Raw genomic sequence first — 230686 nt, forward strand, 5'->3', positions numbered from 1 at the left:
CAAAGGCCCTACATCCCGGCTTTTTGCTGCCCTAAACTACATCGTCTGTAGTAATGAGCCGGCCGATTAGCACATGATTAGTTTGCGTAATAGTCAAGTCAAAGTATCCTTCTTCCTTAGGCGAGCCTAAGTACGGCACCCCTTAGCGAAAGAAAAATCATGACCGCCAACTTCCTGATCGGCCTGCGTGAAGGCCTCGAGGCATCACTGATCGTGGTCCTCCTGATGGCCTATCTGGTCAAGACCGGACGGCGGCACCTCATCCCGAGGCTCTGGATGGGCGTGGGCCTCGCGATCGCCATCTCCCTCGGCTTCGGTGCCCTGTTGACCTTCGGCCCCCGAGGCCTCACGTTCGAGGCCCAGGAAGCGATTGGCGGTGGACTGTCGATTGTGGCCGTTGGACTGGTCACTTGGATGGTCTTCTGGATGGCGCGCACAGCACGCAGCCTCGGTGGCGAGCTCCGCTCGCAAGTGGACAAAGCGGCCGACGGCGCCGCATGGGGCCTTGTGGTGGTTGCGGCACTCGCCGTGGGCCGCGAAGGCCTCGAGACAGCGCTGTTCATCTGGGCTGCGGCCCAGGCCACCGGTGAAACCACCTTGCCCCTGCTCGGCGCACTTCTTGGCCTGCTGGCGGCCGCCGGCCTGGGGTACCTGCTGCACCGGGGTGTGCTGAAGGTAAACCTTGGCCGCTTCTTCACGTGGACGGGCGTGGGCCTGATCATCATTGCCGGCGGCGTCCTGGCTTACGGAATCCATGATCTCCAAGAGGCCGGCATTTTGCCTGGCCTGCACAACCTGGCCTTCGACGTCTCTGCCGCCATCCCGCCGTCGTCGTGGTACGGCACCCTGCTCAAGGGCACCTTGAACTTCTCCCCCGCCACCACCTGGCTGGAAGCGACAGCCTGGGTTCTCTATGTGGTCCCGGTCCTGTTCCTCTATATCCGGGCCAACCGTCCGTCGCAGCCCAAGGCTCCCCGCAGCGCATCAGTTCCTGCCGTCGCAACACAGCCCTAACGCCACCTCAGTTTTTCCGGGTAACTCCCGCCACGCGCTTCCCCTCAACACAAAGGACCCACCCATGCTCGGATCACCCACATTCCGCCGGACCCTTGCCGTGATTGGCGCAGCCGCGGCGGTGCCCCTGGTACTTGCCGGCTGCACAGACAATACGAAGACCGCAGCCGCCACGGACGGCCCGATCCAGGTCAGCAGCTCGGCCAACGAGTGCAAGGTCTCCACGAGCACGGCACCCAGCGGCAACCTCACCTTCGCCGTGAAGAATGAAGGCACGGAGGTGACCGAGTTCTACCTGCTGGCCGAAGATGGCCTCCGGATCCTGGGGGAAGTGGAGAACATCGGCCCCGGCATCACCCGCAACCTGGTGGTCACCGCTCCGGCCGGCAAGTACAACACGGCGTGCAAGCCCGGAATGCAGGGCGAAGGCATCCGTGCTTCCTTCGAGGTCACCGAGTCCGGCAACAAGCCGAGCGTCGACGCCGACTTCCAGAAGCTCCTGGATAACGGATCCCAGCAGTACGCGGCCTACGTCAAGGACCAGTCGGAGCAGCTTATCGTCGGAACCAAGGCGTTTGCCGAGGCCTTCGCAGCCGGTGACGCCGCCAAGGCCCGCGATCTGTATGCCTCCACCCGCATGCACTGGGAACGGATCGAACCCGTCGCCGAATCCTTCGGAGACCTGGATCCCAAGCTGGACGCCCGCGAGGCGGACCTTGAGCCCGGACAGGAATGGACCGGCTGGCACCGCGCCGAGAAGGACCTCTTCCCGCCGGCAGATTACACCGCCATGACCCCTGCAGAGCGAACCGCGATTTCCACGCAGCTGGTGACCGATACCGAGGACCTTGTCACCCGCACCCGCACGGTGGAACTGACCCCGGACAAGCTCGGCAACGGAGCCAAGGAGCTCCTGGACGAAGTCGCCACCGGCAAGGTCACCGGCGAAGAAGAGATCTGGTCCCACACCGACCTCTGGGACTTCCAGGCCAACGTTGATGGCGCCCGCATCGCCTTCGAGAACCTGAAGCCGGCGCTGGAGCAGAAGGATGCCGAGCTCGCCAAGTCCTTGGACGAGAAGTTCACGGCCCTGCAGGCCGAACTGAAGAAGCACGCCAAGGGCGACGGCTTCGTCTATTACAACGAGCTGAGCCAGGAGCAGGTCCAGCAGCTCGCCGCATTGGTTGATTCGCTGGGTGAGCCCCTGTCCAAGCTCACCGCAGCCGTGGTGCTGTGAGCGGCTGCCCCTTCGGGCACACCGACGGCACTGCCGACGCTCGACCTGATGCAGAACGCCCCGGTGAGTCGACCGGCGTCGGGCGTCCGGGCGGGCCTGCCGCCGTCGTGACTTCCCAGGAAGCGGCCGACGGCGGTGCGGCAGCTTCCGCTGCCAAGGGCGGCAGTTCCCGTATGTCCCGGCGTGGCCTGCTCTCGCTCGCGGGTGTAGGCGGCGCTGGCGCGGTTGCTGGTTTGGCTGCCGGGTTCCTGGGACATGACGCACTGTCCGCCGCTGCGGCATCCACCGCGGACACGAACGCCGGGGACGCCGTGGTGCCGTTCTTCGGCGACCACCAGGCGGGGATTACCACTCCGGCACAGGACCGCCTGCACATGGCCGCCTTCGATGTCACCACAGAAGACCGCAAGGAACTCATCAAGCTCCTGAAGGACTGGACGGCGGCGGCCGAGGCCATGACCACCGGCAGCCCCACCGGTAAGACGGGCGCCGTCGACGGTCCGTACGACGCCCCGCCTGAAGACACCGGCGAGGCCCTGGACCTGGCGGCCGCGAAGCTGACCCTGACGTTCGGCTTCGGCGCCGGCCTGTTTGAGAAGGACGGCAAGGCGCGCTTCGGTCTGGACGGCCGCCGTCCGGAAGCCTTGATCGATCTTCCGCATTTCCCCGGGGACGACCTCCAGCCGGGGCGGACCGGTGGTGACATTGTCATCCAGGCGTGCGCGGACGATCCCCAGGTCGCCGTCCATGCGATTCGCAACCTTGCCAGGATCGGTTTTGGCAAAGTCCGGGTTCGTTGGTCCCAGTTGGGCTTTGGACGGACGTCCTCCACGTCCCGTGCGCAGATGACTCCCCGGAACCTGTTCGGCTTTAAGGACGGCACCAACAACCTCAAGGTCGAAGACAACGCGCTGCTTGAAGAGCACGTGTGGGTTTCTTCACCGGCCCGCCCTGCCGAACAATGGATGGCCGGCGGCAGTTACCTGGTGGCCCGCAGGATCCAGATGCACATCGAAATCTGGGACCGGACCTCGCTGCGGGAACAGGAAGGGCTGATCGGCCGGACCAAGGGTGTGGGTGCTCCGCTGTCCGGCGGGGATGAATTCACGGCGCCCGACTTCTCGATTGCGGGCCGTGACGGCGACCCGTTGATTCCCATGGATTCGCACATGCGGCTGGCCCATCCCGACCAGAACGGCGGTGTGCGGATGCTTCGCCGTGGCTACAACTTCACCGACGGCTCGGACGGGCTTGGGCACCTTGATGCGGGCTTGTTCTTCATCGCGTTCGTCAAGGACCCGCGGACCCACTATGTCCCCATGCAGCTGGCCTTGGCCAAGGGCGACACACTGTCCGTGGAGTATTTGAAGCACACCGGTTCTGGCCTTTTTGCCGTGCCTCCGGGAGTCCGGCAGGGCGGCTTCATCGGGGAGGGACTGTTCGCCTAGGCCCGGTTCAACGGGAACCTAGGAAAGCGGGCGCCCGGCCATCAGTTCCAGCCGGCTGATCCGTTCCTTCATCGGCGGGTGGGTGGAGAACATGCGGCGCATGCCGCCTCCCCGGAACGGGTTGGCGATCATCAAGTGCGAAGCGTTGACGAGCTTCTGGTCCTGCGGGAGCGGCAGCTGGGTGACGCCGGACTCGATCTTGCGCAGGGCTGAGGCGAGTGCCAGCGGATCACCGGTGAGCTCGGCGCCGTCCTCATCGGCGTCGTACTCCCGCGTGCGGGAGATGGCCATCTGGATCAGCGACGCCGCAAAGGGCGCCAGCAGAGCCATGGCGATGGTGGCCAGCGGGTTGGCGTTGCGCCGGTCCCCGCTGCCGAAGATCAGCAGCATCTGCCCCACGGACGTAATGACTCCGGCGACAGCAGCAGCCACCGACGAGGTCAGGATGTCGCGGTTGTACACGTGCATCAGTTCATGCCCCAGCACTCCTCTAAGCTCGCGGGCGTCCAGGAGGTGCAGGATCCCTTCGGTGCAGCACACGGCGGCGTTCTTGGGGTTGCGGCCGGTGGCAAAGGCATTGGGAGTCATGGTGGGCGAAAGGTAGATCCGCGGCATCGGCTTGTTGGCCCTGACGGAGAGCTCCCGGACGATCTGGTAAAGCTGCGGAGCCTGGGCTTCGGTGACCGGGTAGGCAGCCATGGAGCGGATGGCGATCTTGTCGCTGTTCCAGTATCCGTAGGCAGTGGTGCCCACGCCGATCAGCGCCATGATCCAGATGGGCGTCGTGCTGCGCGTCCCCGCCGCGATGATGGCTCCCAAACCCAACAACACCGCCCACAGCACACCGAAAAGCGCCGCGGTCTTGAGTCCGTTGTTGTGTTTATGCACGGTGGTTCTTGCCTCTTCCGTTCGGCTCTTGCAGGGGTTCTGTACGGATTAACGCCGACGCCGGTCGTCGTGTTCCGATCCCAGCCTACGGCTGCGGCGTGGCCGGCAGTACTAGGGCACCGGATGCTTCGCGTCATAGGCAACGAACCCGGGCTGGAGGCGCGAGGCCAGCCACGCCAGGACGATGCAGAGGAGTCCACCCGTCAGCAATACTCCGCCTTCGCTGAGGAACTGTGTGACACCGCCGGCCAGCATGTCGCCCACGCGGGGGCCACCTGCCACCACCACAATGAACACGCCTTGCAGCCGTCCGCGCAGATGATCCGGGGTGGCCGATTGGAGGATGGTGGTGCGGAAGACGGCGCTGACGGAGTCTGAAATACCGGCAAGGGCACAGCACAGGGCTGCCGGAATCAACCACGGAGTGACTCCCTCGCGTCCAGAGTCCCCCGCCAGCAGTACCACCAGCCCGAAGCCCGCAATGGAGGCTCCCCAACCCACTACGGACCACACGACGGCGCTGCCCTGCCGCCGCACCCGGCCCAGCGGCCCGGAAAACAGGCCGGCGAGGAAAGCACCCACAGCCGTGGAAGCGAGCAGCACACCGACCGTGGTTTCGCCTCCGCCGATCATGACCGCACCGATGGCCGGCATGAGGGCACGGGGTTGGGCGCAGATCATGGCGATGAGGTCGATGATGAACGTCATACGGACGTTGGGGCGTGTGCCCAGGAAACGGAAGCCTTCCACCACGGATTTCAGCCCCGGCCGCACGGCATCCTTCGACGGCGGCAAGGGCGGCAGCTTGACGAGTCCCCAGAGCGCGAACGTGAAGCTGATGACATCGATGGTGTACGTCCAGCCGAACCCGATGGTGGCCACCAGGACACCTGCCAGGAGCGGTCCGGCAGTCATGGACAGGCCGAACGTCAGCATGCTCAGGGCATTGGCTGCAGGGAGCAGGTCTTTACGGACCAGCAACGGAATGATGGCGCTGCGGGCGGGACCGTTGATGCCCTGCGCTCCGCTTTGGATGGCCACCAGGGCATAGAGGATCCAGATGTTGCCGATCTCCAGCCATGCCTGCAGGGCCAGCCCGGCGGTGGTTGCCCACAGGACGAGGGAGGCGATGAGTGCAACTTTGCGGCGGTCGTAGGCATCGGAAATGGAGCCACCATACAGCCCTGCGATCACCAGTGGAATCAACGCGAAGATACCAAGGAGGCCCACATAGAAGCTCTCCTGTGTGAGTCGGTAAACCTCCAAACTGACCGCCACCAGGGTCAGTTGGGTACCGATGGCAGCCACCGATGCTCCCAGCCAGAGCCGCCGGAAAGCAGGGCTCTCCTTCAACGGGGTGATGTCTGCCAGTAGTTTCGCCACCGTCCTACCGTAACGACCGTTGCGGCAGCTTCCCCGCACCCTCCCGCCTGCGGGCACCGCTTGGTAGGCTCACCCGGGGGAAGGAGTTGACATGGTCACATCGCGACGATTGCTGTACCGTTCGGCCTTTTGGGAGATCGCCAGGCCACGTCACCCCCTCACTGCCGGGCATGTCGTCATCCGGTTGTCGGATCCCGCAACAGAATTTGCACACCCCTCGGCTACGGACTGGCTTTTCTGCCACGGCCTGGTCCGTGCCGCCCTGGCCGACGTCCTTGGCGCCACCCGATGCGCCATCATGTTTGCTTACCAATGGCACCCCCTGGGCTCAGCCATTGGAGAGCCTGTAGCGGAATCGTCAACGCCGACGTTCCACCTCTTCGGCCGGTGGGCGGGAGAAACCACGACGCCGGGACAGCAGCTTTCGCTTCCGGCGCACCGACGGGTTGGCGAGGCGGACCACGATCTGGAAGCCACCGATGCCGCCATGCGCGAGGCGCTCAGGCTGGCCAGGCCGGAGACCGTGGTGGGCTCCGACGCTATGGTGCGTGCCGGCGTCGAGCCTTTTTCCGGGCCGGAACCGCTGGTCCGGGCTGTGGACACGGGTCCCCGCCATACGATCCTCGAACCCGTCAGGAGCGTGGCGGCCATCAGCGAGGTCAGGCCGGTCGAGTTACTGGCGATGGGCGCAGCCCTGACCGCACTCCCCCGGAACGGCGGCTTCAGCGGTGTCAGTTGCGTGGCCTTGGAAGGGGCGGGCCCAGGTGCCCCTGTTCGGGTCCATGCGGTCCGCAGATCGGCAGCCGAAGACGACAATCCCCTGGAAGATCTGTTCAGTTCACCAGAAGTTAGCCTTGCCTTATTGTGAACTCCTCAAAATAAGTGTTTCAATGAATGCATGACAGATCACACCGCCGAGCAGGAAGCATGGGCTTCGGCCCTGCATGCCCACGGCCGGCGTGTGACCAAGCAGCGGCTGGCAGTGCTCGCCGCGGTCCAGCACCATCCGCACTCTCCGGCTGAAGGCATCCTTGCCGCTGCCCGCAAAGAGCTTCCTGAACTGACGGCGCAGTCCGTTTACGTGGTGCTCAGCGACCTGACGGACCTGCAGATGTTGCGACGCTTTGAGCCTCCGCACTCCCCGGCCCTTTACGAAACCCGGGTGGGCGACAACCACCACCACGCCGTCTGCATCAGCTGCGGCAAAGTGGAGGACGTCGATTGCGCCGTGGGACACGCCCCGTGCCTCACCCCGCACTGGGATGAGAACTCCAAGCCCATGACCATCCAGATCGCAGACGTCCTGTACCAGGGCATCTGCCAGGACTGCCAGTCCAAACAACAGCTTCCCGTAACTTCCGTAACTCAGAAATAAGAAAAAGGAGAACAATGACTGCCATTTCAACTACCCAGTCAGGTGCCCCCGTTACCTCCGACGCGCACTCGAAGTCCGTCGGCGCTGACGGTGCCATCATCCTCACCGACCACTACCTGGTGGAAAAGCTTGCACAGTTCAACCGCGAGCGGGTCCCGGAGCGTGTAGTGCACGCCAAGGGTGGCGGCGCATTCGGTACGTTCAAGACCACCTCGGACGTTTCGGCCTATACCAAGGCAGCCTTCCTTCAGCCGGGCGTCGAGACGGACATGCTGATCCGTTTCTCCTCCGTCGCCGGCGAGAACGGTTCTCCCGATACCTGGCGTGACCCCCGCGGTTTCGCCGTGAAGTTCTACACCTCCGAGGGCAACTACGACCTCGTTGGCAACAACACCCCCGTCTTCTTCATCCGCGACGGCATCAAGTTCCCCGACTTCATCCACTCCCAGAAGCGCCTCCCGGGCAGCCACCTGCGTGACGCTGACATGCAGTGGGACTTCTGGACCCTTTCCCCCGAGTCCGCCCACCAGGTCACCTGGCTCATGGGTGACCGCGGCCTCCCGGCGTCCTGGCGTGAAATGCAGGGCTACGGCTCGCACACCTACCAGTGGATCAACGCCGCCGGCGAGCGTTTCTGGGTCAAGTACCACTTCAAGTCCAACCAGGGCGTCAAGACCATCACCGGTGACCAGGCTGAGCAGCTTGCCGGCTCGGATGCGGACTTCTACATCCGCGATCTCCAGGAAAACATCGCCGACGGCAACTTCCCGTCCTGGGAACTGCACGTCCAGGTCATGCCTTACGAAGACGCCAAGACGTACCGCTTCAACCCGTTCGACCTCACCAAGGTGTGGCCGCACTCTGACTACCCGCTGATCCACGTGGGCACCATGGAGCTGAACAAGAACCCGGAGAACTACTTCGCGCAGATCGAGCAGGCCACCTTCGCGCCGTCGAACTTCGTACCGGGCATTGCCGCTTCCCCGGACAAGATGCTGCAGGCCCGCATCTTCTCCTACGCCGACGCACACCGTTACCGCGTGGGCACCAACCACGCACAGATCCCGGTGAACCAGCCCAAGAACCAGGTCAACAACTACAGCCAGGACGGCCAGGGTCGTTACCTGTTCAACTCCCCGTCCACCCCGGTGTACGCACCGAACTCCGTTGGTGGCCCGGCTGCTGTTGAGCCGACGTCGCCCGCCGGTGGCTGGGAGAACGACGGCGAGCTCACCCTCTCCGCCCACACCCTGCACGCTGAGGACGACGACTTCGGCCAGGCCGGTACTCTGTACCGCGAGGTCTACGACGACGCTGCCAAGGCCCGCCTCCTGGACACCATCACCGGTGCTGTTGGCGGCGTGAAGAACGCCGACATCAAGGAACGCGCCATCCAGTACTGGACCAACGTTGACTCCGATCTTGGCGCCAAGCTCCGCGCCAACCTCGGTGCAGGTCAGACCGAGTCCGACGCCGAAGCAGCCAACAAGCTCTAAGCGTCTTTGCTTTACAGCATTTCCAGGAACACCCCGCTGCGGATCTTCTCCGCGGCGGGGTGTTCTTTTTGTTTTTTCCACATAGCCTTTTTTGGCTATGGCTGGGCGGATCCTCAGGTCCCTAGGATCCTTTCATGAGCACATTCGAAGGTATCCCTCATGCCGCATTCCGCTTTTACGCCGAGCTTGAAGAGAACAACAACCGTGAGTGGTGGCTTGAACACAAAACCACGTACGACGCCGAGGTGAAGGAACCGCTGGTCGCCCTCCTTTCGGAGCTGGAGCCGCAGTTCGGGCCGGCAAAGATCTTCCGGCCCAACAGGGACATCCGGTTCTCCCAGGACAAGTCACCGTACAAGACAGCGCAGGGCGCCTTCGCTGCCGGCCAGGAGGGCGTTGGCTTCTACGTCCAGATCAGCGCCGACGGCCTGCTGATCGGCGGGGGCTACCACTCGCACACTCCGGCGCAGCTGGCACGTTTCCGGGCCGCAGTGGATGCTCCTGCCAGTGGAGAAGAGCTGCAGAGGATCGTTGATGCGGTGGCGGCGGCGGGCTTCGCCGTTGAGGGCGAGAAGCTCAAGACCGTTCCGCGGGGCTATGACAAGGACCATCCGCGCGGGGAACTGCTCAAGCACAAGTCCCTGTCAGCGGGCGTGGAGGTGGGTCAGCCGGAGTGGTTGTCCACTCCCGCAGCCAAGGATGAAATCGCTGCCCGTTGGGAGGTGCTGAGGCCGCTGGTGGAGTGGGTGAGTGAGCATGCGGCGCCGTAACGTGGAAGCGCCCGGAAACCAAGGGCTTCCGGGCGCTTCGTGGAGCTGGCGACTGCTGCTGTCAGACAAGCTGCCGCGATTGGTTTAGACCTTCGTGTAGCTGTCTTCGTCCTCATCGCCCTCGGCCCGGCGGCTTTCAGCTGCACCGCTGACAGAAGCCTTGGCCGCAGCGAACTTCTCATTGAGCCGTGAGTGACGCTGGCCGTAGGAGAAGTAGATGACCATGCCAATGACCAGCCAGATCGCGAAGAAGATCCAGGTTTCCACAGCTAGGTTGGTCATCAGGTAGAGGCAGAGGATTGCGGAGACCCACGGCAGGACCTTGCCGAACGGGACACGGAAGGCGGGCTTGAGGTCCGGGCGCTTTTTACGCAGCACCAGGATGCCCAGGCTCACCATCACGAACGCAGACAGCGTTCCGATGTTGATCATTTCCTCGAGCAGGTCCACCTTCGTTACGCCTGCCACCAGGGCTACGGCCGCACCGCAGATGATCTGCAAACGGGCCGGCGTGGAACGCTTTTCGCTGGTCTTGGACAGCGAACGTGGCAGGAGTCCGTCGCGACTCATGGCCAGGACCACACGGGACAGGCCCATCAGCAGCACCATGATCACGGTGGTCAAGCCAACCAGGGAACCGAAGGCGATGATCTTGGCGGCATCAGTGTTGCCCACGGCCTCAAAAGCTGTGGTCAAGGTGGGGTTCTTGACCTCGGCCAACTGCGTGTAGGAGACCATTCCGGTCAGCGCGAGGGAGACCAGGATGTAGAGCAGCGTCACCACTGCCAGTCCACCGAAGATACCGCGGGGAAGTGTCTTCTGCGGGTTCTTCACCTCTTCTGCGGAGGTCGCCACCACGTCAAAGCCGATGAAGGCGAAGAACACCAGGGCTGCACCTGCGAAAACACCCAGGGTTCCGTACTGGGCGGGAGCGGCGCCGGTGAGGAAGCCGAAGAAGGACTGCTTCATGACGTCGGCGGCACCGGAGTCGGTGGGCTCGGAGGCAGGAATGAAGGGGGTGTAGTTGGAGAACTTCACGTAGCTGAAACCAACCACGATCACGAACAGCACCACTGCAATCTTGATCAACGTAAAGACGTTGCCGACGCGGGCGGACAACTTTGTCCCCAGCACCAGCAGCACGGTGAAGATCGCAACAATGAGGAAAGCGCCCCAGTAGAGATCGACACCAGCCACCTGGATTGACGGCGGCATCTCCACGCCCATCAGGCCAAAGACCGTACTGAGGTAGATGCCCCAGTACTTGGCGATCACGGCTGCGGCGGTGAAAAGTTCAAGGATGAGGTTCCAGCCGATGATCCATGCAAGGACCTCGCCCATGGTGGCGTACGTAAAGACGTAGGCGGAGCCTGCCACGGGGATCGCCGTGGCGAACTCGGCGTAGCACATGATGGCCAAAGCACAGGTGACAGCTGCAATGGCAAAGCTGATGGTGACGGCGGGGCCGGCAAAGTTGGCAGCGGCCTTGGCACCGACGGAGAAGATACCGGCGCCGACAGCAACGGCGACGCCCATGATCATGAGGTCCCAGGTGCTCAGGCTGCGCTTGAGCTTGCGACCGGGTTCGTCGGCATCGGCGATCGACTGCTCGATTGACTTGGTCCTGAAAATGTTCATAAAAATGCCACATTCTGGATGGGAGTGGTATAGGACTCATCAAGAATAGTGTCCGGCCAATGGACGGCCATATTTATCCCAGATAGTGAGACGCCTACAGGATTCCCGTGACAGGTGTGGCTGGTGTGATGACGGCACGTAGCGTCGATCACACCAGCCAGCCGCCCTAAAGGCTGGGCACGTCCCAGTCCATCAGTGTTGAGCGGATCAGGAATCGCTTCCCTTCGGGAGACTCAACGGAGAACCCGCTGCCCCGGCCCGGAACCACATCCACGGTGAGGTGGGTGTGGGACCAGTAGTTGAACTGCTCCTTGGACATCCAAAACTCGAGAGGCTGTGGCTCGCCGCCGGTTCCAATATCGAACCTGCCCAGGAGGACGTCGGAGTCGCCGGTCAGGAACTCCCCCGCCGGATAGCACATGGGTGCCGAGCCGTCGCAACAGCCACCGGACTGATGGAACATGAGCGGTCCGTGCTGGTCCCAGAGTTTCCGCAGGAGTTCCACGGACACCGCGGTGAGCCCTACCCGGGAGAAATCCTCCCCGGGCAGGGTCACCGCGGCTTCCAAGCTGGTGTTGTTCATCAGAACTTCAGCACCACACGGCCGTCGATCTTGGCGTGCTTCATCTCGTCAAAGACCGCGTTGACCTCCGAAAGCTCCCGGGTGGAAACCGTTGGCTTGATCTTCCCCTGGGCGTAGAACTCCAGCGCCTCTTGAAGATCCTGCCTCGTGCCCACGATCGAGCCGCGGACGGTGAGGCCCTTAAGGACGATCTCAAAGATGGGTGCGGGGAAGTCTCCGGGCGGCAATCCGTTGAACACGATCGTTCCACCACGCCGGGCCATTCCAATGGCTTGCCCGAAAGCCGAAGGGTGCACAGCCGTGACCAGGACACCGTGGCAACCACCCGTTTCACGCTGGATGACCTCGGCCGGATCCTCGTGCAGGGCGTTGACTGTCAGCTCTGCCCCATGTTCGCGGGCCAGCGCCAACTTGTCGTCGGCAATGTCCACCGCAGCGACCCTCAGACCCATGGCCACTGCATACTGAACCGCAATATGGCCCAGTCCGCCGATCCCGGAAATAGTGACCCACTGGCCCGGCCTGGCCTCTGTCATCTTCAGGCCCTTGTACACAGTGACGCCGGCACACAGCACCGGTGCAACTTCCACCGGGTCCGCGCCTTCCGGGATCCGCGCCGCGAAACGGGTGTCCACCAGCATGTACTCACCGAACGAGCCATCCACGCTGTAGCCACCGTTCTGCTGGGACTCGCACAGGGTTTCCCACCCGGTCCGGCAGTACTGGCAGTCACCACAGGCAGACCAGAGCCAGGCATTGCCTACCAGGTCGCCTACAGCAACATCCGTGACGCCCTCACCGAGTTCCACTACTTCTCCCACACCTTCATGGCCTGGGATGAAAGGTGGCGTCGGCTTGACCGGCCAGTCGCCTTCGGCGGCGTGCAGGTCGGTGTGACATACCCCCGAGGTGATGAGGCGGACCAGCGCCTGGCCGGGTCCCGGCGTCGGCCTTTCCACTTCCTTGATCTCGAGGTCGGTACCGAACGTGGTGACGACTGCAGCTTGCATGGTGGTCATTGACGATCTCCTTTGATCGGTTGACAAGACGGTTTAGAAGAAGCCGAGCTTGTTCTCGTTGTAGCTGACCAGGAGGTTCTTGGTCTGCTGGTAGTGGTCCAGCATCATGGCGTGGTTCTCACGGCCAATACCTGAGGACTTGTAGCCGCCGAACGCAGCCCCTGCCGGGTAGGCATGGTAGTTGTTGACCCACACGCGGCCGGCCTGGATTTCCCGGCCTGCGCGGTAGGCGACATTTCCATTGCGCGACCAGACGCCGGCGCCCAAGCCATAGAGCGTGTCGTTGGCGATGCCGATCGCGTCGTTGTAGTCGCTGAACCTGGTCACTGACACCACTGGGCCGAAGATCTCCTCCTGGAAAATGCGCATCCGGTTGTGGCCTTCGAAAATGGTGGGCTGAACGTAGTAGCCCCCGGCCAGGTCGCCGGACAGCTCGGCACGGGCACCACCGGTGAGCACCTTGGCACCTTCCTGCTTTCCGATGTCAATGTAGGAGAGGATCTTCTCCAATTGGTCATTGGAGGCCTGGGCTCCAACCTGGGTGTCGGTGTCCAACGGGTTGCCCTGGATGATCTTGCTGGTCCTGGCCGTGACGTCGGCCATGAAGGAGTCGTAGATGCCTTCCTGGACCAAGGCGCGGGACGGGCAGGTGCAGACTTCGCCCTGGTTGAAAGCAAAGAGCGTGAACCCTTCCTGGGCCTTGTCGTAGAAGGCGTCATTCTGGTCGGCGACGTCATCGAAGAAGATGTTCGGGCTCTTGCCGCCCAGTTCCAGCGTGACGGGAATGAGGTTGTTCGACGCGTATTGGCTGATCAAACGGCCAGTCGTGGTTTCTCCCGTGAAGGCGATCTTGCGGATCCGGGAGCTGGAAGCCAGCGGCTTTCCGGCCTCAACACCGAAGCCGTTCACGACGTTCACCACGCCGGCCGGAAGGAGGTCTCCGATGAGTTCCATGAGGACCAGGATGGACGTCGGCGTCTGCTCAGCGGGCTTGAGCACCACGGCATTGCCGGCGGCGAGCGCGGGTGCCAGCTTCCAGACGGCCATGAGGATGGGGAAGTTCCACGGGATGATCTGGCCAACAACTCCCAGCGGCTCCTTGAAGTGGTAAGCCGTGGTGTCCTCGTCCAGCTGGGACAGGTGGCCTTCCTGCGCGCGGACGGCGGAGGCGAAGTAGCGGAAGTGGTCCGCTGCCAACGGGATGTCGGCGTTAAGTGTCTCGCGGACGGGCTTGCCGTTGTCCCAGGTTTCAGCGACTGCGAGGAGCTCCACGTTCTCGTCAATGCGGTCGGCGATCTTGTTCAGGATGGCTGCGCGCTCGGTGGCGGAGGTCTTGCCCCATGAGGGTGCAACCTTGTGGGCGGCGTCAAGCGCCAGCTCGATGTCCTCGGCTGTGCCGCGGGCAACTTCGCAGAAGGCCTTGCCCGTAACCGGTGTGATGTTCTCGAAGTAGGCGCCCTTGACCGGGGCAACCCATTCGCCGCCGATCCAATTCTCGTAGCGGTCCTTGAACGTGACCTTCGAACCCTCGGCACCCGGCTGTGCGTAAACGGTCATTGTTAGCTCCTTTGCTGCGAATCACGGTGGCTGTCGCCATTGATCCGAGCCTAGGAGCCGGGAGGTTGCAGCTACGTTGCAAGCATGTGAGTCAGCTCACGCCGTCATCTCCGTTTCGATCCGTTCCAGGTCAGCCACCATGGCGGCCCGCTTGGGTGAGCGGGGCGGCAGCAGCTTCAGGACGGCAAGGCGGAGGTCGACGTCGTACTTCGCTTCGGGTAGTTCCGCGTACTTGAGGAGCGAATCGACGCTGCCGTCGCTGAGCAGCGCCTCGCGCAGCAGGTGCGAAACCCGCTCACGCAACTGCACGACGCCGGGAGCCTCCGACCGCGGCAGGACCGCACCTTTGTAGATTTCCAAAGCAATGCGATGGGCGCCGCGTTGCAGGCAACTGAGGACCTGGCCGGAGTCGGGAAGCAATTCGACCGGCAAGCGGTAGGGCCTGGAGTGGGGAACCGCGTCCGGGCTGAGCTCCTGGATCACTTTGCGGAGCCGCACCATCTCGGCGCGCAGCGTCACGGACGATCCGTCCCCGGGGTAAAGCTGTGTGCAGAGGTCCTCAGCACTAAGCCCGTCGGGATGGTTACCCAGGATGGCCAGGATTTCACTGTGGCGTGCGGACAGGGCAACCGTCCGGCCGTCGATGCTGAGCAGGGCCTGGTCCCGGCCCAACAGTTGAAGGCTGTTGCGGTACAGCGCCTGCCCGGAGGTGGTGGCTGCGCTCCGGCGTCGTGGTTTCTCGCGAACGGCTGCCGCCAGCGTCAGGCGTTCGATACGCAATTGCGCCTGAGCAGCGGCGACTGTTGCCTCCACCAGGGAGAGTGTGTGCGCGGCCACGGCGGTTTCGGTGCCGGTGATATCCACGACGCCCAGCACGGCACCGGAATCGGGATCATGGAACGGAACGGCCGTGCAGCTCCACGGGTGGACAGAGCGCTTGAAGTGTTCGGCGCCGGAGATCTGGATGCTGCGGTCCAGGGCCAGTGCCGTGCCGGGTGCGCTGGTACCCACGGAAGCTTCGGACCAGTCGGCGCCGGCCACGAACATCATGCCTTCCGCGCGCCGCTGCATCACGGGATCGCCGTCCACCCACAGGAGCCGGCCGACGTCGTCGCCCACTGCCACCAGCAGGCCGCTGTCATGGCTGGGCTGGACCAGCAGCTTCTTGATCACGGGCATGATGGTTGCCAAGGGGTGCTGCCTGCGGTATTCCTCCAGCTCGTCCTGTTCCATGGCCAGTGGCGCCTCGGCGACGTCGGGGTTGGCCTGCAGGCTCGCAGAACGCTGCCAGGATTCACGCACCAAGCGGCGAAGGCCTGAGATGTCCTTCGCAGTATCGGCCCGCAGCAAGTCCAGATGCTCGTGGCCGGCCAGGGCACGCTTCTGCAGCAGTTTCGCGGCATCGCTGCCGGCAACTGGCGGATGGTTTGGATTCCTCATCGAACTCCCCTGGCATCCTGCGCGTCTGGTGGGCGGCGCAGTACCGAGAAGTCTAGTTCGGGAGCGGGGGATTTAGTACAGCTGATGCCCGTACGGCGGCCTCATCAGTGGATGGGGTGTACAAAACTCCAAGGTCAGCCGCGGGAGATCCGGATCATTTCCTCCCGCGGAACAACCTTGATGCGCTCGCGGACCACACCGTCACCTTCGCCGTCGGGCCCTTTTCCGGAAGTCCACGCGGCACCCAGTGCGGCTTCGTGGGCATCGAGCCTGTTCCAGCCCTCCCAGGTGGTGTATTCGACACCGCGCTCTTCGAGGAGGTCGATGATGGCCTGCGGATCCGGGTTCTGGGCAGGGGGCAAAGTGAGCCTGTCCTCCAGAAGGAAGCCAATGGTCTCCAGGGCATCACCCTTGGTGTGCCCGATCAGCCCGACCGGTCCGCGCTTGATCCAGCCCGTTGCGTAGATTCCCGGCACGGGCTCGCCCTCGGCGTCCAGGACGCGGCCGCCGTCGTTCGGTATGACGCCGCGGCGGGCATCGTACTCAAGCTCCTCCAGCGGGGACCCGTGGTAACCGATGGCGCGGTAGACGGACTGGACCGGGTACTCGATGAATTCGCCCGTGCCCTTGACGTTGCCTGTTCCATCCAGTTGCATGCGCTCGAACTTGATCCCCGAGACCTTTCCCGGAGTCTCCGGCGAATCCAGGATCTCCACCGGGCTGTGCAGGAAGTGAAGGTGCAGGCGCCGTGAGGAAGGCTGCTCGGATTCGGCGTGTTCTTCGACCAACCAGTTGGTCATGGTGTTGACCATGGTCTTGATCTGGTTGTTGCCCTTGATGGCTTCATCCGAGGCTTCGTCGAACTCGAAGTCTTCCGGGTACAGGACGATGTCTACGTCCTTGCAGTGGGACAGTTCACGCAATTCCAAGGGCGTGAACTTCACCTGGGCAGGGCCACGGCGGCCGAAGACGTGGACGTCGGTGACCGGGGATTTCTTGAGGCCGGCGTAGACGTTGTCGGGGATCTCGGTGACCAGCAGTTCCTCGGGGTGCTTGACCAGCATGCGGGCGACGTCCAAGGCAACGTTGCCATTGCCTATCACTGCGATCTCTTTGGCGTCAAGCGGCCAATCGCGGGGCACGTCCGGGTGGCCGTCGTACCAGGAAACGAAGTCCGCACCGCCGAAGGAACCCTCCAGCTCGACACCCGGGATGTTCAGGTCCGCGTCCTTGATGGCGCCGGTGGAGAAGATCACGGCGTCGTAGAAAGCACGGAAGTCGTGAAGGGTCAGGTCGCGTCCATACGTCACGTTGCCAAGGAACCGAATGTCGCCGCGGTCCAGCACCTTATGCAGCGCGTTCACGATGCCCTTGATGCGCGGGTGGTCGGGTGCCACGCCGTAGCGGATCAGTCCGTAGGGCGCCGGATATGCCTCGAAAAGATCGATGCTGACCTCAACCTCACCGTCCTTGACCTCGTTGGATTTGGTCAGGATGTCCGCGGCATACACGCCTGCGGGACCTGCGCCAACGATGGCAACGCGCAGCGGACGTTTGGTGTTGGTTGCGGCTGAGTTGGACACAGTTAGCCCTTCCGAAGCAGTGAGCCACGCCCGTTGGTGGGGCGCGCAGATTCCAATTCTAGATGTCGACCCCACACCCGGACGCTTATATGGCAGGAGTCACAGAAAATCACAAAGATTGCGGAATATTGCGGGTGCTCGGGGTGTTGCCGACAATGTGTCGACACCGGATCAGATAACAGCCAACTCCTCCTCTTCAACCCACCCCGCGACGACGGCAGCCGGGGGCGGTGGCACAGCCGGCAGCGGTTCCGCCAAGCCGGTGAGGAGCGAGTCGACGGCGGGCATCCTGTTCGGCATCGGCGCTTACGGCCTATGGGGGCTGCTTCCGCTGTACTTCTTCGTCCTGATGCCGGCCAGTGCGCTTGAGATCGTTGCCAACCGAATCGTCTGGTCCCTGATTTTCTGCGCGTTGCTCATCACCATCACGCGGGCATGGCGGGTTTTCGGTGCCGCGCTGAAGGATCGTTCCGTGTTCGGCCCCTTGGCCTTGGCAGCCGGCCTGATCGCCATTAACTGGCTCACTTACACGTTCGGGGTCACCACCGGTCACGCCGTCGAAACGTCACTTGGTTACTTCATCAACCCGCTGGTCTCGGTTTTGCTGGGAGTTTTCGTTCTCAAGGAGAAACTCCGCCCCCTGCAGTGGGCGGCAGTGGGCATCGGTTTTGTCGCCGTGGGCGTCCTGACCTTCTCCTACGGGCAGCTTCCCTGGATTGCCCTGATCCTGGCATTCAGCTTTGGCCTCTACGGATTCGTGAAAAAGCGTGTCGGTCCCAAAGTGGACGCCCTCACCAGCCTCAGTGTTGAGACGGTGGTTCTCGCGCCCCTGGCTGCGATCACCATGGTGGTCCTGGGCGTGACCGGCGTACAGACACTCACTACCTTGGGCGCGGGCCACTTCTGGTTGCTGGTGGCCTCCGGTGTCATCACAGCTGTTCCCCTGCTCTTCTTCGGCGCCTCCGCACGCCGCCTGCCCATGACCACCATTGGCCTGCTCCAGTACTTCGCCCCGGTCCTTCAGTTCATCGTGGCGCTGACGGTGTTCAACGAGACCATGACCACGGCCCGCTGGATCGGCTTCTGCGTCGTGTGGCTGGCCTTGGTCCTGCTCACCATCGACATGCTCCGCACCACCAGGAAGAACTCGGTGCTGAAGAAGAAGGCCCGCCTGGCTGCCGCGTAGGCGCGAGTAAACCCCGCCAAATCGCGGGAAGTCTGCCAACTCGCCGGAAGTTTCCCGGCGAGCTGGCACGGTTCCCGCGAACTCGTCGCGAAGCCCTAGCCCAGCACGTCCGGGTTGGGTTCCTTTTCGCCCGCGACCCCGTCGATTGCCGTGGTTTCCAACGCGAACACAGTCGGCCCCGCACCCGCGTCAGCCTCAAGGTCCACCTCGAACAACGAGTCCGCCAGCCGTTTGAACGGGTATCTCCCCGAGTCCACGAGGCCCTTGCCCAGCAATCGGACCCTGGCGAGCGCGAGCCCGGCCGGCAGCTGCAGCCTGATCCGACCGGACGCCGGCGAACTGGTCACCACGGCGAACACCTGCCCCGTGCCGACATCCCGTGTGAAGTACCCCCACCCCGGGTAGTCCCATCCCTCGGCGAAACCACATCCGTAAATCGCTTCCCCGTTGGCCGCCAACCACTCCCCCACGCTGCGGGCGATTCCAACCTCTGCCGGGGCCATGGAACCATCACCGCGGGGACCGAAATTCAACAGGAAGTTGCCGCCAAGGGACGTGCAGTGGGCGATCATGTCCACCAGATCCCAGGGGTGCTTGAGCGTCGACTGCGCCCACGGCCCCTGGTGGTAACCCCAGCTTGCCTGCGGGATGGTCATGCAGGCTTCCCAGTCCCGGGTGGCCACGGTGGCGTTCCATGGCTCGGGCAGCCTGCGCTCATAGCCGCTTTCGTAATCGCCCATGAGGACCCCGTTGCTGTCCACGTGCCTGGCGCCGAAGTCGTCCGCCCGCAAGCGACTGTTGACCACCACCCCGGGAATCCGTTCCTTCAGCATCCGCTCAACTTCCCAGGTCCACCACCCGTTGGCCTTGACGGATTCGTCCCAGGTGCCGTCGAACCAGAAGCCCTTGACGCTGGGATACCGTTCCGCCAGTTCCTCCAACTGCTTCCTTGCGAACTCCAGGTAGCGTGCGAAAGCGGCGTGGTCGCCGTCGTCCTCCAAGGTGAAGCGCCAGTCCGGGTGCCGCCAATCGAGCACTGAGTAGTAGAAGTTGACGTCAATGCCCCGCGCTTCGTAGGCCTCGATAAGCTCGGCCAGGACATCGCGACCCGACGGCGTGTTGCCCACATGGAAGTCCGTGTGGGCGCTTGGCCAGAGGCAGAAGCCATCGTGGTGCTTGGTGGTGATGGTCATGTAACGCGCGCCCAAAGCCACCGCCGTATCCGCCCATTGTCCGGCGTCGAAATCGGCCAGCGTGAAGTCGTTGGCCAGCGCTTCCCACCGCCGCTGCGGAATCCTGGCCACGCGCGGCAGGAACTCAGCAGCGAACTCCACGTCCTTGCCCTCCCAGCGGCCTGCGGGAAGGGCGTAAAGGCCCCAGTGGATGAACTGACCCACCCGGTGGCTGCGGAAACGCTGCATGGCCGCATCCTGACGAGGTTCCTCCCGGGAAGCCCCGTACTTGAGCCCGATCACTTTCCCACCTGCCCGTCCCACGGCACGAACGTCCGCAGATCAAAAGAGTGCGAAGCACCGCTTGCCCATGTGACGGCTACCTCCGTACCGGAAACCACGACGGCGGCGGCCGCCTTGAGCGTTTCGGGCACCGGAGCCGTGCCCCGGGTCAGTGTGTGGAGGGCTATATGGACAGTCTCCTCAGCCGGTCGCTGCGCGCTCAGGCTTGGGACGGCAGAGTGCCCGCCCATGGCGTTGGCACCGTCATACCGCGTGGTCTTTGGCTCCTCCCAGCCGTGCACGGCAGTCACTGCGGCGAAGACATCGCCGTTGCCGGCCCACGCTGCACTGTCGGTTTGTCCAACCTCCACCGGTGCAGCGCCGGCCACAGCATGGCCACCCTCACGCACCGAGTACCCCATCGGCCCCCGGACCAAGTGGCAGCGCAGCTCGTGGATCCCGTCGACAACGGAAACGGTAGTAACTGCCGTGCCAGGCAGGGCCTTCCCGTACAGCTGTGGAATGTGCACGGACCCGCTGACGAGTCCATCCGTGCGGGTGGCGCGGAGGGCACACCGCCGGCTCGCCGCGCCGTCGGACCCCAACAACGCAAGGTGGCCGTCAATATTGTCCTCCCACGCAGGCCCCGTACCCGGAGCCGTGTGCGTGGAGTAGGAGAACTTGGCGTAATGGGGGTCGTCCGGGTCCGAGCCGCCACCGACGGGCAAGCCGCAGTGATCGCTGCCATGGTTGGTGAGCCTGACCAAGCCGCCCTGTGTGTTCAACGTCCAACCGGCATCCGGCAAAACCCGCACCAGGGCCGGCCCATCCGTGGGCTGGGGCTCCTCCACGTCCTGCCAAACCCTGTGCTCCGCGGGCAAGGCCAAACCAAGGAATCCGATCCCCGCCAGATACGGGGAACCGAACCCGCTGTAGGCCTGGCAGGACCCCGGGTGTTCGTCATACCACCCCAGGTTCGGCGGACCATCGACACCAACACCCTTCGCGGTGAAATTCGCCAACACCCCGGAGGCGAGCCGGCGCGCAGCCCCCGGGGACAGCGGGTTCACTCCCGAGATCTCCGCACACCACAGGGCAGCCAGGACCGCAGTGCGGTACGCCAAGGATCGCCCGACGTGCAGCACTGCGCCATCGTTGGCGAACATCAAGCTCTGCGTGCCCACAAACTCGCGCAAACGTTCCAGGTGACGACGCCCCTCAGGGGTGTCCTCCTGGCCCGTCATCGTGTACCACGCCCACAAGTAGGGGTGGATGGCCCACGCGTTGTAGTAATCGATGGCATGCTCCGGCCCATCGGTGTACCAGCCGTCGCCCAGGTACCAGGACTCCACCCGCGCCACATTCCGGGCACCCGTGCAGCCCGACACGTCCTCGCCCACCGACCGCAGGAACCCCTCCGCCATGGCGGGGAAAAGCTGCCAGTTGTTACCCCATACCTCCAGCCGCGCATGGTGCCGCAACCAGTCGGCAACCTGCTTCTTCTCCCCGGCAGCCAACGGTTCCCACAGCCACTCCCGCGCAATGTGGAGCGAGAAAGCGACGTTCGCGGCCTCGACGATCGAGTTGGTCACGCCCAGCAACGGAGACTTGCAGGTGACTCCCAAAGGCCAGCGCTCCGCACCCTCAGGATCTGTCCCCGCGAGCAGCGACTGCCGATACCAAGCAGCCAAACCGAGCCGGTCCCCGCCCTGGGAGCCGGCGATACGCGGCGCAGCCATCAACAGGCTCCGGCAGACAGTCTCCATGCCCTCCCGGCGCTCGCCGTCGCGGGTGACCGGACCGGGAAGGCGTGGGCTGGCCTTGAGCGGACTGGAGTAATCACGGATATGTTCCAGCCAGTGGTCGGCCGTAGCCTCCCAATGGCTGCGGGTCCAGCCGGTAACGGGAGACTGGTCGGCATCGGGCTCCGGAAGCCAGGACAGCTTGGCCAGCTCGGACAACTTGGGCAGGGACTGTGTCACGGTGTTGATCCTTGGGTTGAGGCAGGCTGTGCGTGGTCGGGTTACTTGGCCAGCGCCGATTCGTATTCGCCGCGGATGGTGTCGCCGCCATTCTTCTTCCAGTCCGCCACGGCGCTCTTGAGTGCGTCCATGGTGCCACGGCCGGCGATAACTGCCGTGGCGGCGTCGGATACTGGCTGGCCCAACTTTGCACCCTTGCTGGCATTCGTGGGGCTGAACAGGGTGCCGCAAGGATCTTCAACTCCCAGCGGGATGAGCTTTGAGTAGGCGTTGTGCATGACGTCCACAATGTCCTTGTTGCTGGGGTCGTACACCACTTGCTGCGGTGCGGCGAGGTACTTCCAGGGCACCGCGTTGTCCAGCAGGGCACGCTCGGTGACCACCGGGTTGCCGTTGGAATCCAACGTATAGTCCGCGCCCTCGGCACCGTAGTTGAGCAGCAAGTACTCTTCGCTGCCGAACGGAGCCGCCAGGAAGTTGGCCACCGCCAGGACTTCCTTGAGCTTGGCCTCGTCCGCTTTCTTCAGCATGACGGTGGCGAAGGTGATGTTGTCCAGCCAGGTCTGTGCCTTACCTCCATCGTGACCCACGGGGATGAACGGGACTGCTTTGTTGTCCTTGTTCGCGGCGGGGATGCTGCGGCCGTAGCCGGTGGGACCTATGTAGGCAGGAAGTCCGTCATAGATCATGGCCACCTTGCCGGAAATGAAGGAGTTCACCATCTGCGACTTGGTCCACCCCTCGGAACCCGGCACGTACAGGCCGTCCTTGTAGAGCTTGGCTGCGAACTCGATAGCGGCCAGGTATTCGTCCGTCTCGAACGCCCTGGTGAGTTTGCCGCCGTCGTTCTTCCAGACGTTCGGCGTGCGGAACATGTGGTGCAGCATCGTGAGCCCAAACTTGGTGCTCCCAAGCGCCCACTGGTTCTTGGACGGGTTGGTCAGTTCCTTGGCCACCCGGTAGAAATCGTCCTTGTCCTTGATGTCCTCGGTGGATTTGATGCCCACGTTCTCCAACAGGGTCTGGTTCACAAATCCGGACCCACCGGTCAGGTTGCGCGGAATGGGCAGCGAATAGAGCTTGCCGGCCTGCACCGTCTGCTTCCAGAAGACTTCCGGGATGGCGGCCAGGTTGGGGTAGTCCTTGATCTTGTCCCCGCCCAGCAACGGCGTGAGGTCCGCGCACTTGGCCTGCAGGAACTCCACGATGTTGGGCACGGCGGCGCCGTCGTTGAGCATGAGGTCCGGCAGTCCGCCACCAGCGATGATGGTGTTGAACTTGGTGGCGTAGTCGTCAGAAGAGACCGAGGCGATGTCCACCTGCCCGCCCAAGCGGGCTTCGATGGCCTGCCACGCCGGGTTGTCTGCCCGGGCATTGGGCGCGGTGCCAAAGAGGTTGGTGATGGCGGTGACCTTGCCGCCCTTGAGCGGTGCGCTCTCCACACTTCGGAACGGCGCAGGGTACTTGTAGAAGGCTGAGGGCACGCCCTCCGCTGTGCCGGGGATGTCCGCTGCGGCCGCTTTGAGGGGCATGTGCGTGGGCAGCAACGCTTCGCTGGCGTTTGAGGCGACGCTGGTGGTGCGTTGGCCACAACCAACCAACGCTCCGCCGCTGAACAATGCCAGGGCGCCGATGCCCGTGACGGAAAGGAAGTTCCGGCGGCTGGGGCCGGAAGTCGGGACTGCGTTCATGGGATTCCCTTTCAACATGGTTTGACTAGCCTTTGATGGCGCCGGTGAGGACGCCCTTGGTGAAGTACCGCTGCAGGAACGGGAAGACGATCACGATGGGGATCAGTGAAATCACGACGACGGCCATCTGGATCGCTTGCGACGGCACCGCGATCTCGGCTACTGCGGAGTCACCCATGGGCTGGCCGAGCAGCACGTACTGGCGCAGGATCATGGACAGCGGCCACTTGTCGTCGTTCAGGTAGAGCATCGCGTTGAAGAACGCGTTCCAGTAGCCCACCGCGTAGAACAGACCGACGACAGCCAGCACGCCCCGTGACAACGGCAGCACCATCTGGACCAGGATGCGGAAGTCGCCGGCGCCGTCGATCTTTGCGGCCTCGAACAGTTCCTGCGGCAGGTTCATGAAGAACGACCGGACCACCACCAGGTTGAACGCGCTCATCAAGGTGGGCAGGACCAGGGCCGCGTAGTTGTCCAGCAGGCCGAGTTCCTTGACCATGAGGAAACTGGGGATGATGCCCGGGCTGAAGAGCATGGTGAACAGTGCGGTCATCAGGAAGAAGCGGCCACCCACGAGGTCCCGGCGGGTGAGACCGTAGGCCATCGCCACCGTGACCACCAGGGACAGGGCTGTGCCCACGGTGGTGATGACGAGGGAACGTATCAGCGCATCAGTGACTACTCCGCCGGCGAAGATGGTCTGGTACGCGGCGAACGTTGGTTCTTTGGGGAACAGCACCAGGCCGTTGTTGTTGGCGATCTCGCTCTGGCTCGAAAGGCTTGTCGCCAGGACGGCGAGCAAGGGGTAGAGCGCCAGGAAACAGATGACCACCAGGGCGATGGCCTTGGACACCTGCACGGCCGGCTTGGGTTTTTCCATCCAGATGGGGCGGGTGTCCCTGGTCTTCGGGCGGTTGCCGGGGCGGTTGCCGGGGCGGTTCTTCGGGCCGTGGCCAGGGACGGCCGCCAGCGTGCTACTTGGATTTGCCATTGGAATAGACACCTTCCTGTCCGAAGAAATGCGCGAGTTTGTTGGCGCCGAGCACCAGGAACAGCCCCACTATCCCCTTGACGAGCCCCACGGCCGCTGCTGGACCCCACCGGCCGTCCTGGATGCCATGGAAGTAGACGTACGTATCCAGCACTTCGCCGGCACCGGGTCCGACGTTGTCGCGCTGCAGGACGATTTGCTCGAAACCGACGGACAGGATGCTGCCCAGGTTGAGGATGAGCAACAGGACAATCACGGGCATGATCCCCGGGAGGGTGATGTGCCAGAGCCGGTGGCGGGCGTTTGCCCCATCCACCGCCGCGGCCTCGTACAGTTCCTGGTCCACGTTCATGAGGGCTGCCAGGAAGATGATGGTGCCCCAGCCGGCGTCCTTCCAGATGGATTGGATGGTGACCAGGAACGGGAAGAACTCCGGGGTGGTCATGGCATCAAACCGTGGCAGGCCGAGGTTTTCCAGCAGATGCGGAACGGCTCCTGTGGCGCCGAGGACCTCGGAAAAGACCGCCACGATGATGACCCATCCGATGAAGTGCGGGAGGTAAACCACGCTCTGCACGAATTTCCGGATCTTGTTGGACACGATGCTGTTGAGCAGGAGCGCCAGGCAGATGGGCACCGGGAAGAAGAGAGCCAGCTGAAGACCCGTGATCACCAGCGTGTTGCGGAGTGCCTCCCAGAAAGCGCCGTCCTGGAACATGGCGGCGAAGTTGTCCAACCCCACCCAGACGCTGTCCATGAAGCCGAGGTAGGGCTTGTAGTCGAGGAACGCGATGACATTTCCTGCGAGCGGTACGTAGTGGAACACCACAAAGTACAGGAAGCCCGGGGCGATCAGCAGCAACATCACTTTGTCGCGTCGGATCCGCGCCATCAGGCTCTTCCTGCGGTCCTGCCCTGCCGACGCCGCCGGCGGACGACCACGACGGCGACCTTCCGCCACCGTCGCCGGCCCGCCGACGTCGGGCGTCGCCTGGGGCGTGAGTGTTTGGCTGTTGCTGCTCATGTATTTCCTCTGTCTGCGCCGTAGGGCGGATGTGGAGTGGCCCGGCGCCTGGGTGCGCTCAGTGGCTTGAAATAGTAAGCGTTTACTATGAGGAAGAAGCTACCCAGCCGAAGGGTGTGATGTCAATAACATGCACAGAACCTTACATTCATTGATTCTTCTGGGATTGACACAGTTTCAAGCGCCAGCCTAGTCTGACTGCAAATAGCAAGCGCTTTCTATAATTTTCCTCAACGAACCGGACGGAACCGCAGTGACCACCAATCCCCACCAAGCCGGCACCATCAAGGCCGCGTTCGTGATGGGCCGCAACAATCTGCCCACACTGTTCAGCTCCGAGGACCTGGCCCGGCTCCGTGGAATGGTCACCCTTGTGGACTCCGAGCCGGTTTCCGACTTCACTGCCCCGGGCGCTTTGGAGCTGCTGGCTGACGCTGAGCTGCTGATCACGGGGTGGGGCGCACCCACCATCGATGCCTTCGTACTGGACCACCTGCCGGGACTGCGCTGCATCGTCCACGCCGCAGGCACGGTCAAGACGTTCCTGTCGCCCGAGGTCTATGCCCGCGGGATCGAGGTTTCATCCTCGGCTGCGGCCAACGCTGTGCCGGTAGCCGAGTTCACGTTCGCCGCGGTCGTCATGGGACTCAAGCGGGCGCGGCGGTTCAGTGAACAATTGCGCACCACGGGGGCCTCGCGTAACGCGTCCGGCTTCCCCACTATCGGAACCAACGGTGTGACCATCGGCCTGGTGGGCGCCTCGCGCGTCGGCCGCCTGGTGATCGGTCTGCTTAAGAACCTCGACGCGCGGGTGCTGGTCTACGATCCCTACCTCACCGCCGTCGAGGCCTCAACTTTGGGCGTGGAACCCGTGGGACTGGACCAGCTGTGTGCTTTGTCCGACGTCGTGAGCGTCCACGCCCCTGACATCGCAGAAACACGGGGCATCATCGGCGGGCGGCAACTTGGCCTCATGAAGGATGGAACCTTGGTCATCAATACGGCCCGCGGCGCGCTCATCGATGCTGCAGCGCTCACCGCCGAACTCGTTTCCGGACGGCTCGACGCGTATCTTGACGTCACAGATCCAGAGCCCCTCCCCGTCAGCTCCGTGCTGCACACCCTTCCCAATGTCGTGCTGACCCCACACATTGCGGGGGCATTGGGCAACGAAGTCCACCGCTTGGGCAGCCATGCTGTGATGGAAATCCGTCGATTGAGCGAGGGCTTGCCCTTGGCTTATCCGGTATTGGCCGCGGATCTTGCGAGAATCGCCTAGTGACTGAGAAAAGCTCCCCCACAGAACCGATCCACGCCCGCGGCGGCAGCGGCGCCACCATTGCCGACGTCGCGCAGGCGGCAGGTGTATCGGTAGCCACCGTTTCCAGGGCCTTGAGCGGCAACTATCCGGTGGCAAAAGCCACCCGTGAGCGTATCTTCCGGTCCGTGACAGACCTCGGGTACGTGGCCAATGCCCATGCCCGTGCCTTGGCCGGCGCCACCACCAGGACCGTGGGAATCATCATCAACGATGTCGCGGATCCCTTCTTCGCCTACATAGCCCGCGGCGTGGAAAGGCAGGCGAGCGCCGAGGGCCGCATGTGCCTCATCACTGCCACGCACGGCGACAAGGAACGCGAACTCGCCCTGGTGGATCTCATGCGCGAGCAGCGCACCGACGCCGTGATCCTGGTCGGCGGCGCTTCGGACGACCCCCGTTACAGGAAGCAGATGGCAGACCGTGCACGTGCTCTGGATGCGGCCGGCTCGTCACTGGTCCTCTGCGGCAGGCCCTCACTGGGGGCGGGAGTGCCCACCAAGATGGTCACCTATGACAACGAAGGAGGCGCCTTTGCGATCACGGACTACCTGATCTCCCAGGGGCACCGCAGGATCCTCTACGTCGGGGGTCCGCGCGATTTTTCGACGACGGCGTCCCGTCTGGCCGGCTTCTACCGCGCCTTGGACGCCCGTGGGATAGAGCGGGATCCTTCGCTGGTCCACGAAGGCGCTTTTGGCCGCGGCTTCGGATACAGCCGGATGCGGGAGCTCCTGGACCAGGACATGGACTTCACGGCAGTTTTCGGGGCCAACGACCTCGTGGCAGCCGGCATCCTCGAAGCGCTTGAGGAGCGCGGCATCCGTGTTCCGCAGGACCTCTCCGTGGTCGGTTACGACGACGTCCCGGTGGCCAGCGAGCTGCGCCCCCGCCTCACGACGGTCCGGGTTCCGCTCGAAGAACTGGGGCGCGAAGCGGTCCGTCTGGCACTGTCCCAATCACCGCACGACGCCGGTGCCTCCTCCGACAACACCCTCACCGTCGGTACACACATCGTCATCCGGGACTCGGTGTCACCTCCCAGGAAGCTCTGAGCAGTTCTGTTCATTTCTGTTGAGGAGCCCGGGAACCGGACATAAGGTTGCGGAAACTTTCGCCAGCCACATCCACCATCCAATCCCGCCCGCGACGCCCGCGACGCCCGCCGCCCAAGCAGCCCGCATTGGTTGTTGCTCCCAGCGCTGGGAACCACCACTACTGCCAGCCGGTTGGGGTGGCCGGGCGAGGCGGTCAACAGTTTTGAACGGAGTATTTGTGAACGTCAAGGGAACCACCGTGAGCCGCAGGACGCTCTTCCGTACCGTCGGTGCCGCCGCACTCACGGGCGCACTTCTTTCCCACACCGGCCCGTCTTTTGCGGCCTCCGATCCAGGGTTGCAGGAGCTCATCAATCGCAGGCGCCTGGTACTGACAGGTGGCCGAAACGCAGCGGACATCCCCGAACTCGCTGCCCAGCTTGAAGGTATGGGCCAGACTGCCGAGAAGTGGTGGTCCTCCCTGGACAAAGCACCGGCCCGGACATCGCTGTGGAGCGACATTCCGCTGACGGGCATCGGACAGTCCGCAGCAGCCACCGGCAACATGGGCCTGCACTTCAACCGGCTTTACGACATGGCCTTGGGGTACTCCGTGCCAGGCAATCCCCACGCCGGCAACCCTGGACTGGCCGCTGACATTGTGGCCGGTCTGCAACTCTTGAATGACACGGCTTACAAACCCTCCACCAAGGCAGCAGGCAACTGGTGGTTCTGGGAGATTGGTGTTCCCCGCAAGACCGTGGACATCCTCACGCTGCTTCATGCGGAAGTCCCGGAAGCCTTGCGGACATCCCTGCTGGCAGCCGTCCGTTGGTTCGCCCCCAACCCCAATTGGCGCGGCCGTGCTACATCCCTGGCAGAAACCGGCGCCAACCGGGTGGACAAGTCACTGGCCTGCTGCATGCGGGGCATCCTGGACAACAGGGCGGACGAGATCGCCCTGGGCCGTGACGCCCTGAGCGATACCGTGCGCGGCGGGACCAACAGCGTTTTCACCTACGTGACCAGTGGTGACGGCTTCTACGCTGATGGCTCCTACGTCCAGCATTCCTACCTCCCCTACGCAGGAACATACGGGGTGGTGGCCTTGGCAGGGATCGCCGAGATCATCGCAATGTTGGGAGACAGTACCTGGGCAATCAACGACCCCAAGCGTTCGGTACTCCTTGACGCCGTGGAGGAAACCTATGCACCGTTCGTCTGGGACGGCCGCATCATGGACACCGTACGCGGCCGCGCCGTGTCACGGCAGCGCGAACCCGATTATGTCAGTGGCTTCGGACTGATCTCCGCAGTCCTGCTGCTGGCACCGGGCTGCGAGGAACCATACCGTTCACGCTTCCTGGCGCTGGCCAAGGGCTGGCTGGAACGCTGCGCTGACCAGAAACTCGTGGGGCACCCGACGCAGAGCCTGGCAAAGTCCTTGTTGTCGCTAGGCGTCCTCTCGGATTCGGCGGTTGTTGCCGCACCGGCACCTGTCTACAGCCGCATGTTCGCTGACCAGGACCGCCTGGTCCACCACCGCCCCCAGTGGGGGTGCACAGTGAACCTGTCCTCCAAGAGGATCGGCCGTTACGAGTGGGGCAACAGCGAGAACAATCTCGGCTGGTACCAGGGCGACGGCATGACCTTCCTCTACACCCGCACGGATCCATCACAGTTCAGTGCAGACTTCTGGCCTACCGTGGACCCCTATGGTCTACCCGGGACCACCGTCAATGACCAGGTTCGGGCGAGCGGCGCGGGAGGCGCAGGGACCGGAATCCCGCGTGCCTTCCAGGCCTTCGCCGGCGGCCTCACAGTAGACGGGCGTTGGGGTGTGATCGGCATGGACCACCTCAACCACAACAAGACCCTTTCCGGTCGGAAGTCGTGGTTCTTCCTCGACGATGCCGTGATCTGCCTCGGCGCAGGCATTACCGGCACGGGTGGATCTGCTGTACAAACAACCATCGAAAACAGATCATTCGCCGTCGATTCCGTGCCTGCCCTTCGCACGGATTCCCGGAACCGTCATGTAGCCCCAGGCGATACGCCCGTGGTTCTGAAGCGATCTGTCCACATCGAAGGACACGGCGGCTACGTCTTCCTCGACGCCCCCGGCGTTTCGGGAACAGCCGAGGTTGCCGTCGTCCGTCGGACGGGCAGCTGGTTCGACGTCAACTCGGGCGCAGATACAGGCGGCACCACGGATCCTGTCACACGGGACTACGTGACCGTTACGCACCGGCACGGCACCGACCCCGTGGCGTCCGGATACGCCTGCATGGTCCTGCCTGCCGCTGCCCATTCCACCACGTTCGCCCAATCCGCCGACCCGGACGTGAAAGTCCTGGCCAACTCGGCGGACGTCCAAGCGGTGGTGGTGGCGAAGGACAAACTGGTCATGGCCAACTTCTTCGCCGCAGGTTCCGCAGCCGGATACACCGCGTCCGGACCATGCACCGTCGCCGCGCACCAAAACGGTGACAAGCTGACGCTGTCCGTGGCAGATCCCTCCCGCACGCAAGCATCCGTAAGGGTCACCCTTCCGGGCGCAACGTGGCACACACTGGTGCAGGCCGATCCTGGAGTGGCCTTGATCGGAGCGGATCCCCTGGTGGTCGAGGTCCAACTCGACGGACATGGCCACCAGAAGAACCTGACGCTGGGCACCTAGCGGAGTGCCGCAGTCGTCCGCTCTTCGCGTCACGCCAGCGGGATCGCTGGAAGCGTGCGGGTTCGCTGGATAGCTCCGGCAAACCCGCAGTGTTCCCGCGAACCCGGCGGGGAACCCGTTTGACACAGAAGGAGGGCCGGGAAAATTCCCGGCCCTCCTCCATGCAGCGTAAAGACTTACGCGTGGGCCTTGATGGCCGCAGCGAGGACCTCGAGGCCGTCGATGAGCAGCTCGTCGCTGATGACCAGAGGCGGGAGCAGGCGGATCACGTTGCCGTAGGTGCCACAGGTCAGGATGATGACGCCTTCCTTGAGGCAAGCGGCAGCTACAGCCTTGGTGAGCTCGGCGTTCGGTTCCTTGGAGCCGGACTGGACGAGTTCGATGGCCAGCATGGCGCCGCGGCCACGGATGTCGCCCACCACGGAAACTTCAGCAGCCAGTTCGCGGAGCTTGCCCAAGGCGAGCTCTTCGATGTGGCGTGCGCGGCCGTTGAGGTCGTGCTGCTCCATGGTGTCGATGGCTGCCAGTGCTGCTGCACAAGCGACCGGGTTGCCACCGTAGGTGCCTCCGAGGCCGCCCGGGTGGACGGCGTCGAGCAGGTCGGCGCGACCGGTAATGGCAGAAAGCGGCAGGCCGCCGGCGATGCCCTTGGCCATGGTAATGATGTCCGGGACAACACCTTCGTGGTCAACGGCGAACCATTCGCCCGTACGGCAGAAGCCGGACTGAACCTCATCGGCGATGAAGACGATGCCCTTTTCCTTGGCCCATGCGGACAGTGCCGGGAGGAAGCCTTCGGCCGGGACAATGAAGCCGCCCTCGCCCTGGATGGGCTCGATGATGATCGCGGCAACCTGGTCGCCACCGATCTGCTTCTCGATCATGGTGATGGCGCGCTTGGCGGCCTCGGCACCCGTGATGTCCGGGTTCTCTTCACGGAACGGGTAGCTCATGGGCATGCGGTAGACCTCGGGCGCGAACGGGCCGAAGTTGGTCTTGTACGGCATGGCCTTGGCGGTCAGTGCCATGGTCAGGTTGGTGCGGCCGTGGTAGGCGTGGTCGAAAGCAACCACGGCGTCGCGGCCGGTGGCAAGGCGGGCAACCTTGACGGCGTTCTCTACAGCTTCAGCGCCGGAGTTGAACAGCACGGTGCGCTTGGCGTGGTCGCCCGGGGTGAGGCGGTTGAGCTGCTCGGCAACTGCAACGTAGCCCTCGTACGGGGTCACCATGAAGCAGGTGTGCGTGAAGTGCGCGGCAGCTTCCTGGACAGCAGCGACGACGGCGGGGTCGGACGCGCCGACGCTGGTCACGGCGATGCCGGAGCCGAGGTCGATGAAGCTGTTGCCGTCAACATCGCGGATGATGCCGCCGTCGGCGTCTTCAACGTAGACAGGGACGCCCGAGGCGACGCCGGCAGCAACGACGGCGGAGCGGCGCTCGGCCAGTGCCTGCGACTTGGGGCCGGGGAAGGCGCCGTTGATGTTGCGCTTCTGCTCGATGCGGTACGAGAGTTCGTTCGCGGTTGTGGTCATGGGGTTAGCCTTTCTGGGAAGCTCTGGTGAAGGTACGGGTTACGCGATTGCGTTATGCATCGAGTGCGCTCATCACGTGCTTGATGCGCGTGTAGTCCTCAACGCCGTACATGGAGAGGTCCTTGCCGTAGCCGGACTGCTTGAAGCCACCGTGCGGCATCTCTGCCGTCAGGAGGATGTGGGTGTTGATCCAGACCGCGCCGAAGTCCAGGTCGCGGCTCATGCGCATGGCCGTGCCGTGATCGGTGGTCCAGACGCTGGAGGCCAGGGCGTATTCGACGTCGTTGGCCAGCTCGAGCGCTTCGGCTTCCGTGCTGAACTTCTGGACGGTGATGACCGGACCGAAAGTTTCCTTCTGCACGATGTCGTCGGTCTGCTTGGCGCCGGAGATGATGGTGGGCTCGAAGAAGAAGCCCTTCTCGCCCGCGCGGTGGCCGCCGGTTTCGATCTTGCAGTTGGCCGGGAGGTGTTCCACTACCGAGGTGACGGCGTTGAAGTGGTTCACGTTGTTCAGCGGGCCGAAGTAGTTGTCTTCGTCGTTCTGCGAACCGGTGTGCAGGGTCTTGGTGTGCTCAACCATTGCTGCGACGACATCATCGTGCACGGAGTCCTCGACCAGCACGCGGGTGATGGCCGTGCAGTCCTGGCCGGCGTTGAAGAAGGCGAATTCGGCGATGGCCGCGGCGCTCTTCTTGATGTCGGCGTCCTTGAAGACGATGGCCGGAGCCTTGCCGCCAAGTTCCAGGTGCGCACGCTTGAGACCCTTGGCTGCTCCGCTGGCGACCGCGATGCCGGCGCGAACGGAACCGGTGATGGAGACCAGGCCCGGGACCTTGTGGTCCACCATCATGGCGCCGGTTTCTCCGGTACCGAGGACAACGTTCAGGACGCCTGCCGGGAAGATCTCCCCTGCGAGGCGGGCCAACACCAGGGTGGACTCCGGAGTGGTGTCGGAAGGCTTGAGGACTACGGTGTTTCCGGCAGCCAGGGCGGGGCCGATCTTCCAGATGGCCATGAGGAACGGGTAGTTCCACGGCGCAACCTGGGCCACGACGCCGATCGGTTCGCGGCGTACGTAGGAGGTGTGGCCCTCGAAGTACTCGCCGGCGGACTTGCCTTCCATGATGCGTGCGGCACCGGCGAAGAAGCGGAGCTGGTCAGCACCTGCGGCGACCTCTTCGGAGGCGATCAGGGAGCGCACCTGGCCGGTGTTCCGGTGCTGGGCGTCAACGAGTTCGTCGCTGTTGGCTTCCACGGCGTCGGCGAGCTTGAGCAGCATGAGCTGGCGCTGGCCAGGGGTGACGTGCTTCCACGTCTTGAAGGCGTCGGCCGCCGCGGTCATGGCAGCGTCGACATCGGCCTGCACCGAAATCGGCGACTTGGCAACGATCTCCCCGTTGGTGGGGTTCACGATGTCCAGAAGACCCGTACCTGCCGGCGTAACGAATTCGCCGTTGATGAAGTTCTGCAAGGTTTGAACCACGGTGTGCAACCTCTTTCGGTGTCTGGGCATGGGTTTTAGCTGATCAGAGCCTATGCCAGGGAGGGGGTGCAAGGAATAGTCAGCTGCACACACAGGAACCCTTCGCTTAGTGCGCTTGACCAGCGTCGGGTTACGCTTTAAGTATGGCAATGTCCCTCGCTTCGCTCCTCGCTGTCCCCTCCCTGAAACTCCGCCAAGCCGGCCTCGCCGAAACCACGTGGAACCAGGACATCAGCTGGGTTGCCGTGACGGAACTGGAAGACCCGCAACGGTTCCTCAGTGGCGGAGAACTGGTCCTCACCACAGGGTTGCGGCTCAAGAGTGCTGCCGACCAGCGGCGCTTTGTCCGCCAGGTCCAGCGTGCCGGCGCCGTGGGCATCGGATTCGGCATCGGCCTGACGCATGAGACCGTCCCGGAGGCCCTCATCGCAGAGGCGAACCGTTGGGGCCTGCCCCTGGTGCAAGTCCCCTACGAAATTCCCTTCATTGCCATCGGAAAGCTCGTGGCCGAGTCGCACTCGGCAGACCACTACTCCAACCTGGAACGGCTCCTCGCCGGGCACCAGATCCTGGCCCGCTCACTCCTGACCGGTGGCGGCCTCAACGAACTCCTCAAGCAGCTGGGCAGCATGCTCCGCACCGACGTTGTCCTGACCCAGTTCAGCGCCCAGCTCTATAACAGCGTGGCCGGGAAACCGGCGCCGACGGCGGATGGCTGGGCTTCGTATCCGATTCCCACCGGCCGCAGGGATGCCTGCACGCTGTGGCTGAGGCAGCCGTTCGTGGACTCCGGAATTGTCAGCTACGCGCAGAACCTGATCAGCGTGGAACTCAACAACATGGTCAAGCAGCGGCAATCCCAACGGGCCATGGCAGGCCAGGTGCTGGACGACGTCATCCACGGAACCCTGGAGACCATCGAAGCCGCCCGACGCTTGGCAGGTGTCGGCATCAACAGCACCAGGAAGAACGTCGTGCTGGTTGCCGAGTCCACGGCCCACCATAAGCAACTGGTCAGCATTTCGCTGCCCCAGGCCTTGGAGGCGGGCGTCAGCGCCGTCGTCGGGAAGGACCTGGTCACGGTCATCAGCGATGACGGCAGTTCCGCCACAGCACTGGCCAAAAGCCTGAGCGATCACCTTCAGGAAGCCGGAATCCATGCCGTGATCGGCATCGGCGGCGCCTACACAAAACCGAACGGTTTGCGCTGGAGCTACTTCGAAGCCCGCGACGCCGTCGCACACGGCTTGCCGGTCAACGAACCGGAACGCCTCAGCCTGACATCGCTGTTGCTGGCCAGCGAGGACGTTCCTCTCGCGGACATGGCCAGCGAGTCCCTCACGCCGCTGCGGAAGTTCGACGCTGCCCACGGAGCCGAGTTGGTGGCCACGTTGGAGAGCTACCTGAACCACAATGGCTCAGTAGCTGCGGTTGCCGAGGCTTTGACCTTGCACCGCAACACCGTGCGGTACCGTCTGGCGCAGATCACCGAACTAACTGGGTACGACCCCTCCCAGACGCCGGACCGGGTGCAGCTGTGGCTGGCGTTGGCGGTGCAGCGATTGGGCTCCCGCAACCCGCGCTAAATGCCGCCCGCGACCACATGCGGAGAGCTTCGCCACAAAACTCTAGACATTAGACGTCAAACGTCTAACCTTTAGATATGGCCGCGACGACTCCTCTTACCCCCAGCACTGGAAACATCCCTACTGTTAGCCCTGCCCAGGTGGCGCCCGCGCTTTCGGCAAGCTCGGCGGTCCCCAAGACGCGCGTCGTCGCCGTCGTCGGCATTATTGCCGTCATCCTCATCGGGCTGAACCTGCGCGCGGGCATCACCAGTGCCGCAGCACTGTTCCACGAGTTGCAGCAAGTGCTGGGCTACGGCGCGCTGGTGGCGTCCATCCTGCCTTCCATCCCGCTGCTGTGCTTCGCCGTAGCGGGGATGGGAACATCCTGGTTGACCCGTCGGGTTGGCGTCGAGAAAGCCATTGCCATCGCTTTGGCACTGCTCGCCGGCGGCTTGCTGGTGCGTGGCATTCCGGTGACGGGCGCGCTGTTGGGCGGCACTGTCCTGGCGATGTCCGGCCTGGCCGTCTGCAACGTCGCCATGCCGTCGTTCATCCGCGAGCACTACGCCGAACGCACCTCAATGATGACCGGTCTCTACACTTTCACCATGTCCGGCGGCGCCACCTTCGCCGCAGTCGTCAGCGTTCCCTTGGCGCAGGAACTCGGTTCGCCCTCCATGGGTCTGGCTGCCTGGGGCCTGCTGGGTGTCGCAGCCCTCCTCGGCTTCCTGCCGATAGTCCTGCACACCCACCGGAACACCACCAAGACGGATCGGCCGAGGGTGTCCATGTGGCCACTGTTGCGCACGCGCTTGGGCATTCTGATCACCGCCATCTTTACGTTCCAAGCCTTCCTCGCCTACGCCGTGATGAGCTGGTTCGCCTACATCCTCACCTCCCAAGGACTCAGCGCCTCCGAAAGCGGCCTGCAGTTCGGCGTGATGCAGTTGGTCTCGGTTGCTGCCGGCATGATCCTTCTCGCCTTCGGCTCCCGTCCCGGCATGCTCCGTCCTGCCCTCTACCTCGCCAGCAGCTCCACCTTGGTGGCCATTGCCGCCATGATCTGGCTGCCGACGTCGTTGGCGGTGGTTCCTGCCGTGCTGTTCGGGTTCGGCTTGGGCATCTTCCCGCTGGTTCTGGTCATCATCAGCCGCAGCGGACGGTCGACTGCGGAAACCACCGCGCTCTCCACCATCGCCCAATCGCTGGGATACTTGATTGCGGCAGTTGGACCGTTCGGCATGGGACTCCTCCACAGCGCCACCGGCGGCTGGGTGCTGCCCCTGGGCCTGCTGTCCATCGTGGCGGTTGCGCTCATGGTTACCTGCCACCTGCTGACCAGCAAGCGCACTGCCACCAAGACCGGACCGAGGACTGCATGACCCTGACCCCTTCGCATCGCCCGGCCCTTGCCGAGGAGATCACCGCCAAGCTGCGGGACATGATCAAGTCCGGCGAATGGCCGCTCCAGGAGCGCATCCCCGCTGAGCCCGAGCTCATGTCTTCTTTAGGCGTGTCGCGGGGAACCCTCCGTGAAGCCATCAAAGCGCTGGCGCACTCAGGCATGCTTGAGGTCCGCCGGGGTGACGGCACGTATGTCCGGGCCAACAGCGAGATGTCCGGCGCAGCCCAACGCATGTACTTGGAGCACACGCAGGAACACATCGTGGAAGTCCGGCTCGGCCTCGATACGCAGGCTGCCCGGCTCGCCACCAAACATGCCACCGCCGAGGACCTGGCCGAGATGCGTCGCCTGCTGGCCCTCCGGCACGACGCGTGGCAAGCCGAGGACTATCCGACGTGGGCCAGCGCCGACTGGGAGTTCCACGAGCGCGTGGCCCTGGCATCCGGCAATCCGCTGTTGCACCAGCTCTACGTGTCGTTCGGCGGCGTCTTCCATAACGACCTCCTGCGTCAGCAGCGGAAGGGCGGCTTCAACGGCATTCCCCGTGAAGGCCATGACGAACTGGTGGACGCGCTCGAAGCCCACGACCCCGATGCCGCCATCCGCAGCGTGTACCGGAACCTGGACTACTGCTCGGACCAGGCGCCCCGGTAGCTTCTCCTGTTCATGGCGCCGTTTCGACTCCTGCCCCCGCGGCGTCCTTGAACCTGGCGTTGATCAGCACCACTTTCCGCCCGGCCCGGTCCAGCAGGCTGGCGGCAACACCCGCCCGGTAGCCCGTGGCGCAGTGAACCCAGATCTTCGCGTCGGGGATCCCTGTCATCTTTCCAAGGAGAGCGTAGACGGGAATGTTGAGGGCTCCCTTGACGTGTGAGGCCTCGAATTCTTCGGGCCGCCGAACGTCCAGCACCACGTCCTCCTTCGCCCTCTCTTGGAGCAGCAAGGTCCAGTCGCCGTGCGGATAGGACGCCCGCGGATGCCTTGGCGCCACAGTCCGCAGCAGTTCAATGCCAGGCCCGACGGCGGCATCCGGACTTTCGATGCCGATTCTCGCCAGATCACGGATCGCCTTCTCAACCTCGTCCAGTGGGCCCAACAGCGTTAGCGGCTGGTTCCACGGGATCACCCAACCGAGGTACCTGGTGAAGTTGTCCCCGCGGCCGTATTCGAAGCTCACGCTGCCGTCCAGGTGGCTGTCCGCGAATGCCACCCGGTGCCGGAGGTCGACAACCCACTCCCCTGACTTCAAACGCCGGCCCAGCTCCTCGGCATCCACGGAGTCCGGCACATCCAACGCCGCCGGCCCAACCCCGGCCGCGTTGAGTGGGCTCATGTGGGCGTAGTACGCGGGATAGGCCGTGATGTTTGCCAGCAACTCTGAGACGAAGTGGTCCTCGCTGGGGTCCGTCAGGGCGTGGTTGGACTCGGATTGCTCACGCAGGGTGGACGAATCCTGGTGGCTGGCGGGGCCGATGGAACAAAACGAGCCAAAGCCGTGTGTCGGGTACAACGCCGCGTCAGGGCTGGCTTGGGAGGCTAAGCGCCGGACCGATGCGTACTGCTCATGCGCCAGCGCAGCTGTGTCATGTGGCGAGACCAGGTCCGTCCGTCCGACTGAACCGTAGAGCAGGCTGCCGCCGGAAAACACAGCCTCAGGGCCGCCGTCGTGCGCGTCATCGGTGACCACGTACGAGAGGTGCGTGTGGGTGTGCCCCGGGGTCGCCACCGCCCTGACGGACAGCCGACCAATGCGCAGGACCTGTCCGTCGGTGACAGGGACGCGGGTGAAAGAGACGTCGTCCTCGGCGTTCACCAGGTAGTCGGCGCCGTGCTTCTCCGCCAGGACCAGCCCGCCTGTGACGTAGTCGTTGTGGAGGTGGGTTTCGGCCACATGGGTGATCCGGACGCCGGCTTCCAAGGCTGCTGCTTCAACCCGGTCAATGTCCCGTTGAGGATCGATCACCAACGCCACGGAGCCGTCGTGCACCAAGTAGCTGCGGTCCCCCAGCTGGGGAGTTTCAATGACAACGACGTCCATGACTCAGGGTACCGCTGGCGGTGAGCCCATAAGCAGCAGCGGGGCCACTCGAAAGAGTGACCCCGCTGCCTTGAGAAATAAGAACTAGACCTGCGCGGCTACACCGTCGCGGGAGATGTTGACCATGTCTTCGCGGGGAACAACCTTGATGCGCTCACGCTTGACCTCAACACCGTGCGAACCGCCGGCTTCGGTGGCCGCGGCGCCGAGGGCGAGCTCGTGCGCATCGAGGGCCAGCCAGCCTTCCCAGCTGGTGAACTTCACACCGCGGGCGTCGAGCAGATCCACGACGGCGTCTGCCGCAGGAACTTCGGCGACCGGCAGGTTTTCGCGGTCCTCCAAGAGGTACGTGACCGTTTCCAGGGCATCGCCCTTGGTGTGGCCAATGAGGCCGACAGGACCACGCTTAATCCAACCCGTTGCGTAGAGGCCCGGCACGTGCTGCCCGTCGGCGTCAAGGACGCGGCCGCCGTCGTTCGTGACGACGCCCTTCTTGTGGTCGAATTCGACGTCAGGCAGGGCCGAGCCGAAGTAGCCGATGGCGCGGTATACGGCCTGGACCGGGTAGTCGATGAACTCTCCGGTACCGCGGGCGTTGCCAGTGCCGTCCAGTTCGGTGCGCTCGAACTTGATTCCGGCAACCTTGCCCGGGGTTTCGGTGGAGTCGACGATCTCAACCGGGCTGTGCAGGAAGTGCAGGTGCAGGCGGCGGGACGCCGTGAGCTCGGAGAGGTCCTCGGGCTGTTCGGCGATCCAGTTGGTGAGTGTGCCAACCATGGTCTTGATCTGGTTGTTGCTCTGGATCTGGCGGTCGGATTCTTCGTCGAATTCGAAGTCCTCGGCGTAGAGGATGATGTCCACGTCCTTGGAGTGCGAGAGTTCGCGCAGTTCCAGCGGGGTGAACTTCACCTGGGCCGGACCACGGCGACCGAAGACGTGGACGTCGGTGACCGGCGAGCTCTTGAGCCCAGCGTAAACGTTGTCCGGGATTTCGGTGACCAGGAGGTCATCGGCGTGCTTGGACAGGACGCGGGCGACGTCAAGGGCCACGTTGCCGTTGCCGAGGACGGCGATTTCCTTGGCTTCCAGCGGCCATTCGCGGGGAACGTCCGGGTGTCCGTCGAACCATGACACGAAGTCGGCACCGCCGAAGGAGCCCTCGAGTTCGATGCCCGGGATGTTCAGGTCTGCGTCCTTGATGGCGCCCGTGGCGAAGATGATGGCGTCGTAGTGCTTGCGGAGGTCCTCGACGGAGATGTCCGTGCCGTAGTCAACGTTGCCGAAGAAGCGGATGTCGCCGCGGTCCAGGACCTTGTGCAGGGCGTTGACGATGCCCTTGATGCGGGGGTGGTCCGGGGCAACGCCGTAACGGATCAGGCCGTAGGGTGCGGGGTAACGGTCAAAGAGGTCGATGCTGACGGTGAGTTCGCCGCTCTTGACGGCTTCGCTCTTGGTCAGGATGTCCGCTGCGTACACGCCGGCCGGACCGGAGCCGATCACGGCGACGCGGAGCGGACGGTCCGCAGAACCTACGGGGGTGCTAATTGACACGGCTGTGTTCCTTCTTCTTCTCAGTTACTGCGAACGCGCGGGCGGTTGGGGGTGATGGTGCTGTAGTCAGCGGTCTTGAAATGCTGCGGCGCGAAGGGGCTCACACGGACCACATCGCCGATCACGATGACGGCTGGATTGGCCACCCCGACGGCTTTCGCCTGGTCCGCGATGCTCCCCAAAGTGCCGATGGTGACGCGCTGTTCCGGCAAATACCCGTTCTCTACGATACCTACTGGTGTGTCCAAAGGCAGACCTGAGCCCGCCAGCGCAGCCACGGAATCGCGCAATTGTGCCACTCCCATGAGCAACACCACAGTGTGATCGGGCCGGGCGGGGACTTCGGACAGCTCTTCATGGCCGGTCACCACGCTGAAGCCTTTGGCCAAGCCGCGGTGCGTTACGGGAATACCCGCGGCAGCCGGAACGGAAATTGCCGACGTCACGCCGGACACCACTTCAACCTCGACGCCGTTCTGCCGGCAGAATTCTGCTTCCTCGCCACCGCGACCCAGGACATAGGGGTCGCCGCCTTTGAGGCGGACCACGCGGTTGCCCTTGAGGGCTTCGTCCACGAGGATGCGGTTGATCTCGAGCTGCGGGACGGGATGGTGGCCAGGCGTCTTGCCGACTTCGATCACGCGGACATCCGGCGCAAGCTCCTTGAGCAGCTCGCGCGGGCCAAGACGGTCAGCAACCACGACGTCGGCCTGGCCCAGTAGGCGTCGGCCGCGGACTGTGATGAGTCCCGAGTCGCCGGGACCGCCGCCAACCAGGGCGACCGAACCAGCGGGAGTCTTGCCCGAGGCATCCGGCTTGCGGTGACGGCGGAGCGGCAGGTCACCTGTTTCCAGGGCGGTTGCCACTGCGTTGCGAAGGGCCATTGCACGGCGCGGGTCTCCCCCGGCGTTGATGGCGATCTTGACGTCGTCCACCACGGCAACGGCGGGTGTCCAGGCGGCTGATGCTTCGTGATCGGAGGCGTTGACGCACCAGATGCGCTGCGCTTCGGCGTCGGCCGCTACCTGGGTGTCCACAGCGGAAGTGCCCGTGGCGGTCTGAGCGAACCAGACGCCGTCGAGGTCTGCCGTGCGGTACTCGCGCTGCTCCAAGGTGAGCAGCCCGGAAGCGGCGAGTCCGTGGAGGTTTTCAGTGGCAACGGGCGCGACGACGGTAACTTTCGCACCGGCGTCGAGCAGTCCCTTGGCGCGACGCTCCGCGACGGGGCCGCCGCCCACCACCAGCACCGGGCGGCCAAGCAGCCGCAGTGCGGTGGGGTAAATGTCCTGTATTGCCATGAAAAAACTGTAGGGCGGCCCCGTAACATGCTTCAAAGGCTTGGAAACACCCGGTAACGCTGGGTAATCCAACGTCACATACTGCCCCGCTAGTTCGGGGAAACCCTGTCTTTAAGCGTCAGGTAGTAGGCCCGCTGCTCCTTGCCCAGATGCTCGATCGCGTAACGTAGCGCTGTCCTCGGCATGGTGGCTGCGTGTTCGTCGAGGAAAGCCAGCAGGCGTTCGCGGCTGCTGCGCCCGGCGTCACGGACCCACCCACCCACGGCTTTTTGGATGAGGTCCTCCTTGTCGTGGAGCAGGATCTCTGCGATGGCGAAGGTGTCGTCCAGTTGGCCTTCACGGATGAACGCCGAGGTGGCGACGATGGCGGTCCGGCGTTCCCACATGTTCTCCGAGCGGGCGAGTTCGTAGAGCGGGTCCCGCGGTTTGTCCATGAGCCAGCCACCCACCACCCGTCCCGCGCCCAGGTCCACGAGATCCCAGTTGTTGATCCGGTCGTGCCTTCGCAGGTAGAGCTCGTAAAGTTCGCGACGCCGCTCTTCGGTGGTCTTCTTTTTCTGGGATTGGAGCGACATGATCTTTACAGCGCCCGCACGGGCCTCATGGATGTGCTGCTCCAGAAGCTTTTCGATGTCCTCCATTGACATGGCCGCGAACTCTTTGCTGAGCGTGAAAACTTCACCCATGCGCACGCCCATGAAGAAGTCGCCTTCGGCATAGTCACCTTTGCCGGTCTTGAAATAGCGCTGGTATTTGGCTTGCTCGATGTCTGACTGACGGATCTTCAGACGCTCCAAAAAGGCGACGGCGGTGGGCTGGGTTCCCGGTGCCGGCGCAGCAGGCTTGCGGGCCTTGACTGTTTTCGTGGCCTTTCCGTCCTTGGGGGTCATGACACCATCATGCGCCTAAAAGACCGACCAGCCAGTACGGGTGGTGAATTCGTCCAGTGCCGCTACTCCCGCAACCGAATTCCCGGACCTTCCCAGGCCGGGACTCCACACGCTGATGGAGCACTTGTTGGGAACCACGGCAACGATTCCCCCACCGACCCCGCTCTTGCCTGGCAGCCCGACCCGGTAGGCGAACTCGCCCGCGGCGTCGTACGTTCCGCAGGTCAGCATGACGGCGTTGATGCGCTTGGTCTGGGCTGGAGACAGCACCAGAGTGCCCTCAGATCCCAATCCGTTGGATGCAAGGAACCGGGTTGCGATCGCCAGGTCTTCACAGGTCATGGCCAGGGCGCACTGCTTCGCGTATGACTCCAGAACCTCATCCACGGGGTTTTCAAGGTTTCCGCAACTTGCCAGGAAGTGGGCCAGGGAGGCATTGCGGTGGCTGTTGGCGAGTTCGGAATCAGCCACGTGGTGATCTGTATCGATGCTTTCCTTGGTGGTCTCCTGGCGCATCAGATCCCTGACGGCATGTGCCGCGTTGCCTGTGATGCTGAGGAGCCGGTCCGTCACCACTATTGCGCCCGCGTTGATGAACGGGTTCCGGGGAATGCCTTCCTCGCTCTCTAGCTGAACCAAGGAGTTGAACGGATTGCCCGACGGTTCGCGAAAAACCCTTTTCCAGATGTGGTCGCCGTCGGAAGCCAGCACCAGGGCGAGGGCGAACACCTTGGAGATGCTTTGAATGGAGAACTCCACGTGCGCATCGCCCGCCGAGAAGACTTCACCGTCGCGGGTAACTACCGAGATTCCGAATTGATGCGGGTCTACAGCACCGAGCTGCGGGATGTAGTCAGCCACATCTCCTTGGCCGATATGCGGTTGAACTGCTCCGACAATGTCGTCGAGGAGGTTCTGAATGTCCACTGTCCTAGCCCTTTGTCCCTGCGTAGGTCCAAAGCCTGATGTGAAGGTGGGCCAGGAGCCGTTCATCCGCGGATTGCAGGTCCACGCCAGCCACTTCGCATGCGCGGCGGAGCCTGTAATGAACAGTGTTGCGGTGGACGGCCAATTCCTCGGCGCACCGGTTCACGTCGCCAAAGAACTCCAGGTAAGTCAGGAGGGTCAATGCGAATTCCGGGTAGCGGCCGCACAGCCGGGTGATTCCTGCATGACGCAGGGTAGTCCGCGATTCCAGCAACTCCAGCAATTCCCTGGTCAGGACCGTCGTTTCCACGTCGCTGTACGAGGCCACGCGCACGTCCGGTGTTGCTTCCATGACTTTGAGGACGCTGCGCACGTGATCAAGGGTGGCGTGCAGGGCGTCCAGGCGCGGAACGATGGGACCAACTGCTGCCTGCACCTGGAAATGAAGGTGGGTGGTGGCATCACGAACGATGGTGTTGACCAGCCGGTTGATGGCGGGGAGGGACTTCAGCGGGTCCACGTCGGGGAGGATGATGGCCGTTTCCATCCCCAACGCCCCCACTACGGCGCCTGGCCGGTAGGCTGCGGCGTGGATTGATGCCACTTTGGAGAGCTCTCCCCTGCGGAGCTGAAGCCCCGCCGCGCTCTGGCTGAGCCCGCCCGCCGAGATCAGGACCAAAGCCGCTGGCTTCGACGGATCGATGCCTGCCGATTGGGCCTGCGAATGGACTTGGGCGGTGCCACTGAGCAGGCTGGAAACCCGGTCCTCGCGCATCGACTGGGACTGCTCATTGCGGTGGCGCACCAACTCGATGGCCGCGTGCCGGGCCGCACCCACCATGATGCGGTCCGTGTTGACCGCCAAAGGTTCGGCACCTTCCTGCAACCAGATGTAACCCATGACCCGGCTGCCCGCGTGAATGCCGATCGCCACACGTTCACGAAGACCCGCATCAAGGTTGGCTTCCACATGGACAGGCGCTTCAGTGGCCTGCAGGTGCTTGTAGACCCCTGATTCCTTCAGGAGTTTTTGGTACTTTTCAGGGCCACGCCTCGCCAGGATGGACAGCCGGCGGAGCTCGTCAACGTCATTGGATGCCGGGGAGTAGGCAAGGACCCTGTTGCCCGGATCTTCGATCACCACGTGGCCGTTGGTCAGTGTGGCCGTAGTTTGGGCGATCGCGAACAAGTCGCGGTGAACTGACGTGGGGGTCTCCCCTGGCACATCGTTCTCCCGGACCCGGTCCAGCGCGATGCTCTCGAACTTATCCCAGCGGAGCCCCGGGGCAACAGCCACCAGTCCAATGCCGGTCGGTTGGAGCAACTCTGCTGCGGCTTCCAACTCGCGTTCACTGCCCTTGACAGCAACTGCTGTGGGACGGCCCGCCATGATGCGGCGGAGCGCAGGGAGCGCCGCACGCCCGCGAACGCCGATCAACATGACCAGGGACCCTGGGCGGATCTCGTCGTCGTCTTCAGCATCAACAATGACAGTTTCGCGAACGGTTCTGTTGTCCTCTGCCGGGGCCAGCAGCAACCGGGCGTTGCCGACACCCAGGTCTTCCAGGACGTCGCTCAATAAGGTGACGACTCCGTCGTCGTCAATTTCCAGGGCTTTCAACGAAGCTATCGCTTCCTCTCCACATCAGTTTCTTCAGCAGTACGCTTCCTCGCCATTGAGGGCGCCGCCGGTACATGTGCGCAGGCACGCACAGCGAGAAACATTACCGGCCCTCCAGAACACCAGTGTTGTCCCGCCGGCACAAGAGTCGGGCCCCGAATTTGGTTCGCCAGCCAATTTGTTGTCGACGGCAGCGACCTAGAGTTGGTGACTGTCCCACACACCACAAAGACTGACTGCAGCGCGGCCATTTTCAGGCGCAACTGCGAGGCAGCCAGCCCCACGTTGTGGAGTATTGAGCCACCTGTGGTGGCAACGGAGTCAAAGGAGACCCCCGAAGTGATACCCACCCCTGCGTCCACACAAACCCTTCCTTCCCCAACAGACCTGGCTGCCAGTCCGCCGTCGAACGCTTTCGCCCAAGAGGAAACCGGCTACCGCAAGACCCTCAAGCCCCGGCAGATCCAGATGATCGCCATCGGAGGCGCAATTGGTACCGGGCTCTTCATGGGCGCCGGAGGCCGCCTGAACGGGTCCGGACCTGCGCTGGTGCTGGTCTATGCCGTCTGCGGCTTCTTCGCGTTCCTGATCCTGCGGGCACTGGGCGAGTTGGTGCTGTACCGCCCCACGTCGGGCTCGTTCGTTTCCTACGCCCGGGAGTTCTACGGCGAGAAAATGGCCTACACCGCGGGCTGGCTCTACTTCCTGAACTGGGCCATGACCTCCATTGTGGACGTCACCGCCGTAGCCCTGTATGTGAAGTTCTGGGGCCAATATTGGGCACCCATCAACGACATCCCGCAGTGGTTGATCGCATTGATCGCTTTGGTAGTGGTGCTCTCCCTGAACCTGGTGTCCGTGAAGATCTTTGGCGAGATGGAGTTCTGGTTCGCCATGATCAAGGTGGGTGCTCTTGTGACGTTCCTCGTGGTGGGAATCTGCTTCATTGTTTTCGGCGGCCGGACGGACGTTGGCGTTCCGGGCTTCAACGTCATCGCTGAGAACGGTGGCATGTTCCCCATGGGCTCCGTGGCGCCGCTTTTGGCCATCAGCGGCGTGGTGTTCGCCTACGCTGCTGTGGAACTGGTGGGCACCGCGGCCGGCGAAACCGCCAACCCCCACAAGGTGATGCCCAAGGCCGTGAACACCGTGGTGATCCGCATCGGGGTCTTCTACGTGGGCTCAGTCCTGCTGCTCTCGCTCCTGCTTCCCTTCACGTCCTACAAAGCCGGCGAATCCCCGTTTGTCACCTTCTTCTCGCATCTCGGTGATCCGCAGGCCGGAGCCATCTCGGCGTCCGTGATGAACTTCGTGGTCCTCACCGCCGCGCTCTCCAGCCTCAACGCCGGTCTCTATTCCACTGGCCGCATCCTCCGGTCCATGGCTGTGAACGGCTCGGCTCCGCAATTCACCGGACGGATCAGCGCGTCCGGAGTGCCCTACGGTGGCATCCTCCTGACAGCGGCCATCACCCTGGTGGGCGTTGGATTGAACGCCGTTGTCCCCTCGCAGGTCTTTGAGATCGTGCTGGAAATCTCTGCCGTGGGAATCATCGGCGGCTGGGCCACCATCATGCTCTGTCACATCAAACTCCAGCACTGGGTTCGCAGCGGCAAGGTGGTACGCCCGGCCTTCCGGCTGTTCGGAGCGCCTTTTACCTCCTACCTCACGCTCGGTTTCCTGGCCTTTGTCCTGGTCACCATGGGGTTCTCGGAAACAGGTCGCTGGGTGCTGGCCTCGATGCTGGTGTTGGCGCCGCTGCTGATAGCCGGCTGGTATGCGTATCGCGGCCGCATCCGTACAGCCCTGACGTCCTAGACCCCTTTTCAGTTTGAAAGTGAAACACATGAGCACCTCTTCGCCGTCCCCCAGAATCGGCACCCCCAGCAGGGCCTGGCGGTCCCGAGCCGATGCGTGGGAGTTCCTGGGGTACGCCCTCAGGCAGCTCGCCTCGGCCAGATACCAGGAGTCCGGTTTGCTGTCCCAGATCGACCGGACTTTTGCCCTCCTGGCGGCGGTGGAACCCTATTGGGCCGAGCCTGGAGTCAACGCCGTGGCCCAGTTGCGCCAATTAATCGACGACGGCGAACCCCAGGCCGCGCTCCAGCTTCTGGGCGGTTTGTCCCACCTCCCGCTCGCCTCTGCCGGGGAAACAGCTGCAGTGCCGCGCGCTGAGCTCCCGGACGAGGAAGTTGTTGACCAGTCCGAGCCGGCGGAGCGGCCACGCTTTGAGGTCCTGGTGGTGGATACCATTGAGCCCGAAGAAGCCGAGGCGCTCAAGAACACCATGGCTGCGCAGCGCCGCCCTTCGGATGCGTTCACGTACACGGTCAACGTGGTTCCCAGCTATGAGGATGCCTTGGTGGCCATCATGCTGAACCCCGATATCCAGTCCGTAGTTCTTCGCCCGGGCTTCTCCCTCCGCAGCTCCCACCTGTTGGGCAGCGACCTCCGGACGTTCCTGGCCCGGCATACCTCCGCAGACTTGCAGGACTCGCGACCCATCAGACGGATCCTTGCGCTGGCCGATGCAATTTCCGGGCTGCGGCCGGAACTGGACGTCTACTTGGTGGCAGGGGTTTCCATCGAGTCCCTGGCGGGATCCCTCACCAGGAAGTTCCGGCGGATTTTCCGGCGACAGGATCATCTGGACCTGCATCTGTCACTGCTATCCGGGGTGGCCGAACGCTACGAAACACCGTTCTTCACGGCGTTGCAGGACTACAGCCGCCGCCCGGCCAGCGTCTTCCACGCCCTGCCGATTTCCCGGGGTGCGTCTGTAGGGACTTCACCGTGGATCCGGGACATGGCCGATTTTTACGGGACAAACCTGCTGTTGGCCGAAACGTCTGCCACCTCGGGCGGTCTCGACTCTTTGCTGGATCCGCATGGGTCCATCAAACGCGCACAGGAACTCGCGGCCCGGGCCTTCGGGGCGCAGCGAACCTACTTCGTCACCAACGGCACGTCCACGGCCAACAAGATCGTTCATCAATCGCTGCTTGCTCCGGGCGATGTTGTGCTGGTGGACCGCAACTGCCACAAATCGCACCACTACGCCTTTGTGCTTGCCGGTGCCCGAGTCTCCTACCTGGATGCCTATCCCCTGGACAAGTACGCGTTTTATGGTGCTGTCCCTTTGACCAGCCTGAAGCGGAGGCTCCTGGAATACCGGCGGGCAGGCCGGCTTCATGAAGTGAAGATGGTCACCCTCACCAACTGCACGTTTGACGGCGTTGTCTACGACGTCGAAAGGGTCATGGAGGAATGCCTGGCCATCAAACCGGATCTGGTTTTCCTGTGGGACGAGGCGTGGTTTGCCTTCGCCCGCTCCCATCCGGTGTACCGGCGTCGAACCGGCATGGCGGCTGCAGCCGCCCTGGAAGCTTCCTTCACGGATCCCGCCTACGCCACCCGGTACGCGGAACAGGCCGCCGCCCTTCATGACCCTGTCACCGGCGAACCCGTTGATGACGAAGCCTGGCTCACCACCAGGCTGATTCCGGATCCTGCCAAGGCACGCCTGCGGGTCTACGCAACGCAGTCAACCCACAAAACGTTGACCTCGCTGCGGCAGGGTTCCATGATCCACGTGTATGACCAGGACTTCGCCGGCTCCAACCGGGAGTCCTTCCGCGAGGCATACATGACCCACACGTCCACCTCGCCCAACTACCAAATTCTGGCTTCCCTGGACATTGGCAGACGACAGGTGGAACTGGAAGGTTTCGGCCTGGTGCAACGGCAATCCGACCTTGCCGTGTCCGTGGCCCAAGCCGTGGCCCGGCATCCCCTGCTGAAGAAGTACTTCCGGGTGCTCTCCTCGCGGGACCTCATCGGTCCGCGCTACAGGGAAACCGGCTCCAGCATGCCGCTGCGGGATGGGCTGTCGGAGCTGGAGGACGCCTGGCAGCGGGACGAATTCGTCATCGATCCCAGCCGCCTGACGCTGGACATCAGCAAGACAGGGATCGACGGCGACACTTTCCGCCACAGCTACCTCATGGACGATCACGGCATACAGGTGAACAAGACCTCACGGAACACTGTGCTGTTCATGACCAACATCGGCACGTCCCGAAGCTCCGTGGCGTACCTGATCGAGGTCCTGGTGAAACTCGCTGAAGGTTTTGAGAACCCGCATCCTTCGGCGCGGCAGCGGTCACTTCCCGCCTCGTCCGACGCTCCCCGCCCGACTCCCCCGCTCCCCGACTTCAGCACCTTCGCCGCGCGCTTCCGTACGGATGATTCCTGCGAGGACGGGGACATCCGGTCCGCCTACTTTGAGAGTTACAAGCCCGATTCCACGGTTTACTTGTCCGCGGCTCAGGTGGCGTCTGCCGTGGCCGAAGGACAGGAAGTAATCTCCGCAGGGTTCGTGACGCCGTATCCGCCCGGGTTTCCCATCCTGGTCCCGGGGCAGGTGATTACCCGGCAAACCCTCGAATTCATGGCTGCTTTGGATACGCGTGAAATACACGGGTTCGATCACGAACGGGGGTACCGGGTGTTCGCGGAGCCTGCTTCGTCTTCTGTTCTCGAGCTGGTGGCGGTGGCGTCCTAGGCTTTGGCGCTCCAACCGAAAGCAGGAGCGACGTGCTTGGCGACGTTGCCCAGCAGCTTGGCGTTGTAGTCGACGCCAAGCTGGTTGGGCACTGTGAGCAGGACCGTGTCGGCTGCTTGCACTGCTGCGTCCTTCGCCAGTTCGTCCGCCAGTCGATCCGGCTCACCGATGTAGCTTTTCCCGAAACGGGACAACGCGCCGTCGAGAATTCCTACCTGGTCCTGGCTGTCCGCTTGGGCACGCAGACCGAAGTAGTGGTTGTCGACGTCGTCCACGATGGGGATCACGCTTCGGCTGACGGAGATTCGTGGCTCAAAGTCGTGTCCGGCGGCGGCCCAGGCTTCGCGGAACATTCGGATCTGCTCGGCTTGCAGTTCATCGAAAGGCACTCCCGTGTCCTCAGTGAGGAGGGTTGAGCTCATGAGGTTCATGCCTTGCTCTGCTGCCCAGACTGCAGTCTTCCGGGTTCCGGCGCCCCACCAGATTCTCTGCGGGAGGCCGGGTGACTGGGGTTGGATGGGCAGCAGACCTGTGGCCCCGCCGGAGTAATGTGGGTCCGCTTCGGCCACCCCGTGCCCGGCGATGGCTTTGCGGAACAATGCAGTGTGGCGGCGGGCCATGTCGCCACCGTCCTCACCGTCCTCGGGGGCGTAGCCGAAGTTGGCTGCTCCGTTCCGTGCGGGTTCGGGTGAACCACGGCTCACTCCGAGCTGCAGCCGCCCATCACTGATGAGGTCCGTGGCTGCTGCTTCCTCGGCCATGTATAGGCTGTTTTCGTACCTCATGTCGATCACGCCGGTGCCCATTTCGATCCGGCTGCTCCGTGCCGCAATAGCGCTCAGCAGTGGAAAGGGCGATGCTTGCTGCCGGGCGAAGTGGTGCACCCGGAAGAAGGCTCCGTCGATGCCCAGTTCCTCAGCAGCCACAGCGAGTTCGATCCCCTGTTTCAGGGCCTCCCCAGCCGTTGTCACGAGGGAACCGGGGACGCGGGCCCAGTGACCGAAGGAGAGGAAACCGATCCGTTTGTTGTGCATGTTCGGGACAACTCCGCGGGGGCCCGGAGAATTCCACGGAGCCGCTCGTCCAGCGCTCAGCGCTTTCCGAAAGTGATTCAGAATCCGTCGAGCGCATTAGGTATAGTGGAGCCGTCGGCAGTTTATCTATTTGATGGAGTAAAATGAATTTCGACACGGGGGTTGCCGATCGTTTGATCGGTGCATGTCGAGACGCAGCGCGTACGTTGCAGGATCAACGCGGCGGGCGGGAATCGATCTCGACTGCTGCTCTTACGGAATTCCGGGGCGTGTTCGCTGACTGTTCCGGGAGAACGTTGCCGCTGAACGGGCGGCCCGTTCGGAGCTGGTCCATATGTTGGAAGACGTTGCCCGTCGGGTACAGGAAGCGAAGAGCGCCGCGGAGGTTGAGCAGCGTCGCTTGGATCAGGTGACGGAGTGGGCGCTTGCCTCCGGTTGGGCGCGTGCTGGCGGCGGTTTTGCAGTGGATGTGGGGCCGCGCCCGTCGATGGAGGCGACTGACCGTCCGGTGGCGAGCGTGGAGACTGCGCGGCAGGGGTTTCGTGTCTGGGCGAGTGGAAGCACTGGTGGGGCGAGTTCCGCTGATCCGGACACCTTGGACTCCGCAGTGTCAACCTTCAGGATCCAGGACGACTCAGACCGAGGCGCGGCCAACAGAGTCAGTGCAGCTGTGTCCGAGTTCGAGGACAAGTGCTCCTGGGTGCACTCTGATCTCGACGCTGTCCGTGGCGGGCTGCGACGGTTCCTGGAAGACAACCATCAGGACGCGACCCGGCTTTCCGACATCGCGTCGACGTTCCGCGTTGCCGGTGGCAGCGGTGACCTCGGGCAGATAACGGTATCGAACGGCGTTCTTGTGCTTGCAACGGCGCCGATGACCTTATCGGGCTCGGCGCTGCTGGGCTACTTGTCCACTGCCTCCGAGGCTGACGTGAAGGCATTGGCCACAATACCCGGATGGCAGCAGACCCTGCGAGGCATGGACCCATCGAAAATCGGGGCTTGGTGGGCGGGCATGAAAACGGGCGCCCAAACTGCAGTGAACGAGTCCGGGTTCACGCAGGTACAGGAGCTGCTGCTGGCTGCGGCTCCGGCCATGTTCGGCGCTTTGGACGGGATACCCGCACTGGCCCGGGTCCGGGCTAACCAGTTGAACGCGCCAAGCCTGCTCCGTGCGGCGGAGAAAGACCTGGAAACAGCCCGGAAATTGTCGGGGATCTGGCAAGCCCACCACGACCCGAACCGGACAAAAATGCTGGAAAATGAGGTCGCCTATCTGAAGCAGGTGGAAGCTGGGCAAGTTCAGCTTTACCTCTATGACCGGGACCAGTCCCGGATTGTGCAAATGATCGGCACCCCGGGCCCCGACACACGGCACGTGATCACCTACGTTCCAGGAACCTTCACCGGAATGAACATTTTCTACACAGGCGGCGTACAGCAGGTCTCGACATACCTCACTAGCAGGGTGCCGGGGACGGTGGCGTTCGTGTACAAGGATGGGCGGTTCCCCGGGGAGGAGGACACCGCCGGCGGTCCCAACCTGGCGAGAATCGGGGAGGCGAACGATGAGAAACTTGCACGCACGTCAGGGCAGCAACTGGCAGGTTTCGAGACCGGAATGCGCACTGACCCCTACCTGAACGGTGCCGAGCAAACCGGCATCGGGCACAGCTGGGGCCTGGCGAACGTCACCAGCTCCGAAGTCGCCGGAGCGCGATACGACAAGGTGGTCTCCCTCGCCGGGGCCGGCATGCTCCCGGACTGGAAACCACAGGCAACCACGGAATACTCGAACCCGTACTACTATGATCTGCTCGTCCATGGTCAGGGAGTTCCCAACCCCATCACCAATACAGGGGTGGTTTGGAATGGAAATAACCCCATTCATCGGGATGAGTTCGAACAGCACTACTACCGCGGCCCCCACGACGACCAACTTAGGGCGATCAACACCGTCGAAGAAGGGAACATCCTCATGGAAAACCACAACCTCATCGCCTCAAACAGTGAGGACAACGAGCAAGTGCTCAAGGACATACGCGGAATTGTGGCTCGATGAGGGCGCGTCGCGGTGCCATGGCGTTGTTGCTGGTGGCAGGTTCGATCGGGCTCGCCGCTTGTGCTGGAAACCCCAACACGGGTTCAATCCAGTCGACTGTGCCAACGCCTACTAAAACACAAGAGGAACCGATGAAAGCTGAACTGACCTGGCAGGAGGCGAAAGTCCAGGCCCAAGCAATGGAACTGGAGATCGCCGCCCTGATCCCAAAAGACGCTGTTATCTCGATCGATCAGAAGAAGAAGGGCATGCCTCTGTCTTGCAACAAAGCCCAACACAAATGGAAGGGTTCAACCACCATCACGGTTGCCGAAGGAACGAACATTGAGCCGATGGTGAAGGACATCGAAGCCCACTATCAGGGCGGCCTCTTTGGAGTCAGGAACAGGCTTGACATCAGGGGTTCCTATGAAGTTCAAATGATCGCTCGCAGCGGAAGCGGGGAGAACTACATTGTCGCCGAAGGCCTAGCCCCAAACCAGATTGACATCGATTCGGGCTCGCCGTGCTTCACCTTACCCGAGGGCATCTATCCGGGTGGGGATTTCTAATCCTTATGGAAAACCACAACCTCATCGCCTCCACCAATAATGACAACGAAAAAGCACTAGAAGACATGCTAGAAATTGTGACTCGATGAGGGCTCGGAACGGTGCCACGGTGGTGGTGCTGCTGGCATTGCTGATGGGGCTCGCCGGCTGCGCCGGAAACCCAAGCGTGAGTTCGACCGAGTCAACCGTGCCAACTGCCACTGATACACAGGAGGAACCGTTGATAACTGAACTGACCTGGCAGGAAGCCAAAGCCCACACTCAAGCTATGGAACTGGAGATCGCCGCCCTGATCCCAAACAACCCCACTGTCTCGATCGATCAGAAGGAGACGGGCATGCTTCTGTCCTGCAACAGCACACACCACAAATGGAAAGGTTCCACGACCATCACGGTCGTTGAAGGAACCAACATCGAGCCGATCGTGAAGGACATCGAAGCCCACTACCGGGCGAAAGGAACGAAAGTATCCGCCGACAGGAATGTCGACGAAGACTATCGAATCCAAATCGATCTGGGAGCCGGGGAGAACTACATCGTCGCAGAAGGCTTGGCCCCAAATGAAATCCGTATCGCCTCAGGATCTGCGTGCTTCACTTTGCCCGAGGGCATCTACCCGGGTGGGGATTTTTAGGTCCTCATGAACAACCACAACCTCATCGACTCAAACAACGAAAATAACATGAAAGCGCTTGAAAACAAGCTTGGAATCGTGACTCGATGAGGGCGCGTCGCGGTGCCATGGCGTTGTTGCTGGTGGCAGGTTCGATCGGGCTCGCCGCTTGCGCCGAGCCACCCAACGGGGGTTCGACAGAGTCAACTGTGCCAACTGCGACTCAAACACAGGAGGAGCCGATGAAAGCTGAACTGACCTGGCAGGAAGCGAAAGCGCACACCCAGGCAATGGAACTGGAGATCACCGCCCTCATTCCAAAAGATGCTGCTGTCTCGATCGATCAAAAGATGAAGGGCGTGCTGCTGTCCTGCAACAAGACACAGCACAATTGGAATGGCTCGACGACGGTCATGGTTGCTGACGGGACCAAAATCGAACCCATTGTGAAAGCCATCAAAGCCCACTACCGTGCGAATGGCTTAAATGTGTCCGTAGATAGAAATGTAAACGAAAACTATCGAATCCAAATCGACCCGCCTGCTCCAGGGGAGAGCTACATCGTCTCCGAAGGATTGTCTCCAAACGAAATCCGTATTGCATCAGGATCTGAGTGCTTCACCTTGCCCGAGGGCATCTACCCGGGTGGGGATTTCTGATCCTCATGAACGACCACGGGCTCATCGCCTCCGACCGCGAGAACTACAAGCAGGCACTTCGGTTCATGAAGAAGTTGATGACGCAATGAGAGGGCCGCACCATGCTGCGTTGTTGATTTTGGTCGGTTCGACGATGCTGGCCGGTTGCGCCGGAAGCCCCGGAGGGACTCCAATCGAACCAACGGGGCCCACCGTAACAAAGACACAGGAGGCAACGATGAATGCTGAGCTGACATGGCAGCAAGCGAAAGCAAACACGGAAAAGGAGGCGCTGGAGATCGCGGCCTTGATCCCGAAGGACAAAGTTACTTCCATAGTCCAGAAAGAGACAGGCGTACTCTTATCCTGCAGCAAAACCGAACACAACTGGAACGGCTCGACTTCGATCACGCTGACTGAGGGAAGCGAAGCTGAATCTGTCGTGAAGGAACTTGAGACGGCTGCTCGGGCACACTACACGGATCATCGTTTTGAGGTCTCAAGCGATCGGACCATACAAGGCACTTTTCGTGTTGAGATAAGCGATCCGGCCACCTCGGAAATGTATCTCATCAGGGAGGACGATCCCGGTCTCATTCGCATTGCGTCAGGTTCGCCTTGCTTCACGTTGCCCGAGGGAACCTACCCCGGCGGGGATTTCTAGCTCCTCATGGAAAACCACAATCTCATCGCCTCCAACAGCAACGACAATAGGGAGGCGCTTCGGGACATACAAGGTTTGATTAACCGATGAAAATCTCACGCTACACCGCTATCGCCGTATTATTGGTAGCCATCATGGGTGTTTCCGGTTGTACAGATACAGATATTCCGAGGGAGGAAAATGACTTGGAAACAAGCCTGCCATGGCAAAGTGCGAAAGCAGATACGCAGAAGACCGCACTCGAGATCGCCGGCTTAATCCCGAAAGACAAAGTTACTTCCGTCCTTCAGAAGGAGACCGGCGTACTCCTGTCGTGCAACAGGACCGATCACAACTGGAACGGTTGGACAGATATTACGCTGACGTCCGGCGCGAACGTGGAAGAAGTTATAAAAGGCCTTGAGCTGCACTACAGAGAGAGCCGCTTCGAGGTCACAACCCGGACGGGAATTGATGGCGACTATCAAGTGCATTTGCTTGGGCCCGCTCCCAGTGAAGGATATCTCATCGGTAGAGGCCTAACCCCAAATGTGATTCGCATTGATTCCGGTTCGCCGTGCTTCACATTGCCCGAGGGCACCTACCCCGGTGGAGATTTCTAAAACCGCAGTTCATGGGGATGGCTAGGCGTTGTCATGTTGCCTGCACATTAGTCAAACAGCCCGGCGATAATGCATCGCCACCGCCCCGTTACTGAGCGGCTCGGCCGAGATCAGTTCAAGGCGCCGGGTGCTGGGCAGTCCGCCTTGGTAAAGGGTGGGGCCGTGGCCTGTGATCATGGGGTGGATGAGGAATTTGTACTCGTCGATCAGGCCCAATCGGTCCAGCTCTGTTGCTAGTTTCCCGCTGCCGAGAAGCACCCCCTTGGGAGTCCTGTCCTTGAGTTCCTGAACGGCCGTACCCAGTTCGCCGACCAGCCGGTGGCTGTTCGTCCAGGGGAAGTCGCTCCGCGTTGTGGAAACGACGTACTTGGGTTTTCCCTCCAAGGTGATCGCCCACTCGCGTAGGGCTGGCGGCGCTTCTACTTCGCCGCGGGCAACCAAGGGCCAGTAGACCTCCATCATTTCGTAGGTAGTCCGGCCCCAGAGCATTGCGCCGCTCTGATCCAGGAGACGCGTGAAGTGGGCGTGCGTCTCGTCGTCGGCGATGCCCTCCTGATGGTCCACGCAACCATCGAGCGTGACGTTGATGCTGAACGTTAGAAGGCCCATTCGACGATTCTAGGCCGCGAATCGCAATGGCGCAGCGGACAACGGAGGAATGCCAAGGGCAGGCAGCGCCAGCAGAAAATGAATCGCTCATTTATACCCTACCGGGGTATGCTGACAGCATCGGAAGTAGACGAAGGTGGTGAAGCATCGTGAGCAAACTGCTGTCCCCTCGCGCTCTTGCCGCCTCCCTCGTGCGGGCGTTGCTTCTACTTCTGGTGACGGCCGTCATTGCAGGCATATTCGGAATGCACATCATCAGCGGTCCGCATGGGGCAGGGGGAACGCATGCGTCTCATGCGGCATCACCTGTAGTGAGCACCTCCTCATCCCACCACGCGCACGGCCCTTCTCATGAGGTGAGCGGTGCCTCGGCTGGCGACGATCACGGCACGGAATTTGGAAGCTGCTCCTGCACTCAGGCCGCCGGTTGCATCCCATCCCTCACAACAGCTTCTCTGAGCGCTCCCCCACCCGGCACGACAGGCGAAGTCACCCCTGCATCGTGGGAACTGCCCACCATCTTTCCGTCCTGGTCCTACCAACCCCACGGTCCTACACCCGGGCAACTCTGCATCAGCCGTACGTGAGCACTGGATGGTCCGGTAACAACCGGGACCACACATCCATTCACCATCTGTTGACTACGGTGCGGCTGACTATCAACGCCGCCCGAAATGCAAAGGACTTTTACTCATGAACAGAACTCACTTCACTGTGACCGGAGCGGCTCTCGCAGCTCTGCTTGCCCTGGCTGGTTGCGCTTCCAACCCCGGCTCCGGTTCCATGCCGGGCATGGACCATGGAAGTGCCGGCACCTCCATCAGCCCCTCTGCGAACAGCAGCGACGCCGGGCACAACGCCGCAGACACCATGTTCGCCCAGATGATGATCCCCCATCACTCCCAAGCGGTGGAGATGTCCGACGTCATGCTGGCAAAGGCTGACATCCCGGCCTCGATTACCAACTTGGCCGTGAAGATCAAAGACGCGCAGGCACCCGAAATAGAGAAGATGACGGGCTGGCTGAACAGCTGGAACGTGCCTGTCATGGGATCCTCGGGGCATGGCGGCCACGGCATGGACGGCATGCTGAGCGAAGCGGACCTTCAGAAACTCAGAGAAGCCCAAGGCGTGGAAGCCGCCAGGCTCTTCCTGACGCAGATGATCGCGCATCACGAAGGTGCCGTGACCATGGCCAAAACCGAAATAGCCCAGGGAAAGGACCTTGAGGCTGTCCAGCTCGGCAAGGACATCGTCACGGCGCAGGAAGCAGAGATTCGGGAAATGCGGGATCTGCTGACCGGACTCTAGCCTCACCGTCTGGTGACGCAAGGGCTCGACGGCGGGAGGTCGCCGTCGAGCCTTTGCGCGCCGTCCGGAAGTCGACTGTTATGCAGCGGCCGACGCGAAGTGCCGAGCGCCTAAAGCGTGTCTGGATCAACAATTGTCGTCGGGTAAGGCTTGCCCGGATTTTCAGGGGCGATACTGCTGATCTTCCACGCGTCGCCGGTTCTCTCAAGCTCAACGGTTTGGTCGTAGACGTACCCCTCGCCGGGGCCTTGCACGCCGTTCACCGGACCGTGTTCCAGCTGTGTCTGCTCCGAGATCTCAACCTTGGCGCCGGTTTTGGTGATGGTGAATTTCTTGATGGTGATCTCCGAGCCGGTGTCCGTCAAAAGGCGCCATAGGGAGCAAACGCGTCCCTGCGTTGGTGGAGTTTTCGGTACTCAAGCTCGACACGCTCAACTGCCGCCGGGACGAAATCCATACTGATCTCCTCCTTGGTGGAGGAGAACCCTGTGACAACTTGATGATTCCTACGGTCGATGGCCCGCTCGATAAGAGACTGAACAGTGGCCTTCGCTTCCGCGTCGGGCTGTGGGGCCGGCGCTGCACACGACGTCACGGAAAGCAGTGCAGCTACAGCAACCGACACCAGTGTTCTTTGCTGCATGATCATGAGCTGTCACCGTCCACACGATTCCCGGAATCGCCTCCCCCATATGCAAAGGCTCGTGGCAACGTAGCATTTCGTCCGGGTCGAAACCAGATCCGGCCGGGAAGGGCGAGTTTTTGTACACGTAATGCCCCTAAGAAGCACTCTTAAGGGCATTACGTGTACAAAAACTCCAATGGTTAGCGGCTGCTGCCCGCCAGCAAACCCCGGCGCTGCAGCAAGCGCTTCTCGATCGGCCCGAACACCAGGAGCTCAATCAGGATGCCCACAAACAGGATGAGCAGGATCGCGGACATCACAATCGCCATGTCGGACAACGCGCGGCCCTGGTCAAGGAGCGAGCCCAACCCGAAACCGATGGTGCCGCCCACTGCGATGATTTCAGCAGCCATGAGTGAGCGCCACGAGAAAGCCCAGCCCTGCTTCAAACCACCGATGTACCCGGGCAGGGCAGCCGGCAGGATGATCTGCAGCGCCATCTGAAGCCGGTTCGCGCCCAGGACGGTCCCAACGCTCCGGTATTGCGGTGGGATCTGGTCGACGCCGGAGATAAGCCCGTTGATGATGGACGGGATGGCACCCATGAGCACCACAAAGTACACCGTTGCGTCCGTCAGGCCGAACCAAATGATGGCTGCGGGAACCCAGGCCACGGACGGCAGCACCTGAAGCCCGGAAATCAGCGGACCAAAGGCGCGGCGCAAGGGAGCAACCTGTGCCAGCAGCAAGCCCACCGGTGTTGCGACCACTACGGAAATCAGGAACCCAATCAATCCTCGCTGCAGCGAAGTCCACACTGATTCCTGGACCTTGCCTTCACTCCAGAGCAGAACCAGCTGGTTCAGCACATCCAGCGGCCCCGGTACTTGGTCGCGACGCTTGAGGCCCAGCGAAACGTAGAACTGCCACGCGAGGATGAGTACCACCAGCGCCAGGACGGGAAGCAGGACGCGCTTCCATTCGATGCCGCGCTTGCGGCCAAGGTCTGACTGAAGATTGTCCAGGCCCGCTTCAAGGTCGCGAAGTTCCGAGGCGTTGCCCTTCAGCGACGGCGAGGTGATGTGTTCTTTGGATTCAGTCACGGGAAGGGTCCGCTCTTCGGTGGTGATGGGGTTACTTGGCATGGCGGCGGATCTCCTCGCGAAGGCGGCGGGTGATGACACTGGTCAGCTCCCCAGCACTGCCGGCGTCGGTCCGGTGTTCTTCGGTGACGTCCCATTCGGCCACCACACGGCCGGGGCGGGAGGACAAAAGCAGCACGCGCTGGCCCAGACGGACGGCCTCGCGCACATTGTGGGTCACGAACACGATGGTCCGGCCGGTTTCCTTCCAGATGCGCTCAAGCTCGTCATGCAGAAGGTCCCGGGTAATGGCGTCCAGGGCGGCAAACGGCTCGTCCATCAGCAGCAGTTGCCGGTCCTGGGCCAACGAGCGGGCCAAGGCAACGCGCTGCCGCATGCCACCGGAGAGTTCGTGAGGACGCTTGTCTCCCGCGCCACCCAAGTGGACGAGCTCCAGCAGTTCGTTGGCGCGGTCCCTGCGGCTGGCTTTCGTGCTGGACTTGTCCGCTAGTTGCAATGCCAACTCGATGTTCCCCCGGGCGGTCAGCCAAGGGAACAAGGACGCGTCCTGGAACATGAAGGCGGCACCGTCGCTGGGTACTTCAAGGGCGCCCGACGTCGGCTTTTCCAGTCCCGCCATGATGTTCAGCAGGGTGGACTTACCGCAGCCGGACGCACCGAGGAGGGCAACGAACTCGCCCTGGGCGATGGTGGCGTTGACGTCGTCCAGCACCGGGGCGCCGTCGCCGAAGCGCTTCCCCAGGTTCTCGAGTACGACTGGCATGGTCCCGTCCTTCATGTTGATTGGTAGAGCTGATATGGCCAAAGGCCGGTCCGTTCCCCGGCAGTTTCCAGGGGAACGGACCAGCCTGTCAGTGCTTAGTCCTGGCCAAGACCTGCGGCTGAGGTCTTCTTGCCCTCCACCTCATTCAAGGCGCGGAGATCGAAGATCCCGTTGATGTCGGCCTGCTTGGTGGTGCCCGCGTCAACACCGTCCTGCAGGAGCTTCTTGTACGTTCCTGCGAGAGGATCGGTGGTGAACTTGATGTTCTGCAGAGCGCGTTCGATCACGTTCGCCGGGAGCGGCTTGCCTGCGGTGTCCTTGAGGACTGCGTTGATGGTGGTGGCTTTCTCGTCCGCGGATGCGGAGTTCAACCAGTTCACGGACTCAACGTGGCCCTTCAACAGAGCCTTCACCGTTTCCGGATGTTCAGCGGCGAACTTCTTGTTCACGATCAGGATGGTGGTGGTGAAGTCACCCTTGTCCCACAGGTCCTTCTCGTCCACCAGGACCTTCGCACCGGCTTCGAGCACCAGGCGGGAGGCCCACGGCTCAGGCAACCACGCACCGTCGAGCTTTCCGTCCTGGAAGAGCTTCAGCGACTGGGCGTTTTCGGTCGGGTTGATGTTCACATCACCGCTGCCGTCCGGGTTGGTCTTGTAACCCTGGTGGCCCAACCAGGCGCGGAGGGCGACGTCCTGCGTGCCGCCGAGCTGCGGCGAGGCGAGTACCTTGCCCTTGAGGTCGGCTGCGGAGTTGATCTCCGGCTTGACGACAAGCTGGGCACCGCCGGAAGCTGCGCCGGCGATGATGCTGATGGATTCGCCGTTGCTCTTGACGAAGGAGTTGATGGCCGGGTTCGGGCCAATGTAGGTAGCGTCGATGGCCCCGGCGTTCAGGGCTTCGATCGCGGCAGGGCCGGCGTTGAAGATCTGGGTGCTGAGCTTGGTCTCGCCAAGCTCCTTCTGGATCAAGCCTTTGCTCGTTCCGACCAGCGCCGGGCCGTGGGTGACGTTGCTGAAGTAGCCCAGCTTGAGCTCCGCGGCGGGAGTCGTTGCGGGAGCCGGTGCGGCCTGATTGTTGTTGGAGACGGCCGAAGCTACGGCAGCGCCAGCACCAATGAGGACGACCAGGCCAACGGCCAGGCCGATCTCCAGGGTGCGGCGACGTTTGGGCTTGGAAGCGGTCTCACCGGCGACAATGCGGGTGGTACCGGATTCGGGTTGTGACTCGGGTTTGTTAGCCATGAGGTTGGGTCCTAAGAAGATGTGGGATGCGAGAGGGGCGAAGATCAGGCCCCGTGACATCGCCCGTCGAGGGCAAGCAAGGACCAGTCCGGAGAGGTCATGCCTTCACAGTAAGGACTGTCATATTTCGGCTTCAATCCCGTAGAAATCAAGGTTCACGCAGGTTCACGTGGCGTCATATTCGCCGCGAGGGCTTCAATGTCGCGGGGAGTTGTGCGGCAGCAGCCACCTATGAGATGGGCGCCCCGTCCCTGCCATTCAGCTGCGTTTTCAGCCAAGGTTCCGGTGCCCTGAACGCCGGCAGCCGGACCCCACGTTTTGGTCACCGCATCATAGGTTTCGCCCGAATTCGGGTAGGCCACCAGGGGCTTGTCGGAGGACTGTTGCAGAGTTCCCAACGCGTCCGTCACCAGTTCCAGCGGCACACAATTAACCCCGACGGCGGCCACGCGCGGTTCCGCGCGGAGCATCTCAGCCACGTCCGCAAGCGGCGTTCCGTCACTGATGTGGCCGCTGTCCCGCAGCGTGAACGTAAACCAGGATTCGACGTCGAACTCTGCCACGAGCGCCAACAGCGCCTCCGCTTCGGTGAACGACGGCAGCGTCTCGCACGCCAGGAAATCCGCGCCGGCTTCCACCAGCGCCGCAATACGCGGGCGGTGGAAGTCCCGGAATTCCGCGGCAGTAAGCGTGTAATCCCCGCGGTACTCGGAGCCGTCGGCAAGGTAGGCGCCGTAGGGCCCCACCGATCCGGCCACCAGCAAAGGGCCGCTCGCGGAGCCCTCCGCCAAGGCTTCCTGGCGGGCTTCGTCGGCCAGCCGGACGCTCAACGCCACCAACTCCAATGACTCCTCCACGGACAACCCGCGCCGCGCAAAACCCTGCGGAGTGGCCTGGTAGCTGGCCGTGATGGCCACGGAGGCGCCGGCGTCGAAGTAGTCGCGGTGGACGTGCTTGATCAAGTGCGGCTGCTCCAGCAGGACCTTGGCGGACCACAACGAATCCTCCAGGTCGCAGCCATGCGCCTCGAGTTCAGTGGCCAAGGCACCGTCCAGGACCAAGTCCTTGCCGGAGGTCAAGTACGTGCTGAGCGTGGTGTTCTGTGGCATGGGTCCTTCCCCAAAAAGAAAACCGCAGCTTGTCCGAAATTCCCGCCGTACAACGTGAGGAGTCGCGAACAAGCTGCGGTTTTGTGACTACGTGTGACCCTAGATGACGTAACGTTCGTCTTCGTGGTCGCCCGGGTGGTCCTTGACCAAGCCGGCGGCAAGGGTGTTGCCGTCGATGGGGTCGATCACCAGGAAAGCGCCGGTGCGGCGGTGGTGCAGGTAGTTCTCCAACGGCAACGGAGCAGAGAGCCGGAGCTGTGCGTGTCCAATGTCGTTAAGCTCCAGGTTGGTCGCCGGCTCCACGTTGAACGTGGCCAGGTCCAGCTTGCCGGTGACGTTCCGGACCAGTGCCTGGACCGTGCGCGTACCGTGCTTCACTAGGACCTTCTGGCCCTCACGGAGCGGCTTCGGCGAGAGCCAAGCCAACGACGCATACAGGTCTGCAGTGCTTTCGCGGACCGTACCTGCAGCTGCGATGGTGTCGCCACGGGCGATGTCGATCTCGTCAGCGAGGCGAACAGCCACCGACTGCGGTGCTGCGGCCTCGTCCAACGACTGGCCGGCAAAGTCGATGCCGATCACCGTGGTGGTGCGCGGCTCGTGGCCCGGGCTGATAACGGAAACTTCGTCCCCGAGCTTCACGGAGCCCTCAGTGATCTGGCCCGCGTACGCACGGTAGTCGCGGTACGCCTCCACATCGAGCCCGGCAGCAACAGCATCCGGAGCCAAGGCACCCTGCGGACGGATCACCAGCTGGACCGGGAAGCGGAAGCTCTCCAGTTCGGCCTCGAGCTCGTCAGCAGCCGGGAGGGTTTCCAGGACCTCCAGCAGCGCCGGACCGGTGTACCAGGGAGTGCGATCGGAGCGGTCCACCACGTTGTCGCCGTCGAGCGCCGAAACCGGAACCACGAGCAGGTCCGCGACCCCATCGGAACCAAGTCCAAGCTCGCGGGCAACCTTCTGCACGTCGGCTTCGATGTCCCGGAACACTTGCTCGCTGAAATCCACCAGGTCGATCTTGTTGACGGCCACGATCACGTGGGCAACGCGCAGCAGCTGCAGCACGGAAAGGTGGCGCCGTGTCTGCTCCAAGACACCCTTGCGGGCGTCAATAAGTACGACGACGGCATCCGCAGTGGACGCGCCGGTTACCGTGTTCTTGGTGTACTGAACGTGGCCGGGGCAGTCCGCCAGGATGAAGCTGCGGCGGTCGGTAGCGAAGTAGCGGTAGGCCACATCGATGGTGATGCCCTGCTCGCGCTCGGCACGCAGGCCGTCAGTCAGGAGGGCGAGGTCGATCCCGCCCTTCTCGCCGCCGAAGCCGCGGTCCGCAGAGGTGCGGGCAACGGCGTCGAGCGTGTCAGCGAGGATCGCCTTGGAATCGTGGAGGAGGCGGCCCACCAACGTGGACTTGCCGTCGTCGACCGATCCGGCAGTAGCGAAACGGAACAGTGTTGTGGGCAGGGCTGTTTCCAGCCCCGCAGCCAGTGTTTCGGTGCTCATTTAGAAGTAGCCGTCCTTCTTGCGGTCTTCCATGGCTGCCTCGGAGATGCGGTCATCTGCTCGGGTGGCGCCACGTTCGGTCAGGGTGGAGGCAGCGACTTCAACAACGACGTCGGCCACGGTGCGTGCGTCGGACTCAACAGCACCTGTGCAGGACATATCGCCCACCGTGCGGTAGCGGACCAGCTTGGTGATGACGTCCTCGTGCGGCAACGGCTGCGAAACCTCGCCCACGGCACGCCACATGCCGTCACGGGCGAAGACTTCGCGCTCGTGGGCGTAGTAGAGGCTGGGGAGCTCGATGTTTTCGCGCTCGATGTAGCGCCAGATGTCCAGCTCGGTCCAGTTGCTGATGGGGAACGCACGGACGTGCTGGCCCACAGTGTGGCGGCCGTTGTACAGGTTCCACAGTTCGGGACGCTGGTTGCGCGGATCCCACTGGCCGAACTCGTCGCGGAGGCTCAGGATGCGCTCTTTGGCACGGGCCTTGTCCTCGTCACGGCGGCCACCGCCGAACACGGCGTCGAACTTGTTGCGCTGGATCGCGTCCAGCAGCGGAACGGTCTGCAGCGGGTTGCGGGTGCCGTCGGCACGCTCAGCCAGTTCGCCGCGATCGATGAACTCCTGCACCGAGCCGACAACCAGCTTCAGGCCAAGGCGCTCAACAGTGCGGTCGCGGAAGTCGATGACCTCCGGGAAGTTGTGTCCCGTGTCCACGTGCAGGACGGGGAAAGGAACCTTGCCCGGCCAGAACGCCTTGGTAGCCAGATGCAACATGACCACGGAGTCCTTGCCGCCGGAGAACAACAGCGCAGGCTTCTCGAACTCGGCAACGACCTCGCGAATGATATGAATGGCCTCGGACTCGAGGGTGTCCAGCGACGAAAGGCGAGTCGATTCCAGAGCCGAAGCAGCAGATGCCGCCCCGGGAGTGGCATCGGGCCTGTCGTAGCTGGACGCAATGCTGCTTGCAGCATTGCCGTCCAGCGAAGGGGCGGGGGCGGCATCTGCTGCGTAGGCGTCCGTTGTTGTTTGGGTGCTCATGTGTGTAGTCCGCATTCTGTCTTGTCGGATCCTGCCCAGCGGCCAGCGCGGGGGTCTTCACCCGGGGCAACCTGGCGGGTGCAGGGCTGGCAGCCGATGGACGGGTAGCCCTGGCTCAGGAGGGGGTTGACGGGAAGGATGTTGTCTTCGGAGTACTCGATCAGCTGATCGAAGGTCCAGTCGACCATCGGGTTCACTTTGACCAGGCCGAATCCTTCGTCCCAGGTGACAACCGGAGTGTTGGTCCGGGTGGGTGCCTCGTCGCGACGGACTCCGGTGAACCACACCTCGTAGCCGGCAAGCGACCGACGCAGGGGCTGGACTTTCCTCAGCGCGCAGCACTGGGCGGGGTCGCGGGCGAACAGGTCCTTGCCGAGCAGGCGGTCCTGCTGTTCCACGGTGGTTTCCGGGAGGACGTCCACCACGTTGACGCGCAGGTTCGCGGCAACTTCGTTGCGGGTGTCGTACGTTTCCTGGAAGTGGTAGCCGGTCTCCAGGAACAAGACGTCGACGCCGGGAAGCTGGTCTGCGACCAAAGCCGGCAGGACGGCGTCGGCCATGGAGCAGGCCACCGTTACCGCAGGCAGTTCGAAGTTGCGGGCCACCCAGGCGATCGCTTCGGTGGCACTGGCGTTCCAGCCGAGCTCGGCGGCCCCGGCCTCAGCAAGTGCCTTGAGCTCCTCGTTGGACCGCTTGAGTGCTACAGCTACGGTCATTGCAAGTCTCCTTCATCTGCGGAGTGTGCCCACTCAGCGAAGGTCTGGCCTTCGGCGCCGACGGCGACGAACTTACGGACCACGCGCTCCACGTAATCGGGCAGGTTTTCCACGGTGACCTTGAGGCCGCGGACGGTGCGTCCCAAACCGGCTTCTTCGCGCTCGTTGTTGGCCAGCCCGCCACCGAGGTGGACCTGGAAACCTGGGGTGGGGTCGCCGTCGGGTGTCGGAAGCATCATGCCCTTCAGGCCGATGTCGGCCGTCTGGATGCGGGCGCAGGAGTTCGGGCAACCGTTGATGTGGAGGGACAGTGCTTGGGGCAGCTGCTTGGTTTCCACGAGGTCGGCCAGGCGGCGCTCCAGCTCAGCGATGGCCGTTGCTGCTGTGACCTTGGTTTCCACGATGGCCAGCTTGCAGAATTCGATGCCCGTGCAGGCGATGGTGCCGCGGCGGAATACGGACGGTCGGGCGGAGAGGCCCAAGGTGTCCAGTTCGGCGATCAGGGGTTCCACCTGCTCCTTGGCGACGTCCAGGATGACGAGCTTCTGGTGCGGCGTAGTGCGCAGGCGGTAGCTGCCGTGCTTCTCCAGGGTGTCCGCCAGCGTCACAAGTGCCTCGCCGGACGTGCGACCCACCGTCGGAGCAACGCCAATGAAGAACTTACCGTCCTTCTGCTCGTGGACGCCGATGTGGTCACCGGGAGCGGTGGGCTTGGGAGCGGCGGGGCCGTCCGGGAGCTTGAAGCCGAGGTATTCGTCTTCAAGGATCTGGCGGAACTTGGCCGGACCCCAGTCGTTCATGAGGAACTTCAGGCGGGCCTTGGTACGCATGCGGCGGTAACCGTAGTCGCGGAAAATGCTGGTGACGCCCAGCCACACTTCAGCGGCGACGTCAGCGGAGACGAACACACCGAGACGTTCGGCCAGGCGGGGGTTGGTGGACAAGCCGCCGCCAACCCAGAGGTCGTAGCCGGCACCGAGCTCGGGGTGGACAACTCCCACCAGGGCGAAGTCGTTGATCTCGTGCACCACGTCCTGGGAGGGGTGGCCGGTGATGGCGGTCTTGTACTTGCGCGGCAGGTTGGCCAGCTCGGGGTCGCCGATGAATCGCTCGGCGAGCTCGTGGATGAGCGGCGTGGGATCGATGATCTCGTCCTTGGCGATGCCCGCAACCGGGGAGCCGAGGATGACGCGGGGAACGTCGCCGCAAGCTTCCGTGGTGGAGAGCCCGATGCCCTCGAGGCGACGCCAGATCTCCGGCACGTCCTCCACACGGATCCAGTGCAGCTGGATGTTCTGGCGGTCCGTCAGGTCGGCCGAGCCGCGGGCAAAGTCTACGGAAATCTGGCCGATCACACGGAGCTGCTCTGTGGTCAGGGCCCCACCGTCGATGCGCACGCGCAGCATGAAGTACTTGTCTTCGAGCTCGTGCGGCTCAAGCGTTGCCGTCTTGCCGCCGTCGATCCCGGGCTTGCGCTGGGTGTACAGACCCCACCAACGGAAGCGGCCGTGGAGGTCCGTTCCGTCGATCGAGTCGAAGCCTTCTTTGGAATAGACAGACTCAATGCGCTCACGGACATTCAGTCCGTTGTCTTCCTGCTTCCAGGTTTCGTTGGCATTGAGGGGCGCGGTGCCGTCAACCTTCCACTGGCCGTGGGGCTTGGCGGCAGGGCGGGTGCGTGCCGGACGCTTGGCGGTGTCAGCCGACGCACCGGCTACAGCTGTATCTGTCATACATCGACTGTAGGTCTGGCCAGATTTCGCCAGCAAAGGTCCGGAAATGCTAAGTCACCTAGGGAAACATTTCGTCACGAACACGCCAGCGGCCTTGTCCCGGAGGCCTGTTTTGTGCAGGTCTTTTCGGGCCAAGTTCCGCGTAAATAAAGGTTAGGAGAGCCTTCCCAACACTGCGTCGTAGCGTTCCAGTGCGATCTCTGCGAGCACCTTCGACGGCAGCAAGGGAGCCGCAACAACGTCCGCGCCGGCCTTCGCCAGCTGATCGTGGAAGTAGCCGGTGGCCAGCAGGTACGACGCAATGAAGACCCTGCCTGCTCCCCCATCCGCGGCGAGTTCCGCACGCAGGGAGGCGACGCCGTCGGGCACTGTTGGTTGCGCGCTGGCACCATAGGCGACCCGCACCTTGTTCGGCAGCAAATCCGCGAGCAACCGCGCCTGCTCCTCCGAATCAACCGAGCCGTCCGGAAGGGAGGATCCAGCGGCGGCCAGCAGCACGCCGTCGTTCTCTTGCAGACCAGCCGCATGCAAGTGAGCGGCCAGCAACTCAGCCAGGCGCGGATCCGGGCCCAGCGGCCTGGCGGCCACTACCTCCGGCCTCGGCTTGATGGCCTTGGGGACGTCCACCTTGATGTGGAAGCCAGTGGACAGCAAAAGCGGTACGACGACGGCGGCGGTCCCCTCGGGCAGGCCCTCCACCACGCCGCCCAGCTCGGGTTCCTGCACGTCCACGTAGGCCTCAAGCACCCGCAGCACGGGACGGAGTTCCCCGATCTCGGCCATGACCTGGCGGATGGCTGCCTGGCCCTCAGCGTTGCGGGTTCCGTGGGCACAGGCGATCAAAACGGGGCTGTTCATGGGAGCTAGCGTAACGTTGAGCCAGCACCTGTTGTGAAGCACATTAAGAAAGAACCAGTCCACTTGATTTCCATTGACGTTGTTCTTCTCTGGCTTGACCTCATAGGCGTGTTCTTTTTTGCCGTGTCCGGCTCCTTGTTGGCCGCCCGGAAGCAGTTCGACTTTGTTGGTTCGATACTCCTCGCCTCCATTGCGGCCCTGGGCGGCGGGGTGATCCGCGACATCGTCATCAACGCCGGTCCCCCGATCGCCTTCACGAATCCCGCTTATTTGGCGCCGCCGCTGCTCGCAGCGATGCTGGTCTACTATCTGTTCTCGTCCGTCCAGCGCTTCACCTCGCTTTTGACGCTGTTCGACGCCGGCGGGCTCGCCTTGTTCTGCATCACCGGCACCCTGAAGGCGATCAGCGCCGGCATGAACCCGGTAGCCGCCATCCTGTTGGGTGTCACCACGGGTGTGGGCGGCGGCTTGCTCCGGGACATCACGGCCAACGAGATCCCTACGCTGTTCAACAACCGCGACATCTATGCGCTGCCTGCCTTCGTAGGCGCCGGCCTGACCACGCTGATGTGGCACCTTGGCGTGTTCAGTGGGCTGACAGCTTGTGTCATTGCCGCTGTTGTTTTCGCTTTCCGGGTGACGGCCTGGCGACGCAGCTGGTATGTGCCGTTGGCCGTCCGTGGTTGGCACCGTGCCGGGACCGGTGGAGGCGCAATTTCAGGCCTCCGGGATTAGCTAGGATAAGAGCATGACTGACATGTTCCTCGAGAAGTTCCGCGCGCTGGTCCCAAAGTATCTCGAGGATGAATGGCAGGAAGAAGACGGCCTCACGCCCGACGAACTGGACGACGCCCTCGCCGACCACTCCTTCACCATCCCGCTGGTTCTCCGCGAGTTCTACCTGGCCATCGGCGGTTGCGAGGACCTCATGGAGGCGTACCACTACTTCTGGGACCCCGAGGAACTCGAAGTCGATGACGAAGGTTTCCTCATGTTCCTTGAGGATGAAGACGAGCAGTTCACCTGGGGCTTCCGTACCGCAGACCTCAGCATCCCTGACCCCATCGTCTGGCGTCGAAACAACGCCCGCGGTCAGTGGAAGAGCGAGGAAGGCACGTTCTCCGAGTTCGTCTTCGACATGTTCGAGTGGGCGTTCAACGACGAAGACTAAGCCCGTGGCTTCCTGACCCCGTTTGAGCTGAGCCCAGCCCCTGTGCACCCTTTAGTGGTTGCATGGGGGCTGTTCTGCTTTCCAAGAGGGTCAGGACGCCACCGTCTTGCAACGTCAGCGGGGCTGGTCCTGCTAAAAAACGGAATGGCCCCGGTTCGTTGCAACGTTACGAGTCATACGCTGCACCGAACCGGGACCACAATCTCCGTTCGCATCAGACCCACCGGAGGCATTTAGTGGATCCGTGAATAGCTTATGACAAGCCTGTCATATATGCAACTTTCAGGGTCAATGAATTTCCAAGGCGCGCAAGCATATTTACTTGAACATTCGAGTTATCCACATAGTCGCGATTTTTGGGGCGGTGTCCCCTTCGTCACCGTGATCATGGCGGATGGACCTTGCCGAATTCCTTCGTTTCCGACACGGTGCTGCACGAACGGCGAATCCGCGTCGGGCTAAATTTTCCGAACGGACATTAGCCTCAGCCGTTGATACCGGTTTGGGCACCAGGCTGAAGCGCGGCGTCTACGTCACCAAAGGAGCAGACCCCGACGTCGTAGCAGCCTTTCGCGCGAATGGTCTGCTGACCTGCGTCTCGGCTGCGAAATTCCATAGCCTATGGACGCTCCGAGAACCGGCGGTCTTGCACCTAAGTCGAGGCAATGGAATCGCTCATCCCGACATCGTCGATCATGCAGCCGCTACCCACCCACCACACCCCTACCTACCTGTTGCCGCAGCGGCTGACGTCCTGATTCATGCGCTTCGTTGCCGCCCGGACCTGGAGTCGCTGGTCATGGTTCAGAGCGCGGTGAGCCAGGCTCTGCTGAGCCCCGACTACCTGAGATCCAAGCTGCCCGGAAACCGGAATGGTCGGGCGCGGGAAATCCTCGGTCTGGTCCTACCGCGGGCAGACTCCTTGCTGGAGGTCTTGGCACACACTTTTTTCGTGAGGCCCGGGCTCAACGTACGGATGCACGTTCAGCTGCGAGGCGTCGGCGAGGTGGACTGCCTTATCAACGAGTGCCTGGTCGTCGAACTGGACGGCGGCACTCATTTGGAAGGCAAACAAGTGAAGAAGGACCAGTACCGAAACAATGCCCGCATGCGGGGAGGCTTCCTGGTCCTTCGCTATTACTACGCTGACGTAGTGCACCACCCCGAGAAGATGGTGGCGGAGGTGCTCGCGGTACTGAGCAACAGGGAAGCCGGCCAGTTCGGGCCGTCGCGCTGGTCGCCTAAGGAGGTGCCGGCGTCGTGATGTGAGCGGATGCCGTGGCGTCCTGACCTTCTTTGAAACCAAAACGGCCGCTATGCAACCCAAATGGGATGCATAGCGGCCGTCAGAAGCTCAAACAAGGTCAGGAAGCCACAGCCAAAAAAGGCACTTAGCTGCTGCGGTCCACCACAGCATGCGCAAAGTTGGTGAGGGAATCCTTTACCACACCCTCGGGCAGCGGGGCCAGGGCGGCAACGGCTTCGGCGGACCACTGGCGCGCGATTTTCCACGACTCGTTGGTGACGGGGTGTTCACGCAGACCGGCAACGGCCTCAGCGAGTGCTGCGTCCGAGGACAGGTCGCCGTCGATCAGTGTGAGGAGTTCGGCGGCAGAGGAGTCCCCCGCTGCGGCATCGCGGCGCAACAAAAGTACAGGCAGCGTGGGAACGCCTTCGCGGAGGTCCGTGCCCGGGGACTTGCCGGACTTGACCTTCACGCCGGTGACATCGATGACGTCGTCCGCGAGCTGGAAAGCCACGCCAACCTTCTCGCCGTATTCCACCAGCAGGTCCTCGTAGGCTTCATCGGCGCCGGCAAAGATCGCACCGAGCTGACCCGATGCTGCAACCAGGGAACCGGTCTTGTCCGCGATGACGGAAAGGTAGTGATCTACGGGATCTTCGTCCTCGCGCGGCCCCACGGTTTCGTGGAGCTGGCCGAGGCACAGCCGCTCGAAGGTACGGGCCTGGATCCCCAGGGCGCGGGAGCCGAGCTCGGACACCAGGATGGAAGCGCGGGCAAAGATGAGGTCACCAGTCAGGATGGCTACCGAGTTGCCCCACACTTCGTGGGCTGTGGGGGCACCGCGGCGGAAGGGAGCTGAGTCCATCACGTCATCGTGGTAGAGCGTTGCCAGGTGCGTAAGCTCAACGACTACGGCAGCCTGGACAACCTCGGGACGCGAGGCATCACCAAGGTGCGCGCACAGCAACGTGAGCAGCGGACGGATTCGCTTGCCGCCGGCTTCCACCAGGTGGCGTGACGTGGCATCGGCCAGGGGGTCCGAGTTGGAGATGGCTTCGCGGAGCTTCTTCTCCACCCGGGCCAGGTTGGTGGTGATGGCAGGACCGAGTTCGGCGTCGCCGGCAATAGCGGCAAAACCGGCGGGCAGCTGGAGTCCCGTTGCGATCGCTGTGGTGTTGGGAGCAGGCTCAACAGTCTGCGGCAAGCCGTGCCCGGCATGCGTCCAGCTGTGTTCGGCAGAGTTCGTCACGGGTTAACCCTAACTAGTTGGTGCGGAAACCGCGGTGTCGGAGCCTGCCGGTGTCAGGGCACGGGCAGGGGAAGTGTTGGACGTGGCCGGAACCAGCATCTCGAGGACCCGGATTACGCGGTCTTCGAAGCCTTTCGCGGCGGGATCCGTGAGGTTGGCGAGCATGCGGACCACGAAGCGCATCAACGCAGGAAGGGGCATACCCGTGCGCAGTGCCAGCTTCATCACGGCAGGCTTGCCAATGAGGAACGCGAAGGCACGACCCAGCGTGAAGTGCGATCCCCACTGGTCCCGGACATAGTCCGCGTACCGCGAGAGGTGCGCGTCGGCGTCGTGCGTTGACCAACCGGCGGAAGCCGAGCGTGAGGACGCATCAATCAGGAACTCGGCCGCGAAACGGGCCGACTCCATGGCGTAGGAAATGCCTTCGCCGTTGAACGGGGAGACCATCCCGCCGGCGTCGCCCAGCAGGAGCAGGCCGGGCGAGTAATGCGGGGTGCGGTTGAAGCCCATGGGCAGCGCGGCGCCGCGGATCTCCCCCACCTGGTTCTCCGGCGTGAAGCCCCAGTGGGCGGGCATGGTGGAGGTCCACTCGCGCAGGACCTGCTTGTAGTCCAGCTTGCCGAATTCCTTGGAGGAGTTCAGGATGCCAAGGCCCACGTTGGAGGTGCCGTCGCCGACACCAAACACCCAGCCGTAACCGGGCAGCGGCTTGCCTGACTTGCCGGGAAGTTCCAGCCAGCCTTCCATCCAGTCGTCGTTGTGCCGGGGCGACGTGAAGTAGGTACGCACGGCAACACCCAGAGGACGGTCGTCGCGCTTGTGCATACCCAGCGACACGGCGGTTCGGGTCGAGTTTCCGTCCGCGGCGAGGACGACGTCGGCATGGAAGTCGCGCGTTTCGCCCGTCTTGCGTCCGGACTCGTCGAGGATTGATGCCCGTGCGCCGATGACGCGTCCGTCGTCAGCGGTCACAGCGGAGGTAACACTGTGGCCTTCAAGCACGACGGCTCCCGCGGCCTCTGCATGCCGGGCCAGCGATTCGTCGAAGCCCAGACGTGTGCGGATCAGGCCGTACGTGGGAAAGTCTGCGACCTCGGGCCAGGGCAGCTCGATGGTACGTCCGCCGGCAATGAGGCGGAGACCCTTGTTCCGGCGCCATCCGTCCTCGACAGAGTGGGGCAGTCCAAGTTTCTGGATCTCACGGACCGCACGCGGAGTGAGTCCATCGCCACACACCTTTTCACGCGGAAAGGAGGTCTTCTCCAGCACCGTGACATCGATGCCCGCCTGGGCGAGGTAATACGCGGCGGTGGACCCGGCCGGCCCCGCGCCAACAATTAGTACTTTCACGTCGTCCTAAAATCAGCAGGCAGTACGAGGTCAGCCGGCCTGTTGGCGCGGCTTGATCTGGCGGCGAAGCTTGGCCACCGGAACGCTTTCGCGGTGCTCGGCGGGCTTCTGCGCACGGTGCACGGCGACGATGCCGCCGCTGAGGTTGCGATAGGTGATGTCCGTCCAGCCGGCGTCGCTGAGCCACTGGGCCAGGTGGTCCTGGTCCGGCCAGGCGCGGATGGACTCGGCGAGGTACACGTACGCATCCGGGTTGGAGGACACCTTGGTGGCAATGGCCGGGAGCGCACGCATGAGGTATTCGGTGTAGAGGTTGCGCCACAGCGGAACTACAGGGTGCGAGAACTCGGCGATGACCAGGCGGCCGCCCGGCTTGGTGACGCGCAGCATTTCCTCGAGGGCCTTGCGCGGTTCAACGACATTCCGCAGGCCGAAGGAGATGGTGGAAGCGTCGAAGCTGTTGTCAGCGAACGGCAGGTTGGTGGCGTCACCGGCAATGAAGTCGATGTCCGGGCGGCGGCGCTTGCCAACCTTGAGCATGCCCAGGGAGAAGTCGCAGGCTACAACGTCCACGCCTGCGTCGGCATAGGGTTCGCTGGAGGTTCCGGTTCCGGCGGCGAGGTCCAGGACCTTCTGGCCCACCTTCACGTCCATGGCATCAACCACGATGCGGCGCCAACGCCGGGTCTGCCCCATGGACAGGACGTCGTTCACGACATCGTATTTGGGGGCGACATCATCAAACATCGTCGCAACTTCGTCCGGACGCTTTTCCAAGGATGCTCGGTTCACCCTGTAATTGTCTCAGACATTCCACCGACTTTGCTGCGCTGTAGAAGTCGGCTCAGATTCTGGTTGTCCGCGGGAGTACTGTTGTTCCATCATGACGAGCACGCTCCGCACCTTGACAGTCCCCCTCGATGTTGATTCATCCTCCGGGGGGCTGCCGTCGTTTCTGGTCCGGGACGACGTTCTTTGCTGGTCCCGGCGAGAGGCCGGCCTGGTGGGATACGGGGAGCTGACCCGCTTCAACGCCACCGGGCCTGAGCGTTTCCTTGAGGCCGATATCTGGTGGCGGCACCTCATTCTTGAGGCCGACATCACGGATCAGGTGGAGCTTCCGGGCACCGGTCCGGTCGCTTTCGGCTCGTTTGCTTTCTCCAAGACATCCCCGCACGTGTCCCGCCTGATCCTCCCCGAGCTGGTGGTTGGCATGCGCGATGGCCGTGCCTGGGCCACCCAGTTAACGTTCGACGACGGCCCCCTCACCGAAGCGGGCGTCCTCGCCTCCGTGAACCGCTGGCTCACTGAACCGGATCCGAACGGCGACGATCCAGCGGCAGGAGGGTCCGACGTCGGGCCCTCACCTGCGGCTGTTGCCGCGGACGGTTCCGCCGGTTACCTCAGCCATGGTTCCCTGAGCGAGGCCGCGTGGATGCAGGCCGTTTCCAATGGGGTCGAGGAGATCCGCGCCGGAAAACTGGAGAAGCTCGTGTTGGCGCGGGACGTCGTCGCGACCCTTCCTGAGGGCGTCAACGCCGCAGAGGTACTCCGCCAGCTGGCCGCAAGGTACCGCGAATGCTGGACGTACGGCGTGGACGGTTTGGTGGGCGCGACGCCCGAGATGCTGATCCAGGTGGAGGGCCGAACGGCACAGGCCCGGGTGCTGGCAGGGACCTTGGATCGCCGCGATGCCGATGGCATGGACGGCTCCCCCATGGAATACGCCGAGCGCGTCCTGGCTGGGTCCGAGAAGCAACGCCATGAGCACGAGATCGCCATTGATTCCCTGACGCGGCAGCTTGCGCCCTTTTCTGAAGCGATGAACTCCCACAGCGAACCCTTCATTCTTGAGCTGCCCAATGTGTGGCATCTGGCTTCGGACGTGAAGGCGGAGCTGGCCGACATTGAGGGTCACGTCCCTACGTGCTTGGCCTTGATCAATGCGCTGCATCCCACGGCTGCTGTGTGCGGAACCCCGACCCTGGTTGCCGGAGCGTTGATTCGCAAGCTCGAACACCTGGACCGCGGTCCCTATGCAGGACCGGTCGGCTGGCTCGATGCCGCCGGGAACGGCGAATGGGGCATCGCACTACGCGGTGCGGTCATCGAGGACGCCACTACGGTGCGCCTGTACGCGGGCTGCGGCATTGTGGAGGGCTCGCAGCCGGAGGCAGAACTGGCCGAAACGTGGGCGAAGTTCCGGCCGATGCTCGAAGCACTGGGGATCCGTCGCTGAATCTGGGATTCCAGACAGCACCTCCCTTTTTGCAGTTGATAAGTGGGTAAACTTGTTATCCAATAGTGAAACTTCGTTTCCTGTGATGCACATCTCACGTTCGGCGCTACACTAAAACCGACTCAGTTCAGCATCCACCGCAACAAAAGGTAAACAACATGCAGATCTCCCGTTCGGTTCTGTCCGGCACCAAGATTGCCGCCGTGCTCGCAGCCGGCGCACTGGCCCTCACCGCATGCGGTGGCTCATCCACCCCTGCTGCCTCGGATGCCTCGGGCCTCAAGCTCATCAATGCCGGCAAGCTCACGGTGTGCTCGGACGTCCCCTACGAGCCGTTCGAATTCCAGAAGGACGGCAAGATCGTCGGCTTCGACATGGACATCGCCGCCGAGGTCGCCAAGGACGTCAAGGCCGAACTCAACGTGGTGGACAGCTCCTTCGAAGCCATCGAGACCGGCACCGCACTGACCGGTTGCGACGTCTCCATCTCCTCGATTTCCATCACGGACGTCCGCAAGAGCGTCATGGACTTCTCCACTCCCTACCTGGACGACGACCTGACCCTCGTGGCCACGTCATCCTCGGGCATCAGCAACATCGATGGCGCCAAGGGCAAGAAGGTGGGCGTCCAGCAGGCCACCACCGGCGCCCAGTACGCCAAGGACAAGGGAATCGACGCCCAGCAGTTCGAGGATTCCGGCCTTTTGGTCCAGGCCCTCAAGGCCGGCACCATCGATGCAGCCATCGGCAACCAGTCCGTCCTGGGCTACGCCATCAAGGACGACTCCAACCTCAAGCGCGTTGAAGACTACGCAACGGGCGAGAAGCTGGGCATCTCCATCAAGAAGGGCAACACCGCCATGACGGACGCCGTGAACGCCACGCTGAAGCGCATCACCGACGACGGCTCCCTGAAGAAGTTCGAGACCACCTGGTTCGGCGAAGCCACCAAGTAGTCCGAGCCCCGGCTCCCGAGATCCACGCAGGCGGGCCCCGAAACGACACGTTGTTTCGGGGCCCACCTGCGCAACATGAATGTGAGAACCCCATGGCAATGACTGCACGTCAACGAGCCAAAGTCAGTTTGTACGTCCAGGCCGGAATCTTCGTCGTGGCCGTGGCCGCAGTGATCCTTGCTGTGGACTGGAAGACGATTGGCACCAGCGTCTTCAACTTCGCCAAGATCGGGCCGATGTTTCCGGACATCTTCCTGGTGGGCCTCAAGAACACCCTCATCTACACGGCACTGGCATTCGTGGTGGGCTTGTCAGGCGGTCTTCTGCTTGCCCTGATGAAGCTTTCCTCGTTCCCGCTGTACCGCTGGCTCGCAACGGGGTACATCGAGTTCTTCCGCGGCGTTCCCGCGCTGTTGGTCTTCATCGCCTTCGGCTACGGTGTTCCGCTGGCTTTCGGCGTCCAGTGGGACGTCAACATCGTGGTGATGGTGTCCCTGGGCATGGTGGCTTCGGCGTACATCGCTGAAACCCTCCGCGCAGGCCTCCAGGCGGTCCCCAAGGGCCAGATGGAAGCAGCCCGTTCACTGGGTATGCCGCACTGGCGCGCCATGGTTTCCATCGTCATTCCCCAGGCGTTCAAGATCGTCCTGCCGCCACTGACCAACGAGATCATCCTGCTCACCAAGGATTCCTCCCTGATCTACGTCCTGGGCCTCACAGCCTCCCAGTACGAGCTCACCAAGTTCGGGCGCGACGGTATCTCCAGCCTCGGAGCCGGCCTGACGCCGCTGCTCGTAGCCGGTGCCTTCTACCTGGTCATCACCATCCCCTTGAGCCTCCTGGCACGGAAGTTCGAAAGCCGCTCCGCGCGGACGAAGCGATAGGCAGGACAGTCATGAACGACGTCGTAAACAGCACCGTTCGCGCCGCGGGCGTGGACATCAAGGACCTTCGCAAGTCCTACGGCAGCAACGAGGTCCTCAAGGGCATCTCGCTGACTGTCGAACCGGGACAAGTGGTCTGCCTGATCGGGCCTTCGGGTTCAGGCAAGTCCACCCTCCTGCGCTGCGTCAACCTGCTGGAGCAGCCCAACGCGGGCACCATCAACGTGGGCAAGTTCGAGGCCACCGACCCCGATGTCGATCTCAACAAGATGCGCCAGAGCGTCGGCATGGTGTTCCAGCACTTCAACCTGTTCCCGCACCTCAGTGTCCTGGACAACTGCACCATCTCGCAGATGAAGGTCCTGAAGCGCTCCAAATCCGAGGCCTCGGACGTGGCGCGCCACAACCTTGAACGCGTTGGCTTGGGTCACCTCGCCGACCGTTTCCCGGACCAGCTCTCCGGTGGCCAGCAGCAGCGCGTAGCCATCGCGCGCGCTCTGTCCATGGACCCCCAGCTCATGCTTTTCGATGAGCCGACCTCCGCGTTGGACCCTGAGACCGTGGGCGACGTCCTGGCCGTCATGCGCAAGCTGGCCCAGGAAGGCATGACCATGCTGGTGGTCACGCACGAGATGGGTTTCGCCCGCGAAGTGGCAGACCGCGTGGTCTTCATGGACGCCGGTGTCGTGGTGGAAGAAGGACCGGCTGAGCACGTCATCAGCGCCCCCACCCAGCCCCGCACCAAGGAATTCCTGCGCCGCGTCCTGGATCCGACGCACATTGGAGTCGAAGAAGCCTAGCTCCTTCGCTTGCCACGCCAAAGGGAGGGCGGCACCCGGATATCCGGGTGCCGCCCTCCCTTTCGCGTTACTGCTACGTAGTTGGGTGGCGGCGGCGGGCGGGTTTGGGTTGCGCGGCGGGCGGGTGGCAGTTCTGCGAGGGGTTCAGCCCGCGGTGAGAACCTGGCCCACTGCAGCGCTGATGGCTTCCTTGATCCGCGCATGAAGCCCCCGCAAGCCCGCCCGGTCCACGCGCACCTCCACGATGGTGCGCCCCTTGAGGGGCGACGTGAGTGCATTGGCGAGGTCCGCCGTCGTACTTACCGTTTGGTGCCCGACGCCGTATGCCGCCGCGAGTGCCGCGATGTCCACTGAGTGCGGGGTGCCGAAGAGGCGTTCGACGGCGGTGCCGTAGGCGCCTGAGTCTTCCACGGCACCGTGCTCCAGGAGCGCGAAGATGGCGCCACCGGAGTCGTTGAGGACCACAATGCGGAGATCGGGCACCGGTTCGCCTTGGCCCAGGAGCAGCCCGCCGGCGTCGTGGAGGAATGTGACGTCACCCAGAAGGACCGTGGTTTCCCGTCCGCTGCCCAATGCGATGCCCGTTGCCGTGGCGATCGTGCCGTCGATTCCGGCGAGGCCGCGGTTGGCGTACACCGTGGCAAGAGGGGCGGTGTGGGGTTGGCCGGCGAGGTCGACGTCGCGGATGCCGTTCGAAGAACCAAGGACCAATTGTCCCCGGGCGTGCTCCCAGACTGTGGCGCCCACGGATGGGCCGTTCGCAAGAGCCTCCCCTGCCAGCACTCCGTCCAGGCCATGTTGGGCTGCGGCTCCGGCGAGGAGCCAGGAGTCGAGCCACTCCGCGGAGCCGCGGCCGGCGAATTCTGCGAGCTCGGGAAGCGTTTCGAGTGCGGTTTCGCGGCGGCGGCCGGCTTCGTACCACGCCACAGGGACTGGTTGGTAGATGGCTGACTCAACGGATTCGCGTGCCAACAACGACGCCACGGGGCGGGACAGGGTTGCCCGGCCGAACAGGACCACCCTCTCGATCGGGGCACGCGATCCGGGCCCGAAATGTTCCAGCAGCACCCGGTACGGTCCTACGGCGTTGGGGCCGAATCGTGCGTTCGACGACGGTTCCGCGAGCAACGGCAGGCCATGGGCGCGGGCAAAGGCTTCGGCCACGGGACCTGCGTCGTGTCCCGCCAGGACCACGGTGCGCCGCTCCGGCAAGTCGCTCGAGGCCGCCGGGAGGTCCAGCGCCTGGGGTCCGGCGTCGTAATGGAACACGCCGTGTCCGGTTGCCTCCGGAAGCGCATCGCCGTCAGCAGGAACCAACGGATCACGGAAGGCGATGTTCACCTGGACCGGACCGGGCGGGGTGTCCTCGAGGGCGCCGGTGGCTGCGTACAGTGCGGTGGCAACAGCCTTCTGGGGGTGATCACCCGCAGCAACGTCGACGGCGAACCGCACGTGGTCGCCGAAAAGGTCCAATTGGATGGTGGTTTGGTTGGCCCCGGTCCCGTGGAGTTCTTCGGGCCTGTCCGCGGAAACCACGACCACCGGGACTGCGGAGTGGTTGGCTTCCATGACGGCTGGCAGGAGATTGCCAACAGCCGTACCGGATGTGGTCACCACCGCGACGGGCGCTTCGGTGGACAGGGCCAGCCCCAGTGCCGTGAACCCGGCGTCGCGTTCATCAATCCGGACGTGGAGGCGGATACGCCCCGCGGCTTCAGCTTCCGCGAGGGCATATGCCATCGGCGCCGACCGGGAACCCGGCGCCACCACCGCGTGCCGCACACCGCCGTCGAGCAGTGCCGTAACGGCGATCCGGGCGGCAGCGATGGATGTCAGAGAGTCCTGGGAAGTCACCGTTCCAGTCTATTGGCGCGGGCGCTCCCCCAACGCTCTCTCACCTTCCACCCCCAAACAGCCAACCCCCTCTCACCTTCCACCCCCACGCGGGACGTGACAGAGCATGTGGGAAACGAAATGCTCCCCGCCCCGGGGACCCCGGGAGGGAGAGCATTCACCGTCGTAAAGATCGGAAAGGGCAGGCGCTACTTACGGAAGACCTGCACGATCGCGGGGCGCGGGGCCCGGACAGCACCGGCGGGGACGGGGGCGCCTGCAGCAACATAGTCCGGGAAGTACGAGTGCGGCGCGTCGAACGTGCCTTCCTCACCCGGGTGCTGGACAGCGACGAATACGGTGCGCTCTTCGTCGTGGACGATCGGGCCGCAGGTCTCGGCGTCGCGGGGTACTGCGAGGAACTGCTCAACCTTGCCGCGCTCGGGGCCTTCGAGGGTCACCTTGAAGAGGCCGTCGTTGTAGCCGATGGTGGACGGGGCGCCGTCGGTGGAGATCCAGAGGTTGCCAACGGAGTCGAACGCCACGTTGTCCGGGCAGGAAATCGGCGAGACCTTGTCTCCCGGGAAACCGGAGAAGTAAGTGGAGGTGTTCTTGGCGGGGTCGCCGGCAACCAGCAGCAGGGTCCAGTTGAACTTGGTGCCAACCTGGTCCTTGCCTTCGGTGATCTCGACAATGTGGCCGTCACGGTTCAGCGTGCGCGGGTTGACCTCCGTGGCGCCTTCCTTGCCTGCCTTGCCGCGGTCCGAGTTGTTGGTGCAGGCCACGTAGACCTTGCCGGTGGCCAGGTTCGGCTGGACGTCTTCGCAGCGGTCCATCTTGGTGGGGCCAACCTTGTCAGCTGCCAGGCGGGTGTAGACCAGCACTTCAGCAACGGACATGCCGGGAACTGCCGAAACGCCACCCACCACCAGGGGCAGCCACTCGCCGGAACCATCGAAGGCGCCATCTGAGGGAACCTTGCCCGTGCCGTCGATCTCCGCTGCCGGTGAATCACCGGTAAAGCGGGCAACGTAAAGATCGCCTTCGGACAGCAGACCCATGTTGTTCTTTCGGGCAGCCTTGGAGTCGCCTGCCTGGTATTTGCCTTTGGAGACGAACTTGTAGAGGTAGTCGAAACGCTCGTCGTCGCCCATGTATGCCACCACGTGGCCGTTCGGGGCAACGATCACGTTGGCGCCTTCGTGCTTGAAACGACCCATTGCTGAGTGCTTTCGCGGGGTGGAGGTGGGGTCGTACGGGTCGACTTCCACGATCCAGCCGAAGCGGTTGCTTTCGTTGGCGTAGCCGGAATTGCGGGTGTCGAACCGCTGTTCGTCCAGTTCCCACTGACGGGCGGTTGCCTTCGAGGACAGTCCATAGCGCTTGTCTGCATCACTGGTTCCGGGCGTCACGAAGTAGCCGTTGAAGTTCTCTTCACCGGAGAGGATGGTGCCCCACGGGGTGGTGCCGCCGGAGCAGTTGCCCAAAGTGCCCTTGATCCACTTGCCGGCGGGGTCGTCGATGGTCTTCACCAGGTTTGTACCGGCGGCGGGGCCAGTCAGTTCGTAAACGGTGTCCGTGAGGAAACGGCGGTTGAGGGCAGCGCCCTGGACGTAGCTCCAGGGCTTGTTCTTGTTCTTGCGCTCCAGTTCCACCACTGCGAGACCGTGGGCGGCCCGGCCGATGGCACGGGCTTCGGCTGCATCGAAGCCCACCGGAAGCATGATGTTCTCGTTGGTGTACTCGTGGTTGGTGAAGAGGACTGCGCGGCGATCCTTGGAATCGGGGATCGGGAGGATGTCCGTGTAGTCATTGTTGTATCCAAACTGACGGGCCTGGGCCGCTGCAGTCTGCTTGGTGATGTCGAAGGCCGGGGAGTCTGCGAAGAGAGGATCGCCCCAGCGGATGATCGGGTTCCAGCCAAAGCCCTCAGGAACGGTGAAAGCATCGACGGCGGCGTCCACCGGCTTGATTGCCGTGAACTTGAGCTTGGACTTGTCGAAGCCCTTCTTCGCGGCATCGGAGAGACCGTTCCCAGAGTCGGCAACAGCTGAATCAGCACCAGTGACTGCACCACCAAAAACGACGGCGAGCGCACCGGCGGCCCCCAGCCCCAGGGCGGCGCGGCGGGACATGGCGGTTGAGGCGATGTCGCGGAAGTAGCCGTTGGCGCTGGTGTTGCAGACATCGCCGGCGCAGGCGTTGTCACACTTGAGCGCACAGGTCACGGCACTGCGCTTGCCTTTGGTGTGGCCGAGCATCGGGAGCAGCGGGAACGAGCGTCCGGTGGTTTCAGACATGGGGGACCTTCCAGAGTGTGTACGAGGTTCCCGCTGAGCCTTTCAGCGGAATCCGAATCTGAGAGGTCCCTCTGGTTAAGAACCGGTGAACAAACCGTGCCGGTTCTCCGCCAGGACGGTGTGCACCCTGCGGAGGCGGTCCAACCACCAGTCCCGTCGTTCCCCGGGTGCCGCGTACTGCTCAAGCAGCCCTGGATCGGCGACGGTGTCACGCAACCGGATGGCGCCGTCGTCGGCCACCAGTGGATCCAGCGTGATGTCCGAGGCAAACAGCGAAACGGTGCCCAGCCCGCAGGCGTAGGGAAGAGCAGGCAGCGCTGCCGCGAGCGCGAGCCCGGCGCGGATGCCTACCGAGGTGTCCAGCGCAGAACTGACGACGGCGGGGAGTCCTGCCCTCTCCACGATGTCCAAAGCTCTCCGCACTCCCCCAAGCGGCGCAACTTTGACCACAATGAGGTCCGCGGCACCGGCTCTGGCCACGCGAAGGGGGTCGTCTTCTTTTCGTACGCTCTCATCGGCGGCAATGAGGACTGGCATTCCCGCGGCAGCCAGTCGGCGCCGCACTTCAGCCAGTCCCTCGATGCTGGGTACGGGTTGTTCGGCGTACTCAAGGCCAACGGCGGAGAGCTTGCCCAGGGCCTCCACTGCCTGCTGGACGTCCCATCCCCCATTGGCGTCCACGCGGATGGCAGCGTCGGGGAGTGCTTCACGTACTGCTTGTACCCGCGCGACGTCGTCCATCAGCTCCTGACCGCGTTCGGCAACCTTGATTTTGACTGCATCCACCCGACCGAACCGCGCAAGGACCTCCGGAACCCGCTCGGCGGCCACTGCGGGCACCGTGGCGTTGACGGGAATGCGCTGGCGCAAGGGCTCGGGGAATCCAAGCCAGCCGGCTTCAACGGCGGCGGCCAACCAGCGGGAGGACTCGTCGTCGTCGTACTCCGGGAAGGGGCAGAATTCACCCCAGCCGAGCGGTCCGCGAACCAGGAGCGTCTCGCGCTCCATGATTCCGCGGAACTTGACGCGCATGGGAAGCGTGACCACGTGGGCGGAGTCGAGGAGTTCTTCGAGTGAGGGAAGTGCAGGCATGTTGCCACTGTACCGGCGGCCCGGTGCGGCAATGACAGGCGAATCAGGCTATGTGGAAAACCTATTCGGACCAGTAGTTCCGGACCCTGCCCAGCGCTTCAGCCAATTGCTCACCGTAGAGGACGAGCGAACTCTCGGGGATTCCCAAGGCATCCCAGCGGACTACAAGTTGGGTGTCCCCTTCAACGGGCAAAGGCCACAACCAGTAGCGGCCTGTGAACTGCGTATGTTCGTCGTTGTTGCTTCCTCCGCCGCCGCCCAGGGTGGTGAGCACAGGTCCTGTGACGTCGTTGGAATTTTCGAATGAGGACGGTCCGTGAATGGCAGCCGCTGCCTTTGTTCCATCGGAAAGGGCCACACCCAGCTGCAGGCCGGTCCTGGTATCCAGGCTGGAGCGTGGATGGTTGAAGCTCACCTCCAGAATTTCCCGCCATTCCTGGCCCGATTCATTGCCCCGGCGAATCGACCACACCAGGTCCAGCAGGCACCCGGTGGTGTAGACCTCCACCAGTTTCAGCGCCACCACCATCCTGGGGCTGCTGTAGAGGAACGCGCCCAGTGGAACCACCCCCGGTAGTTCGTCGGTCGGCGGCCCGGACCAGCCAGGTCTGAGCTGCTGCGGCTGACGTGGCCGCTCAGCGGGACCGGGGAGGTCATCGAAGAAGCTCATGTTCCACTCTTACACCACCACACAGTGACTGGGGAGGGGCACATGGCAACCGAGAGACGGCAATCGCGATATTCTCGGAAGACGACTCAATGTGGGGGAGAAATGACTCAATCAATGCCCGGTTCCACGACGCCTCCCGGCTGGTACCCGGACCCTTCAGACCCGCGCTTCGTCCGCTGGTGGGACGGGCACGCCTGGACTGCCAACCAGGCTCCGCAGCAGGTGCAATATCGGCCTGTGTTCAGGGCTCCGCGTTCCCGGATCAGCGATCAAACACCGGTGTACAACCCCTTCATTTGGGCCACCACGTTGATGCCGCTGGTCTCGGTGTTGTTCATGCTCACCTGGCAGCCGGAGTTCCGTGTCATCACCACCCGGCAGGGCGTCACCACCGTGGACCCCTTCTCGATCTATACGCCGGGGTACTTCCTGCTCATGGCCTCGAGCCTCGTGATCTATGGACTCTCGGTGTTCTTCGCGTACCTGGACTATCAGCGATTGGCGCGTTCCGGCGTCGTGCGTCCTTTCCACTGGGCGTGGACGTTCCTGAGTGCGCCGGTCTACGTGATTGGCCGCTCTGTAATCGTCAACAAGGTGGCGCCCAAGCGCGGACTGTTGCCTGTCTGGATCACCATCGGCGTCTTTGTGGTCAGCATGGTGGTCGCTGGGATCTGGACGTCCAACATGATGCAAAGCATGATGTCGTCCTTTGGATCGTCCATCTCCACCTAGCGCCCCAGGGAAACCTCACACGCGTTAGGTAGACTGCTGACAAAGGACGGAAGGACGCTCTCCATGAACCGCAAGGCCACTGCACTGGATGTCGCCAAAAGGGCGGGTGTGTCCAGGAGCGCGGTCTCGTTGGTACTGAACGGCCGCGGCGATGGAAATGTGGCGAAGGAGAGCCAGGACCGGATCCGCGCCGCAGCGCTGGAGCTGAACTACTCCCCCAACGCGATTGCCCTCAGCCTGCGAAACCAACGTTCGCGGGTCATCGGCATTGTCTCTGACGAAGTGGTGGTCAGCCCGTTCGACGGCAACATTATCGGCGGCGCGGATGACATTGCCCGCAGCCGCGGGTTCGTCACGGTCGTCATGGACACCGAGCGCGACACTGCCAGGGATGCGAGCGCCATCGAGACCCTCCTTGACCGGCAGGTGGACGGGCTCATGTATGTGACTGTGGGATTGAAGCCGATCGAGGTTCCGCAGGGCATGCTCCGCGTTCCGTCCGTGCTGGCCAACTGCTACGACGCCCACCCCCAACCGCAGCTGCACCATGTCATTCCTGACGAGGTCACCGGCGGTCGGGAGGCTACGGAGCACCTGTTGAAACTCGGTCACACCGACATCGCGCTCCTGGCGGGATCCGAGGACTCCCCCGCGGCGCCGCTGCGCGTTCAGGGTTACCGGGATGCGCACGCAGCAGCCAATGCCCCAGTCAGGAACGACAGGATTTTCATGGCCGGCTGGGACATCGACGCCGGCTTCCGCGGCGCCATGAAACTGCTCGACGGCGTGTCCCCGGCTGATCGGCCCACGGCCATCATGTGTGCCAACGACCGCCTGGCCGTCGGGGTAGCCCTCGCTGCCGCACGGCTGGGGCTCAGCGTTCCCGAGGATTTGTCCATCATGGGCTACGACGACGAAACCCGGATCGCCGACACCATGGTCCCCGCGCTCACCACCATGGCCTTGCCGCTGCGTGAGATCGGCCGGGCCGCCATGACCTCGCTGCTCGACGCCATCGAGGGCACCAACACCACGGGAAAGGGAACCGCCGTCGAAACGATGGTCCCCTGCCGCCTCGTGACCCGGGAATCGACCGGCCCCGCCCCCACCCGCTAGACCGTTGCGAGGCCCGCACAACACCCCAAAACACACCCAAACCCTGCACAACGGGCCCCACAACACAAACCCCCCACGTTGCGAGGCCCGCACAACACCCCAAAACACACCCAAACCCTGCAGAGTGGGCCTCGCAACGAATGGGCGACGCCGGCCTGCCGCCTATGCGGGAAGGCTCAACTTCCACACATCGGCAGTTGCACCGTCGGGCAAAGTGAGCTGCCATTCCTCGCCCGGAGCCGGGTAGGCGCGGAGCGTGGTGGCCACGGAACCGGCACGGTAGACCTCCACGAGGGATGCGTCGATGAAGATCCGAAGCTCCTCCCCCGCGGCTAAGGAGCCGGAGTAGACCACCTGCGCTTTGGCACCCGAGCCCAGGAGCAGCTCCACGGAACCGGAACCGACACCGGCACCGGAACCGACACCGACACCCACCGCAGACGACGAGGAACCCTTCACCAACACCTCGGCATAAGCGGGAACACTCACCGAGCCCACAGCCCCCACGGTCACGGTCTCACCCCGGTACGCGAGAACTTCCGCCGCAGGAGCAACTGCCAACGCCCCGTCAACCACGGACAGAACGCGGGGGTGCGTCAACACACCCGCCCACCCGGCGTCGTCAATTTCGTCTTGGGTGCGGCCTCGCCGTCCGTCACGGCCGGGCCCTTCATTGGCCCATCCCCACAACAACGCGGCTGGCTCGGAATCAGCCGAACCATAAGCCAGCTGCACAACCTGCGGCGCATAGAAGTCGCGGCCGAAGTCGGACTTCCCACCGGAGGAAGCCACAAAAACAGGCAACCCCGACACAGGATCCGCGGAAAGAGAGCCGATCAAGTGCCCCACACCATTGGCGTGCTCGTGGTCGTCGCCGGAGAGCCACAGCGAGAACATCATCACCCACGCGGAGCCACCCGAAACGACAGGCACCTCCACCAGCTGGGGGCACTCCCAGATCTCAGCAGGAGTATGCTCAGCGGCCACCGGATCAGCGGAAGTCAGCCAAATCCCCTGGTACTTCCAGTCATTCATGTCCTCCACGGTGTACAGCAACAAGGCCGCCCGGCCATCGGAGAGGCCGGCCCCCTGCATGGCGTAGCGGGCACCGTTGAAGTGGAAGAGGAAGGGGTCGCGCACAGCAGTCACCAGCGGATCCGCCGGCATGGACGCAGCGACATGGCCGTCTTGTTCCCACGTCACCAAGTCCGAGGAACCCCGGGCAATGACCACCTGCGAGTGGCCGCCGTGGTCCTGAACACCCGAATAGCAAGCGGTGGGCACGCCATCGTCCAAGGTCACCACACCCGTCCAGCAGCCTGCGGAATCCGGTCCACCGGACTGCGGCACAAGTGCCACAGGGTGCTCCTCCCAGCGCACCAAATCCGGGGAACTGACGTGGCCCCACTGGATCTGCGAGTGCCGTGCGGACAAGGGGTTGAACTGGAAGAACACGTGGTACCGGCCATTGATGTAGCTGATGCCGTTGGGATCGTTGATCCACCCCTGGGCCGGACGCGGGTGGAAGCGTGGAAAGGCCGGATCCGGATGCGTCGCCGCCAGAGACAGAGAGGAAAAGAGTGCAAGGTCCGTCAACGGAACCCCTTTCAAAACGATGAAGAAGAAATTACTTGCCCGTGCCTGCGGTGAGTCCGTCCTGCAGCGCGCGCTGGCCGAACATGAACACCACCAACGCGGGAATCATGGAGAGGACAACACCGGCCAGGACCACGGAGATGCTTCCCGTGCCGAGGTTGCCTTGAAGTGAGACGAGGCCCAGCGGCAGGGTGAAGTTCTGCTCGGAGATGGTCATGATGAGTGGCCTGAAGAACTCGTTCCAGTGGAAGTTGAACGCCAGGATGCCCACGATCGCCAGGCCGGGCATCGCCAGCGGCGCATACACGGAACGGAAGGTCCGCCACGGCGAGGCGCCGTCGATCGCTGCCGCTTCAGCGAGCTCACCCGGCAACCCCATGAAGTACTGGCGCATCAGGAAGGTGCCGAACGCCGTCGGGATGGCCGGAATGATCAGTGCCAGCAGCGTGTCCGAGAGTCCGACGCCACGGATGAGCATGAACACGGGCACGATCGTGACCTGCGCAGGCACCATCATGGTGGCGAGCACTATGGAGAACAGCGCCCCGCGTCCGCGAAACTTCAGATGGGCGAAGGCGTAGCCGGCCAAGGCTGCCGTGATCATCTGGCCCACCGCGATCAGGCCGGTCACCAACGCGCTGTTCACCACCAGCGCCACGATGTTGAGCTGCTTGAACACTTGCTCGTAGGAGGTCAGGTCCGGGTTGAGCGGCAGGAACGCCGGCGGCAGTTTGAAGGATTCCGACGGCGGCCGCAGCGAGGTGGACAGGGTCCACAAAACCGGACCCAGGACAAAGACGGACGCGATCAGCAAGACGATGACGCGGACAGCCACTGACCAGTCGCGCTTCTTCCGCGTGACTACGGGCGCCGTGGTGGTGACACGTTCTTGGATGGTGGTCATGGCGGGCCTTACTGGTAGAAGACGAATCGTTTGCTGAGCCGGAATTGCGCGGCGGTGATGGCCATAATGATCAGCGTCAGGATCACGCCGATCGCCGAGGCCTGGCCGAACTCGAGGCGCTGGAAGGCGGACTCGAAGATCACCATCACGGCAGTGCGCGTTGAGTCGCCGGGCCCGCCACGGGTGAGGACATACGGCTGGTCGAACACTTGCAGCGCGTTGATGATCGCCATGACCGAGGCCACCAGGGTGGTGGGGCTGAGCAGCGGCAGGGTGACGAACCAGTGCTTGCGCCAACCCGTGGCACCGTCGATCGACGCGGCCTCGTACGTCTCCACTGGGATTGAGGCCAGGCCACCGATGAACAGCAGGAACGAGAACCCGAAGTTCTGCCAGACATAGACAAGAATCACGACGGCGGCAGACCCACCTGGCGTCGTCAGCCACGGGACCGCCGGGATGCCGACGATGGACAGCAACCAGTTCACGACGCCGAATTGTTCGTTGAAGAGGTACCGCATGAAGATCGATACCGACGCCGCGGAGAGGATCAGCGGGAAGAAGAATGCTGAGCGGAAGAACACCCTGAGCCAGGCGGGGAGCTTCTCCTGCACCATGATCGCCAGGCCCAATGCCAGTCCGAGCTGGAGGGCCACTGCCACCACGACGAAGACGATGGTGTTCAGGAACGAGACCCTGACTGTTGGGTCCTGGACTACTTCGGCGAAGTTGTCGAAGCCCACGAATGTCGGTGCGGAGATGATGTCCCAGCGGAAAAAGGCGAGCGCAATCGAGGCGACAATCGGCAGCAGCGTGAAGATACCCATGCCCACGATGGTCGGAGCCAGGAAGGCCCATGGCAGCCAGCGTTGTTGCACTCGTCCGCGTTTGGGTCCTTGACCGTGCTTATGGGCGGCCAGGCGACGACCGGGTTCGCTCCCCGTGCCCGTAGGCGTACTGGTTGCGGTGCTCATGGCTGCCTCCTCAGGGCAAGTTCAAGGTCGCGCTGCATCGAGGTGAGGGCATCCTTGAGTTGGCGCTCATCTCCGCTGACGGCCAGGCTGACGTTTTTCATGAGGGCGGTTTCGACGGCGGCCTGCTGGGGTGGCGCTGGGATGGGCCCCGTGGTGGGGAACCTGTCCAGGGTGTCGTAGAAGACTTTCCAGTTCTGCGGACCAGTTCCTGCGTAGAGCTGCTCGTTGACCATGGAACGCCGCGCCGGCGTGGTGTTCGGGGTGGGGAACACGATCCGCATGGCTTCGAGGCTGGAGCTGAACTTCACCCATTCCCAGGCAGCGTCCTTGTCCTTGGCGGTCTTCATGATCGCGTACCCGGCCGTGCCGAACTGGTGCCGCTGGGTCCGCCATTTGGGGAAGAACTGAACGTCGAAGTCGTTTTCAGTCATCCCGGCCTCGTGGAGGCCTTGGACCCAATAGCCGCCTGCCGGCGTCGTGCCTATCCTGTTGGACGCGAACAGGCCGATCAGCGCGCTGCCGCCGCCCTCCTCGGGCCGCACGCCGAGCCCGTCCTTGACGAGGCCGCGGAGGTAGTCGAAGGATTCGAAGACCCTGGGATCATCGGCGTTGGGTTCGAGCCATTGGTAGCCGCCGGAGCGGAGGCTCCGCGAGGGATCATTGGCGTAGAAGCCGTCCCACAGCCACTCGCCGCCCGGGGACTTGGTCTCCTTGAGGAAGCTGGTGTCGTTGGCGTACAGCCACGGCACCACACCGCCGAAGAGGCGGTTGGTCCAGTAGTACGGCGTGAAGTCCTTGGGATTTGCCTTCTTCATTGCAGCGAGGGTGCTGCGGAAGTCGGTGTGCGTCCAGTTGTCGGAGGGGCGTTCCAGTCCCGCTTGCCTGAGGGCAGTGGTGTTGTAGTACATATTGGCGGCGTTCCAGTCGATGGGGAGCTGGAACAGGCTGCCTTTGTACATGAACGCTTCCACCAGGCTGGGGTGGACGTCCTCGAAGTACTCCTTCATGTCCGCTGCATCGCGCCGCAGGTACTCATCCAGTGGATGGGCGAGCTTTTCGGCGAACAGTTGGGCGCCTTCGGTGGCGACGTAGACCACGTCCGGCGGAGTCCCTGCGGCCACCATCGTGAGGATCTTGGTGAAGAAGTCCTTCCAATCCACGGCCTGGATCGCCTGGACCTTGACCTTGATTTCGGGGTGGACCTTGGCGAAAGCGTCGATGACTTTCTGGCGGGCTGCGGCGTCTGCGGCGGTGCCCATGATGGCGATGCTGAGGCTGTTGTCACCGCGGCCCGGAATGTCCGTCCCGGTCAAGCGCGGCCACGACGCCGCGGTTACTCCAACAATTCCGGCGCCGAGGGCTGTGAGGGCACTTCTGCGTGTGAATTGACGCAAAGCCCCATTGGTTCCCGACATGTAGATTTCCTTCCCTAACACGTGTTAGGAAGCGTAAACCCGTCACCTAACACGTGTCAAGCGTCACAGGAATGTTGCACGCACCTCACTTTGCCCCGCCACGCGCAGGGCGAACTCACACGGGCTGTCCAGAGAACTGTGGCACCCTAGACAGAATGAGTTCCCAGCAATTCCGCACCAGCGGGAGGTCGAGCAAACGGCCGCTTCAGCAACGCAACGCAGGCATCGGAACCGGGTTCCTATTTATCCTGGCCACGATCGCCAGCGTGGTGGGCCTGGCCGCGACGTACTACTTCTTTGTTCGCACCACCATGGGCCAGTTCATCGACGAGTCAGCGCTGGTGGAAGCCACCGTCCTGGGTGGAACAGCCGGCAGGGCCTCAACTGAATTCCTGGACATGCTGCCCATGATGTCCCTCGCGATCGCCGCCATCATGGTGCTGTTCGTGACCATCGCACGCCGCCGCTGGAAAGCCGCAGGCATCGCCGTGGCAGCCTGCATCGCCGCCAACGTTGCCACCCAGATCCTCAAGTTCCTCATTCCGGACCGCCCCGACCGCGGCGTGCAGACCCTGGAACTGAACTCACTCCCCTCAGGGCACACCACACTCGCCGCCTCTGCTGCAGCCGCGGTATTCCTCATGGTTTCGCCCCGGTGGAGGCCCCTTGCCGGGTTCCTGGGCAGCTCCTTCGCCGTGGCCACCGGCGTTTCCACGCTCATCAACCAGTGGCATCGTCCAGCCGACGTCGTGGCAGCCTTCCTGGTAGTTGGCGCCGTCATGCTCCCCGCCGGTTGGCTCATCCTCCGCACAGGCAGCAGCTGGAACGTTTGGAAGGGCTACGGCGAACACTGGGCCGCCTCCAGGCTATGGGTCTGGCTCACTGTTGTCGCCCTTGCTCTGGCGATGATTGTGGCCGCCTACTCACTGATGCAGGTAATGCCCGGCTTGAGCACTGACAGCACCATCGACTACTTCTGGGCCGGCACGGCCTTCATTGTGATCGCCGGCTACCTGTCCGCCCTGGGCGGCACCTGGCTCTTCGGGCTGGCGGCGCGGAAGAGCTAGGCTCTTCAACGCACGACGGCGGCGCACCACTTCGCGCCGACCGCACCAGAGGCCGTGGGGCCGGCGCCTCGACGACCCGCGACGGCCCGCGAAGGAGCTAGAGCCTAGTCCTCCGGGCCCACTGAGTCGAAGAATTTGGGTTCTTCCATCGACACGGGCCCGCGCGCCCTGGCCTGCTCGTGAATGAACTGCCGATCCTCGTCAGTGAGCTGCGTGCCACCATGGGCGTCCACGGAGTCACTCTCCCCCGTCTCGCCATTGATGATCGCCGTGACCGTCCTCGGCACAATCATGGTTCCCGGATTATCGATGAGCCATTGCTGGGTGTCCGGTGAGAGCTGGTTCCAGAATTCTTTAATGTGCACAACTATCAGCACTGCCCTTCATTGGTGGGGTGGATTCATGGAATGCGCCATGTGCGCCGATGCAACACTCGGTGATCGGGGGCGAGGTCCTCTTTAAGGCTACGCCCGGCCCTGCCATTCTTGACCCGAAAGAATCCAGGTTTCTGGGGAATGACGTCGACTCGAAGCCATCCATGGGTTACAGTTAATCCACTCGATGGATAAACAATGATTTCCCAGGAGCATCTATGTCTTCCACCCTCAGGCCTGGCCCAAGCCGCAAAGCCCCAACGGCACCCGTTCCCGCATCCCGCGATCTCGTCGTCGATTTCATACGCGTCGCGTGCATGTTTGCCGTTGTCGCGGTCCATCTGCTCATGATGGGCATCAGCGTGGACGAGTCCGGCATCGGGGTGGGCAATCCCCTGACGTCGTTGAGCTGGTTCGCGCAGGGTACGTGGTTCGGTCAGGTCATGCCGCTCTTCTTTGTCGTGGGCGGTTTCGCTTCGCTCACCTCGTGGCGAAGCCTGCAACGTAAGGGCGGAGATGCCGGCGATTACCTCCGGAACAGGGTGCTCCGACTGGTGCGTCCCACTGTCGCCTTGTACGCCTTCCTCACCATTGCTTTGTGGAGCGCGACGGCGGCGGGCGTCCCGGCCGACCTTCTCACGGTGATCGCTGCAGGCGCCGGAGTCCAGCTGTGGTTCCTGGCTGCCTACCTGATCTGCCAGGCCATGGTGCCCACGATGGCCAAACTCCATGGGTTGGCACCGTACCGGACCATCGCAGCGCTGGCCGCGGGCGCCGTCGTCGTCGATGTTCTTCGCCTGGGCTTGGAACAGAATCCTTGGGGCTTCGACTCAAATCCCATCGGCTTGATGAATATGGTGTTCGTGTGGGGTTTGCTGCAACAGCTGGGCTTCTTCTACGCCGACGGCTTCTTTGACCGGTTTGCCCGGTGGAAGCTGGTTCTGGCCGCCGTTGCTTGCTATCTCGCCATGGTGCCCCTCACGCACGCCGGCCCCTACCCAGTGGACATGCTGACCAGCCAGAATCCGCCGATGTTTCCGCTCGTTCTTGTAGGCCTGGCGCATGTGCTTCTGGTGAAGGCTTTGTACCCGGTCCTGCAGCGCTGCGTGCACGTTGGCTGGGTGCAGAAGGTGATGTTCGTGGTGGGCAGCCGGGCGATGACCATCTATCTGTGGCATCTGCCCTTGATCATCGCCATGTTCGGGATTGCTTTGGTCCTGGGACTGCCCTTCCCCGAGCCCGCCAGCACGGAATGGTGGCTGAGCCGTCCCCTCTTCTATGTTGCAGCGTGGGGGCTGGTGTTGCTGGTCTCGACTCCGTTGGTCCGGTTGGAGTTGGCCAGCACAGCCCTCGCGCCCGGTGCTGCACGCCCGTCCATGTGGCGTATTGCCGCCGGGACCGTGCTGGCCATCATTCCGCCGTTCGTGGTGATGCGGCAGTCCTTGGACGTTGCCAATGCGACGTGGGGCTTGGTCCTGCTGGTCATCGCCGTTGCCCTGGTCACGGGCAGGGTTCCAGACCGTGCGTGGAAGACGCCGCGGGTTGTTTCCGCGGGCTCGGCTTCCTGACTTCTTGGGACGCCGTTCGGCCGTAGAGCAACCCTGTGGTGTTGTTCTACGGTTGCTCACGATTCAAAGAGGGTCACCGAACAACGCGGGGTCAGTAGTTGCGCCGGTGCTTCAACCTCGGAATCGCGACGGCGAACACCACTGCCGCTGCGAAGCCCAGTACGCCTGTAGCCCAGATCCCTGCGGACAGCGACATGGCGGCCGTCAGCCCCGAGAGGAGCACCGGTCCGCCGGTCGCGCCCGAGTCGGCGATGAAGCGCCAGATGCCCAGGAAGTGGCTCCGGCCGTTGTCCGGTGAAAAGTCAGCACCGAGCGTCATAATGAGCCCCGAGCTGATGCCGTTCCCGAATCCGATCAGCAGCGCAACCAACAGCAGCGGCACGAACCCGGCAGTGAACGGGATGAGGATCAGGGCCGACCCCATGATCACGGTAGACGGGATGGCCACCCACTGCCGCCCCTTCCTGTCCATGAGCTTCCCGGCAGGGTAGAACACCAGCATGTCGATCGCCCCGGACAGGCCGAAGAGCAGGGAAGCATGCGTGGCATCAAGGCCCAGGTGATCCGCCCACAACGGGATAACCACCTGACGGGAGGCCCGTAATGCGCTAAGCAGCAGGATCCCGAAACCAACGGACAGGAAGACCCCCGCATGGGACACCGCTACGCTTCGCAACGTGGACGCCGGGGGACGAGGGCCGCCGTCAGACGCGTCGGGTGCCACCAGATCCGGGATGGTGAGCGATAAGGCCGCAGCCGCCATCATGCCCGCAAAGCCCACCCAGTACGCTCCGCTGATGCCCGCAAATTGCATGACGCCAGCGCCAACAAACGGACCAATGAAGATGCCGATCCTGGTCACGCCGCCCAGCGTGGATAGTGCCCGCGCGCGGTAAAGGACCGGGACCGCTTCTGTCAGGAATTTCTGCCGTGCAAGGTTGAAGACGCTGGCCGACATACCCACCAGAGTCATGGATGCGGCAAGCAACCAGAGCCCGTGCTCCATTTGCGGTGCGAACGCCGCCGCACCCAGCGCCATGGCACCCAGGACTCCGGCACCAACGATCGACCATCGTTCGCCGAACTTCTCCGTGATGATCGATGCCGGAATGTTGAAGATCCAGGAGCCCAGTCCGATCAGCGTCACGATGAGGGCCGAAACAGCCACAGACGCCCCGAGGTCCCGCGCCGAGAGTGCGATGACCGGAAGGACGGCCCCTTCACCGATACAGAACAGCAGTGCGGGTCCGAAGGCCGGCAAGGCAACGCTGCGAAGGCTGAACGCTTGATTCGTCTGAGTCCTGGTCATCCCTTTCATCCTAGGACCGCGGTAGCTGCGATAGGGGTCAGCATTACGTTGTGCAATGCGGATCAGCGCAGCAGTGTGTCCCGCAGTTGTTGCGGCTCCGGGAGCCGAAGCCGCAACAACTGGATACGAAGCGGGATTGCTTTCCGCGGACTACCTTCGGTTGGCTGCCACGTTCCGGCGGCCACCTGCGGCCAGGATGAGGCCCAGGAGGAGCATCGCTCCTGCCCAGAGGACGAAGGTGCCGTTCAGGCCCGTAGAGGCCAGTGCGCTGGAGCTCCCGACGGGGGTAGAGGCCGTCGGCGTCATCGCGCCGTGAGTGGAACCAAGGGTTACAACGGTGCCGGCCTGGGTGCCTGCTCCTGCAGTGATGCCGGAAGCCGAGGTGTTGCTACCAGCGGGTGGGTTGACGGTCGGCGTGTTCACTACCGGCGGGTTAACTACCGGAGGCGTGACAACCGGCGGGTTAACTACCGGAGGGTTAACTACCGGAGGCGTAACGACCGGCGGGTTCACAACCGGAGGCGTAACGACCGGCGGGTTCACAACCGGAGGCGTAACGACCGGCGGGTTCACAGTGCCCACCGAGCCGCCACCGACTCCCACTGACGTGGAACCAACGGTCACAGGAGCCGAAATCGGAATAATCAACTGAGTGCCCGAAAGCAGTCCGTCGTTGCCGGAAGTGGTGCTCCCACCGGTCGTACCAGCCGGAGCACCCCCACCGCTGGTTCCATTGTTCGTTGCTGACGAGTCACCCAACACGCCAGCGGACGTGGAGCCCACAGTCACCGGCGCGGTAATCGGCGCCACCACCTGCGTGCCCGAACCAACACCATCAGAACCACTGGTGGAAGCACCGGAAGACGTACCAGCCGGAGCACCCCCACCAGCAGTGCCGGCAGAACCGGAGGACGCCGAGGAATCACCCAACACACCAGCCGACGTGGACCCCACGTTGACCGGCGCAGTAATTGGCGCGACCACCTGCGTGCCCGAACCAACACCATCAGAACCACTGGTGGAAGCACCAGAAGACGTCCCAGCAGGAGCAGTCCCACCACCAGTGCCGGCAGAACCGGACGTCGCCGAGGAATCTCCAGCCAAACCCACGGCAGTGGCTCCGACGTTAACAGGGACCGATATCGGAGCCACCACCTGAGCGCCGGATGCGATTGACTCTCCCCCCGACGTTGTTGCCTGCGCCGGCGATTGTGCCGGTGCAGGGGCTGATGCTGCTGGTGTGGATGCTGCCGGCGTTGAGGTGGCTGCAGAGTCCCCCAAAACGCCCGCCGACGTCGACCCCACCGTGATGGGCGCCGTCACCGGCGCTACCACTTGGGTTCCCGAGGCGATACCGCCGGAACCGCTGGTCCCGGCGGCCGGCGTCGAACTTGTTGCCGCTGCTGGTGCGGCAGGTGTGGCTGGGCTCGCCACAGTGGAGCCCCCCAGCAGACCCACTGACGACGAGCCCAGGTTTATGGGCACCGTGACCGGGGCGACTACCTGCGTCCCGGAACCGATGCTGTTGGAGCCGTTGGTGGTGGCAGCAGGCACAGCGCTCGAACCTCCAGCAGTTGCCGGCGCGGACGTCGTAGCTGCTGAATCCCCCAACAGTCCCAGAGAGGTTGCGCCAGTGGTGACCGGCGCTTTTACTGGCGCTACCACCTGTGTTCCGGAAAGGATCCCATCCTTACCGCTGGTGGTGTCTGCGGCGTTGGCCGCTGTAGCGCTGAGGACAATCATGCCCCCGGCAAAGCATGTGCCGAGGAGGCACTTGCGTAGAGTCGTGTTCATTGTGATCTTCTCCTGAAGGTTTTGTTCCCAGAGGCGCCCGTTGACGGATCGCCCGAAGTACCGTCTGCCGCGCGCTGAAGCGCAGCTGGGTTGGGGAACTAGTCAGGAGAGGAGCCGGGATCAAAACAAACCGGCTTGGGATGTTGTTCATCGCTGACCACGACGAGGTCAGTAAGGAAATCTGCAGGAATGATCAGGGCGCCATGCAGGAAGGCTGCCGCGGGGCTCGGCGGTCCGTTTTGGGAGTTGCCGGAGCCGACACCCGCGAGGCCTGCAGGCACTGATTCGAGGCCAGCTGGCAAATCTGTGGGGTCTTTGACCGGCTTTGCTCCGGCTGCCGATGCCGTGTTTGGAGAGCCGAGCACACGGGATATGGACAGCGTCTGGAAAGGCTGGTTAGCGGTGCTCGGAGTAGCTGCGAGGGCAGATGGTCCGGTTCCTGCCGCAGCAGGTGCCTGGGCTGTGGCGCCGATCGGGGCCGCCGCTTTCGGTGAGCTCACGACGCCGAGATCCGGAATGGTGCCGACGCCCGGCGCGGCGTCTCCCGACGGCTCGGGCAGCAACGTGCCGACGCCTCCAGGCAGTGGCGGAAGGACCGGTGTCGCGGGTGGAAGAACGGGGGCAACAGGCGGCAGAACCTTGTCCACCACGTCCACGATCGGTTGAACAATCGGGGTGGTCACCTTGATGACTGGTTCCAGGGCAACGGGTTTCAGGGCTTCGTTGACGGGAGGGACCACTGCCGAGACTGTTTGGTCGACGGTTCCGGTTACGGGTGGAACCACCGCGTCTACAACAGTGTCGGCTGGGCCAGTCGGAATCACGTGGTTGACGACTGGAACGGTCTCCACAATGGTGTCGACCGATCCCCCAACCTGCTGCACGATGGGTGTCACCGCGGGAATCGGAACAGATATCGGTTTCGAGGGCACTATTGCTTTGACCGGCGCGGGAAGCGGCACGTTGGGGATCGGCACGCTGACGGTGGGCGCCGTCGCCTGCGGGACAGCCTCTTTTGACGCGGACCCGACGGCACCTGTTGCCGACGACACAGCAGCGGAGACATTGGACGTCACTCCGCCAAGAATTGATTGGTTATCCGCAGCGCCATTGTCCGCATTCGCGGCTGTTGCGGAGAGTGCCATCCAGATTGCCATACCGGCTCCTGCGATCACGACAGAGCGGAGAATGCTGGCAGCACGCGGAAATACGCGTGAACCCTTCATCTCGACACCCCCAGGTAGTCGCGAACCGTACGGTCGCCTTCATCCTAGGACTGGACTTACCCAATAGTCCATGGTTGGGAGTAAACAAGATCTGAACAAGGTGACTCTCTTCCCGCCGACCAGGACGTGCCGCTGCCACCCAAGAGCGTCGACGCGAAGACCGAGAATGGTGAAATTCTGATTCTAACCACGCATTCTTGTCACAGAATCCTGGCAGCTTTGTTCGGTACGAATAATTATTGGCTTGGACCCGCCCATGGCGTCGTCCGCCGAAACAAAAAGGAACTCTTAGCCGAAATCTGCGGATCTCTTGTTTTAGCCTATTTCCGGACTGTAGCGTGAGCACCATCGTAAGCACTCTTACGAGATCGTGTACTTTATCTGGGGAGTAATACATGAAACGTTCGCATGTTGCGTTAGTGGGGGCACTAACGCTTGCGCTTGCAGGGTCCGCTACACCGGCCTTTGCAGCAACAACACCAGCGCAGGTGACTACCGGATTTTCCGGCACTGCCTATGGTTCCTACATTTTCAATACGGATAAGACACTTACGTCTGGTCCTACGGCGAGTTCAAGCATCAGTTGCACCGGTGTCACTGGAAAGACATCCTCCAACACCGCGGCGGCACTGACCGTTCCCGCAGTCGGCAATGTCGGCGCGGCAACGACCAGCGTTAAAACTCTGCTGACCACTACGGGCAAGCGGATCGAAAGCAAATCCACGATCAACGGAACCAACCTCTTGGGTGGGCTGATCACTGCCGGGGCCATCACCTCGGAAAGTTCTGCGGACAAAAACACTGCAGGCGCCTTTTCTGGCACAAACAAGACGACCATAGCTGATTTGAAGGTTCTAGGTGTCGCCGTCGGGGCCAACCCCGGAGCTAACACGGTGCTCGATCTCGCCGTACCGTTGGTGGGTTCGGTTGGCAAGATCACCTTGAATGGCCAGGAGAAGCGCCTTGTTAATGGGGCATATCAGGTATCGACCACGGCGCTTCGTGTCGAGGTTCTGAAGGCTGGGCTGCCTGGGCTTAAGATCGGGACCGATATCCGTCTGGGTGTCAGCACCGCCAACCTTCCGGCCCCACAGTCGGGCTACCTTTTGGGTACGGGCTTCAGCACCCGGGCTCTACTGGCTTCGGGGCTGCTTAATTCCGGCCCCTCAGCTGTCGCCTACCTCTGGTGCGGGGGCGGGACCACGTCCGCAAACGTGGCCGGTACCACCATCCCGGGTCTCGCAACCGTCGGGGCATCCACCACGAAGGCCAGCGGCGTCCTGACACCACAACCGAAGAGCGTCGTCACCAACACCCTGGCAGGACTAAATGTGCTCAACGGACTGATCCAGGCGGATGCCATCAAGGCTGAGACGAGTGCAACTTTAGCTGCGGGAGCAAGCACGGCTACGCTGACGGATACATCCACCTTCACCAATCTAAGGATTGCGGGGCTGCCGGCCATCAACGCTTCAGTAGCCCCGAACACCGTGGTTCAGGTGGCGGGTCTCGGCCAAGTAACCCTGCATAAGGTCAGCAAGTCATCTACAGCGATCATCGTTACCATGATCGATATTGTGCTAAACCAGCCACTCGGCGCGCTGCCCACGGGATCAAGAATCCAGATCGGGTACTCCAGCACAGGAGTGACACTCTAACTGGCAGCCTGTGGGCCAGGAGTTCTCATCCCTAGCCAAAACTGAACGGTCCGTCACCACATATGGGTGACGGACCGTTCGCTTGCTTCGTTGATTGGATTCAGCAGCTTTGAATTAGGAGGGGTAGAAACCTGTCTTGTCAGGCCCGAAGTCAGGCGTAGCCAGCGAAGCACGCCCGTGGGCATTGGTCTCCTGGAGCCTCTTGATAAACCAACGTGATTGCTCCGGTCCGTAAGGCAGCACCGGAATGGCCTTCGTGGCGTCAGACGGCATGTCCCGAATCGACTGCGTGGCTTGGCGGACGGCAGTGCTCATGGTGTCGGCCATGGTCTTCACGAACTCGTCGCTTGCGGGTTTGCCGTGCCCGGGTACCAGGAACTCGTAGCGGTGGCGGAGAGCCGAGATGTGCCGCAGCGCATCGGCCCACTCCTCCGGGTAGGAATCCTCGAACGATGGATGTGCGCCCTGCTCCACCAGGTCACCCACATATAACGTGGTGCTGGTCCCTACCAGGAGGTCGCCGTCAGTATGCGCACGGCCCAAGTAGAAGAGGGTGGCGGTGATCCCACCGAGGTCCACCAGGACGGGCTGATCGTGAACCAGGGCGTTGGGAACAACGATGTCGACGGCGTCCCCCTCCCCCGCCGCCATCTCCGGCTCGTTGGTGGCAACGAAACGGCGCTGGTTGTCGGCGTCCTTTTCGATGGCTGCCGCACAGTTCGCGTGCGCCCAGAACTCCGTGACGCCGTCATCCGCGAAAACGGCGTTGCCGAAGAAATGATCGTAATGCGCATGGGTGTTCACCACCACCAGCGGAAGCTGGGTCTTTTCACGGACTGCTGTAAGGATCTCCCGGCCTTGGCGGGGGCCACAGCCGGTGTCGATGACCATGGCAAGTTCAGACCCCACCACGAGCCCTGTGTTCAGTAAGGACCCCTCGGTTTCCAGGACGAAGTTGTTCGGACCGAGTTCTAGCCAAGCTGACAATTGATTCTCCGTATACAGTGCAATCCGGCGATGTTCAGGCCTCTACTCTACCCACGGAAAGCTGGGAAACAGCGGAACGAATGCACCAAACGCGGCGCACTGATTGACGCGGAGTGTTTCAGAGGATGGCGGTCATGATGTTCCAGCCGGACCCTACCTGAGTGGCATAAATCCAGCCGCCCGAACCGTTGCCGCCGTAGAGCACAAGGTCACCATTGCTGGCCCGACCCAAAAGGTCCACGGTGCCGTCCCCGTTGAAGTCGCCTGGAGATTCGATGGCGGTCATGATGTTCCACCCTTGGCCGATCTGGCCTGCTGCCAGCCAACCACCGGATCCATTGCCCGGGTAGAGCAGAAGCGCTCCGGAGCCATTGCGCGCCACGACATCGGCTTTGCCGTCGCCGTTGAAGTCACCCACGCCCTCAATGGCTGTCATGACGTTCCATCCCTGACCGATCTGGCGGGCAGGAAGCCAACCACCGGAACCATTGCCCGGGTACAGCCACAGGACACCGGCGGAGTCGCGGGCAATAACGTCGGCCTTGTAGTCCCCGTTGAAATCCCCGGGGGCTTCAATAGCAGTCATGACGTTCCAGCCCGAGCCGATCTGGCGGGCAGCAAGCCAACCACCGGAACCATTGCCCGGGTACAGCCACAACCGGCCGCTGGAGTCACGGGCCAGGACATCTGCATTGCCGTCGCCGTCGAAATCACCCGGAGCCTCGATAGCGGTCATGCCGTTCCAGCCCGAGCCGATCTGGCGGGCAGCAAGCCAACCGCGGTAGCCGTTGCCTGCGTAGAGCCACAACCGTCCGCTGGAGTCACGGGCCAGGACGTCGCTGCGGGAGTCGCCGTCGAAGTCGGTGATCTTCCTCCTGTGGACTGGAGCCGTGCCACCGTACGTGCTGAGTGCTTTGTTGGCATCTACAAGGCCGGCCCCGCAACCAGCCGGGCACCCCCCGGGAAGAGGCCGCGAGGTGGCCTTCAACTGTTGTTCCAGCTGGTCCGGCGTGAGGCTGCTGCCCTCGGCCGAGATCAACAACGCTGCCAACCCGGCCACCTGGGGGGCCGCCATGGAAGTGCCCTGCATCCAGGCGTAGGCCGACCCGGTGCTGGTGGTTTTGCCGAAGTTGAAGGTGGAAAGGATCCCGTTGTTGGCGGCCTGGCTCATGTCGCCGCCAGGTGCCGTCACGTCCACTGCGCTGCCATAGTTTGAGTACTGCGCACGGGCGCCGGAGGCGTTGCTGGCGGCGACGGTGATGACGTTCTCGCAGTTGGCCGGGCTCGCATCGGCAGCAGGACGGTTGGAGTTTCCTGCTGAAACAACAACAACAGCACCTGCGTTGTGGGCGAAATTAATGGCGTTTTGGTAAGTAGCTGAGCAGGGCTTGATGCCGCCGAGGCTGAGGTTGATCACGCGGGCCGGCTTGGGGTTGACCGGAGCACCGGCAACAACTCCGCCGGCTGCCCAGATGATGGAATCAGCGATGTCGGATGTGTACCCGCCGCAGTAGCTCATGGCACGTACGGGCAGGATCTGTGCATAAGGCGCAACGCCCGTGATGCCCTGTCCGTTGTTGGTAACCGCAGCGATAATCCCGGCGACGTGGGTGCCGTGCCACGACGAATTTTGGGCTGGGCTTCCCACCTCGCATACACCGGCCGGTTCCCAGTCACCTTGGTCAGTGGGGTCCGGATCGCGGCCGTCGCCGTCCCGGGCGTCCTCGGCGGTGGCAATCATGTCATAGCCGGGCAGGACGTTCCCGTCCAAATCCTCGTGTCGGGTGATTCCGCTGTCCACCACCGCAACAACAACGTTCTCGCCCTGGACGTAGTCCCAGGCACCGGCAGCATTGATGCTGGCAGGACCCTTCAGGTTCCACTGATCCGGGAAGCCTGGGTCAGTGGCATCCGCGGTGGTTTGCATGATGTCATCCGGCTCCGCATAGGCAATCGCGGGATCGGTGCGCAGCGTTTTGACGAAGAGTGCAGACTGGGCGGCGGACAGCGGCTTATCCAATTTGATGACATGCCCGCCCGTGGCGTTCTGTCGGGAGATCTCTGCCACGGCACCAAGTGCGCTGGCCGCTTTGCCGGCAACATCGCGTGCTGCTTTGTCGGCGGACTGGGCAGTGGCGTCCTTTATCCCCACAATGAACTGATCTGTGGGAGATCCGGGGGCGGGCTTCAACACCTGAGGCCCTGCCGGAACAATATCCACGGTGTCTGCTGTGGCTGGCTGGACCGCCAGTCCACCGCTGATCAGAAGAGTAGTGAGCGCTAGACCTGCAGCTCTCAGAGACCGGATTCGGGAGTCTTTTACCATCGGGGCATCCTCGGGACGTCGCAACCAACCCTGAGCGGCTGATTGCGGGCAACTGGAGACCACCAGTTGACCCCCAAGGAATTGTAAGCTGACTCCCGGCTTTAACGTGTACGACCCGCGGTTTGTGACTACTTCTGCGAAAGCGCCCTGGGAAAGAAAGACCTAGCCGACGCGCTCAAACACCATCGTCGCCTGGATTCGGTCACCCCCGCCGATCACTCCCTTGCTCCCGCTGCTGGCGGTGGTGATCGTGTGGAGCCGGTATCCCTTGGCGGCTTGATCGTTGATGGCCTTTTCCAGCGAAGGAAGGTTGCCCGACCCGGCGCCCCACATTTTCTCTTTCAAGATCACCTGGAGGACTACGTATTGCTGCATTGCGCCACTTCCTTCTATAGCTGGACGGTTGCGTGCAAGGGTACTCGACGCCGATGGCCGGCCGTCGTCTTTCGAAGAGCAGTGCACTGACTTCGTTTTCAGCCATGGGGCAATGCTCGGTTCCTTTGGGGATCACAAAAACGTCTTTGACGGGGCCAACACTTTCATGCGTGCATTCGTGCACCCTTGACCATCCGGTCCACCACGTTCCGGGGCCCGCGGAGCGCAATCCCCACCAGGTCGAGCTCCTGCGCAGCGACATCGCCGAAGCGGCCCAATTACTGGGTGCGCACCCGAGCCATTTGGTGCGAGCATTTCCAAGGCCTACGGCATCGCCCCCTACCGCTACGCCACGGGGCGCCGAGTGGACCGTGCCCGACGACTGCTGCTTGATGGCCGGCCGGCTGCTGAGGCGGCAGTTGAGGCGGGTTTCCACGATCAGTCGCACCTCACCAGGCATTTCCGGCGGGTCCTCGGAACAACACCAGGAGCGTTCGCCGCCTGACGCACCCACACAGGAAGAGCGGCTACGACCGACCGTGAAGCGTCACGTGGTAGCCATCAGAATCCGCGAAAGTGAAGGTGCGGCGGGGTGCAGCCTGCCATTCATGGCGCCGAGTGCCTTTCTGCCAGATCCCTGGCGAGCTGACCGACACGTTTGCGGGCTGCCTCGGGGGTGAGTATCTCGATGTGATCACCGAATTGGAGAAGTTGACGCACCGACTCGATGTCGGGATAGCGGACTACAACTTCGCACCAGCCGTTTTCTGAGCCCGTGACCTCGTGAATGCGGGTGCCGAGGATACGCCGCGCCAGGTCGAGACGGCTCTCCCGGAGACGGACGGTTACGTTTACCCGTCCCGGCGTCTCGACGCGTTCCTTTAACGCAGCCCACTTGGAACGGAGGGTCTGGTGTGAGCGGAGGGCCGCTGGCGCGTCGAGTTCTTCGAAGGCTGAGAGACGTTCCACAGAGAACAGCCGCCCGGTCCCCTCGTCGTCGGCGATGAGGTACCAGCGGCCTGATTTCGCCACGATTCCGTAGGGGTCGACGACCAGCGTCGAGGGCTCATCCTCGGCGCTGCGCCGATATTGGATGCGCATCCGCCGTCGGTGTCGCAGCGCTGAGGCTAGATCCGCAATGTCCGTATTCGCCTTCGAGTCGGCAAGCCACGCGTTGCTCTCCACCAGCACCAGGTCGGCCAGTCGCGGCACATTCGGAGAGCCGTGCTCTGCGGTCAGGCGGGCGGCGATTTTGCGCTCGGCCGACTCACGGACCGCAGTCAGTCCTAGGCGCTCAAGTTGGACGCTATCCAAACCAGCAACCGAGAGGGCCTCCAGCTCTCGCGGTTCCAAGTGGGATGCGTTCAGCCGCGCTCCTGGGAGCAGGACGATCCCACCGTTCCTGCCCCGTTCGGCATAAACGGGAACACCTGCCGCTGCGAGCGCGTCGACATCACGCAGCACGGTTCGCCGAGACACCTCCAGACGTTCGGCGAGCTCTGTGGTGGTAATGCGCTGACGTGTCTGCAGGAGCAACAAGAGGTGCAGCAACCTCGAAGCCTTCATACTGACAAATTTTCGCAGAAAAGGTGACAGGTCTTGTCGTGATTAGGCGATCAACTGGTGCGGTACTGAGAGGCCAACGACCTATGGAGCGTCTATGCCTGCACCCAATCTGTTCTTAATCTATGTCCGCGACGCGGAAGCCGCCACAGCTTTTTACAGCGATCTGTTCGAGATCGAGCCGACCTTCACGAGTCCCCGCTACGTAGCCTTCGAGATTGCCCCCGGTGTTCTGTTCGCGCTATGGACAGGCCGCAGCGAGCACGCGGTCCCGAGCACTCCGCGCACGTGCGAGGTCGGGTTGATGGTATCGGGCTCAGCAGCCGGAGTGGACGAGACTTTCACGAGTTGGGCCGCGAAGGGAGTCCATGTAGTGGAGGAACCCTACGACGATGTCTTCGGCCGTACGTTTGTGGCCGCCGACCCCGACGGCAATCTCATCCGGGTCTCCCCGGTGGACTGACCGGAGGACAAGGGGCTATGTACCCACGCGTTCCTGGGTGGAATGCTGTGTTGATGGATATCCGAGAGTGGTGGCCTCTGCTCAATGCAGAAACCCGCGACTGGCTCATTGACCACAACGGCGAGCCACTGCCGCCGAATGTAGTCGCCCGCATCATGACCGCTACAGGGGGCACCACCGATTCCAGGTGGTGGGCCAGCGAATCAACAGACGGCCCCCATCTCTCGGACGAAGCTGTGGACTGGATCGAGGGTGTGGCGAACGACGAGGATCCAACCGTCAGCTGAAGTAGTTTCGAAGCGGCCCGCAGAAGGATCGTCTACCACACCCGACCGGCGGGCCACCCGCAATGGGAGGCCCGCCTGTGGGCAGATACCGAGGAACTACTCGGGTGGTGAGAGAGCGACCCGTCCAAACCCGTCGGAGGTGGGAGAGCGTGCGGGGGTTACATATCCGCGAGCGCTCCACCAGGGTTCTCGATTGCGTCAGCCACGTACCGCAGGAAGCCCGCAGCCGTTTCGCCGTCACACACGCGGTGGTCAAAGGCGAGGGTCAGTTCGGTAACCTTGCGGACGGCCAGCTCACCGTTGACCACCCAGGGCTTGTCGATGATACGACCCACGCCGAGCATCGCAACCTCGGGGTAGTTGATGATCGCGGCCGAGCCGTCCACTCCGAATACACCGTAGTTGTTCAGCGTGAAGGTGCCCGACCCCAGCTCGGTTGGAGTCGCTTTACCCTCACGGGCGACGGCCGTCAGTCGCCGGATCTCTGCGTCCAGTTCGCGGGCACTCAACTCATGGGCGTTGCGCACAGACGGGACAACGAGTCCGCGGTCGGTCTGGGCAGCGAAGCCGAGGTTGATTCCGTCGAAGCCGACGATCTCCTGCGAGCCGTCCGAAGCAGTTTCAAAGCGCGTGTTCAGGGCCGGGTACTTTTTTAACCCAGCCGTGACAAAACGGGCGATGAAGGCAAGCAGCCCGGGGGTATCGTGCGGTGCGTGCTTCTTGAGTTCGGCCCGCATCTCCAGCAACGCGGTAGCGTCCACGTCGACCCAAACGGTAGCTTCGGGGATCTCAGAGCGGCTGCGGGTCATGTTCGCGGCCACTGCCTTGCGGACCCCACGGACAGGTGTCCGAGCAAAAACAGGCAAGCCAGTCCGGCCATCCACGGCGCCCGCCTCAGCAGAAGCGGTGACCGGACCAGGAGCAGCAACACCGGAAGCAACAGGAGCAGCCGCCGGAGCCTCTGGCGCAGTGATGGCAGCCTCCACATCCCTGCGCATGATCAGTCCGCTGGCACCTGAGCCCTCAATCGCGTCGAGGGAAACACCGTGGTCGCGTGCCATCTTTCGAACCAGAGGCGAGATCACGGCGCTGAGCTTGCCGGGGATTCGGGTCCCGGCAACCGCCGGCTCCATCACCGGCTCAGCAACAGAAATAGGAGAATTGACGACGCCGACACTCGCCTTCCGCGGGCGGGTCCGGCCACCGGTGACTCCCCCGGGCGTACCGTACCCAATGAGCACATTGCCTGAGCCGGCTTTCTCCTCGGTCCGGTACGTCTCGGCAGCAGCTTCCACGGCGGGCGAAACGTCAAGGCCCGAGGAAACGGGAGAAGGATCAAGAGAACCAGCCGGAGCGGGAGTGGCGGCAGCGGGCAAACCCACCGAAGACCCTGCGCGAGCGATCGAGATCAGCGGCTTGCCGACGTCGAGCGTTTGACCGGCATCACCGTGCAGCTCGGCAACGGTGCCGGCGTAAGGCGAGGGCACCTCGACCATGGACTTGGCGGTCTCGACCTCGGCGATGGGCTGGTCAACCACAATCTCGTCACCCACGGCGACGAGCCAGTTCACCAGTTCGGCCTCGGTGAGGCCTTCCCCCAGGTCGGGCAGTTTGAAGACCTGCATATCTGAGCTCATGGTCAGTCCTCCCATTGAAGATCGTCGACGGCGTCGAGGATGCGGTCGACGCTTGGCAGGTAGTAGTGCTCCAGCTTGGGAGACGGGAACGGGACGTCGAAGCCGGTCACGCGGAGGATCGGTGCGGCGAGGTAGTGGAACGCACGTTCCTGGACGCGGGCCACGATCTCGGAGGAAACGGACGCGAATCCATGGGCTTCAGCGATCACGACGGCGCGTCCCGTCTTGCGTACAGACGCGCAGACGGTCTCGTCGTCGAAAGGGACGAGGGTACGGACGTCGATGACCTCAAGTGAGCGGCCTTCCTCTGCAGCGGCAGCAGCGGCGGCGAGCGCGGTGGGGACGGACGGGCCGTACGCGATGAGCGTTGCATCTGTACCGGGACGGGCGACAGCTGCGCGGCCCTCGGTGGAGGTACCGGCGTCGTGCTCTGCGCGCAGTGCACCCAAGTCCACCTGGTCCTTGGACCAGTAGAGCTTCTTGGGCTCCATGAACATCACGGGATCATCGGAGTCGATGGCTTCGCGGAGCATCCGGTAGCCGTCGGCCACGGTCGCGGGGGTGTAGACCTTCAGGCCGGCCGTGTGGGCGTAGTAGGACTCGGAGGAATCACAGTGGTGCTCCACTCCCCCGATGCCGCCGGCGTAGGGCACACGGATGACCATGGGCATCTTGAGCTTGCCCTTGGTGCGGTTGTGCATCTTGGCAACGTGGCTGACGATCTGTTCAAAGGCCGGGTACGCGAAGGCGTCGAACTGCATCTCGATAACCGGACGCATGCCGTTGATCGCCATGCCCACTGCCATGCCGACGATGCCCGATTCTGCCAGCGGGGTGTCGAAGCAGCGCTGTTCGCCGAACTCGGCCATGAGCCCGTCGGTGATGCGGAAGACGCCGCCCAGCATGCCGACGTCCTCGCCGAAGACCAGAACGGAGGAGTCGGCGCGCATGGCGTCGGCCATGGCGGTGTTCAGGGCCTTGGCCATCGTGAGGCTCTGCGGGCCGGCGGCATCGGCGGTAGCCGCAGCGGAAGCGGCGGCGCTGGCGGTGGCTGCGCTGACGTTTCCGTTCATGGTGGTGGTGACGGTCATTTTGCGCTCTCCTCTCGTGCGAGTTCACTGGCGAGCATCTCGGACTGTTCTTTCAGCTGCGGGGTGGGCTTGGCGAAGACGTACTTGAAGAGGTCCAGCGGCTGGACGGGGACGTCCTCGCCCAAGCCCTCGCGGAGCTGCGTGGCGACGGCCTCGGCGTGCTCGGCGATCCTGTTGCTGGCCTCGTCGTCGAGGAGGCCCTTGTCAGTGAGGTAGGACTTCATGCGTGCAAGCGGATCCTTGGCCTGCCATTCGGCAACCTCGCTGTCGGGGCGATAACGCGTGGCGTCGTCGGCGTTGGTGTGGGCCTGCATGCGGTAGGTGTGGGCTTCGATCAGCAGCGGGCCGGATCCTTCGCGCGCCAGCTTCACGGCACGGTCCATCACGGCGAGCAGCGCGACCAGATCGTTGCCGTCAACGCGCTCACCGGCCATGCCGTAACCAACAGCCTTGTGAGCCAGGGACGGTGCCACCGACTGGTGGCTTAGCGGCACGGAAATGGCGTACTTGTTGTTCTGCACGAAGAAAATAACGGGCAGGTGGAAGACGGCGGCGAAGTTCAGGGCTTCATGGAAGTCGCCTTCGCTGGTGGCGCCGTCGCCGCACATGGCCATCACTACGGTGTCCTCGCCGCGCAGCTTGGCGGCATGGGCAACGCCCACAGCGTGCAGCAGCTGGGTGGTCAACGGAGTGCATTGGATGCCCACGTTGTGCTCTTTGGGGTCGTACCCGCCGTGCCAGTCGCCGCGGAAGATGGTCATCACCTCAACGGGGTCCACCCCGCGGGTCATAACAGCGACGGCGTCACGGTAAGTGGGGAACAGCCAGTCACCATCGCTCAGGCACATGGCAGCTGCCACCTGGCAGGCTTCCTGGCCATGGCTTGAGGGGTAGACGGCCATACGGCCCTGGCGGACCAGCGCCGAGTTCTGGTCGTTTACCCGACGGCCCACAACCAGTTGCTCGTAGGCAGCCATCAGATGGTCATCGCTGGGCGTGGGGTACTCGTGGCCGGGCTCGGTGCCTTGCTCGTCATGGGAGCGGAGGGTGCCATCCGGGTTCACCATTTGGATCTGGTGCCGGGCAGGGAGCATGTAGTCCTCAACGCTGATGCCGAATTTTGTCCGAACGTCAGCAGCTTGGTCCTCTACAGCCGTTTCCGGCGCAGAGTGGTCTGCGTGGATCGTCATTGGTCCGTCCTTCTTTAGCCACTATGTGTTTCCAGTATGTTCCCGAGCGATGTTTCGTATCCAGCTTTCGGCTAAATCATGGAAGAGCTTGCAACAAGTGGCTATTCTGAGAGACAGATTGCAATTGTGAGCTGGGTAACGCGCCAGTGCTGTAGACGATTTGGAGTGCCATGAGTGAGACCGAGGCGGAGCAGACCGCAGTTCCGCTGGATGGCGTGGACCGGGACATCATCCGTGAGCTAACCACAGACGGGCGCATGTCCATCACTCAAGTGGCTGAAAACGTGCACATCAGCCGCGCTCACGCCTACTCGCGGATTGCCCGGCTTACTGGCGAGGGAGTGCTGACGAAGTTCACTGCCTTGGTAGACCCCATCAAGGCAGGCCTACGGTCATCCGCGTATGTGACTCTGAAGGTCCAGCAACACTCCTGGCGTGAATTGAAGGAACAGTTGCGGGCGATCCCCGAAGTTCACCACATTGCTTTGGTGGGCGGAGACTTCGACGTGATTCTTCTGGTCCGGGCCACCGACAACATCCACCTCCGCCGTGTGATCTTCGACCAGTTGCAGTCCATGGATGGAGTGCAGGATACGCAGACTTTCCTTGTTTTCGAGGATGTTGATACGCGGTAGCCGGCTTGGGTGGCCTTTTCTTGGGAAACCACACATTTCCAAACCTTAGACTGTCCACGTGCCCCTCAAAATTGCCCCCGCCACGCGCGCCCTTGGCGTCTTCGTGGGAGCATGTCTGCTGGCAGCGGTTCTGTGGTTGATCGCCGCGTTTCAGTTCTTCTACGACCCTCCCCGGGCAACGCCTCACCGTACTGATGCGATCGTTGTTCTGGGCGGCATGAGCAAAGAACGGTTGCCTGTCGCTCAGAAATTGCAGAGGAAACTGGATATACCTGTCCTCGTTGTCTCTACGACTGGCTTGGCGGGCAACGTGGAGGGTGATGCCCTGTGCGACGAGGATCAGGACGACCCTGACCTGGTATGTTTCCGCCCCTCACCGCTGAATACGAGGGGCGAGGCCGAAGCTCTTCGCGACTTGATCGCGGACCATGGCTGGAAGTCTGTGACGGTGGTGACGTCGGAGTATCACGTGATGCGTGCCGGCACCCTGATTGAGCAATGCACATCCGCAGAGGTGCAGCTGGTTGGTTCCCAGCCGGACCTTTCCGCGGGTGCCTGGCTGGACCGGTTCGTGGTGGAAACCGGCGGGATGATCGACACGTGGGTTAGGCCGGAGTGTTCGTCCCGATAGGTCGGGGCACGCTGTCCAGCGCTTGCGGGATATGACAAGCCTGGTAACCCCATGCCGCTCGATGACGACGATGTTGTCAAAGTTCTCCAGGACATTTGCAAACTTTTTGGCCACTTGAAGATTCCCGTCAAGCTATTGAGTTTTGGAGATGAAGCGCGCCATCCTTTTGCCATAGGTCCAAGGTCTCACCCTACGAGCCCAAGGATCCATCGTGGAAAAATTCAGGTCTGAGTCCTCCACCCATAACGCCACCCCTGCGAGACATTTCGCAGCCAGCCTACTCGCCGCCTTCGTTCTTGCAATCGGTTTCCTTCATGGACCAATTGCCCAAGCGGCACCAGCCCCCGTATATCCCATAAGCGGATACTTCATATTTGGCAGCACAAATGACGCAGCAAATCTTCAAAAACTAACGGATATGAAGTCTGTCGGAGCCGATACCGTCATTACCTTTGGCTCCACCCTGAAACCTGCAACGGCGGCGGCGGTTCCCGCAGACTGCGTCGTATCAGGCGTCAACTGTGTAACAGCAGCAACGTCTGGCGTAAAGGTAAACCGATACTTCACCTATTCGGACGGCAACGCGTGGGGAGCAGCATCCCTTGCCTGCCCGCGAGACAAGACTGCTACAAGCGGCAGCACCGTTTATACCGTAATGGTGATACCCACCCAAGGTACTGGTTGCAGTTCGTCCACGAACTCCTACGACGTAATAGTCATAAGCAGCAGCCCTGCTTCAATTTCCGTTTCCGTCGCAAAAGCTGCGACATCTCTGGGCATGAAGTTCTATGCAGGGATGCCAGCACCCTCCAAAGATACGACCATAACGTACGTTCCCGACCTGACCTATACATCAACCTTCACCGCCTTTACGGCGAGGTTTCTCCAGTTTCAGGCCAAAGTGAACAACGTTCCTGGTCTGGCGGGGTTCTACCATCACACGGAGATGCCGGTGGGAGGTGGGACCGTTTGGGAAGCAACACGTAAGGTCTATTCAATTCAGAACCAGGCAATTAAGACGTATATGCCTACACGGTCCGCAATCGTTAGTCCATATATGGACACCCGCACCGCCTATTCTGCACATATTACGGTCGACATGGCGCGGGACGGTATACGAAAGATTGCCGAAACGGCCAACGGAGTCAGATTGGCCATCGCAGTCCAGGACGGCATGGGAACCGGAAAGGCAGGATCATTCTTCAGCAGTGACAGCGGGACCATGGTCGACCCGTACGCCGCCTCAATAGTAGGCAGCGGAACCTGGGGTAACAGTTACGTCGCTCCAAATCGGGACTACTTCTGGGCCATGGCAGAAGGGGTTGAAGGAACCGGCGCTGAACTCTGGGGCAATATGGAAGGCATGGCTCCTGCGACAAGTCAGAACCAATGCGACGGCAACTATCGCGGACAGAGCACGAAGGCGCGGCACGACAAGCAGCTCCAGCAGATGGGGAACTCCCCCGTGAAAATCATCTCGTACATGTGGGATCCGTTCTTCACATGCCGTGGCACTTGGGCCCCGATGCTGGACCAGATGAGGGCGGGCAACATGACGCCCGTCATTACCGACTCCATTTTCTATTCAAGTGGAGATGTGTTGGTCACCGGCCAGAATCTCAGTGGAGGCACCATACAGGTGAAGTGGACCGACACGTCGGGTCGCACTTTCGATAAGACGGTCACCGCCACAAACTTCAACGCGAGCTACGGCAAGCAGCTCGGTATAAATCCTCGGCTGGAATCAGTGACAGCCAAGCTAGGAAGCACCTCGCTAGGCTCGGGAAAATACGTCTACATTAACGTCATAAATGGCTCGGGAGTGCGAAACGACGCGACCTACTCCGACCGCGGTTAGTCCATAAACGCAGGGCGGCTTGCACCTGGAGGTGCGGGCCGCCCTCCCTCATGCCCGCGCGCGATACCCAAAACTTGGGGGCGGTCCGGACCTTGGACCAAGCAGGCGGCCGCCCGAAATGTTGCCTGGAAGCCTTCAGATGCAAGAATTGGGCGTGGCCATGTTCCATCTGGACGCACCTAAGGAGTGAAAAGTGACAGATGCTGTCGGACAACCGGTGGTCCTTTCGCCCTCCCCACGGCACATGCGGAAACGGCGATTCTTCGGTGATGTGCAGCCGTCTCAACTGCCGGAACATCGCCCCTTGCCGAAGCCTGCGCCGATGACAAGACCCGTTGCGCAATCGCCGGACGCCCCGCGAAAATCTGCCGCAGATTCAGATGCACCTACGCTGAAGCCGGCAAATAAATCAGGGAAAAAACTCAAAAGAGCATCGCTGGAACAGAAGCGGTTGATCGCTCTTACAGTTGTGATCCTCGTCTCCATCAGTATCCCGCTGCTGGTGCTGACCTTGGTCTTTGCTGGCTGATCCGCTTAGTGCGTCATACACAATTGATCACCTCGATTGACTGTGCGATAGCATCGGCTGGTCAGCCACTGCCTTTCCCGGGGGAATCCATGCCCAGCGTCATGCCAATTTTCGGTACTCGTCCGGAAGCCATCAAAATGGCTCCGATTGTGACCGCCCTTCAGCAGTCAGCCGACTTCGACTGCATCGTGACCGTCACAGGTCAACACCGAGAGATGCTTGACCAAGTCAACGACCTCTTCGGCATCGTGCCGGACCACGATCTGAACATCCTGCAGCAGCGGCAGTCTCTCTCCGCGATCATGACGAGGACCATTGATGGTCTGGACAAACTCTTCACGGAGAACAAACCTGATGCAGTGGTTGTTCAGGGGGACACTACTACCTCCACCGCTGGCGCTATCGCTGCCTTTTATCACGGCATCCCCGTGGTTCATGTGGAGGCTGGTCTTCGGAGTGGAAATCTTCTCTCCCCCTTCCCAGAAGAAGCAAATCGCAAGATCACCAGTCAAATCGCCAGCCTGCATCTCGCCCCGACGAGCACCAGCAAGGCCAACCTATTGGCCGAGGGCATCGCGGAGAGTGACATCGTTATCACAGGCAACACAGTGATCGATGCTTTGCTTACGACGGTGGACAAGAATGTCCCGTTCTCCGATCCCCAGCTTGAAGAATTGGCCGTCAGTGGTCGCAGAATCCTCTTGGTAACGACGCACCGCCGTGAGAACCAAGGCGACGCGATGCGAGGTGTTGGACGGGCCTTGGCCCGGATTGCCGACGCGGAGCCCAATCTCGTCATTGTGCTCCCGGCCCACAAGAACCCGGTTGTACGCGAAGCAGTGTTGCCTGCGATCGACGGAAAGCCAAACGTCATCGTTACTGAGCCGTTGGCATATGGAGAATTCACGCGAATGCTCTCCATGGCACACATTGTACTGACCGACTCCGGAGGAGTTCAGGAAGAGGCGCCCAGCTTGGGTAAGCCCGTTCTCGTCATGCGAGAAAATACGGAACGACCCGAGGCTGTACACGCCGGTACTGTGACGCTCATCGGCACCGATGAGGAGAAGATTGTTAAAGAGGTCGACCGCCTCCTGAACCAGCAGGACGCCTTCGACGCCATGGCCAACGCTGTAAATCCTTACGGCGATGGTAAAGCGGCAGAACGCACGGTAGCCGCAGTGGCCGAACTTCTGGGCATTGGACTCAGGATCCCCGAATTCATGAGCGATATCCAACCAGCACGCTAAGAGCCCAGGTACCAAGCCCCGTAACCTGCGCCACCAGTACGGCCACTCCCCCTAACTCAGAAAATGGAGTCCAGCGTTGCTACGCAAACTCTTTGATCGCCCGGAACAAGTGCACAGTATTTGGAACGGCGAGGAGACAGCACAACCGCGCACCGAGATCCTTCTCGACCCGGCCAGCCCATCTTCAGCACATGTGATGCTCCGCAAGAAGCCTCACGAAGTCCGTTTGCAGGTCGTCCCTGGCTCTGAGGTATCTGTCGGTCTGCAAACGATAAGTAATCCTGATCAGCACGGCACGAAAGCTGGCATAGTTTGGGTCAAATTCCTCGACAAAAACGGGCTGGAAGTTGCAAGCAGGGGTCGAATAAGCAAGGGGCGCCAGGGTCACTACGTGTACATCACACCAGATGCCCTGGGTTCGACGGACCTTACACTGTACGTGCCGTATGAATGTACCGATGTGGTCTTGGGATTCGCACTCTGGAAGGCTTATGCCGGAAGTTTGTCGCTAGGAAATGCAGCAACAATAAAACATGGGATCCTGCCGCCATTTGCTGCACCTCAAAAACAAGGCGACCAGGAGCCGCGGCATCAGCGTGTGTCGATATCACCTAACCACGCTCCCGACTCGGAGATCGAGCTCCTCAAAGAGCCACTTTGGCTCAATCTCTCGACACTCGACGCCAAGCACCTCATCTTCCAAGGTCAATTCCGCGGTTCAGAAACGTCCGGGCTCCGGGATGCGGTCGTAATGTTCAGGTTCTTAGACAAGAACGGGGCGGAAGTGGGGAGTCTGACGGACATCCCGCGGGGGCCGGTGGGCGAATACATCTACTTAGCACCCGACTCTTCCGGCGCCTTCTCCTTTGAGGTACATGCTCCTGCGGACTGTGCCAGTGTAAGCGTCGGTATCGCAGCATGGCACGCGGTTCCAGGCAGGCTGAAGCTGATCAATGGTCTCAACATAGACGAATTGACCTCTGACTCGGCCAACGAGCTGCGTCCGGGCTACGGGCCGCCCCAACCCGCGTCCAAGGCATTTCGATTCGATCGCCTACACGATGTGGGTAGCAACATCGCTGTAAGTCCAAGGCCCCGTTGGGCACGTATCCCTATTGCTCATATAAAGACTTCCAAGCTGCAAGTCCGTTTCACGGTGACGCCACGAATTGAGGGGATGTCGAAGAAGAGTGCTCTGGCCCTTATAGACTTCGCTGATAGTGACGGTGGAAGCATCGCGCCTTCAGAGCTTTCCACGTCTGAGCAACACGGAGCGTACAAATATATAGACGGCCGTAGCCCGAACGAGGTGTCCCTCTCTCTTTCTATCCCTCGAAACGCCACCGAGATCCGCGTAGGCACAATGCTCTGGGCCGCCGCCGCAGACCAACTGCTGGTCAGCAACCAGGTCTGGGTGGAATCAACCGAGCAGTCAACGCCAACGTCGACGAAGAAGCAGGCTGCTTCTTCGTCTGATGCGCCGCAACGGATGAACGGCACGGTAGGAACTGACGACGGAGTCAGGCGAGCTAGGGACCTGAAGGTAGCTCTCATAGCGGACGAGTTCACCTACAACTGCTTCAAGTACGAGTTCATCCCAATCATCATTGAGCCTCAGAACTGGCGCGAACGTTTCGAGGAAGATCGTCCCGATCTGTTCATCTGCGAATCCGCGTGGTCGGGCGTCGACAGTGAACGTCGGCCTTGGAAAGGTCGCGTCTACACCAGCTCGAACTTTGCCCGAGAAAACCGCACAGAGCTACTGGAAATTCTTGACTGGTGCAACCGCGAAAATATTCCAACGGTGTTCTGGAACAAAGAGGATCCAACTCACTTTGATGACAAGGTCCACAACTTCATCGACACTGCAGTTCGATTTGACCACGTCTTCACAACTGATCTAACTTGCGTTGCCGGATACAAGGAAGAGTACGGGCACACTAGTGTTCACTGCCTTCCGTTTGCGACCCAGCCTAAACTTTTCAATCCCATCGAGACATCCCCGAGGGCGGATGGCGTATCCTTCGCTGGAAGCTGGTACGCGAATCACCTTGCACGGTCACGAGAGATGGGAATCATCTTCGATCAAATACTGGACGCTGGTATGAAACTCCGAATCTTTGACCGATTCTGGGGTTCTGATGATGAATTGCACCACTTCCCTGCGCCATACCAGCACCTGACCGAGCCTGCCATACCTCACGCTAAGATTGCCGATGCCTACAAGTCGACGTCTCTCGGACTCAACATCAATACCGTGACGTCATCGCCAACGATGTTTGCGCGCCGCATCTTCGAACTTATGTCGTGTAATACGCTCGTAGTCTCCAACTATTCCCAAGGAGTTGCGGAGTTTTTTGACGGGCGGATCCTCTTTGCCGGGGAAGGCTACTCTGACCTCGAAGACTTGAACCCGGACACTACTGAGGAGATACGTCGCGCCGCTCTCCATGACGTACTCGCCAATCACACGTATCAGCGGAGATTTGAACAAATCCTGGATGGGATCGGCTTCTCATACCTCAAGACAGACCGCTTGGTGACACTGGTGTGCCCTGTCGAGAGTGAGTTTGAGCTAAAACAAGCGATTGCGCGTCAGGCTGAGTTCGTTGACATAGCTGACCGCCTGATCATTGTGCTCGGCCGGACGTTCCGAAAGAGCGACATTCCCCATCTTCAGGCAAAATACGGTCGATTTGGCGTTGTCATCGTCTCTTGGGCCTGGGCAAATCATGAGGAGTTGAATCCGGCGACTTACATGAAGGGCGATGTATTCGCCCTCATTGCGCCTGATTCCAGAATTACTGCCAAGCAGATTTATGAGGCCAGCTTGCACCGTTCATATGTTGATGGTCCGATTGCAATGGGTTCTGACCAGATCTATAAGTTCACAACCGATCATATGGTTCTGGACATCATTGCAGGCCGTGAATTCTTCCAAAAAGCTATCAAGAGCTACGGCGAGAATGTGTCAGACAACTTCTTTCTCGTTTAGTCGATGAACCAACCGTTGCAAGCACTAGAGGACCCTCTACTTATGAAACTCAGCATTGTCGTCCCTTGTTATAACGCTGAAACCAAAATCGGCCCGTGCTTGGAGTCCCTAGAAAAAATTGATCTGCCGCAGGAGTCCTTCGAAATACTCTTCGTCGACGACTCGTCAACAGACGGCACACTATCCCTTCTCGAGCAACGAGCCGCACATCGAGGCAACTGGCGTGTGGTGCCGCTAACGGCTAACAGCGGGTCTCCTTCCCGCCCCCGCAACGTCGGAACGTCGAAGGCTGTCGGAGAATACGTCTTCTTCTTGGACTGCGACGACGAGATACTCCCGGACGCTTTACGCCAACAGCTTGATCTTGCCGAAATCGAGAATGCTGACATCGTCCGAGCTTCGCTTTACACAGTGGAGCGTGGCAGGAAGCCTCAGTTACTCAACCGTGTCGTGGATTTTCGGTTCTCAGATTCACGAACGGATAAGATCGCGAAAATTATTCGCGATCAGAGCACTACAAACTCCTCACTCATCCGCCGAAGCCTGCTCATAGACAACGGCATTATCTGGCCTGAACACCTACATATGGGTGAAGACACCGTCTTCCTCAACAATGTGCTGTCTGCCGCCATGAATATCTCCTATCTCGATGAGCCGGCCATCATCTATCACAAGTCAATTGGCTTCATCAGGTCCACGACGCAGCAGTACGGTGCCCGTGAGCTGGCCTCCCATCTGGAGGTTTGGGAGAGCGCTGAACACACACTTTCACAAGTGGGCCTCAGCTACATGGCTATTCGAGGTCATGTAGCACTTCGGATGGCACTCGAATCCATCTATCGGTTTAACCGAGGCGACATCGACGCAGGGCTTTTCTCGAAGCTCTCGCGGCTCGTCCACAATAACTGGGATTCCATAAGCCAGAGAGTATTCCGCCCTCGAATTCGAGAGACGCTGGAGATCGTCAACTCTGGTAACTACGAGCAGTTCCAACAAAACATAAAACAGCGCCTCCTCATTGCTGGTATGGACCTCAAGTTCATTTCTCCTGCGATCCCATCACTTCGAGAACATTACGATGTGAAACTTGACGAGTGGACTGGTCATGATTCTCATGACGAAAAACAGAGCCAAGAACTACTGGAGTGGGCCGACGTAGTCTTCTGTGAGTGGTTGCTTGGGAATGCTGTGTGGTACGCGAGGCACAAGCGAGCCCACCAACGGTTGATCGTGCGGATGCACCGTTTTGAGCTGAACGCCCGGTTTGGACACGAGGTGGACCAAACCAGGGTCGATTGCTTTATTTCAGTTTCGCTGCACACAAGCGAAGACATGATCCGAACCTTCGGCTTGGATCGCACCAAAGTCCGAATTATCCCCAATTATCTTGATGTAAAGAATTACAAAACCAGCAACGATCCCGCCAAGACCCGAAAACTGGCAATGGTAGGTATGCTGCCCAAATTGAAGGGCTACCATCGGGCACTCGAACTACTTCATTACCTGAATACCCACGGTGACTATTCACTGACCGTCTTCGGTAAAGGACCCCTTGACCTTCCATGGGTGTATAAGAATCCGGTGGAACGTACCTACTACGAGTCGTGTGAACGATATATTCTCGACCATAACCTGACTGACAAGGTGACCTTCTCGGGTTGGGTGGACACTAAGGAAGCCCTGTCCGATTTTGGTTTTGTCCTTTCGCTTTCTGATCTGGAAAGTTTCCACGTCGCGCCGGCCGAAGGCTTTGCTTCAGGTAACCAAGGAGTTTTCTTACCGTGGCACGGGGTAGATTACGTTTACCCAGAGGACTACATTTTTGAGGATGTCTTCGGTATTCGTGACTACATCTTAGAAAATCAGGATTTGGACGTCTTCAACGAGAACGCAAAACCTGGCCAGGACTTTGTTCGGGAGAGGTACTCGCTTGAAACTTTCATAACCTTGGTTCAAGAGGCACTAGAAGAAGTCTAGGGTGTTGCCTGGGGACCCGAGCCCTCCCCAGGCATACCGCTCTTGGCTTTTTTACGATGGGCCTCATGAGCTCAGTCCCGGTCCTGACCTAGCGCGGGGGCTGGCTGTTGTACCGGAACAGCGGTGAGGTGCTTACTTCTCGGTCGGGGCCGTCCTGCATTCGCGCTCAAACCACCTGTGACCCCGGGCTTATCGTGGCATTGATGCCCACTTGGGCCAACCGCGTCGTTGATCTTCGGGCACGACCAGGCACTGGATGTCTTCCGCACCGACGCGCGCGACGACTCAACAACAGTCGGTCCCGCGTATTCCCGCATTGCAAGCCAAGGAGTGGCGTTTTGAAGAGTTTCCCTCCAAAGACCGCTGGATACGCTTGGGCATTTTGTTCCCGACCGCGATCCTGGTAACGGATTGTGAAACCGAGCTAATGGGCCAGTTGAACCCGCAACTGGTCTGCAAGCCAGGCAGCGAAGAGATCATGGCCTTCATCATTCAGGTGAAGTTCGTCGTAGAAGGTCGACGGCTTGTCGAGGAACTCGGTGTCAGCATCAATGAACTTGACACCACTGGTGGCAACAAATTGACGAACAGCACCGCGGATGTCCTGACGCCGTTGCAGCAGCGAATCATGCTGATCCTGCGATATCCGACGCTCCAGGTAGGCATCGTCTTCCCGGGTAGCGTGGCGGTGAGGTGACGTCACGAGGATGAGATCAATCTCGAACTCTTGGGCGGCCCAAACTGCCAGCCCAAGAATTGCCGTCAGCGCACCGGATCCCTTTGGAAGGTCTTTCGCTGTTGGCTCAACCGGGGGCAGAAGGGGCGCGTACCGATCAGTCGGATACCAGTAACTGTGGGGCCGGAAGTAGATCGGCAAGTCTGATTGTGGCAGAAAGAAAACGACACGGCCCCCACGACCAACGAGTGGGACCACTTTGTTGAGGAATACATTGAACAGCTGCAGTGTCGTCGCCCCGGAATAGCCGCCGTTGAGGCAGCGGAAGTAGAGACCATCGCTCGTGAGGTGGCGCTCAACCTGGGATACGAAGCGGACGGGCTCCGGGGTGAAAGTGGCCTCAACAAATGAGTCTCCCAGAAATACCAAGGGCTGGGCGTCAACGGGCACGTCATTGCCGGTCATAATGAAGCCATGCTCGTCGGTTCGGACACGCCAAGGTCCCTCACCGACTGTCCCGTCGGTTGCTTCGAAGTAGCCCTCGGGACGGGTCCGCATGCCGTCTAGATTGGGCGTAGATTCCTTCAGCCGAATGTAACGGCGATCTGACACTGTGGACTCCCCAACGAAACGACGAATGGCAACCTGTTGATCTTATCCTCTGCCCCCCGCAGCTTTATAATCAGGGCCATATGTCAATCGACCGACGACGAGTCGCGATCCATACGGGCGGTAAGCTCGCTAACGAGCGACTCCAACTCTTCAACCCGTTTCGATAGATCAGCTATGACACTGTCGACGCGATGGCCCGAGGAAGTGGGCGTGGTGAGGGACTCCTGCACGGCTCTGACGGATTTCAGCTCGCTGGCAACCAAGCCTACGCGGTAATACAAGTCTCTGGTGGCCCAATGAGTGCTAGTGATAACACCGGCAGCGCGTCGCTCGATTTTGGCCCGCTCAAGGGCAGTCCGGGCTGGGGCCAGGACATAGGTCGCTGTCGCATTGAACCTGAAAATGAACGAGTATCCCAGTTCCGAGGCGAAGTGCTCCAGGTCGGCTTGTTGAGCTGCGGTGGCAGCCTCACAAGCAATCATTGGCCTGTCCCGCTCTATAAGCCCCACGGCCCCCTTCAAAACAGCGATGTCCATACCTTCAGCGTCGACCTTGATCAACGAAACTCGCTTCTGGATGTCCTCGAGGTCCAAGGTGCTGACCACGAAGTCACCGTCCGGAGACACGGCGAAGGCTGTTGCGCCAACATTTGTGAGGTCCAGCTTCTCAAGTCTTGCCTTTGTGGCGTGTTCGCCCAACGCCTTGCGGCGTACTTCGACCTGCTCTTGGAGGGAATTGACCGCGATGTTGCGTTGGAGAATCTCGGCGGCAAGCGGGAGAGGCTCAAAGGAAATCACATTGGTCCCGCACACAGCGGCGAAGTAAAGGCTGTGGTTGCCTATATTGGCCCCAACGTCCACGACCAAATCTCCGGGTGCAAGATACTCCGCCAAGGTCCCAAGGAACTGCCATTCGTAGAACTTTTTCGTTGCCGCAATCGTGGCAGCGATGTGGTCGCCCGCAACGGCTTCTATCAGAATGTGCTTGTCACCGTGCACAATGTCTACCGACGTTGTTGCGATCTCTTCAGTCGAACTATCCATGGCTTCTCTCGTCCAAAAAACGTGTCTCTCGTTGTTGCTGGATTCTCTCACAACTGCACTGCTCTTCCAGACTCGGTACTGGACGGGACCGCCCAAAAGGCAGCCTGGAGGACTCGGAGGACGTTAGAGAACTGCCCGGGACTGACGTCCCCGGTTCAACAAGAACTGTGGGCCCCGGGCTTCCCCACTGCTCGATTCTGGCAACCGAGAACTAGCTGGCTATAGCGTTTGCAGCGGGGAGATCTTCGGAATCACGCGCTCGCCAGATACCCCGCGTATCGATGACGGTCTTCCCGACGAGGGACTCGCTGTCTACTACTTTGAACTCGTCATGGTCTACGAGGACCAGCACTATATCCGCCTCGGCGATTGCCTCCGCCGTGACTGTGAGCCGAACATTACTGTGCCCTTTGAGGGCGCTTGGCAGAGCGTCAACGTGGGGCTCAGCAACCAGAATCTTGGCGGAAGGCAGCCTGTCGGCCAGCGATGCCGCAATGCCAATGGCCGGAGACTCGCGAAGGTCATCAATATTGGCCTTGAAGGCTAGTCCGAGTGCCGCGATGGTGGGTTCGCTTCCGACCGACTCCGCCGCTTCGCGAACCTTGTCTACAACCCATTCTGGCTTGGAGTCGTTGACTTCACGTGCTGTCCTGATCAACTTCGATTCATCGGGCGAGGCTGCAACGATAAACCAAGGGTCAACAGCAATGCAGTGGCCGCCAACACCCGGACCGGGCTGAAGAATGTTTACGCGCGGGTGGTGATTGGCCAAGCGAATAAGTTCCCAGACATCAATGCCGAGCTTATCGCTGATGACCGAGAGCTCATTTGCGAAGGCAATATTCACATCGCGATAAGAGTTCTCCACAAGTTTCGCCATCTCAGCTGTAACGTCATCCGTCACCAAAATTTCGCCCTGGCAGAATACCGCATAGAGGCTCTTCGCCAGCTCAGCCGCCTCCGCGGTTATACCGCCAACAATGCGGTCATTGGTCACCAATTCGATCATGACACGCCCTGGCAGCACCCGCTCCGGGCAGTGAGCGAAATGGACAACCGGTGCTCCGTTGGCGCCGTCAAGGGACAAGTCGGGCCGCAGTGCCAGAATGAATTCAGCCAAGTGGCGCGTCGCACGCGGAGGCGACGTGGACTCAAGAATGACGAGTTCGTTGCCGGTCAACTTAGGAGCGATTCCACGCGCAGCTGCCTCGATGTAGCTGAGGTCCGCGGAACGGTCCGCCAGGAAAGGAGTGGGGACGGCCACGATGTATGCCTCAGCCGTAGGAGTCTCCGTAGTGGCGCGTAGGTTACCCTGGCTAACCGCACCTGCGACGTGAACGCCAAGATCCGGTTCAACGAACGGGACTTCACCGCGATTGACAGCGTCCACGGTCTTCTGATTTACATCTACACCTGTGACCTTGATGCCATTGGTGGCCAGAATCGCCGCAGTCGGCAGTCCGATGTAGCCTAATCCGATGACAGCTACAGTTTCTATAGTCTTCAATTTCTTTCCCCTTTTTAAACGGTGATGTGTTCTTTGGGATCTCCAAAGAACAAAATTTCGCCTGACGCCGCAAGTTCCTCGTCGGAGGCATTCCACGTATGTCCGTCAGCTTGGCGCATCTGACAAAAGTTGAATCGATCCGCCGCGTAGATAGAGCCACCAGCAAAGGAAACTGCCTTCAAGAAAGCCGTATCCTCTCCCCGGTTGAGTTCTTCAAATGGATGTGCCTCAAAGACTTCCCTCCGAGCTGTAATAGTCGGGCCCATCACGAAGCGGCTGAATTGGTGTTCCTTGTGCGGCATCCGCAACACTGTCATCCGGCTCGATCTGAAATGCATGTGATGAGCGTGCTTCCCGACAACGTCTGCTTTGGAATAGTCCAAGGCATACAGCAGGTCCGCAAGGTAGTTTGGGCCGTAGTAGTCGTCATCATCCATCTTGGTCAGCACAGCGCCCGAAGCAGCCTCGACGCACAGGTTCAGGCACTTCCCGAGAGTTACTTCTCTAGGCTGCGATAAGAGTTTGAATCGCCGTATGCCGTACTCGTCGGCCCATTCTTGCGCCTGTGATTGGGTGATTTCAAATCCATGCGTCAGCAGCACTAGTTCGAGATCCACATCTACCTGGCTCCCAGCGGTCGCAAATACATGCTCCAGCTGAGACGGTCTCATCGATGGCACAAGTGCGGATACCAGTGGCAAATCGACGGCGCGACTTCGATCTGGCAGGACGGAAGCAACTATTGTTTCGGCTCGATGAGCATAAGTGTTCTCAGCCCAGATCCGACGTTGGCCCCGGTGAACCACTCGATCATTGAGCTCGGGGCTGCGCGCCAACATGCGGATTTGATGTGCCCCTTGGTCCCGTGACTCCGCGACGAAGACCTCGTCGGACGCGAAAAACTGATTAATGGCGGCGCTAGGTGTGGACACCACCGGGGTGCCACAGGCTGTGATTTCGAAGATCCTTCGGGCGCACATACTGGGAGAATCAACTACGGAATTTACATTCAGAAATACCTTGTAATCCCGATAGGCCGTGAGCATCCGAGAGTAATCCAGGCTTCCCACGACGTTTTCGTTGAAGGGCACAGGGAACTGATAGTTGGAATCTCCGCCGAGCTGCCGGGAGAAGATTTCAAGTTGGGGACCTGACTGACCGGCAGCATCTCTCGCCGCATTCAAGAGCAGGTCCATCTGTTGCCGGCGCTCAGGATACTTGTGAGCAAAATACATCCCGGCGAAAGCCACACCACGGGAATGCCTGGAACGTCCTATTCGGATGGGATTATGGATGGCCGGTTGAGCTGCGAACGGCAGCACTGCAATACGCTCGTGCCCCAAGTCCTGGCGGTAGTGAGGGATTCGGTCTGAGTCGCTCGTGAAGACCATGTCAAACAGGCCCGCTGTCGGAAGAAAATCCATATAGTGAGGTGGATCTTCTTTATTCCAGAAAACGGTGGGAATGGAATGCTCACGGCACCACGCCATGAGCTTCAGAAATTCTGGCTTGGGACCGGAAGCACCCATGAGTTGGTACTGCCATGAGCCACCGTTGCCGTTCCACGCGGACTCCACGAAAAGAAAATCGATGGGGCGTTCTGCCAGTTGGGTGGACCACTGATCTTTGAGGAGATGAACCAGATTCCACTCAAAGGAGAACGCAGCACTTGAGAAATCATCCAAAATGACTCCTACAGTAACGTCAGAGCGCCGCGGGTCCCGGTCAGGAATGCGATAGGGCCCAAAAGTAGCCGGGCCTCGTCCGTCCACGGCTGTTGGCATTGACAGCGCGTTCCAGCTGCCGTTTCGCGATTCGATGCGCCTGCGTCGCAGCCACTCTCCGAGCTGCCTGAATCCGCCACGGCGCAGATGCCAAGCTGCCGTGCGCGCGTCCCCGATGAACGCCATGTCAGCGTCCCTCAATTCGGCGGCCACTGGCACGCTCAAGAACTTGGGTCGCAACTAGGTTCGCTCTGGCTTGGTCTTTTATCTTGGCAGCGCTGATGTTATTTCCCTTCGACAGGTGCGACGAAAATTCGTGGTAGAGCTGAGTCGTTTCCTGGGTATCCCCGTCCATGATCAGTTCGCCCTTGTCGAGCCAAATTACGCGGCTGCACATGCTGCGGATTGTGTCCAGGCTGTGGCTTACGATGAAGACGCAACCGGCCTGCGCTCTCAGTTCATCCATCCGTGCCTTGCTGCGGTTGTTGAACTGTGCATCGCCAGTGTTGAGGGCCTCATCAACCAAGAGGATTTCTGGATTAACCGAAGCCGCTATTGCGAAGCGAAGGCGTGAGGCCATACCCGATGAGTATGACTTCATCGGCAGATAGATCGCGGAATCCAAGCCAGACACCTCGACAATACTGTCAAATCGCTCGTCGATTTGCTCCATGTCCATCCCCATGGCGAGGCAACCAAGAACAACGTTTTGATCCCCGGACAAATCAGGCACAAGAGCCGCATGGACCCCGAGAAGGACTGGCATGCTGGAAGCGAAGACTGCGCCATGAGTCGGAGCGACTTGGCCACTTATTAGCTTCATCATGGTGCTCTTGCCGGATCCGTTCCGACCGATGATACCCACCGACTCGCCCCGTTCAACGACGAGGGATATCTCCTTCAGGGCGCTCACAGTGACAAGGTTCGTCTGACGAAAAACTTTTCGTAGCGTCCCCCTGACTCCCCGCCGGCTAGCTGTAGTGCGTCCGTCTGATGAAGGGACCTTGTAGCTCATCCGGACTTTGTCGACCACTACGCATGGTGGCCCATCCACAAATACGGTTTGATCAATCGCGACCATAAGTTTCTTCACCCCTCCAGAAGAAGATGAACCCGATCAACAGCGCTGCAAATGCAACGACCGCCAGACTCGCCCATGACTCCCACGCTGGAACTGTGTCGTAAAGGACGCAGTTACGGACTATATCGATCACATTGAACAGAGGATTGTACTTCATGACGGCCAGCAGCGCGGGCTCGTGGATGAATCTCTCGTACGAATAGAAGACGGCGGAGGCGTACATCCAGGCACGGATTGCGAACGGAAGCAGGTGTGTCGCGTCGTGGACTATGGAAATGATGCGCGCGAGAATCATGCCCACGCCCAAGTTGAAGACACCTTGAAGGACGACGGCTGGAACGATCAACAACCACAACCAGCTGATCTTTTCTGCGGGCGGTATCAAAACGATCAAAAGCAGCATCCCTAGAATCAGGGGCACAGAGGAGAGAAGTTCTCTGATGTTGGCGCCGATAGGCAATGCTGCCCTAGGGAAGTTGAAAGCCTGCACGACAGACTTGCCGTTACGAATCGATCGAGCGCCCTCAGTAATTGCGCCAGCGCTGAATTGGAACATGAAGATGCCGACGATCAGGTACCCAATGAAGTTCTCAATTCCGCCGCTGGTGTTAAGGAGCAGCCCGAAAATGAAGTAGTACGTCAGTCCGTTGAAAACCGGGTTGAGGAGCAACCATGCGCTGCCCAGCCGATCCTTTCGCGTACCTGTCTGCACCCGGGCGCGTGCATCATAGAAGATGAACTGACGGTAGTCCCACAGTCGAACCAAATAGTCCAGGAACCCAGGCCGAGAACCGACTCGAGACAGCTTGCGCATATCCACCGACATCGGTTGGACGGCCGCGGGCGGCGGAAGCTTTGCCTTTTTCGCCGACATCAACTGACCCTCCTCGTATAGTTAGATGCCAAAGTTTCATAAGCTTGGCCATACGCGCGAGCGTTGGCCTGCCACGTCCTCGTGGCTAATACATACTGCCTGCCTGCGGCTCCCAGCCGCTGGCGCAATCCTTCATCCTCCAGCAACTCCAGCAATACTTCCGCCAGCCGCTCTGGGTTCTCGGCCGCGGTCACCCTGCCGTTAACGCCGTCATGCACTATTTCCCGGAGGGCATCCAGGTCACTGGCCACAACCGGTCGGGCTGAGGCGAGCGCCTCCACAGGCTTCAGCGGTGTTACCGCCCGAGTTACTGCCGAATCCTTCCGAGGGACCACGAAAACGTCCAACGCCAAGTGAAAGAGGCGTGCCTGTTCAGGACGGACCCGCCCGGTAAAGATGGTCCGATCCGAAAGTCCAAGACGTTGTACTTGGTCCCGAAGCGCAGGGGCGGCCGCGCCGTCCCCTACCAACACCAGCTTCAACTTTGGCAGCCTTGGCGCAAGCAGCGCAAATGATGTGACGAGGTCGTCCAGGCCCTCATAGCTAACAAGGCTACTGACAGTCCCTATATAGAGGTCGGTTGGATCAAGCCCCAGGGCCTCGCGCGCTACTTGGTGATTTAGTGGAGTTTCCAAGTAGGCACCGCCTACGGCATTGGGACTGATCAGGATCCTGTGCTCGGGAACACCGCTGGCAGTGATGTTCCGCTTCATGGATTCGCCAAGGGTGACAACTAAATCCGCAGAGCGCATGACTTCGGCTTCCCGTGCACTAAAAAGCCCGTACCGTTCGCTGGTGCGGGCCGCCTCATCGCGGCTGGATGCCCAAGTGTCGGCCAACTGTCCACGAACTTCGTAGACCCATGGGATATCCAGGGCCTGGGCCACTTCCCGGGCCACCAGCCCGTTCACGAAGTGTGTGGTGGTGTGAATAATAGAGGGCCTGAATTCAAGAGCCTTCCGCAGAAGCTCGGATGTCTGCTGCTGTAGCCTGCCGTCCATGGTGTTGGCCATGTGGCTCGGAAGGATTCGCTCGTAACGGACATCGTCCACGAAGTCCCGGCTTCTGGCCCTCAACGCTCCGATCTGAACGGGGTATCCCAGTCGGGTGACAGCGAGAGCCTCCCACCCAGCTTCCTGCTGCGCAGTAAGGATGGAGTGCGAGCGCCGCGCGTACCCACTGCCCGTGTGGGGTACAGAGTTTGTGAGCAGGTGAAGCACACGGCGAGGTTCAGCCGCGATAGGCGCTGACTGAACCGTCGGACTCCAACCCCTGAATACCTTTAGTTCCGATTCGAGCCGCAGCCGCTGGTTCACCATACTGCCTGTGCGCCCCTGAAGCACAGAAATTGCTCCAGTCATGTCACCGTCGTACCACTTGCGCCTGGCGATCGTTGCGGGAGTCTGCGACGAGGTGCCAGCATGCTTCAGGAGTGTGTCCGCCCATTGAGGGTGCCCTGCGGCAAGTGCGACTTCAGCGGCTCTCCTTGCTGGCTCTCCCCCGACACCAGAGGCCTGCACGCTCGCAAAACGTGCGGTTAACCCGTCCCGCTGCCCAGCAGCAAGACTGGCCACTAGAAAGAGTGTTTGTCCTGAGGAAGGGGACATACCGGCGAGAAGACGGGCCACCGGCCTGACCCAATGAGGTGGCAGTTTTCTCAGAATTTGCAGGATCAAGACGAATGGAGCCTCGGTCGCGTGCTCAGAGACGGTCCTAGCCATGATCCTGATATTGCGAAGGAATTGGATCACGTGGCATGCTCCCCGTTTATGGCATGTTTCGGATGCACGAGCACGGAAATTGTCTCCATATACTTGATGGCCAACTGGGCATAGTCAGCGTTGTCGCGAACCCATTCCCGTCCGCTGGCGCCGGAAGCCAATCGACCGCGGTCAGCTGCGAGATCGCGCCAAAGTTGTGCCACAGCCTCCGGGTTGGCGGGCACGACGTCGCCCCCTCCCGCCTCGAGAATTATCCGCTCCGCTTCCCCACGCACGATGGCCGTGACATGCCGGCCGATAGCAAGAACCTCATATGTCTTGGATGGCACCGTGGTCTCAAACGACTTCCAGTCGTCACGGAGCGAGACAATACACGTGTCAGCTTCGCGGTATTTATCTACGACTTCCGGCCCCTGAAGTGAGGGAAAGAAAGTAACGGGCGCATTTAACTCACGGGCAAGTTTCACCAACTGTGGTCGAGTGGTGCCGTGTCCTACGAGTGTCAGGTGGAACCCATCGCCAAGTAGTGCGCTCGCGCGGATAAGTATGTCTAGACGTTGACTCTTGCCGTGGTTGCCCAAGTAGAGTGCTCGGAAGTCTTCCCGGTTCAGTTCCGGTGGTTCGAGGAAGGGTATTGAGTTCAGATCTAGCCCGTTGCTGACTGTCACAACATTCTTCAGGCCACGTTCCCGCAACGTTTCGGCAAAACCCTCGGTGACCGTTACCACCAGATCGGCACGCTGCTGAACGAATTCGACAACTCGCTCCACTATGCTCTTCACGCTTCCTTGGACAATTCGAGCATCCCTCGCCAAGTCTGGCCAAGCATCGCGCATCTCGACGATAAACGGCACCCTGCGAAGTTTTGAAAGAACGTACCCGGTTGCCAGGGTGGGGAGACTCGGCGCTGTCGCAAGAACTGCATCCGGTTTCTTGCCACTCAGACCGATAGGAACTGACATGACAGCGGAAAAGAGCTGATCCACAAATCGCGCCAGCGACGAAGTACCCAGGTGACGCAAATAGGGCACTCTGCGGACAGTCTCCCCGTGCGGTCCCACTTGGTGCGAGAAGGCAAAACCAGCCTCACGGCGAGGCAGGTTCCGTCGCCCGTTTGGATAGTGCGCCACCGGAGAAACAACGTCGACATCCCAACCTGCCCGTCGGAACTCCCGAGTCAAGGACTGCCACCTGCGCTGCGGAGGGCTGTGTTCAGGCCAGTAAGAGTGAGTGAGGAGCATGAGACGCATCGGTAATGCAGGATTTTCCGCAGCCGTGTCCCCAAGGAGGGTGTTACCCATGGGCCTACTTGCCGTTGAGGCGGGGTCCAGGGACTCCCTTGGAACGCAGAGCCCGGAAGTACGCGACGCCCAACAGGATAAGTACGAGAACAGTAATTCCTTGAAGAACGGGATTGTTATCAGCAACTGGGGCTAATGCGACCTTGAGTGGTCCTGCGATGTCCGCGCTGGCAACTGCCGGAGTAGCGGTTTTAGTGGCCGTCGGTGTAGGCGTCGGCGATGATGACGGCATAGCGGGGGCCGTGGTCGCGCTTTCCGTCGGAACTTCAGGGTCTACGACATATCCTTGGAGGCCTTCTTCTGCAGGCACCTCGGGTGCCGGCAGCTGCGGAGCAGGAATCACCGGGGCGACTGGTTCAACGGCCGGCGGAGCTACAGGTTCCGTGATAGGCGGAACCACTGGCGAAGGCTCCGCAGGTGGCACAACGGGTGCGGGGGAAGGCTCAGGGTCCAATGGCGTTAGGGGCGGACCCGGCTCAAGGATTGGGGGGACAACCACCGGGGGAACCACGGGTTGTTCCGTGGGTGTTCCAGGTTCTCCGGTTTCCGACCCTGGCCCCGGCACTGGCCCAGTATCGGTGGCGAGTGCAGGCTGAGTTCCGAGGAACCCGAGGATGGCCAGCATCAAAACCACAAGTGCGGCTTGAACACGTTTGATTCCGGTGCCCAACTTTCCCCCCGTTGCATATATTTCAGAACGCTGTCAGTGTCCTGTCGAACGCGACCGCCTGAGACTTGGCGGCGCACGGACGTCCACCATCGGAGGGCGACCCGCATTAGTTTATCGTATGGATTAGCGGTGCCCCGTCAGCTGACTTCCCACACGCTCCACTAAGGTTGGAATCCACAGTCTTGATGCCTGTGGGTCTCCACTCCCTTGCTAGAGTCAAAGCTGCCCACGCCTAGCCCAAGGAAGTCATGCCGCTCTGGAAGTTGCCGCAGCGCGAAGCGAGCCCAAAAAAGTCCCGTATGAAGCGTGTTCCCCGGAGATCGAAGCGAGCAATAGCGTGCGTCTTGGCACTGTCCGTTGCCGCCTCGGTAACCGCCGGGTTGGGTTCCGTGCAGAGCAATGGAGCGGAAGGCAAGACCGCTGAGATCGCCGCTCCTGGTACAGCAAAGGAGCCCAACCCGAAATTGGCCGCAGAGGCTTACCCCATAAGTGGGTACTTTATCTCCGCCAGCTCCCGCGACTCTGCAAACTACAAGAAGTTGGCGGATATCAAGGCATTCGGAGGCGACACCGTCATCACCTTCGGAACTTCGCTCCAACCTGCCACGCTCGAGTCGCTACCCAGTGGTTGCACAATCAACGGGAAGTCTTGCGCCCGTGTGGCAGCTGGCCCTCTTAGCGTTGACCGCTTCTTCACTCTTTTGGACGGAAGCAACTGGGGCGACACTGCGCTCAAGTGCCCCAACGACCGAAAGGTCACCAACAACGGGCAGTCTTACGTCGTGTTGGTTCTGCCCCAAAGGGGTCAAGAATGCACGTCCTCAGACGGAAAATACGACGTAGTGGTCGTTGGGGGCGGTAGTTCGTCCGCCGTAGATCCATCCCGGTCCCTTGCCGACGCCGCTACCAAGCTCGGCATGAAGTTCTATGCAGGCATGCCCGCCCCCGCGAAAAGAGCCGACCTTCCGTATCTCCCCGATGTTTCATATCTGGGGACACTGACGCTCCTGACTGAACGCTTTCTTGCCTACCAACGCTCAGCCAACGATGTACGTGGGTTGGCCGGGTTCTACCACCACACTGAGATGCCTCTTACAGATAGCAGTACGTTCGACTCGGTGCTCGATCTGTACTCCAGCCAAAACCGTGCCATTCATCGCATCTTACCTACCCGCCAAGCGATCGTCAGTCCCTATATCGATGCTCGCCTAACCAAAACAGGAATCAGTCTGCAGAAGGCACAAAACGGAATCCGCAGAATCGCGCAGACCTCGGAAGGCGTGGTCTTGAACATCGCTATCCAGGACGGCATGGGAACGGGCAAAGGTGCGGCTTTCACCGGAAGTGAAGCAAACTCCACGGTTGATCCTTTTGCGGCGTCTATCGTGGGAAACGGAACATGGGGCAACAAGTATCTGGCTCCCAACAAGGAGTACTTTTCTGCCGCAGCCGCTGGGATCGCGGGCACCGGAGCCGTGCTGTGGGCCAATCTAGAGGGCATGGCACCGGCTACAGCGTCCAACTACTGCGCGGACAGCCTTCGCGGGCAGACAACAAAAGCGCGGCTGGACCGTCAACTTCAACAGATGGCCAATGCAAGGAAAGTCATCTCCTTCATGTGGGACTCTTACTTCACCTGCAAGGGAAACGGCACCCCGTTGAAGAACCAGATACTGAAGGGGCTGTCGACACCCATCATCACTGACACAACCTTCCGCCCAGCATCCGGTCAAGTTCAGGTTGCTGGATTCAACCTGAAGGGAAGTACAGCCACGCTGGAGTGGACAGACCAAAAGGGAAAGCAACTAACGAAATCCGTGAAGGCGAGCAGCATCAATTCCGACTACGGAGAGCAGTATGGCTTGAACCCCCAGCTCGAAATGATCACTGTCGACGTAGGTTCGACAACCGTGAAGAGCCCAGGAAACTACTACGTAAAAGTGACCAATGTCTGGGGCAATACATCCCCAAAATTTCATTCCGAGCTCGGCTAGGGCGCACTCGCTCAGATGAAACTGGCCGCTCTCTGCGCCCCCGACTTTTGCGCCTTGGTAGAATCATCACTGCTGACGCCGACACCAAGGAACACATGACGCTCCCGACAGATACTGAGACTCCTACTGCAGACTCGCGTCCTCGACGTCAAAAAAAGGGCAGCAAAACCGCCCGAAACGTGCTCCTTGGCTTCGCCGCCGCCGTGCTCGTTGTTGGCCTCATTGGAGGCGCCTACGTCTTCAACTTGGCACAGACCTTCAACTCAGGCACAACCAAAATCGAGACGGCCTTCCCGGAAGAGTCAACCCGACCACAGAAGACAGAACCCGTCAACGGTCCCGCGCCGATGAACATCCTGGTGATGGGCAGCGATACCCGCGGATCTGCTGAGCTCGATGTCGATACCCAGGTGTCCACGGATCAGCGAGCCGACACATTGATGCTTGTTCATATTCCCGCAGACCGTAAGAACGTGTACGCAGTGTCTCTCATGCGTGACCTGTGGGTGGATATCCCCGGGAAGGGCCAGTCGAAGATCAACTCTGCTTTGGCACTTGGAGGCGTCCCTCTGATGGTCCAGACCGTTGAGTCCCTCTTCCAGCAACGCATCGATCATGTCGCCATGGTCGACTTTGAAGGATTCAAAGGCCTCACCGATGCTTTGGGGGGCGTGGAAGTCGACGTGAAAATTCCATTCGCGCCAGCCAAAGGCCCCATGAAGGGCCACTACTACGAAGCTGGTAAGCAGACGTTGAACGGCGACGAGGCTCTGGCGTTCGTCCGCGAACGCATGTCCTTCAGTGACGGCGACTACCAACGCGTCCGCAACCAGCAGGCTTATATGAAAGCGATTATCAGCAAGACCATCGCACGGGAGACGCTGACAAACCCAGTGACTGTCAACAGCATGGTTGGCGCAGTCTCACCTTTCATCAGCGTCGACAAGAATTTCGACGCCGGGGCTATCGGTAACCTCGCGCTGGGGATGAAGGACCTTCGAGCGAGCGATACCGTCATGTTTACATTGCCGACTCTCGGCACGGGTACTTCGACTGACGGTCAGTCGATCGTCGTCGCAGACACGACAGCCATCTCCGAGATTGCTGCTGCACTGTCAAAGGACCAACTGGGCGCATACATCACTGCGCATGCTCTCGAAAAGGGCAACTGACCGCTTGCTTGCGTGACTTGGCAGGGGTCAGGGAGCCGCAGGACAATCCTTGCTGTACGCTGAATCGGTGCCATCTGTCTTCATTTACGGGAGCTGCGTATCCCGAGATCCCTTTGAGAATCCCAGCGACTTCGAACTCGAAGGATACTTTGCTAGGTCGTCCGTGGGTAGTGCCTTCCGCCAACCGCCCGAATCTGGCACAGAATTACCTGATGTTGATGTCCTTAAGAGCCGCTTCCAGAAAAGAATGGTCCAGGCCGACATCAACAAGTCGCTTCCTGGAGCCCTAGCTAACAGCTCCTTCGATGTGCTCGTTGTCGATTTTATCGATGAGCGCATGAACACGATAGAAATTGGTGGAACCACCATCACCGAATCGGAGGAGCTTAAGGCGACCGGTTATTCATATGACCTGTCCCTTAGCCAAGAACCATGGAGTGATTCTGGCTTGGCACGCCGTGTTGAAGGAATCAAGGTGCTCACGAACTTGGTTGATCCCCTCAAAATCATTGTGAATCGTGTCTTCTGGGCGACGGTTGATACCGACGGAGTGCCTTTTCCACGCTCGAGGTGGTTCGACCGCAATAATAGGCTGCTCTACGACCTTTACAAAGAGATTGAGAAGACGCCCGGCATAAGATTCATCGACTACCCGGGCGGCGCGCCCCTGGCCGCAGTAGGACACAAGTGGGGACGGCAGCCTTTCCACTACAGCGAAGGGGCTAACGCTCACTTCCTCAGTGAACTGACGCGCCTTACCAATGGATAGCTGAGACGAAAAGCCTCCAATAGCTGGGCTGCCCCTTACTCACAGCTATCCCTTCTGTAGAATCCTCACATCGAAGTGTTTCCGCGTGGCGAATTTTGGGGGATTCAATGGGTGCTCGTTTGTATGGATCGCGTGTGGGCGGGAGGTTGAAAGTTCGACGCCGTCGCCGATCTATTGTCCTTTCAGTCATCTTTGGGGTAACGCTAGCGGCGCTGATGGCTAGCCCCGTTTCACCATCAGATGCCGATACGGTAACGGACGATTTTCGTGTGGGTTATTTTCCAAACAGCATTGCGGTGAATCCAGTAACCAATACGGTGTACGTCACTACTGAATTTGGCGTGTATGTGCACGGTGGTCCTGCTGGAGGCCGCCATCTTCCAGTTTGGGGTTACTCTAATGTCGCCGTTAACACCGCGACGAACAAGATCTACGTCAGCACCCACGACCGTTACGTTGCTGTGGTGGACGGGGCCACTTACGGCGAGCCCGATCGGATTCCTGTGGACGGGAGCATTCTGGCCGTCAACGAGAAGAACAACAAGATATACCTCGGCAGTACCAACGCCCTCACGATCATCGACGGCGCCACCCATGCCACCACTAGTTTGCCGATTGCTGGCCGCGTGGAGGACATCGTGGTGAATCCAACCACAAACAAGGTCTACGTCTTGAGTGGCGGCACGATCAGTGTCATCGACACCGACACCGTCAGCTCATCGATCAACATCGGGGCCGGTGGCATTTTAGCCGTCGCGATCAACCCGGTGACCAATAAGATCTACTTCACTACGTCCAGCATGTACGGTGCCGGCATTCAGGTCATTGACGGCAGAACGGACACAATTACCAGCTCCATTCCGTCGGGCTATCCTGTAGGGAAGTTGGCTATAAACGCGACTGCCAACATGATCTATGTAGAACTGGAACGCAGCTCCACAGATAGATACATCCAAGCCATTGACCCGGGAAATCAGATGGTGGTGGCTGAATTTAGAACCCCCGGGAAAATCACCGACTTGGTTATCAATGAAGGCAACAACAAGGTCTATGCCCCGACACCACGCTCAGGGACCACCATCATCAACGGTTCAAATAACAGTACATCAGTCGTCAAAACTGGTGGCGATTCTGGCGACGCGGCTGTCAACCCAGTTACGAACCGGGTCTACGTGGTCGACGCTACGGGATGGAACATGTCAATCATCGATGGTTCGGTTTCTTCTCCAGTAAAAAATGACTTTAACGGCGACGGTAAGTCCGATGTCTTGGCCAGGGACATCGCCGGGGCGCTCTGGCTCTACCCAGGGAACGGCACCGGAGGATGGTTGCCCCGCAGACAGGTGGGGCAGGGCTGGAACGTCATGACGACGATGGTCTCCACCGGCGACTTCAATGGTGACGGTAAATCCGACATCCTGGCTCGTGACGGCGGCGGAGCGCTTTGGCTTTACCCTGGCAACGGCGCCGGTGGGTGGCTGGCCCGCAGCCAAGTGGGGCAGGGCTGGAATGTCATAACCGCGATGGTGGGAGTGGGAGATCTCAACAGAGACGGCCCCCCGGATATAGCAGCTCGCGACAGTAGCGGCACTCTATGGTTGTACAGGGCTGATGGACGGGGTGGATGGCTGCCGCGTCACTGGTACACCGCTGGCTGGAACGGCCTTTCTGAAATGATCGGCGTCGGTGATTACAACGGAGACGGGGCGCCCGATATGGCCGCCCGGGACGGCTCCGGGGCGCTGTGGTGGCTCTTCCCGCAAGCGAGCGCCCCAATCCTTCCCAAGCAAATAATCGGCCAGGGGTGGAATGTCATGAACTCCCTGACTTGGCCGGGCGACTTCAACAGCGATGGATGGCCCGACATCCTCGCCCGAAACTCAGCAGGCGAGCTTTGGATGTATTCGGGGCACGGCGGATTCTCCTGGCCAACGGCCACAAAAGTGGGCACCGGTTGGAACGGCATGACGGCAATTCTCTAGATCCTCGGGCCTAGTATGCAATGCGGCTAGCCCTGAAACCATCAAGGCCTAGAAGCCCGCACATTAGCCAAAAATCCCGTCACATCCCCCGCCACCCGGTCCGGACATTCCCACAGCACCAGGTGACCGGTCTCCTCATAGATCTTGAGGCGCGATCCCGAAATGCGGCTGGCAAGGGTCTCCTGATGATGCCGCGGAACCAGATGGTCGTGGGCACCCCAGAGAATCAAAGAGGGTGCTGAAATGGCACCGGTTTTCGTCGGCGGTACCGCCTCGTAGAAGCCACGCAGCGACTCCTTCCAAACGGAGGCCGGCATGGCCAAACCGTCCCGCACCCGATCTTCAATGTAGGAAGCAGGAACCGTGTGCAGGAGCCGGTACCAAGACAAGGACGCCCGGACCCACTCCTCTGAAATCGGATCGGTCAGCGAATCCATTTCGGCGGCGAACGGCGGTTTTCCCTGCAGGCTCAGCGGCGTACCCACCAAAACCAGCGAGGCCACCAGGTCCGGGCGCACCACGGCTAGTTGCTGCGCAACATATCCCCCGCTGGACGAACCCAACACGTCGCCACGAACTAGACCCAGGGCTTCAAACAGCGCCACGACGTCTTCGGCTACCTCCAGCAGCGAATAGCCGCCGGAAGGCTTCTCAGCAAGACCGTGCCCACGCATATCGGGTGCCACCAGAACCTCGTCAGAGAGTCCGGCAATCAGCCGCTCAAAACTCCGCCAAGACTCACCCCAGGCGTGCAACAGGACCAACGGCGTGCCGCCGTCGTTGACCGTTTGCTCAAGGTGACCCTGCACAAAACAGGGAACGCTGACACCGGTTCGCAGAGCGACAGTCCGGACCTCGGATTTCATGAACTCAGAGTACGCACAGCACCACGTCGAGACGAGGGCAGGGGCACCCGGCGAATTACCAGCTAGCGAGGCTATGGTCGATGGGTCCCGCCTGATCCCCCATCAGGCGGGACACTTTTGTTTCAGCCCGCCCGCCTACTTTGCGCGGGTGGCGGCCCACTGCCGAAACCCATCGGCGATCTCCGTAGCGTGAGTGTGATGGAGGTAGTGCTCTCCCGGGAGCGGCACCACGGTGCCATCAGTAACGCTCAGGGCCTGCCTCTCATGCAGTCCCAGCCACTCCGGACTCTTCTCGTTCTCCGACACCACAAAGAGAAGCACAGGCAGATCCTCAGCGAAGCCGGTCCCGAGCGCTCGCTCGAAGTTTGTACGGATATGGGTCATCTCGTTGAGATAGGTGGACGAGATGGAGTTCCGCTGGGTCAGCATCTGCATCTGTTCACGCGCATGATCGGAGTACGCGTCGCCGTAACCGTCTCCGGCAGCGGCCACCAGACGGAGCAGGCCGAGGTGCTTCGCAGCGGCCAAGAGCCCCGTGGGGAATTGGGTGTCCATGCCGGGTTGACCCGGAACGCTCGAATCAATGCCGATAAATGCCGTTACTTCTTCCGGGTAACGCGCCGCGTACTCAATGCCGTAGATTCCTGCGATGGAGTGCCCCATCAGGATGTATGGGTCAACCTCCAACGCCTCCAGCGCTGCGTGGACCTCTGAGACGATATTCTCTGTGGTCCGCTCTCGCTGGGTGCCGTCACTTAAGCCGTATCCGAATGGCTCCGCCACGATGACGCGGTGATCCTTGGCGAGGTCTGTAGCCAACGGTGCGAAGTCCAGGACAGGAGAAGAGGTACCAAATCCCGGAAGCAGAACAACGTCTCCGGCACCACTTAGGAAGACGTTCATCATGCCACCATCCACAGGCACCCTGTCTCCGTAGGATTCAATCCGGTGGCCCTCCGCCTCGGTCGCCACGACATTCACCACTGTTGTGGTAGCCAAACCCACCGCCAGCAAGCCACCAACCGCGGTGACGCTCACCAGCATTTTCCTAACAGACCTCTTCAACCGTGCCTCTCCAAGGGCACGCGATGCACCCGATGCCTCCAGCCTTTGTGGATAGCAGCGCCGCGCACATCACCCCTGAGTGGGCACTTGTGTACCGCTTTGGTGGTACTCGCAAGTAGTCCTCACGATGAGGCGGCCCGAATTTCCACAGTTTGCTGCGGTCCACATCGTCTTTCAGGAGTCACGCTCTGCAGGGGTAGCACCCGCTATGAATCGCCGCGACGAGGGACCGGTTGGGGCGGAACCGCCGGGTCCGACGCCGGTAGGCAAAATCTCAGCGCGTCTCCCCCGAAGCCGTTGTTGATGCAGTACAGCGGCACCTCCTCATCACCTAGGTGAAGCGTCGGCTTCCGCATGCCGTATTTGGATTGATTGAAGGTCAGCTCAACTGTGCCATCGGGTGAGGTGCAACTGTAGGAGACGTTCCACGCGCTCAAGTCTTCGCAGCGGTTAAGCTCCTTCGTTGCGCCAGCGGCGTCCACGTACTCCCAAGTCCTGTCCGCGTAATCGCCCACCTGAATGGCAGAGTTCGGAGTGGACCGGGCATAGTCGCGGGTGAACGGCCTCTCGTCGCAGCTCGCGGCCGTAAGCGAAAGCAATGCAAGGCTGGCTGCTCCAAGTATCATTCGACGATCCATTTCCCTTCGTCCCCCAATTCAAAGCCCAAACAGCAATCGACTCTGCAACCTTAGCCACGCGCGGGGCCAACGACGCGCCTCAAGGGCAATTGGTCTTGTGCCCTGGTCGCGTAGCCGGGACCTGGCACCTGCCTCATGTAACCTAGTAAGCAAGCTGACTATTTTGGAAAAGCCCGGGGGTCTGAATGCCTGACATGGACCGATGGCCAACCAGCCGTCTGCTGTCCACGGCGGCACGGCTCGTGGAACTGGCATGGAACGAGAAACTGCGTCCCTTGGGGCTCACGTATCCGGCCGTGCTCACCCTTGAAACCGTGGCGACAGCTGGCCCCATGACGCCCGGGAGGCTCGCCCAGAGCGTCCATCTGCAAGCCCAAACCATGAGCCGGCTTCTTGCCAGGCTTGAGTCCCGAGGCTACGTCCGCCGCCAACCGAATCGGTTCATGCGACGCAGCCAAGTGGTTTCCATTACCGATTTGGGGCTGACGCTGCTGGAGCAATCCCAGTGCGAGGAGAACATCGTGCTCTCGACAGTTGCCTTGGATTGCGGGAATCTGCGTGAAGAACTCCTCACCATCCTGAATCACTCAAACTTCAGCTAGCTGTCACACCTTCCGCGTAGACGGAAGTCAGTGCAGCAAGGCAAGATGGATGTATCCGCTGATGAAGTCCGGCGACCCAGGGAGAAGGCATTTCTCCAACACCTACACCGGGCGGAGTCAACGATTGCTGCCCGGCGATCCAAAAGGACATCATGAGTGAACTTCGAATCGGCGACAGCCTCCCGGTAGAACTTCTAAGCTTCAAGGCAGCAGAATGCCTTGTCTCAACAGGCGCTCCCGAATCTGAGGACGTGTGCGTGCTGGATGCAGGTCACACCGGCCAGCATTTGGCTGCCGGTGCAGACATGGTGGTTCGGGCCGTCTGGGCCTAGGGCCCTTACGTGCCACAGAACGTCCGGTAGGGGCCGAAGCTCTCAGGCGCGGGATCAGCATATGATTCCAGGCCCGGACGTTCTTTGAAGGGGTCACCTACAGCTGCCAGCAACCGCACTGCCGGGTCCATGTCACCCTCAGTTGCGGCGGCAAGAGCCTCCTCCACCAAGTGGTTGCGTGGGATATAGATGGGGTTGACCCTGTCCATGGCATTGGCATCCGGTGTGAGAGCACGCCAACGCTCCAACCAGGCATCGAACGCTGCCAGGTCAAGAACGGTACCGCGGGCGGGTTCAGCCTGCCCGCGGGCCGCCTTACCGAGGCTTCGGAAGAACGAGGTGTAGTCCGCACGCGCCTCCTGGACCAGCTCCAGCAGTTCATCCACCAAAGGTGAGGCGACGCCGTCGTCGATTGACTCAGGCAGCCCAAGTTTGGCTTTCATACCACTGAACCAGGCAGCGCTGTACTGCTGGCGGAACCCGTTAAGTGCTTCAACGGCAAGGGCTACGGCCTGTTCCTCATCGTCGTGAATGAGGGGCGCGATGGACTCCGCGAAACGTGCAAGGTTCCACTCCGCAATCAGGGGCTGGTTCCGGTAGGCGTACCGCCCGGACTCATCGATGGAGCTGTAAACTGCGCCAGGATCAAAGCCCTCCATGAAGGCGCACGGACCATAATCGATGGTTTCCCCGGACACCGTCATGTTGTCAGTGTTCATGACACCGTGGACGAACCCGACCAGCATCCACTGGGCCACAAGAGTCGCCTGAACAGTGATGACTGCCTCAAGAAGGCCAAGGTAACGGTTGGCTTCCCCCACGGCTGACGGGTGGTGGCGTTCGATGGCGTGATCAGCAAGGCGCCGCAGCAGCTCTAAATCATTGGTGGCCCTGGCATATTGGAAACTGCCGACGCGCAGGTGGCTGCTGGCCACCCGGGTCAGGACGGCCCCCGGGAGGAGGGTCTCACGCTGAACGGCACGCCCCGTTGCGACCACAGCAAGGCTACGCGTGGTGGGAATGTTCAGAGCATGCATGGCCTCACTCACGATGTACTCTCGCAGCATGGGCCCCACCACCGCTTGGCCATCCCCGTTCCTCGCGAAGGGTGTACGTCCCGACCCCTTGAGGTGCAGGTCCCGCAGCTTCCCGTCAGGGCCGGCAATCTCGCCAAGCAAAAGGGCTCGCCCATCCCCCAGACGGGGTGAGTACCAGCCGAACTGGTGACCTGAGTAAGCCTGCGCTACCGGGGTTGCCTCTTCGGGCAGGGCATTGCCGATCAGCAGCCGGACGCCCTCCGGGCTCCGGAGGAAGTCAGGTTCAAAACCGAGTTCGACGGCGAGTGGCTCGTTGAGTGCCAGAAGCTGCGGTTCGGGAGCCTCCTCCGCCCGCCACGGAACAGCCATCTCGGGTAGGTCCCGGGCGAAGTGCCCTTCAAAGGCAATGGTGGAGTGCGCAATGTCGCTCATCAATCAAGGATATAGATGCCGTTGCCGGCGCGAAATGACAGTCCAGTCCGGCTAGCACGTGAACCACTGCCTGTGGCAGGAGATCCATTGGGGACTTGGGCTTTGCCTCACATCTGGTTTTGCCACGCGCGTCACGTTTTGCATTTGGATGTCACTCTCTAGGAGTGACGGGTACACCCCGCTTGGCTGTATTTGCCCCCTAACCGAAGGATCAAGCATGCGAGTTCGCGACAACCTGAAAACTGTACGACGCGGCCGACGCCGACTTAGTACCTTACTGGCGGTGCTGACATTGAGCGTTGGTTCAGTGATGGGTTCTGCGCCGGCATCGGTGGCCTACGACTCGGGCGATTTTCATGTCTATACTCACGTGCAGAACGTCGGGTGGACGAGTAACAGCGGAACGGTCGGGCAAGGGCTACGGCTTGAAGCGATCCGTGTGTATCAGGTGAACACGCGTCAGTTTTGCGGTCGAGCGCACGTTGCCACACTGGGGTGGCAGGCCGTCCAGTGCACTTCAACCAGTAACAGACAGATCATACTCGGGACCCAGGGGCGGGGCCTCGCGATTGAAGCGGTGGAGCTCTGGACCCCGGGCTACAACCTCGGGGCAACGGCACACGTCCAGAACATCGGCTGGATCCAGAAGGCAACCTCATACGCTGGACAGCACGTCACAATCGGCACAACCGGCCAGGGTCTCCGGATGGAAGCTTTCGTGTTTGCTATAAAGTGAGCCTCCCTCCGCCACGCGGCAACCGGGTGTCGGCGAAGTCAGTGCATGAAACCGGTGCCGTCCCAGTCGCGATCATATTTACCGCACCTGGTGCAGCGCCTGTAACGCCCGCTGCCATCCTCTGCTGACTCCACATGCCAGTGGTGGTGGAGGTTCAGTTTGCACATCATCTTCTGGAGTATGGCCATCTCCGTTCGAAGCACGCTCGGACTGCACTGCGCGTTCAATGCATGTCCTCAAAGTTTAAGCCGCTGATGCCTGCGGCGGCAGTACTCGTTGTGGGTCAGCCCCGCATCGGTCCATCGAACGAAGCGCTGTTGCTGCCCTGCGGCCCCATGACATGCACGGCGTTCCTCTGAACACTGAATTCGGTGGGAGTTACCGCAGCGATTTCGCCGTCGAGGTTCACGGACCCGCCATCGGAGCAACCATGTTCCCGTCACCGTAGTGCTTGCCGTTGCCCGCTGCCACCTGAAGCACGTGGTCGAGGTCCATCGTCCCGGCAAGGAGTCCGGCGGCAGAAGTCACCGTGCCGTCACCACCACCCACAACCACCAGGTCATGTCGTTCTGAAATCACTTGGCGCAGTGCATCGAACAAACCCGCGCCCGATGTCACCGGATGCACGGAACAGACCGGCACGCCTGATTGCTTCATTGCGTCCACGGCCAGTTGGCTCGCTGCAGCCCCTCGACGTGATGCCGCATTAATCACCACGGCCGCCGAGCGCACTCGTGGAGGAGCCATCATGTGACCAATGCTTGGCCCAACTACCTTGAAGGAACCTGCGTCTACCCCTTGAAAACAGGCGCCCGCTTCTCCTGGAACGCCCGGAAGCCCTCCGCGTAGTCGTCGGTCTTGCACAGCCGTGCCTGCTCGGCGTTTTCCTCCGTCATGGACGCCCAAAGGCCCAGGCGCTGGTCACGGATGTGGGCCACGAGTTCCTTCGATGCGTTGAATGCCTCGGTTGCACCCACGGCCACCCGCGACACGATTTCCCGGGTTACCGGCAGAAGGGACTCAGCAGGCATCGCCCGGCTGAACATCCCTTGCGCAACAGCCTCGGCCCCGGAAATAAGGTCGGCCGTGTAGATCAGGTCCAGCGTGCGGTGCATACCGAGCCGCTCTGTGAAGTACCAGTGCCCGCCCGAGTCCAGCGTGGCCCCCAGCTTGGCAAAGGGCGAGCCGAACTTGGCGTTATCCGCCACATAGACAACGTCGGTGGCCAGCAGCAGCCCCAGCCCAACGCCCAGGCAAGCACCGTGGGCGGCGGCGAACGTCGGCGTCGGGAAGGCGGCCATCTTCTTCAAGAGCGGCTCAACCAAGCCGCCGAGGTACGCCTGGGCGTCATCGGTTTCCGGGGTCACAGCGGCAATGTCGCGCCCCGCGCAGAAGGCGCGTCCCTCTCCGCGAAGCAGCAGCGCCCGCACCTCACCACGCGAGGCGGCGGCAGCAGCGTCGTCGTACGCTTTATCCAGTTCGGCCAGCGCGTCCTCGTTGAGTGAGTTCAGCTTTTCGGGGGCATTGAGGACAATTTCGGCAATGCCGTTGGCAATGGAGAGCTCGATCATGGGGACTCCTTAGACGTCGAAGTCGACGGTAACTTCTTCGCTGGTGGGGTGGGACTGGCAGGTGAGGACGTAGCCCTTGTCCAGCTCGTCCTGCTCAAGGGCGTAGTTCTCGTCCATGGAAACCGTACCGGTGATCAACTTGGCGCGGCAGGTGCCGCAAACACCGCCGGCACAGGCGAAGGGAACGTCCGGGCGGACGCGGAGGGCCGCGTTGAGGATGGACTCGCGGGCATGGGTCGGGCTGGCAACATCACCGGTGAGGCCATCCAGCGTGAAGGTGATCTTGTACGTGTCCTGTGACTCGTCCTGCACCACGGGACGGCCCGCATTGCCCTCGGGACGATCGGGACGACCAGTGGTGAAGAGTTCAAAGCGAACGTGCTCGGGCGCGACGCCGCGGGCAGCAAGGGTGTCCCGGCACAGCTGGACCAGCTCGAACGGCCCGCACAGGAACCATTCATCCACATCCTCGGCACGGATCGCCGACGACAGCAGCGCCTGCAGCTTCTCGGAATCAATGCGTCCGGTCATCAGCGGCGCAATGCGTTGCTCGCGGGACAGCACGTGGTGCAGCGCAAGGCGCGATGGGTACTTGTCCTTCAGGTCCGCCAGCTCCTCCAGGAACATGACGTCCATGGCGGCTTTGTTGGCGTACACCAGGTCAAACGTGGTTTCCGGGTTGGCCGCCAACAGCGTGCGCGCAATCGCGATCACCGGTGTGATACCCGAGCCTGCGGCGATGGCCACGAAGCTGCCGGGCTCCCCCGCCAGCTCCTCCGGGTGGTTCATGGAGTTCATGACGTTGTGCTGGACAGCCGAACCATCCTTGCCATGCCGCGAAATGAACGCACCTTGCGGGCTCATGACATCCAGGACGTCACCGGCCTTGAGCTCGGCATTCGCCCACGTGGAGAAAACGCCGCCCAGGTCCTTCTTGATGGCCACCCGGATCTCGCTGCTGCCGTCCTCGAAGCTGCGCGGCTCTGCGCAAATCGAGTAACTGCGGCGGACCTCGTGCGGCTCACCGTTCTCGTCCGGCAGCGAGGTGCGCAAGGCCACGTACTGACCGGGAAGGTAGTCGTACTGGCCGGCCAGCTCGGCAGGAACACCGAACGTGACCTCGATGGCATCGTCCGTGAGGCGCCGGACTTCCGAGACGGTCAGGTTGTGGAAAGACGCACGACGGCGGCTGGCCGTCTGGGTTTCGGTGGTCATGGAATTCCTTAGAGGACTTTGAAGTAGTCGAACGGTTCCTTGCAGTCCTGGCAGACGAACAACGCCTTGCAGGATGTGGAACCAAAGCGGGTGAGTTCCTTGGTGTTCAACGACGAACACTGCGGGCATTTCACGGCCAGGCTCAGGCGGACGGGACCGGAGTGGCCGCCGGCGGCAGCCATGCCGCTGGGCGGGGCAATCCCGTACTCCTCCAGCTTGGCCTTGCCGGAGTCCGTCATCCAGTCAGTGGTCCACGCGGGCGACAACACCAGGTTGATGTGCACGCTCGCGTAGCCTTCCTTCTCGAAGGCCTTCCGCAGGTCGTCACCAATGGCGTCCATCGCCGGGCAGCCCGAGTAGGTGGGCGTGATGGTGACCTCGACGGCGGTCCGTGAGGCGCCGCCGTCGTGGTTGCCTGTTGCTTCGGTCGAGGTGACCTGCACGCCGCGCAGGATCCCCAGGTCCTCGATGGTGAGGACCGGGATCTCGGGATCGCAGACCGTGGACGCGATGTCCCACGCCCGCTGCTCGTCAGTCCGTGACTGCGCTGGTGGCTGGATTGGTGACTGCGTCATCATGCTGGTCACCAGCTCGCGCCCGGGTGTTCGCGGGCAAGGACCTGCATTTCAGCGAGAATGTAGCCCATGAACTCGGAGTGCTTGTCTCGGCGGCCACCGCCCAGTGCCTGCGGGACGCCGGGGATGTCCAGCTCGGCCTCGGCCATGATTTCGCCGGTGAGGCGATCGAATGCCGCGCGGAGGCTCGAAGGCTGGACCGTGACACCAGCCTCAGTCAGGCGGGTGGTGAGCTCGTCGTCTTCGAAGAGTTCGTCAACATACGGCCACACAAGCTTGAAGCCCTGAATGATGCGCGCGCGGGACTCGTCCGTGCCCCCGGCCAGGCGCAGGACCCACTGGGCACTGTGGTCGCGGTGGTAGTCCACTTCCTTGACGGCCTTCGCAGAGATGGCCGCGAGGGTGGGATCGCTGGAGGCGGCAAGCGCCGTGTAGAGCTCGTACTGGTAGAAACTCACGATGAACTGCCGGGCGATGGTGACCGCGAAGTCGCCGTTGGGCTGCTCAAAAAGGTGCGCGGAGCGGAACTCGTGCTCGCGGCGGAAGTAGGCGAGCTCGTCCTCGGACTTGTCCCACGCTGCGCCGGCGTAGGTGAGGAACGAGCGGGCGTGGCCCAACTGGTCCAATGCGATGTTGCCCAGGGCGATGTCTTCCTCAAGCTCAGGGGCACGGGAGATCCAATGGCCCAGGCGCTGGGCGAGGATCAGGCCGTCGTCGCCGATGCGCAGGGCGAACTCCGCGACATCCTCGCTGGGCTTGACCTTCCCGCGGCTGATGTCCAGGGCGATGTCTTCGGGACGCAGCGCATTGCCGGGCGTGATGCGGGTGGCGCTGGCTGAACCGTCGCCGGAAGCTCCGGCTCCGTGGACGCCAACGGAAATGTCGCCGTGGCCTTCGATGGCGAAGTCAGTATCTTTTGCTGCTTCGTGGGAGGTCGCGTCTTGGGTGGTCACAGGTGCTTCACGCCTTCGCTCTTGGTGTAATACGTCGCGTGGCGGTAATCCTTGCCCTGCGGGGACTCGAAGAAGGAACCCTTGGAGTCCGGATCGCTGGAGGAGATCGCCTCGGCAGGGACAACCCAGATGGAGACGCCCTCATTGCGGCGGGTGTAGAGATCGCGGGCGTTCCGGAGGGCCATGGCGGCATCCGGTGCGTGCAAGGAACCGGCGTGAACGTGGGACAGGCCGCGGCTGGAGCGCACGAAGACCTCCCACAGGGACCACGGGGATTCCTGGTGCTCTTCCGTGGTGGCCGCAACCTTGGGGGCTTCGCGGTTGATCTCGCTGGCGGCGCTTGCCGGTGCTTCCGGGTTACCGTGGGGGCTCATGCTGCGTGTTCCTTCTGTGCTTGCTTGCGGGCGTACGCCACAGCGGCCTCGCGAACCCAGGCACCGTTTTCGTGTGCCTCACGGCGGCGCTCGACGCGCTGCGAGTTGCAAGGACCGCGGCCGGCCAGGACTTCCTTGAACTCGTTCCAGTCCAGGGGTCCGTGCTCCCACTTCTTGGTTTCTTCGTTGAAACGGATGTCCTTGTCGGGCAAGGTCAGGCCGAGGACCCGGACCTGCTCCACCATCATGCCGACGAAACGGCTGCGCAGTTCGTCATTGCTGAAGCGTTTGATGTTCCAGGCCATGGACTGCTTGGAGTTGGGTGAGTCATCATCCGGCGGGCCGAACATCATCAGCGACGGCGCATACCAGCGGTTCACTGCGTCCTGGGCCATCTGCTTCTGCGCAGGCGTGCCGTTGGCCAGTTCCAGCAGGATCTCGAAACCCTGGCGCTGGTGGAATGATTCTTCCTTGCAGATGCGCACCATTGCGCGACCATAAGGACCGTACGAGGCGCGGCACAGGGGCACCTGGTTGCAGATGGCAGCACCATCAACAAGCCAGCCGATGGCTCCCATGTCCGCCCAGGAAATCGTGGGGTAGTTGAAGATGGATGAGTACCGGGCCTTGCCGGCAATCAGGTCTTCCATCATCTGGTCCCGGGACTGGCCCAGGGTTTCTGCGGCCGAATACAGGTAGAGGCCGTGGCCGGCCTCGTCCTGGACTTTGGCCATGAGGATGGACTTGCGCTTCAGGCTCGGTGCCCTGGTGATCCAGTTGGCTTCCGGCTGCATGCCGATGATTTCCGAGTGTGCGTGCTGCGAGATCTGGCGCAGCAAAGTCTTGCGGTAAGCCGCCGGCATCCAGTCGCGCGGTTCGATGCGCGAGTCCTCCGAAATGATGCGATCAAAATACGCCTGACCGGCTGCCTCCCGCTCCTGCTCCTCCGGGGACAGCTCAGCGGGCACTGACTGCAGATTCTGCGATGCCATGGTTGCTCCTAATAAATTACCGACCGTTCGTTCAGAATATGCGGCGAGGACGTTTTCAGTCAAGGTCCGGGTTCCTTTACCTCCGCCTCACTTTCCGTTCATGGACACTCACAAGAGTGGACGGCATGACTGACCTCTCGCGCCGCACCCTCGTCAAGACATCCCTGGCCGGCTTGGCCCTGACCGGCCTCGTCGCCAGCGCGGCACCTGCGTCCGCCGCCCCCGGATCCCCGGCACCGTCCGCAATCCCCTTGGTCCGCAAACGCCTGACACTCCCCACCGGCATCGCAACAGGCGACGTCACCACCGATTCAGCCGTCCTATGGTCCCGCGCATCCGGGCCCGGCCGGCTCACCGCGCTGTTGCGGGCAGTGGACGACTCCGGCGAAATCCTGCGGGGCCGCAACGCTTTCAGCCGCACCCTCCGCGGCCCCCTGGCCACCGAAGCCAGCGACTTCACCGCCAAGATCCATGCCAAGGGCCTTCCTGCCGGCACGCGTTTCGCACTGGAGCTGAACTTCGAGGACGACAATGGTGCCGGCGAGGCCGTCCGCGGCACCTTCAGCACGGCGCCCGGGCTCTCCACCCCACAGCACGACGGCGGTACTGACGTCGCGCGCGGAGGCGGCAGGCCGTCGTCGTCGTCGCAGTCCTTCGTCTGGACAGGCGACACTGCCGGCCAAGGCTGGGGCATCAATGAGGACCTGGGCGGTATGCGCGGATACAAAGCCATGCACGCCACCAAGCCGGATTTCTTCATCCATTCCGGCGACACCATCTACGCCGATGGCCCCATCGCCGCCACCGTCACGGAAAAAGACGGCCAGGTGTGGCGGAACATCGTCACCGAAGAAGTCTCCAAAGTGGCCGAAACCCTCAAGGAGTACCGCGGCCGCCACCGCTACAACTCCCTGGACGCGAACATGCGGGCCATGTTCGCCGAAGTCCCCGTCATGGCACAGTGGGACGACCACGAGACCACCAACAACTGGTACCCCGGCGAGATCCTGGACGACCCCCGCTACACCGAACGGAACGTCAACGTCCTCGCAGCGCGCGGCCGCCAGGCCTGGCAGGAGAACATGCCGATCGCCGACGCCGCGGCACTCTGGCGCCCAGGAACGTTCGACGCCGGGCAGTACCAGCCCGCACGCATCTACCGGAAGATTTCCCGCGGCCCGCAACTGGACATCTTCTGCCTGGACATGAGGACCTTCAAGTCCCCCAACACCGACGGCAAGGAACCGTACACCACCAACATCCTCGGCCAGGAACAGGTTGACTGGCTGATCAAGGAAGTCCGCCAGTCCAAAGCTACGTGGAAGGTCATCGCGGCCGACCTGCCGCTCGGGATCATTGTGCCCGACGGCCCCGTCAACCAGGAAAGCCTGGCCAACCGCGACCACGGCGCTCCCCTGGGCCGTGAATTGGAGATCGCCGGAGTGCTGAGTGCGTTCAAGAAGCATAGGGTCAAGAACACGGTGTGGCTGACAGCCGATGTCCACTACTGCGCCGCGCACCACTATTCCCCCGAACGGGCCTCATTCACGGATTTCGACCCGTTCCATGAATTCGTGGCCGGCCCCATTAACGCGGGCTCATTCGGGCCCAGTGAAATGGACGGGACGTTCGGTCCGGAAGTCCTGTTCGCCAGGGCCGGGCGGTTTGCCGGTGAGTCCCCCCGCAACGGAGAGAACCAGTACTTCGGACATGTGGAACTCGCCGCCGACGGCCTGTTTACCGTGAGCCTCCGCAATGCCAACGGTGCGGTGCTGTACTCGAAGACGCTTGCGCCGGAGCGTTGAAAAGGGCTTTCATTGGCGAAGCCCCGGTCAAATAGCGGTTGACCGAAGCTTCAATGACATTATGCTCATCCAAAGCTTGTGTTTGGCTGAGAACCCGGCGGCGCTTGAATGCGTCGAAATTTCCCGGCTGAGGCGCTGGTTTTCGGTCTTGATAGAATCAATGCTGCTGATGCCGACTCCAAGGAACACATGACGCTCCCAACAGATACCCAAAATTCCTCTGCAGAGGACGGTTCCCACCGCGGGAAAAGTGGCAAAAAAACTGCACGCAACGTACTCCTCGGCTTCGCAGCAGCAGTACTCGTGATTGGCTTGGTCGCCGGCGCCTACATTTTCAATCTGGCACAGACCTATAACTCAGGGACCACCAAGATCGACGCGGCGTTCCCGGAGGAGTCCACCCGGCCGCAGAAGTCAGAGCCCGTCAACGGCTCTGCTGCAATGAACATCCTGGTGATGGGCAGCGACACCCGGGGATCCTCCGAGGTGGACGTCGAGACCGACGCTTCCACCGACCAACGTGCCGACACCTTGATGCTGGTTCACATTCCCGCCGATCGGAAGAACGTCTATGCAGTCTCCCTGATGCGTGACCTTTGGGTAGATATTCCAGGGAAGGGCGAGTCCAAGATCAACGCGGCCCTCGCCTACGGCGGCGTCCCGCTGATGGTGCAGACGGTGGAATCCCTCTTCCAGCAACGCATCGACCACGTGGCCATGGTGGACTTTGAAGGCTTCAAAGGCCTTACCGATGCCCTTGGCGGTGTGGAGATCGACGTCAAAATCCCCTTCACGCCAAACTCCGGGCCCATGAAGGGCCACCTCTACGCGGCCGGCAAGCAAACTTTCAACGGAGACGAAGCACTCGCCTTCGTCCGCGAACGCAAGTCCTTCAGCGACGGCGACTACCAGCGGGTGCGCAACCAGCAGGCCTACCTCAAATCCATCATCAGCAAGACGATCGCCAAGGAGACCCTGACCAACCCTGTCACGGTCAGCAACATGGTGTCTGCAGTCTCGCCATTCATCAGCGTGGACAAAGGCCTGGACGCAGCCGCCATCGGAAGCCTTGCCCTGGGAATGAAAGACCTCCGCGCCTCCGACACTGTGATGTTCACCCTCCCCACCCTTGGTACGGGCACCTCCGCCGACGGTCAGTCCATTGTGGTGGCGGATACCAACGCGATCTCCGAGATCGCGGCGGCGCTGACGAAGGACCAGTTGGGCCAGTATGTGACGGCGCATGGGCTTGAAAAGGGAAACTAAACAAAGAACCCCCTGAGGCTCCCTGGGCAACACCCCGGGGTCCAGCTCCACCATCAGAGGCTTAGTGGCGCCGTGCCCATCGTGCACGGTGCCGCTGGGCCTTTTCTGTTCCGCCCAGGAAGGCTTTCTGAGCCGCGCACTGAGGCGCGTGCCCTGGGACTCACGCTAAGGCTCGCGCTGGGTGGCGCCCTGAGGCGCGCCGCTGAGCCCGCCCGACGGCCGAGCGACGAGTGGGCCGTCGACATCCAGCGACCAGCGATTGCGCGGAATTTATCAAACTTTACGCAAAATAGACCATTCTGCAGCACAATGATTTGCGCGGATATTGCCATACTCTGCGCAATTTGAACTTTATCAGCAGCCTTTGATTGCGCAGATATTATTGTTTTCTGCGCAAAATAGATCTTGGTAGCAGCCTTCTCTTTTGCTCTTTGATGCGCATTTCCTGCACGAATTTGAGATGTATCTAAAGTGCATTTACGATTGCCTTGAAGCGTCAAGTCACGCCGTCTGGCGTGACTGGGGCTTCATATTTTCTTCGCCCCGTTGGGGCGTCGGGGGCATGGCTATGGGGGCTGATTCGTGACTAAATCCGTTGTGTTGTCGTATGAGGTATCACGGTCGTCCAGGAGGCAACTCCCCGCGGCATCTCCGCAGCTCCCGATCTAACGGCATGACTACCTTTACAACTGCCTCACGTGGAGTCGCTTTCGCTGAAGGCTCCACGTGGTTGCGCACCCAAAGCATCAAGATGAGGTTTCTTGACCTGGCGTGCATTGTCATAGCCGTGGGCGGCGCCCACCTTCTGAGGTTCGGCACGGAGGACGTCACCGTTGCCGGTGGAGACACGGAACTGTCCTACTCCACCCTCTCCGTTGTCCTGGTTCTCACCTGGACAGCGGCCTTGGAATTCGGCGGCACGAGGGACCACAAAGTTCTTGGCACGGGAACCGATGAATACAAACGGGTTGCTGTGTCGTCCCTGTGGCTTTTCGGATGCTTGGCCGTCGTCTCCTACGTCTTGCAACTTCAGACGGCCAGAGGATACGTCTCGGTTGCACTTCCCCTGGGCGTGGCACTGCTCCTTGCTGTCAGGGTCGCTCAACGCCGGACCCTGCACCGGAGCCGGCTCGAAGGACAGAACCTTCACCGCGTGCTGTTGATTGGAGCGCCGAACAACGTCAACCACTTGTCCGAAAAGCTCAATCAACACATAGTCTCCGGCTACCACCCGGTGGCTGCGCTGCTGACCGACACAGCCTTTGCGGACAGGACCACACTGCCCGTGCTCGGCTCATCCCCCAGCGTTGACATGGTCCTCGACTCCATTGGCGAGTCCGGAGCGGATACTGTAGCCGTGTGTGCCGGGGCGCACCTGGATCCGGCCTTCCTGCGCCAGCTGGGCTGGGCCCTCTCGGCGCGGGACATCGGCATGATCGTAGCGCCGGCGCTCACGGACATCTCCGGTCCCAGGATCCACATGCAGCCGGTTGCAGGCCTTCCCCTGATCCATGTCACGACCCCCAAGCTCAGTGGCATGAAGGCATTCGCCAAACGCGCCTTGGATGTCTGCCTCTCCTCGGTGCTGCTTCTCTTGCTCACCGTGCCGATGCTGGTCATCGCCATCCTGGTCAAGCTGGACAGCCCCGGATCCGCCTTCTTCTTCCAGGAACGAATCGGCAAGGGTGGCCAGTCATTCAAAATGATCAAGTTCCGCTCGATGCGTTCCGACGCCGAGACGCTGCTGGAGGCATTCCAAGCCCAGAGCCAGGACAGCGTGATCTTTTTCAAGATGAAGGACGACCCTCGGGTGACCCGCTTGGGAGCGTGGATCCGCCGTTACTCCATCGATGAGCTGCCTCAGCTCCTCAACGTGCTGAACGGGACCATGAGCCTTGTTGGTCCACGCCCGCAGGTTGCCCGCGAAGTGGAGATGTATGACTTCGCCTCCGTCAGGCGGCTCTTGGTCAAACCGGGCATGACCGGCCTATGGCAGGTCAGCGGTCGGAACGATCTTTCGCTGGAAGCATCGATCCGGCTGGATCTTTACTACGTCGAGAACTGGTCCCTGACCCAGGACATCATGATCCTCTTCCGGACTGCCCGGGCCGTTGTTGGCAAAGACGGAGCCTACTGACCCTGCGGATGGGGCAAAGACAGCGCGGGTGCTGTTGCGTTGCCGGGCTGACTGCCGACCCCGGTGTCGGACACTCCCGGCAAGGCCTTCTTCGAGTCGACGTCGTGCGCGGCCAACAGTGCGAAGAAGGTCCAAATGGGCAGGAACGTCCATGACGACTGGGTGGACACACCAAGAGCCACAAAGACAGCCAGCATCCCCAGCAGGGGTGCAGTCCTGAAGTTCCGCCACAGGAGGACGACGATCAGGAGCCCAAAGGCCGCGAGGGCGGGGTAGCCCAGCTCAGCCACTACATGGGCGTAGGCATTCTCCGCAATGGGCCGGGTCTGGTCTGTCGAATAAATCCATGGCAACTGACGGCCGCTGACATATTGATCAAAGTAGGCACCGTACCGTCCCGGCCCTACTCCAAAAATTGGATTGTCTGAACCCATGTCAAAGGAGATCTGGGATTTAACACCCCGCAGATTCAACGAGGTTGTGGCGTACTGGTAGTCCGGAGCAAATTCGGTGAATCCGATCTTTGCCAGCTGCCGGCCAAGAATGGTCCGAAGGCTGTCCGAAAACAGCAGGACCAAAACCCCCAGGAGTGCTGCTGCCACCAACGGCACAACCACCCGTGAAAATTTGAGGATCACGATCATCGCAATTCCCACAGCGAGGCCTGCATACGCCGTGGTCGATTGTGAGTAGAGAATCGAAAGAGCCGCCACTAACGCAGCTAGGTAACTCCGGTTGTATATGGCAACCAGGATCGCGGCACCAGCGTAGAAACCCAAATGCTGCCCTTCCAAAAAGGGTCCCGAGCGAAGTGTCTCCACGGTGTCGTCAACGCCAAGTGTCCGGAAACCCAGCATGCCGATCAGTTCGGTGCTTCCCGTCAATGCGGAGGCCCACTGCATCAGGACCGCCACACCGCAGAGCCATATCGAGGCAACGATGGCCTGCACCATCTTGCTTCGGTCAACACGCCGGAGAACCGACCAGTACGACAGTGCCAGGAGGGCATACCCGCTGTACAACAGAAGATCTGTTTCGTAGCCCCGTTCATAGCCCACCGACCGGAGGCCACCGCTGGCCGGGGTGACATTGACCAAAGCCGAGAAGACAGTTGCCATGGCCAGCAGAAACACAGCCATGCCCGCGAGGTCCCCTTTGCCTGCGTTGCGTCTGCGGCCCAGCAGGTAGGTGGCAATACCCAGGACACCGAGAATTTCACTGATCTTGAGGGGAAATCCCACCGAAAGGGTCAGCGCATACTGGAACGGCATGAAGACAACGCTGAGCAGCATCAAGCGCTGGAACCATGGTCCGGAGGTCAGCATCAGCCTCAACGAAGCCGACCGGTCCCGTAGACCCTCCTGGGACGGTTCCGCTGAAGCCCCCGAGGGCCCACCCAGGGTTTTCCCGCGTAAAGCACCCGAGCGCAGGCTGATCTGATTCCCCATACAAACACCCTCTTGTCTGTTCGGCCCCCATGGCCGTTCGTCCGCAACCGCTTCCCGCAACCTCAACCGTCAGATGCCGGACCTACCAGCGGAAGAGCTTCGCAATCCGTCGGAGCCTGGCGCCCACCAGATTTCGCGTTGAACGGCCCGCCCGGCCATCGGACGCGGCAAGGACTTCCACCTGTGGCCACACGGCCCTCCGTATGAAAAGCAGCCGTTCCCCGACTGGAAGCGAGGTGAAAATCATCCAGTAGGCCCGCCACCATCCTTTGCTTTGCCGCCACTTCCAATTGATGGGAACCGCATGGTCAACAGGGAGTCGGGCCGCCGGAAAGGCAAGCCGCAGCGCAGGCTCCAGGACGGCTGTAGCCCTGATACTGTGGGCAAAATCCAGCGTCTCTTGGCCCCCGAGCCGCAGCTTTTCAGCGAGTTCCTCAGCTCCAACAGCCGCTTTGTCATGCCTTGCCTCAGGCCGGAGATCGTGAAGTGCGAAGATGACCGAGTGCGCCGGGAGATCCGGTGTCAGCATCGGAACCCCCGCGAACGTCGTCGCGTGGGAGTTGTCCCTCACCTTCGAGAAAACGGAGGAGTCGGCGTCCGCGCATCCGGGAATGTGCCGATGCACGTCGAGCTCACAACCCCAAGAGCCAGGCTCAAGGGCCACGGAATGGTTGAATGAAAGGCCTGACCACTGGTCTGCCCGCCCGTTCCATCCCCAGGCTTCAAAAGCGGTACAGAGGATGTCCATGTGGCTGGGATCGGCCCACACATCCACGTCGCCGGAGTGTTCCCGTTCCCGCAGGCCCTGGCGGTGCAGTGCTGGACCCTTGATCGCAATGACGTCAACCCCATGGTCGCGGGCCACGCTGGCGACCAGCGCATAGACCATCTCATGGACCGGCGAGGACATCCACGGAACACCCAGTTCGCGTATTCGTGCTGGATGCGATGCATCACGTGCGGCAATGCCTGCCGAAGCGAACTCGTGCACCAATGCCCGTTCATCATCGTCGAAGTCGGACTCAGGCAACGGACCATGCATCAGCTTCCGCCACAGATTGGCCGGCATCCCTGCCAGGCCCATTGGCTCGGACGGCACAGTCGCCAAAAGCATGAGTTCAACGTCCGTCTGATTTTCGTGCCAGCCCCGGAGGTCCAGGGCGCCATATGCGATTGCTACCCAGCCCGTCATTCGCCGCCCTCCCCTGGGACCCGTGTAAACGGCGTGGAACAGTTCGACATTCCCGCACGCACCTGCAATTTTTCGTCTTGCTAAATCTACCGCAATTCGAAACGGCGGATTAATCAGGGGGCTTACGATAAACAATCCTCACAAAGCCGAAAAGATGCTGCTATCGGCTATCCTTGATTTTGGTCGAACACCAGATGGGCTCCGTTGTGACTTACCCTCTCTAAACCAATTGCGGTGAGCTACTGCCATGAGCCGGGAGCATGCATCTGATGCGCCAATGAATGGGGGAGCATGGCGGTAAGAAATATTTGGCGTGGGCTTTATTGCCCACCCGGTGGTGGAAAAATCGACTCGGCATTCACGCTGGCCGGTGTCAGTTGCTAGCCGCTGATGCGGGTCGGATTCTCCATGTGGTGGATCGTGTTGATGGAGGGGTACCGAAGGCCGTTCGAAGCTACATAGAAAACAGTCCCACTGAATTCACCCATGTAGTCTTGTCGCCCTTCCAGGAAGGACGCCCCGCTCCGGTCTGGCACGGCTTGGACGTTGAGCACCATGATTTGGGGACCGGGCTGTTCAATCGCATCGCCGCTGTGGGAACGACAGTCAGAGCACTGATGCCGCAGGTTGTGCATGCTCACTCGAGCTTCTCCGGGCTCTACACCCGTGCACGCACCATACCAGCACCGGTGGTCTACGAACCGCATTGCTTCAAGCATGACGACCCGCACACGTCCTCCGTGAAGCGGGCTGTTTATCGGGGCGTCGAGAAGGCCCTTGCACGCAGGACATGGAAATTCGGGACACTGACTTCCCATGAAGAGAAGCTCGTCCGTGCCCTGAGGCCGGCTGCAACATGCGTTGCGATCCCAAACCTTCCGACCGTCGCCACCCGTTCAACAACGCATGACGCGCTTGACCGCCAGGAAACGCCGGTCATCTCCATGGTTGGAAGAATCGCCCGGCAGAAGGACCCTGCGTTCTTCCTCGATGTGGCCGCTGCGCTTCGGGCCAGGGTTCCGTCAGTGGGCTTTCAGTGGATCGGGGACGGAGAGCCGGAACTACGAAGGCAACTGGAGCAGGCAGGGATTGTAGTCACGGGATGGCTCGACAACATGGAGGTGGCCGGGGCCCTCGCTGCCAGTACCGTCTACATGCATTCCGCGGCCTACGAAGGCTTTCCCCTCAGCATCCTCGACGCCGCTGCCCAGGGAGTTCCCATCGCAGCCCGCAGCATCAACGCCCTCGAAGACTCCGGTCTCCTGCAGGCGGCTGACGCCGAGGGGGTGGCCCGGCTTGTCGCCGCCATCCTGGACGACGCCGGAACAAGGGAGCTTGCACTCGAGGCAAACCGCACTCTTTTGGCCCGAATGAATCGTTCGACCCTGCACACTGCTCTCCGCGATCTTTATGACCTGAAAGGGCCCGAACGTTGAACCGACTCAGACAAGTGTCGTTCCCCTCACGGATTCTCTCCCGCCACGTCGGCGGAAACACCACCTACGCAAGGGAAATTGCCAAAGGACTTGAGCTTCGGGGCGTCCAGGTCAGCCAGCTGGGCTCATCAAAGAGGGCTGCGGTGACTGCCCTGATGGAGACGTGGCAAGGACTGACGGTGCCGGCCAAGCCTGGCTTTGTGCTGCACTACAGCGCTGACACCGGACCCCTGTTGCCTACCCGCGCCCCTTCCGTGGTAACCGTCCACGGCGTCGCAAGCCGCTGGATCACGACGGCGAGGACGGCGAAGCAGGAGAAAATCTGGCGGACCCGGGTACAGCGGGCCATCCACTCGACGGATGCGGTCATTACCGTTTCCAAGTCCAGTGCCGACGACGTATCCGAGGTCTTCGGCATAGACCCAGCCCTCATCACGACGATTCCCCACGGCATCGATACGCAGTATTTCGCCCAGCCACGGGCACTCAGTGACCGGCTGGCGCATCTCCGGTCCAGTCCCTATGTGCTGTACCTCGGTAACATCGAGCCCCGGAAAAACCTGATCGAACTCGTGCGGGCCTTCTCACTCCCTCGGCTCAAGGAGCTCGGCGTGAAATTGGTGATTGCGGGAAAACCCGCATGGAACGCGGCCGAGACCATGGCCGCGATTCAGGCTGCTGGGATCGAACACCTGGGGTTCGTTGACGACGACGAGAGGGTTGCCTTGATGCAGCACGCCTCCCTGTTCGCGTTCCCCAGCCTTTATGAGGGCTTCGGGTTTCCAGTGCTCGAAGCCCTGGCCTCCGGAACTCCCGTCATTTGTTCGGACCGCGGTTCACTCAAGGAAGTTGCAGGTCCGGCCTTCCTGTTCGAAGACACTGACGCCGCATCCATCGCCCGTGGCATCGCAGGTGCCCTTGGCGACTCCGCGGCACCGGGGCGTGTACGGGATGCCGGCCTCGCTTGGGCCAGGCGCTTCAGCTGGGATGCCAGCGTGGAGGCCCATACCTCTGTCTACGAACGGGTGCTGCAGCGATGAAAGTCCTCATCCTCCACGGGTACAGCGCCAACAACATCGGCGACGGCATGCTGGTTCACGAGGCCATCGAACTCATGTCCGCAACCTTCCCGGGCCAGGCGATTGATCTCACGCTCTGCGCCTCCGACCCTGATAGCTTCGACCTCCCCGGGGTCTCGCTGCGTCGAAGCAAGCCTTCCCTCCGCGGCTATGACCGTGAGTATCTGGCGACCTTGGGAAGCCTCCACAGCTTCGACCTGATTGTGGGCGTCGGGGGTGGATACCTGCGCGGGGGAAACTGCGTGGAGCTCGCCAAAGCGCTCCTGGTCCATGGTGTCCAGTTGCGGGCAGCCAGCCGCCATGGGGACAAAGTTGTGTATCTGCCCCAGAGCATCGGCCCTTTGCGGCTTGGGAGCGCCCCGTGGTTCAGGCGGCACTTGGGACGGCTCAGCCGGGTCTGGGCCCGCGATGACCGCACGGTCCTGGAGCTGGGGCTGCCCTCCGTGGTCCGGCGTGCACCCGATATGGCTGTCCTCCGGGTTCCGGCACGGACCACGCAGGCAGTGGAACGCACTCCTGTGTACTCTGTACGGAACCTCCGGGGCGGCCTTCCTGCCCCGATCGTCGAACTGGCCGGTCTGATGGGCTCATTCGACGGTTACGTGCAAAGCCAAACCGGTGGGAACCAGGACCTCTCCCCCATGCAGAGCCTCAACCCCAGGCGTATCCTGGCACGCGCGGATTTCCTGGATCAGACGTCGGCCAAGCGAGTGGTGGTTGCTGTGCGGCTGCATGCTGCCCTGATGGCCCTGCAATCGGGCCACTACGTCATCCACCTCTCCTACGAACGCAAAGGATTCGCGGCATTCGAGGACCTGGGGCTCAAGAAGTACGTCCATAACGCGTTCAGTTTTGATCCCGGGACTGTCCACGCCGACATTCAGCGCCTCCTGAACGATGAGACGGCCCGGGAAGAATACGATTCAGCGGTGAACCGTGCCGCCGCCGACACGGGAGAGGCGTACAAAGCACTGGGTGAGAGCCTGCAGAACGCAGTCGTGGGCGTCAAAGCATGACCACTGCCACGGCCACACGGAGCAACGTGGTCCAGTCGCTGGTCATGGTGGCCTCTGGAGCTGTTACCGCCATTGTCCCGGCGGCATTCCAGGCCGTCGCAGCTCGACTTTTCGCCCTTGACGGCCAGGCACATATCGCACTGATCCTGAGCATCGGTTCCTTTTGCGCCGGTGTGGTCGCTGCGGGTTTGCTCGAGCCACGGATGGCTGATTCCCGATTGGTCGACAAGACCTACATTCCGGCCTGGGCCACTGCACTGGGAGTTGTCGGAACACTTGGCATGGTGATCTTCCCAAGCTCCATTCCGGTTCTGGCGTTTGGCCTGCCATGCGCCATGGTTGCGCTGCAGATAGGGCGCATGCATGCTGCCTATACGTCTGGGTGGAAGATGGAGGCGCTCACTGCCGGTGCGCTGATTCTGGGTGCAGGTGCCGCTTATACCCTTTCCCAACACGAGTCACCGTGGGCGGTCTCCGTCCTGGGCCTTGCCATGGCGGCCGCCATCTTGATCCGCGCCCTGAAGACGCCGTTCAGGGCCTCTGGACGCCCACGCTTTGCCCCCACGGCCTGGATCACCCTCGAAACCGCCATGGTGGCGCTCGTCCCGTTGGGCATTGTCGCCACCGTGTACTTGCTCCAGCGCGACGAGGAAGCTGTTGCACTTAAGGCGACCATCACTGTCCTTGGTGCGCTTCAGCCCATCCTGGGGTACATGAGGACACGGCTGCTCGGAGCGGAATCGAGAAGCCTCACCCTCGGCATGTCTGCCCTCAGTGTCCTGGCGATTGCGCTGATTCTCGTTTTGGAAGTCCTTGGCGTGTTCCATGCCGTGTTCGGAGCTGCCTGGAACGTCGTGACGCTTGGTGCCCTGTCCCTGGCATGCCTGTGGAAACTGGTGAGCATCCCCGGCACACTGCCGTTCACCTACCTGCGACGTGCAGGGATGGTGGGACAGGTTTTCTGGATCCGGGTTGTCTCGTCCCTGTTGTATCTCGCAGTCAGCGTGATCCTGATTCTTTGGAGCGATTCACTGGCAGTGCTTTTCCTGGGCCTCACCATCGTGGAATCGGTGACCGGCCTCCTCCTGTATGCACGGTACCGTTCGGTCTCCAAGGAACTCCAGGAACTCTGACACCCCCCTGGCTTGCGAACCCACGGTCAGGAATCCAGTGCTCCCCATTTATCGAAGGGGAAGACGAACCAATCCACACGTCCCGTGATGTCATCCCGTTGAACGGTTCTGACACAACCGGCGGGAGCCGCTGGGATCCGGCAGGCGGAAACGGAATCTTCCGAAACGGACCGGTGATCCCCCAAGACCAGATACTCGTCCCGTCCCAGGCTGACCGGCCCAAAGCAGCGAGGTGACGTTGCCGCCGTCGAGCAGTCAAATGATCCTGCGTGGAACGGAAAGTCCTGGTAGATGTACGTACCGCTGATGGCAGTTCCGTTAACTTTGACCTCGCCGCCGGCGTCACAGCACTCAATCGTCTCTCCGGGCAACCCAATAATCCTTTTGACGAGGTACTCGGTGTTTCCCGGACCGATGCCGGTCACTTCACCGAACCAGCCGACGGCGGTCCGCAGGAGACTGCGGTCGGGCGCCGGCCCCCAGCCTGCCGGCTTGCGGAAGACGACGACGTCCCCGCGTTGAGGTGCCGAGGAAACATACGCTGTCCGGTTCACCAGCACCCTGTCACCTGCGGTGAGGGTCTGCTCCATCGAACCGGTGGGCACCTGGTGGATCTTCACCAGAAAGCCTTGGACCAGCGTCACCAGGACCAAGGCAAGTACCGCATGACCCCACGGTGAGCGGAGGAAACGTCGACGGCGGGTGGCAGCCTTCGCTGTCCCAGTCCTCATGGTTGCGGGGCCGGGATACGGGCCAGCAGACCTCCGTCGGCGAGGGCACGGAGAATCCCGACGACGGCGTCATGCAGACTCTGATCCGGAGGAGCACCAAACTCCAGTTCCACCTGCTGCGCCAGCGCATCGAAATCATGCCCTTCGCAGAGCGACCTCCATACGAGGGGCCCGACGCCGTCAAGGAGGTGGACCACGCGGTTGCCGTCCAAAACGGCGGTCCGCCCGCCGGCTTCCACCGCGTCCACCACCGGCGCCGGAACAAATGACTCCCCCGACAACGGGCTGCGCACGCCAGTCCCGGTTGCTGAGGGGAGAACGGCCTTCCATGCCTCAGCTTGCTCCCCCGCGAAAAGCTCAGGAATGAGTGGCAGGACCTCAGCCGCCTCACGGTAGGTGACCTGTCGAATCGCGCCACAACGGTCTACATGGGCAGCGATGGTCTGCAACGGCCTGTCCAGGTCGGCCAGGTAGCTGACCTCCGGAACAAGCGCGACAAGGGCCTCACATAATCCCAGCGTGGCGATTCGCGGTTTCCCCGAATGGCTGTCGACACGCGAAACCAGCACCAGTCCAGCAAGCTGAAGCGGTTCATCAGGCAGCTCGAGAAGACCCAGGACGGAAGGGGCCAGTTGCTCCTTGAACGGCTGCCCGGGACGTATCACGGACAAAGGCTTCCGGTACGGATGGACTGCTCCGCCAGCTTCAATGCCCACTGTCTCATCAGTGACGTATCCGTAGGAAGCACCCAAAGCGCGGGCCAGCGTGGTCTTCCCCCGGCCGGAAGGGCCGATGAACGCCAGCACGTGTCCGCCGGGATCCGCAATCCCGGCGGCGTGCAGCATCAGCAACCTGCCCCGTTGGGCTTCGATGGCTGCCAACGTTGTGTGGGTGGACAATTCCGCCCCGGAACCGGCCAGAGCCTCGTCATCCGGAAAAGCCCAAAGGAGTTCGGCGACAACCTTTTTCGAGGTCGGATTGGCCGCACTGATGGCGGGTACCGCATCAATCCACGGAACCTCGAGTTTATTGAATCGACGTTCTTCAAACAACTGATCGGTAAAGTCGAAGCGGATCCTGACCAGGCCACCCAAGGCATCGACCACAATATTGTTTTTCTGCACTTCCCCCACCTAAAGATACGGGCCCGAATGTCGAATCGTTATGCGGAGCCCGGTTCCCACACCATATGCCAGGGAGGACGACAGGAGAAAACGCGCCAGCCGGATTGACTGACGCGTTTTCGTAAAAGAAACCAGTGGAATAAGACCTACAGAAGGCCTGCACCCACAGGAACGGAGATATTGCTCGTAGCAGTAAGTGTGCGGCCACCAATAACCACGGTCACGGTGACGGGGAAAGTGGCCAGCAAGCTGACGGCCACACCCGTGCTGACACCGGCAAGGCCAAAGACGATCGGGACATTCAGCGTGCCGTTGCTTGCAACGGTGACAGGCACGCTGTTGGTCCAGGTGGTGGCCGGGAAACCGAATTGTCCGACGATCGGGGCGGACTGGTACACGGCAGTGCGCTGGCCCGCGGTGGTGAGGGCACCATCGAAGGAGTAGACGCCAAAACCGCGGGCCCGGCCCACGGGGATGTTGATGCCGGCCGGACGTGCCACCGAGACGGTAACCGTGGCGTTCTCCGATACCGCACCAGGACCGTTGGTGAAGGTCAGGGTGGTCGGAACGGTAACCAGGGCCTGCGCTGTGAGCGTGCCGCCGCCGTCCAGCAGGTTGAGGGAGAGAAGCGACGTGGAGGACGCCGTGAAGGCGAGGCCCAAGGTGTTCACGGAAGCAACCGCTGCGGGGGCTGCTACTGCGGCAGCAATGACAGGCACGGACCAGGCAGCGCCCTTGACGACTGCGCGGCGGGAGTGCGGCTTGGAAACGGTAACTTCGTCGCTCATTATTCTTCTTTCAACTCGGAATGAAAACCATCGGTTGGAATTCAGCGCATGCCGAGTTCCCCCATCAGGGATAGACATTACCCACGCATTGTTGCCCCAAAGCCCAGATCGGGCCCCCTCCGGAAGTTTGTCGCTGAACGGTCCAAGGTGTGCGCGAAACGTCCTCTGGCCCGGACTCACGGCGGATTTTTACGGTTGGGTGCTGTCGCTGACCCGTCGCTCCCTCAGATCCCGAGGCCCGCAACCGTACAGCTCGTCCAATGCCCGCCGGAGGGCGGCCGTTGTTCCAAACCCCGTTTGTTCGGCGATCTGCTGGACGCTGAGGACGTCGTAGCGGGCATCTGTGAGCAGTGATTTCGCCAGCCTTCCGCGCTGCCGCCGGATTTCCGCGGCAATGGAGTTGCCCACCTCCGCGAAGGCGGCCTGCACCCGGCGCAAGGAGGATTGGACGGCCTTGGCCACGGCTTCCGGGTTCAATTCGCGGTCAGCACTGCGTTGGGCGATCACCGCCATTGCCTGGTCCCGGAGCACCGACGTCACCGAGTTGGAAGCCCAGGAGACTCCGCAGTGATCGAGCAACAGGCTGCCCGTGAGCTCCAGCAGGATCTGCTCGGTGGCATAGAGCTCGATCGCAGACCCGTGCCGCGAAGGCTGATTCAGGATCGCGCCGATGAAGGCTTCAGCAGCATCATCAAGCCGTGAGCGGACGGGAGTAACAGTCACACTGTCCAGGGCGTGGGGGACAAAAGTTTCCGCTGCGCCCCTTTGAATCCGGATTCGCTGTGCGTCCCCGTGCCCAACGAAAGGCGACTGCAAACCCCTGCCTCCGGGGATGACAACAACAGATCCGTCACCTTGAAGAAGCGCCCCGGAGCGGGGGTCGCGGATTTGTCCTGATGACACGAAGTAAATGTCCACGATGTCGCCAAAACCTGTGGCATCAAGGGCAGTGAAATCCCCTGAAAATGCACTGATGGAGAGCTCGCCAAACACGCACTCGGCGCGTCTCTGCAGACCATGCTGCTCTTGTGCGAAGTAGACCGCTCCCATTTGAAGAAAGTCAGTATCCTGCATTTGTCATAAACCCCCCATCCCACCGTTCGGTGGGTATCCCCTTTAGGTCAGCACGTTACGATAATTAGGACACAGTGCAAGAACTGTGTTCTTTTTGTGTCGACGTGTCGACACCACACAGCAGCAGGGGGACAATTTCATGGAGCTCACGGACTATTGGAAGGTCCTTCGGGCCCACTGGATTTCAGTGATTGCCATAACCGTGTTGGGCGGAATAGTCGCCTTTGGTTGGACTTTGACGCAAACCAAGGTATACAGCGCCGATGCAAGCGGCATCATTTCTGTTGGTGTCAACAAGGATCTCGGAACCGCCATGGCCGGTGAGAGCTACTCCAAATCCCGTGCGAAGTCCTACCTGGATGTCGCGAAATCGCGCTCCGTGGCCGAAACCGTTATTCAGGACCTCAAGCTGCAGGGAACCACCCCGGAGCAACTGATCAGCCGTATCTCGGCCCAGAACCCCCAGGACACCGCCACGCTCAAATTCACGGCCCAGGCCAGCAGCCCGGAGGACGCCCGGGATCTGGCCGAGGCCTGGGTTCGTGCCGTCGGCAAGCAGGTTGCCGAGCTCGAAAAGGGCAGCAACAGCAGCGAGACGTCGATTGTGAGCTTCCGTTCTCTGGATGCCGCGCAACTCCCCACCACTCCGACGTCCCCCAACACCAAGGTTGCCCTGCTGATCGGCGTCGTTGCCGGCCTGCTGCTGGCAATCGGGTACGCGCTGCTCAGGAATATCTTCGATCGTCGCGTCCGTTCCGCAGTCCAACTGGAAGCCGAGACCGGCGTCGCCGTCATCGGTACCGTGCCATTCCACAATAATTTCGACGGCGTCAACCGTCTCGTGCTTTCCCGCGGCGGCAATGACCTCGAAAACAAGAACCATCAGGACTACGCCGTGGCCGAGGCCATCCGCGAACTGCGGACCAACCTGCAGTTCATGGATGTGGACACCCCTCCACGCATCATTGTTGTGACCTCCGCGCTCCCCGGAGAAGGAAAGACCACGGTGGTGGCAAACCTTGCCCAGACCATCGCCGCTTCCGGACAACGGGTTGTCGTGGTGGACGGCGACCTCCGCCGCCCCACCGTGGCCAAGACGTTCGGACTGCTGACCAACGTAGGCCTCACGGATGTCCTCATCGGCAGGGCCACCCTTAACGACGTTCTCCAGCCGTGGGGCGACAGCGGCGACCTCTTCGTGCTCGGCGCCGGATCCGTGCCCCCCAACCCCAGCGAGCTCCTGGGTTCCAATGTCATGCGCACCCTGCTGGAAGACATTGCCAAGCATGCGATCGTCCTGGTGGACGCTCCCCCGCTGTTGCCCGTGACGGACGCGGCGATTCTCACGGCCCGCACTGACGGTGCACTGGTGGTCAGCCGGGCAGGTAAGACCACCTATGACCAGCTGAAAAGGGCCCTGCAGAACCTCGAACGCGTCAAAGGACGCCCCCTGGGCCTCATCATCAACGGTGTCTCACGCAAGTCCTCCAAGGGCGAGGACTACGGCTACCAGTACTACACGTACTACAACCGCAAGGACACCGGCGAGGAATCGGCCAAGGCCAACCACGTTCCCGCAGCAGAGTCGACCCCCGTCGCCGCTTCGGAGCATGTCCAACTGACGGACCAGCGCCGTGGCCGCCGTCGCGAACGAACCAACGCCCTGTGAACCCGGCCACCCAAGGTTCCCAGCCGCCGTCGTCGATCCTCACCGTCTGCACCGGCAACATCTGCCGCTCACCGCTGGCCGAGCAACTGATCCGTCACGAGCTCGATGCCGTCGGCCTCAGCCGCTTTCAGGTGCTGAGCGCCGGCTTGCACGCCGCTGCCGGAGCCCCCATGGAGCCCCTGCCGGCGGCCCTGTCCAAGGAATACGGCGGAAACCCGGACGGCTCCTTTGGCAAACAGATCTCCGCTGAGGTGGTTGAGCAGGCCGGCCTGGTGCTGACGATGACCCGCAAGCAGCGCGACGAACTGGTCAAGAAGTATCCCGGTGCCGCTCAACGCGCCTTCACGATGGCCGAATTCGCCCGGGCAGCCGCAAATGTTCCCGCAGGCGAAGGCAAGGCGGCTCCGGCCGCCGCCAGTTGGGCGTCAGTCACGGGCGCAGTGGCCACCACTCCCTTGGCTGGACTGGTGAGCCGCACCGCAGCCATCCGGTCGACTGCCGTCCTCCGCGACGACGACGATATCCCCGATCCCATCAACGCCTCAGAGTCCGTGCACCGGGACGTTGCCCAACGCATTGCCGGGTACTGCAAAGACGTCGCCCACATCCTTGGGAAGCACCTCTAGGCGAACGCCGTCGCGAGCCTCTTCGCTGCGGCAAGGCCAACCAACGCCCCGACGGTGTTCGCCACGACATCCGACAGGGCGGTGACCCGCCCGGGCACCACCAGCTGAACCGTCTCGATCAACGCCGACGAACCGACGGCCAGCAACCCCACCGCCCACCACGACCAAAGGCCCGGTCGCAGGAGGCGGAGAAATGCCCCGAACGGGATAAACAGGACGATGTTGGCGGCGAACTCCACGCCAACCGCGGCAGCATCAAACGGCAGTCCCAACAGCGCAAGCCATCCGGCGATGATCCCCACAAAACCAGTCACAGTGCTGGCTTCGCGCGCTGGAAGGAAGACCACCAAGGCCAGCGCAACCAGATACACGCCGAACATCACCTGGATCCATCGCGTGGCGTTTCTCGGGAAAACCACCGCCAACCTCCTCCAGAGCATGGGCGACCACCGGACAGGGAGGCCGTCAGCGTGTTGTGTCTGCAGCCACCAACTATAGGTCTCCACTGCGTTCGACCCTGAAATCGTCCATATTAGGTGCGGCCTGCCCTGCTCTTGGCGAGCCATTTCGGCGTATGCTCTCATCAGCGCAGGCAAGACGCGTTGTTCGCTTTTGGTGGGGCCACTTTTGAAGGCAGGGGTTCAGTGGCAGGAGTGAAGCACGGGGTCCTTCCGGTGCGCTCGTCGGCACGGCATGGCTGGCGGCTGTTTTTGGTGCCCGTTGCGTTCTGTTTAGTGCTGCTGGCCGTTGGCCTGGCCAGCGGAACAGGAACGACGACGGCGCAACTCGCCGGTGACGTGGCGATCCTTCTCGCCGTACTCACCGCCTTGACCACGCACACGCTCGCGGCCCGGCGAGGACAAGACAACTCCGCGGGCCGCTGGTTCATCGTTGCAGGCCTGGCCATCTGGAGCGCGGGCCAAACCGTATGGACCATCAACGGCATCACGCTCAACCACCAATATCCCTTCCCGTCCTTCGCGGACATTGGATTCGTTTGGTACGCGCTGCCCACCTCCATCGGCCTGGTCCTGCTCTTGAGGGGCCAGGGGCTGCGCCTGTCCTTGCGACGCACCATCCTCGACGCAGGAGTGGTAGCGAGCTCAACCTTCTTCATTGCGTGGAGCTCACTTCTGGGTCCTTTGTCTGGAGCTACGAACCCCGACACCTTTGCCCAGGTAACCCAGATGGCCTATCCCATTGCGGACGTCTTCATGGTCTCTGTGGTCATCGTCCTCATGATGCGCGCGGCCCGTGGTCGGCGGCTGCCGTGGCTGAGCCTGGGCCTTGGCTTCTGGATCCTCGCCATTACCGACCTGCTGTACATGAGCTTCACGATTCAAGGCATCAGCGGAGTCACAGGTTCGCCCCTGGCGTTCGGCTGGGTGCTCGCTTTCCTGCTGGTGGGACTCAGCCCTTTGCTTCCGGAAGCGGACAGTGGGCGCAAAGACGGCCGGGCCTATGCCGCGGCCCTTGAGCTGCTCCCCTACCTGCCTGTCTTCAGCGCCGTATTCTTCTCACGGAGCCGTCCCATTGGCCAGGACCCCATCCTGCTGGTCACCGGCCTTGTGGTGGTGGCCTTCGTGATCGTGCGGCAGGTGCTGATCGTCGTCGAGAATGTGACGCTGACCCGCGACCTCGAATCGAAGGTGGCGGAACGCACTGCGCAGCTTCAGGGGCTCGGGGCCATCGTCAACTCTTCAGGCGACGCCATCATCGGCGAAACACCCGAGGGCGTCATCACCAGTTGGAACCCGGGCGCGGAGCGCATCTTCGGGTATCCGGCCTCTGAGGCCATCGGCAGGAAGGGCGACTTCTTCGTCCCGGCCCACCTGCTGGAGAAGGAACGCCAGGCATTGGAAACCACTGCGCAGAGCGGCGACGTTCAGAACTATGAGACCGAACGGAAGCGCGGCGACGGTGCCACCATCCCTGTCTCCGTGACCCTCTCCCCCGTCCGCGGCGATGGCGGCATCCGCGGGGTCGCCACCATCTCGCGTGACATCACCGAGCGCAGGGCCGCCGAAGCGGAGCTGCTCGCCGCCCGTGAAACAGCCCTGGAAGCGAGCAGGCTCAAATCCGAGTTCCTGGCCACCATGAGCCACGAGATCCGTACTCCCCTCAATGCCGTGATCGGGCTGACGTCGCTCATGATGGACACGACCCTCAGTGAGGGCCAGCGGCAATACGCCCAAGGCGTCAAGGGCGCCGGCGAGGTCCTGCTGACGTTGATCAACGACATCCTGGATTTCTCCAAACTGGAGGCCGGGAAAGTGGACCTGGACGTCAACGCCTTCGACCCCCGGGCCCTGGTGGACGAGGTGGCCGGACTGGTTGCCGAAGCCGCCCAAGGCAAGAACCTGGAACTCATTTCCTACTGCCACCCCGACGTTCCGGCACGCCTGATGGGCGACGCCGGGCGCATCCGGCAAATCCTGCTGAACCTCTCCTCCAACGCAGTCAAGTTCACGCCCGCCGGCGAGGTCGAAATCCAGATCTCCGTGGTCGGCCGGGACACGGACAACGCCTCATTGCGTTTTGAGGTCCGGGACACCGGCATTGGAATCAGCCCGGAGGACCATCACCGCTTGTTCGAATCCTTCGCCCAAGCCGATGCCTCCACCACCCGCAGGTACGGAGGAACCGGGCTCGGTTTGGCCATCTCCCGGCGTCTCACCGAGGTCATGGGCGGCAAGATCGGCGTGGAAAGCGAGCCGGGAACGGGAAGCAGGTTCTGGTTCGTCCTGGACCTTCCCATTGGCCCGGCCGCATCCGACACAGGGACGTTGCCTGCCACGCTCGCTGGCCGCCGGGTGCTGGTGGTGGATGACAATGCCACCAACCGCTTGGTACTGGAGAAGCAACTTGCCAGCTGGGGCATGCAGCCGGTGGCCGTCGCCGACGCCGTCGCCGCGATGGACGAGTACCGCACAGCCGTGCGGGCAAGCCGACCATACGACATCGCCGTGGTGGACATGTGCATGCCCCATACCGACGGACTGGAACTGGCACGCCAAATCAAAGGTGAGAGTGATGGATCCGGTTCGCCGGGTATCATCCTGCTGACCTCGACGATGCAGGTGGAAAGGGGCGATCTTGCCAGTGCAGGCATCCGGGAATACCTCACCAAGCCCGTGCGAAGCTCGGAGTTCTACAACCGCCTCCTGCGCCTGATGGCCACGAGGACTGTGGGTTCTGCTGCGGCGCCCGTGCTGTCGGACGCTGTGGCGTTTGCCGAACCCGTGCAACGGCTGGGGAAACTCCTGGTGGCCGAAGACAACGAGGTCAACCAGTTGGTGGCCCGCGGCATGGCCAACCGGCTCGGTTACGACGTAGACATTGTGGACGACGGCGCCAAAGCAGTGACCGCTGCACTCTCCGGGACCTACGCTGCAGTGCTCATGGATTGCCACATGCCGGTCATGGACGGCTTCGACGCAACCCGCGCCATCCGGGCCAGGAACGGTCACGCCGCCCGGATTCCCATCATCGCCATGACGGCAGGGGCACTGAACGAGGACCGCGAACGCTGCTTCGCCGCCGGCATGGACGACTACATCAGCAAGCCCGTGGACCTGGCCAAACTCGCCGAAGTCCTGACGCGCTGGGTCCCGGACCAAGAGCAAACCCCGACGGCGGTGGGCGGGTCCGCGTCCGAGGCTGCGGCGGGCGTCGCAGCGGCGCCGGCGGGCGTCGAACGCATGCCGGCGGCAGCGCCGTCGTCGAACGCTGTTGTCTTGGACAACGCCAGGCTTCAGATCCTCCGCGAGCTGGGACCCGCAGACGGCTTGGGCCTTTTGCCTGATGCCATCCGGGCATTCCGGCAGGACGCGCAGACGACCTTGGAAGCCCTGCATTCGGCGTTGGGTGCAGGTCAGGCAACCGCAGTGGAAGCGGCGGCGCATAAACTCGCCGGCGCGTCATCCAACATCGGGGCAGCAGGCGCCGCGGTTCTGTGCAAGAATCTGGAGCGGCTCGGCCGTGAGGCCGGGCCTGACCTGGCCGCCCACGGCACACCGGTGCTGATGCAATTGCAGGCCGAACTCGAGCAGGTGGACGTTGCCCTCGAACGCACTCTCCTGGGAGCTTCATGAAAGTCCTGATCGCCGACGACGACCAGATCTCCCGGATGATCACCAAAGCCGCCGTCGAACAGTCCGGGCACGAGTGCATCGTGGCGGAGGACGGCGACTCGGCCTGGCAGCTTTACCAGGAACACAGCCCCGAAGCCGTGGTAACGGACCTGATGATGCCCGGCCTCAACGGGCTGGACCTCTGCCGTGCCATCCGGGCTTCCGAGGAAGACAGTTACACCTACATCATTTTGGTGACCTCGCACGGATCCCGGAAGGACGTCCTGGCGGGGATGGAAGCAGGAGCTGACGATTACGTCACCAAACCCTTGGACCCTTTCAGCCTTCACATCAGGCTCCTTGCCGCCCAGCGGATCACATCCTTGCACGCAGATCTTGCCCGCTACCGATCGGCACTGACCGAGCAAGCGCGCACCGACCCCCTCACCAAGCTGCACAACCGCCTGAAACTCACGGAAGACCTGGCCCACCTGCTCGGCCGCAAAGACCACGACTACTGCCTGGCTATGGTGGACGTGGACAACTTCAAGAGCTACAACGACATCTACGGACATCAGGCCGGTGACGCCGCGTTGGTGGCTATCGCTACGACTCTGGCCCGAGAGGTCCGGAAGGGCGACGCTGTGTACAGGTTTGGTGGCGAGGAGTTCCTCCTGGTCCTGCAAGACCAGTCTCCCTCCACCGCCGCGGCCGTCATGGAACGTGTCCGGTCCGCGGTCCACGACCTACGCATTGAGCACTCCGGAGATCCGGACGGTGTCTTGACCATCAGCGCCGGCGTCTCGGCCTTTACGGACGGGCACCGGGCAGGCAGCGAGCAACTCCTGCGCGAAGCCGATCTTGCCCTCTACGCGGCGAAGGCCTCCGGCCGGAACCGGGTGTCCCTGGCCGATGCCTTCTACTCGGAATGATCGGACCGGGACGGTAGCTGGGTGACAAGGGCCTCGCGGGGTGGTCCTCGTCCATGGTCAGCATGTTCCCGTCTGTATGGTGTTGCTCTGGTTGATGGTGCCGGTGCCGGGTGCGACGCCCGGTACAGGGGCTGCTGCCCGGCGCTCTGAGCGAAATTGCTGGTTCCTTGTCCGCGCCCATCTATAGAGTGGCCACATGAGCCACATATCTTCCGCCCCTGCCTCTGCCCCGGAATCGACACTGGTGCCTCCTGTCGCCAAGCGGATACCCACCCGCCGCGAACACCACGGTGATGTCTTCGTGGACAACTACGAGTGGCTCAGGGACAAGGAATCTGCGGATGTTGTGGACCATCTGAAGGCAGAGAACGCCTATCAGGAAGCTGTGACGGCACACCAGGAACCGCTCCGCGAAGCGATGTTCCAGGAGATCAAGGGCCGGACCCAGGAAACGGATTTGTCCGTGCCCAGCCGCAAGGATGGCTGGTGGTATTACAGCCGATCCGTGGAAGGCAAGGAATACAGCATCCAGTGCCGCGTCCTGGCTCACAACACCGGGGATCCGGTGGCGGACTGGACTCCCCCTTCAGTGGAACCCGGCGTGGAAATCGACGGCGAGCAAGTGCTCCTGGACGGCAACGTCGAGGCCGAGGGCCAGCCGTTCTTCAGCGTGGGCGGTGCTGCTGTGACCGTCGACGGAAACCTTTACGCCTATGCGGTGGACAACTCCGGCGACGAACGCTTCACCCTTCGGATCAAGGACCTTCGCACCGGTGAGCTCCTCCCGGACGTCATCGAGGACATCTTCTACGGGGTGGCCTTCTCCCCCGATGGCACACGACTCTTCTACACCGTGGTGGATGATTCCTGGCGCCCCTACCAGGTGAAAGCCCACGTCCTTGGCACACCGGTGGCCGAAGATGAGGTTCTTTACCAAGAGGACGACGTCGCCATGTGGCTCGGTTTCGATCTCTCCTCCGACCGCCGCCACCTGGTGCTCAGCATCGGCTGCTCCGAGTTCAGTGAGACGCAGCTGCTCCGCTTCGACGACTACGATGCCGGGCTGGAAACCGTCATCTCCCGCGACCACCACATTCTCTACGAAGCCGAGCCCTTCCTCCTGGACGGCAAGGAAACCCTGCTCCTGACGCACAACAAGGACGCCATCAACTCGATGGTGAGCTTGGTTGATCCGGCCGAGCTCACCAAACCGCTGGCAGAGCAGGACTGGCGTACCGTCGTCGAGCATTCCGACGACGTGCGTGTCAACGGCGCCGGTGTGACGTCCACCCACCTGGTGCTTTCTATCCGCAAGGACACCATCGAACGGGTTCAAGTGCTGCCCTTGGCCGGTCTCGGCACCGCGTCCCAGGGCGCTCCTGTCGAGCCGGCCTTTGACGAAGAGCTCTACACTGCAGGGGTGTCCGGTTCGGACTATGAGGCTCCCGTCATCCGCATGGGCTACACCTCCTACTTCACGCCCTCACGCGTTTACGACTTTGTGCTTCCTACCGCCGAACTACCGGCCGGCCAGCTGCTGCTCCGCAAGGAAAGCCCCGTTCTGGGCGGCTACACGGCACACGATTACGTGGCCACCCGCGAATGGGCAACGGCCGACGACGGCACCCGGGTCCCGCTGTCAGTGCTGCGCCACGCGTCGGTACAGCAGGACGGCACGGGCGCGGGGCTGGTGTACGGCTACGGTTCGTACGAGATGAGCATGGATCCGGGCTTCGGTGTGGCCCGGCTGTCCCTCCTGGACCGCGGAATCGTCATGGTGATCGCCCACATCCGGGGTGGCGGAGAGCTGGGCCGCCAATGGTACGAGGATGGCAAGAAACTCACCAAGAAGAACACGTTCACGGACTTTATCGCAGCCACGGATTGGCTGGCAGGCTCGGGTTGGGTTGACCCTTCGCGCATCGCTGCGATGGGCGGATCTGCGGGCGGCTTGCTCATGGGTGCAATAGCCAACATGGCTCCAGAGAAATACGCTGCCGTAGTGGCCCAGGTGCCGTTCGTGGACGCCCTGACCACCATCCTGGACCCGGAACTCCCGCTGTCCGCCCTGGAATGGGAGGAATGGGGCAACCCGATTACGGACCCCGAGGCTTACGCCTATATGAAGTCCTACACGCCCTACGAGAACGTGCGGGCCGTGTCCTATCCCAGGATCGCCGCCGTGACGTCCTTCAACGACACCCGGGTTCTGTACGTTGAGCCTGCCAAGTGGGTTCAGGCGCTGCGCTCCGTGTCCACGGGCTCGGAACCAATTGTCATGAAGATCGAGATGGACGGCGGCCACGGCGGAGCCTCGGGCCGGTATGTCCAGTGGCGTGAACGTGCTTGGGACTACGCATTCGTGGCCGACTCCCTGGGCGCCACCGGGCTCCTGCCCGGAGCCGGCCTCAAGTAGGAGTTTTACCGGCCCGCAGCAGAGCGAAGTACCCCGGGATCACGTCGGGCGTGGACGGGTTGCTGAGCGGGCGCGTCTCGATGCTCGCTGAGCCTTCCTCCACAAGGTTCCAGTCCGCCGTCGGGAATGCCTTGGCTCGTTGGGCTGCCCCGAAACGGCCAGGCATCGGCAGCCCCCGGATGGCCCACTCCAGCGGGGCCGGGATGAAGTCACGGGTGGCGCCCAGATGGCTGACGTAGTCCACCGGGGTGCCGGGAAAGTTGGTTTCGGCCAGGAACACCCGTCCCCGGGTCCCGACGACGGGCAGCAGGTTCGCAGCCAAGGCTGCACGGCCGTTGCGGTCCAGTACGTGCAGGACGCCCCGGATGAACACGTTCGCCTCCCCGGTCCAGCCCGCAGCGTCAAGGGCCGACGCGACTGTCTGCGCAGCGTCAGGTGCCGTCATGTCGCAGACCGCATACGACGCCGTCGTAATTCCTGCTGATTCCTGCCGGGCGCGGTCAACGGCGTTGGCGGAGTAGTCAAGCCCCAGCGCGTGCGGGAAATGCCGCGCCAGCAAGCGGGTGAAACTGCCGTTGCCGCATCCAACGTCCACCACGGGCAAGGCCGGGTCCAGCTGCGCCATGTGGGGTAGGTAACCATTGAGTTCGTGGTCGCTGCCCGAGTCCCACAGGACGTCGCCCGTGGCACCCGTCGAGCGGATGTCGCCCCAGAACTGGTCCCAAGCCGTGCGGGGGTCCTTGGGGGCAGCGGAAGAAAGCCTGATGAGGCGTGGAATCAGCAGGTACTTCCTCAGGGTGGAGAACATTCTCCAAATATAAGTGGCCCTAAGCCTCCACCAGCCACTCCAGCGCTTCTGTTTCAGATGTGAAGAACTTGGTAGGGCACGGCGGTTTCATGATGCCCAGGAAAAAGTTCGCAATGACCCTGTCCACCGGAGAAGAGCCCCAGAGCGCGATGCGGTTGGCTTGGCACGGTTTGGCGAAGATGGAACGGGCACCCCGGGTGACGTCGTCCGTGGTGGCCATGTCCACGATCATCGGGTGCCGTTCCGCGCCGCAGAGCTCATTCACGCGGTCCATGGCACGTTGGGCGTCCGATTCCTTGATCCTTGCCCCTCGCGGCCAGGTAAGGCGAAGGATGCCCGGGGCTTCAAGCTCGAGGTCGAACGTCACGTGTTGATGGTCCTGCGGCGGTGTTGCTGGTTGGTCCACAGTGCTCCTTGCGCATTGATCGCTCTGCACGGGAAGCCGGGAGGGGCTTCCCTGCTGACAATCCCAAGGCTGTCGAATCCCGGGGCCAAAGTAAAGGTGTGTCCCACGACTCATCCAGCGCATTTGACGCGCGGCCACCTTTGTCCGCAATGCCGCTGATAGGGTGTTGCCACATCATGAAACACCGTGAATGAAGCGTTGGAACGGAAGGGGCTCAGTGGGCGGGACCGTTGCCGACGAACAGTATGTCCGCTCCGCCGTAGTGGCGGATTCAGACAAGGAGCGGCTGGCCGCGACCACCGCTGCGCTTTCCTCTGCGGGATTCGATGTTTTCCCTGCCGGGGACGCCGCGTCGTTGGCCTCCCATCTTCATCAGCATTCGCCCTCGGTGGCGGTGGCGGAGAGTTCCCTGGCACACGGACTCCGAAGCCCTGGGGTTCCCATGCTGTTGATCCTTAATACCCGGGAATCCCTGGACCTCCGGGAAGTGGAATCCTGGCGCGTAGCGGACTACGTCATCAGTCCGGTGAAGTCCGACGAACTCGTCCACAGGGTAAAAACCCTGATCGGCAGGGCCACGGAACGCGCCCGCTCACGCGGCGAAATCGAAGCACTGCGGGAAAGCCTCCGCAATGTGTCCTCAGCGATCCGGGAGACCAACGATCCCCAATTGATCGCAGACCATGTGGTCCGCGGTTTCGGTGAGGCACTGAAAGTGGACCACGTTTGGTTCGCCACTTTCCGCGACGAGCGCGTCCCCACCATACGTGCCCAGTGGAACCGCCCCGGACTCCCTCTGCTTCCTGCACGGCTGGGTGAGAGCGAGAATGCCATCGCGGAGACGGCCAACAGGCTGTGGGCCGACGCGGATGTCCTTGCCGTCACTGACCACCGCGACGACCCCGACTCCGGAATTGCCAAGGCCCTGCGGGAGTGGTCCGGCGACCTCGAACCTGTCTCCACCGTCCTTCTCCCCGTGGGTGAAGGAGCGTCCGCCATGGGCATCATCCTGCTCTCCACAGTCCAGGAACGGCACCATTGGACCCGTCCGGAGATTGCGTTGATGCAGCACGTGGCGGGGAACGTGGCCCACGGCCTCATTCAAGGCCACCTGATCAGCGCCCAACAGCGGGTCCTGCACCAGCTGCGGCAGTTGGACAAGGCCAAGACCGATTTCCTGGCCACCGTCAACCACGAACTCAGAACGCCCCTGACATCCATCACCGCCTATCTGGACATGATCCGTGACGGTTCGGCGGGGCCCGTCCCTGAAGGCATCGGCAAAATGCTGGACGTCATCGCCCGGAACTCCGACCGGCTGCGCAGGCTCATTGAAGACATGCTCACCGTCTCCATGCAGGACGGCAGCAACCTTGACCTCAAACCGGTGGACATCGCCAAGCTCCTCCAGGTGGTGGTAGCGACACTTCGGCCTCTCGCAGAGTCCCGTCACGTCTCATTGTCCTTCACGGAGGGGACTGAAGATATCGAAGTCACGGCCGACGAAGCGAAGCTCGAACAGGTGTTCACCAACATCGTGGCCAACGCCATCAAGTTCACACCCGAGGGCGGCCGCGTGGGCATCACCAGCTCCGTCTCGGCCTCGGAGGGCGGCGGTCTGGCACTGGTGCGGATCGCGGACAACGGCCTGGGCATCCCCGAGCACGACCTCCCGCACATCTTCACACGCTTCTATCGTGCTTCCAACGCCACCTCCGCAGCTGTGCCAGGGAGCGGGCTCGGGCTGGCGATAGCCCAGGACATCATCAGCCGCCACATGGGCCGCCTGCTTCTTGATTCCACGTTGGGTTCGGGGACCACGGTCTCCGTTGAGTTGCCCGTGGGCGGGCCGTAATCCAGCAAGGTGGGGTATGACAAGCGTGTCAACGCAGGGTGCGGCCCTGCACTCTACGGTCACTAATACTCGACACATGACGAAACAAATTGATGCCCCGGGCACCAGCCCGGGGCATCAATTGATGTCATATGGCCTTGAGAGGCGCTCCCCCAATATTTAGTTCGGCCACCAACCGATGCTGGTGGTGTTTGTCTTCGTGGTGGTGACACTGTTTGGCCACCAGCCGATTGCCGTGCTGTCCTGCGTAGGCTCGGCATTTGCCGGGGCAGCGAAACCCGTTACTGCCAGAACCGCCGCCATGAGCAGGGTTGCCGCAAATTTTTTCATCCGCTATGCCCTTTCGTACTGATGCGAATTTGTTGAACGTGACTTGCATTAAGTCACGCTGCAAACTATACGAGCTTTTCTTCTGTAATGACATGGATAATGGGCACATGCAAAGTCCCCATCCCGCCTCGCACCTCGTTGCCGGTCTCACGGCACGCGCCAAATGGAAGGAACGGGACTTCAACGAGGCCTACCGCCTGGCCGGGGAGGCTGCAAGCCTGGCCGGGATAGCCGGGGATGAAGAATCCTGGTGGAATATGCGGTACCTGCAGGCCGAGTGCCTGAGGGATCAAGGCCGCATAGAGGAATACCTCACCTTGGCCGTGGAACTCAATGATCACAGCCTGACAGCATCCTCACCCGAATTCGGTGCCAAGGCAGGAACCATGGTTGCCGTGGCCCTCCAAGGCCTGGGCAGGCTCCCCGAAGCCGCCGCCATGGCCGCAGATGCGGCTAAACTCGCGGCCAGGGACGCCGAATTGCTGTACGTCCAGATCCTCGCCCAACGCGCGCTGATCGCTGCCTTGGCCGAAAGCCGCCTCCTCGACGACGCCTGGCGGGAATGCCTGGTACTGGAAACCCTGCTGACCGACGACGTTGATGAAGACACCGCGGGCAAAGGGTACTGGGTCATCGGCAACGTCGCTTTCCTGGCCGACCGAGTAGACGACGGGGGGCGCTATCACGACCTCGCGGCTGAAAGACTTTCACCGTCCAAGGACGTTGATTTGTGGGCGCGTTTCAACCGGGCGTCCGCGGAAATGCGGCTCCAGGCAAAACTCAGTGATGCGGCAACGCTTCGCTGCATTGAACGGGCTGAGCTCGCCACGGACATTGTGGGCGGCTCCGAACGCGACCACTTGGAAATGTCTTTGGTCCGGGCCCATTGGTATTTCCTTAGCGGTGATATGAAGCAGGCCATCGGAATCCTTGAACCGCTGTGTGCGCGGTCCTCCATCCTGGCGACGCAAACCTCGGCCGAAGCGCATTTCCTGTTGGCCCGGACCTTGCTCGAATCCTCCAGGCGTAGCGACGCACTGGCGATGTTCGAGGAAGCTTCCACGCTGTTTGAACAGGCGGCGTTGCCCGAACGCAGCGCAGCAGTTCGGGAGTACCTTCGCCTTAGCGATGAACAACGCCTCAGCGATGAACAACGAGGCGAGCCACACGGGGGGTGACCATGTCGGAAGGAAAAATGTACTCCGGTGAAGATCCGCGCCTGGGGCTGCTCCTGGACGGCATCGTGCGGTTGGCAGCCGGCGATCTGAACACCCGGATCGATGTCTCTGAAGCCCGCGATGAAATCGATGCAGTGATCATGGGTACCAACCTTCTGGCCGAGGACCTTCAGATCGTTTACGAAGAGCTGGAGCAACGGGTTCAGGCCCGGACGCAGCAGCTCAACGAAGCCCACCAGGCAATGCAGCATATGGCCATGACCGATCCGCTCACCGGACTGAACAACCGCTCCGCTTTTGCCACCGCCCTCAGCGAAGCCCAGGCCAATGGGGCGAAGAGTGGCACAAGGGCAGCCATTCTCCTGCTGGACATGGACGGTTTCAAGGCCATCAACGACTCCCTGGGGCACACCATCGGGGACAAAGTCCTGGAGACGGTGGCTGCCCGCATCACCGGGGCCGTGCGAGAGCAGGACATGGTGGCCCGCATGGGTGGCGACGAGTTCGCTGTGCTGATTCCCGACGTAACTCCTGCAACAGCCGCTTCCATAGGGAACCGAATCCTGGCTGCCGTGGTGGATGTCATGGAGATTGAGGGTCAGCACCTCCGTTGCGGTGCCAGCATGGGCCTCCGGATGGCAGATCCCGGCCATCGTGCGGAGGAGCTGATGATGGAAGCGGACATCGCCATGTACGAGTCCAAGGCCGACGGGCGTGGGAAGGTCAAGGTCTTTGAACCGGACATGCTCCTTGCCCGGCAAATGCGGAACCAATTGGTGGGCGAACTCAAAGAGGCAATTGCCGGCTCCCAGCTGGTGCTCTACTACCAGCCCATCATCCGGCTTGATACCCGCGGGATCGAAGGCGTGGAGGCTTTGGTCCGCTGGAACCACCCCACCCGCGGACTCGTCATGCCGGACGAGTTCATCCCCATTGCCGAGGAGACGGGAATGATCTCCGACCTGGGCGGCTGGGTGCTCCGCACCGCCGTCGAGCAGTTGAAGCAATGGCGCACCGACCCCCTCACCTCAGGCCACAACTTCAGCATGCGCATCAACGTCTCGGCAGCTGACCTGCAGCGGCTGGAGTTCATCGAAGACGTCCGGGAGGCGCTGGCCTCGGCGGAGCTTGACCCCTCACTCCTGGTCCTGGAACTGACCGAAAGCGCGGTCATTCAGGGCAACGATCTTGACCGCTACACGCTCAACAGCCTCCGCCGCTTGGGCGTGGGGCTGGAAATCGACGACTTCGGCACAGGCTATTCGTCCATCAGCTACCTGCGCCAACTCCCGGTGGACACCGTCAAAGTCGACCGGACCTTGCTCTCGGCCTTGGGCAGCGACCCTGCGCAACCGGCCTTGTTGGCCGCCGTGCTGCAACTGATCCGGGCGTGCGGACTGGCCGCAGTGTGGGAGGGCATCGAAAGTGCTGATCAGGCCGAATACCTGCTCAGTATCGGTTGCACCAGCGGACAGGGGTACTACTTCAGCAGGCCCTTGCCGGCGGCGCAGCTGACCGAACAGCTGAAACACCACAAGACGTGGCCCGTCAGCTGATGGTCCTCGTCCACGGGTGGTGCCGCGTGCGCCACTCCGAGTCCAGCATCGCGTAGATGTTCTCCGTGGCCCACTGGCCTTTGTAGTGCCAGTTATCCACCAGCGTTGCTTCCAGACGCATGCCCAGCCGCTTGCAGATTCCCGCCGATCCCTCGTTGAGCGCGTCCAGCTTGGCATCGATGCGGTGGAAAGCCAGCTTTTCGAAAGCCAGCTTCATGACGGCTTCTGCGGCTTCGGTGGCAATCCCGTGACCGCGCGCCTCGGGGTGGAGGATCCAGCCCAGCTCTGCCTGTCCGGTACCCTCCAGCCATTTCAGCACCACCTCGCCCATCAGGCCGGGTTGGTCCTGGCGCTCGATGGCCAGGCAGATCCAGTCACCCTCCTGGTTGAATTCGAAGTTCGCGTACCGGCCCAGCACTTCCATGGACTTGGTCTTGGTCAGTTCGTTCCGCAGAAGGAACCGGGCAGTTTCGGGAAGCGACTGATATCCGTGGAACCGTTCGAGGTCCTCGGCTTCGAAGCGGCGCAGGATCAGGCGGTCGGTGATGATGGGGAGCTCAATTTCGGGCATAGGTTCGAGGCTACTAGGTGCGGACGCATACTGGTCCAGTCTTGACACGTGACGCGATCTGGGATTACCTAATGAACATTCGGTAAATAAAGCTGGAGGCAATGACGCATGGTTGAAACAACCCTCTCCGGTGCATCGCACCACATCCTGACGAACGACTACGCGTCCGAATGGATGGGCATCGAGGTCCTCAAGCTCGACGACGGCCACGCCACCATCCGCATGCACCTCCGACAGGAGATGCTCAACGGATTCGGCATGGCACATGGCGGAATGATCTTCGCCTTTGGGGACACCGCCTTCGCACTGGCCTGCAACCCAGCCAACCCCACCCCCGAGCAAGCCGCCAACATTACGGTGGCGTCCGGCGTCGACATCAACTTCATCAAGCCCGCCTTCCAAGGCCAGGTGGTTACCGCCGTCGCAAACCGCCGCGCGAGTACCGGCCGAAGCGGCCTCTACGACATTCAGATCTATGCGGCCTCGCCCGACGCCCTGTCCGCCCCGGACGCCGGGCCCGGGGAACTCATTGCCGAGTTCCGTGGCCGCAGCCGCACCATCTCCAAGAAGTAGGAACCCATGACGCAAAACACCGTGGCCGCACCCGCAGCTTCCTCGTCCAAGGAAACTGCCCCCGTGCTGGACCGTGAAGAGACCATCTCCCGCGACGAACTCGAGGCCCTGCAGCTCACCCGCCTGCAGCACACCGTGGCCTACGCCTACGACCGCGTACCGCTGTACAAGCGCAAGTTCGACGAAGCCGGTGTCCACCCCTCGGACCTCCGCGAACTGGGCGACCTCGGTAAGTTCCCGTACACCACTAAGGAAGACCTCCGCCTGGAATACCCGTTCGGCATGTTCGCCGTCCCGCAGGACCAGGTGGCACGCATTCACGCGAGCTCCGGCACCACAGGCCGACCCACCGTAGTTGGCTACACCAAGAACGACCTCGCCAACTGGGCAACCCTGGTGGCCCGCTCCTTCCGCGCCTCCGGCGTCCGCCCCGGCATGAAGGTCCACAACGCCTACGGCTACGGCCTCTTCACCGGCGGCCTCGGCGCGCACGCCGGTGCTGAAGCGCTCGGCTGCACCGTGATTCCCATGTCCGGAGGCCAGACCGAACGCCAGATCCAGCTCATCCAGGACTTCAAGCCGGACGCCATCCTCGCGACGCCCACGTACCTGCTGACCATCGCGGACGCCATGGCACACCAAGGCATCGACCCCACGTCCACCTCGCTCAAGTACGCCGTGCTCGGCGCCGAACCCTGGACCGAAGAGATGCGCCACGAGCTCGAGGTCACCATGAACATCAAGGCCTCGGACATCTACGGACTCTCGGAAGTCATGGGCCCGGGCGTGGCCGGGGAAGCAGTGGAAACGCAGGACGGCTGCCACATCTGGGAAGACCACTTCCGCCCGGAAATCATCGACCCGTTCGACCACTCCACGGTCCTGGACGACGGTGAACCCGGCGAACTTGTCTTCACGTCCTTGACCAAGGAAGCTCTGCCGATCATCCGATACCGCACCAAGGACCTCACCCGGCTGCTCCCCGGCACCGCACGCCCGGCCCACCGCCGCATGGGCCGCATCACCGGTCGCAGCGATGACATGATCATCCTCCGCGGCGTGAATCTGTTCCCGTCGCAGATCGAGGAAATCGCGCTGCGCATCCCCGAACTCAGCCCGCATTTCCAGCTCGAAATCACCCGCCCTGAGGGCAAGCGCATGGACTCCCTGACCGTGAAGATCGAGCGTCGCGAGAACGTTCCTGCCGAGGCAGGCACGACGGCGGCACACACCTTGCGTGAGCAGATCAAGATTCACGTCGGGTCATCGTGCGTCGTTGACGTCGTCGAGCCCGGTTCCCTGGAGCGTTCAAACGGGAAGCTCCGCCGGATCTACGACATGCGCCCCAAGGGCTAGGCGCCGTTCCCCCGGTGAGATCGTGAGAAAATGCCAGCATGCCTACTGAGACCACCACCAAGCGCGGACGGCCCGGTTATGACCAGCAGTCAGTGCTCCGCATCGCCGTCGACGTCTTCAACCGCCACGGGTACGATGCTACGTCCATGGGCATTTTGGCCGAGAACCTCGGGATCTCCAAGTCAGCCATCTACCACCACGTGCCGTCCAAGGGCGATCTGCTGAAGCTCGCCCTGGACCACGCGCTGGGCGGCCTGGAGGCCATCCTTGAGGAGCCCTCAGCCACGTCCGGGCCGGCTGACGCGCGGCTTGAGTTCGTGCTGCGGCAGACTATTGGGGTGTTGGTGGACAGGCTGCCGTTCGTCACGCTTCTTCTGCGCCTGCGCGGCAACACGGAGATCGAGCGGGACGCACTGGAACGCCGCCGTGCGTTCGACCACAAGGTCGCGGAGTTGATCTCCGCTGCCCGGGAAGACGGCTCCCTGCGCCAGGACATCGATCCCCGCACCGTGACCCGTCTTCTGTTCGGCACCATCAACTCGATCGTCGAGTGGTACAAGCCGGGCGGCTCACTGTCCCCCGAGAAGCTCGCGGACGATGTCATCACCATGGTCTTCGACGGCCTCCACACGGCCGCCTGAACCCCTCCCGGCCTCCCGCTCCCACACCCCTGCAGGGGAACGCTCTCTCACCCCTTACGTCCCTCGGGCCAACGCTCTCTCACCCCTTACGTCCCTCGGGCCAACGCTCTCTCACCCCTTACGCCGCTCGGGCCAACCCCCTCTCACCCCTAACGCCCCTGGGACCAACGCCCTCTCACCCCTAACGCCCCTGGGACCAACGCCCTCTCACCCAGGGCGTCGAAGCGCGAGCCGACCAACGTCGTCGTCGTACCATTCCCCGAACAACTTTCAGCCGGTAACAACAAACGCTTCCCCACACGTTGGATGTGGGGAAGCGTTTGTCGTTCAATGAGAGAGCGACGCACCCAAACCCGAAAAAGGTGAGAGAGCGTCACACCCAAACCCGAAAAAGGTGAGAGAGCGTCACACCCAAACCCGAGATAGGTGAGAGAGCGTCACTTTTCCACGAGGGTCAAGACGTCGTAGGTGGCCACGATTTCGTCGTTCTGGTTGGTCAGGACGGCATCCCAGGCCACTTCGCCGTATTCGTCCGTCTCACGCGGAGTGATCTTCTTGGCGGTCAGCGTAACGCGGATGGAATCACCTGCTGCCACCGGGGTAATGAAGCGCAGGTTCTCCAGGCCGTAGTTGGCCAGGACGGGACCCGGTGCCGGCTCGACGAACAGGCCCGCAGCCCAGCTCAAAAGCAGGTAGCCGTGCGCCACGATACCCGGGAAGAACGGGTTGGCTTCTGCAGCCTCCTGGTTGGTGTGCGCGTAGAACGTGTCACCCGTGGAATTGGCAAAGGCGGTGATGTCCTCGAGCGTTACCTCGCGGAGTTCAGAGCGCACAGCATCACCGATGCGCAGAGTTGAGAGGTGCTTACGGAACGGGTGCTCGCCCTCGGTCTCCACAGTGAAGTTGCGGTCAGCGCCGGTGTGCCAGACGCCCGTCACAGCGGTCAGCATGTTCGGCGAACCCTGGATGGCGGTGCGCTGCATGTGGTGCAGGACGGAGCGGATGCCACCCAGTTCCTCGCCGCCGCCTGCGCGGCCCGGACCACCATGGACCAAGTGCGGGACCGGTGAACCGTGACCCGTGGACGAGCGTGCGTCTTCGCGGTTGAGCATGTGGACACGGCCGTGGTGCGCTGCGATGCCAAGCACCAGCTCCTGCGCAACAGCGGGATCGTTGGTGCATACCGAAGCCACCAGCGAACCCGAGCCGCGGGCGGCCAGGCGGACCGCGTCGGCCAAGTCCGTGTACCCCAGCACCGAGGACACGGGGCCGAACGCCTCAAGGGAGTGGACTTCTTCGGTCTCTGCGTCGGCCCAGCTCAGAAGCACGGGCGACATGAAGGCACCGTCCTCCACCACACCCACGGCGCCGCCAACCGAGGTGACCGACGGCGTCTCGAGGGATCCGTACGCAAGCTCACCACCGGCGTCGAGCATTGACTGCACTGCCGCGCGGACATCGGCGAGCTGTTCCAGCGACGCCAGCGCACCCATGGTGACGCCTTCGGCACGGGGATCGCCGACGACGACGCGTTCGTTGATCCGGGCGCCGATGGCTGCAGCAACATCAGCCGTGAGCGATTGGGGAACGATGATTCGGCGGATGGCCGTGCACTTCTGTCCTGCCTTGACGGTCATCTCGGTGACGACGGCTTTGACGAAGGCGTCGAACTCAGGGGTGCCGGGCACAGCGTCCGGGCCAAGGATGGCAGCGTTCAGCGAGTCGGTCTCAGACGTGAAACGGACGCCGCCCTGGACCACGTTCTTGTGGCCCTTGAGCGAGTTGGCAGTGGACGCCGAACCCGTGAAGGACACGAGGTCGCGGTAGTCGAGTTCATCCAGGATGGTCCGGGCGGAACCGGAGATCAACTGAAGGGAACCGGCGGGCAAAATACCCGATTCGACGATGGCCTTGACCGCAGCGGCGGCGACGTATCCCGTAGGCGTTGCCGGCTTCACGATGGTGGGAACGCCGGCGAGGAAGGCCGGAGCGAACTTCTCCAGCATCCCCCACACGGGGAAGTTGAACGCATTGATCTGCACTGCGACGCCAGGGATGCGGGTGTAGATGTGCTCGCCCGCGAACGAGCCGTCCTTGGACAGCACCTCCATGGGACCGTCCACCACGACCTGCGAGTTGGGCAGTTCACGGCGGCCTTTGGAACCGAAGGTGAAAAGCACGCCGATGCCGCCGTCGATGTCGATCATGTTGTCGATCTTGGTGGCGCCGCTCTGCGACGAGGACTCGTACAGCTCCTCACGGCGGCCGTTAAGGTACTGGGCAAGCTCCTTGAGCTTGAGCGCACGCTGGTGGAAAGTCAGCTTCCCGAGTTCAGTTTGGCCTGTGGTGCGGGCGAAATTCACGACGGCGGCAAGGTCCAGTCCGTCGGTGCTCACGTTGGCCAGGACTTCTCCGGTGCTGGCATCGCGGACCGGGACCTTCCTGGCGTCCGGTGCCGGGGTCCACCAGGCATCCTGAACGTAGCTGGGGACGGTTGCAACGGCTGTGGTTTCCGGGGCGACTGCGGTAGTGGTCATCGTCGACGGGTCCTTCCAAGGCACGTGAAATCGGCACGGTCATTGCTGACTGGAGCCAACATTACTGACCGGCCGTTCGGTAATATATACAGGGTACATGAATGCCCGGAGGAGTACAGCAGTTATTTTGCGGGACGCCCCCTGCCCGGGACGCCCCCTGCCCGGGACGCCCCAGCGGGCAGCTTTAGCCCTTGCCGCCCAACTTCTTCGCCAGCAGCAGCGGCTTCCTGAGGAACTCCCCCACGCTGGTCCGGGCAATGACCGTCTGGTTCAGGGCGTCGAGCCGCTCCAGCACGTGGTCAAGCTTGGCACCTGCCTCGTCGAGGCGACGCTCCTGCGCGCGGATGAGCTCTTCCTGCTCAGCCAGGACGCGGGTCAGGTACAGCATGCCGCCGAGCCCTCCCTGTGCGACACCGTCGCGGAGATGTTCATCGCGCACCAGGGCATCGTAGCGGGCGTGTTCGGCTGCCTTGGCGAAGATGCTGTTGCCGTCATGTCCCTCGGATTCGGGCCGCTGCGACCAAAACGCGAGTGGTTCGCCGTCGAGGAATCCCACCCGCGAGTGGCTGAGGACGCGCAAGTGGAATTCCCAGTCGCCAACCACCGGGAGGTCTTCGTTGTAGTAGCCCACGGCATCGTGGAGGCTGCGGCGGTACAGGAAGGAAATGGGGACGGCCCGGTTGATCTTCAACATGTCCGCGAGGGTGATCTGCTGCATGTCCGCCCAGAAGATCTCCCGGCGGATCGGCTCGATCCGGTCCTCCACCAGTTCTTCGATGACGATCTCAGTCCGGACCATGACGCCGCTTTCCGCCCCATGCACAGGGTCGTCCAAGTAGGCGACGGTGCTCCGAAGGAAGTCCGGCGCCCAGAAGTCGTCGTCATCGTGGATCACGATGAACTCGCCGCTGCCGGCCTTGATGCCCGCATTCGATGCAGCTTCCATACCCACGGACACGGGGTGGTGGAGCGTCGTCATGCGCGCCTGCTCATCGTCAGACCGCTGGGAGGTGAGGCGATCGACGTCGGCCGGGTTGCCGCCGTCGTTCACAATTACCAGCTCAAAATCCTGGAATGTCTGCGCGAAGATGTCATCGAGGGCCCGGGCCAGGAAAATCGGGCGGTTCTTGGTTCGGGTCACGATGGTGACGCGGGCACCGGCGTTCATAGCGGGTCCATTCCGTTGGGGGAAAGTGTGATCAATCCTGCATGGTAGCAGCGGTGGTGGCCCCGCAACCGAGCTTGGACCTCAGCGCGTCCACCTCGTGTTCCGCAACCCCGTTGGCCCTGAGGAAACCCACCACATCGAGCTCCTTCAGGAAACCCCGCAGGCCTGCCCGCTTCTTGTCCAGCATGGTCTCGAGTTCGTCATCGGGAAGGTACGGGTCGTGCGCGTGCGGCGCACCGTGTGTTCGATGCCGTTCGTTGATTCCCCGGGCCGCGAGCTCGTAGCCCCGCACGATGTCGTCGTCGCTGAGTCCCGCCAGCCTCTGCAGCATCAGCGCAATCACCCCGCTGCGGTCCCTTCCCGCCGAGCAATGAACCACCACCTTGCCGGGCGACGCCGCAATCGCCATAAAAACGGCGGCAACCTTGTCCGCGAAAACCTGGAGATAGTCCGCGTACTGCGCAGGGTCCTTTAGGTAAGGGCCGAACAACTCGCTGAAGCGGCGGTGATCAGGATCTTCCGTGGGGCAATGCACGACGTCGATACGCGCCTTAACCTCGTCCGGCACCTCAGGATCGGTGTCGCGTTGGCGCCTCTCGCGGGAGGCGCGCAGATCGATCACGGTGCGGACGCCGTCGTCGTACATCTGCTGCCATCCAGCCTCGGTGACCCACTCGTGCCGTCCCATCCGGTACACGTCACCAGCGATCCGCCATGCGTTGACGGCCCCGTCCCAGTGGACGCTTTCGTGAGTCCCAGGTGTCCCCTCCATGAAGCCATGTAAGCACACCGGAGGGCGCTGACGGCAGTGCCGGGCCAGGAGATCAACCGTGACCCTTGTGGAGTCCACGTGACCCATGTCATACTCATTCTCGATGCGCATCGACGATACGCATCGACAACCCGCAGGAACTGTTCAGCAACGAGCGCAAGGAGGTCAGGCCGTGCCCACCAGCAAGGACGTCGCCCAGGCCGCCGGAGTAGCTCAGAGCACAGTTTCCTACGTCTTGAGCGGCAAGCGCCCGATCTCCGAGAAAACGCGGAAAAAGGTCGAGGACGCCATCGAGCAACTCACCTACCAGCCCAACGCCGGAGCACGGGCGTTGGCTGGACGCAGAACGCACGTGATCGGCCTGGTCATTCCGTTTATCCCTGAGCTGGAAATGGGCTCGATCATGGAGTTCGTCTCGGTGATCGCTTCCACGGCACGGCAATTCGATCACGACATCCTGTTGGTGACCGAGGACGAAGGTGCCGCCGGGCTGCGCCGGGTGGTCGGCCAACAGATCTGCGACGGCCTGATCCTCATGCAGGTTGAAGACGAGGACGAACGACTCCCTCTCGCCCGGAGCCTGAATGTCCCTGTGGTGCTGATCGGGATCCCCCGGGACCCCACGGGACTGGTCTGCATCGACGCGGACTTTGAGATGGCGGGTCGGCACTGCGTCCAGGACTTGGCCGCAGCCGGTCACGAGGTCATTTCCATCATCGACTGGCAGCCGGCCGTGGTAGCACGCCATGTGAACTACGTGGAACGGTTCATGGGAGGCGTGGATGCCGCCGCCGAAAAACTGGGTGTCACGGCGCAGCATCTCCCTGGCGGCGCGGACGTCACCATCATCACAGATTCCGTGGACAGGGCATTGGCCTCCTCCCACGGCAAGCCGGCCTTCATAGCGCCGGACCGCACCGTCCAGGACATCCTGCGCCGTGCACTGGCCGCCCGCGGGCTCACCCCCGGCGTGGACGTCTCCGTTATTGGCAGCGCCTCGCCAACCCTTGCTGAACTCCAGCCGATTCCGCTGTCCACCATCGATCTTCGCCCGGCTGAAGTGTCACGCCGCGCCGTCAAGATTATTTGCGATCTCCTCGAAGCCGATACCCAGGGACCATCCGAATCCCTGGAATTGGTACCCACGGTCATTACGCACCGTTCAAGTACGCTCCGTCCACCCCACGGCAGCTAGACCCCTCTCAGCACCACTGCACTACATCCGTTTCCGACATTATCGATGCGCATCGTCGATACGCATCGATAAATCGATCTCCAGAAAAAGGAACAGACAATGAAGTCAGCACAAAGGACACGCCGTCCGCTCGCCCTCGCCGTCGCTGCCTTGGTCGGCTTGCCCCTGGCGCTCTCAGCCTGCGGCACCACAGCAGCATCGTCAACGGAAGCCGTCACCGAAATCTCCGTGATGGACTACTACAACAACGAGCCGGACAAGTCATTCATTGGCGACGCACTCACCAAGTGCGGCACGCAATTGGGCGTCACCATCAAGCGCGAGACCGTGCCCGGTAAGTCGCTCATTTCCAAGGTGCTCCAACAGTCGTCCTCCAAGACCCTGCCTGATGTCCTCATGCTGGACAATCCCGATCTTCAGCAGATTGCCGCCACCGGTGCGCTGGCTCCCCTGTCCGACTTCAAGGTCAGCACGGAGAATTTCGCCGAAGGCGTGCTGAGCGCCGGCACCTACAAGGACAAGGTCTACGGCCTGGCACCCACAGTGAACACCATTGCCCTGTTCTACAACAAGGACATTCTGGACAAGGCCGGGGTTACACCTCCCACCACTTGGGACGAGCTCAAAGCAGCGGCGGCCAAGCTCACGGCAGGCGATCAATACGGCCTTGCCTTCAACGCCAACCCCACCTATGAGGGCACCTGGCAGTTCCTTCCCGTCATGTGGTCCAACGGTGGCGACGAGAAGAAGATCGACACCACGGAAACCGAAGAGGCCCTGCAACTCTGGACGGATTTGGTGAAGAGCGGCTCAGTATCATCCTCTGCGCTGAACTGGACCCAGGCCGATGTGAAGGACCAGTTCCTCGCCGGCAAGGCAGCCATGATGGTGAACGGTCCGTGGCAGATCCCGGCCCTGGATAAGCAGCCCACCCTGCAGTACGGCGTGGTGAAGATCCCTGTCCGTGAAGCCGGCCAAACAGCAGTTGCACCCCTCGGAGGCGAGGTGTGGACGGTTCCCCAGACTGGAAACAAGGCCCGCCAGGCCAAAGCAGCCGAGCTGGTTGCCTGCCTCAACAGTGACGAGAACCAACTCGCCATGGCCACGGCCCGCAACACCATTCCGTCCAAGACCACCTTGTCGGACAAGTTCGCCGCCGACAATCCCAAACTCGCGACGTTCACGGAGCTCATCAAGACAGCCCGTGCCCGCACCGGACAACTCGGGGAAGAGTGGCCCGCCCAGGCCACCAAGATCTACACCGCCATTCAAACCGCACTGACGGGCAACGCCTCGCCGGCTGAAGCCCTCAAGCAAGCCCAGGGCCAGTAGGCATCTGCCATGTCACTGACAACCGACTTATCGGCTACTGCGGGGTCCGCCGCAGGGAAGGCTGCCACCAGACAGGCATCAGCGCCCGGGCAACAACCGCCGCGGCGGCGCACCCGCAAACGCCGCGAGCGCATCTTCCAGTGGCTGTTCCTGATTCCCGCGGTGGTCTACATGACGCTGTTCTTCGGATACCCGGTCATCAAGAACGTCATCATGAGTTTCCAGGAGTACACCACCTCCACGTTCTTCACAGGGGAAGCCCCGTGGGTAGGCTTCGCCAACTACGTGACTGTACTGTCGTCGTCGTTGTTTTCAACCTCGCTGCTGAACACCGTACTGTTCACCATCGGTTCGATAGTGGGTCAGTTCGTGATCGGCCTGGCCCTGGCGATCTTCTTCCAGCGCAAGTTCCCGCTCAACGGCATCCTGCGGTCATTGCTCCTGCTGCCGTGGCTCCTGCCGCTGATCGTGTCGAGCGCGGTGTGGCGTTGGATCCTGGACAAGGACAGCGGTGCGTTGAACCGGTTCCTGGGCGACCTCGGCATCATCGACACCGGTATCCCGTGGCTGACCAGCACCTCGCTGGCGCTGATTGCCGTGGTGGGGGTGAACATCTGGATCGGCATCCCGTTCAACCTGACCATCCTCTACGGCGGGCTTCAGGAAATCCCGGATGAGCTCTACGAGGCCGGGTCCCTGGACGGCGCCACCGGGTGGAAGGCCTTCCGCCACATCACCTGGCCCATGCTGCGGCCCGTGGTCAGCGTAGTACTGGTTCTCGGAGTGGTCTACACCCTCAAAGTGCTGGACATCATCCTCGGCCTCACCAACGGCGGGCCCGCCAACTCCACCCAAACCATCGCGACCCAGTCGTACAACCTGTCCTTCCACGAGTTCAAGTTCGGTGAAGGTGCCGCCTTGGGGAACGTGCTGGTGATCATCTCCCTGGTCTTCGCAGTCCTGTACTTGCGGGCCAGCCGACGCGCCGTAGACGAGTGAGGAAAGCATGACAACCGCACTGAAAGCACCTGCCCTCCGGCGCGCCGGTGGAAAAGCCATCGGTTTGAAAGCAACCGGACGCAAGAACTGGGGGTACACGGCACTGGCCCTTGTCTTCCTGGCCATCATGCTGTTCCCCGTGTACTGGATGGTCAACGCGTCCCTCCAGCCCAACGGCACTACGCTGGAGACCTCGTGGTTCCCGGTAAAGCCCGATTTCACCGGATACGCCACGGCCATCAATGAGCAAGCCGGCAACCTCGGCACCAGCCTCATCATTTCGCTGGGAAGCGTAGCGCTGAGCCTGGCCATTGCAGCCCCGGCGGCCTACGCCTTGGCCTACTTCAAGGTCCGTGGCGCCGGCGTGGTCCTGTTCGCGATCCTCATCAGTCAAATGATCCCGGGGATCGTGGTGGCCAACGCCCTGTACACCGCCTACAACGACCTCGGCCTGCTCAACTCCATCCCCGGCCTGATTCTGGCAGATTCGGCCCACGGCATTCCGTTCGCCATCCTCATCATCCGGGCGTTCATGAACGGCATGCCGGCATCGGTCATCGAGGCGGCCCGGGTGGACGGAGCGGGACACGTCCGGGCGTTCTGGTCGATCGTGCTGCCGCTGAGCCGGAACTCCCTGATCACCGCAGGCCTGTTTACGTTCCTGTTCGCCTGGAGCGACTTCCTGTTCGCCCTGACCCTGACCACCACGGAGGCAGTCCGGCCCGTAACACTGGGCATCTTCCAATACATCGGCGCCTACGTGAACGACTGGAGCTCGGTCATGGCGACGGCGGTACTCGCTTCCATCCCGGCCATCGTCCTGCTGGTCGCGGCCCAAAAATACATCGCCGCCGGCACCACCGGCGGTGCGGTCAAGTAGACCGCTTTCCACCTAGAAGGAGAACACCATGACTGACAACAAGCCTCTTCGCGTCACAGTGTGGAGCGAAAACCGCCATGAGAAGCGCGACGAACTGGTTGCACGCCTGTACCCGGACGGCATGCACGGCGCCGTCAAGGCGGGCATCGAGGAGAACCTGGGTTCCGGCGTCGTGGTCCGGACCGCAACCCTGGACGAACCAGACCATGGCCTCACCGAAGAAGTCCTCGCCGACACCGACGTCCTGACGTGGTGGGGGCACATGTCCCATGCGGACGTTGACGACCAGATCGTGGAGCGCGTCCACCGCCACGTCCTGGCCGGTATGGGCCTGATCGTGCTGCACTCCGGTCATTGGTCCAAGATTTTCACCAAACTCATGGGGACCTCGTGCACCCTGCGTTGGCGCTCCGAGCAGGACCGCGAGCTTGTCTGGACCGTGGACCCCACGCACCCGATTGCCAAGGGCATTCCCCACCCGATCGAGATCCCGCAGCAGGAGATGTACGGCGAGTTCTTCGACATCCCCACACCCGAGGAACTGGTGTTCATCAGCTCGTTCAGCGGCGGCGAAGTGTTCCGCTCCGGCTGCACGTTCCGCCGCGGCCACGGCAAGATCTTCTTCTTCAGCCCCGGCGACCAGGACTACCCCGTCTATCACCACAAGGACGTCCGGCGGGTCATCGCCAACGCCGTGGAGTGGGCCGTCACCGACCGTCCCGAACGCGCCGTGCCGGAGCTGCTCCGCTACGAAACCAACGACTTCTTCAACGGCAAGAGCTACCAGGGAGCCAACGCGTGAACCCGCCTTTCGCCACCCTTCCCGACGACGGCACTCCCCTTCGCGCCATCGTTGTAGGTGCCGGGGGCATGGGCCGCGCGTGGCTCCGGACGGTTGAGGAATCGCCGCTGGTGGAGCTCGCCGGGATCGTGGACCTTGATCTGCCGGCGGCCGCTGACGCTGCGGCGTCGTTGGGTCGTCCCGACCTCCCGGTTGGCGCCGGGACTGCCCAGCTGGCGTCCGACGTCGGCGCCCAGGCTGTCATCAACGTCACCATCCCGGCCGCGCACCATCCGGTCACCGCCGAAGCACTGGCAGCCGGTTTACCGGTTCTCGGCGAGAAGCCGGTGGCGTCGACGGTGGCGCAGGGGCTTTCCTTGGCTGCTGCTGCTGAACTTCACGGCCAGCTGTTCATGGTCAGCCAGTCCCGGCGTTACAACAAGCATCTGTTCTCGGCCAAGCGATGGTCTTCTGCCCTGGGGTCCATAGGCATTGTCTCCGCCGAGTTCTTCAAGGCCCCGCGCTTCGGAGGATTCCGGGACGCCATGGACCACCCGCTGCTGCTGGATATGGCCATCCACCAGTTCGACATGGCTCGTTTCCTGCTCGACGCCGATCCTGTCTCAGTGTTCTGCGAGGAGTACAACCCTTCGTGGAGCTGGTACAGCGGCGATGCCGGCTCGACGGCCATTTTCGAGATGACCGGTGGCGAGCGGTTCGTGTTCACCGGAAGTTGGTGCAGCCCGGGACAGGAAACCTCCTGGAACGCTTCCTGGCGGATCAGCGGTGAGCACGGCACTGTCCTCTGGGATGGCGACAACGAACCGGTGTCTTCTGTTCCTACCGGCACGGCTCCCTCCGAGGACCCGGGACAGGAAATTGCCGGTTCCCTGCGGGACTTCGTGGCCGCTTTGCGCACCGGGACGACACCCATGGGACGCGTGCACCAGAACATCATGAGCCTGGCCATGGTGGAGGCAGCGATCCTCAGTGCCTCCACCGGCGCCCGGGTGTCCGTGGATGCCTTGCTTGAGGACTCGTACCAACAGGCCATGGTCGCCGAGCGGGATCCCGGCGTACTGGAGGTGTTGAAGTCCTGGACGTCGGTTCGGAGTGCGTTGGCCGGCGACAGCGTGGTGTTGTGACGGTCGCGCGGGCGTGACCATTCGTTGAGGTGCGGGTTCCCGGACTACAGGGCTCATACAGCTTATACAGCCCTGAACCCGCCCCTCAGCGCACCCTCACAGGCCAGTGTTCGCGCTTAGGCCCCGTACCTGGCCAGGCGGAACTCCAGGCCGTTGCGCACAGCCGGCCACTCGTGCTCAAGGATGGAGAAAACCACGGTGTCGCGGAGGGCTCCGTCGGCGCTTCGCGAGTGGTTGCGGAGCACGCCGTCCTGCTTGGCGCCGAGCCGGGCAATGGCATCGCGGGACTGCTGGTTCAGCCAGTGGGTGCGGAACTCCACAGCCGGGCAGCCCAGTGTTTCGAAGGCGTGCCGGAGGAGCAGCAGCTTGGAATCAGGGTTGGTGCCGGTTCCGTGTGCCGACGCAGCGTTCCACGTCGAGCCGATCTCCACCCGGGGAGTTACGGCGTCGATGTTCATATACGTCGTCATGCCGATGAGCTTGCCCGTTGCGTTGGAGCGCGTAGCAAAAGGCACCATGGACCCTTGGGCCTGGAGAGCGAGGCGCCGATCGATCTCTGCGGCCATGCCCTCGGGCGCGGGAACCGAGGTGTACCAAAGCTTCCAGAGTTCACCATCGCGCGCAGCGTCAACCAGTCCGTCATGGTGTTCCATGCTCAACGGTTCCAGCGTCACGAATTTTCCGGTCAGGGTGATGGGTTCGATAGAAGTCACCCGGTTAGCCTAACCGCCCGCGGGCATCAGTCGTTCCAGTCGAAGAACCCCTTGCCTGTCTTCCGTCCGAGCTCTCCACGCGCCACTTTGTCGCGCAGGATCTGCGGCGGAGCGAAACGGTCCCCGAGCGTGGAGTGCAGGTACTCGGCAATCCCCAGCCGGACGTCCAGCCCAACAATGTCAGTGGTCTTGAGCGGGCCAGTGGGGTGCTTGTAGCCAAGCACCATCGCGGCATCGATGTCCTCTGCCGACGCAACACCCTCTTCAACCATGCGCATCGCCTCCAAGGCGATGGCCACACCCAGGCGGGACGAGGCGAAGCCGGGCGCATCATTAACGACGACGGCGGTCTTGCCGAGTGCCTCGGTCCAGCTTTTCGCCGCAACAGCGAGTTCGGGAGACGTCTCCTTGGCCAGCACCACTTCAATGAGGGTGGACGCGGGCACAGGGTTGAAGAAGTGGAGCCCCACGAAGTTGGCGGGTCGCCGCAGTTCGGCGGCGAGTCCCGTGACGGAGAGCGAGGACGTATTCGACGCCAGGAAAGCATCGGCTGACAAGTGCTCCTCCACCGATTTCAGCGCCGCCACTTTGAGGTCGTAGTCCTCGGGTACCGCCTCCACCACGAGTCCGCAGTGGATGAACGAGGCGTAGTCAGTGGAGGTGCTGAAGCGGGCCATGGCTTCTTCGGGGGTCTCGGTCAGGGTCCCCCGGGCTGCGGACTTGGCGACTGCTTCAGCCACACGTCCTTGCGCTCCGGCGGCTGCCTCATGATCGCGTTCCACCACGATCACTGTGGCTCCCTTGGTAAGGAAGGCGTGCGCGATGCCAGCGCCCATCCGTCCCCCACCGAGGACTCCAACGACGTGCGGGATGGCGGGAACTGCTGTCATTTCTGGGTCCTGTCGTCGTTGGCAGAAGTGGGAACGGAGGTGTCTTGGGAAGCCTTGGCCGACTTCTTATCAAGGAAAGCCTGCATACGATCAAACTTGGCCTGGGACTCAAAGAGAATTCCCTGGGCAAGGGTGTCGATCAGCGGGTGGGCTTCAGCCGGAGCATGGAACACGGATTTGGTGATCCGCACTGCCAAGGGATCCTGGCGGCCGATCCGATCCGCCAGCCTGTGCGCCGCGTCCATCAGTTCGGGCGCTTCATGGATCTCCGTGATGAGGCTGATCCGCAGTGCCTCTTCTGCCCGCAGCACGGCACCGGCCAGGAGAATTTCCTTGGCCTTCGGTTCGCCCACGAGTTCCTTGAGCCGCCAGCTGGCTCCGGCGGCTGCAAGGATTCCCAACCCGGTCTCGGGGTTGCCGATCCGGACACTCGGAGTACCGATGCGGAAGTCGGCAGCGTAGGCGAGCTCAGCTCCCCCGCCCAGGCAAAATCCGTCCAAAGCGGCAATAACGGGCATGGGCAACTTGGCGATGCGCACAAAGATCGTGGAGTTGATCCCCTGCAAAGCATCGTCCCGGCGGCGTTCGCGCAGCTGGCCAATGTCCGCGCCGGAGGCGAACACGCCTTCAGTCCCGGCAATGATGAGGACCTTCGGATTCCGCTCAAGCTCAGCGCAGACCAGATGAAGCTCGTCCACCATGGTCTGGTCAATCGCGTTGCGGACCTCGGGACGGTTCAGCAGAACAGTGAGGCGGTCCTCGCGTTCCTCGATGAGAAGGGTGGTGAAGTCTTCCGCATTCAGTGCCATTTACACACCCTCCAGAAGCATCGCGGTGCCCTGGCCAACGCCGATGCACATGGTCGCCAACCCCAGCTTCGGCCCGGAAACCGAGGCGAGTTCGCGCTCCATGCGGCCCAGCAGCGTGATCGCAATCCGTGAGCCGCTGGAACCGAGCGGGTGTCCCAAACTGATGGCGCCGCCGTCGTTGTTCACAATGTCCGGATCCAGTCCGAGGCGTCGCATGCTGGCCAGCGATTGCGTGGCGAAAGCTTCGTTGAGTTCTACCGCGCCCAGCTGCTCGACGGTGATCCCGGTGCGGGCCAGGACCTTCTGCGTGGCCGGAACCGGACCGATGCCCATGATTTCCGGCTCGCAACCTGCAGAGGCGCCGTCGATGATCCGTGCGCGAGGGGTCAGCCCAAACTTCTTGATGGCTGCCTCGGACGCGACGATGATGGCCGACGCGCCGTCGTTGAGGGTGGAGGAGTTGCCGGCGGTGACAACTGACCCGCCGGGGACAACGGGCCGCAACCCAGCCAGGACGTCCATGGTGGTGCCCTCGCGTGGCCCCTCATCGGTGTCCACCACGGTCTCGGACTTACGGGTCTTCACCGTCACCGGAACGATCTCGTCCTTGAAGCGTCCACCCGCGATGGCCGCCAGGGCGCGCTCGTGCGAGCGGACGGCAAAGGCATCAGCGTCCTCGCGGGAGATGTTGTCCACGCGGCCCACTTCCTCCGCTGTTTCCGGCATGGAGTACGTCATCTTGCCGTCACGGGAAAGTTCGCCCTTGGTGAAGAGCGGGTTGGCAAAGCGCCAGCCGATGGACGTATCGAAAATCGGGCCGGGCTTGGCGAACGCCGTGGATGGCTTCTCCTGGACCCACGGTGCGCGGCTCATGGACTCGACGCCGCCGGCGACCACGATGTCCGCGGCGCCCGACTTGATCATCTGGCTGGCCATGATGATCGCGCTGAGGCCGGAGGCACAGAGGCGGTTCACGGTGATGCCGGGAATGTGGAGGGGAAGTCCGGCCAGGAGGGTGGCCATGCGGGCAACGTTGCGGTTTTCTTCGCCCGCGCCGTTGGCGTTCCCGAGGATGACCTCGTCAATGGAGTCAGGATCGACGCCGGCACGCGCCACCGCTTCCCGGACCACCAACGCTGCAAGATCGTCCGGGCGGACGGAGGACAGCGCCCCACCGTAGCGACCTACAGGCGTGCGTGCGCCGCCAACAAGAAAAGCCTCGACCATGAGAACATCCTTCGCGAAAGTGAAAAGGGATCGGCGCGGAATAATATACCGACCGTTCGTTCTATAAAGATTACACGGCCCCACGGGACGGTCAACAGATGAAGCAACCTGCTGGACCGTCCCGCGAGGGTTTAGATCACACGGATTCCCAGGTGGCCTGCCAACAGCGGTGCCATGAGGCTCAACTGATAATCGTCGATAATCACCCCGGCCAAGCCGGCAAGACCGTTGATTCCGCGGAATTCCGAGGTCCTGAGGTCCACGTCCTTGAGCTTGGCGCCGGTGACATCCAGCGTGCCGATGGTGCAATTCTTCAGCGCCACACGGGTCCCGGCACAACCACCCAGGTCCAGCTCGTTGATGATGCAATCCGAGATCTGCACGTCCATGAGCTTGGAACCGCGCAGGTTCACGTAATCCAGCTTGCCGCCGTCGATTCTGACCGAGCGCCAGTTGCCCTCATAGAGTTCGGCCGACCCCCACCGGGGATTGCTGATTTCCACGTCCTGCCACGAGCTGCGCGCTGCGGTAAACACCGGCGCATAGGGCTCGGCAAGGATGCATTCACGAAAAGTTGCCCCGCGCAGCTGGGCCTCATTGAAGGACACACCGTTGAACTCGCACTCGATGAAGTCAGCGCCGCTCAGTTCTTCCCCGTCGGCAGAGACGCGGGTGAGCCGGACGCCGTCGTACCTTTCGCCCCGCTGGAAGTCCGGAGCGTCGTCGTCGCGCAGTTCCTCCAAGCGGACCGGCGAAATCTTGGGCGCTGCTACCTTCGCAGCCGCCATCAGAGGGATTCCGCCTTCGCTGCGATCTCCGCCAGGTCCTTGGCGAGGGCCTTGCGGGTCATGCTCATGCCGATCTTCCCGAAAAGGGCCATGCCTACCTTGCTCAGGAGGGACGGCTTGAGGACCTCGGCGCCGAACGTCAGGGTGAGGTCCGTTCCGCCACCGCGCCCGGCGAGGCTGAAGCGACTGGTGTAGTCCGCGCCACCCTGACGCGCCTTGACCGTAGTGCTTCGGGGAGGGTCAGTCTCGGAAACCCACATCTCAACGGTTTCTTTCCTGCCCATCATGGTGCGGGTTTCCTTCCAGCGCGTGCCCTCGCCGTACGGTCCTTCGCTGAGCATCTGGATGGAGTCGATGCCGGAGAGCGTGCCGGCAGAGCCGGGTATGTCCGAGATGACGGCCCAAACTTTCTCCGGGCCGGCCTTAATGTGCTGCGTCAGGGTGGTGGTGTGTTCCATACATCGAGCCTAGACCCGGGCACTGACACTCCCAACCGGAGGGCTCGTTGCGAGGCCCGCTCTGCACCCTTCGCGCCACGAATAGCATGCAAAGCGGGCCCCACAACGCCAGGTGCGCAACGCGAAACGGCGCGTGCCCCCGGAAAGGAGGCACGCGCCGTCGTGTGTTTGAAGCGTCTAGCTGAACAGCTCGCTCTTGGGCTCGTTGTTCTTGACCTTCTGCCATCCGAGCCACAGGATCAGGGCGAAGAACGGGATAGTGGCAAGGGTCCACAGGCCCAGCAGGAAGACCTCGCCGGTTTCTTTGTCCGTCATGGAATCGAAACCGATAAGCACGGTAATGGCCAGCAGAGCCACCAGGCCCAACCAGCTGGTCCACGGGGAACCGGGCATCGGCAGGGACGAGACGTTGCCGCGCTTCTTCCGCAGGGCAATCTGGCTCGCGAAGATGGAACCCCACGTGAAGATCACGCCGATGGACGCGGTGTTCAACGCGAGGTCGAACGCGTGTGACCCACCCAGCCAGATGTTGAGCAGGATGCCCACGAGGTACACGCCGCCAATGGCGAGGATGGCCGCGTACGGCACATGCCGGGTGGACATCTTGGTGAGCCACTGCGGAGCGTGGCCGTTGTTGGCCATGGTGCGGAAAATGCGGCCGATCGAGTACAGACCGGAGTTGCAGGAGGACAGCGCGGCGGTGATGACGATCATGTTCATGACGTCGCCCATCCAGCCAAGGCCCATCTGGCCGAACACGGTAACGAACGGCGACGTGCCGGCAACGTACTGGTCGGACGGCAGCAGCATCGCGAGCAGCGTCACCGAACCGACGTAGAAGACCACAATACGGATCACGACGGCGCGGATCGCCTTGGGAACTTCACGTTCCGGGTTCTCCATCTCACCAGCGGTAATACCGACGAGCTCGATGGCGTTGTAAGCGAAGATCACGGCGTTGAGGACCAGGATCATCACCAGGCCGCCCTTGGGGAACATGCCGCCGTCTTCGTGGAAGAGGTTGGCCACGGAGGCGTTGCCATCGCCCACCTTGGCGTTGGTGACAACCATGAACGTGCCAACCGCCAGGAAGATCACGATCGCCGCGACCTTGAGGCAGGATGCCCAGAACTCGAACTCGCCGAACGCCTTGACGCTGAACAGGTTCACGGCAACCAGCAGCACCAATGCTGCGATCGCGGACAGTTCAATGGGCACGTTGGGGAAGAAGAACTGGAAGTACAGGCCGATCGCGATCAGCTCGGCAATGCCTGTCATGGCCCAGTTGATGAAGTACATCCAACCGGAGAGGAAGGCGCCCTTCTTGCCGAACATCTCGCCGGCGTAGCTCACGAACGAGCCGGAGGTCTGGCGGTACATGATGAGTTCGCCGAGGGCGCGCATCAACAGGTATGCGATGACGCCGGCAATGGCGTAGGAGAAGATCAGGGCCGGGCCGGTGGAGGCCAGACGGCCACCGGCGCCCATGAACAGGCCGACGCCGATAGCGCCACCCATGGCGATCATGGTGACGTGGCGGCGGCTCAGGGTCTTCTGATATCCCTCGGCGCTGAGGTTGGAGTCCGAGGCTGCAGATGAGGCCTTGGAGCTCTGGAGATCTGTGGGAGTACTTTGCGGCACAGCTGTTCCTTGTGGGTTGGGGTGTTGCTGTAGGTGTTACGCCAGTGCCGGAACACGGGCGGCTTTGGCACACAAAATTCGAGCTTTTTCTCTTTGGAGGTCCCGAAGTGTGACAAAGAACGCAGAACGCCGAAGCTTCGCGCAACCCGTCTATCTTACGGGATTAACCCGAATGCCCGTGACGCAGGCAACAAGGACCAGAGAACTCGGGGTGGTTTGCGCCGCTTATTTGCCGCCGGCAGGGGCCAGCAATGACCCCGCGGTGTTGAGGGGAAGGGTTCTGGTTCCCAGGTACATGGAGCTACGATCCACACCTGTGACATGGTCGGCCAAGACGGCTGCCTGCTCCCACAGGGGCGGCACCGTCCCGTACACCTCGCCGCGGTGCTGGACGCACTCCCCGACCCCGTAAATCTCCTCTTCATCCATCACCCTCAAGTGGTCGTCCACCACGATGCCGCGCTCCACTGCCAAGCCACTCACGACGGCGACATCCACGTTGGGCCTGATGCCTGCGGTGACCACCACCATGTCGCAGTCCAGGTTGGGTTGATCGCGGAAGCCCAACCCGGCGATGCGGTCTGATCCCAGGATCGCGGTGGCCCGGCTTCCGGCATGTACCTCGACTTCCAGGCCCTGTGCTTCCAGGCCGTGAGCCGCCTCGGGACCAAACGGGCCACCTCCGATCACTGCCGCGCGGTGATGGTCCTTTTGCCGGGCGAGCTGGACCATCCTGCGCGCATCGTCCAAAGTGCGGAAGGTGAAGACTCCGTGCCGGATGGTTCCGCTGGGCGTATGGAGCCCGTCCATGGGTGGCAGGAACGAGTGGCTGCCCGTGGCGATGATCAGAAGGTCGTACTCCACCACGCGGCCGTTGGAAGCGAAGACGTGGCGGCTGAACTTATCCACCCGTTCCACCCGGCGGCCCGTATGGAGTGCGATGTCATGCTGCCGGTACCACTGCAGGGGGTTGATGACCAGATCCGTCTCACTGTCCTCCCCGGTCAGGACGCGGCCCAACCGGGTCCGGTTGTAATTCCCGTAGGGCTCATCGCCGAACATGGTGATCTGAAACATGTCCGCCCCACCCCGGGCAAGGATCTCCTCGACGGCCCGCGCCCCGGCCATTCCGTTGCCGATCACCACCAGCCGCTGCTTCATCAGTGCTCCACCATGCCGAGATCCACCACGACAGTTCCCCGCACCCCGATCGGCGCAACGATGAACAGCTCAATCACCGATCCACCCTCGGTGTCCTCCACCACCCTGAGCGGAATGTGGACATCGCCCTTGGCTCCGATCGGGAAATACCGCATGGGGATACGGTCCCGCATCAGCACCACCGTGATCAGTTCCGGGCTTGAGTTGCCTCCGCGGAAGTAGAGGGTCTGGTTGATCACGCCGTCGGGTACGAAGTGGGAGAGCTCGGCATGGATGGGAACCGGTTTATCCAGTCCCGCACCGTCAAAGTGGTAGATGCCCTGCAGGAAGAGATTCTGGATGATCACGGGACAAGTCCTTTCGGCCGGTTCCCTTCCCATGGTGCTCTGCCCTTGTTTCAGGACACTCGATGCGGTGTTTCCGCGTTGAGGCGACGGAGTAACGATCGCTGTGCGAACAGCTCACCACGGTCCTGACGCGTCGGGACTACAACAACCCCCCGCCCTGCATCCCGTAGCGGACCCACGAACCGGCACCCGCGCCCGCGGCACAGTGATCGAACCATTCCCCCAGGGCGCGATCGTGGCTGACGATCACCAGCGTTCCGGCAAATGATGCCAGCGCGCCCTCAAGTTGTTCCACGAGCACAGGCGCCAGGTGGTTGGTGGGTTCGTCCACGATCATGGTCTGGTAGCCACCCAGGAGGAGCCGCGCGAGAGCGAGCCGGCGTTGCTGCCCGGCAGACAGGCCGCCGACAGGGACGTGGAATTCAGCCGGCCTGAACAGGCCCAGGCGAAGCAAGCCCTCTGCGTGTTCGTCGATGTTTCCACCAAGTCCGGCGGCAAACGCAGGAAGCAACCGTAGTCCAGGCCGTGCAGGCACGTCGAGTTCCTGCTGCAAGTAGCCCACGCTGCCGTGGACGGTCACCGACCCCGCAGCTGGCTCAAGGTTTCCCGTCAGGACGGAGAGCAGCGTCGATTTGCCGGCACCGTTGGGCCCGGTGATCAGCACCTTTTGGCCGGTTTCCACCCTCAGGTCGGTTGGCTGGAGCCGTCCCGTGACACTGACGCCATGGGCTTCCAAGGCGGTCGCGGCAGCCTCCACCGCCTGAGTCCCCACGGCCTCGGCCCGTAACGGCGCCGCGAGTTTCAGCGGGACGGGCGGCTTGTCGATGGGATTCTCTTCGAGCCTACGGAGCCGCTCCTGGGCGTTGCGGACCTTGCTGGTGGCCGCGCTCTGCCAGGTTCCGGCCTTGAATCCGAACGCCATCTTGTCATTGTCGCGCTTGCGCCCGTAGCCCATGCGGTCGGCGATCGTGGCGGCTTGCAGCCGTTCGGCCGCCATGGCGTCCAGCCAGTTGTCGTATTGCTGGATCCAACGCGCGCGTTCGGCAGCTTTCTCGCGAAGGTAGCCCTCGTAACCATTTCCGTAGCGGTTGACGGACCGCCGGTCAGCGTCCACTTCGATAATGGTGGTGGCAACTTTCCGCAGCAGGACACGGTCGTGCCAGACCACCACCACGGTGCCGCGATGCGCCGCCAAGCGGGACTCAAGCCAGGCTGTGCCGTTCGCGTCAAGATGGTTGGTGGGCTCATCCAGGAGCAACGCTTCGGCAGGATCGGCCAGTAGGCAGGCGAGCGCCACCCGCTCCTGCTCGCCGCCGGACAAGGATCCAAGGGCCCGACGGCGGTCCAAGCCTCCCAGCCCCAGTTTGTCCAGCGCTGCTTCCACCCGGGATTCGGCAGCGTAGCCCTCGCGGAGTTGATATTCCGTTTGCAGGCTGCCGTACAGCTCGAGATCCTCGGTATCGGCGTCCGCCAGTCCTGACTCGAGCTCCAGGATGCGGGCTTCAAGGGATCGCAGCGAGGCCAACGACGAATCGATGGCCTCACCTACAGTCAAGGATTCGGAGAAGCCGTGGGTCTGCGCGAGGTAACCCACGCGATAGCCGGGGTTGCCGGAGAGGCCGGCTGCGCCGTCGTCGGGTGTTTCCACCCCGGACAGCAGCCGCAGCAGCGTCGATTTACCGGCGCCGTTTTCGCCAACGATTGCCACGTGCTCGCCGTGGTGGATGACGAGGTCGACGTTATTGAGAAGTTCGCGGTCCCCATAGCCGTGGGTAACGCCGGAAAGGTGAAGGTGGTCAGTCAAGAGGAATCCTCGCAAGTCCGCAGTGGGTGGCAAAAGCCGTGTGGGTACTGGGGATGCAGCCGCAGAAGGGGCTGCGCTCAAGACTTCATGGCTCCAGCCTGACGGCGACCAGCGGATGGGTCAAGTTCCCTGTCGGGAAATCAAGACGTCACACACGAACCGGATTGCCTAAATAAAACTTTTCGGTATGCCTAAATTTCGGTATCCTCATATCTAGTACCCCCCAACGACGAGGAACCCTGATGGCTACACCCACCCTGGAAACACGTGCCGGATCCGGCAGAGTATGGTCACGGCTGCTGCTGCTGGGGCCGGCCTTCGTTGCAGCGATCGCCTACGTGGACCCGGGAAACGTGGCCGCGAACCTCACTGCAGGGGCCAACTACGGCTACTTGCTGGTCTGGGTGCTGGTAGTGGCCAATGCCATGGCGGTCCTGGTCCAGTACCAGTCGGCCAAACTCGGGCTCGCCACCGGAATGAGCCTCCCGGAGATCCTTGGCAAACGGCTGGGCACCAAGCGGCGGCGGCTGTACTGGGTGCAGGCCGAAGTTGTTGCCGGAGCTACGGACATGGCAGAGGTCATTGGTGGAGCCGTTGCCTTGAATCTGCTGTTCGGGCTTCCCCTCCTGGCCGGCGGCGTCATAGTGGGCATCGCGTCCATGTTGCTGCTGACGCTCCAATCCCGGCAGGGACAAAGATCGTTCGAATACGCCATCCTGGTGCTGCTGGGCGTGATTGCGGTGGGCTTTGTCTCAGGACTGTTCGTCAATCCACCGGATGCAGCCAGTGCCCTGGGAGGGTTGGTTCCGCGCTTTGAAGGCACTGACACCATCCTGCTGGCAGCAAGCATGCTCGGAGCCACAGTGATGCCCCACGCCATCTACCTGCACTCCGCCCTGGCTCGCGACAGGCACGGTTTCTCTCCGGACCCCATGGTCCGGTCCCGGCTGATACGCGCTACCCGCGTGGACGTTGTGGGCGCCCTCCTCTTGGCAGGCGTGGTCAACATCTCCATGCTCCTTCTTGCTGCGTCAAGCCTTCGTGGCATTGAAGGAACCGACACCATCGCAGGCGCACACGCAGCAGTAACCTCCGCCCTTGGCCCGGCCATTGGAGTGATTTTCGCCATCGGCCTGCTGGCATCGGGACTGGCATCCACTTCCGTGGGTTGCTATGCAGGCGCCACCATCATGGGCGGCCTGCTCAAAATCCGGATCCCCCTGCTGACACGTCGGGTCATCACCCTGATCCCCGCCCTCATAGTCCTGGGCGCAGGCATCGAGCCGACACTGGCCCTGGTACTCAGCCAGGTCCTGCTCAGCTTCGGCATCCCGTTCGCCTTGATTCCGCTGATCCGATTGACGGGGAAAAAGGACGTGATGGGCGTCCACACCGACTCCATGCCACTGCGCATCGCCGGCTGGACCAGTGCCGTGCTGATCGTGGGCCTGAACTGCGTCCTCATCACTTTGACCCTGACGGGCCAGTCATAGCACGGCCGGTCCTGACACCGGCCTTTCCTGACAGCAACCGGGCCCGACCGGCCGTTCCTGCCCCCCGCCCGGCGAAGCTAGGCTGGTCACATGGGCACTCTTTCCACCAGGACACCTCTCTACAGATTCACTGCCCTCGACGCCATCGCCGTGGCCGTCTACCTCGGCTTCACTGCGTACTTCACCTTCGCGGGAGAAGCCGTGGAACGGCTGATGCTGCAACTCTTTGCAGAACCAGCCACCGCGTCGTATGCCGTCAACGCGATCTTCTATGCCGGTGTCGGAATATTCGCGGTGGCCTCAGCCTGGCGGGTAGTTGGCCGCGACCTCAAGATCCTGGGCACGCGGCCGTGGTTCACCCTAGGCATGATCCCCCTGGCCATCGTGGTGATGCTCATTCTCACCGCCCTCCTGGTGGCGGCCTTCGGGACCGCCCAAAGCTCGGAGAACCAGCTCGGCATCCAGGGGCTCCTGCAACAGGTGCCGGCGTGGCTCATGGTGCCTCTGCTCGTTCTCCTGGGACCCTACGTCGAAGAGTACCTGTTCCGGCATCTGCTGATCGGCAAGTTGTCGCAGTACCTGAACATCTGGGTCTGCTGCGTGATCTCCGTGGTGGTCTTCGCCTCCATCCACGTGGTGGGCCGTGAAGGCCTGGTGTTGTCGGCCCTGGCACCGTATCTGGGCATGGCTGTAGTGCTCGTGGCGGTCTACGTGTGGACGGGGAAGAACCTGATGTTCTCCTACTTTGTCCACGCTGCCAAGAACCTCATGGCTGTGGTCCTCATCTACGCCATCCCGCCGGAACTCCTCCCCAACTAGGACCGAAAGTGTCCGCAGAGCGCTACCCGCCACCCGCCGTCGGGAATAGCGTGGAGGGCATGACGCTGAACATCCAGATCGCAGTCGACTGCAAGAATCCGCATGAGCTCGCCGACTGGTGGGCCGAGACCCTCGAGTGGACGGTGGAACCACAGGACGAAACGTTCATCCGGTCCATGATCGAGCAGGGGTTCGCCACCGAAGACCAGACCATCACGCACAACGGCAAGCTGGTGTGGGCCGAAGGCTGCGCAATCGTCCCTGCCGGGGACACGGACCCCGCGACCGGCCGGCGCATCCTGTTCCAGACCGATCCCCACGACAAGACCGTCAAGAACCGCGTGCACTGGGACGTCCGCTTGAACGGGCGGGACAAGGATGACGTGCGGAAACAGCTGGAGGCGCGGGGAGCCAAGCACCTCTGGACAGCCAGCCAGGGGCCCCACGAATGGCACACCATGGCAGACCCGGAGGGCAACGAGTTCTGCATCAGCTAAGGCCATTACTAGACTCGGAGTGTGAACAACCAACTCCCTGCCAAGGTTTCCGACGTCTTTGACCCCTCACGCTGGCGCACCGTTTCCGGCTTTGATGACTTCAAGGACATGACCTACCACCGGCAGGTAGAGCGTTCGGCGGACGGCACCGTCAAGGACCTCCCCACAGTCCGCATCGCGTTCAACCGCCCCGAAGTCCGCAATGCGTTCCGCCCGGGCACGGTGGACGAGCTCTACCGTGCCATGGACCATGCCCGCATGACCCCGGACGTTGCCACCGTCCTGCTCACCGGCAACGGCCCTTCGGAAAAGGATGGCGGCCACTCGTTCTGCTCAGGCGGGGACCAACGGATCCGTGGACGCGACGGCTACCGTTACCAGACAGAAGGCGCTGCAGGCGATACCGCTGAATTCATCGACCCCGCCCGTGCCGGGCGTCTTCACATCCTGGAAGTGCAGCGGCTCATGCGGACCATGCCCAAGGTGGTCATCGCCGTCGTCAATGGCTGGGCGGCCGGAGGCGGGCACTCCCTGCACGTGGTCAGCGACCTCACCATCGCCTCACGCGAGCACGGCAAGTTCAAGCAGACAGACGCCACGGTGGGAAGTTTCGACGCCGGATACGGCTCTGCGCTGCTGGCCCGCCAGATCGGGCAGAAAGCTGCGCGGGAGATCTTCTTCCTGGCACGCGAATATTCCGCCGACGACATGGTCCGGATGGGCGCAGTCAACGAGGCCGTGGAGCACGCGCGCTTGGAGGAAGTCGCGCTGGAGTACGCCGCGGATATCGCCCGCCAGTCGCCCCAGGCCATCCGCATGCTCAAATTCGCCTTCAACCTCGCCGACGACGGACTCGCCGGGCAGCAGGTGTTCGCCGGGGAAGCCACCCGCCTCGCGTACATGACGGACGAGGCCGTGGAGGGCAAGGAAGCTTTCCTCCAAAAACGCGATCCCGACTGGTCCAACTTCCCCTACTACTTCTAGGACCTCCGTGAACATCGATCCTGTACTCAAAGCCTTGATGGCTGCCCTCCATGGCGAGGGCCCCGCCGTCGAAATCGTGCTGGACGAAACCGGTGAGCCGCAGGCGGTCCCGGTGGAGACCGGCGTCGAGGACGCGGCCGTGGTGGTCCGGACTTCGGGTTCGACAGGGACGCCGAAGGCAACCGTCCTGACGGTCGACGCCCTCGCGGCATCGTCTGTGTCCACCGCCATGGCGTTGCGCGGCGAAGGCCAGTGGCTGCTGGCCCTCCCGCTGCAGTATGTGGCCGGCGTGCAGGTGCTGGTCCGTTCGCTCTATGCAGGGACCCGTCCGTGGGTGATGGACCAGTCGAACGGCTTCACGCCCGAGGCCTTCACCGCCGCCGCCGAAGAACTTACGGACAAGATCCGCTTCACATCCTTGGTGCCTACGCAGCTGCAGCGGCTCCTGGACTCCCCTGCGCCGGAAACGCTCGCCGTGCTGCGCCGCTTCAACGCCATCCTGCTGGGCGGCGCCCCGGCTTCGGCCGATCTCCTGGCGGCCGCCCACGCCGAAGGGCTCAAGGTTGTCACCACCTACGGCTCAGCCGAAACGTGCGGCGGGTGCGTGTACGACGGCGAGCCACTGGACGGCGTCGAGGTCCGCATCGGTCAGGGTGAACTGGAAGGCCGTGTCCTGCTGGGTGGCGACACCGTGGCGGCGGGCTATTTGGACGCCGCGCGCGCCACCCATGCTGCGTTCTTCGAGGAAGACGGCGTCCGCTGGTACGTCACCGGGGACCTCGGCGAGTTGACTGACGATGGCAAGCTCTCCGTACTCGGCCGCGCCGACGACGTCATCATCACCGGCGGCGTCAAAGCTTCCGCCGCGTACATCCAAAGCAAACTGGAAGAACTCGACGGCGTCACCGCGGCTTTCGTCGCCGGCGTCCCGTCCCGGGAATGGGGCCAAGCCGTTGCGGCGTACGTTGCTGTGACCGACCCCAGCCCCGAAGGCATCAAGGGATTCGCGGGCCGGCGCGAGGCAGCGTTGGGAGTCCTGGCGCCCAAGACAGTGTTTGCCGACACGGAACTGCTCATGCTGCCCAACGGAAAACCCGACCGTCTGGCCATGATTGAACGGCTTTCCGAACTGCATCAGGGACAATAGACACGTTCTTCCCTCCCGACACTGACTAAGATCAACCGCGAAATACACGAGGTACTACACGTGGCGACAGCTGCACAATGGATTCAAGGAGCCCGGCTCCGCACACTGCCCGCGGCCATCGCGCCCGTCCTGATCGGTTCGGCAGCGGCGTACGAACTCCACGCGTTCCGGCTGCCGAACGCGATCCTGGCGGCGTTGGTGGCACTCCTGCTCCAGATCGGCGTGAACTACGCCAACGATTACTCTGACGGCATTCGCGGCACCGATGAAGACCGCGTAGGCCCCTTGCGCCTGGTTGGTTCAGGCGCGGCGAAGCCGGAACAGGTGAAGTGGGCAGCTTTTGCCTTGTTCGGAGCGGCAATGCTCTGTGGCCTGATCCTGGTGATCATCACCCAGACGTGGTGGCTGATCCTGGTGGGCATCGGCTGTGTTTTGGCAGCATGGGGCTACACCGGCGGCAAGAATCCCTATGGCTACATGGGCCTGGGCGACATCTTCGTGTTCGTGTTCTTCGGGCTCGTGGCCACGCTCGGCACCACCTATACCCAGGCGGGCCAGGTCAGCTTGGCCGCGGTGATCGGCGCTATTGGTACGGGCCTGATCGCCTGCGCCCTGCTGATGGCCAACAATGTCAGGGACATCCCCACGGATACTGCCGCCGGCAAGCGGACGCTGGCGGTGCGGCTGGGAGACCGGCACGCGCGTGAAAGCTATGTGCTGATGCTGGCCGTCGCCATCCTGCTGGTCATCGTGTTGGCACCCACCAAGCCGTGGATGCTGATTGTCCTGTTGCTCATCCCCGCCTGCTTGATGCCGGCGTGGCTGATGGTCAACGGGAAGAAGCGGAAAAGCCTCATCCCCGTGCTCAAGCAGACCGGCCTGATCAATCTGGGGTACAGCCTGCTGTTCTCGCTGGGCCTGATCCTGAGCCGCGGCTTCTAGACGTTAGACGGAACCCGGGCGTTTGTCGTTATTGACGGCGATGTCCGGGTTCTTCTCCACCAGTCCGTCCTCTGCGGCAGCGTCCTCAAGCTCGCCGGCGGTACGGATGGGCTTGGCCCGCCCGGAGAAACGTTCGCGCATGGCGGCAGTGGCGGCGTCGCGCTGTTTCTGGAAAAACAGGTAGCTGATGGCAAAAGCCATCAGCCCTGCGAAGATGGCCGCCGGCAGCAGGCCCACCTGCAAAAGAGCGAAGATGATGAACAACGGCACGAACAGCGCCAGGCGAATGAGGGAATACTTCAGGAAAGCCACCATCCAAGTTTAGCCGCCATGGTTGCACTCTGATCACGGGCCTGAATCCGAGGTCCGGTGAAGGGCTTCCGGCGACTAGACTTGGTGCATGCTCCGGGTTGTAGGCGTCGTCGTCGTCCTTGTCATTTTCGTCTATGCCCTGGTGGATGTCATCCGCACGGACCGGCACCAAACGCGCGGCATCTCCAAAACGGCCTGGATCATCGTCATGATCGTCCTGCCGCTGTTGGGCGCCATCCTTTGGTTCATCTTCGGAAGGCCTTACGGCAAACCCTCAGCGAAGCCGGTCCGCCGTATGCCCACCGCACCGGACGACGACCCCGAGTTCCTTCGGAACCTGGAAACCCGCCGCCGCAACCAAGCCGAAGATGATCGCCTGAAGAAGCTTAAGGCCGATCTTGAAGCCAAAGACCGCGAGCTCGGCGACAAGCCCTCCGACGGTACCGGTGAACCCAAAAACAACGGCTTCAAACCCGGCGATGCCAAGCGGAGCGAGCCTGATCCCCATGACACCGACGAGCTGAAGTAGGCAAACATGGCCCAGCAAGCTGATGGTTCACGGCAGTTACCTTCCACCACACCAGCAGCGAGCGGGCCGTCTACACCTCCCGCGCCACCACCGCGGCCGGGCATCTCCCTCTCCGTACCCCCGCCCATCACTGCGGCTGTCAGGCCGCCGGGTGCCGCACGCCTCTCCCGGGCCCTGTGGATTGCCAGTTTCGTGGCCGGAGCAGCCGTCGCAGTTTCCGGCTTCCTCGACCGTGACTCCCACTTTGAACGCCTGAAAGGCGTCATTGGAGGCATGGTGACCGCGGGTGACACCCAGGCAGTGGAGGGGGCTACAGCCGTCGTCTTCCTCGGAAGCCTCGCCATGATCGCACTTATTGTGGCCATGGAAGCGGTCCTGCTGGCGGTGCTGTTCAGACGCCGCGTCTGGCCGCGGTGGGCCCTGGCCCCGTTGGTCCTCCTGCACGCGGTGGTCACGGTGATCACCGCCGATTTCGTGGTGGCACCCGGAGCCGGTGGCGCTCTGGCTACTGCGTTGTTGGCAGCCCAGTTCATTCTTGCCGCTGCAGGCCTGATCCTGCTGTTTTTCCCAACAACCACTCAGTGGTTACTCAGTGAGCGGCGGGCATAGACGCCAGCATCCCTTCGCAGCTGCGCAGGACAACCCGGCATGCGTCCAGTGCCGTCGGCTCCGTCAGGGGGTTTTCCGCGAGCAGCCGCCAACGGTTCAAACAGTTCCGGGCAGCTTCGGTGATCTGCCCTGTATCCGCGTCGGGCTCCAAGCCAAGCCTCAAGGCTGCCGTACTGCCACGTCCGCCCACCAACCGCTCGGCTTCGGCTTCGTGGTGTCCGTCCAATCCGGTACCGCTGGTACGCAGGACTGCCAGGAGCCGGAGCTCCCGGAATTCGTGGGCGCCGGTGTGAAGTTTTTCCATGGCCGCTTCCAGCGACGCCGTCCGCTCCTTGGGTATGCCCCGCAGTAACGACTCCAGGCCCACGACGGCGGCCCGCGCCTTCAGTGCGTCGGCGCGGGTTTGGAAGAGGTAGCCGATGGTGTCGATCAAGGTCCCCAGCCCGCTGCGGCGTGCAAGCTCATGGGCCAACTCCGTGGGATCAGTGGTCCCGCCCCGGACCAGGGCCACACCCAAGCGGATCCCGAACAGGCCAAACCTTTGCACCAAGGACGCCTTGGCGGCCGGGTCGAGTTCCCCGGGTCCCTCCAGCCGGATGAACCGGTCTGCGGAGAGCATCATCCGTTCCCGCTGGTTCCTGTCCATCTGCGCCAACAGCGTCAAGGCGTCACAGTCCGCCTGCCGCATGGTCCGTGCGCTTTGCGCGAGGAGCCCGGCCACCGGGACGACGCCCAGAGCCAGGGGTTTGAGGTTTTGGTCCCGGCTGTACTTGTCGGCGATAACTGCCGCGGAGATCAGCGAATCGATTCTCCCGGCCCCGATTTCATCGGCCCGGGACAGTACTGCCAGGGCATTGACGGTGCCGGATTGGCCGGCGGCTGTGTCCTTGAAGGACTCCAGGAACCGGACGTCCGAGGCATGCAGGTGACGCATGAGGTAGATGACCGCATCCGCTGCCGTTGGAGCATCCTCGGGCAGCAGGAATGCTGTTGACCTTCCGGAGACGTCCTGCGACAACGAGGCAATGCCCGGGGTGTCGATCAACGTGAAGTCATGCAGGCTGGCCGAGGGCCAATCCACCACCAAGCGCTCCACATCGTCGGCCGGGGTATCACCCAGGGAGAAGACCAAGCGGCCGTCTTCACGGGTCACTGGAAGTGTCCGGGGCACTCCCCTGTAAGGGTAGAGCGTGATTTTGGGGGTGTGCCCATACCGGTACCACGTGACCACCCGGGTGCACTCCCCGGCGTCTGTCGGCGCTATTTCTTCGCCGATGATCGCGTTGAGCAGCGTCGATTTTCCGGCCTTGACCATACCGGCCACTGCTATGCGCAACGGTTCTTTCAACCTGGTCTCCAGGTCGTCCACCACCGCGAGCGCAGCTGCGTCGTCATGGAAGACTTCCCTTGCCTGCCGGAGCAGTTCCGCAGCTCCGGCGATACCCGATTCCTTCATCCTGCCGGAACCGCCGACGGCGCGGTGTTGGGTCGGTTTCCGGCAGGCGGGTCCTCCTGGAGTTGCTGTGCCGACGTGGCCAGCATGTCTACGGCTTTGAGTTCGTTCCGGATCTCCTTGATTCTCAGGTCCCGCTCAACGGCATAGGTTGCGGCCGCTTTTTGGGCGGCAGCCACGGATTCGGTCAGCGACCGGTGGTGCTCTTCGGCGATTTCCGTGAAATGGTCCCGGGTGGCGCGCTGGACCAGCCGCAGCCTGTCCTTGAGCTGCTTCCCCACTTGGAACACCACATCGTCCACATGCTTCCGGACCAGGATCTTGGCCTCTGATTGCCGTTGCTTGAGTCGGGCTGCCTTGTCCTCCCGGTAAGCTTTCCGTCCCAGCATGAGCCCCGCGCCAACAGAGAGGGGATTGATGAGGGCCATCCCGAAGATCCCAGTCAGGAGGCCAAACATCAGCACGCCGCCATAGGATCCGCGCATGCCGATCAGTACTTTTTGCAAGGGTCCCACCCGCCCGTCTTCCATGTGCTGGATGGCGGCGACGGGGTCCAGGACACCGCCGGTGTCAGCCACCTTCAGGGCAGGCAGGGCAACCTCGTCCTCGGAAAAATGTTCCGCTACCTGGGTGGCCAGCCATTGGGCCCGTTCGCTGGTCCACACGAACGTATCCGACACCGCCGCAGCCGTACTTTGTTCGAGCCATTGGGTGAACTGCTCCCACGCGGGTCCTGGATCGCCCTGGTCAATGGCCGTTTCCGCTTCACGTTGAATCCGGCGCAACCTGTCCTTCAGGTCGTACTCCATGTCCGCGATCAGGTCCCCGATTCCGTCGTTGAGGGTGATCTGCCACCGGGCCGAGCGTTTGCGCAGTGCGTCCGCGTCTTCCTTCGCCGCGGTCAGTCCCGCGATCATCTGCGGAGTACCTTCGGGATTCTCCAAGGCGCCAAGCTCGGACTGCAGGGCGAGCCTCAGGTTCTCCGCGACGGACAACAGATCGTGGCCCACGGACCGACGTTGGATTCGGGCAGCTTCTCCAACAATGTTGGTCCTCAGGTGGTGGATCAGCACGGGAAAGCCTGATTCGGTGTTCAGCTCCGTATCCTGCAGCCGTGCTGCCTGGAGGCGCAGCTCGGAGGAGACCGGAAACAGGGGAATGTCCGGGCCAACATCGGCCAGGTGTTTCTTATCGAGGTCGGCAATTTGGCGCCAACTTGGGTAGAGATCGGTCTTGGAGAGCACGCACACCACGTTCGGGCTGATGCGCATGGCCTGGCGCAGGAACCGCATCTCCGGTTCGGTGTACTCCTGGGAAGCATCGGAAACGAAAACCACAGCGTGCGCGGTGGGCAGGGCCGTCAAGGTGGTCAGCGTATGGGTTGAACCCAGCCCACCGACGCCGGGGGAATCCACCACCGTGAGCCCGTCTGCCAGCAGTTTCCTTGGCAGCGAAACCTCGGCCGCCACGATGTTCTTCGCATTGCCCGGGTTGCCCTTTTCCGAGACATAATCAGCGAGCTTGTCCAGTTGCACGGGCTGCCGTTCCAGGGTGCTTTCCTGGCGGCCTCCGTCACCGTCAGGCTGCGGCTGTGTGCCTTCCGTGGTGGTTCCGTCCACGGCGGGAACCAGGACAACGGCCGACGCCGGATCCCCCTGCCGCACGACGGTTGGCACTGTGGTGGCGATATCGTCATCCACCGGGCAGACGGGGGCATTCACCAAGGCGTTGATGAGTTGGCTTTTGCCTTGCTTGAACTCTCCAACGACGATTACCCGCACGCTGGGATCGTGCAGACGGCTGCGCGTGTTCTCCAACCGTCGCCGGAGATCGTTCCGGTCCCCCACCAGTGCCATCCCCTGCTCCACCAAGGTGGTCATGCGTCCTGTTTCCGCCACAGCCTGTCCTTTGCTCTGCCGGCCTCGTCCGTGGAGGCCACGAAGTGCCCGGCAGGACTAGCGGCCTGCCGGGCACTGCTGGGGTGTTCGCGCCGCAGCTTTCGCTACGCCGTGTGGATCTCTTGGGTGTCAGTCGATTTCCACATCGTTGTCCGCCACGACGATCGAGTCGTCGATGTCGTTGTACTCGACGTCCACGTCTTCGACGTCGATGTTGGTGGAGTTGTCGAACTCCAGTTCGTTGTCCGCCACCACCACGTTGTCTTCGATGTTGGTGTAGTCCACCTCGTTGTCGGCCACCACGATCGAATCGTTGATGACGTTGACGTCATCCACTTCGATGTTGGTGGAGTTGTCCGGCGAGTACTCCAGGTCCACTTCGTTGTCCTGGACCACCACGGAGTCATTGATGAGCTGAACGTCCTCAACATCTACGTCCACGTCGGTGGAGTTGTCATTGAACGAGTCGCTGACATTCACGGAGTTGTTCGAGTTGTCCGTATTGATGGAGTTGTCCTCGTTGAACGAATCCTCGATGTCCACATCAACATCGACGTCGGTGTTGTAGGAATCCTTGGTCACCGAGTGATCGGAGTTGTCGTTGAAGGAATCCTTGACCTCGATGTCCGTGTTGCCCACTTCGACATCCCCCGGGCCAGACTCTGTGATGTTCACCGAGTTGTCCGTCGAGTGGTCGTCCGTGTGGGTGGTGGTCGTTGTCGTGGTGGTGTTGCCGGAGTCATTCACGTCGTCGCCGGCCGCAATGGCGCCGTCGCCCGAGGCGACTACTGCGTCCTGGTTGAACAGCTGCGTGACATCTCCATCTGCCCAGATGTTCTGGTTCACCGACTGATCGGTGATCGTGTCGCGGTCGTCGATGGTGGTGGTGTACGAGTAGTTGTTCACCACATGGACCAGTTGCTGTACGGCGTGTGCGTGGTCGTCATGGTCACCGCCGCCACCCCAGCCACCGCCGCCACCACCGTGGTCGTCATCATGGTCATCATTGTCATCGTGGTCGCCGCCGCCCCAGCCACCGCCGCCACCACCGTGGTCGTCGTCGTGGTCATCGTGGTCGCCGCCACCCCAGCCACCGCCACCGCCGCCACCACCGTGGTCATCATCATGGTCATCGTCGTGTCCGCCCCACGTGGCGCCGCCACCGGTAGAGGCATGGTTGCCGCCGGTGTTGTACTCGCGGTCGAACGACGAACGGGCATTGATCGGTGCGTAGTCCAGGACCACCGGACGGACAGCATCGACGTCGGCCGAGGAAACGTCACGGAGGCCGGCTGCAGCGAGGGCAGCTTCGGGATCGCGGACAAAGTCTTCGGCGGCATCAGGATCGTTGAACAGGCTCATCAGGAACTGCACGAGCTGTTGTGCGAGTGTAGGCATTTGAATGCTCCCTCAAATTCTGTGGTGGGTGGTAATTGGCCCGGCGCCTTTGCCGGGCTCAACTTCAACCTATGGCCGGGGTGAGGGACCGGGCATCGGGGGTGGTCCCCCTACCCACCGACGCCTCGTTAGGGGATGGCGGGGTTCGCCGTTAGGGGGTGGAGGGGGTTCCCGCTCACGGAGGTGGGTACCCCTCCCCCAACGCCAGGCGCAGGCGGACCAGAAGCTCCGAGCGGCTGTCCGCCCCCAGGCGTCGGCGCATCCGTGCAACGTGGTGTTCGGCAGTCCGTGGCGAGATGTAGATCGCCTCGCCGATCTCCCGGTACGTCTTGCCTTCCAGGAGAAGCCGTCCTACTTCCCGTTCCCTCATGCTGAGCCCGGACGCATCCACGGAACCCGCCCTGGGGCCTTCCGGGGCCGGCATACCCGTCACGTCCTGGTGCGGCTCTTCCCCGCGCTCCGGGCCCGCCCCTGACGAAGCACCTTGGGGATGGATGTCCCTGGCACAAGCCAGGAGCCTCACCAGGTCGCGTCGTTCCTCCGCATGCGCTGCGGCGTGACCTGCCAAACGCGCGCCTTCCCACGGCATTCCGACGGCGGCCAGCCCACGGGCCGCCGTTTCGACGTCGGCCGCGTCAAACCGGCTGGCCAACACCGAAACCCAGGCTTTGCCACCTGCGGCGAGAACGGATGCCAGATGACTGTGTTGAGAGGCCCTGACCAACGCAGCGGCATGGGGGGCGAGCTCAGACGGACTTTCGCTCAGCAGTGCGGCCTGCACCGCCGCCCAGTGGAGGGGAACAGACCACAAGGGCGGGTTCCCCAACTTCCCCAACAACTCCCAGGCACCGTCCAAGTAGTGCGACACGCGGGGGGTTTCACGCAACCGTGCTGCTGAAATCATCAGTTCGCCCCACGGAAGGAGGCTGTAAAGATCCACCGATACGTGCATCATCGCTTCCCGGGCCCTGTCCCATGCCAAGACCAGTTCATGCACTTCACTGCCCCGCCGGGCAAGCCCCACCTCCAAGGCAGCCACCAGGAGCTCGTCCCGGGGCGCCAACGGCCAGGGGTTGGCTTTGGCTGCCTCGTTGATGGCCAACCGGGCTTCGTCAGCGTTGTCCTGCTGCATGGCAGACCATGCCTGCAGGAGGAACAGCCGCGGCCGCGCAGCATCACCGCCCTGCCCCGCCGTCAGGGCAGCCTTGAGTACGTTGTCCGCCACGGCAGGTTCCCCGCTGTGAAGGGCACATACTGCGGCCAGGGCGCCCGGGCTCTCCGGCAACGGAACCGCTGCGCCGGAAGCGTTCATCATGTCCGAGGCCCTGATGAGCTCCGGCAACGCCAGTTGGGGCGCGGGGCCCAGGGTTCGCCGCAGTCCTTCCTGGGTGAGCGTTAAGGCAACCGCCAGGAGGGTCGGCGACCCGGCCGGCGTTCCAGCTGCCAGGAGCTCCTCAACCCCTGCTGCATTGCCGGAGCCGATCATGGCCACCGCAGCCAGCGGTGCCGAACTGCCCAGCCTGTCCGGCCCCAGCCAGCTGTAGGTGTCCGCGCTCCGTGCCATCATTCCCCGCTGCGCCCACACCGCAGCCGCCACGTCCACACCCAAGCGAAGGTCAGGGGGCTCGGACAAGGCGAGCAGCCTGTCAACGATCCTTCCCGCTGCGTCCAGGTCCCCTGTGGCGGCCAACGCCTGGGCGCGCTTGGCGGCGTTGTCGAGTTCCCTGGTCCCGGCAAGAAGCGCTTCCGCATAGAGATCCCGCGCAAGGAGTGGGTCCGTTTCCAGGACGTTGTTGGCTGCTTCCTCCAGCTCTGTGGCGACCCGGGAATCCTGCAGACCACTCCTGGCGAGGTCCCGGGCCAGCTCTCCCAGCGCGCCGTTGTGCTCCAGGATTTTGTCCACGAGTTCCCGCTGCAGGGCACGGAGCCGGGAGATCGGAGTGCCTTTCAGCAAGGCATGCCGTGCCGTCCCCACCACGGAGCCATCGGCCAGCAGAAGTCCGGCATCCTTGGCGGCATCGATGATCGATTCGAGCCCGTCATGGTCCGCCAAACCTCCCGGCAGGGGTGCTGGCAGCGTGAACCCAACAGAGAGGGCCAGCAGCAACTCGCGGACCATCGCTGATTCCCCGGAAAGCCCGGGGATGTGGGGCGGGTCGGCCCCGGCAATGCCTGCCCTGCCTGCACTGTCCAAGGAACTGTTCAAGGAACTGTTCAATGGCGGGTTCTCGTTTGACCCGGGTGGAACATTCCAGGGCTTATGGTCCTGTCCCGTCATGGGCTAGACCGCCGAAAGCAGCGCTGGATCCGGAACCGGTGCGGTCTCCGTCGGAAGGGGTGCGGGATCAGTTGTGGCCGGCGGAGTGACGGGGTCCTGCGTTGGTTCCGGTGCCGGCGGAGGCGGAGGCGGGTCCTGGGTGATCGTTGGCTCAGGTTGGGGCACCGTTGGCTCTGGTGACGGCGGTGGGGGCGGCGGGGTGACCGGATCCGCCGGCGTGGTGGGCGGAGTGGTGGGTTCGGCGACGGGTGGTGGCGTCGTGGGGTTTGTTGTCGGCGGGGTGGGACCACTGGCCGCGCCACCCGTGGGATCGGGATCAGGCGTGGTGGCCGGCGGCGGAGTGGTTCCAGGGGCAGCGGGCGTTCCCGTTCCCGGCGTGGCAGGAGTGGCTGTGCTGCCCGTCCCCCCGGTCGCGGTGCCTGGCGTGGAGCCCGTAACTTGTCCCGCAGCAGAGCCTGCGGCCGTCCCCGCCCCCGTGCCGGCATTGCCCGTTCCGGACCGGGCCGGGCTCTTCCCCGCCCCGTTCCCCGGTACGTTTCCCGCCCTGGTGACTCCGGTCCTCGCACTGGCCTCAAGCCCCACAGCAGGGTTGCCCGAAGCCGGAGTCTCTGCCGCTTTGCCGGCACCAGCGCCACCGGCCTGGGCCCCGGAAGCTTGAGCGCCGCCGTCGCGCATGACATCAGCGGCCTGGTTGCCAAACATGGTGGCCAGCAGTCCGTTGCCGTCGGGGCTCTGCGCCGCCGTCGCGGTGGCGATGGTCAAGACGGTGGCAGCGACGGCGGCCGCTGCCGCCATCCGGGCACGGGGCCGCGGGGCGTGCCGGCCGGTCTTTGCGGACGCTGTCTTGAGGGCGCCGAGGGCAGGCGCCCGGCTGGCGACATGCGGCCGGGTCGCCACTGAACGTTCAGCGCTGCCAACAGCAGCCGAAGCCGCATCCGCGTTGCCCTCGCCCGCTTGCGCCCAGGCGGCCACGGCCGCGCCAAGGCAGATGGAGGACTTGGGATCGGCGTCGACGGCGATGGGCCGGCCCAGTTCCACCGAAATCATCCCGGCCACCAGTGGAATGCGCGATGATCCGCCGATGAGCAGCACGGTACTCAAATCCTGAGGGTCAACGTTGATGCTCCGCAGGCTTCGTTGCAGCGCCTCCACGGTTTCCCGGAGGGGCTCTTCGATCATCGCTTCGAATTCGGCCCGGACAAGCCGAACGGACTGCTGCGTCCCCGGCAGTGACACGGCCACGCTGGATTCGCTGTCCATGGACAGCGCTTCCTTGGCTTCCCGGCACTCCCGCCTCAAGCGTGACAGAGCTGCCAGGGTCTCCGGCGCCGTAGGATCCATTTCCGCCGCAGTGCTCACATGACCCATCACGTGACGCAAAACGGCGGCGTCGAAATCGGCGCCGCCAAGGGTTTCGATACCGTCAGGACGGCCCAGCAGTTCAAAGTTTCCGGCTCCGGCCTTGCGGAGAATGGCGGTGTCAAAGGTCCCGCCGCCGAGGTCGTACACCGCTATGGTGCTGCCATCCTCAACCCTCGTCTGGGAGGCGTAGTGCAGGGCCGCCGCTTCCGGCTCGCTGATCAGGGTGATGTCCTGAAGGCCCGCCACGTTGAGCGCCGCCAACACCAGTGACGTACGGTGTTGGCCCCAGGCGGCGGGATGCGTCATGATGATCGACGACGGTGCCGTTCCCTCACGCTCCCGGGCCTTGTCCACCACCCAGCGGGCCATGGTGGCGTACACGTCCTCCGCGGCCAGCCACTTCTCGCCGACAGCAAGGGGAACGGAATCGCCAATGCGGCGTTTGAATTCCCGCACCATTCGCTGGGGGTCGTCCAGGCCGCGGCGCTCGGCCGCTTCACCTACCAAAACACGGCCATCGTCAGCGTAGAACAGCACGGAGGGCACAGCACTGCCGTGCACTCCCAGGGGGAGGATTTCTGGAGCTGGGGCGGGGCCTTGGCCGGGCTTAACCAGGGCAGCGGCGGTAAAACTTGTCCCGACGTCAATGGCGAGAACATAGCTCATGGGTACCTCAAAAGAACACGGCGCGTCGCTGGCGGGCTGCATCACAAGCGGGTCCTCAACAAGTTAGCACCTGCTTTGGACGGGTAAAAGGCTTACTTGCTACACCGATTTGTTATTTCAAGGGCCTGAGCCGGGGACGCACTGTAACGCTCCTGCTCAGGCCCGTTTGAGGCTTAGAGGCCGGAATATGAATGCAGGCCGTTGAATACCGTGTTCACGAGTGTGAAGTTGATGATGACGCAGGCGTAGCCAACAATCGACAACCACGCAGCACGGGTGCCGGTCCAACCACGGGTCGCGCGGGCATGCAGGTAGCCCGCGTAGACCACCCAGATCACGAAAGTCCAGACTTCCTTGGGGTCCCAGCCCCAGAACCGGCCCCACGCCTTTTCGGCCCAGATGGCACCGAACATGAGGGTAAACGTCCAGCCGATGAAGGCGATGGCGTTGATCCGGTAGGAAAGGTTTTCCAAGCTCAGGGCGTTGGGGACCAGGCGCATGAAGCCCAGTTTGTCCGGGCGGCCCGCGGCCAGGTTCTTCTGGCGGTGGGACTGGACCAACTGCAGCGCGGACATCGCGAAGGTCAGGGTAAACAGTGCCGAGGAAAGCACCGCGATGGAAACGTGGATGATCAGCCAGTAGCTTTGCAGCGCCGGGACCAGGTGCCCCACGGGGGTCCAGAAAGCAGCCGAGGCCGCCACCAGCATGATGATGGCAAGGCCGATCACGAACGTGCCCAGGAACCGCAGGTCGCGGCGGATGAGGACCACCAGGAACACGGCAACGGCAACAAAGGCGCCAGTGGTCAGGAACTCGTACATGTTGCCCCACGGCACACGGCCTGCACCGAACGCACGGGTCACAACGCCCGCACCGTGAATCAGGACACCCAGGACCGTCAGCGCCACGGCCACACGGGCAGGCGCACGGCGTTCGCCCGCGTACTTCATGTCGCCGGCGGCGGTGCCGCCCTCAACGGTGAGGCCCGACGTCGGACGCTCGACACGGCCGGCCGGCCCACCGGCGTCGGGGCCGCCCAAACCTGCCGCGACGCGGCCTGCAGCAACGGTCACCTTGTGGTCGGCGCTGCTGGCCGCAGCCTTCAGGTCCACGGCACGGAGCGTCTTGCTGCTCTTGGCGAGGTCCCAGGCAAAGGCGATGAACGCCACGGTGTACGTGCCGGCGGCCAACAGCATGAACAGCTCGCTGTACTGGCCCAGGGTTTCGTTGATGACGGGCATTACTGGTCCTTCGAGGTTGAGGAAGATCCTGCTGTAGTTGTTGCTGTGTCCTGCGTCTGTGGGATGTTCCACTCCCGGGCAAAGAGCTCGCGGAGGGCCGCTGCTTCGCCGGCGAGGCGGTGGTCTTCACCGCGGGCCAGGAGGCCGTACTCCACCATGGTGCGGCCATCTGCGTGGGTTCCGGTCCGTACCCAGACGCGGCGGCGGTTGATGTAGAGCGACATGACCAGTCCTGCGACTGCGAGGAAACCGAAGATCAGCGCGTACAGCTGGCCGGGGTTGTGGTGAATGTCCACGCCAATGTACTTCTTGACGCCGTCGAACGTGATGCTGCCTTTGCCTTCGGGGAGGTTGACGGTGGCTCCCGGGGTCAAGGTGATGCCCCCTGCCGCAAGGTCGCGGCCGTTGAGCTGCTTGAGGTCCTTGACGTCCAGTTCGAACACGTTCTGGGGCACGCCCTTGTCCAGGCCGAGGTCACCGTAGAACGAGTTCAGGCTCAGCTGCGGGTTGATGAGCTCGGGTGCGCCGCTGAAGGAGATTCCGTCCTCGGTCACGAATGCCGTCGGAAGGAAGAAGCCCACAAAGCCAAGTTGTTCCGGCTTGGCATCCGGGACCTTGATGACCACCGAGGAGTAGTAGTTGTCTCCTTGGACTTTGGCCGTGACGGGACCTTGGAACGCAACGTTCCCGTCGCCGTCGCGGACCGTCACCATGGGTGCGTAGCCGTTGCCGGTGAGATAAAGGCTGGTACCGCCCAGCGATACGGGGTCGTTGACCTTCAGGGTTTCCTTCTTGGCCGGCGAATCCGGGTTTTCCTTGGTGGTGACCTCAGCTGTGTAATCGATCGGCTGGCCTGCCTTGCCCGGGGATTCGCGGTCGAACTTGGCCTCGAACTTGTCCAGTTGCATGGAATAGGGCTGGAGCGAGCTGCTTTGGAAGTTGGTACCGGGCGTGAATTGGTCGTAGCCCACCAGGGTGTTGACGAATGTGTCACCCTCCACCAGGATCCGCTGGCCGCTGTATCCGTACAGGCCACCAATGGCGACGGACACCAGCACCCCGATCAACGAGGTGTGGAACACCAGGTTGCCCACTTCCTTCAGGAAGCCGCGCTCGGCACCCAAGGACGGCAGGTCGCCGTCGACGTCCCTGACCTCCACGCGGTAGCCGCGCTTCTTGAGCAGTCCGGCGGCATCGTTGATGGCCTTCGACGCCGGGATCCCGGCGTCGACGGGCAGTGCCAGCGTCCCGTACTCCGGCAGCCGCGAAAGGCGCTTGGGGGTGCGCGGCGGCTGCGACTTCATGGCCTTGTAGTGGGCGATGGCGCGCGGAGTGACGCAACCGATCAGCGAGATGAACAGCAGGATATAGATGGCCGAGAACCAGGCCGAGGAGTAAACATCGTAGAGCTGCAACGCATCGAGAAGCTCCCCGTAGGAAGGGTTGTCCTTGATGTACTGCGTCACCACCGACGGGTTCGCGGGCCGCTGCGGGAACAGGGAACCCGGCACGGCACCAACGGCCAACAGGAGCAGCAGGAACAGGGCCGTGCGCATGCTGGTCAGCTGGGTCCAGGCCCACCGGAGCATGCCTTTGACGCCGAGGGCGGGAAGCGCTGCCTCGGACTTGGCCTGCTCGAGTTTTCCTTCCGCTGCGCTTTCAGCGGCTGGTGACTTCTTCTTGGCTTTCACGGACTCGCTCATCAGATTGGCAACTTCACATCGTTTTGGAACCAGTACTGCAACTCGGTCACCCATGTTCCCCACACACCGGTGGCCATGAGGATGCCGAGCAAAATCAGGATGCCTCCGCCGATCCGCTGGATGGCCAGACGGTGCTTGCGGAAGAAGGTCATGACGCCCATGCCCCGGCGGACGGCCAGCGCAATCAGGAGGAACGGAATACCCAGTCCCAGGCTATAGACGAACGCCAGGAGAGCTCCCTTGGCTGCCGACGAACCACCGGACAGGCTCAGCAACTGTACCGCGGAGTACGTCGGTCCGATGCAGGGCGCCCAGCCCAAGCCAAACGTCAGACCCAACAGCGGCGCGCCCCAGAGGCCCGCCGGCGGTTTGGCGTGGATTTTCGCGTCGCGCTGCAACCAACCGAAGCCACCCATGAAGACCACGCCCATGACGATCACCAGGATTCCCAGGAGTTGGGTGATCCAAGCGTTCTGCGGACCGGTCAGGAGGGTCCCAAGCTGGCCGAAAGCGCCGCCCAGGAGGACGAAAATCACGGAGAAGCCCAGGACGAACAAGCCGATGCCGGCCAGCATGCGGCCACGCCGCTGCTTTTGAAGGTCGACGCCGGTCAGCCCAGTGACGTAGCCAAGGTAACCGGGGACCAGTGGCAGCACGCACGGGGAAAGGAAAGAGACCAGCCCGGCGAGCAAAGCGACCGGCACGGCCAGCAGCAGCGATCCGTTGAGGATCGTCTCGGCGAAGGGACTGTTCATGGGTGCTACTCAGCCACTGCGGACGTGATGAGGGCTTTCAGGGTGCTCTTCTCGATCTCGCCGAGCACGCGGGAGGCAACCTTGCCCTCCTTGTCCAGCACCAAGGTGGTGGGAACTGCACCCGGAGGCACAATGCCGGACACGGACAGCAGCACGGCCCCGTCCTTGTCGTTGAAGCTCGGGTAGGTGATGTTGAAGGTCTTGTCGAAGGCCTCGGCGGTGGCTTGTTCGTCGCGCAGGTTGACCCCGAAGAACTGTACGCCCTGGTCCTTGTAGTCCTGGTGCAGGGCTTCAAGCTGGGGAGCTTCGATACGGCACGGAGCGCAGGCCGCGAACCAGAAGTTCAGCACGGTGACCTTGCCCTTGAGGTCCTCGGGTTTGATGGTCTCGCCGTTAAAGAGAGTGCCCTTGAGCGCTATGGGCGCGGCGCGGTCCGCCTTGGCGAACTCCGTCACCGACCCGTCGCCGGCTACGTAGTTCTTGTTGTCGCCCGCCTTGGCCTGCTTGGCCAAAGCGTCTTCCTGGGCGCACGCGGACAGACCCATGGTCAGTCCTGCGAGGAGGACGCCACCGGCTGTCAGCACGCCGCGGCGTGAAAGATTGTTGTCCATTCTTATGCTCCCGGAGTGCTCGCCGCGCCGGGGAGCAGGACGGCTGCAGGTTCGGTGTACTCGACACGGACGATCTTGCCGTCGTCGTCGAGGGTCAGGGAAGTCAGTGAGGTGAGCGTGCACTCGCGCTTGCGGGGGTCGTGCGCCAGGCGGCGTCCCTCCGCGGTCAACCGGGTAGACCAGATGGGGAGCTGATGGCTGACCAGGATGGCTTCGGCACCGTCGCCGCCCAGTTCAATGGCCTTGACCCGGGCGTCTTCCACAGCAGCCAGCACCCGGGCCGCTTGCTCTTTGTAGGGCTCGCCCCACGAGGGCCGCAAGGGATTACGGAAGTACAGCCAATGCTTTGGCTTCAGGAATTCACTCTTGGTGGGGTGGAGTCCCTCAAAGTGGTTCTCGGCCTCGATGATGCGCGGCTCTGTGGTGATCTCCAGGTTCAGTGCCTCTGCCGTGGGCATGGCCGTTTCCTGGGCACGGGTCAGCGGCGAGGCGACCAGATGGACAATCTTCGCGCCTTGGCCGACGCGTGCCGCGAAGTGGTCGGCCAGCATCCGGGCCATCTCGCGGCCGCGTTCGGAGAGGTGGAATTCCGGCAGCCGGCCGTAGAGGACGCCGTCGGGATTATGGACCTCGCCATGGCGAAGCAGATGGACAGTTGCTTGGGGCATGTTTACCAGTTTCTCAAAGAAGCGGGGCGATCCGAAATCTTCTACCGCTAGTAGAACTCAAAGTTTTTCCGAAATGTTCCCCGGAGTTGGAATAAAAGATGCATATGCATGTTTATACTAGACACGAAGCTCGGTTGACGCTTCAAGCAATCGGCATCAACCAGGCAAGCACGCAGTACCTTCCACTCACCATAAGGAGCAACACCATGATGACTCTCCCCGCCAGCGTTACCACCGGCACCTGGACCCTCGACGCTTCCCACAGCGAGATTGGCTTCACCGTCCGCCACGCAGGCATCAGCAAGGTCCGCGGCCAGTTCAAGGACGCTTCAGCCACCCTCGAAGTTGGCGAAACCCTGGCCGATTCCAAGGTCAACGCCACCATCCAGACCGCCAGCTTCGACTCCGGCGACGTCAACCGTGACGGCCACGTCAAGGGCGAAGACTTCTTCGACGTGGAGAAGTTCCCGGAGATCACTTTCGTCTCCCGCCACGTCAAGGCCAACGGCAACAGCTTCGATCTCGTGGGCGATCTCACTATCAAGGGCGTCACCAAGGAAGTTGCCATCGAAACCGAATTCAACGGCGTGGCCGTGGATCCGTTCGGCAACACCCGCGCCGGTGTTTCCGGTGAAACCACCATCAGCCGCAAGGACTTCGGCCTCACCTGGAACGCCGTCCTCGAAGCCGGTGGCGTACTGGTCAGCGACAAGGTTGTCATCAACCTCGAACTGGCCTTCATCGCTCCGGCTGCTGCATAGTCCAGGCAGGTCGCCCGGATCCCCGGATCCTGACCCGCAAGACGGCGCCGCCCGCACTGATGCACAGTGTGGGGGCGCCGTTTCGCATCTCCAGAAGTCACCCCGCAATTGTTCGGCAAACAGCCTGTCTTTAGCTGCGAATTGGCTGCGAATTTCCTATGCAACCTTCAACCCGCGGTCTACAGTGATGCCATGAGTACCCCAGACGAAACACCACAGCCACAGCAGCCCGGCTCCCAGCCTCCGCAGCCCGGCAACGTTCCTCCTGCGGGTTACCAGCCTCCGCAGGGCTACCAACCTCCGCAGGGTTACCAGCCGCCGTCGCAACCGGGGCAGTATTCCCAGCCCGGCGCGGCTCAGCCCGGTCCAGCCCAGCCAGGACCTGGACAGCCAGCCCCGGGACAGCCCGGTTTCCACTTCGAAATGCCCACCGACGGGCCACGCAGCTTCAACGATGTCATGCCACAGGGTGGTTTTTCGGGCATGTTCAAGACCCAGGGCCTGCCCACCGAGCTGAAGGTGTCCTACTTCATCTGGGTGATCTCAGGACTGTTGGGGCTGCTCTTCGGGCTCATCGGGTTCTTCGCGATCATTGCCCTCTTCGCTTTTGCCCCCGGAGTAGCGGCCATCCTCCTGATTATCCTGATCCTCAGCCTCGCCGTCGCAGCGGCCCAGGTTATCCTGGCGATGAAAATGAAGGAAGGCAAAGAGTGGGCCCGCCTGGCCCTCACCATCGTGGCCGGCGTCTCCTTGCTCCTCACCATTTTCAGTGCCGCCAGCGCTGGCGGATCAAGCACGGGCCTTGGCAGCAACTGGTTCGGCTTCCTGGTCAGCGCGGTAGCAGTAGTCCTGATGTGGCTGCCGAATTCGCAGCTCTGGTTCAAGGCAGTCAAGGGTCACGCTTAGCGCTGACGTGACTGCCGCCGTCGTTCCCTGAACGACCTCGTGACGGCAAAAGGCCGCGGTAAATCCTTCCGGAGTGCCGCGGCCTTCATCATGAAGGCGTAAGCCAACATGATGATTTTTGCTGTGAGCCCGAAATACCTGCGTGTGATCATCTGCAGCGTCAGACCCGGGAGGTACGGTGGAAGCAGAACCACGCTGGGGGCAGGGTCATTTTGCTGATCCCGGCGGCCGCACCAGCAGTCGAACAAGCAAAGGAATGCCATGAGCAACCCTCCGTACCCGCCGTCAAACCCGGGCGATGCCAACCAGCCCGAGCAGCCGACCGCTCCCCCTGCGCCGCAGTACGGCCAGCAGACACCTCCCCCCGCTGCCCCGCAGTACGGCCAGTCCGCCGCACCGCAGTACGGCCAGCAGAGCCCCGCTTCCCCGCAGTATGGCCAGCAAGCCTCCCCGTACGGTCAGGTCCCCGGCGCTCCGCAATACGGCCAGGACACCAACTGGCCCAGCCAGCAGCCCGGCCCCACCGCCGTGCCGCCGATGGTCAACTACGCCTTCTGGATGATTTGTGCCGCCGGTGTTCTTTCGGCCATCAGCTCGCTGCTCCTGGCAACCACTGGTGCTGACGCCTTTATCAACGCCATGAACCAGCAGGCCGTGCAACAGGGTACCGACCTGCCCGAAGGCTCCATGGAAGGCATGCGGGGCGTCATCGGCGTAAGCGCCATTGTAGGTGCCGTGGTTGGCCTCGGCCTCTACGCGCTGGTTGCTTTCCCGGTTCGCAAGGGCAAGAACTGGGCAAGGATCCTGGGCACCGTGTTCGCCGCCATCTCGGTCCTCGGCCTCACTGGCCTCTTCCAGTTCGGCGCTACCTACGGCATCCTGCAGCTCATTGTCATCCTGCTGGGAGTTGCGGCAATTGTCATGCTGTACCTGCCGGCGTCGGCTCCGTACTTCCGGAAGCCCCAGCCGTTCAGCGCACCGTACCAGAACCCGTACGGCCGCTAAACACCCTGGTCTTCAGACACTTCAACGCGGGCGCGGACCCGGCCCAGGCTATACAGCCTGGCCCGGTGTCTGCGCCCGTTGTGCGTGGTAGGCCAGGATCTGGAGTTCCGTGGCCATGTCCACCTTCCGGAGGTTGACGTGCGGCGGGACCTGCAGGAGCACCGGCGCGAAGCTGAGGATGCTCCGGATTCCGGCAGCGATCACGCGATCGCACACAGCCTGGGCCACGGTGGCCGGCAACGCCAGCACCACCATGTTGGTATGGGTGCGCTCCAGGACCCGCTCGAGTTCGGCGGAATCGCTGACCCGCAGCCAGCCGACTTCGTTGCCGATCACCATAGGGTCGGCGTCGAAGATCGCTACGACATCGAAGCCCCTGGACTCAAAGCCGCCATAGCGGGCCAGGGCCTTGCCGAGGTTACCAGCGCCGACAATCGCGACTTTCCAGTCGTGGGTCAGGCCGAGTGCGGCCGCAATGTGCCGGCTCAGGTACTGCACCTCATAACCGACGCCGCGCGTCCCGTAGGAGCCCACATAGGAAAGGTCCTTGCGGAGCGTGGACGAGCTCACCCCTGATGCTTCCGCCAACGCATCCGACGAGACCCGCTCGACGCCTTCGGCCAAAAGGGAGTTGAGCGCGCGCAAATAGAGAGTCATCCGGGCCACAGCCGCGGGCGGGATCTGCTTGGTGGCAGGTTCGTTATCCCCGGTTGTTGCTTCCGGGGACGGTTCCAGCGCAGTCACGGTATTCTCCATTGCGTCGCTTTGTTGTTCCACTCTATGACCCCCGGCCGGACTCAACAAAAGCCATTACTTGCGGGTAACCGCACCCTCAGCCCTCCAGGACTTTCTTGAGGGTCCGGGTAAGCCGCTGCTCATCGATGGTCCAAAAATCGCGCTGGATGCCATCCACCAGGACCACGGGAATCTCCTCCGCGAAGCGCTCCTGCAGTTGGGGGTCGCCGTCGATCTTCTGCTCGGTCCACTGCACGCCAAGGCTTTTCGTGACGCGTTCGACGGCGGCACGCGCCTCCGTGCAGAGGTGGCAGTCAGCTTTGGTGAGGAGGACGACGTCGGGAATAGCCATGGAATAACGGTAACCGTCCCGCTCCGCTCCCGGGTGCCGTCAGCGCGGGGCACGGGCAATTGACTAGACTCAAGGCATGCCCGAGGAGAAGAACGCCGCCGTGGTCGCAGATGCCTTAGTGCACAACGACTCAGTGCAGAAGCGCACTGGCGAAGCCGCCTTCTTCGACGTCGACAACACCTTGATGAAGGGTGCGAGCCTCTTCCACGTGGCCCGCAAAATGTATGAACGCAAAGCGTTCACGCTTCAGCAGGCCGCCGGTTTCGCCTGGAAACAGTTCAAGTTCGTCATGCGCGGGGAGAACATGGAGGATGTCCACTCCGTCCGTGACTCCGCGTTGACTCTGGCCGCAGGTATTTCCGTGGACGACATCAAGGCGTTGGGCGAGGAAGTCTACGACGAAATGATCGAGTCGCGGATCTGGCCCGGAACCAAGGCCCTGGCGGAGCAGCACCTCCGGGTCGGCAGGAAGGTTTGGCTGGTGACGGCGACACCCATCGAGGTCGCCACGGTCATCTCCACACGCCTTGGCCTGACCGGCGCCCTGGGCACGGTGGGCGAAGTAGAAGACGGAATGTACACGGGGAAGCTCGTGGGCGACATCCTGCACGGTCCTGCGAAGGCGATCGCAGTCCAACTCGTCGCCGATCGGGAGGGCCTGGACCTGGATCATTGCTGGGCTTACAGCGATTCAGCCAACGACATCCCTTTGCTCACCATGGTGGGCCACCCGGTTGTGATCAACCCGGACGGCAAGCTGCGCCGCCACGCGCGCGAGAACAACTGGCCGGTGTATGACTTCCGAGCCGGTCGCCGGGCAGCCACGCTCGGGCTCAAGGCCGCCACGGTGGGCGGAGCGATCTACGGCTTGTGGCGTGGCTTCTCCAGGTTCCGCGGCCCCCGCATCTGACCCCCCTCTCACCAAACCACCCCACCCGGCCAACCCCCTCTCACCAAACCACCCCACCCGGCCAACCCCCTCTCACCAAACCACCCCACCCGGCCAACCCCCTCTCACCAGATGAGTTCGGAAGCGTACCTTGTGGATAACTTCTGCACGCGTTGGCCTTCCTGGGCAACAATGCCCGTATGCGAAAACCGCCGCCCGTGCCTGCCTTGCTGGCTTCTGCTCCCTTCACGATCAACGAGGCCAAGGCTGCGGGCTTGGAGCACCCGCAGCTCAGGAAGCGAACCTCAATCGAAGGTGTGAGCCAAGGAATCTACCGTCCCGCCAACTGGGTCTTTGATCTCGCGGAAGCTGCACGATCCCTCTCAGCTGCGAGTCCGGGCGCGTGGATCTCCCATGTAACCGCCGCCAGGATCCACGGCCTCTTCCTTCCTCCTTGGCTGGCCGACTCCAATGAACTGCACCTTAGTAAGCCAAGCAAGCTCCCGTCAGCGCGCCG

General features: G+C 62.3%; 206 protein-coding genes (1 of these 206 only partly in view). 93 read left to right on the forward strand and 113 right to left on the reverse strand.

Going from position 1 to position 230686, the window contains the following annotated elements; translation table 11 throughout:
• Positions 1–159: 159 nt before the first annotated feature.
• The 3 genes from efeU to efeB all read left to right on the forward strand — a co-directional run bounded on the left by efeU (position 160) and on the right by efeB (position 3699).
• On the forward strand, positions 160–1014 hold the full coding sequence (gene efeU / locus QF015_RS07400; RefSeq protein WP_310206263.1) for an iron uptake transporter permease EfeU: 855 nt from the start codon (positions 160–162) through the stop codon (positions 1012–1014).
• Between the two features lie 64 nt (positions 1015–1078).
• Positions 1079–2251: an iron uptake system protein EfeO gene (gene efeO / locus QF015_RS07405; RefSeq protein WP_429388062.1), complete on the forward strand. Its 1173-nt coding sequence runs from the start codon at positions 1079–1081 to the stop codon at positions 2249–2251.
• Complete coding sequence (gene efeB / locus QF015_RS07410; RefSeq protein ID WP_429388065.1) at positions 2248–3699, forward strand: iron uptake transporter deferrochelatase/peroxidase subunit; 1452 nt, start codon at positions 2248–2250, stop codon at positions 3697–3699. Before efeO ends, efeB begins: the two co-directional genes overlap by 4 nt.
• Positions 3700–3717: 18 nt before the next feature.
• Here efeB and htpX read toward each other — a convergent pair whose 3' ends face one another.
• Positions 3718–4587, reverse strand: coding sequence for a zinc metalloprotease HtpX (gene htpX / locus QF015_RS07415; protein ID WP_310206269.1), 870 nt, complete (start codon positions 4585–4587; stop codon positions 3718–3720).
• 111 nt (positions 4588–4698) lie between these two features.
• Positions 4699–5970, reverse strand: coding sequence for an MFS transporter (locus QF015_RS07420; RefSeq protein ID WP_310206272.1), 1272 nt, complete (start codon positions 5968–5970; stop codon positions 4699–4701).
• Positions 5971–6061: 91 nt separating this feature from the next.
• On the opposite strand from QF015_RS07420, the gene QF015_RS07425 reads away from it, so the two are divergent.
• From QF015_RS07425 to QF015_RS07440, 4 genes are all read left to right on the forward strand, one after another.
• Entirely contained in the window at positions 6062–6838 is a 777-nt protein-coding gene (locus QF015_RS07425; protein WP_429388068.1) for a hypothetical protein, read from the forward strand.
• Between the two features lie 30 nt (positions 6839–6868).
• Positions 6869–7345, forward strand: a complete 477-nt coding sequence (locus tag QF015_RS07430; protein ID WP_429388071.1) for a Fur family transcriptional regulator — start codon at positions 6869–6871, stop codon at positions 7343–7345.
• A 14-nt stretch (positions 7346–7359) separates the two neighbouring features.
• Positions 7360–8841, forward strand: coding sequence for a catalase (locus QF015_RS07435; RefSeq protein ID WP_310206281.1), 1482 nt, complete (start codon positions 7360–7362; stop codon positions 8839–8841).
• Positions 8842–8975: 134 nt separating this feature from the next.
• Complete coding sequence (locus tag QF015_RS07440; protein WP_429388074.1) at positions 8976–9611, forward strand: DUF2461 domain-containing protein; 636 nt, start codon at positions 8976–8978, stop codon at positions 9609–9611.
• Between the two features lie 84 nt (positions 9612–9695).
• On the opposite strand, the gene QF015_RS07445 is transcribed toward QF015_RS07440, so the two are convergent.
• The 6 genes from QF015_RS07445 to QF015_RS07470 all read right to left on the reverse strand — a co-directional run bounded on the left by QF015_RS07445 (position 9696) and on the right by QF015_RS07470 (position 17431).
• Entirely contained in the window at positions 9696–11249 is a 1554-nt protein-coding gene (locus QF015_RS07445) for an amino acid permease (RefSeq protein ID WP_310206286.1), read from the reverse strand.
• A gap of 166 nt (positions 11250–11415) precedes the next feature.
• Positions 11416–11832 (reverse strand): DUF779 domain-containing protein, encoded by a 417-nt coding sequence (locus QF015_RS07450; RefSeq protein ID WP_429388076.1) that lies wholly within the window; start codon positions 11830–11832, stop codon positions 11416–11418.
• Positions 11832–12842, reverse strand: a complete 1011-nt coding sequence (gene adhP, locus QF015_RS07455; protein WP_429388472.1) for an alcohol dehydrogenase AdhP — start codon at positions 12840–12842, stop codon at positions 11832–11834. The genes QF015_RS07450 and adhP overlap by 1 nt, the downstream gene beginning before the upstream one ends.
• A 42-nt stretch (positions 12843–12884) precedes the next feature.
• Positions 12885–14408, reverse strand: a complete 1524-nt coding sequence (gene exaC, locus QF015_RS07460; RefSeq protein ID WP_310206292.1) for an acetaldehyde dehydrogenase ExaC — start codon at positions 14406–14408, stop codon at positions 12885–12887.
• 96 nt (positions 14409–14504) lie between these two features.
• On the reverse strand, positions 14505–15848 hold the full coding sequence (locus QF015_RS07465) for a GAF domain-containing protein (RefSeq protein WP_429388079.1): 1344 nt from the start codon (positions 15846–15848) through the stop codon (positions 14505–14507).
• A gap of 134 nt (positions 15849–15982) precedes the next feature.
• Positions 15983–17431 carry an FAD-dependent oxidoreductase gene (locus tag QF015_RS07470; protein WP_429388081.1) on the reverse strand — a complete coding sequence of 483 codons (1449 nt, stop codon included), beginning with the start codon at positions 17429–17431 and terminating at the stop codon, positions 15983–15985.
• A gap of 118 nt (positions 17432–17549) precedes the next feature.
• On the opposite strand from QF015_RS07470, the gene rarD reads away from it, so the two are divergent.
• Positions 17550–18617 (forward strand): EamA family transporter RarD, encoded by a 1068-nt coding sequence (gene rarD / locus QF015_RS07475; protein ID WP_310206303.1) that lies wholly within the window; start codon positions 17550–17552, stop codon positions 18615–18617.
• 95 nt (positions 18618–18712) lie between these two features.
• On the opposite strand, the gene QF015_RS07480 is transcribed toward rarD, so the two are convergent.
• The 5 genes from QF015_RS07480 to QF015_RS07500 are packed head-to-tail and all read right to left on the reverse strand — an operon-like array spanning position 18713 to position 25762.
• The gene (locus QF015_RS07480) at positions 18713–20038 is read right to left on the reverse strand and encodes an alpha-L-fucosidase (RefSeq protein WP_429388084.1); all 1326 of its coding nucleotides are present in this window, start codon (positions 20036–20038) and stop codon (positions 18713–18715) included.
• A gap of 50 nt (positions 20039–20088) precedes the next feature.
• On the reverse strand, positions 20089–22053 hold the full coding sequence (locus QF015_RS07485; protein ID WP_310206310.1) for a DUF2264 domain-containing protein: 1965 nt from the start codon (positions 22051–22053) through the stop codon (positions 20089–20091).
• A gap of 41 nt (positions 22054–22094) precedes the next feature.
• Positions 22095–23744 (reverse strand): extracellular solute-binding protein, encoded by a 1650-nt coding sequence (locus QF015_RS07490; protein WP_429388087.1) that lies wholly within the window; start codon positions 23742–23744, stop codon positions 22095–22097.
• 25 nt (positions 23745–23769) lie between these two features.
• Entirely contained in the window at positions 23770–24738 is a 969-nt protein-coding gene (locus QF015_RS07495; RefSeq protein WP_310206317.1) for a carbohydrate ABC transporter permease, read from the reverse strand.
• Positions 24722–25762, reverse strand: coding sequence for an ABC transporter permease (locus QF015_RS07500; RefSeq protein ID WP_429388092.1), 1041 nt, complete (start codon positions 25760–25762; stop codon positions 24722–24724). The genes QF015_RS07495 and QF015_RS07500 overlap by 17 nt, the downstream gene beginning before the upstream one ends.
• A 253-nt stretch (positions 25763–26015) precedes the next feature.
• Between QF015_RS07500 and QF015_RS07505 the strand changes: the two genes are divergently transcribed.
• The 3 genes from QF015_RS07505 to QF015_RS07515 all read left to right on the forward strand — a co-directional run bounded on the left by QF015_RS07505 (position 26016) and on the right by QF015_RS07515 (position 30797).
• Complete coding sequence (locus tag QF015_RS07505) at positions 26016–27041, forward strand: hydroxyacid dehydrogenase (RefSeq protein ID WP_310206322.1); 1026 nt, start codon at positions 26016–26018, stop codon at positions 27039–27041.
• Positions 27041–28135 carry a LacI family DNA-binding transcriptional regulator gene (locus tag QF015_RS07510; protein ID WP_310206325.1) on the forward strand — a complete coding sequence of 365 codons (1095 nt, stop codon included), beginning with the start codon at positions 27041–27043 and terminating at the stop codon, positions 28133–28135. Before QF015_RS07505 ends, QF015_RS07510 begins: the two co-directional genes overlap by 1 nt.
• A 241-nt stretch (positions 28136–28376) precedes the next feature.
• The gene (locus tag QF015_RS07515; RefSeq protein WP_429388094.1) at positions 28377–30797 is read left to right on the forward strand and encodes a polysaccharide lyase 8 family protein; all 2421 of its coding nucleotides are present in this window, start codon (positions 28377–28379) and stop codon (positions 30795–30797) included.
• A gap of 176 nt (positions 30798–30973) precedes the next feature.
• Here the strand turns inward: QF015_RS07515 and gabT are convergent, their stop codons facing one another.
• Together gabT and QF015_RS07525 are read right to left on the reverse strand one after the other, a co-directional pair.
• A complete protein-coding gene (gene gabT, locus QF015_RS07520) occupies positions 30974–32329 on the reverse strand; it encodes a 4-aminobutyrate--2-oxoglutarate transaminase (protein ID WP_429388096.1) in 1356 nt (451 codons plus the stop codon).
• Between the two features lie 52 nt (positions 32330–32381).
• A complete protein-coding gene (locus QF015_RS07525) occupies positions 32382–33812 on the reverse strand; it encodes an aminobutyraldehyde dehydrogenase (RefSeq protein ID WP_310206333.1) in 1431 nt (476 codons plus the stop codon).
• A 143-nt stretch (positions 33813–33955) separates the two neighbouring features.
• Between QF015_RS07525 and QF015_RS07530 the strand changes: the two genes are divergently transcribed.
• The 3 genes from QF015_RS07530 to QF015_RS07540 all read left to right on the forward strand — a co-directional run bounded on the left by QF015_RS07530 (position 33956) and on the right by QF015_RS07540 (position 37439).
• Entirely contained in the window at positions 33956–35398 is a 1443-nt protein-coding gene (locus tag QF015_RS07530; RefSeq protein ID WP_310206335.1) for a PucR family transcriptional regulator, read from the forward strand.
• 77 nt (positions 35399–35475) lie between these two features.
• Complete coding sequence (locus QF015_RS07535) at positions 35476–36762, forward strand: MFS transporter (protein ID WP_310206337.1); 1287 nt, start codon at positions 35476–35478, stop codon at positions 36760–36762.
• On the forward strand, positions 36759–37439 hold the full coding sequence (locus tag QF015_RS07540) for a FadR/GntR family transcriptional regulator (RefSeq protein ID WP_310206339.1): 681 nt from the start codon (positions 36759–36761) through the stop codon (positions 37437–37439). Before QF015_RS07535 ends, QF015_RS07540 begins: the two co-directional genes overlap by 4 nt.
• Before the next feature lie 10 nt (positions 37440–37449).
• On the opposite strand, the gene QF015_RS07545 is transcribed toward QF015_RS07540, so the two are convergent.
• The 6 genes from QF015_RS07545 to QF015_RS07570 all read right to left on the reverse strand — a co-directional run bounded on the left by QF015_RS07545 (position 37450) and on the right by QF015_RS07570 (position 45110).
• Positions 37450–38823, reverse strand: a complete 1374-nt coding sequence (locus tag QF015_RS07545; RefSeq protein WP_429388101.1) for an MBL fold metallo-hydrolase — start codon at positions 38821–38823, stop codon at positions 37450–37452.
• A gap of 84 nt (positions 38824–38907) precedes the next feature.
• Positions 38908–40374, reverse strand: a complete 1467-nt coding sequence (locus tag QF015_RS07550; protein WP_429388104.1) for an FAD-dependent oxidoreductase — start codon at positions 40372–40374, stop codon at positions 38908–38910.
• A gap of 20 nt (positions 40375–40394) precedes the next feature.
• Positions 40395–41672, reverse strand: a complete 1278-nt coding sequence (gene cobA, locus QF015_RS07555) for a uroporphyrinogen-III C-methyltransferase (RefSeq protein WP_429388107.1) — start codon at positions 41670–41672, stop codon at positions 40395–40397.
• 89 nt (positions 41673–41761) lie between these two features.
• Positions 41762–42562, reverse strand: coding sequence for a DNA alkylation repair protein (locus QF015_RS07560; protein ID WP_429388109.1), 801 nt, complete (start codon positions 42560–42562; stop codon positions 41762–41764).
• Between the two features lie 15 nt (positions 42563–42577).
• On the reverse strand, positions 42578–43489 hold the full coding sequence (locus QF015_RS07565) for a glutaminase (protein ID WP_429388112.1): 912 nt from the start codon (positions 43487–43489) through the stop codon (positions 42578–42580).
• A 4-nt stretch (positions 43490–43493) separates the two neighbouring features.
• Complete coding sequence (locus tag QF015_RS07570; RefSeq protein ID WP_310206350.1) at positions 43494–45110, reverse strand: PucR family transcriptional regulator; 1617 nt, start codon at positions 45108–45110, stop codon at positions 43494–43496.
• Positions 45111–45449: 339 nt separating this feature from the next.
• Between QF015_RS07570 and QF015_RS07575 the strand changes: the two genes are divergently transcribed.
• Positions 45450–46928 carry an amino acid permease gene (locus tag QF015_RS07575; RefSeq protein WP_429388116.1) on the forward strand — a complete coding sequence of 493 codons (1479 nt, stop codon included), beginning with the start codon at positions 45450–45452 and terminating at the stop codon, positions 46926–46928.
• Between the two features lie 28 nt (positions 46929–46956).
• The gene (locus tag QF015_RS07580) at positions 46957–49674 is read left to right on the forward strand and encodes an aminotransferase class I/II-fold pyridoxal phosphate-dependent enzyme (protein WP_429388119.1); all 2718 of its coding nucleotides are present in this window, start codon (positions 46957–46959) and stop codon (positions 49672–49674) included.
• On the opposite strand, the gene QF015_RS07585 is transcribed toward QF015_RS07580, so the two are convergent.
• Positions 49671–50708, reverse strand: a complete 1038-nt coding sequence (locus QF015_RS07585) for an LLM class flavin-dependent oxidoreductase (RefSeq protein WP_429388122.1) — start codon at positions 50706–50708, stop codon at positions 49671–49673. The two genes, QF015_RS07580 and QF015_RS07585, sit on opposite strands and share 4 nt — an antisense overlap.
• Positions 50709–51042: 334 nt before the next feature.
• Here QF015_RS07585 and QF015_RS07590 point away from each other — a divergent pair, with 334 nt between their 5' ends.
• The 6 genes from QF015_RS07590 (at position 51043) to QF015_RS07615 (ending at position 55838) form a co-directional block, all read left to right on the forward strand.
• A complete protein-coding gene (locus tag QF015_RS07590) occupies positions 51043–52770 on the forward strand; it encodes a hypothetical protein (protein ID WP_429388124.1) in 1728 nt (575 codons plus the stop codon).
• Positions 52767–53321 (forward strand): hypothetical protein, encoded by a 555-nt coding sequence (locus tag QF015_RS07595; RefSeq protein WP_429388127.1) that lies wholly within the window; start codon positions 52767–52769, stop codon positions 53319–53321. The genes QF015_RS07590 and QF015_RS07595 overlap by 4 nt, the downstream gene beginning before the upstream one ends.
• A 109-nt stretch (positions 53322–53430) precedes the next feature.
• On the forward strand, positions 53431–53955 hold the full coding sequence (locus QF015_RS07600; protein ID WP_429388130.1) for a hypothetical protein: 525 nt from the start codon (positions 53431–53433) through the stop codon (positions 53953–53955).
• Between the two features lie 221 nt (positions 53956–54176).
• Positions 54177–54593, forward strand: a complete 417-nt coding sequence (locus QF015_RS07605; protein ID WP_429388132.1) for a hypothetical protein — start codon at positions 54177–54179, stop codon at positions 54591–54593.
• Positions 54594–54810: 217 nt separating this feature from the next.
• A complete protein-coding gene (locus QF015_RS07610; protein ID WP_310206364.1) occupies positions 54811–55236 on the forward strand; it encodes a hypothetical protein in 426 nt (141 codons plus the stop codon).
• Positions 55237–55322: 86 nt separating this feature from the next.
• Positions 55323–55838, forward strand: a complete 516-nt coding sequence (locus QF015_RS07615) for a hypothetical protein (protein ID WP_310206366.1) — start codon at positions 55323–55325, stop codon at positions 55836–55838.
• 51 nt (positions 55839–55889) lie between these two features.
• Here QF015_RS07615 and QF015_RS07620 read toward each other — a convergent pair whose 3' ends face one another.
• Positions 55890–56447 carry a dihydrofolate reductase family protein gene (locus QF015_RS07620; protein WP_310206369.1) on the reverse strand — a complete coding sequence of 186 codons (558 nt, stop codon included), beginning with the start codon at positions 56445–56447 and terminating at the stop codon, positions 55890–55892.
• A 693-nt stretch (positions 56448–57140) separates the two neighbouring features.
• Here QF015_RS07620 and QF015_RS07625 point away from each other — a divergent pair.
• Complete coding sequence (locus tag QF015_RS07625) at positions 57141–57758, forward strand: DUF305 domain-containing protein (RefSeq protein WP_429388136.1); 618 nt, start codon at positions 57141–57143, stop codon at positions 57756–57758.
• 110 nt (positions 57759–57868) lie between these two features.
• On the opposite strand, the gene QF015_RS07630 is transcribed toward QF015_RS07625, so the two are convergent.
• The 11 genes from QF015_RS07630 to QF015_RS07680 all read right to left on the reverse strand — a co-directional run bounded on the left by QF015_RS07630 (position 57869) and on the right by QF015_RS07680 (position 68519).
• Positions 57869–58123, reverse strand: a complete 255-nt coding sequence (locus tag QF015_RS07630) for a hypothetical protein (RefSeq protein WP_429388139.1) — start codon at positions 58121–58123, stop codon at positions 57869–57871.
• Complete coding sequence (locus QF015_RS07635; protein ID WP_429388141.1) at positions 58120–58407, reverse strand: hypothetical protein; 288 nt, start codon at positions 58405–58407, stop codon at positions 58120–58122. The genes QF015_RS07630 and QF015_RS07635 overlap by 4 nt, the downstream gene beginning before the upstream one ends.
• 176 nt (positions 58408–58583) lie before the next feature.
• Entirely contained in the window at positions 58584–59528 is a 945-nt protein-coding gene (locus tag QF015_RS07640; RefSeq protein ID WP_429388143.1) for an ABC transporter permease, read from the reverse strand.
• Positions 59518–60249 carry an ABC transporter ATP-binding protein gene (locus QF015_RS07645; protein ID WP_429388145.1) on the reverse strand — a complete coding sequence of 244 codons (732 nt, stop codon included), beginning with the start codon at positions 60247–60249 and terminating at the stop codon, positions 59518–59520. The genes QF015_RS07640 and QF015_RS07645 overlap by 11 nt, the downstream gene beginning before the upstream one ends.
• Positions 60250–60344: 95 nt before the next feature.
• On the reverse strand, positions 60345–61493 hold the full coding sequence (locus QF015_RS07650; protein ID WP_429388147.1) for an ABC transporter substrate-binding protein: 1149 nt from the start codon (positions 61491–61493) through the stop codon (positions 60345–60347).
• A gap of 155 nt (positions 61494–61648) precedes the next feature.
• The gene (gene mmuM / locus QF015_RS07655; protein ID WP_429388149.1) at positions 61649–62602 is read right to left on the reverse strand and encodes a homocysteine S-methyltransferase; all 954 of its coding nucleotides are present in this window, start codon (positions 62600–62602) and stop codon (positions 61649–61651) included.
• A gap of 99 nt (positions 62603–62701) precedes the next feature.
• A complete protein-coding gene (locus QF015_RS07660; RefSeq protein WP_429388151.1) occupies positions 62702–64105 on the reverse strand; it encodes a sulfate adenylyltransferase subunit 1 in 1404 nt (467 codons plus the stop codon).
• A complete protein-coding gene (cysD, locus tag QF015_RS07665; protein WP_429388153.1) occupies positions 64106–65149 on the reverse strand; it encodes a sulfate adenylyltransferase subunit CysD in 1044 nt (347 codons plus the stop codon). It abuts the gene before it with no gap.
• Positions 65146–65865, reverse strand: coding sequence for a phosphoadenylyl-sulfate reductase (locus QF015_RS07670; protein WP_310206388.1), 720 nt, complete (start codon positions 65863–65865; stop codon positions 65146–65148). The genes cysD and QF015_RS07670 overlap by 4 nt, the downstream gene beginning before the upstream one ends.
• The gene (locus QF015_RS07675) at positions 65862–67598 is read right to left on the reverse strand and encodes a nitrite/sulfite reductase (RefSeq protein WP_310206391.1); all 1737 of its coding nucleotides are present in this window, start codon (positions 67596–67598) and stop codon (positions 65862–65864) included. The genes QF015_RS07670 and QF015_RS07675 overlap by 4 nt, the downstream gene beginning before the upstream one ends.
• A gap of 153 nt (positions 67599–67751) precedes the next feature.
• Entirely contained in the window at positions 67752–68519 is a 768-nt protein-coding gene (locus QF015_RS07680) for a sirohydrochlorin chelatase (protein ID WP_429388156.1), read from the reverse strand.
• Here QF015_RS07680 and QF015_RS07685 point away from each other — a divergent pair, their 5' ends adjacent.
• The 3 genes from QF015_RS07685 to QF015_RS07695 all read left to right on the forward strand — a co-directional run bounded on the left by QF015_RS07685 (position 68520) and on the right by QF015_RS07695 (position 70891).
• Positions 68520–69191, forward strand: a complete 672-nt coding sequence (locus QF015_RS07685) for a trimeric intracellular cation channel family protein (protein WP_310206398.1) — start codon at positions 68520–68522, stop codon at positions 69189–69191.
• 13 nt (positions 69192–69204) lie between these two features.
• Positions 69205–69627 carry a hypothetical protein gene (locus tag QF015_RS07690; protein WP_011775733.1) on the forward strand — a complete coding sequence of 141 codons (423 nt, stop codon included), beginning with the start codon at positions 69205–69207 and terminating at the stop codon, positions 69625–69627.
• Between the two features lie 799 nt (positions 69628–70426).
• A complete protein-coding gene (locus QF015_RS07695; RefSeq protein ID WP_429388159.1) occupies positions 70427–70891 on the forward strand; it encodes an endonuclease domain-containing protein in 465 nt (154 codons plus the stop codon).
• Between the two features lie 127 nt (positions 70892–71018).
• On the opposite strand, the gene QF015_RS07700 is transcribed toward QF015_RS07695, so the two are convergent.
• Genes QF015_RS07700 through QF015_RS07710 form a run of 3 tightly spaced genes read right to left on the reverse strand, consistent with a single transcriptional unit; the run spans position 71019 to position 74267 of the window.
• The gene (locus QF015_RS07700) at positions 71019–72122 is read right to left on the reverse strand and encodes a polyprenyl synthetase family protein (protein WP_310206406.1); all 1104 of its coding nucleotides are present in this window, start codon (positions 72120–72122) and stop codon (positions 71019–71021) included.
• A gap of 9 nt (positions 72123–72131) precedes the next feature.
• Positions 72132–73475, reverse strand: coding sequence for a geranylgeranyl reductase family protein (locus QF015_RS07705; protein WP_429388161.1), 1344 nt, complete (start codon positions 73473–73475; stop codon positions 72132–72134).
• 30 nt (positions 73476–73505) lie between these two features.
• Complete coding sequence (locus QF015_RS07710; protein ID WP_310206412.1) at positions 73506–74267, reverse strand: demethylmenaquinone methyltransferase; 762 nt, start codon at positions 74265–74267, stop codon at positions 73506–73508.
• Between the two features lie 91 nt (positions 74268–74358).
• On the opposite strand from QF015_RS07710, the gene QF015_RS07715 reads away from it, so the two are divergent.
• The 4 genes from QF015_RS07715 (at position 74359) to QF015_RS07730 (ending at position 78354) form a co-directional block, all read left to right on the forward strand.
• Positions 74359–75714 carry an isochorismate synthase gene (locus QF015_RS07715; RefSeq protein WP_310206414.1) on the forward strand — a complete coding sequence of 452 codons (1356 nt, stop codon included), beginning with the start codon at positions 74359–74361 and terminating at the stop codon, positions 75712–75714.
• Positions 75715–75872: 158 nt separating this feature from the next.
• A complete protein-coding gene (locus tag QF015_RS07720; RefSeq protein WP_310206417.1) occupies positions 75873–76670 on the forward strand; it encodes an ABC transporter substrate-binding protein in 798 nt (265 codons plus the stop codon).
• A 92-nt stretch (positions 76671–76762) separates the two neighbouring features.
• A complete protein-coding gene (locus QF015_RS07725) occupies positions 76763–77554 on the forward strand; it encodes an amino acid ABC transporter permease (protein WP_310206421.1) in 792 nt (263 codons plus the stop codon).
• Positions 77555–77565: 11 nt separating this feature from the next.
• Complete coding sequence (locus QF015_RS07730) at positions 77566–78354, forward strand: amino acid ABC transporter ATP-binding protein (RefSeq protein WP_310206424.1); 789 nt, start codon at positions 77566–77568, stop codon at positions 78352–78354.
• Positions 78355–78498: 144 nt separating this feature from the next.
• On the opposite strand, the gene menD is transcribed toward QF015_RS07730, so the two are convergent.
• The 4 genes from menD to QF015_RS07750 form a co-directional block, all read right to left on the reverse strand.
• Positions 78499–80208 carry a 2-succinyl-5-enolpyruvyl-6-hydroxy-3-cyclohexene-1-carboxylic-acid synthase gene (gene menD / locus QF015_RS07735; RefSeq protein WP_429388164.1) on the reverse strand — a complete coding sequence of 570 codons (1710 nt, stop codon included), beginning with the start codon at positions 80206–80208 and terminating at the stop codon, positions 78499–78501.
• Between the two features lie 188 nt (positions 80209–80396).
• The gene (locus tag QF015_RS07740) at positions 80397–82487 is read right to left on the reverse strand and encodes a PhoX family protein (protein WP_429388166.1); all 2091 of its coding nucleotides are present in this window, start codon (positions 82485–82487) and stop codon (positions 80397–80399) included.
• Positions 82488–82562: 75 nt separating this feature from the next.
• Entirely contained in the window at positions 82563–83579 is a 1017-nt protein-coding gene (locus QF015_RS07745; protein WP_310206433.1) for an o-succinylbenzoate synthase, read from the reverse strand.
• 61 nt (positions 83580–83640) lie between these two features.
• Positions 83641–84249 carry a hypothetical protein gene (locus QF015_RS07750; protein WP_429388168.1) on the reverse strand — a complete coding sequence of 203 codons (609 nt, stop codon included), beginning with the start codon at positions 84247–84249 and terminating at the stop codon, positions 83641–83643.
• 102 nt (positions 84250–84351) lie between these two features.
• On the opposite strand from QF015_RS07750, the gene QF015_RS07755 reads away from it, so the two are divergent.
• Positions 84352–84981, forward strand: coding sequence for a DUF2510 domain-containing protein (locus QF015_RS07755; RefSeq protein WP_429388171.1), 630 nt, complete (start codon positions 84352–84354; stop codon positions 84979–84981).
• A 63-nt stretch (positions 84982–85044) separates the two neighbouring features.
• Positions 85045–86097, forward strand: coding sequence for a LacI family DNA-binding transcriptional regulator (locus QF015_RS07760; protein ID WP_429388173.1), 1053 nt, complete (start codon positions 85045–85047; stop codon positions 86095–86097).
• 162 nt (positions 86098–86259) lie between these two features.
• Here QF015_RS07760 and QF015_RS07765 read toward each other — a convergent pair whose 3' ends face one another.
• The 4 genes from QF015_RS07765 to QF015_RS07780 are packed head-to-tail and all read right to left on the reverse strand — an operon-like array spanning position 86260 to position 90986.
• Entirely contained in the window at positions 86260–87693 is a 1434-nt protein-coding gene (locus QF015_RS07765) for a glycoside hydrolase family 32 protein (RefSeq protein WP_429388175.1), read from the reverse strand.
• A gap of 31 nt (positions 87694–87724) precedes the next feature.
• Entirely contained in the window at positions 87725–88597 is an 873-nt protein-coding gene (locus tag QF015_RS07770; protein ID WP_310206449.1) for a carbohydrate ABC transporter permease, read from the reverse strand.
• 8 nt (positions 88598–88605) lie between these two features.
• Positions 88606–89571: a carbohydrate ABC transporter permease gene (locus QF015_RS07775; protein WP_310206452.1), complete on the reverse strand. Its 966-nt coding sequence runs from the start codon at positions 89569–89571 to the stop codon at positions 88606–88608.
• Positions 89568–90986, reverse strand: a complete 1419-nt coding sequence (locus QF015_RS07780; protein ID WP_310206455.1) for an ABC transporter substrate-binding protein — start codon at positions 90984–90986, stop codon at positions 89568–89570. Before QF015_RS07780 ends, QF015_RS07775 begins: the two co-directional genes overlap by 4 nt.
• 53 nt (positions 90987–91039) lie before the next feature.
• On the opposite strand from QF015_RS07780, the gene QF015_RS07785 reads away from it, so the two are divergent.
• Complete coding sequence (locus QF015_RS07785; protein WP_429388180.1) at positions 91040–92053, forward strand: phosphatase PAP2 family protein; 1014 nt, start codon at positions 91040–91042, stop codon at positions 92051–92053.
• Between the two features lie 104 nt (positions 92054–92157).
• On the opposite strand, the gene QF015_RS07790 is transcribed toward QF015_RS07785, so the two are convergent.
• On the reverse strand, positions 92158–92418 hold the full coding sequence (locus tag QF015_RS07790) for a hypothetical protein (RefSeq protein ID WP_310206459.1): 261 nt from the start codon (positions 92416–92418) through the stop codon (positions 92158–92160).
• A 227-nt stretch (positions 92419–92645) separates the two neighbouring features.
• On the opposite strand from QF015_RS07790, the gene QF015_RS07795 reads away from it, so the two are divergent.
• Complete coding sequence (locus QF015_RS07795) at positions 92646–93995, forward strand: acyltransferase family protein (RefSeq protein WP_429388182.1); 1350 nt, start codon at positions 92646–92648, stop codon at positions 93993–93995.
• A gap of 91 nt (positions 93996–94086) precedes the next feature.
• Here QF015_RS07795 and QF015_RS07800 read toward each other — a convergent pair whose 3' ends face one another.
• Both QF015_RS07800 and QF015_RS07805 read right to left on the reverse strand, forming a co-directional pair.
• Positions 94087–95304 carry an MFS transporter gene (locus QF015_RS07800; protein WP_429388184.1) on the reverse strand — a complete coding sequence of 406 codons (1218 nt, stop codon included), beginning with the start codon at positions 95302–95304 and terminating at the stop codon, positions 94087–94089.
• A 150-nt stretch (positions 95305–95454) separates the two neighbouring features.
• Positions 95455–95727 (reverse strand): hypothetical protein, encoded by a 273-nt coding sequence (locus QF015_RS07805; protein WP_429388186.1) that lies wholly within the window; start codon positions 95725–95727, stop codon positions 95455–95457.
• Positions 95728–95956: 229 nt separating this feature from the next.
• On the opposite strand from QF015_RS07805, the gene QF015_RS07810 reads away from it, so the two are divergent.
• Together QF015_RS07810 and QF015_RS07815 are read left to right on the forward strand one after the other, a co-directional pair.
• Positions 95957–96463: a hypothetical protein gene (locus QF015_RS07810; RefSeq protein ID WP_429388188.1), complete on the forward strand. Its 507-nt coding sequence runs from the start codon at positions 95957–95959 to the stop codon at positions 96461–96463.
• Between the two features lie 81 nt (positions 96464–96544).
• Positions 96545–97114: a hypothetical protein gene (locus QF015_RS07815; RefSeq protein ID WP_429388190.1), complete on the forward strand. Its 570-nt coding sequence runs from the start codon at positions 96545–96547 to the stop codon at positions 97112–97114.
• An 82-nt stretch (positions 97115–97196) separates the two neighbouring features.
• On the opposite strand, the gene QF015_RS07820 is transcribed toward QF015_RS07815, so the two are convergent.
• The gene (locus tag QF015_RS07820) at positions 97197–98255 is read right to left on the reverse strand and encodes a hypothetical protein (protein ID WP_429388192.1); all 1059 of its coding nucleotides are present in this window, start codon (positions 98253–98255) and stop codon (positions 97197–97199) included.
• Between the two features lie 557 nt (positions 98256–98812).
• Here QF015_RS07820 and QF015_RS07825 point away from each other — a divergent pair.
• Entirely contained in the window at positions 98813–99982 is a 1170-nt protein-coding gene (locus QF015_RS07825; protein WP_429388194.1) for a choice-of-anchor P family protein, read from the forward strand.
• Between the two features lie 114 nt (positions 99983–100096).
• Here the strand turns inward: QF015_RS07825 and QF015_RS07830 are convergent, their stop codons facing one another.
• From QF015_RS07830 to QF015_RS07845, 4 genes are all read right to left on the reverse strand, one after another.
• On the reverse strand, positions 100097–100969 hold the full coding sequence (locus QF015_RS07830; RefSeq protein ID WP_429388197.1) for an MBL fold metallo-hydrolase: 873 nt from the start codon (positions 100967–100969) through the stop codon (positions 100097–100099).
• Between the two features lie 118 nt (positions 100970–101087).
• Positions 101088–103121 carry a S8 family serine peptidase gene (locus tag QF015_RS07835; RefSeq protein WP_429388199.1) on the reverse strand — a complete coding sequence of 678 codons (2034 nt, stop codon included), beginning with the start codon at positions 103119–103121 and terminating at the stop codon, positions 101088–101090.
• A 336-nt stretch (positions 103122–103457) separates the two neighbouring features.
• Positions 103458–103670: a DUF4177 domain-containing protein gene (locus QF015_RS07840; RefSeq protein ID WP_024817767.1), complete on the reverse strand. Its 213-nt coding sequence runs from the start codon at positions 103668–103670 to the stop codon at positions 103458–103460.
• Between the two features lie 164 nt (positions 103671–103834).
• Entirely contained in the window at positions 103835–103906 is a 72-nt protein-coding gene (locus QF015_RS07845) for a hypothetical protein (protein ID WP_397337083.1), read from the reverse strand.
• A 95-nt stretch (positions 103907–104001) separates the two neighbouring features.
• Between QF015_RS07845 and QF015_RS07850 the strand changes: the two genes are divergently transcribed.
• Positions 104002–104175, forward strand: a complete 174-nt coding sequence (locus QF015_RS07850) for a helix-turn-helix domain-containing protein (RefSeq protein WP_397337085.1) — start codon at positions 104002–104004, stop codon at positions 104173–104175.
• Positions 104176–104276: 101 nt separating this feature from the next.
• Here QF015_RS07850 and QF015_RS07855 read toward each other — a convergent pair whose 3' ends face one another.
• Positions 104277–105236 carry a helix-turn-helix transcriptional regulator gene (locus QF015_RS07855; protein ID WP_429388202.1) on the reverse strand — a complete coding sequence of 320 codons (960 nt, stop codon included), beginning with the start codon at positions 105234–105236 and terminating at the stop codon, positions 104277–104279.
• 94 nt (positions 105237–105330) lie between these two features.
• On the opposite strand from QF015_RS07855, the gene QF015_RS07860 reads away from it, so the two are divergent.
• Together QF015_RS07860 and QF015_RS07865 are read left to right on the forward strand one after the other, a co-directional pair.
• Positions 105331–105696, forward strand: coding sequence for a VOC family protein (locus QF015_RS07860; protein ID WP_429388204.1), 366 nt, complete (start codon positions 105331–105333; stop codon positions 105694–105696).
• 53 nt (positions 105697–105749) lie between these two features.
• Positions 105750–105983, forward strand: coding sequence for a hypothetical protein (locus tag QF015_RS07865; RefSeq protein WP_429388206.1), 234 nt, complete (start codon positions 105750–105752; stop codon positions 105981–105983).
• A gap of 158 nt (positions 105984–106141) precedes the next feature.
• Here the strand turns inward: QF015_RS07865 and QF015_RS07870 are convergent, their stop codons facing one another.
• The 3 genes from QF015_RS07870 to pdhA are packed head-to-tail and all read right to left on the reverse strand — an operon-like array spanning position 106142 to position 109901.
• Entirely contained in the window at positions 106142–107620 is a 1479-nt protein-coding gene (locus QF015_RS07870; protein WP_429388207.1) for a dihydrolipoamide acetyltransferase family protein, read from the reverse strand.
• A gap of 2 nt (positions 107621–107622) precedes the next feature.
• Complete coding sequence (locus QF015_RS07875) at positions 107623–108711, reverse strand: alpha-ketoacid dehydrogenase subunit beta (RefSeq protein ID WP_429388210.1); 1089 nt, start codon at positions 108709–108711, stop codon at positions 107623–107625.
• Positions 108708–109901: a pyruvate dehydrogenase (acetyl-transferring) E1 component subunit alpha gene (gene pdhA, locus QF015_RS07880; RefSeq protein WP_310206513.1), complete on the reverse strand. Its 1194-nt coding sequence runs from the start codon at positions 109899–109901 to the stop codon at positions 108708–108710. Before pdhA ends, QF015_RS07875 begins: the two co-directional genes overlap by 4 nt.
• Before the next feature lie 170 nt (positions 109902–110071).
• Between pdhA and QF015_RS07885 the strand changes: the two genes are divergently transcribed.
• The 7 genes from QF015_RS07885 to QF015_RS07915 all read left to right on the forward strand — a co-directional run bounded on the left by QF015_RS07885 (position 110072) and on the right by QF015_RS07915 (position 119776).
• Complete coding sequence (locus tag QF015_RS07885) at positions 110072–110536, forward strand: Lrp/AsnC family transcriptional regulator (protein WP_310206516.1); 465 nt, start codon at positions 110072–110074, stop codon at positions 110534–110536.
• Positions 110537–110594: 58 nt separating this feature from the next.
• Positions 110595–111167: a YdcF family protein gene (locus tag QF015_RS07890; protein WP_429388212.1), complete on the forward strand. Its 573-nt coding sequence runs from the start codon at positions 110595–110597 to the stop codon at positions 111165–111167.
• A 211-nt stretch (positions 111168–111378) separates the two neighbouring features.
• Positions 111379–113025 carry a hypothetical protein gene (locus QF015_RS07895; protein WP_429388214.1) on the forward strand — a complete coding sequence of 549 codons (1647 nt, stop codon included), beginning with the start codon at positions 111379–111381 and terminating at the stop codon, positions 113023–113025.
• Positions 113026–113218: 193 nt separating this feature from the next.
• Positions 113219–113554: a hypothetical protein gene (locus QF015_RS07900; RefSeq protein ID WP_429388217.1), complete on the forward strand. Its 336-nt coding sequence runs from the start codon at positions 113219–113221 to the stop codon at positions 113552–113554.
• An 89-nt stretch (positions 113555–113643) separates the two neighbouring features.
• A complete protein-coding gene (gene wecB / locus QF015_RS07905) occupies positions 113644–114804 on the forward strand; it encodes a non-hydrolyzing UDP-N-acetylglucosamine 2-epimerase (RefSeq protein WP_310206528.1) in 1161 nt (386 codons plus the stop codon).
• Between the two features lie 76 nt (positions 114805–114880).
• Positions 114881–117799, forward strand: a complete 2919-nt coding sequence (locus QF015_RS07910) for a CgeB family protein (RefSeq protein WP_429388220.1) — start codon at positions 114881–114883, stop codon at positions 117797–117799.
• Positions 117800–117841: 42 nt separating this feature from the next.
• Positions 117842–119776, forward strand: coding sequence for a glycosyltransferase (locus QF015_RS07915; protein ID WP_310206534.1), 1935 nt, complete (start codon positions 117842–117844; stop codon positions 119774–119776).
• A 424-nt stretch (positions 119777–120200) separates the two neighbouring features.
• On the opposite strand, the gene QF015_RS07920 is transcribed toward QF015_RS07915, so the two are convergent.
• The 8 genes from QF015_RS07920 to QF015_RS07955 all read right to left on the reverse strand — a co-directional run bounded on the left by QF015_RS07920 (position 120201) and on the right by QF015_RS07955 (position 130315).
• The gene (locus QF015_RS07920) at positions 120201–120917 is read right to left on the reverse strand and encodes an SGNH/GDSL hydrolase family protein (RefSeq protein ID WP_310206537.1); all 717 of its coding nucleotides are present in this window, start codon (positions 120915–120917) and stop codon (positions 120201–120203) included.
• A gap of 230 nt (positions 120918–121147) precedes the next feature.
• On the reverse strand, positions 121148–122158 hold the full coding sequence (locus QF015_RS07925) for an FkbM family methyltransferase (RefSeq protein WP_429388224.1): 1011 nt from the start codon (positions 122156–122158) through the stop codon (positions 121148–121150).
• Positions 122159–122318: 160 nt separating this feature from the next.
• Positions 122319–123614, reverse strand: a complete 1296-nt coding sequence (wecC, locus tag QF015_RS07930; RefSeq protein ID WP_429388225.1) for a UDP-N-acetyl-D-mannosamine dehydrogenase — start codon at positions 123612–123614, stop codon at positions 122319–122321.
• Positions 123615–123628: 14 nt separating this feature from the next.
• Complete coding sequence (locus QF015_RS07935; protein WP_429388227.1) at positions 123629–125299, reverse strand: glycosyltransferase family protein; 1671 nt, start codon at positions 125297–125299, stop codon at positions 123629–123631.
• Positions 125300–125525: 226 nt separating this feature from the next.
• Positions 125526–126251 (reverse strand): ABC transporter ATP-binding protein, encoded by a 726-nt coding sequence (locus tag QF015_RS07940; RefSeq protein WP_310206549.1) that lies wholly within the window; start codon positions 126249–126251, stop codon positions 125526–125528.
• Between the two features lie 154 nt (positions 126252–126405).
• Entirely contained in the window at positions 126406–127293 is an 888-nt protein-coding gene (locus QF015_RS07945; protein ID WP_310206553.1) for an ABC transporter permease, read from the reverse strand.
• On the reverse strand, positions 127293–128513 hold the full coding sequence (locus tag QF015_RS07950; protein WP_310206556.1) for a glycosyltransferase family 4 protein: 1221 nt from the start codon (positions 128511–128513) through the stop codon (positions 127293–127295). Before QF015_RS07950 ends, QF015_RS07945 begins: the two co-directional genes overlap by 1 nt.
• A 527-nt stretch (positions 128514–129040) precedes the next feature.
• Positions 129041–130315: a glycosyltransferase family 4 protein gene (locus tag QF015_RS07955; protein ID WP_429388230.1), complete on the reverse strand. Its 1275-nt coding sequence runs from the start codon at positions 130313–130315 to the stop codon at positions 129041–129043.
• Between QF015_RS07955 and QF015_RS07960 the strand changes: the two genes are divergently transcribed.
• The 5 genes from QF015_RS07960 (at position 130314) to QF015_RS07980 (ending at position 136902) form a co-directional block, all read left to right on the forward strand.
• Positions 130314–130451: a hypothetical protein gene (locus QF015_RS07960; protein ID WP_310206560.1), complete on the forward strand. Its 138-nt coding sequence runs from the start codon at positions 130314–130316 to the stop codon at positions 130449–130451. The genes QF015_RS07955 and QF015_RS07960 overlap by 2 nt on opposite strands.
• 878 nt (positions 130452–131329) lie before the next feature.
• Positions 131330–132979, forward strand: a complete 1650-nt coding sequence (locus QF015_RS07965) for a hypothetical protein (RefSeq protein WP_429388232.1) — start codon at positions 131330–131332, stop codon at positions 132977–132979.
• A 95-nt stretch (positions 132980–133074) separates the two neighbouring features.
• Positions 133075–134151: an LCP family protein gene (locus QF015_RS07970; RefSeq protein WP_310206565.1), complete on the forward strand. Its 1077-nt coding sequence runs from the start codon at positions 133075–133077 to the stop codon at positions 134149–134151.
• Between the two features lie 49 nt (positions 134152–134200).
• On the forward strand, positions 134201–134920 hold the full coding sequence (locus tag QF015_RS07975) for a DUF6270 domain-containing protein (protein WP_429388234.1): 720 nt from the start codon (positions 134201–134203) through the stop codon (positions 134918–134920).
• Between the two features lie 215 nt (positions 134921–135135).
• On the forward strand, positions 135136–136902 hold the full coding sequence (locus tag QF015_RS07980) for an FG-GAP-like repeat-containing protein (protein WP_429388235.1): 1767 nt from the start codon (positions 135136–135138) through the stop codon (positions 136900–136902).
• A 41-nt stretch (positions 136903–136943) separates the two neighbouring features.
• On the opposite strand, the gene QF015_RS07985 is transcribed toward QF015_RS07980, so the two are convergent.
• On the reverse strand, positions 136944–137768 hold the full coding sequence (locus QF015_RS07985; RefSeq protein ID WP_310206573.1) for an alpha/beta fold hydrolase: 825 nt from the start codon (positions 137766–137768) through the stop codon (positions 136944–136946).
• A 135-nt stretch (positions 137769–137903) separates the two neighbouring features.
• On the reverse strand, positions 137904–138812 hold the full coding sequence (locus QF015_RS07990; RefSeq protein WP_429388237.1) for an alpha/beta hydrolase: 909 nt from the start codon (positions 138810–138812) through the stop codon (positions 137904–137906).
• Between the two features lie 853 nt (positions 138813–139665).
• On the opposite strand from QF015_RS07990, the gene QF015_RS07995 reads away from it, so the two are divergent.
• Positions 139666–140073, forward strand: a complete 408-nt coding sequence (locus QF015_RS07995) for a MarR family winged helix-turn-helix transcriptional regulator (RefSeq protein ID WP_310206579.1) — start codon at positions 139666–139668, stop codon at positions 140071–140073.
• A 152-nt stretch (positions 140074–140225) separates the two neighbouring features.
• Positions 140226–140405: a hypothetical protein gene (locus QF015_RS08000; RefSeq protein ID WP_310206581.1), complete on the forward strand. Its 180-nt coding sequence runs from the start codon at positions 140226–140228 to the stop codon at positions 140403–140405.
• Between the two features lie 5 nt (positions 140406–140410).
• On the opposite strand, the gene QF015_RS08005 is transcribed toward QF015_RS08000, so the two are convergent.
• Positions 140411–141874: a protein adenylyltransferase SelO gene (locus QF015_RS08005; protein ID WP_429388241.1), complete on the reverse strand. Its 1464-nt coding sequence runs from the start codon at positions 141872–141874 to the stop codon at positions 140411–140413.
• A gap of 310 nt (positions 141875–142184) precedes the next feature.
• Here QF015_RS08005 and QF015_RS08010 point away from each other — a divergent pair, with 310 nt between their 5' ends.
• A complete protein-coding gene (locus tag QF015_RS08010) occupies positions 142185–142610 on the forward strand; it encodes a hypothetical protein (RefSeq protein WP_397337087.1) in 426 nt (141 codons plus the stop codon).
• Positions 142611–142893: 283 nt separating this feature from the next.
• Here QF015_RS08010 and QF015_RS08015 read toward each other — a convergent pair whose 3' ends face one another.
• Genes QF015_RS08015 through paaA form a run of 8 tightly spaced genes read right to left on the reverse strand, consistent with a single transcriptional unit; the run spans position 142894 to position 148290 of the window.
• On the reverse strand, positions 142894–143019 hold the full coding sequence (locus tag QF015_RS08015) for a hypothetical protein (RefSeq protein WP_429388242.1): 126 nt from the start codon (positions 143017–143019) through the stop codon (positions 142894–142896).
• A complete protein-coding gene (locus QF015_RS08020; RefSeq protein ID WP_429388244.1) occupies positions 143016–143360 on the reverse strand; it encodes a diacylglycerol kinase family protein in 345 nt (114 codons plus the stop codon). The genes QF015_RS08015 and QF015_RS08020 overlap by 4 nt, the downstream gene beginning before the upstream one ends.
• Before the next feature lie 41 nt (positions 143361–143401).
• Positions 143402–144181: an enoyl-CoA hydratase/isomerase family protein gene (locus tag QF015_RS08025; RefSeq protein ID WP_310206590.1), complete on the reverse strand. Its 780-nt coding sequence runs from the start codon at positions 144179–144181 to the stop codon at positions 143402–143404.
• 9 nt (positions 144182–144190) lie between these two features.
• Complete coding sequence (gene paaE / locus QF015_RS08030) at positions 144191–145396, reverse strand: 1,2-phenylacetyl-CoA epoxidase subunit PaaE (protein ID WP_310206593.1); 1206 nt, start codon at positions 145394–145396, stop codon at positions 144191–144193.
• Between the two features lie 8 nt (positions 145397–145404).
• A complete protein-coding gene (paaD, locus tag QF015_RS08035; protein ID WP_429388477.1) occupies positions 145405–145971 on the reverse strand; it encodes a 1,2-phenylacetyl-CoA epoxidase subunit PaaD in 567 nt (188 codons plus the stop codon).
• Between the two features lie 8 nt (positions 145972–145979).
• Positions 145980–146924, reverse strand: a complete 945-nt coding sequence (paaC, locus tag QF015_RS08040; RefSeq protein WP_429388246.1) for a 1,2-phenylacetyl-CoA epoxidase subunit PaaC — start codon at positions 146922–146924, stop codon at positions 145980–145982.
• Entirely contained in the window at positions 146921–147298 is a 378-nt protein-coding gene (paaB, locus tag QF015_RS08045) for a 1,2-phenylacetyl-CoA epoxidase subunit PaaB (protein ID WP_011775850.1), read from the reverse strand. The genes paaC and paaB overlap by 4 nt, the downstream gene beginning before the upstream one ends.
• Positions 147295–148290: a 1,2-phenylacetyl-CoA epoxidase subunit PaaA gene (gene paaA, locus QF015_RS08050; RefSeq protein ID WP_011775851.1), complete on the reverse strand. Its 996-nt coding sequence runs from the start codon at positions 148288–148290 to the stop codon at positions 147295–147297. Before paaA ends, paaB begins: the two co-directional genes overlap by 4 nt.
• 125 nt (positions 148291–148415) lie before the next feature.
• Here paaA and QF015_RS08055 point away from each other — a divergent pair, with 125 nt between their 5' ends.
• The 3 genes from QF015_RS08055 (at position 148416) to QF015_RS08065 (ending at position 153498) form a co-directional block, all read left to right on the forward strand.
• Positions 148416–150095 carry an alkaline phosphatase D family protein gene (locus tag QF015_RS08055; RefSeq protein WP_429388249.1) on the forward strand — a complete coding sequence of 560 codons (1680 nt, stop codon included), beginning with the start codon at positions 148416–148418 and terminating at the stop codon, positions 150093–150095.
• 189 nt (positions 150096–150284) lie between these two features.
• The gene (locus tag QF015_RS08060) at positions 150285–151361 is read left to right on the forward strand and encodes an LCP family protein (RefSeq protein ID WP_310206609.1); all 1077 of its coding nucleotides are present in this window, start codon (positions 150285–150287) and stop codon (positions 151359–151361) included.
• 673 nt (positions 151362–152034) lie between these two features.
• On the forward strand, positions 152035–153498 hold the full coding sequence (locus QF015_RS08065) for a sugar transferase (protein WP_310206612.1): 1464 nt from the start codon (positions 152035–152037) through the stop codon (positions 153496–153498).
• Here QF015_RS08065 and QF015_RS08070 read toward each other — a convergent pair.
• Positions 153492–154769 carry an O-antigen ligase family protein gene (locus QF015_RS08070; protein WP_429388251.1) on the reverse strand — a complete coding sequence of 426 codons (1278 nt, stop codon included), beginning with the start codon at positions 154767–154769 and terminating at the stop codon, positions 153492–153494. The genes QF015_RS08065 and QF015_RS08070 overlap by 7 nt on opposite strands.
• Here QF015_RS08070 and QF015_RS08075 point away from each other — a divergent pair.
• On the forward strand, positions 154768–154938 hold the full coding sequence (locus QF015_RS08075) for a hypothetical protein (protein ID WP_310206618.1): 171 nt from the start codon (positions 154768–154770) through the stop codon (positions 154936–154938). The genes QF015_RS08070 and QF015_RS08075 overlap by 2 nt on opposite strands.
• A 90-nt stretch (positions 154939–155028) precedes the next feature.
• On the opposite strand, the gene QF015_RS08080 is transcribed toward QF015_RS08075, so the two are convergent.
• Complete coding sequence (locus tag QF015_RS08080) at positions 155029–156138, reverse strand: hypothetical protein (protein ID WP_429388253.1); 1110 nt, start codon at positions 156136–156138, stop codon at positions 155029–155031.
• Between the two features lie 281 nt (positions 156139–156419).
• Between QF015_RS08080 and QF015_RS08085 the strand changes: the two genes are divergently transcribed.
• The 4 genes from QF015_RS08085 to QF015_RS08100 are packed head-to-tail and all read left to right on the forward strand — an operon-like array spanning position 156420 to position 160802.
• Entirely contained in the window at positions 156420–157574 is a 1155-nt protein-coding gene (locus QF015_RS08085; protein WP_429388255.1) for a glycosyltransferase, read from the forward strand.
• Positions 157575–157588: 14 nt separating this feature from the next.
• On the forward strand, positions 157589–158614 hold the full coding sequence (locus QF015_RS08090) for a glycosyltransferase family 4 protein (protein WP_429388258.1): 1026 nt from the start codon (positions 157589–157591) through the stop codon (positions 158612–158614).
• On the forward strand, positions 158611–159669 hold the full coding sequence (locus QF015_RS08095) for a polysaccharide pyruvyl transferase family protein (RefSeq protein ID WP_429388259.1): 1059 nt from the start codon (positions 158611–158613) through the stop codon (positions 159667–159669). The genes QF015_RS08090 and QF015_RS08095 overlap by 4 nt, the downstream gene beginning before the upstream one ends.
• On the forward strand, positions 159666–160802 hold the full coding sequence (locus tag QF015_RS08100) for a hypothetical protein (protein WP_429388261.1): 1137 nt from the start codon (positions 159666–159668) through the stop codon (positions 160800–160802). Before QF015_RS08095 ends, QF015_RS08100 begins: the two co-directional genes overlap by 4 nt.
• Positions 160803–160828: 26 nt before the next feature.
• On the opposite strand, the gene lepB is transcribed toward QF015_RS08100, so the two are convergent.
• From lepB to QF015_RS08120, 4 genes are all read right to left on the reverse strand, one after another.
• Positions 160829–161533, reverse strand: coding sequence for a signal peptidase I (gene lepB, locus QF015_RS08105; protein WP_429388264.1), 705 nt, complete (start codon positions 161531–161533; stop codon positions 160829–160831).
• Complete coding sequence (locus tag QF015_RS08110; protein ID WP_310206636.1) at positions 161530–162657, reverse strand: hypothetical protein; 1128 nt, start codon at positions 162655–162657, stop codon at positions 161530–161532. Before QF015_RS08110 ends, lepB begins: the two co-directional genes overlap by 4 nt.
• 146 nt (positions 162658–162803) lie before the next feature.
• A complete protein-coding gene (locus QF015_RS08115) occupies positions 162804–163445 on the reverse strand; it encodes a hypothetical protein (protein ID WP_310206639.1) in 642 nt (213 codons plus the stop codon).
• Positions 163446–163634: 189 nt separating this feature from the next.
• Positions 163635–164519, reverse strand: coding sequence for a helix-turn-helix domain-containing protein (locus tag QF015_RS08120; RefSeq protein ID WP_310206642.1), 885 nt, complete (start codon positions 164517–164519; stop codon positions 163635–163637).
• Between the two features lie 139 nt (positions 164520–164658).
• Between QF015_RS08120 and QF015_RS08125 the strand changes: the two genes are divergently transcribed.
• The gene (locus QF015_RS08125; protein WP_429388265.1) at positions 164659–166188 is read left to right on the forward strand and encodes a polysaccharide biosynthesis tyrosine autokinase; all 1530 of its coding nucleotides are present in this window, start codon (positions 164659–164661) and stop codon (positions 166186–166188) included.
• The gene (locus tag QF015_RS08130) at positions 166185–166814 is read left to right on the forward strand and encodes a hypothetical protein (protein WP_429388268.1); all 630 of its coding nucleotides are present in this window, start codon (positions 166185–166187) and stop codon (positions 166812–166814) included. The genes QF015_RS08125 and QF015_RS08130 overlap by 4 nt, the downstream gene beginning before the upstream one ends.
• Here the strand turns inward: QF015_RS08130 and QF015_RS08135 are convergent.
• Positions 166811–167233: a VanZ family protein gene (locus tag QF015_RS08135; RefSeq protein WP_429388269.1), complete on the reverse strand. Its 423-nt coding sequence runs from the start codon at positions 167231–167233 to the stop codon at positions 166811–166813. The two genes, QF015_RS08130 and QF015_RS08135, sit on opposite strands and share 4 nt — an antisense overlap.
• Positions 167234–167458: 225 nt before the next feature.
• Between QF015_RS08135 and QF015_RS08140 the strand changes: the two genes are divergently transcribed.
• From QF015_RS08140 to QF015_RS08150, 3 genes are all read left to right on the forward strand, one after another.
• Complete coding sequence (locus QF015_RS08140; protein WP_429388271.1) at positions 167459–170908, forward strand: response regulator; 3450 nt, start codon at positions 167459–167461, stop codon at positions 170906–170908.
• The gene (locus tag QF015_RS08145) at positions 170905–171819 is read left to right on the forward strand and encodes a GGDEF domain-containing response regulator (protein ID WP_310206656.1); all 915 of its coding nucleotides are present in this window, start codon (positions 170905–170907) and stop codon (positions 171817–171819) included. The genes QF015_RS08140 and QF015_RS08145 overlap by 4 nt, the downstream gene beginning before the upstream one ends.
• A gap of 196 nt (positions 171820–172015) precedes the next feature.
• Positions 172016–174235, forward strand: coding sequence for a S9 family peptidase (locus QF015_RS08150; RefSeq protein WP_429388274.1), 2220 nt, complete (start codon positions 172016–172018; stop codon positions 174233–174235).
• Here the strand turns inward: QF015_RS08150 and QF015_RS08155 are convergent.
• Both QF015_RS08155 and QF015_RS08160 read right to left on the reverse strand, forming a co-directional pair.
• Positions 174228–175043, reverse strand: a complete 816-nt coding sequence (locus QF015_RS08155; protein ID WP_429388276.1) for a class I SAM-dependent methyltransferase — start codon at positions 175041–175043, stop codon at positions 174228–174230. The genes QF015_RS08150 and QF015_RS08155 overlap by 8 nt on opposite strands.
• A gap of 19 nt (positions 175044–175062) precedes the next feature.
• Positions 175063–175449, reverse strand: coding sequence for an STAS/SEC14 domain-containing protein (locus QF015_RS08160; protein WP_429388279.1), 387 nt, complete (start codon positions 175447–175449; stop codon positions 175063–175065).
• A gap of 190 nt (positions 175450–175639) precedes the next feature.
• On the opposite strand from QF015_RS08160, the gene QF015_RS08165 reads away from it, so the two are divergent.
• Positions 175640–177304 (forward strand): ATP-binding protein, encoded by a 1665-nt coding sequence (locus QF015_RS08165; protein ID WP_397337040.1) that lies wholly within the window; start codon positions 175640–175642, stop codon positions 177302–177304.
• Between the two features lie 159 nt (positions 177305–177463).
• Here QF015_RS08165 and QF015_RS08170 read toward each other — a convergent pair whose 3' ends face one another.
• Positions 177464–177634, reverse strand: coding sequence for a hypothetical protein (locus tag QF015_RS08170; RefSeq protein ID WP_310206668.1), 171 nt, complete (start codon positions 177632–177634; stop codon positions 177464–177466).
• A gap of 107 nt (positions 177635–177741) precedes the next feature.
• Between QF015_RS08170 and QF015_RS08175 the strand changes: the two genes are divergently transcribed.
• Together QF015_RS08175 and QF015_RS08180 are read left to right on the forward strand one after the other, a co-directional pair.
• Entirely contained in the window at positions 177742–178812 is a 1071-nt protein-coding gene (locus QF015_RS08175) for a hypothetical protein (protein ID WP_429388282.1), read from the forward strand.
• Between the two features lie 2 nt (positions 178813–178814).
• Complete coding sequence (locus QF015_RS08180) at positions 178815–180368, forward strand: putative bifunctional diguanylate cyclase/phosphodiesterase (protein WP_429388284.1); 1554 nt, start codon at positions 178815–178817, stop codon at positions 180366–180368.
• On the opposite strand, the gene QF015_RS08185 is transcribed toward QF015_RS08180, so the two are convergent.
• Positions 180361–180939 carry a GNAT family N-acetyltransferase gene (locus QF015_RS08185; RefSeq protein ID WP_429388286.1) on the reverse strand — a complete coding sequence of 193 codons (579 nt, stop codon included), beginning with the start codon at positions 180937–180939 and terminating at the stop codon, positions 180361–180363. The genes QF015_RS08180 and QF015_RS08185 overlap by 8 nt on opposite strands.
• A 108-nt stretch (positions 180940–181047) precedes the next feature.
• On the opposite strand from QF015_RS08185, the gene QF015_RS08190 reads away from it, so the two are divergent.
• From QF015_RS08190 to QF015_RS08200, 3 genes are read left to right on the forward strand one after another with little or no spacing between them, the layout of a single operon-like run.
• Positions 181048–181512 (forward strand): hotdog fold thioesterase, encoded by a 465-nt coding sequence (locus QF015_RS08190; RefSeq protein WP_429388288.1) that lies wholly within the window; start codon positions 181048–181050, stop codon positions 181510–181512.
• Positions 181513–181518: 6 nt separating this feature from the next.
• Positions 181519–182868, forward strand: a complete 1350-nt coding sequence (gene paaK, locus QF015_RS08195; RefSeq protein ID WP_310206682.1) for a phenylacetate--CoA ligase PaaK — start codon at positions 181519–181521, stop codon at positions 182866–182868.
• A 38-nt stretch (positions 182869–182906) separates the two neighbouring features.
• Positions 182907–183509: a TetR/AcrR family transcriptional regulator gene (locus QF015_RS08200; protein WP_310206685.1), complete on the forward strand. Its 603-nt coding sequence runs from the start codon at positions 182907–182909 to the stop codon at positions 183507–183509.
• A 437-nt stretch (positions 183510–183946) separates the two neighbouring features.
• Here QF015_RS08200 and paaZ read toward each other — a convergent pair whose 3' ends face one another.
• From paaZ to QF015_RS08215, 3 genes are all read right to left on the reverse strand, one after another.
• The gene (gene paaZ / locus QF015_RS08205) at positions 183947–186046 is read right to left on the reverse strand and encodes a phenylacetic acid degradation bifunctional protein PaaZ (protein ID WP_310206688.1); all 2100 of its coding nucleotides are present in this window, start codon (positions 186044–186046) and stop codon (positions 183947–183949) included.
• A gap of 184 nt (positions 186047–186230) precedes the next feature.
• Positions 186231–187214 carry a glycosyltransferase family 2 protein gene (locus QF015_RS08210; protein WP_429388291.1) on the reverse strand — a complete coding sequence of 328 codons (984 nt, stop codon included), beginning with the start codon at positions 187212–187214 and terminating at the stop codon, positions 186231–186233.
• 31 nt (positions 187215–187245) lie between these two features.
• Complete coding sequence (locus QF015_RS08215) at positions 187246–187986, reverse strand: tyrosine-protein phosphatase (RefSeq protein ID WP_310206694.1); 741 nt, start codon at positions 187984–187986, stop codon at positions 187246–187248.
• A gap of 172 nt (positions 187987–188158) precedes the next feature.
• On the opposite strand from QF015_RS08215, the gene QF015_RS08220 reads away from it, so the two are divergent.
• From QF015_RS08220 to QF015_RS08245, 6 genes are all read left to right on the forward strand, one after another.
• Positions 188159–189181 (forward strand): LacI family DNA-binding transcriptional regulator, encoded by a 1023-nt coding sequence (locus QF015_RS08220; protein ID WP_310206698.1) that lies wholly within the window; start codon positions 188159–188161, stop codon positions 189179–189181.
• A gap of 99 nt (positions 189182–189280) precedes the next feature.
• The gene (locus QF015_RS08225; protein WP_310206701.1) at positions 189281–190513 is read left to right on the forward strand and encodes a sugar ABC transporter substrate-binding protein; all 1233 of its coding nucleotides are present in this window, start codon (positions 189281–189283) and stop codon (positions 190511–190513) included.
• A 9-nt stretch (positions 190514–190522) separates the two neighbouring features.
• Positions 190523–191512, forward strand: coding sequence for a carbohydrate ABC transporter permease (locus tag QF015_RS08230; protein WP_429388296.1), 990 nt, complete (start codon positions 190523–190525; stop codon positions 191510–191512).
• 7 nt (positions 191513–191519) lie between these two features.
• The gene (locus QF015_RS08235; RefSeq protein WP_429388298.1) at positions 191520–192392 is read left to right on the forward strand and encodes a carbohydrate ABC transporter permease; all 873 of its coding nucleotides are present in this window, start codon (positions 191520–191522) and stop codon (positions 192390–192392) included.
• A 28-nt stretch (positions 192393–192420) separates the two neighbouring features.
• On the forward strand, positions 192421–193194 hold the full coding sequence (locus QF015_RS08240) for a ThuA domain-containing protein (RefSeq protein WP_310206709.1): 774 nt from the start codon (positions 192421–192423) through the stop codon (positions 193192–193194).
• Positions 193191–194318 carry a Gfo/Idh/MocA family protein gene (locus QF015_RS08245; protein ID WP_429388301.1) on the forward strand — a complete coding sequence of 376 codons (1128 nt, stop codon included), beginning with the start codon at positions 193191–193193 and terminating at the stop codon, positions 194316–194318. The genes QF015_RS08240 and QF015_RS08245 overlap by 4 nt, the downstream gene beginning before the upstream one ends.
• A 116-nt stretch (positions 194319–194434) precedes the next feature.
• Here the strand turns inward: QF015_RS08245 and QF015_RS08250 are convergent, their stop codons facing one another.
• The 10 genes from QF015_RS08250 to QF015_RS08295 form a co-directional block, all read right to left on the reverse strand.
• Positions 194435–195031 (reverse strand): GNAT family N-acetyltransferase, encoded by a 597-nt coding sequence (locus QF015_RS08250; protein WP_429388304.1) that lies wholly within the window; start codon positions 195029–195031, stop codon positions 194435–194437.
• A gap of 26 nt (positions 195032–195057) precedes the next feature.
• Positions 195058–195921 carry a 3-hydroxyacyl-CoA dehydrogenase family protein gene (locus QF015_RS08255; RefSeq protein ID WP_429388305.1) on the reverse strand — a complete coding sequence of 288 codons (864 nt, stop codon included), beginning with the start codon at positions 195919–195921 and terminating at the stop codon, positions 195058–195060.
• Positions 195918–196730 (reverse strand): enoyl-CoA hydratase/isomerase family protein, encoded by an 813-nt coding sequence (locus tag QF015_RS08260; protein WP_429388308.1) that lies wholly within the window; start codon positions 196728–196730, stop codon positions 195918–195920. The genes QF015_RS08255 and QF015_RS08260 overlap by 4 nt, the downstream gene beginning before the upstream one ends.
• Positions 196731–197957, reverse strand: coding sequence for a thiolase family protein (locus tag QF015_RS08265; protein WP_429388311.1), 1227 nt, complete (start codon positions 197955–197957; stop codon positions 196731–196733).
• Between the two features lie 131 nt (positions 197958–198088).
• Positions 198089–198745 (reverse strand): pentapeptide repeat-containing protein, encoded by a 657-nt coding sequence (locus tag QF015_RS08270; RefSeq protein ID WP_310206725.1) that lies wholly within the window; start codon positions 198743–198745, stop codon positions 198089–198091.
• A complete protein-coding gene (locus QF015_RS08275) occupies positions 198745–199203 on the reverse strand; it encodes an SRPBCC family protein (RefSeq protein ID WP_429388313.1) in 459 nt (152 codons plus the stop codon). Before QF015_RS08275 ends, QF015_RS08270 begins: the two co-directional genes overlap by 1 nt.
• 177 nt (positions 199204–199380) lie before the next feature.
• Entirely contained in the window at positions 199381–200844 is a 1464-nt protein-coding gene (locus QF015_RS08280; RefSeq protein WP_310206731.1) for an amino acid permease, read from the reverse strand.
• 225 nt (positions 200845–201069) lie between these two features.
• Positions 201070–202005 carry an NAD(P)/FAD-dependent oxidoreductase gene (locus tag QF015_RS08285; RefSeq protein ID WP_429388316.1) on the reverse strand — a complete coding sequence of 312 codons (936 nt, stop codon included), beginning with the start codon at positions 202003–202005 and terminating at the stop codon, positions 201070–201072.
• Positions 202005–202352, reverse strand: coding sequence for a molybdopterin oxidoreductase (locus QF015_RS08290; protein ID WP_310206736.1), 348 nt, complete (start codon positions 202350–202352; stop codon positions 202005–202007). Before QF015_RS08290 ends, QF015_RS08285 begins: the two co-directional genes overlap by 1 nt.
• Positions 202353–202491: 139 nt before the next feature.
• The gene (locus tag QF015_RS08295) at positions 202492–204156 is read right to left on the reverse strand and encodes an ABC-F family ATP-binding cassette domain-containing protein (RefSeq protein WP_429388319.1); all 1665 of its coding nucleotides are present in this window, start codon (positions 204154–204156) and stop codon (positions 202492–202494) included.
• A gap of 242 nt (positions 204157–204398) precedes the next feature.
• Between QF015_RS08295 and QF015_RS08300 the strand changes: the two genes are divergently transcribed.
• The 6 genes from QF015_RS08300 (at position 204399) to QF015_RS08325 (ending at position 210038) form a co-directional block, all read left to right on the forward strand.
• Positions 204399–205649: an Nramp family divalent metal transporter gene (locus QF015_RS08300; RefSeq protein ID WP_310206742.1), complete on the forward strand. Its 1251-nt coding sequence runs from the start codon at positions 204399–204401 to the stop codon at positions 205647–205649.
• Positions 205650–205739: 90 nt separating this feature from the next.
• Entirely contained in the window at positions 205740–206468 is a 729-nt protein-coding gene (locus tag QF015_RS08305; RefSeq protein ID WP_429388322.1) for a CPBP family intramembrane glutamic endopeptidase, read from the forward strand.
• Between the two features lie 59 nt (positions 206469–206527).
• Positions 206528–206965 carry a VOC family protein gene (locus tag QF015_RS08310; RefSeq protein ID WP_310206749.1) on the forward strand — a complete coding sequence of 146 codons (438 nt, stop codon included), beginning with the start codon at positions 206528–206530 and terminating at the stop codon, positions 206963–206965.
• Between the two features lie 21 nt (positions 206966–206986).
• Positions 206987–207949 (forward strand): 1,4-dihydroxy-2-naphthoyl-CoA synthase, encoded by a 963-nt coding sequence (locus QF015_RS08315; RefSeq protein ID WP_310206752.1) that lies wholly within the window; start codon positions 206987–206989, stop codon positions 207947–207949.
• Positions 207950–207956: 7 nt separating this feature from the next.
• Entirely contained in the window at positions 207957–209096 is a 1140-nt protein-coding gene (locus tag QF015_RS08320; RefSeq protein ID WP_429388327.1) for an AMP-binding protein, read from the forward strand.
• A gap of 60 nt (positions 209097–209156) precedes the next feature.
• A complete protein-coding gene (locus QF015_RS08325) occupies positions 209157–210038 on the forward strand; it encodes a 1,4-dihydroxy-2-naphthoate polyprenyltransferase (RefSeq protein ID WP_310206758.1) in 882 nt (293 codons plus the stop codon).
• Between the two features lie 3 nt (positions 210039–210041).
• On the opposite strand, the gene QF015_RS08330 is transcribed toward QF015_RS08325, so the two are convergent.
• A complete protein-coding gene (locus QF015_RS08330; RefSeq protein ID WP_310206761.1) occupies positions 210042–210353 on the reverse strand; it encodes a DUF4229 domain-containing protein in 312 nt (103 codons plus the stop codon).
• 85 nt (positions 210354–210438) lie between these two features.
• On the opposite strand from QF015_RS08330, the gene QF015_RS08335 reads away from it, so the two are divergent.
• On the forward strand, positions 210439–210879 hold the full coding sequence (locus QF015_RS08335) for a PLD nuclease N-terminal domain-containing protein (protein WP_429388331.1): 441 nt from the start codon (positions 210439–210441) through the stop codon (positions 210877–210879).
• A gap of 6 nt (positions 210880–210885) precedes the next feature.
• On the forward strand, positions 210886–211488 hold the full coding sequence (locus QF015_RS08340) for a hypothetical protein (RefSeq protein ID WP_310206767.1): 603 nt from the start codon (positions 210886–210888) through the stop codon (positions 211486–211488).
• Here QF015_RS08340 and QF015_RS08345 read toward each other — a convergent pair.
• From QF015_RS08345 to QF015_RS08390, 10 genes are all read right to left on the reverse strand, one after another.
• Complete coding sequence (locus tag QF015_RS08345; protein ID WP_429388333.1) at positions 211469–212944, reverse strand: dynamin family protein; 1476 nt, start codon at positions 212942–212944, stop codon at positions 211469–211471. The genes QF015_RS08340 and QF015_RS08345 overlap by 20 nt on opposite strands.
• Positions 212941–214839 (reverse strand): dynamin family protein, encoded by a 1899-nt coding sequence (locus QF015_RS08350; protein ID WP_310206772.1) that lies wholly within the window; start codon positions 214837–214839, stop codon positions 212941–212943. Before QF015_RS08350 ends, QF015_RS08345 begins: the two co-directional genes overlap by 4 nt.
• A gap of 129 nt (positions 214840–214968) precedes the next feature.
• Positions 214969–216237, reverse strand: a complete 1269-nt coding sequence (locus tag QF015_RS08355; RefSeq protein WP_429388336.1) for an IniB N-terminal domain-containing protein — start codon at positions 216235–216237, stop codon at positions 214969–214971.
• A 175-nt stretch (positions 216238–216412) separates the two neighbouring features.
• On the reverse strand, positions 216413–218515 hold the full coding sequence (locus tag QF015_RS08360; protein ID WP_429388338.1) for a LuxR C-terminal-related transcriptional regulator: 2103 nt from the start codon (positions 218513–218515) through the stop codon (positions 216413–216415).
• Between the two features lie 3 nt (positions 218516–218518).
• Positions 218519–220543 carry an Hsp70 family protein gene (locus tag QF015_RS08365; RefSeq protein WP_310206780.1) on the reverse strand — a complete coding sequence of 675 codons (2025 nt, stop codon included), beginning with the start codon at positions 220541–220543 and terminating at the stop codon, positions 218519–218521.
• 173 nt (positions 220544–220716) lie between these two features.
• Positions 220717–221784, reverse strand: a complete 1068-nt coding sequence (gene ccsB, locus QF015_RS08370) for a c-type cytochrome biogenesis protein CcsB (protein WP_310206783.1) — start codon at positions 221782–221784, stop codon at positions 220717–220719.
• Complete coding sequence (gene resB / locus QF015_RS08375; protein ID WP_310206785.1) at positions 221784–223487, reverse strand: cytochrome c biogenesis protein ResB; 1704 nt, start codon at positions 223485–223487, stop codon at positions 221784–221786. Before resB ends, ccsB begins: the two co-directional genes overlap by 1 nt.
• Complete coding sequence (locus QF015_RS08380; RefSeq protein ID WP_310206788.1) at positions 223487–224242, reverse strand: cytochrome c biogenesis CcdA family protein; 756 nt, start codon at positions 224240–224242, stop codon at positions 223487–223489. Before QF015_RS08380 ends, resB begins: the two co-directional genes overlap by 1 nt.
• A 5-nt stretch (positions 224243–224247) precedes the next feature.
• Positions 224248–224853: a TlpA family protein disulfide reductase gene (locus QF015_RS08385; protein ID WP_310206790.1), complete on the reverse strand. Its 606-nt coding sequence runs from the start codon at positions 224851–224853 to the stop codon at positions 224248–224250.
• 2 nt (positions 224854–224855) lie between these two features.
• Positions 224856–225521, reverse strand: a complete 666-nt coding sequence (locus QF015_RS08390) for a histidine phosphatase family protein (protein WP_429388341.1) — start codon at positions 225519–225521, stop codon at positions 224856–224858.
• Positions 225522–225730: 209 nt separating this feature from the next.
• Between QF015_RS08390 and QF015_RS08395 the strand changes: the two genes are divergently transcribed.
• The 3 genes from QF015_RS08395 to QF015_RS08405 all read left to right on the forward strand — a co-directional run bounded on the left by QF015_RS08395 (position 225731) and on the right by QF015_RS08405 (position 228193).
• Complete coding sequence (locus QF015_RS08395) at positions 225731–226282, forward strand: YceI family protein (protein WP_310207072.1); 552 nt, start codon at positions 225731–225733, stop codon at positions 226280–226282.
• Positions 226283–226474: 192 nt separating this feature from the next.
• Positions 226475–227188, forward strand: coding sequence for a hypothetical protein (locus QF015_RS08400; RefSeq protein ID WP_429388344.1), 714 nt, complete (start codon positions 226475–226477; stop codon positions 227186–227188).
• Between the two features lie 261 nt (positions 227189–227449).
• Entirely contained in the window at positions 227450–228193 is a 744-nt protein-coding gene (locus QF015_RS08405) for a hypothetical protein (protein WP_429388346.1), read from the forward strand.
• Between the two features lie 48 nt (positions 228194–228241).
• On the opposite strand, the gene QF015_RS08410 is transcribed toward QF015_RS08405, so the two are convergent.
• The gene (locus QF015_RS08410; RefSeq protein WP_310206799.1) at positions 228242–228949 is read right to left on the reverse strand and encodes a redox-sensing transcriptional repressor Rex; all 708 of its coding nucleotides are present in this window, start codon (positions 228947–228949) and stop codon (positions 228242–228244) included.
• 76 nt (positions 228950–229025) lie between these two features.
• The gene (locus QF015_RS08415) at positions 229026–229280 is read right to left on the reverse strand and encodes a glutaredoxin family protein (protein ID WP_429388349.1); all 255 of its coding nucleotides are present in this window, start codon (positions 229278–229280) and stop codon (positions 229026–229028) included.
• Between the two features lie 76 nt (positions 229281–229356).
• Here QF015_RS08415 and QF015_RS08420 point away from each other — a divergent pair, with 76 nt between their 5' ends.
• The gene (locus QF015_RS08420; RefSeq protein ID WP_310206803.1) at positions 229357–230190 is read left to right on the forward strand and encodes an HAD family hydrolase; all 834 of its coding nucleotides are present in this window, start codon (positions 229357–229359) and stop codon (positions 230188–230190) included.
• A gap of 179 nt (positions 230191–230369) precedes the next feature.
• A protein-coding gene (locus QF015_RS08425) for a DUF559 domain-containing protein (protein ID WP_310206805.1) crosses the window boundary here: on the forward strand, positions 230370–230686 show its start. It continues 646 nt past the right edge of the window; 317 of the gene's 963 nt are visible here — the first part of the coding sequence; the start codon lies at positions 230370–230372; its stop codon lies off the right edge, out of view.

The sequence above is a fragment of the Paenarthrobacter sp. TE4293 genome (assembly GCF_050435325.1).
Lineage (GTDB): Bacteria > Actinomycetota > Actinomycetes > Actinomycetales > Micrococcaceae > Arthrobacter > Arthrobacter nitroguajacolicus_C.

Bases quoted from the DNA above. Each gene is read 5' to 3' on its own strand.
- efeU (WP_310206263.1), top strand. From the start codon at position 160: ATGACCGCCAACTTCCTGATCGGCCTGCGTGAAGGCCTCGAGGCATCA.
- efeO (WP_429388062.1), top strand. From the start codon at position 1,079: ATGCTCGGATCACCCACATTCCGCCGGACCCTTGCCGTGATTGGCGCA.
- QF015_RS07425 (WP_429388068.1), top strand. From the start codon at position 6,062: ATGGTCACATCGCGACGATTGCTGTACCGTTCGGCCTTTTGGGAGATC.
- QF015_RS07430 (WP_429388071.1), top strand. From the start codon at position 6,869: ATGACAGATCACACCGCCGAGCAGGAAGCATGGGCTTCGGCCCTGCAT.
- QF015_RS07435 (WP_310206281.1), top strand. From the start codon at position 7,360: ATGACTGCCATTTCAACTACCCAGTCAGGTGCCCCCGTTACCTCCGAC.
- QF015_RS07440 (WP_429388074.1), top strand. From the start codon at position 8,976: ATGAGCACATTCGAAGGTATCCCTCATGCCGCATTCCGCTTTTACGCC.
- QF015_RS07445 (WP_310206286.1), bottom strand. From the start codon at position 11,249: ATGAACATTTTCAGGACCAAGTCAATCGAGCAGTCGATCGCCGATGCC.
- QF015_RS07450 (WP_429388076.1), bottom strand. From the start codon at position 11,832: ATGAACAACACCAGCTTGGAAGCCGCGGTGACCCTGCCCGGGGAGGAT.
- adhP (WP_429388472.1), bottom strand. From the start codon at position 12,842: ATGCAAGCTGCAGTCGTCACCACGTTCGGTACCGACCTCGAGATCAAG.
- exaC (WP_310206292.1), bottom strand. From the start codon at position 14,408: ATGACCGTTTACGCACAGCCGGGTGCCGAGGGTTCGAAGGTCACGTTC.
- QF015_RS07465 (WP_429388079.1), bottom strand. From the start codon at position 15,848: ATGAGGAATCCAAACCATCCGCCAGTTGCCGGCAGCGATGCCGCGAAA.
- QF015_RS07480 (WP_429388084.1), bottom strand. From the start codon at position 20,038: ATGCAGCGTTTCCGCAGCCACCGGGTGGGTCAGTTCATCCACTGGGGC.
- QF015_RS07490 (WP_429388087.1), bottom strand. From the start codon at position 23,744: ATGAACGCAGTCCCGACTTCCGGCCCCAGCCGCCGGAACTTCCTTTCC.
- QF015_RS07495 (WP_310206317.1), bottom strand. From the start codon at position 24,738: ATGGCAAATCCAAGTAGCACGCTGGCGGCCGTCCCTGGCCACGGCCCG.
- QF015_RS07500 (WP_429388092.1), bottom strand. From the start codon at position 25,762: ATGAGCAGCAACAGCCAAACACTCACGCCCCAGGCGACGCCCGACGTC.
- gabT (WP_429388096.1), bottom strand. From the start codon at position 32,329: ATGACCACAACCGCGAACGAACTCTCGTACCGCATCGAGCAGAAGCGC.
- QF015_RS07530 (WP_310206335.1), top strand. From the start codon at position 33,956: ATGGCAATGTCCCTCGCTTCGCTCCTCGCTGTCCCCTCCCTGAAACTC.
- QF015_RS07535 (WP_310206337.1), top strand. From the start codon at position 35,476: ATGGCCGCGACGACTCCTCTTACCCCCAGCACTGGAAACATCCCTACT.
- QF015_RS07540 (WP_310206339.1), top strand. From the start codon at position 36,759: ATGACCCTGACCCCTTCGCATCGCCCGGCCCTTGCCGAGGAGATCACC.
- QF015_RS07545 (WP_429388101.1), bottom strand. From the start codon at position 38,823: ATGGACGTCGTTGTCATTGAAACTCCCCAGCTGGGGGACCGCAGCTAC.
- cobA (WP_429388107.1), bottom strand. From the start codon at position 41,672: ATGGCAATACAGGACATTTACCCCACCGCACTGCGGCTGCTTGGCCGC.
- QF015_RS07560 (WP_429388109.1), bottom strand. From the start codon at position 42,562: ATGACCCCCAAGGACGGAAAGGCCACGAAAACAGTCAAGGCCCGCAAG.
- QF015_RS07580 (WP_429388119.1), top strand. From the start codon at position 46,957: ATGAGCACCTCTTCGCCGTCCCCCAGAATCGGCACCCCCAGCAGGGCC.
- QF015_RS07585 (WP_429388122.1), bottom strand. From the start codon at position 50,708: ATGCACAACAAACGGATCGGTTTCCTCTCCTTCGGTCACTGGGCCCGC.
- QF015_RS07590 (WP_429388124.1), top strand. From the start codon at position 51,043: ATGTTGGAAGACGTTGCCCGTCGGGTACAGGAAGCGAAGAGCGCCGCG.
- QF015_RS07595 (WP_429388127.1), top strand. From the start codon at position 52,767: ATGAGGGCGCGTCGCGGTGCCATGGCGTTGTTGCTGGTGGCAGGTTCG.
- QF015_RS07605 (WP_429388132.1), top strand. From the start codon at position 54,177: ATGAAAGCTGAACTGACCTGGCAGGAAGCGAAAGCGCACACCCAGGCA.
- QF015_RS07610 (WP_310206364.1), top strand. From the start codon at position 54,811: ATGAATGCTGAGCTGACATGGCAGCAAGCGAAAGCAAACACGGAAAAG.
- QF015_RS07615 (WP_310206366.1), top strand. From the start codon at position 55,323: ATGAAAATCTCACGCTACACCGCTATCGCCGTATTATTGGTAGCCATC.
- QF015_RS07620 (WP_310206369.1), bottom strand. From the start codon at position 56,447: ATGGGCCTTCTAACGTTCAGCATCAACGTCACGCTCGATGGTTGCGTG.
- QF015_RS07625 (WP_429388136.1), top strand. From the start codon at position 57,141: ATGAACAGAACTCACTTCACTGTGACCGGAGCGGCTCTCGCAGCTCTG.
- QF015_RS07635 (WP_429388141.1), bottom strand. From the start codon at position 58,407: ATGATCATGCAGCAAAGAACACTGGTGTCGGTTGCTGTAGCTGCACTG.
- QF015_RS07640 (WP_429388143.1), bottom strand. From the start codon at position 59,528: ATGCCAAGTAACCCCATCACCACCGAAGAGCGGACCCTTCCCGTGACT.
- QF015_RS07645 (WP_429388145.1), bottom strand. From the start codon at position 60,249: ATGCCAGTCGTACTCGAGAACCTGGGGAAGCGCTTCGGCGACGGCGCC.
- QF015_RS07650 (WP_429388147.1), bottom strand. From the start codon at position 61,493: ATGGCTAACAAACCCGAGTCACAACCCGAATCCGGTACCACCCGCATT.
- mmuM (WP_429388149.1), bottom strand. From the start codon at position 62,602: ATGCCACAGAACACCACGCTCAGCACGTACTTGACCTCCGGCAAGGAC.
- QF015_RS07660 (WP_429388151.1), bottom strand. From the start codon at position 64,105: ATGAGCACCGAAACACTGGCTGCGGGGCTGGAAACAGCCCTGCCCACA.
- cysD (WP_429388153.1), bottom strand. From the start codon at position 65,149: ATGAGCACCCAAACAACAACGGACGCCTACGCAGCAGATGCCGCCCCC.
- QF015_RS07670 (WP_310206388.1), bottom strand. From the start codon at position 65,865: ATGACCGTAGCTGTAGCACTCAAGCGGTCCAACGAGGAGCTCAAGGCA.
- QF015_RS07675 (WP_310206391.1), bottom strand. From the start codon at position 67,598: ATGACAGATACAGCTGTAGCCGGTGCGTCGGCTGACACCGCCAAGCGT.
- QF015_RS07690 (WP_011775733.1), top strand. From the start codon at position 69,205: ATGACTGACATGTTCCTCGAGAAGTTCCGCGCGCTGGTCCCAAAGTAT.
- QF015_RS07695 (WP_429388159.1), top strand. From the start codon at position 70,427: ATGGTTCAGAGCGCGGTGAGCCAGGCTCTGCTGAGCCCCGACTACCTG.
- QF015_RS07715 (WP_310206414.1), top strand. From the start codon at position 74,359: ATGACGAGCACGCTCCGCACCTTGACAGTCCCCCTCGATGTTGATTCA.
- QF015_RS07720 (WP_310206417.1), top strand. From the start codon at position 75,873: ATGCAGATCTCCCGTTCGGTTCTGTCCGGCACCAAGATTGCCGCCGTG.
- QF015_RS07725 (WP_310206421.1), top strand. From the start codon at position 76,763: ATGGCAATGACTGCACGTCAACGAGCCAAAGTCAGTTTGTACGTCCAG.
- QF015_RS07730 (WP_310206424.1), top strand. From the start codon at position 77,566: ATGAACGACGTCGTAAACAGCACCGTTCGCGCCGCGGGCGTGGACATC.
- QF015_RS07740 (WP_429388166.1), bottom strand. From the start codon at position 82,487: ATGTCTGAAACCACCGGACGCTCGTTCCCGCTGCTCCCGATGCTCGGC.
- QF015_RS07745 (WP_310206433.1), bottom strand. From the start codon at position 83,579: ATGCCTGCACTTCCCTCACTCGAAGAACTCCTCGACTCCGCCCACGTG.
- QF015_RS07750 (WP_429388168.1), bottom strand. From the start codon at position 84,249: ATGAGCTTCTTCGATGACCTCCCCGGTCCCGCTGAGCGGCCACGTCAG.
- QF015_RS07755 (WP_429388171.1), top strand. From the start codon at position 84,352: ATGACTCAATCAATGCCCGGTTCCACGACGCCTCCCGGCTGGTACCCG.
- QF015_RS07760 (WP_429388173.1), top strand. From the start codon at position 85,045: ATGAACCGCAAGGCCACTGCACTGGATGTCGCCAAAAGGGCGGGTGTG.
- QF015_RS07770 (WP_310206449.1), bottom strand. From the start codon at position 88,597: ATGACCACCATCCAAGAACGTGTCACCACCACGGCGCCCGTAGTCACG.
- QF015_RS07775 (WP_310206452.1), bottom strand. From the start codon at position 89,571: ATGAGCACCGCAACCAGTACGCCTACGGGCACGGGGAGCGAACCCGGT.
- QF015_RS07780 (WP_310206455.1), bottom strand. From the start codon at position 90,986: ATGTCGGGAACCAATGGGGCTTTGCGTCAATTCACACGCAGAAGTGCC.
- QF015_RS07795 (WP_429388182.1), top strand. From the start codon at position 92,646: ATGTCTTCCACCCTCAGGCCTGGCCCAAGCCGCAAAGCCCCAACGGCA.
- QF015_RS07800 (WP_429388184.1), bottom strand. From the start codon at position 95,304: ATGACCAGGACTCAGACGAATCAAGCGTTCAGCCTTCGCAGCGTTGCC.
- QF015_RS07820 (WP_429388192.1), bottom strand. From the start codon at position 98,255: ATGGCAATCTGGATGGCACTCTCCGCAACAGCCGCGAATGCGGACAAT.
- QF015_RS07840 (WP_024817767.1), bottom strand. From the start codon at position 103,670: ATGCAGCAATACGTAGTCCTCCAGGTGATCTTGAAAGAGAAAATGTGG.
- QF015_RS07855 (WP_429388202.1), bottom strand. From the start codon at position 105,236: ATGAAGGCTTCGAGGTTGCTGCACCTCTTGTTGCTCCTGCAGACACGT.
- QF015_RS07860 (WP_429388204.1), top strand. From the start codon at position 105,331: ATGCCTGCACCCAATCTGTTCTTAATCTATGTCCGCGACGCGGAAGCC.
- QF015_RS07865 (WP_429388206.1), top strand. From the start codon at position 105,750: ATGGATATCCGAGAGTGGTGGCCTCTGCTCAATGCAGAAACCCGCGAC.
- QF015_RS07870 (WP_429388207.1), bottom strand. From the start codon at position 107,620: ATGAGCTCAGATATGCAGGTCTTCAAACTGCCCGACCTGGGGGAAGGC.
- QF015_RS07875 (WP_429388210.1), bottom strand. From the start codon at position 108,711: ATGACCGTCACCACCACCATGAACGGAAACGTCAGCGCAGCCACCGCC.
- pdhA (WP_310206513.1), bottom strand. From the start codon at position 109,901: ATGACGATCCACGCAGACCACTCTGCGCCGGAAACGGCTGTAGAGGAC.
- QF015_RS07885 (WP_310206516.1), top strand. From the start codon at position 110,072: ATGAGTGAGACCGAGGCGGAGCAGACCGCAGTTCCGCTGGATGGCGTG.
- wecB (WP_310206528.1), top strand. From the start codon at position 113,644: ATGCCCAGCGTCATGCCAATTTTCGGTACTCGTCCGGAAGCCATCAAA.
- QF015_RS07915 (WP_310206534.1), top strand. From the start codon at position 117,842: ATGAAACTCAGCATTGTCGTCCCTTGTTATAACGCTGAAACCAAAATC.
- QF015_RS07920 (WP_310206537.1), bottom strand. From the start codon at position 120,917: ATGACCGGCAATGACGTGCCCGTTGACGCCCAGCCCTTGGTATTTCTG.
- QF015_RS07945 (WP_310206553.1), bottom strand. From the start codon at position 127,293: ATGTCGGCGAAAAAGGCAAAGCTTCCGCCGCCCGCGGCCGTCCAACCG.
- QF015_RS07960 (WP_310206560.1), top strand. From the start codon at position 130,314: ATGGGCCTACTTGCCGTTGAGGCGGGGTCCAGGGACTCCCTTGGAACG.
- QF015_RS07955 (WP_429388230.1), bottom strand. From the start codon at position 130,315: ATGGGTAACACCCTCCTTGGGGACACGGCTGCGGAAAATCCTGCATTA.
- QF015_RS07970 (WP_310206565.1), top strand. From the start codon at position 133,075: ATGACGCTCCCGACAGATACTGAGACTCCTACTGCAGACTCGCGTCCT.
- QF015_RS07980 (WP_429388235.1), top strand. From the start codon at position 135,136: ATGGCTAGCCCCGTTTCACCATCAGATGCCGATACGGTAACGGACGAT.
- QF015_RS07985 (WP_310206573.1), bottom strand. From the start codon at position 137,768: ATGAAATCCGAGGTCCGGACTGTCGCTCTGCGAACCGGTGTCAGCGTT.
- QF015_RS07990 (WP_429388237.1), bottom strand. From the start codon at position 138,812: ATGCTGGTGAGCGTCACCGCGGTTGGTGGCTTGCTGGCGGTGGGTTTG.
- QF015_RS07995 (WP_310206579.1), top strand. From the start codon at position 139,666: ATGGACCGATGGCCAACCAGCCGTCTGCTGTCCACGGCGGCACGGCTC.
- QF015_RS08000 (WP_310206581.1), top strand. From the start codon at position 140,226: ATGAGTGAACTTCGAATCGGCGACAGCCTCCCGGTAGAACTTCTAAGC.
- QF015_RS08005 (WP_429388241.1), bottom strand. From the start codon at position 141,874: ATGAGCGACATTGCGCACTCCACCATTGCCTTTGAAGGGCACTTCGCC.
- QF015_RS08010 (WP_397337087.1), top strand. From the start codon at position 142,185: ATGGGTTCTGCGCCGGCATCGGTGGCCTACGACTCGGGCGATTTTCAT.
- QF015_RS08020 (WP_429388244.1), bottom strand. From the start codon at position 143,360: ATGATGGCTCCTCCACGAGTGCGCTCGGCGGCCGTGGTGATTAATGCG.
- QF015_RS08025 (WP_310206590.1), bottom strand. From the start codon at position 144,181: ATGATCGAGCTCTCCATTGCCAACGGCATTGCCGAAATTGTCCTCAAT.
- paaE (WP_310206593.1), bottom strand. From the start codon at position 145,396: ATGACCACCGAAACCCAGACGGCCAGCCGCCGTCGTGCGTCTTTCCAC.
- paaD (WP_429388477.1), bottom strand. From the start codon at position 145,971: ATGACGCAGTCACCAATCCAGCCACCAGCGCAGTCACGGACTGACGAG.
- paaB (WP_011775850.1), bottom strand. From the start codon at position 147,298: ATGAGCCCCCACGGTAACCCGGAAGCACCGGCAAGCGCCGCCAGCGAG.
- paaA (WP_011775851.1), bottom strand. From the start codon at position 148,290: ATGGCATCGCAGAATCTGCAGTCAGTGCCCGCTGAGCTGTCCCCGGAG.
- QF015_RS08055 (WP_429388249.1), top strand. From the start codon at position 148,416: ATGACTGACCTCTCGCGCCGCACCCTCGTCAAGACATCCCTGGCCGGC.
- QF015_RS08060 (WP_310206609.1), top strand. From the start codon at position 150,285: ATGACGCTCCCAACAGATACCCAAAATTCCTCTGCAGAGGACGGTTCC.
- QF015_RS08065 (WP_310206612.1), top strand. From the start codon at position 152,035: ATGACTACCTTTACAACTGCCTCACGTGGAGTCGCTTTCGCTGAAGGC.
- QF015_RS08075 (WP_310206618.1), top strand. From the start codon at position 154,768: ATGAAGACAACGCTGAGCAGCATCAAGCGCTGGAACCATGGTCCGGAG.
- QF015_RS08070 (WP_429388251.1), bottom strand. From the start codon at position 154,769: ATGCCGTTCCAGTATGCGCTGACCCTTTCGGTGGGATTTCCCCTCAAG.
- QF015_RS08080 (WP_429388253.1), bottom strand. From the start codon at position 156,138: ATGACGGGCTGGGTAGCAATCGCATATGGCGCCCTGGACCTCCGGGGC.
- QF015_RS08085 (WP_429388255.1), top strand. From the start codon at position 156,420: ATGGGGGAGCATGGCGGTAAGAAATATTTGGCGTGGGCTTTATTGCCC.
- QF015_RS08095 (WP_429388259.1), top strand. From the start codon at position 158,611: ATGAAAGTCCTCATCCTCCACGGGTACAGCGCCAACAACATCGGCGAC.
- QF015_RS08100 (WP_429388261.1), top strand. From the start codon at position 159,666: ATGACCACTGCCACGGCCACACGGAGCAACGTGGTCCAGTCGCTGGTC.
- lepB (WP_429388264.1), bottom strand. From the start codon at position 161,533: ATGAGGACTGGGACAGCGAAGGCTGCCACCCGCCGTCGACGTTTCCTC.
- QF015_RS08115 (WP_310206639.1), bottom strand. From the start codon at position 163,445: ATGAGCGACGAAGTTACCGTTTCCAAGCCGCACTCCCGCCGCGCAGTC.
- QF015_RS08120 (WP_310206642.1), bottom strand. From the start codon at position 164,519: ATGCAGGATACTGACTTTCTTCAAATGGGAGCGGTCTACTTCGCACAA.
- QF015_RS08125 (WP_429388265.1), top strand. From the start codon at position 164,659: ATGGAGCTCACGGACTATTGGAAGGTCCTTCGGGCCCACTGGATTTCA.
- QF015_RS08145 (WP_310206656.1), top strand. From the start codon at position 170,905: ATGAAAGTCCTGATCGCCGACGACGACCAGATCTCCCGGATGATCACC.
- QF015_RS08150 (WP_429388274.1), top strand. From the start codon at position 172,016: ATGAGCCACATATCTTCCGCCCCTGCCTCTGCCCCGGAATCGACACTG.
- QF015_RS08155 (WP_429388276.1), bottom strand. From the start codon at position 175,043: ATGTTCTCCACCCTGAGGAAGTACCTGCTGATTCCACGCCTCATCAGG.
- QF015_RS08165 (WP_397337040.1), top strand. From the start codon at position 175,640: ATGAAGCGTTGGAACGGAAGGGGCTCAGTGGGCGGGACCGTTGCCGAC.
- QF015_RS08170 (WP_310206668.1), bottom strand. From the start codon at position 177,634: ATGAAAAAATTTGCGGCAACCCTGCTCATGGCGGCGGTTCTGGCAGTA.
- QF015_RS08175 (WP_429388282.1), top strand. From the start codon at position 177,742: ATGCAAAGTCCCCATCCCGCCTCGCACCTCGTTGCCGGTCTCACGGCA.
- QF015_RS08180 (WP_429388284.1), top strand. From the start codon at position 178,815: ATGTCGGAAGGAAAAATGTACTCCGGTGAAGATCCGCGCCTGGGGCTG.
- QF015_RS08185 (WP_429388286.1), bottom strand. From the start codon at position 180,939: ATGCCCGAAATTGAGCTCCCCATCATCACCGACCGCCTGATCCTGCGC.
- QF015_RS08190 (WP_429388288.1), top strand. From the start codon at position 181,048: ATGGTTGAAACAACCCTCTCCGGTGCATCGCACCACATCCTGACGAAC.
- paaK (WP_310206682.1), top strand. From the start codon at position 181,519: ATGACGCAAAACACCGTGGCCGCACCCGCAGCTTCCTCGTCCAAGGAA.
- QF015_RS08200 (WP_310206685.1), top strand. From the start codon at position 182,907: ATGCCTACTGAGACCACCACCAAGCGCGGACGGCCCGGTTATGACCAG.
- paaZ (WP_310206688.1), bottom strand. From the start codon at position 186,046: ATGACCACTACCGCAGTCGCCCCGGAAACCACAGCCGTTGCAACCGTC.
- QF015_RS08210 (WP_429388291.1), bottom strand. From the start codon at position 187,214: ATGAACGCCGGTGCCCGCGTCACCATCGTGACCCGAACCAAGAACCGC.
- QF015_RS08215 (WP_310206694.1), bottom strand. From the start codon at position 187,986: ATGGAGGGGACACCTGGGACTCACGAAAGCGTCCACTGGGACGGGGCC.
- QF015_RS08225 (WP_310206701.1), top strand. From the start codon at position 189,281: ATGAAGTCAGCACAAAGGACACGCCGTCCGCTCGCCCTCGCCGTCGCT.
- QF015_RS08230 (WP_429388296.1), top strand. From the start codon at position 190,523: ATGTCACTGACAACCGACTTATCGGCTACTGCGGGGTCCGCCGCAGGG.
- QF015_RS08235 (WP_429388298.1), top strand. From the start codon at position 191,520: ATGACAACCGCACTGAAAGCACCTGCCCTCCGGCGCGCCGGTGGAAAA.
- QF015_RS08240 (WP_310206709.1), top strand. From the start codon at position 192,421: ATGACTGACAACAAGCCTCTTCGCGTCACAGTGTGGAGCGAAAACCGC.
- QF015_RS08255 (WP_429388305.1), bottom strand. From the start codon at position 195,921: ATGACAGCAGTTCCCGCCATCCCGCACGTCGTTGGAGTCCTCGGTGGG.
- QF015_RS08260 (WP_429388308.1), bottom strand. From the start codon at position 196,730: ATGGCACTGAATGCGGAAGACTTCACCACCCTTCTCATCGAGGAACGC.
- QF015_RS08265 (WP_429388311.1), bottom strand. From the start codon at position 197,957: ATGGTCGAGGCTTTTCTTGTTGGCGGCGCACGCACGCCTGTAGGTCGC.
- QF015_RS08270 (WP_310206725.1), bottom strand. From the start codon at position 198,745: ATGGCGGCTGCGAAGGTAGCAGCGCCCAAGATTTCGCCGGTCCGCTTG.
- QF015_RS08275 (WP_429388313.1), bottom strand. From the start codon at position 199,203: ATGGAACACACCACCACCCTGACGCAGCACATTAAGGCCGGCCCGGAG.
- QF015_RS08285 (WP_429388316.1), bottom strand. From the start codon at position 202,005: ATGAAGCAGCGGCTGGTGGTGATCGGCAACGGAATGGCCGGGGCGCGG.
- QF015_RS08300 (WP_310206742.1), top strand. From the start codon at position 204,399: ATGGCTACACCCACCCTGGAAACACGTGCCGGATCCGGCAGAGTATGG.
- QF015_RS08305 (WP_429388322.1), top strand. From the start codon at position 205,740: ATGGGCACTCTTTCCACCAGGACACCTCTCTACAGATTCACTGCCCTC.
- QF015_RS08310 (WP_310206749.1), top strand. From the start codon at position 206,528: ATGACGCTGAACATCCAGATCGCAGTCGACTGCAAGAATCCGCATGAG.
- QF015_RS08330 (WP_310206761.1), bottom strand. From the start codon at position 210,353: ATGGTGGCTTTCCTGAAGTATTCCCTCATTCGCCTGGCGCTGTTCGTG.
- QF015_RS08335 (WP_429388331.1), top strand. From the start codon at position 210,439: ATGCTCCGGGTTGTAGGCGTCGTCGTCGTCCTTGTCATTTTCGTCTAT.
- QF015_RS08340 (WP_310206767.1), top strand. From the start codon at position 210,886: ATGGCCCAGCAAGCTGATGGTTCACGGCAGTTACCTTCCACCACACCA.
- QF015_RS08345 (WP_429388333.1), bottom strand. From the start codon at position 212,944: ATGAAGGAATCGGGTATCGCCGGAGCTGCGGAACTGCTCCGGCAGGCA.
- QF015_RS08355 (WP_429388336.1), bottom strand. From the start codon at position 216,237: ATGCCTACACTCGCACAACAGCTCGTGCAGTTCCTGATGAGCCTGTTC.
- QF015_RS08360 (WP_429388338.1), bottom strand. From the start codon at position 218,515: ATGACGGGACAGGACCATAAGCCCTGGAATGTTCCACCCGGGTCAAAC.
- QF015_RS08365 (WP_310206780.1), bottom strand. From the start codon at position 220,543: ATGAGCTATGTTCTCGCCATTGACGTCGGGACAAGTTTTACCGCCGCT.
- ccsB (WP_310206783.1), bottom strand. From the start codon at position 221,784: ATGCCCGTCATCAACGAAACCCTGGGCCAGTACAGCGAGCTGTTCATG.
- resB (WP_310206785.1), bottom strand. From the start codon at position 223,487: ATGAGCGAGTCCGTGAAAGCCAAGAAGAAGTCACCAGCCGCTGAAAGC.
- QF015_RS08380 (WP_310206788.1), bottom strand. From the start codon at position 224,242: ATGAACAGTCCCTTCGCCGAGACGATCCTCAACGGATCGCTGCTGCTG.
- QF015_RS08385 (WP_310206790.1), bottom strand. From the start codon at position 224,853: ATGGACAACAATCTTTCACGCCGCGGCGTGCTGACAGCCGGTGGCGTC.
- QF015_RS08390 (WP_429388341.1), bottom strand. From the start codon at position 225,521: ATGCCCCAAGCAACTGTCCATCTGCTTCGCCATGGCGAGGTCCATAAT.
- QF015_RS08395 (WP_310207072.1), top strand. From the start codon at position 225,731: ATGACTCTCCCCGCCAGCGTTACCACCGGCACCTGGACCCTCGACGCT.
- QF015_RS08400 (WP_429388344.1), top strand. From the start codon at position 226,475: ATGAGTACCCCAGACGAAACACCACAGCCACAGCAGCCCGGCTCCCAG.
- QF015_RS08405 (WP_429388346.1), top strand. From the start codon at position 227,450: ATGAGCAACCCTCCGTACCCGCCGTCAAACCCGGGCGATGCCAACCAG.
- QF015_RS08410 (WP_310206799.1), bottom strand. From the start codon at position 228,949: ATGGAGAATACCGTGACTGCGCTGGAACCGTCCCCGGAAGCAACAACC.
- QF015_RS08415 (WP_429388349.1), bottom strand. From the start codon at position 229,280: ATGGCTATTCCCGACGTCGTCCTCCTCACCAAAGCTGACTGCCACCTC.
- QF015_RS08420 (WP_310206803.1), top strand. From the start codon at position 229,357: ATGCCCGAGGAGAAGAACGCCGCCGTGGTCGCAGATGCCTTAGTGCAC.